This is a genomic window from Ruegeria sp. AM7, assembly GCF_056535965.1.
Genome location: NZ_JBQFJE010000003.1, coordinates 2,825,001 through 3,051,298, shown reverse-complemented (window position 1 = coordinate 3,051,298; position 226,298 = coordinate 2,825,001). Strand labels below are relative to the sequence as shown.

The window sequence follows — 226,298 nt, the reverse complement described above, 5'->3', positions numbered from 1 at the left end:
GGACGTCAATGCCATGTTCGCCGCGATGCGGCATTATGGTCTTCGCATTGCTCAGCCATCGTTGAGTTCAGAAAGCTATTTTTCGCATTTCGTATTCAGCCAGTGTCCGGGCTTTGTTCTGAGATACACAAACTACATCGAGATTATGGCCCCTTGTATGCACCGCGATGTGCTGCAGAAGGCACTGCCCCTGTTTCAGAGCACCATGAGCGGCTACGGGCTGGACTATATCTGGTGTCGTTGGGCCGAGGCCGGTGCATTCAGGACAGCCATTCTGGACGAGATCGCAATGCATCACACCCGCCCCGTCGGGAAAAACCTGAAGGCGGCGATGGCGGCTTCTGGTAATCTCAGCTCAGAAGAAGAAGAGGCCGTACTGAAAGAGATGTTCGATTTGTCACGACGCACGGTTCCGATCGTGTTTGCGGGTATCTTGCGGGGCGGACAACCCATCTCGGGGCGGTTGAAGTTGGGTTGGTGGATGTGCCGTGGCTGGATGTCCGTGTTGAACGCCTTTCGCAGCAAGGCCGAGGCGCGGTCAGGCATATTCAAAATCGCTAGGCGACAGTTGATCAAGCCGCTCGACATGAGCACGATTTCACCGAAGCACGAAGGTAAATAGATGAACAAAGGTCGATTTCTGATGGTAGGGGCCGGGCTTTCTGGCGCGGTGATTGGACGTGAACTTGCCGAACAAGGGCATGAAATCACAATCATCGACAGTCGCGACCACATAGGGGGCAACTGCCACACCGAGCGCGATGCGGATACAGGCGTGATGGTACACGTATACGGCCCGCACATCTTTCACACGGACGACGAAGAAGTGTGGAACTACGTCAACAGCTACGCCAATTTCCTGCCCTACAAGAACCGGGTCAAGACGACCTCGAAGGGTCAGGTGTTTTCGCTGCCGGTGAACCTGCATACGATCAACCAGTTCTTTGGCAAGACGATGCGCCCGGACGAAGCACATAAGTTCATCACCGAGGAGCAGGCGGACACTTCGATCACCGACCCTCAGAGCTTTGAAGAACAGGCGATGCGGTTTGTTGGTCAGGACCTTTATGAGGCGTTCTTCAAGGGCTACACCATCAAGCAGTGGGGCTGTCACCCGTCCGAACTGCCCGCCTCTATCCTGAAACGCTTGCCTGTTCGCTTCAACTACGACGACAATTACTTTTTCCACAAGTTCCAGGGTATGCCGGAAAACGGATACACCGATATGATTGCGGGTATTCTGGATCATCCCTTGATCACTGTGAAGCTGGGCACGGCATTCGACCGCAGTATGGTCGATGACTTTGACCACGTTTTCTATTCGGGGCCGCTGGACGGGTATTTCGACTATGAGCTGGGCCGGCTGGGGTATCGCACGCTGGATTTCGAACGCTTCACATATGATGGTGACTATCAGGGGTGTGCTGTCATGAACTACGGTGAGGAAGAGGTCCCATATACCCGGATTACCGAGCACAAGCATTTCGCGCCGTGGGAAACGCATGACGGTTCCGTGTGTTACCGAGAATTCTCGCGTGCGGCCGAACCGGACGACATTCCCTATTACCCTATCCGTCAGGTCAAGGAAAAGGCGCTGCTGGGTGATTATGTCGAGCTGGCCAACAAGGCGGAAAATGTCACGTTTGTCGGCCGCCTCGGCACCTATCGCTATCTGGATATGGACGTCACAATCCGCGAGTCTCTGGACGCAGCCAAATCCGCGTTGTCCGCGATTGCGGCAGGAGAGAAACTAAAGCCGTTCTTTGTGACGGTTCTCTGAGTTCAGGACGGTGTAGGTTCGGGGAACCGGGAGCGGGTTCTGTTCGCGAAGGCCACAAGCGACAGCATCACCGGAACCTCGACCAAAACGCCAACAACGGTCGCAAGCGCCGCCCCTGAGTTCAGGCCAAACAGGCTGATGGCGACTGCGACAGCCAGTTCGAAGAAATTGGATGTGCCGATCATGGCGCACGGGGCGGCGATACGATGCGGAACCTTCAGCGCGTAAGCTGCGCCATAGGCCAGGGCGAATATGCCATAGCTCTGGATCAGGATCGGTACTGCAATCAGGACAATCACAAGCGGCTTGGCCAGGATTGTCTGTCCTTGCAGGCCGAACAGGATGACGACCGTGGCAATCAACCCCAGGACGGACCACGGCTTTACGCGGGCCGAGAACGCCTCAATCGCTTGTTTAGAGCCTAGTCCACGTCGTGTGATCAACCCTGCGATCAAGGGCAAAACAACATAGAGCACCGTCGCCAGAACCAGTGTTTGCCAAGGAACCGCGATATCAGTGACCCCCAACAGAAACGCCACAATAGGGGCAAACGCCACCACCATGATCAGGTCGTTGACCGAGACCTGCACCAGTGTATAGGTCGCGTCCCCCTTGGTCAGTTGCGACCAGACGAACACCATCGCCGTACAGGGCGCTGCACCCAGCAGGATCAGACCGGCGGTATATTGCGCGGCGTCCTCGGGGCGTATCCACGGGGCGAAAACGTAGTTAAAAAACAATACAGCCAAGAGGGCCATGGTGAAGGGTTTGATCAACCAGTTCACCACGAGCGTCACGATCAGTCCCTTGGGTTGGCGGGCAACGCCGGCTACGGCTCCGAAATCGACTCCGACCATCATTGGGTAGACCATGGCCCAGATCAGCACCGCGACAACCAGATTGACGCTTGCCACCTCGGCCGAGGCGACCAGGCCCACCAGCCCGGGCGCGGCGAGTCCGATCAAGACGCCGCCGATCATCGCCAGCGCAACCCAGATGGTCAGGTATCTTTCAAAGACGCTCATGCATGTGCCTCGTGGGTTTGGTCGGTCAGCTTGCCGGATGTCAACGCTGCAAGCGCGACCATTGCGGCGGCTGTGCCCAGGACTAAAGGTAAGCCTCCGACTTGGTAGGTAAGGCCGGATAGGACGGTGCCCACAAGGCGTCCTGTGGCATTGGCCATATAGTAAAAGCCGACGTCCATGGTGACCCGCTCGGATTTGGTGAAGGCCAGAATCAAGTAGGAATGCAGGGACGAGTTCACTGCAAAGATCGCTCCGAAAACCAAAAGACCCAAAACCAGCGTCACGGTTAGCCATGTTTGCGGTCCGTCCGAGATCAGTACCGCGACCGTCAGCGTCGCAGGAATGCAGAACAGGACAGCAGCCCAGGTGCGGGCGGCTTTTATCAAGTCGCCCTCGGTACGGTCCGCGGCCCGCAGGATTTTCGGCGCGCTGGCTTGGACCGCGCCGTACAGTATGACCCAGACGGCCATGAACGTACCGATCATGAAAAAGGCCGCGCGGTTGCCTTCTTCCGTGCCATCCGACAGGACGGCGTAAAAGTATATCGGTATGCCGACCACAAACCACACATCGCGTGCGCCAAACAGAAAGACCCGCGCCGCCGATAGCCAGTTGACGTTGGGCGATTTCGAGAAGACCTCGGAGAACTTGGCTCCTTTGCGCCCTTTGGGTAGGCCGGGCGGCATAAAACGAATGACGGCGAACAGGATCACGGCCAGAACAGCGGCCATGGCAAAGATCGCTGTCATAAAGCCCAGTGTGACCAGCATGATCGCGCCAAGCAAAAAGCCCACCCCTTTGACCGCGTTTTTGGATCCGGTGAGGATGGCAACCCAGCGAAACAACCCTCCGCCCGACGTGGGAGCGAGCAATTTGACGGCGGATTTCGACGACATTTTGGCCAGATCCTTGGCCACGCCGCTGGCACCTTGCACGGCCATCACGAAGGCGACTGAGGTGACAACGCTCCAGTGCGGGTCCAAAAACGTCATCGTCAGCAGTGCTGCGATCTGAATCCCCAAACCCGCATAGAGCGTTGAGGTCAGGCCGAAGCGCGCCGCAATCCAACCCGCTGACAGATTGGTCACCATTCCGGCGACTTCGTACAGAACAAATAGATAAGCCAACTGAACCGGCGAGAACCCTATGGTATGAAAGTGCAACAGCACCAACATCCGCAGGGCTCCGTCGGTCAGCATAAAGGCCCAATAGGCCGCCGTGACCGCGATATAGGCCGACAGTCCCTCGGGCCGGTTGCTCACAGCGCGTTCCCCACCATCAGCGCCACATCCACCAGACGGTGCGCATAGCCCACTTCGTTGTCATACCACGCATAGATCTTTATCTGCGTCCCGTTCACCACCATGGTCGAGGGCGCATCGACAATCGAAGATCGTTCGTCATTGGTGTAGTCCGTCGACACCAATGGTCGGGTCTCATAACCCAGAATGCCTTTAAGCTCACCCTCGGCGGCGGCTTTGAAGAGGGCGTTGACCTCTTCGACGGTGGTTTCACGTTCCACCTCGAACACGCAATCGGTCAGCGAGGCGTTCAGCAGGGGCACCCGCACCGCATGTCCGTTCAAACGGCCTTTGAGTTCAGGGTAGATCAGCGTGATCGCCGTGGCCGAGCCAGTCGTGGTCGGGATCAGCGAGTTCAATGCCGACCGCGCACGCCGCAGGTCTTTGGCGGGGCGGTCCACGATGGTTTGCGTGTTGGTCACATCGTGGATCGTGGTCATCGAGCCATGTCGGATACCCAGATTGTCATGGATAACTTTGACAACCGGGGCCAGACAGTTGGTGGTGCAGGAGGCTGCGGTCACAATGTGATGGGTGGCGGGGTCATAAGTGCTTTCATTCACGCCCATCACGATATTGGCCGTGGGGCCGTCCTTGACCGGGGCCGAGACGACAACCTTCTTCACCCCTGCGTCAAAATAGGGGGCCAGCTTGGCTTCGGTCTTGAACACGCCGGTGCAGTCGATCACTACATCCACACCGTCCAGAGGCAGGTCGGACAGGTCTTTGGTGCCAACGAACGGCAGGCGCGTTCCATTGATCGTCACGCTGTCGGCATTATGGGTAAACTCCGCATCCCAGCGGCCATGGACCGTGTCGAATTCCAGCAGGTGCGCGTGCATCTCGGGGTCGCCGACGCCATCATTGATCCAAGCGATCTTGGCGCCCTTCTCGATCAGAGGTTTCAGGGCCAGTTTGCCCATCCGGCCAAGGCCGTTTACCGCGTAAGTGGTCATTTTATATCCTCAACGGGGGTTCTGCCGATATCATCGACGGCGGTCTGCAAAGCGATCCGGTCCAGGCTTTCGACCGGCAATGACGTAAACGCCTCGATCCGTCGTTTCAGCGCGCCATAGGCGTTCTGGAAGGCCAGGCTTTTTTCCGCGTCCGTGCCTGTGGCTTTGACCGGGTCGACCATGCCCCAATGACCGCTGATTGGCTGGCCTTCCCAGGCGGGGCACTCCTCATTGGCGGCCTGATTGCAGACGGTGAAGACAAAATCCATCTCGGGCGCGCCATCGGCTGCAAATTCAGACATATGCTTAGACCGCAGAACTGAGGTGTCGTGCCCTTTGTCGCTCAGTACCTGAACGGCAAATGGGTTGAGCTGCGATGTGGGCTGCGTTCCGGCCGAGTAGACGTTGAAGCGATCCCCTCCCAACGTGCGCAGAATGGATTCGGCAAAGATCGAGCGGGCGGAATTGCCCACGCATAAAAACAAAACGTTATATTTGCGATCCGGCATAGTCTCGGGTCCTTGTGAAAACGGCATACAGATATCGGGCCGGCCCCTGCAGCAATCGTTCAGCAAGAAGTCCAGCATGTGCTGCACATTCGTCATCTCGATCGAATAGAGCAGCGACGTCCCTGACCGTTCCTGCCGCACCAGCCCCGCGCGTTGCAGCGCGTTCAGGTAATTCGACAGGGTGCTGGGTTTGATATCCAGCTCGGATGCGAGCTCACCCGCTGGAACAGTGTCAGGATATCGTCGCATGAGCATGCGAAACACCATCAAGCGTTGCGGGTGACCCAGGGTGGCCAGTTTGTCAGTCGTCTCATTTATCATATTTCATGAAATATCGAAATAATAGAAAAACAGCAACCAGCGATCAGCAGTGTCGTAAAAATTTCACAAAACAGGCCGGGGTTTTGGGCGCTGTAAGCACGGCTAAAGGCCCTGCCGAACAAGTCTTGCACGTCAGGACGAGACGGTTTAAACGGTCCCCCGCTGCCTCAATAGCTCAGCTGGTAGAGCAGGTCCTTCGTAAGTAGCGGGTCCATCCGCAATTGACGTTCGAGGCCAGTAGGTTAGAGAAGGCGCGCAGTAACTAGTAGGGCCATAGTAGGGCCGCGGAAAAAGAAGGATGCCGCTGTAGCTCAGCTGGTAGAGCACGTCATTCGTAATGATGGGGTCGTAGGTTCGAGTCCTATCAGCGGCACCACTCTTCTCCGACAGCACTCCGATTTTTGCACTGGAATCAACGCATTCGGCAAGTCTGAAGGGTGACGTTTGCGCTTTCGATTTTCAGACATACGGGCTAGGCTGCGTTCAGGATTGGCAGATAGAGCCAGTCTCGGGGCGTAGTAACCCCGCCGACAGCGGTCGGTATCGACCGCAACGATACCTCCTCGAACCACTATGGTCGGGGAGGCGCTGGCGTATGTCCAGGGCTTCGGCCTAAAGGCCAACGCGGTCGTCTGTCGGCGGCTTACTAACTCCCCGGCTGCCAGAGGAAACTCTGGTGGCCGATTTCGTTAGTAGAGGAACCGCTATGAGCAGAAAAATTGCACTTTCATATTTGTTTGCGGGCGTGATGTGTGCGGGTTCCGCGCATGCATTTGATGCCGAATCTTGGATCGCCAAGTCGGATGATTTGGAGCGGCATCACGAAGCATTCCTGATCGCTGCCACCGAGTTGGTAAAGAACGGCACATGCACGCCGAATGAGTTTGTGGGACATGGAGGATGGGTGAGGACGGGTTCATTTGAGCCGAGGCCCGTGTACTTCATGTATTGCGGGGGACCTACTGTCGCCAATCGTTTGTATCTCGACGCCTCTACTGGCGAAGTGTTTCGTTAATTTTCAATTCGTTAAAGAGACTGAACCACATGAAGAATTCAACACGACTCTGTCCGTTCTGTGCGGAAGAAATCAAAGCCGCCGCCATTATATGCAAACACTGTGGTAGCAACCTTGACGATCTTTCGGCACCTAACACGAGCAACCAAAACACTGAAACGGTTATCACCAAGCCAGCAGATCATCATGGAGCCGTAAAACTTGGCAAGTCTGCGGTGGGCGGGTTCATCCGATTCCAGATACTGATCTTGGAACTTGTTGCATTCGGATATGCTCTCCATCTACTGCAAAAACAGGACGCTGATATCCAAACCGGTGTCGCGATGCTGCTTTTCGTACTGTTTCTATTTACCTTGATAACAGGCATTGGTATCCCTCACTTCCGGCATCGCGGAAAAGCACTGTTGTTTCTGGCGGTCGCGACATTCTTTTCGCTCCAAGGTGCGGTAATAGTAAGTGAGCAGCGAGAGGTCCGTCTCGCCGAACTCCGTGAAACCGACCCCACTGCATATCTCGCCGAGCTTCGCAGCATTGACGAAAATCGCTGGTTTACGGAACTCCGAACCTTGGATCCTGATGCCCATGCAGCGGAAGCCGAGCGTCGCGCAAGAAAGGCCAAAGCAGAACGCCTTTCCAAATGTACAGACAAGAATAAAAGCCATGCATATGTGATGATCCAAACCGACGTGCGAAACTCTCTGCGCTCACCGTCTACGGCAGAATTTCCCGGCCGATACGGTTCGGGGACTGGTCACATTGGCGATTGCGTTTATCAGGTTGTCGGAAACTTCGATGCACAGAACGGATTTGGCGCGATGATCCGAGGCAGTTTTACTGGAACAATTCAGTATTATCCCGAGAGTGGTAGTTGGCGAACACTGACACTGGACGTGCAGGGCTAGTTGCCCAACTGACAATGAACCTAATTGGCAGGCAACCACTGCGCAGAACTGCCCAGCGCGTCCTCTGGCGTCCGCTGAGTCGGTTGGCAGCCCAATGGCAGGGGTTGCCCCCAGCAACCGTTTAAAGCACCCAGAGCGGCGCTGATGTGCTGCTGATAATTAGCTAAAGATGTTACCTGTAACTGTAACTTTAGGTTGAACAGCAGCAAACAAAAAAGGGGGGGCTGCACCCCCCTATTTGGAACAGCTAACAGTACGTGGTCAAGTTACGGGTAACCGGTAACGCTACCCGCAACACTAACCTCAAAACGGCGTATCCGGCGGTGTCACTTGACCTTCAACTACGACCACTACACCATGCTTTTGGGTTGCGAATAGCTCGGTGGCACGTTCGTTAATACTACCCCGAGCGAACCCCTTTTTGGGGCGTCTATCCCCACCAGACAGATCGTGCAGGCGATGAGTACCATATTCCCAGCCTAGACGATCCATAGCCGCCTTGATGCGGTGGGCATTATCTTTAGTCATCCGGGATGTGTCGAGGTTCAACAAAAGCTTAATGCTGTCCATCGAAACTCTGCCGGTACGGTTAGCAAAATTGTCAGTAAGAACCTCGGCAAATTCGTCCTCTACCATCCGCAAATCTTGAACACGGCTAGCTTCGCCCCAGAGATGTTTGGACAGGACGATAGATCCGCCTTCTCTTTCCCGCACCACAGCTTCGGCCCAGAGTTGGTTCACGGTGGCACTGAGTCCCTCCAAATCAATCTCGCCAACCCTGACAGGCCAGATCCGGCGGTTGCCAGTACGATCACGCAGATATGTGTCTTCGTTGGTGGTGCCTATGATGACGCAGTGACGCTTGAAGGATAGCACCGTTCTTCCATACGCAGGGCGAAACAGATCAACACTCGTGCTGAGGAATTTCTTCAGGCCTTGGCTGGTGGTCTTATTCATCCCATCCAATTCCTGGCATTCGACGATCCATGCACGGGAAAGAAGTTCAGCTTTGGTTTTGTCATCACTACGAAGGTCAAGGCTGCCACAATACCATTCGCTGCGAACCGCCAACATAGCCGCCAGTTGGGATTTCCCCGCACCTTGAGAACCCTCCAACACCAGCATGGTATCAAACTTGACGCCCGGTTGTTTGATTCTGCGCACTGCTGCGACAAGGAACTTACTGCCGAATTCACGATTCAGTTCTGTGTCTTCTGCCCCGCAATAAGTCTCCAACCAAGTATCAATGCGAGGAACGCCATCCCATTTCAAACCGTCGAGATAGTCGTTGACGGGGTGGTAGGTATTCTCGTGAGCGACGGCCACGATTTCTCGCCGGATAACTTCCGGGCTAGCGCTAAAGTGAAACTCGCGACTAAACACGCTCCAAAGGATGTCGCCGACCTCATTCAAGTCGCGATTTTCAAGTTTGTATCCTGTTACTTCATTTGTTTCGGTGAATTCATTGCGCTGAACATCAATCCCCAACAGGGTAAGTGCATAGCGGATGTTCTCAGGCACCCGGGGGACCGGCTTTCCGTCATCATCAACCACGGGCCAGCCACTTTGTTTCGTTTCCAGCAGCTCATATGCCCGCTTGATCTGACGGCGGCCATACTTCTGCGGGTTCGGGTTGTCGAGCACATGAGCGCTGATGCCGAAATCAGAGTCAGTGATGATTGACAGCACGTGGCCGGGTTCCATACCTTTCCCAAGCATCCAAAGTGTGGCCGCAAAGACCAACTCAGACCGGGAACTGTATGCTTTGTCAGGTGGACTCTGACCGGTCATAAGCACTTCTAGCCATTTCTGATCCATTGGGATGATAGAATTCAGGTCGTCCGGCAACGGCAGAGCCTCGAAGTCCAGCGGCACATTGGCTGTGCTACCAGCCGCTTGCGGAAGCTTCGGTTCAGGGTCTGCGCGGCGCATCTGGAAGTCGTCCACGGCGAATGACACCGGAGGAGACTTGAAGTTAATTGGATGCATGGGGTGCGCCAGCTTCGGCACCCGACCGCTATCGCGCTTCTTGTCGTTCAACCAATTCGTAGTCCAAGGCAGACGCAACAGGCGGTTGGCGTCATGCGTTCCTGGACCACCTTGCAGCGCGACCAGCAAAGATTTGTTCAACGCTTCTGCATCATCTACGCTGATTGGTTCTTTGAGTGTCCAAACCGCCTGAAAACCGCCACCTGTAAACCAGATAGCGGACGGGTGCGGTATTCCTTTGGGCCGAATACCTTCTTCCATCAGCAAATTGATAATGCGTTCTTCTTGTTGGTTTTCGTCACCGGGATAATCCTTGTTGTCCAGATCGACGTGCAGGTAGCCAACCGCCTTGAGGTTGGCTTTGCTGCGTTTACCCTCAAGATATTCAGCATTCGGCAGGAAATAGAGGTTGCGCCGGTAGGTGTCGTTGTTGTTGCCGGAAACAAAGCTAACGGCCGATGCGGTTTCACCAGCGCCGTAAGACTTATGTTTGGGGTTGGCTTTTCCCCGGCTGCTCATCTGTTCCAGATAGAGTGGTGCGTTTTGTGTGAGCCAGTTGACAAACTGGACAGCTTTGTTGGGATCAGAATCAAGATTAGAGGACATTTGCGCCACCTTGCGGTTCGCAGGTCATTGCGGACATCCAGTTTTCTACATCGGCCCGGCGATAGAGAATCTTGCCAGTCCGACCACCGGATTTGGAGCGAATGAAGCGCGGGCCATATCCCTGAATGCGGCCCTTTTCGAAGTAGCTGGTGCTGAAACCGGTGATTTCCGGCAGCTGTTTGGTTGTGAGAAGTTGGGTTGTTTTATGTGTCATCCTGACCACCTATTGGTTTTGAGATGGTCATTTATTTGCAGATGTTTACGGGATTAATCCAAGGATCTAAACTAGCCCCTTCAAATCCCTAATGAAATCAGACGTTAGGCTCATCGGTACAGATGTCGGTCCTAGCAATATTTGGAGTTGACGCGTCTTGTCGGCGATGAGCTTAACTCCACTGTCATCCTCGGCGAATCGAATGAGTTCGTCGAATTCGCTTACGAATTTTCTAGATAGTCGTTTTACAGAGCTTTCGCGGGTCCCAATTTCCTTTCGCCCCGCATTTGCGAGGCCTTTCTCCAGCGCACCCAAAGCAAGTTCTTTAAGCGTGCGGCAGTCAGTCCTTTCTGGCTCGCAAACGTACGTTCCTTGGTCATCTGTTGGGATTTCTCCACTTCGGTCGGCAACATAGTTTTGAGCCATATCGCTGAGCGCGGCGTAGTCGGCGTAGTACTTGTTGCGAGTTCCCGCCGGAATGCCGAATAATGCAAGGCGAGCATCACGAAGGCGGTCTGCTTCGCTAACGCTTTCTCCTTTTTCCATTGAAGGATGTGCGCGGATAAATGCTAGCAGCATTGCGTCAACAAACGCGTTGCTAAGAACGCTCCCTCGCCAGTCGTACTCATTGACGTGGTTGCTCAGAACCCACCAGTCGTCGTCTTTTGGAGAATCTGTCATGATGTGACCTGCATTTCGTTCTAGCTTAGATGCGCGCGTGCGCGCGAATGGGCAACCAGATGATCACCCGTTAAATAGATGAATTTCGTCATTTGTATGATCAAGGGCGCTCTCGGATTCCGTCGAAGCGGGATCGGCCAGCGCACCCATTGCCCTGAGAGCCGTCGATGGGGTGGGGTCACCGCACGATCAGTCGTGCGGCACTTTCAGTTCCAGGATGCGCTGTGCCACCAGTTCGACCGGTTCCCGCAGACGCTCAGCATTCACCACAATATAACCGCCGGTCACATCGCCATTGGTCCGGTGATTAAGCAGGCGCTTGAGCGCATAGTAGGGCACGTCGAGGCTCTCAGCGATGGTGATGAAGGTGCGTCGCAGGTCGTGCAGAGTGAAACTGACGCCAGACCCTGCGGTGACACGCTGGAGGAACTTCTTGGTTTCGACAAGATGTCCGGTCTTACCCGGTCCGGGGAACACCCACGGGGAGCCTTTGTTCGATTCACGCCGTTGGGCCAACAGGTCCACCAGAAACTCCGACAAAGGCAGGGTCAACGGATCGCCGTTCTTGGTCGTTGGCAGGTGAAGCGTCTTGGCTGAAAGGTCAACGTTCTCCCAGCGCAGTTTCAACACTTCGCTACGGCGCATTCCTGTGAACAGGGTCGTCAGCAGGAAGTCCCGCGAGTAGTCCGGTTCCGCCATCACCGCTTTCCACCATGCGGGTAGATCAGGCGAATTTACAACAGTCTGACGGCGATGATCCTTAAACCATGCCCGCGCTTGGGTCAGGATTTGCACCGGATTAGGTGGATATTCGTCCTGCGTTGCAGACGTGAAATTGTAGAGCGAGCGAAAGTGCCGCATCACGTTGTTGGCGGTGGTTTTCCCATGTTTCTTGCCGATATCCTGATGCTTCTTAAGCACCATCTGACGGGTGATTTCCTTCATCTCCAGTTTGCGCCACGTTTTAAGATACAGTTGAACTGTCCGCCGGTAGTGTTCGACTGTGCTGGGTGACAAGGTGTTGCGCGTCTCGAAGAACCGCTCCATTGCCAATTCCAAGGTGACCCGCTCCTGTTTTTCCTTACGTTTCTCGGCATTAGGATCACGCCCTTCGGCCATTTCACCGAGAATGACCAACGCCTTCTTGCGGGCGATCTCGGGTGCGAACACATCCGCGCGGCCTATCGTGACGCGGCGTGTGCGTCGGTTCACCTGACCTTCGGCAAAGAATACCTTGGAGTTGGCACCGACCCGCAGGCCGAAACCTGAGAGCAGTGTGTCCCGGTAGAAAACCTGACCGCTTTGCGGAAATGGGATGTCGTCAACGGCACGACGTGTAAGACGTAGATTTGGCATTGTGACCCTCCTTATGGCCACAAGTCATTATAAGCACATCCAGAGAAAAAGCTCGACTTTTCATCGTATTATGATGGCGAATGGGATGTAATCTAATCCAATGAAATGCTGTCCAGCATTGAAGTTAGTAAAGCTGCACAGCTTACCCAATGTGATTAGGTTCGCCGAGTTTGCAGGAAATAAGCCTCCCGCTGAATTCCGCTGGAAAGACACACGTTATCATCGTAAACGCTAGACGAGTGCTTATCCCTAGTTGTCGTATCGCTTTGTGGAAACCGCAAAGCAGATGTTCGTGGATGGGCTGCAGCAAATGTATCTCCAGGGGGTTCCTTTATGGGATTGGATGTTTTCTTGTCGTCGAGCAGCCGTGACGGATATTCTCACGACATTGTGGATCTCTTTGCGAAGCCGGTCGGTGCGAAACAGCAATTTCGATATGCATCAAAATGGATTTCGTCCGTTGTTGATGACAGAAAATCGAAGGAGGTATACGGAAAATCCAAGCCCGCTATATTGTGCTACATTGATCAAGAAAAAGAGAACGTTACACCGCAGATTCTACCTATTCGCTTTGCCGATATAGTCGAAGTGCGTAGACATGGATCAACGGTCAGTATTGTTTTTGAGCTAGGTGCGTTTTGTAAGTTTGATGATCTATGCTCCCTTAACGCCAAGTTGCGAGCGTCCCAGCTGGAACTTCCTGATTTCGAGGATGGAAAACTCTCCGGCAAATACTGGGTGTTCGATGATCAAAGTTGTTTTGGTGGTGTAGTAGGTTCAAATGATCTCGCGGATTGGGAGAACCTTGTTGAACAGTATTTTCAAACACCCAGTCATATTGAAGATACCCCATTTTACCGCCTCCAGAGTGTTATGGACTTGCAAGCGAACAAAACGGTTGAGCCATTCGAAGACGAGGGTTCACTAACCTTTGAATTGGAAGGTGGTAAAAATTACGAGGTCCAAGTTTACCACTATCACCCCAAACGGCACTTCAGCGAGTATACGCTTGAAGTAAGCTCCGGGGATGATGTGATAAAGTCTCTAAATGGTGAGACACGCGCAATGAACACACGATACGATCGCAAAGATTTTCGCTTCAAAACGAGAATGAGTCCTTTGGGTGAAGACACGCGATTGGCATTTAGGCGTAAAGAAAGCACCACCGAAAAGCTAATTTGGGAAGACTTTCAGATCAGAATAATAACCAAACCCTCACTTGGATTGGCAGCCCTTAGTGTGATTGTCACCGCCATAGGTTTCGCGCTTCCGTTTGTCGTTCGAACACTGACTGACCCTTCTAAGGATTGGCCGGTGATTATTGGCGCTGTTGTTGGCGGTGTTATCGTTGGAACGACTGCAATTGCGAAAGACGATTACTCAAAAGCAGTACAAATTTTGGGGCGTTGGAAGCGAAAGCTATTTGGGTAAGCCCCTAAAGAACGAACTGCGGCTCCCCATCCTTCACTTGCCATTTGAGATGTATCCAATTCAAGGGTACGTAGTGCGAAACCCCAGCGGCATCTAGGAGTCGGTGACCATTGTCACTTACATAGAGCTTTAGGGGTTTTTCAATACGAACGGTTTGCCCGTCCGCAAAAATGTACTCGCGCCAATGTTCAGAGGAAATATCCTTGAACTCCAAACCTGATTCATTTCGGAAGTCTACGATCTGAGACATGTGCTCGCCTCCATTACTTGTTCTCGTTTGGTTCTTATATCGGGCTTTTTTAGCCTCAAGTCAATGTTTCGTGCATGGACTCTCCAGCACAACCACAGAGTCTAAGATAACCGTATTCAGTGCAGCAGCCCAGAGACCTTCATTTTCGCTGTAAAAACAATGCTCTGGCTGCTTAATGCGGTTGTCTCGAGCTTAGTGAGACCAAATCATCTGAGTGCAATTCAAGAAAAGTTCTCCTAGCCACCTCGAATCCTGCGATTCTGGTGATATATTGAGAATACGTCGGAGGTTCTTCGGATCGACGCGGTCGAAAATGGCTGCATGTATGAAAAAGAACTGAGTACACTGATTTTGTGAACCTCCAAAATGCTGTCTATTAAGCAAGGAGGTTCCCGTTATGGATCCCCATTTCTACCCTATGTGTAACGCAGGCCTTGATAGCCTGTACGGCCTCACGCACGTTGGCTCGACCAATGAGACCGTCCAATTCGAAGACGGTTCTCTGGTCGAGGTAGGCGATACTATCGCCGACCCTAAGCCCACGGTCGAAGAGCAAATGATCCTCGAAGACATGCGCGGAGAGGTTCGCACGTTCGTCGAGAGTCTGACCCCGTATCTGCAATGTATTGTCATCCGCCGTTTTTGGATGAATCATTCCCCCCAGCAAATCGCTAATGATCTCGGTCGTCGCCGCCCTGCGGTCTACGACGCGCTGGCTCGTGTGGTGCGTTTGGGAAAGCGTGACTTGGCGCCTGTGCTCGCCCAGTAAAGCAACGTGGTGGCCCACTAGGGCCACCCCCTCAGTCTACGCGGTCGAAAATGGCTGCATTAAGAAGGAAAATATCATGGCTACTCAACTTGAACTCCAAATCGAATATGCGAACGCCCTCGACGATAACAACGTCGACTACACGTTTGCAATTGGCGAAGCATTTGTCGAAAGCATGCGGTCCACGCACTACAAGCACACTGGCACCGCCATTGATGAGTTGATCGACAACTCCATTGAGGCCGGAGCCAATACGGTGAGTGTTGCGTTCGGCTTCAAGAAGAAAGGCGACAAAAAACCCAGCGCGATTGCGATCATCGACAATGGGCATGGCATGCCACCCAACATGGTGCGTCGGGCCGCTTCTTGGGGCGGCACACACCGACACCAAAATGAAACTCGCGACGGTATGGGGCGTTTTGGTTTCGGGCTTCCCAGTGCGTCTGTAAATCAGGGCAAGTGCTTTACGATCTACTCCAAGCTTAGCGACAAAGACTGGTACTCGGTGACTGTCGATTTGCAAGATTTGGCGGACATGAAATACTCGGAGGTTCCTGGAAAGGTGGAAGTTCCCGGCTTCAAAAAGGTAGCTCCGCCCGAGTGGGTGTTGAACAATATAAGAGACAACTTCCCGGAAGATGAACTGAACCACGGAACGGTGGTTGTATGGGAAAAACTAGATCGACTGACCTGGTCTACGGTCAATGGGCTGCGAAACAATTTGCTTTCCCACTTCGGTACCATCTACCGAAACTACTTGTCGCAGACTCAGATTGTCTTCGACAACACGATCGTTGGAGCCGTTGATCCGCTATTCATCACCCCCGGCGCCCGCTTCTTCGATGAAGATTCCCAAAGGGCAACCGCGTTGGAACCGGGCGAAATCACCGTCCGTTCGGAGCGCACGGGGAAGCCTTGTAAAATCAAGGTTCGCTACGCTTCGATGCCGGTTGGTTTTTTCTCAATCGACAAGTCGAAGTCCGCTGGTGGCAGAAATGGCAATGCACGTTTCCGAGTGAAGAACGAAAACCTCGGCATTGTGGTCTGTCGTATGGGGCGACAAATTCACGTCGTAGACAAGATTACTGCACACGACGGTCCTAACGGTTGGGCTGGTGAAGGCAGGTTGTCGAATAACGATGACCGTTATTGGGGGCTAGAAATCGACTTCCCAGCTGACTTGGATGAGGAGTTCACAATCTCCAATTCCAAACAGGATGTCGTGATGTCTGACCGTATCTGGCAGCTTCTCAAGGAAGGCGGTGTGCTCACGGGCTTAAAATCGCTTAAGAAAATGTATAAAGACGCAAAAGCGGCCAAAGCTTCTGAACCTACGGAAGACGGGGATAAGCCCCGTCCCTCCGAGATCGCTGCAAAAGAGGGATCAGAACAAGCCCGCCCGGGGCGGGTCCACCCAATGTCCGAGGAACGGCAAGAGCAAGCCAAGAAGAACTTCGAGGAATTTTTCAAACAAGACGCCAAGAACCGGAAAATTCCCGAAGATACGGCAAAGGAGCAACTTGAGAAAGAGACAGAGGAGCGTCCCTATAAGGTTGAGTTCGAAACCTTACCTGACGCTCCGTTCTACAGGATGGAGCAACGGGGCTCTATGAAGGTCCTGAAGATCAATATGGCGCATAGGTTCTACAAGGACATTTACGCCAGCAGCTCTGCCGGTGCGTTCGTCCGCCACGCCTTGGAGGTTCTCTTGATATCTATCGGCGAAGGCGAGCTGGACGCGATCGGAAACGTTAGCAAGGAAAGTTTCTACCATGTCGAAAAGCTCGAATGGTCCAAGAAGCTGAACGTCATGCTTGGTGTGTTGAGCGAATTCGAAGAAGTCGTAGACGACGAAGCAGCCTAAGACGACAAGGGAATGGCAAAGGAGCCCACTGCGGTGGGCTCTTTCTGCTATTATGAACTATGAAAAACAACAATCATAAGAAAGCGTTTGCCCCCAATAGGCTGCCTACAAGGCTACTCGTTACGCTCACCACAACGATTAAATCTCAAGCCCTGGAAGACACGTACGATGCAGCGGTCTGTTACCGGAAGCAAGCACGCAAACACGCCCTTAGCGGGACTGATGGAAATGCCGACTCTGATCAGATTCGCCTTGCCGTTTGCTATTCGATGCTGGCCGACTTCACCGAACAAGGGTGGGGAATCGCAGTTCAGGACGATGAAATCTTCGTCGAGCAACCTTCCATTGATTGGACGGAAGACGAAACGGAAGCACAAGTAAAAAAACGAATTCGTAAGGGATTTGAAGCCGTCAGCAACCGCCAACTGGCCGACCCTACCAACCGCGAGTTTATTCGCCGGATGGAAGCTCCAAGAGAATTTGAAGGCAAGATGGTATCGGTGCTCGATGTTGTCGATGACGGAGCGGAACTTGCCAATGAACTAAGGCAGTTCGCTACCGACCCTTCGGAAAAGGGATTGGAAAAAGTCTCAGCAGTAGTATGTCCAGAGTTGGTTGAGTGTCGTGGGGATGAGAAATGCCCATACACCGGTTACCGACTACAGGACATTTGGAGGTACTTCCGACATACATGGTCCCTCGAATACAAGCTGTTGCCGGGCAGAACGATGCGGCTGCTGGTTCGAAATGCTGCTCGCCCAAATAAGCCGGTCATCGGTATTGTGTTGCTAGCCAGCCCTACGGCGAACCTCCTAAGCCGAGACAAATGGATTGGGTGGACATTTGAGGAAATCGTCTCCGGGCTTCTGGCACAGAGGTGGAGCGCCGACAACGTCGGGCGCAAGCTTTTTGATGCGATTAAAACAGCGATCAAACAGATACGAACAGACGATTTGGTTCCTCGAAGCGTCCTAAACCATCCAAAACCAGAGCATTTCTTTGCGCTTGACCAGACAGTTCACAAGGCGCTGCAAGACCGAGCCAGAGACTTGGAGGCGGAGTCCACCGACTACCTCGTTGACATCCGTGGGCTCGACAAATCGAAAATCACAAACAAGCAGTGGAAGGAGCTTTCCGAGACTGCATTGTTCAAAAAGAAGCGAGCTGAACAACTTATTCCGCTCTTGAGGGCGCTCGGGACCATGAAAGGGTATGGGTTCGATAAGCATCCCGGCGCCGCCCTCTACGAAGCCCTTGTTGAAAAGGATGGGAAACAAGCGGTTCAAACGGCGCTTGGTGAAATAAAGAAAGTGCATTTGGCCTCGGAAGTCGCCGATCTTTCCGTTTGCGGGGCCGTCGCGCCTTACAACAATATTATCGGTGGGAAGCTGGTTACTGCCTTGATGGCATCAGAAGAAATACGTGAAATCTACAAGCAAAGGTATGGAAAGCAGGTTAGTGAAATCTCTTCCCAGATCAAAGGCCAAAGGGTACAGCGGTCTTCCGATTTGAAGCTGCTGACAACAACTGCCCTGTATGGAGTTGGCAGTAACCAATACAGTAGCCTTACATTGCGGGCATCTAAGCACTCTGAGTTAGCAAGCGATGTCGTTTGGAAAAAAATTGACAGCAGCACCGGCTTTACTGTCACCCACATTAGTGACGAAACGGTTCAACTTATGCGCTCATTGGGAATCAGCGAATACGGTCGCCGAAGGATCAATAGCGTTTTCGGAGAAGGAAGTAGCCCCAGAACTCGCCAAATCCGAGAAGGTCTAAATCTGTTGGGCATCAACAACAGCGAACTCCTAGAGCAGCCCAACAAAAAGAAAGTCTATGGTTGCGAGTTGTTTCCGGGTGCGAAAGACCAACTACTCGGATTTAAGGGAGACGAACTCGACGCCAATGAAAAATCGAACTCTGTCTCAGCGATTTCGAAAAGCTGGGCGAGGCGTTGGTTATTGCCCCGGTTGAAAAGTGAGAGGGTGCTCAATGAGCTAGCAGACTTCAAACCTTCCCACGTTTCCGATGAGTTAAAATACCGGTCAGACAAATATGGCGAGATACGGCCAGAGTGAATAATTACCCTTCCTCGTAAGGTTGCCCAATTTCGTCCAGTATTGCACTCGCGATTTGAGCAAGCCTCTGAATACGATCAGGGCAGATACTATTGGAGCGTCCTTCATCTACTAACGATTGGAGGATGCTTTTCATTTCTGGGCTTCTGCGGATAAGAGACACTTCGGCTTCAAATCTTTCGAGGTATTTTCTACTACCAGAGATGATCGTGCCAACGTGGTGTTGGTTACCTTCCGCAAAGCAAAAAATGTCTTTTCGGTCAGTTCTTACGGTGTCTGCGACAAGCCAAGCGCGTCTTCTCATAGGTGTCCTCGTGTAACTTTTACCCCATGAAATAGCATAACCATCTGAAATGTATCTGAAAATCGTCAGGCATTCGGCAGCTAAGGTTTTTAGCGAGGCCAGGATGCCCATGTCCCCGCGTGCCTTTTGCTTAGTAACCAGCAGCAGAGGTAGAACATTCACATGAGGAGTTCGATAGCCCCTCTTAACTGAAAACTGAAAAGGAACGTAAAATGGCAAAAGGTCAAGGTAACGCTGGTGGCTGGCCGTCAACAACTGGGAAACCTTCTGGTGGCGGTCGCTCAGACAACGGTTCTGGCGGCAGCAAAGGCAAGTGAGCCAACTGTGACTAAGGCGTAACGATTTGTTGGTTTTCCTGAGGGGTGGAACAAGTTGGTATCACCCCTCTTTCAAAGTCGCGGAAGTCATTGACTAAGTCTTCATACTTGAAATCAGCCTGATCTGCGACGTTCTCCCAATATTTCCAATCCTTCCTCATCCTGATCGATAAGCAGCAAAAAACTGCAATCAAAAACAGACTGGATCGAATATACCTGTTTGCAACAGTCATGTGATCCTCATTGAGTGATGCAAACCTTGGGTTTTCGCTGTGATCAACCAAGCTAATGTACTGGGTAAAGGTATCTATAAAGGGTGTTGTGTCTCGCTCGGTGAACGTCTTAATGCGATCTATAGGCGTTGCCGCCCACATCGCTGATTTATCGGGCCACTGACTATTGGGTAGAAGATAGTATTCGACAAAGACGGTTTTGACCTGTGACGGTTTCTCCTGAATAGCCACATTGCTGCACATTCTATTGTTCTGGGTTACCCGTTGCAGGATGTACCCAAGCGTTAGGAACTCTAGGGGATGAAGTGTCGGAAATGGGTTGAGTTTCCATGTTTCAAAAGCCGCAGGAGAACTAAAAGCCTGGAATGTTCGAGAGTTCAATATACTAAGAGGCCCCCCAATACTAAGATCCCAATTCGTTTCTTGGTCATAGTAGAGTTTTTTTCGCAGAACCCATGAGTTGTATTCCAGTTTCCTGAATTCTGTCAGCGTCTTGAGATTTCGCCTGGTCTTTGGGAGTCCTCCCGCAATTTCTCCGGCGCTTAGCTGTTTTGAAATGATCGCGAAATCCCGCCAATCGAATGATGATTTGATGCGCTCCTGAAACTCCACCAATGGCGCTGATCGATCTCCAAATCGCTTTATAAATTTCCCTATCTGCTTCTCTGAATCGGTGGCTGTAAGTTGGCCTTCCTGAAACTTCCTCCGAAGATTTTTTTGGGATCGGACAATGAAGCGTTTGTCGGCCTCATTGCCGCCCTCTCCTTCGATACGCTTAAGAGGCGAGAACCACTTCGTGGTGTCCATTTTCAGTATTTCTGCAAAGGCGTCTAGAGTGGGGACGAACATTTAGGTGCACTGTGTTTCCTGAAATCGGTGAAGAACAGCATTGTCAGAGGCAGCTTACGATGTCACCCCATCTAAGTTCCAAAAGTATGAAACGGATAGCTATTGCTAGTGTCCAATCAGGGTAGGGCCAAACGCGAGCCTCTGCCCCTGTTCAAATACGTCCATTTGTCGATAGTTTTGGGAATCATGAACGATTTTGCGCTGAACCTTATAGCCAACCGCCCCCCCGATAACGGGCTTTCATTTACGCCGCAGCAAATTGCAGCTTTGTCCCGCTGAATAGACCTTCGGACTACCCCTCAAGAACGGCTGTTCAATTCAATTGTTTGAACCTGTAGGGATCCCGATTGATGGTCGAACTACTGTTGTATTTCTCCAACTCTGGCGGAACGGGGTTGCCTGAGAGCAAGCTTTTCCGGAAGCCGTCGATGGGGTGGGGTCAATTAGTAGGGTCCTACTAATAGAGTTAGTAGGGCATTAGTAGGGCGTGTTCGTCAAAAGTTCTGAAACGATGTGCGATCACATCCAAAAGCGAAGCCGGAATTAATCAAGCAGTTGTATGGTCTTATGAGGTTGCCTACGGCGCTGTCCGGCTCCGTGCAACAACTCGACGTCAAAATTCGTAAGGACAAGGTCGGGGGTTCGAGTCCCTCTTGAGGCACCATTTTCCGCAAAAACAAAGATTAGGCGCGTTTTTCGCCGATTGTTGCTACGCCCAGAACCGAGAGCACTTTGGCCTCGATCTGCTCGGCATTCATCCCGGCCACCGCGTACATATCAGCAGGACTGGCCTGATCGATGAAGATATCGGGCAGTACCATTGAACGGTATTTCAGGCCGTCATCAAACACGCCCTCGTCAGCCAGCAGCTGCGCCACATGGCTTCCGAACCCGCCGATTGCGCCTTCCTCGATGGTGATCAGCGCTTCGTGATTGGCGGCCAGGTCCAGAATCAGGTCCCGGTCCAGCGGTTTGGCAAAACGCGCATCGGCGATGGTTGGCGTGATGCCCTTGGCGGCAAGCGCCTCGGCCGCCTTTTGCACTTCGGCCAGACGGGTGCCGAAGGATAGCAGCGCGACGCGCGCGCCGGTTTGGATGATGCGGCCTTTGCCGATTTCCAGAACCTCGCCGCGTTCCGGCAGGTCTACGCCCACGCCCTCACCACGCGGGTAGCGGAAGGCGATGGGGCCTTCGTCATGTGCGGCGGCGGTGGCGACCATGTGCATCAGCTCGGCTTCATCGGCGGCGGCCATCACCACCATGCCCGGCAGGTTGGCCAGATAAGCGATGTCGAACGATCCCGCATGTGTCGCGCCATCGGCACCCACAAGCCCCGCGCGGTCGATGGCGAACCGGACCGGCAGGCGTTGAATGGCAACGTCATGTACAACCTGATCATAACCGCGCTGCAGGAAAGTCGAATACATGGCGCAGAACGGCTTCATCCCGCCTGCGGCCAGTGCGGCGGCAAAGGTCACGCCGTGCTGTTCAGCAATCGCTACGTCAAAACAGCGTGAAGGGTAGCGTTCTGCAAACAGGTTGAGTCCGGTGCCATCGGGCATCGCAGCGGTCACAGCTACGATCTTGTCGTCGCGCCCGGCTTCCTCCACCAGCGTCTTGCCAAAGACCGAGGTATAGGAGGGCGCGTTCGACGGTGCCTTGTGCTGTTTGCCCGTCACTACGTCGAATTTCGCGGTGGCATGCCCCTTGTCGCGGGCCTGCTCGGCGGGGGCATAGCCCTTGCCTTTTTTGGTCAGCACGTGGATCAGAATGGGCCCGGTCGCCCGCGCCTTGACGGTGCGCAGAACCGGCAGCAACTGCTCCATGTCATGCCCGTCGATGGGGCCGATATAGGAAAAGCCCAGTTCTTCGAAAAACGTGCCGCCCATGGCCATGCCCTTAAGCATCTCTTTGGCGCGTTTCGCCCCTTCGCGGAAGGGTTCCGGCAGCAGGGAAACCGCGCCCTTGGCGGCGGCTTTCAGATCGTGGAACGGGGCCTCGGTATAAATCCGCGACAGATAGCTGGACAGCGCACCAACCGGGGGCGCAATGCTCATCTCGTTGTCATTCAGGATCACAACAAGGCGTTTTTTCAGGTGGCCCGCGTTGTTCATCGCCTCGAACGCCATGCCTGCGGACATCGACCCATCGCCGATCACGGCAATCGCATCACCCAAGCCTTCAGGCGTGACACCGCCCAAATCGCGCGCGACGGAAAACCCAAGCGCGGCACTGATCGAGGTACTGGAATGGGCAGCCCCGAACGGGTCATAGGGGCTTTCGCTTCGCTTTGTGAACCCGCTCAGCCCGTCTTTCATGCGCAGGGTACGAATGCGGTCACGCCGTTCGGTCAGGATTTTGTGCGGGTAACACTGATGCCCCACATCCCAGATGATCTTGTCGCGCGGCGTGTCAAAGACGGCATGCAGCGCCGTGGTCAGTTCGACCACACCCAGCCCCGCGCCCAGATGTCCCCCGGTGACAGACACGGCCGAGATGGTCTCGGCCCGCAGCTCATCCGCGACCTGTCGCAATTGCGAGTCCGAGAACTGCTTGAGGTCCGCAGGGCGGTTCACAAGGTCCAGCAGAGGCGTATTCGGGCGGTCAGACATATGGCGCATTCCTGGCTTAGCTGTCCCGGGCAATAACGAAGCGGGCGGCGTCCTTCAAGGTTTCAGCGGCAGGCCCATAGCCATCCAGCGCAGCACAGGCCTGATCCACCAGCTCCGCCGCGCGGGTCTTTGCGGCCTCCAACCCAAGCAGCGAGACAAAGGTGGCCTTGCCCGCCTGTGCATCCTTCTGCAGGCGCTTCCCGGCCTTTTCGGCATCGCCCTCAACATCCAAAATGTCATCCGCGATCTGAAAGGCAAGCCCCAGGGCGCGGGCATATTGGCGCAGCGGGTCCGGGTTGGCCTGAGCCAGCCGTGCCCCCGCGCAGGCGGACCATTCGATCAAAGCTCCGGTCTTGCCCGCCTGCAGCCGCGTGATCTGATCCAGCGTAAGCGGACTGGCCGCCGTTTCCGCCGCGATATCCAGCGCCTGACCCAGAACCATCCCCTGCGCACCGCTGGCTTTGGCCAATGTTAGGGTCAAATCCGCGCGAATTGCGGCTTCACCCACCTCGGTACGCGCGCACAGCTCAAAGGCCAACGTCTGCAGAGCATCCCCGGCCAGAACAGCGGTGCCCTCATCCCATTTCACATGAACCGTGGGCCGCCCTCTGCGCAGATCATCATCATCCATGCAAGGCAGATCATCATGGACCAGCGAATACGCGTGCAGCGCCTCGATCGCCGTGGCGGGCCAAATCGCGCGATCGGCGTCGACCCCATGCAACCGCGCGCTTTCCAATGCCAGAAATCCGCGCAGCCTTTTCCCACCCTCGGTGGCATAAGCCATCGCCCGGGTCACATCCAGATCGTCCAGCGCCCCCAGAACCGTATCGAAATGGCCCTGAATAAGCGCCGCATCCTGCGCCAATCTGTCTCGAAACATTTACAGACCTTCGACAGGCGTAGTCCCGGTCGGCTGACCATTGGCGTCCAGCGTGATCGCGGCCACTTTTTCCTCGGCTCGCTTCAACTCATCCTCGCAGCGCTTCTTCAGCGCCGCTCCGCGTTCGTACAGCGCGATGGACTGGTCCAATGCAACATCGCCACGTTCCAGCTGGCCGACCACGGTCTCCAGCTCTTTCATGGCCTGTTCGAATGTCATCTGGTCGACGGGTGTCTCGGTCATTGGGCTGCCTTCATCAATTCTTCCACATGAGCACGGGTGGCTTCGGACAGGGCTCTCAGATCATACCCGCCCTCCAGAGTCGAGACGATACGACCGCCGCATACTTCGCCCGCAATTTTGCAAAGTTCGGAGGTGATCCATGCGAAATCATCTGTGGACCAGTTCAACTCTGCCAGCGGATCGTCCTGATGCGCGTCAAACCCGGCCGAGATGATTATCAGCTCGGGCCGAAACTCTCTGAGACGCGGAAAGGCCAGCGCGCGATAAGCTGCCTGCATCACCACCCCGCTTGAGCCCGGAGGCAGGGGGATGTTCAAAACAGTATCAAATGTTCCTGTCTCGTCGGGCCGGCCTGAACCCGGCCACAGGGGCATTTGTTGGCTAGTGATGACCAGAGCACGTTTTTCGTCCCACAACAGGTCCTGCGTGCCGTTACCGTGATGGACGTCGAAATCGAAAACGGCGACCCGTTTCAATCCGTGATGGTCCAGCGCATGTTTAGCCGCCAGCGCTGCATTACCGAAAACACAAAACCCCATTGCGGTGTCCGTTTCCGCGTGGTGGCCGGGCGGCCTAACCGCACAAAACGCGTTTGGGGCCTCACCACCAAGCACCAAATCCACCGCACGAACAGCCGCGCCCGCCGCGCGGTAGGCGGCACTGACCGAGCCTGGGCACAGAAACGTATCGCCATCAACCTGACGGAACCCCTCGGTCGGAGCGGCACGGCGAATATCCTGAATATAGCTTTCGGGATGAATACGCAGCAAATCATCATCCGCTGCCAAGGGTGCAGTCTTGCGATCCAAATCCAATGGTTCCAAAGCGTGCAGAATATGCTCTAACCGCGCGACCCGTTCAGGATGGCCCTCGGGTGTTATATGTCCAAGGCAATCCGCATGAGTCAAAAGCGCAGTCTTCATCGGGATCCCATCTTCATCTGGCTACAAATATCCTCGCCGAAGGCATGAAATCGCCGCGCAGCGGCTCAATCAGTCCGGAGCCAACATGTAACCCGCGCCGCGTACAGTTTGCAAATACCGCGGCTGTTTGGGGTCTTGTTCGATTTTGCGCCGCAGCCGGGTGATCTGGACATCCACCGCGCGTTCCTGTGCCTGACCCTTGTCGCGGCCCAGATCTTCAACCAGTTTCGACCGGCTGATCGGCTCGCCAGGCTGGGCCGAGAAAATCTTCATCAATTGGCTTTCCGTTGCGGTCAGGCGAACAGGTTCTTCACCTTGCCACATCTCACCTTTTTCGACGTCGTACCGGATCGGACCCAGGGTTAGGATTTTGCTGACAGTCTCTTGTGCTGGCGTTTCGGGCATGCGCCGCAGAATGGCATTGATGCGCAGCAGCAGTTCCTTGGGCTCAAACGGCTTGGCCAGATAATCGTCTGCCCCCGCCTCAAGCCCTGCAATTCGATGCTCGGTCTCGCCGCGGGCCGTCAAAAGCAGGATAGGCGTCGCATGGGTTTCGCGCAGCGCTTTAGTCAGGCTGACACCATCTTCCCCTGGCATCATCACATCCAGCACGATCATGTCGAAATCCAATCCCGACAAAACCCGACGTGCATGGGCCGCATCCCGCGCCGCCGTAACCAAAAACCCGTTCCGCATTAAAAATTTCTTGAGCAGATCCCGAATACGTTCGTCATCGTCAACGATCAGCAGATGGGCGTCCATATCGCTCATGAGGTGGTATCCCGTAATTTCTTGTATGCATGACGCATATCAGCATCCATCATGGCTTCAAGTACTTTACGAAACCCTGACACGGCCTCGGGGCCTGCATCTTTGTAAGCGGCACGCATTCGCACGCGCTGGGCTTCTGATAGTTTCGCTTCCAGAGCTTCGCCTTCATGGGTTAGAAATAGGTGCCGTTCGCGTTTGTCCACTGTTCCAACGCGACTTTCGACCAAACCGTCCTCGATCAGCGTGCGCAAAACCCGGTTCAGAGACTGTTTTGTCACCCCCAATATGGCCAGCAGGTTGTTAACCGTTGTCCCTGGCGCGCGGTTGATGAAGTGGATCGCGCGATGATGCGCGCGGCCATAGGCAAGGTCCGACAGAATGCGATCAGGATCCGCCGTGAACCCGCGATAGGCAAAAAACATCGCTTCGATCCCTTGCCGCAGTTGTTCATCTGTCAGAAACAACAGGCTTTCTCCACCGAAAACCTGGGCGGGACGGGTGTCAGACATATCATGCCTCATGCGTTACTTCTGCCCGAGTTTATGTCAGCGTTATTGACATTCCAAGAGGGGACAGGTATCGAATCGCAGTTTTTGCGCAACTTTATGTCCGGTTCGGACTTAATTGGCGCAATAATCGAAAATTTCGACCCGGTTCAGGAGGTTTCGCATGGCGGGGTATGATGATCGTGATGGTGTCATCTGGTTGGATGGCAAACTGGTTCCCTGGCGCGAGGCCAATGTCCATATCCTAACGCACGCAATGCATTATGCGTCTTCGGTTTTTGAGGGCGAACGCGCGTACAATGGCAAGATTTTCAAAAGCCGCGAACATTCCGAGCGCCTGATCGCCTCGGCCGAGGCGCTGGATATGCCGATGCCTTACACGTTGGACGAAATCGAAACCGCCAAGGAAGAGACTCTGAAAGCCAGCGGGCTGCAGGACGCTTATGTACGTGTTCTTGTCTGGCGCGGCTCGGGTGAGGATATGGGTGTCGCGTCGGCAAAAAACCCTGTGCGGATGGCCGTGGCAGTCTGGCCCTGGGGCGCCTATTACGGCGACGCCAAGATGCAGGGTGCCAAGCTGGATATCGCGGAATGGAAACGCCCCAGCCCCGAAACCATCCCCGTCCACGCCAAGGCGGCGGGTCTTTACATGATATGCACCATCTCAAAGCACAAGGCCGAGGCCAAGGGCTGCTCGGATGCGCTTTTCATGGATTGGCGCGGTTACGTGGCTGAGGCGACCGGCGCGAATGTGTTTTTCGTCAAGGATGGTGAGGTTCACACCCCGCTGGCCGACTGTTTCCTGAACGGCATCACTCGCCAGACCGTGATTGGGATGTTGAAAGACAAGGGCATCACCGTCCACGAACGCCGCATCAAACCCGAGGAAATGGCCGATTTCGAACAATGCTGGCTGACCGGCACCGCAGCCGAGGTCACTCCGGTCGGGCAAATCGGCGACTACAGGTTCGAAGTGGGCGACATCACCCGCGAGATCGCTGCCGATTACGAGGCGCTGGTCCGCGCCTGATCGCGCCCGGTTCACAAGAAATCACACCCCCGCTTTGGCGGGGGTTTTTCTTTGCCCAGCGTTCAAGAGATTGTGCAGATCGTCCGGGCTGCTGGATGTTTTGGCAGACGGTTGTACGTTAGGTCTATGTTGGACCTTCTCAGCGATATCCTCACCCGCCTGTCTTTGCGCGGTACGTTTTATTTCCGAACTTCGTTCACGCCCCCTTTTGGCATTCAGGTACCGGCCTTCGAAAATGTGGCACGGTTTCACTTTGTTCAGCGCGGTGAACTGAAGGTTTATGTCTCTAACACAGGCGAAATGTTGCGCCTGAAGCAAGGTGACCTGATCCTGATCCCGCACGGCTCGCCCCATGCATTGCTGTGCAACGAGGTCAAACCGCTGGACGCTCTGCCGCTAGAGCAGGTGCTTGAGGATGCCGGGTACAAGGGCGATGGAGTTTTGATCTATGGGGGTGAGGATAAAAGCCGCGATACACAACTGATCTGCGGGCATTTTTCGTTCTCAGGACCGCCGGGCCGTCAGGGCACCGGACATATGCTGATTGACCGGCTGCCCCCTTATATCCTGATCGAGAATTACGGCGAGGAAGCCGGGGCCTGGATCGAATCCACCCTACGGATGATTGGGTCCGAGATTGGTGGAACGCGTATTGGCGGCGATTTAATCGCGCTGAAACTGTCCGAAGTTCTGTTTGCGCAGGCCATCCGTGCCCACCTGGAACATCAAAGCCCCAGCGAATCCGCGCTGGCCGGGTTTGCTGACCCGCGTGTGTCCCGCGCGCTGACGGCGTTTCATCAGGCGCCCGCGCAGGACTGGAGTGTTGAGAGCTTGGCGCGTGAGGCCGGAATGTCCCGCACCGCATTTGCGCAACTGTTTTCCGAGAAGATGGGGACAACTCCGATGCAATATCTGACCGATTGGCGGATGCAGATCGCTTGCCACGGTCTGACTGAAAACCGGTGGAATGTGGCAGATGCGGCGGCCGAAGTAGGATATGCATCCGAGGCAGCCTTTTCCCGCGTCTTCAAGAAACAGATTGGTCTGTCGCCGGCAGCATATCGGTCAATGCATTGATGTCCTGATTTCTGGACGATCTGCAATTTTTTGCGGACGATCCGGACTGAAACGTACAGGCTTTCCGACCTACCTTGGAGCCATACCAAGCAAGGAAAGGAAATCTCATGTCTGTTCGTTTCGTTACGCGCAATATCCATGCCTATCTGGACTATCCCGTTGCTATCGCCCTGATGACGCTGCCTTTTCTTTTGGGGTTGGGTCAATCCAATCCGTTGGCGCTGTGGCTATCGGTCGTCACTGGCGTTGCCGCTTTTGTGCTGACCGTTCTGACCGACCATCACCTGGGGATCTGGCGCGTCTTACCCTATAAATTTCATCTGGCCGTGGATCTTCTGGTCGGAGTGACCTTTCTGGCTGCGCCCAGTCTGTTTGGGTTTTCGGGCCTGGATGCGGTATTCTACTGGTTAAACGGCGCTGCGGTGGTCGCCGTCATCTCGCTCAGCACGCCGGAAGAGGGCGTGACAGCGTGAATGCGTTATCCACAAGTGTCACAATATCATCGTGATACTTTCAAAAATCTGAGCCGCTTGTTTTACAAACAGGCGGCTCACTGCCGCTCACCAATCGCGTGGTCCTGAAGGGCCACCAGACAGGAGAGCCCAAATGACCCGAATCTTACGCCCCAACCGCCGAGCCTTTCTGGCTGGCAGCACCGCCTTCGCCGCATCACTGTCCATGCCAGCCATCAGCCGCGCATCCTCGCGCCCGGTTTTCACCCACGGCGTTCAGTCGGGTGATGTTGACACCACCTCGGGCATGATCTGGACCCGCACGGATCGTCCCGCCCGCGTGATGATGGAAGTTTCCACTACCGAGAGCTTTGCTGATGCGCGCAAATTGACTCCGATGGATGCAATCCCCAACAGTGATCTGGCCGTCAAGCGACTGGTCGATGGGCTGCCGTCGGATCAGGATATCTTTTACCGTTTTGTGGCCGCCGATTTGCACGACATCAACGCCGTATCAGAGCCTATTGTTGGCCAATTCCGCACTGCACCGACCTCACGCCGGAATATCCGTTTTGCCTGGTCGGGCGACACCGCTGGGCAGGGTTGGGGCATCGACGACGAAGGGATGCGCACCTACGCCACCATGGCGCAGCACAAGCCAGATTTCTTCATCCACTCGGGCGACACGATTTATGCCGATGGTCCGATGCAAGATGAGGTCGTCAAGGATGATCAACTGATCTGGAAAAACACCACCCTGATTGACGAGAAACGTAAAGTGGCTGAAACGCTGGACGAATTCCGTGGTCAGTGGAAATACAACATGATGGACGAGCATGTGCGCGCCATGAACGCCGTCTGCCCGACCTTCTTTCAGTGGGATGACCATGAGGTCGTGAACAACTGGTCGGATGCGAAAGATCTCATCTCGGACGACCGCTATACCGAGAAGTCGGTGCACGTGCTGCAATCCCGCGCCGCCCGCGCCTTCCACGAGATGACACCGCTGCGCATCACCCCGGCCGAGCCGGGGCGGGTGTATCGCAAGATTTCGTATGGGCCGATGCTGGACGTGTTCTTTTTGGACCTGCGCAGCTATCGCGGGCCGAATGGTGCCTCGATGGAGGATGAGATCACCGATCAGTCCCGCATTCTGGGGGCCGAGCAACTGACTTGGCTGAAACGGGAACTGGCCGCATCTGAGGCGACGTGGAAGGTTATTGCGTCCGACATGCCGATTGGGTTGATTGTCTGGGACAACTGGCGCGAAAAGTCCGGGGCCGAGGCAGTTTCGAACGGTGATAGTGGCCCAGCCAAAGGGCGCGAGTTGGAGATTGCCGAACTGCTGCGATTTATCAAAACCGCTGGGATCACAAATACGGTTTGGTTCACGGCTGACGTTCACTATACTGCTGCACACTACTATGACCCTAACAAAGCGCAATTTCAGGACTTTGAGCCGTTCTGGGAATTCGTCTCGGGCCCGCTGCACGCTGGAACCTTTGGTCCGAACGCGCTGGATGGGACCTTTGGTCCCGAAGTCAAATTCGTCAAAGCCCCGACTGAAGATCAGGGTGCCAACCTGCCGCCCAGCGCTGGCCTTCAGTTCTTTGGATTGGTGGATATCGACGGTGCAACCGAACAGATGACGGTACGCCTGATGGACCGCGCCGATACCGAGCTTTGGTCGATCACGCTGGACCCGAAGTCTCGCGCAATTTGATAGGATCAGAGCGCCCCTGACTTATGATCGGGGGCGCTCTGTCATCCCAAAGTTTAATAGTCCACGCCGCGCTGGGCTTTGATGCCAGCTTGAAACGGGTGTTTTTCTTCGGTCATTTCCGTGACCAGATCGGCATAGTCTCGCAGGGCTTGCGGCGCGTCGCGGCCCGTCAGGAACACGCCAGTCTTGACTGCCCGTTCGTTCAGACCGTCAATCACCTGATCCACCGTCAGATATTCATAGCGCAGGGCGATGTTGATCTCGTCCAGCACCACAAGGTCGTATTCGCCACTGGCCATCAACGCCCGCGCTTTGTCAAAGGCCGCGTTGGCAGCGGCGATGTCACGCTCGCGGTCTTGAGTGTCCCAGGTAAAGCCCTCGCCCATCGTGTGCCAGGTGACCAGATCGCGCTCTTCGAAGAAGCGGCGCTCGCCCGTTTTCCACTTGCCCTTGATGAACTGCACCACGGCCACTTTCTGACCCCAGCCAAGCGCCCGGATCACTACACCAAACGCAGCCGAGGATTTACCCTTGCCCTTGCCTGTGTTGATCAAGACTAGCCCGCGATCCGGGTCTACCGCCTCGGATACTTTCTTGCGGTGCTGGGCCTGCACCTTTTGCATCTTTTCCTTGTGATCCTGCGCGTCACTCATGAGAGGAACCTTTCATTCTGCTGCGCCCAACCTAGGTGAAGTTCGCGAAAGGTAAAGATCAGGTCTTGGGATCGGTTGCAGATTGGGCTTTATTGCGTTCCAAGCCCAGCTGACGCTCGCGTAGGATCACCACAACGTTGCCCGCAATTACCAAAGTGGCACCGATCAACATGACGAGTGTGGGCAGTTCGTCGAACCAAACGTAACCGATAACCACGGCAAACAGCATCGTTGTATAGTCGTAAGGCGCCAGCATGGACGCCTGCGCGAACTTGTAAGACGTGGTCACCAAAATCTGAGCAACACCGCCTGTTATTCCTATAACCGCCAGTATCAGAGTCTGTTCAAGGGTTGGTGCCGTCCAGCCCCACAAGGCCGTAATGGACGATAAAAGGGTTGCTGTCAGCGAAAAGTAAAAGGCCACGGCGGCGGGGTGATCGACCTGCACCAATTGTCGGATGTGGATTTGTACAAATCCACGCGCCATCGTCGCAACCAAAACGCAAAGCGCTCCGATCGCCGCTGTGCTTTCCATGTTGTTGCCGCCCAGCCGGGGCCAGATCATGATCAATACGCCGAGCAGCCCAAGACTAACTGCACCGATGCGGATCATACGAATACGCTCGCCCAGAATGGCCGCCGCCAGAATCAGGGTGAAGATCGGTGTGGCATACCCAATCGCCGTAACCTCAGGCAGGGGCAGTAAAGCCAGACCGGTGAAGGTTAGTCCCATGGCTGACGTTCCCAGAACTCCTCGCCAGAAATGCCCCATGGGTTTTCTGGTGATTAGCCCTTGTGCCAGTTCTCCGCGCCAAAGCAGCCAGCCAACGACGACCGGTATCGCAAAAAGTGATCGGAAGAACACGATTTCGCCGGGTGGAAAGTCATCTGACACCGCCTTGACCACTGCAGCCATCGCCGTGAACAGGAACAAAGCGCCCAGCTTCAGACCCACCGCCAGGACGGGTCGATGCGATGTTAAGGATTTTGCCATGGGCCGAACCCTGCGCCTTTAGTCGGCAAAGATCAACGGGTGGCCTCGCCGTTTATCCATGTATTGGGTAAGTCACTGCCGATTTCTTCGGCGAAGTCTTCCAGAAACCGGATCATCCGCGCGGTACGGCGTTTTGCAATCTGCCGTCCGGATTCGGTGAGCATATCGTCGGACAAGTTCAGCAATTTCACTTTCCAATGGTCCAGTGAAAAGTGCAGATCATCTAGCGTGCGATCAGCGGCAAAGGGATCAGCTGCATCGTACAGAGTGCGCCCCAAAGCGCCCGAGACCGAGAAGTTCCGCGCAATCCCGATGGCGCCCAATGCGTCCAGCCTGTCGGCGTCGCGCAGAATGCGGGCCTCGGGCGTTTCGGGCGGAATATTTGCCGAAAAGCTATGCGCCTCAATGGCATGTTTGGTGGCGTCGATCTGGGCGCGGCTATAACCTAAACCCCCCAGAATAGGCTCTGATTCCAGCGCTGATTTACGTGAGGCCAAATGGCGATCCGGATCATCTTTTGGCAGGTTTATCAGATCGTGTAGATAGCTGGCCGCCAGCAGAACAGTCATATCTGTCCGGTCATCAGAAATGGCCTGTGCGTTCACCCAGACGCGGTCCAGATGGGCCAGATCATGGGCCGGGTCTGTTTCCATGCGCTGCGCGACGACGCCGCGCAAGCGACCGCGTAAGTCAGCCGATATGTCCACGGTTTTCTCCGATCTGGCCGCGATGTAGCAGCAGATGATCAAGGATCACACAGGCCATCATCGCCTCACCCACCGGGACGGCGCGGATGCCGACGCAGGGATCGTGGCGACCTTTGGTGATGATCTCGGTTTCCTCACCCGATTTAGTGATCGTCTTGCGCGTCGTCAGAATGGAGGAGGTCGGCTTGACCGCAAACCGCACAACGATGTCCTGTCCGGTCGAGATGCCGCCCAGAATACCGCCCGCGTGGTTGGAGCTGTATTGTGGGCCGTTCTGACCCATGAAAATCTCATCGGCGTTGGCCTCACCTGTCAGTTCTGCGGCGGCCATGCCTTCGCCGATTTCGACGCCTTTGACGGCGTTGATCGACATCATCGCTGCGGCCAGATCAGTGTCTAACTTGGCGTAAATCGGCGCACCGAGGCCTGCGGGGACACCGCGGGCCACAACTTCGACCACCGCACCGACCGAGTTGCCGGATTTGCGCAGATCGTCCAGATATGCGGCCCAATCGTCAGCGGCCTGCGCATCGGGGGTCCAGAACGGGTTCTGTTCGATCTGAGACCAGTCGAAGTTGGCGCGGTCGATCTTGTGCGGCCCGATCTGGGTCATGTAGCCGGTGATTTGTACATTTGGCGCGATCTGCCTGATGGCCTCGCGCGCCAATCCTCCAGCGGCAACACGAGATGCGGTTTCGCGCGCCGAGCTACGCCCCCCGCCGCGATAGTCGCGGATGCCGTATTTCTGCCAATAGGTGATATCAGCGTGGCCCGGACGGAACTTGTCCATGATATCGCCGTAGTCTTTCGAGCGTTGATCGGTGTTCTCGATCATCAGCTGAACGGGCGTGCCGGTTGTCTGCCCCTCGAACACGCCGGACAGGATTTTGACCTGATCGGGTTCGCGACGCTGGGTCGTGAACTTGTTCTGACCCGGTTTGCGCTTGTCCAGCCAGTGCTGGATCATACCCTCGTCGATCGCAACGCCCGGAGGGCAACCATCCACCGTCGCTCCCAAGGCGGGGCCGTGGCTTTCACCCCAAGTGGTGACGCGGAAGAGGTGTCCGAAACTGTTCATCGACATGGGGCGTGCTCCTTTGAGGGTTGTGATTAGCGGGGAGAGCCTCTGGCCTCAAGCGGATTTGCGGTTGGGGCGGGGTGCGCTGCCCTGGGGGCAGCGCGTTTGAGTATTTGCGAAAAGATGAAGATCAGGCCGCCTGCGCAACTTTTTCGCGGGTTTTGGTGATTTTGAGTGCAGCCTGCGCGGCCTCGCGCCCTTTTTCCACGAAATGCGCGCGGTAGATCGCGTTGTGGTGGTCGGTTTCCTGATATTGATGCGGGGTCAGCGAGACCGACAGGACCGGAACGCCCGTGTCCATCCCGGCGCGCATCAACCCATCGACCACGGCTTGCGCCACGAAATCATGCCGGTAGATGCCACCATCCACCACAAAAGCGGCACAGGCGATAGCCGCATAGCGCCCGGTTTGCGCCAGGTCGCGGGCCAGCAGGGGCATTTCAAACGCGCCGGGGACGTCAAACACGTCGATCTGGTCGGCGGGGATAAGTTGCTGGAACCCTTCCAGCGCCTGATCGACGATATCGGAATGCCAGTTGGCTTTGACGAAAGCATAGCGGGTGTGTGTCATCATGATCTCCTTAGCAAAACAGACACGTCACCCAAGGCGATCACGAGCAGCCGCGCCGAGGGGCACGCTGCGCGTTCTCTTTCATCCGGACTGTAACCGTCGGCTCTGGCTTCTCACCAGATCTGCTTGTCACCTCGTGTACCGAGGCCGCTCGCGGGCTTACGGATCCGAGTCCGCATACCGCCGGTGGGGAATTTCACCCCGCCCTGAGAACGACGCGGACCTTGCCAAGATCGCTGCGAATCTGCAAGGCGTTCCGTTAGGAGATTTGATATGCACCCAAACCCGGCTTTCCGCTCTGAAGATCAGGCCCTAAGCGTCGAATTTGCCCGTGCGCGGGCCTTTGGCCTATTGGCGCTGTCCAGCGAAGACGCTCCTTTGATCAGTCATGTGCCTTTTCTGCTGAGCAAAGATGGCAGAGTCGCAGAATTGCATCTTGTGCGGTCGAACCCGATTGTCCGCGCGCTGACAGTCCCGCGCACCGCGAAAATCGCCGTCGCCGGTCCGGACGGCTATGTCTCACCCGATTGGTACGGGGTCGAAGATCAGGTGCCTACGTGGAACTATGTCGCCGTTCACTTGACGGGAAAGCTGGAACTGCGCGCGCATGATGAATTACGGGATCTTCTGGACCGCCAGTCGGCTTTTTATGAGCAGCGGTTGTTGCCTAAACCAGCTTGGACAACCGGCAAGATGACCCCTGATGCGCTGGACCGGATGATGCGCATGATCGTGCCGTGCCGGATGCAGGTCAACGATATTCAGGGCACATGGAAGCTGAACCAGAACAAACCCGAAGCCGTGCGCTTGGCTGCAGCGGATCAGGTGGCAGAGGGGATCGGTTCAGAGCTTTCGAGGCTGACCGCGCTGATGCGGGGTCAGCGCTAGGGTCAGTCGCTGAACGTTGCCAGGTAGGCCGCGATGTCCTCGGCCCCTTTTTTCAGCTTTACGCTCATGTTGGGACGGGCCGTTTCGTCGTCAAGATAGTCTTTGATAAAGCGAATCGGATCTTTCGAATAAGCGGCGATGTTGTCCTCGGTCCAGACCAACCCTTGCTGACCGGCGAGGATCATGTCGTCGGTGAACATTCCGATCGGCAGCCGTTCACTGCCATTCAGGTAGTCGGTTTCGGTGCCAGCTATGCGCCCGACAACACCAAAGAGATTCGGTCCGGTGATTCCTCCTTTGACCAAAACCTCACCATCCTTGATGATCGCGTGGCAAGAGGAACACCTGTTGTAAAGCGCCTCGCCCTTGGCTGGATCTCCGGCCGCGAGGGCCTGTGTCGATAGTGACAAAGCGATAAGCAGCGTGATCCGAGAAGTCTGTGGCATGGGAAAAGTCCTGCTAAAAGTTGTCCTGACCCGCGCCTTCTTGCATTCGAGTGCCAAGTGCAATCAAATTCCGAGCGTATGGGGGCATTCTGAAATATCTATTTTTAATTCAATAATTTATACGCTCTGATTCTTGCTGAAGTTGAAGAAAATAAGGCAAGAATTGGGAGTATTTTTGAAAGTTTGGCCTCTTCGGTTTCTGCTTTGAAAAGCCTGACGGTTCGCGCGCGGACCTGCCCGTTATTAGCGCGAATCACCTGAGCAGAGACATGGCCCCGGTGCCCGAATCCTTTGGCTTAAATCAGCTCCAACCTTGAAAAAAATCCCTGACGTAGTGACATGAATACCCAGATGCGGCGTAGTGCGCGCCTATGACCGCTGGACGAACCGATTTCTCCCGGCTAGATAGCCGCGATGAGACGCCGCTTTGATGCGGTGCTGATGCATGTTTGCCCGGTATCCTCCGGGCGCCGGAATCGGAGAAAACCTCGTGTCCCACGCAGAAGACAACGAAGGCACCCGCAGAGATTTCCTCTACTACGTCGCTGGCGGCGCAGGTGTCGTTGCGACGGGTGCAGCCGTATGGCCCCTGATCAACCAAATGAATCCCTCGGCAGACGTTCAGGCGCTGTCCTCGATCCGTGTGGACGTGAGCGGCGTTGAGCCGGGGACGCAGCTGACTGTGAAATGGCTGGGTAAACCCGTCTTTATCCGTCACCGCACCGGTGCCGAGATCCAAGAGGCCAAAGAGCAGGACGCCGAAGGTCTGGATGCGCTGCCCGATCCGCTGGCGCGCAACTTCAACCAACCGGCTGATGCGCCCGCGACCGACGAAAACCGCGTCATGCCCTCGCCTGAGGGCGAAGCCCCCGGTGCCTGGCTGGTTCAGATGGGCGTATGTACGCACCTGGGCTGTGTGCCGCTGGGTGATGCCGGTGACTTTGGCGGTTGGTTCTGCCCCTGCCACGGTTCGCACTATGACCTTGCCGGTCGCATCCGTAAGGGCCCCGCGCCTGAAAACCTGCCCGTTCCGCCTGCAGAGTGGACCGACGCCAGCACCATCAAACTCGGCTAAGGGAGACCCAAACTTATGTCCGGAATTCCCCACGATCATTACGAGCCGAAGACAAACGGCGAGAAGTGGCTGAACAGCCGCTTGCCCATCGTCGGCCTGATTTACGACACCATCATGATCCCCACCCCCAAGAACCTGAACTGGTGGTGGATCTGGGGCATCGTCCTGGCGTTCTGCCTGGCGTTGCAAATCGTCACCGGTATCGTTCTGGTGATGCACTATACCCCGCATGTCGATCTGGCCTTCGCCAGCATCGAGCACATCATGCGCAACGTGAATGGCGGCTATATGCTGCGCTACATTCACATGAATGGCGCGTCGCTGTTCTTTGTTGCGGTCTACATCCACATCTTCCGTGGCCTGTTCTACGGCTCATACAAGGCCCCGCGTGAGATCACGTGGATCATCGGTATGCTTATTTATCTGATGATGATGGGTACTGCCTTCATGGGCTATGTTCTGCCTTGGGGTCAGATGTCCTTCTGGGGTGCGACCGTGATCACCGGCCTGTTTGGCGCGATCCCGTTTGTGGGTGACGCGATCCAGACTTGGTTGCTGGGCGGACCAGCGGTGGACAATGCCACACTGAACCGCTTCTTCTCGCTGCACTATCTGCTGCCGTTTGTTATCGCGGCTCTGGTCATCGTGCATATCTGGGCATTCCACACCACCGGCAACAACAACCCCACAGGTGTTGAAGTTCGCCGTACGTCGAAAGCCGATGCCGAGAAAGACACCCTGCCATTCTGGCCGTACTTCGTGATCAAGGACCTGTTCGCGCTGGCCGTGATCCTTGTCGTGTTCTGGGCGGTTGTAGGCTTCATGCCGAACTATCTGGGCCACCCCGATAACTATATCGAGGCCAACCCGCTGGTCACACCTGCACATATCGTGCCTGAATGGTACTTCCTGCCCTTCTACGCGATCCTGCGGGCCTTCACCGGCGAGGTCTGGGTTGTGCAATTCGCCAGCTTCATCACCGGCGGCATCATCGACGCCAAGTTCTTTGGTGTGATTGCGATGTTCGGTGCGATCCTGGCGATGGCTCTGGCACCGTGGCTGGACACGTCCAGCGTGCGTTCGGGCAAATACCGTCCGATGTTCAAATGGTGGTTCTACCTGCTGATCGTCGACTTCTTTGCTTTGATGTGGCTGGGTGCGATGCCCGCCGAGGAGCCCTATGCGACATTCTCGCTGATCGCCTCGGCTTACTGGTTCGCCTATTTCTTCGTGATCCTGCCGATCCTTGGTGTGATCGAGAAACCTCTGGCCCAGCCCGAGACCATCGAAGAAGACTTCAACGCGCATTATGGCAAGGCTGACGCCGAAGCCACGCCGGCCGAGTAAGAAGAGGGACCGGAAACATGTTCAAGAAACTTGCAATCGGTGCCGCGTTTGCTCTGGCCCTCACCCCTGCTGCGTCCTTCGCGGCAGGCGGCGGCGAGCAGCATATCGAGGACTTCAGCTTTTCATTCGAGGGGCCGTTTGGCACCTGGGACAAGAACCAGCTTCAACGCGGTCTTCAGGTCTATACCGAAGTCTGTGCGGCTTGCCACGGTCTGCAATATGTACCTCTGCGTGATCTGGAAGCGTTGGGATATTCGGAAGAAGAAGTCATCGCCTATTCGGCAGAGAATTTCGAAGTATTCGATCCGGAACTGGATGATTTCCGTCCTGCGATCCCAACCGATCACTTCCCGGCTAACACTGGCGTTGGCGCACCTGACCTGAGCCTTATGGCAAAGGCCCGCGCCGGTTTCCACGGCCCTTACGGCTTGGGGATCAACCAGTTCTTCAAAGGCATGGGTGGAGCTGAATACATCGCGTCCCTGCTGGATGGCTATACCGGTGAGGAAAAGGAAGAAGCAGGCACCGTTCTCTATGAGAACAAAGCCTTCCCTGGCGGCTGGATCTCGATGGCACCGCCGCTGTCCGAGGATCAGGTGGAATTCGCTGACGGCCACTCGGCGTCAGTTGAGGCCATGTCCGAGGATATCGCTGCCTTCCTGATGTGGACGGCTGAACCGAAGATGATGGAGCGCAAGTATTCCGGCTTTGTCGGCGTGATCTTCCTGTCGGTTCTGTCGGTGCTGCTGTATCTGGTGAACAAACGCCTGTGGGCCGGTGTCAAAGGCAAGCGTCAGCACTAAGGCTTTTGCATCTCTGAAATTGAAAACCCCCGCGCTATCCGGTTGCGGGGGTTTCTTGTTTCTGGCGGGATAAAGGGGCCAGCCCCTTCTTGGCCTACGGCCAATTCAACCCCGAGATATTTTTAGCCAGATGAAGGACGGATCAGGCTTTGAGTTGGCTGTCCGTGTGATCGGTGATCGAGGCGGTTACGATCTGACCTTCGGGTTGGGGCGTATCGAAGGTGACTTCGGTAAACTGTTCCGTGCGGCCCATATGTGGGTTTTCCATCAGGATGTGATGGGTTTTGCCCAATTGTGCGGTCAAGTGTTTTGCGACCTGTGCGTCTCCGACCGCGCGCAGGCGCGCGGCGCGGGCTTTGATGATGGTGCCGTTGATCTGCTGCGGGATGCGGGCTGCGGGCGTGCCTTCGCGTTTGGAATAGGGGAAGACGTGCAGCCAGGTCAGGTCGCAATCCGTGACCAGTTTCAGCGAGTTTTCGAAATGGGTGTCTGTTTCGGTGGGGAAGCCTGCGATGATATCTGCGCCAAAGGTCATGTCTGGGCGCATTTTGCGGGCCTCTTCGGTGAAGCGGATGGCGTCGTCGCGCAGGTGGCGGCGTTTCATCCGTTTCAGGATCAGGTCATCGCCATGCTGCAGCGACAGGTGCAAATGCGGCATCAGACGCGGTTCGGTCGCAATGGCCTGCATCAGGTTTTCATCCACCTCGATCGAGTCGATCGAGCTGATCCGCAGGCGCGGCAAGTCCGGCACCAGTTTCAGGATGCGCATCACCAGATCGCCCAGCTTGGGCTGTGCGGGCAGATCGGCGCCCCACGAGGTCAGGTCGACGCCGGTCAGCACGACCTCGTTATAGCCCCGGTCCACCAGCCGCTTGATTTGGTCCACCACCACGCCCGCAGGGACGCTGCGCGAGTTGCCGCGTCCGTACGGAATGATGCAGAAGGTGCAGCGGTGGTCACAGCCATTCTGAACCTGCACATAGGCGCGCGAACGAGTGCCGAAGCCATCGATCAGGTGGCCCGCGGTCTCGGTCACGGACATGATGTCATCGACCTGCACCGCCTCGGTCTGGCCGATGAAATCGGCGGCCATACCCTTCCAGGTGTCGGGCTGCATCTTTTCGGTATTGCCGATGATCGCGTCGACCTCGTCCATTTTGGCAAAGGTCTCGGGCTCGGTCTGGGCGGCGCAGCCGGTCACGATCAGACGCGCATCGGGGTTCTCGCGACGCAGCTTGCGGATTTCCTGCCGCGCTTTACGCACGGCCTCGGCCGTCACGGCGCAGGTGTTCACCACCACGGCGTTCGACAGACCCGCCTGTTGCGACAGTTCTTTCATCGCCTCGGTCTCATAGGCGTTCAGGCGGCAGCCCAGAGTGGTGAACTTGGGCGCGCTCATCCCAGAGTCTCCAGAAACTCAGGGGTCAGCGTGCCCGAGAAGACATGAGCCGTCGGGCCGGTCATCCAAACGCCATCGTCGCGCCAGTCGATCCAGATCGTGCCGCCGTCCAGCTCAATCTGAACTTTGCGCCCGGTCAGGCCGCGCCGCGCAGCTGCCACAGCCGTAGCGCATGAGGACGAACCAGAGGCCAGAGTGATGCCCACGCCACGCTCCCACACGCGCATACGGATGTGATCAGGGCCGATGATCTGCGCCACCTGAACGTTTGTGCGTTCGGGATAAAGCGGATGGTATTCGTAGCGCGATCCGAATTCCTCCAACGGGATGGCCTCGGCGTCGTCGACAAAGAAGGTGCAATGCGGGTTGCCCATGCCAGTCGCCGAGGGCGCGCCCTCGATCGGCAGTTCCAGCGTATCAACCTCTTCCGCCAGCGGAATCTCATGCCAGTTGAGCTGCGGCGGGCCCATATTCACCGACGTCAGCCCATCACCCGCATCGCGCGCGTAAAGCGTGCCACGTTCGGTCGTCAGAACCAGCTCGGATTTTCCGGTCTCTTCCATCAGGAACCGGGCGATGCAGCGCGTGGCATTCCCGCACGCAGCCGAGGTCGATCCGTCGGCGTTATAGAACACCAGATGCGCATCCGATTCGCCGTTTTCGATCACGGCCAATTGGTCAAACCCGACCCCGAATTGGCGGTGCCCGATTCCCTTTGCCAAGGCGGGTGTCAGTTCAATGTTTTGCGCGCGCGCATCTACAATGACAAAGTCATTGCCCAGCCCGTGCATCTTCATGAAGGGCAAACCCGAGGTCAGTATTCGTTGCATGGCGGGCATATAACCCTGCCTTTGAAATGAATCCACCCTATCGCGCAGATTCCTGAAAAAAGGGCTTGACCCCCCTGCGTCCCCTGCCTAATTAGGCCGCCTATCGGGTCGCCGGATCGTAAGAAATTACAGGCGAAACGAGGTGCGAAATAAAGGCTTGCACCCAATCGGGAAAATGCCTTAGAGAGCGCCACGGATCGAAAGATCCTTACAAAAGAGTGGGCCGTTAGCTCAGTTGGTAGAGCAACTGACTTTTAATCAGTGGGTCGCAGGTTCGAATCCTGCACGGCTCACCACTTTTTTCAAAGGGTTAGCATGAATAGGCGAGAATTTCCCGCGCCTACAGCAACCACCTAGCAACCACGCGGCATAGATGGACGTAGAAACGTGTAGAAAACCGTTTCGTTGCACGCGTGGACTTCCATTTTTTGCAAGTCCATAAGGCATTGTTGTTTTGATGCTTTTTGACAATTTTAAGAGTTTTTGGTACACTGACTATGTACAGAGCGGCAATTGACTGTCGCGTGCAACTTCCAAAAGAGCACACATAGTTTGAACTGCTATGGGTAGTCCATATCGCTTTCACTGGGCAGCGGGAGCTTGGAAACTATCGGGACTATGGGTAGGCGCCTAGATGGAATAACTCGATTTTCGTACCCGTCCTGCGGCAAACGACGGCCGAGTTGCGAGAGAACTGCAAATGTGCCAAGTTTTCCGAGTAAGGTTTTACCGACAAGGAAGCTACGTTCTTTAGCGGGAACGACAGACCAGCTAATGGTCAAAAAGCTTTAGGTGTCTGTTAGCGAAGCAAGACGGCAGTTTTGAAACTTCGGTTTGTTACTCTGTTTTAGACTGGAATTCCATTGTGTTAAAAGAATTCGCCAAGCAAGTACTGCAGATTTCTCCGAAGATACCGCTTTTTATCCTCGATCGGCTAATTAAAGAATCGCAGCCAACCGACAAACGCGCAAAAGTCGTATTTTCGGCCCTGACAAATGCTGGGCCACTCGCCAACGGAAAGGTTTCGGCATTCGAGTTCCTTCCGACGTTCTGTGACACTTTGCGAAGGAATGGGTTCGCAACCGAATGGGCGTCAAATGTTGCTGAATTGGAAGCGTCTCTGAGCGATGAAGTACCGGTTTTTCTGGTCCACCTATTTGGTGAAGACCATAGCGATATTTTCAGTGCGGAGGTGCTGGATCTCGAGAAGAAAGCCGTCGCGACATTCAATACCGCCGAGGCTGGTCAGTTGTTGGCGGACAAGCTGGCGTCGCACAAGGCATTTGTGGATGCTGGTGTCTCGGTTCCGACGCTCAGGGAAACCGGGGGCTTCGTCAGAAGTCGTTTCGGGACGGCCTTACCGACCGAGATTCAAGAGGGAACCGATGCATTACCTGCTGAGGATGAACGGCGGATATTCACTGACTTCATTGACACGCGGATCGAGTACGACGGCCGACTGTTCTACACGACCGTCAGAATTGTTTGCATCGACGACACGATCCTTCATTCATATCCAAGGGCCCGCGACGCGAAGGAAGAGAACCCTAGTGTGCATGCCAAAGATACTCCCCTTGAACCCGCTTTGGTCGAATACCTGAACGACGTTCTGGTCGTCCCAAATGCTGAAGCATTCGAAGGCATAGCGCGGAACCTACACCATGTTCTTGGCCACGGTTTCTTCGCGCATGACTTGGTAATCGATAACGTTTCAGGTGAAATCTTTGTTTGCGAAGGTGGATTTAAGTTCGACGACCCTTCCTACTGGCGGCATATGAAACGCATTTCCTCTGATTTACCCAGTCAAGCTGTCCTGTTTCCAATTCAAAACTTTGCAAAACATTCGTCGGAAACATTTTGTCGACGCTGCCTGTCTATTCTTGAAGAAACCCAGGTCAAAGCGGCGTCGGCAGCAGGCCTAGGGTCCAATTGACAGGGCAGACAGACGCGGAGCGCACCGAGCCATTGATCACGAGGCGAGTGACGCATGGTTCGGATGGTTTTGAGCAAGCACACCACAAATCCGGCGGTACTTTTGACTATTCTTTGGACAATCCTATGGAATGCGCCGTGTTCAATCAGCCACTGAATGCTCAGATAAATCGAATCGTTTATGTGAATCACGATTCCAGTTTATCCTTTGATCAAGTGCTTGTGAGCAAAGCGCGTTGGTTTGCGCAAGGCCCAGTCTGACTAAAGTCTGCCACTTGCTATCCACTGGCGCAAAGATCGAACTGTTAGTTGTTTTATTGGTTGTATGTAAATGATCATTGTCGATACCCTTCTCAAGAACCGTGCTGCCGAGAATAATCCAGTCCGGATCGGTGTATTTGGCGCCGGATTCATGGGGCGCGGTCTTGTCAATCAGGTTGTGCGATATACCCCCGGAATGCATGTCAGCGTCTTGTGTAACCGCACTGTTTCCGCCGCGCGGCAGGCATTGCTGGATGCCGGCGTTCCCCCCAGTGATATCGTCGAAGCTGAAACTGCCGCTGCCGCTGACATAGCCGTCAAACAGGGCAAGTCCGCGATCACCGCAGACCCTTTGGTGGCCTGTGCGATGTCACAGGTCGATTTGTTGATCGAAGCAACTGGCCATGTGGAATACGGCGCTCGGGTCACGACAGCTGCGATTGAGAACAGTAAACACATGGTTCTGATGAATGCCGAGTTGGACAGCACGGTCGGACCTCTGCTTAAGCAAATGGCAGATCAGGCGGGCGTTATTCTGACCGGATGTGATGGCGATCAGCCGGGCGTGCAGATCAACCTGCTGCGATTTGTGGAAAGCATCGGTCTGATCCCTCGGGTTTGCGGCAACATCAAGGGCTTGCAGGATCGTTACCGCAATCCGACCACGCAGGAGGGTTTCGCCAAGCAATGGGGGCAAACCCCGCACATGGTCACCTCGTTCGCGGATGGCACCAAGATCAGCTTCGAGCAGGCAATTGTGGCCAATGCGACCGGGTTCAAAGTGGCCCAACGCGGTATGATCGGGATTGAGCACAAAGGTCATGTGGACGAGTTGACCGGGGCCTATGATCTTGACCAGATCCGCGCATTAGGCGGGATCGTTGAGTATGTGGTGGGTAGTCAGCCCAGCCCCGGCGTATACGTCTTTGCCGAGGCGCAGGACGATATGCAGCGCCACTATCTGAACTATGGCAAACTGGGGCAGAACGACCTTTACAGCTTTTACGTACCCTATCACCTGACGATTTTTGAGGTACCGCTGTCCGCCGCGCGTGTGGCTTTGGCCCAGGATACCGTGATTGCGCCTATCGCCGGTCCGGTCGTGGATGTAATCACCTGTGCCAAGATCGACCTGAAAGCCGGGGCCAAACTGGATGGTCTGGGCGGATACATGACCTATGGCATGTGCGAAAACTATGACGTGGTGCGGTCGCAGAACCTGCTACCGATTGGTCTGGCCGAGAACGCAACGCTAAAGCGCGATATCTCGAAAGATGCCGTCCTGACATATGACGATGTCGATCTGCCAACCGATAGCCTCACGGTTAAACTGCGCCAGCAACAAGACGAAATGTTCCCTGTTACCAGTCCTTAACTTTAAAGAGAAAACTCTCGTGAAAACTGCTCAAGATGTTGTTTCTGCTGATTTAGACTATATCGCTCGCAAGATCGGACCCGAGTTTCAGGCCATGTCGGGTCAAAATCTTCTGATCCTCGGAGGCGCAGGGTTTCTGGGATTTTACCTTGTCCAATCCGTCCTGCATTGGAATAAGCTGTCCGGCCGTAGGCCGATCTCGTTGACCGTTTTCGACAATTATGTCCGGGGCGTTCCCGATTGGCTGAAAGCGATCGAAGGTGATGCCAACCTGACCTTGGCCACGCATGACATCACGAACCCCCTGCCGGATGATATGGGCGATTATGACTATATCATCCACGCGGCCTCGATCGCGTCACCGATCTACTATCGCCAACACCCGCTCGAGACGATGGACGCGAATGTTGGCGGCCTGAGGTATATGTTGGAATATGCTTTGAGCCAGGCTCAAAAGGGCAAACCGATCAAAGGGTTCCTGTTCTACTCGACCTCCGAGATTTACGGTGATCCGACCCCCGAAAACATTCCCACACCCGAGACGTATCGGGGCAATGTGTCCTGCACCGGCCCGCGCGCCTGTTACGACGAATCCAAGCGGTATGGAGAAACGCTGTGCGTCGTGTTCGCGCAACAGCACGACCTGCCGATCACGATCGCGCGGCCTTTCAACAATTGTGGGCCGGGGCTTAAGATCTCGGACCGGCGGGTTTTGCCGGATTTCGCCCGCGATATCTTTGCGGGGCGCGATATCGTAATGCTCAGCGATGGCGCGCCAACCCGGACGTTTTGCTACGTCGCCGATGCGGTCTGTGGCTATTACAAGATCATGCTGAACGGAAAACCGGGTGAAGCCTATAATATCGGGATCGAAGAACCCGAGATTTCGATGGCCAATCTGGCCGAGCGTGTCACCGCGATTGCCAAGGATGAATTCGGGTATTCCGGCAAGGTCGTGTTTCAGGTTTCGGACGACAAGGACTATCTGGTCGACAACCCAAACCGCCGGTGTCCGGTGATCGCCAAGGCCCGCACCGAAATCGGATATGACCCCGAGATCGGCGTGGATGAGGGCCTGCGGCGTGCGCTGCTCTGGTACAGCGGCAATCAAGAGGCAGAGGATAAGTGATGCGCGTCTCGGTTATCGGAACAGGGTATGTTGGGCTGGTTTCAGGCGCTTGTCTTGCGGGTAAAGGGCACGATGTGGTTTGCGTGGACACGGTTCAGCAAAAAATCGACCAGATCAACGCCTGTACCCCGCCCATACACGAAGACGGACTGGCCGAGCTGTTGCGCGAAACTGTTGGCAAGACCCTGCGCGGAACAACAGACCTGCGCGAAGCGGTGCTCAACTCAGACATTTCACTGATCGCGGTTGGAACGCCGTTCGACGGCAGTGAAATTGACCTCAAATACATCCGCGACGTGTCCCGTCAGATTGGCGAGGTGTTAAAAGACAAAGACGCCTACCATGTCGTGGTGGTCAAAAGCACGGTGGTGCCCGGCACGACGGATACGGTGGTCACGCCCATTCTTGAGGAAGCCTCTGGCAAAAAAGCAGGGCAGGATTTTGGCACCGGTATGAACCCCGAGTTTCTGAAAGAGGGTGAAGCGATTGCCGATTTCATGCATCCCGACCGGATCGTGATCGGCGGCAATGACAGTCGCGCAATCGCCGTGATGGATGAGCTTTATTCTGTTTTCCCCAGCGTCGACATCGTGCGGACAAACCCGGCGACAGCGGAAATGATCAAATATACAGCCAACTCTTTGTTGGCGACGTTGATTTCCTTCTCGAATGAGATCGGAAATCTCTGTGCCAAGGTCGGTGTCGACGTTGTCGAAGCGATGGAGGGGATGCATCTGGACAAGCGGTTCACGCCGATTCTGCCGGAAAACGCGGAAAGGGTCTGGCCGGGGTTCATAACCTATCTGGCGGCGGGTTGCGGCTTTGGCGGAAGTTGCTTTCCAAAGGATGTAAAAGCGTTGATTGCCTATGGCGAAAACGCAGGTGCACCCATGCCTCTGCTGAACGCGGTGATCCAGACGAACACCAAACAGCCGCATCAAATGATGGACCGGCTCAGATCGCATATCCCGGCTTTGGCCGGGCGGCGCGTCACTGTTCTGGGCGTGGCGTTCAAGCCGGGTACGGATGATATCCGCGAAAGCCCTGCTTTGACCATTATCAGCGAGTTGTTGGCGGATGAGGCTGTTGTGACCGCTTATGATCCAATTGCCCGGCATGAGGCCGAAGCACTGTTCGGGGACAAGATTACCTATGAGGACGATCTGAAACAGGCTCTAAATGGGGCAGATGCAGTCATGATCGTCACGCGTTGGCCCGAGTTTTCCGAGCTTCCCATGCTGTTGAACGGTCAAACGGCACAGCCTTTGGTGATCGACGGGCGCCGGATGATACCCAAGGACAGCGTTTCTCGGTACGAAGGTATCGGTCTGCAGCCTGCGGTGTCCTAACCAACGGCAGTGGAAGGAAAAGGGGGACAACGATGATCTTTCAGGAAACGCCTCTGTCCGGTGCCTACCTGATCGAGTTGGAGCGGCGCGGCGATGATCGCGGCTTCTTTGCCCGGACGTTCTGCGCGCAAGAGTTCGCAGCGCAGGATCTTGTTACCAATTTCGTGCAGGGGAACATGAGCCTCAGCCGTGACGCAGGGACTTTGCGTGGTCTGCATTTCCAACACGCCCCGGCGCAAGAGACCAAGCTGATCCGATGTGTTGCGGGCGCGTTGTTCGATGTAATTGTTGATATTCGCCCCGGTTCCAAGACCTATCTGCAGAGTTTCAGCGCTGAATTGAGCGCGCAGAACGGACTTGCCATGTATGTGCCCAAGGGCTTTGCACACGGCTTTCAAACGCTGCAGCCAGACTCAGTCGCCAGTTACATGGTTGACGAGTATTACTCACCGCAAGATGAGGGCGGGTTTCGGTACGACGACCCAGCGCTTAGTATAATGTGGCCGCATGAAGTGACTGAGATTTCAGCCAAGGACACAAGCTGGCCGCTGATCGAAAACGACTGATACGCGGAGCGTGTTCTCAGGCGAACGCGATTCCTGAAAGCGATCAATCGAATCGGTTTTCAAGCGATAGTTTCCAAAAAGCTAACAATCAGTTTCCATTCGAGGAGTGGACACAATTTTGCCACAATGTCATTCTTCTCGTGTGGGCGGCAAGTTTGATTTTAGCACGTTCTGGTTTTTTGACTGGTTTTGAGGGGGTACTGAGTGCGACCTGCCGCCCCACGACTTCACCACAGAAATGGGATGGATCAAGTGGCCGCCAAGGCATTCGGCCCAAGTGTCTGTTCCTGTTGCGTTGCACCTAGTTTCCCCGCGATATCTGAAAGGTGCTGACGACGTTTTAGCATACCGTCGGGTTCGGGCAGGTTAAGGTGGTCCAACACTTGCGCCCAACGATGCATCCAGTCGTGTTTCTGCAGGCCGTGCGCAAAATTGATCCTGCGAATCCGATCCTGTTCGGCGGGATTATCCCAAAGGGCCACGATCCTTTCCAAGGCTTCATCGGGGTTTTCGGGCAATCTGATGACCGAGTCGGGCCAGTCGAAGAACCGATGATAGTCCTCCATATCCGGGGCGTATCCGACCTGAATGGCGCCGCCTGCAAAGCCCTCAATGTGTCGCGGGCCCCAGGCGATATTGCCTGCTTTTTGGTCTGCATGGCCCAGCTTGGCGATATCCACCATGAACAGCTTTGAGTGCTGAATCAGATTCGCCAGCAAATCGCGATGCACCGTATGATCGCCCGTGATCGGGGGTTTGGTGATGGAATCGTAGATGTAAAAGCTCTGTCTCTGCTTGATTGCGGCAAGCAGGTTCTGGTGCAATTCAGCGCGGCGTCTGCCCATGGAATACATGTCGACCGGCCGATCGACGTTCAGCGAGTCGGGCGCGAACCGGACCATATCCGCGGCGGCGGGCATCTGGATGACGGGGGTGTCGGTCAGATCCTGAATCATACCGCAAGTTTCGGCAAAGGCGCAGGCGATCAGGTCGAATTGCGAGAGGGACTTGATCAAAGGAGTGTATAGATCGATATCGCCGCTCCAAACCTCTTCCAGTACACAGACTGCCGTGTCGCATTGGTCGCGCCAGTTCGGTACCGCATCCAGTACCAATAGCTCATCAGGTCTTTGCACATTGCAAAGAAAAAGATCGTAATCCTTGGTCAAGCGAGATTGCGGCACACCAGAGGGCCAGTGCTGGAAAAGGTCCGTCCGCTTGGACAACCATCGCTTGGGATTCAACGGAATGCGAGGTTGTCTGGTACGGGTCGGTGTCAGAACCTGCGCGTCCTCGATCTCGGCAACGACATCCTCAAACTCATAGCCCGAGCACCGAGAGATATTTGCGTTGAGTTTGCGTTGCGAGAATATCAATACCTCGCGTCGCACCGGTGCGGAAACTGCGGAACTGGTCACACTTTTACTCCTTACACACAACGCACGCCTGGACCTGATCCAAGCTTGACGCCTTGTCACAACGCCTTTCTGACAGACGGTCTATGCCCGGCCCGAATGGCGGTTTGTGTCACAGGGACTTGTATCGCACCCAGTCGCCGGGATTGCCGCCTCGGCCGATTCCGGGGCGGTGTTTTCCGTTGCCATCTTCTGTGGCCTGGGGTGCGTTACCGTTCGCGTTTTCCCAGGTCGCCCAGGGCCGGTTGCCGCTTTTCCACATATCTTCAAGGCGACGTTTGTCGGCAAGGTGATCCATGCAATACCAAAAGCCGGAATGGCGATAGGCCATCAGTTGGCCCAATTCCATCAGCTTGGGCAGAGGGCCTTCTTCCCACATGATTTCGTCGCCATTGACGTCTGCCACTGCGTCGAACACCTCGGGTTCCAGTACGAAAAACCCGCCATTGATCCAGTCAGCAGCGGTTTCGGGTTTTTCCATAAAGCCTTCGACCAAACCATCTTCGCGGACCTGCAAATGGCCGAACGTCGTCAGGGGTCGTACCATGGTGATCGTGGCCAGCTTGCCGTGTGACCTGTGAAAGGACAACAACGCATCAAGGTCGACGTTGGACACGCCGTCGCCATAGGTCAGCATGAAAGTTTCGTTGCCCAGATAAGGCTGCAGTCGGGCAAGGCGCCCGCCGGTCATGGTATTGGTCCCAGTATCAATAAGATCAACCGTCCACGGCGGCATCTGCGCGTCCAGCACACTGTTGTGATACTCGGGCTCGCCGAACAATTCGCGTTTGGCAAAATCCACTCGAAGGTTTCCGTCGTGCTGGCACAGATCGGATATATACTGCTTGATCAGATCGCCCATATACCCTAGCGCCAAGACAAAATCGTGATGCCCATAGGTCGAGTAGTGCTGCATGATATGCCAAAGGATCGGCCGGTTGGCGATTTCAACCAGAGGCTTGGGGCGGATGCGGGTTTCTTCGATCAGGCGGGATCCTTTGCCACCTGCAAATATTGCTGTCTTCAATTGGGCCTCCCCAAAAGTTCCTAAGATTAGAAAAAGACTCGAATTTTCAATATTCAAAGTCGACAACACTTGGCGGGTTGATGTCAATCTTCCCGCAAGATCAAAGCGCGTTTGCGAAAGCAGTTTTTGGAAACATTGTGCAAAATATGCAGTATTATTTCCTTAACGGAAACACCTGAGCGAATTTATTGCTGGGTTGAAGCTTGACCAGTGCGCACTGTTTTAACGATCAAGTTCATCTTGGTCGCATAGGCCACGAAAAACATCCAAGTGGCGGAAAGCCTCTCCAGAATAAAACTTTCAGTTATGTTGCCAAAGACGAACATCATCCCAAGAACTAGGGTGAAGGCGATCGAGTCGCGGTTCTGGATGAACCACAGGCTGTAGAAAATCGCATAGAAGAACCGCATGAGCGCAAGAAAAAACAAAGCAACGCCGACAAATCCGACATTCAGGAAAGTTTCAATCAGGCCATTGTGGGAATAGAAAGGCTGAAACACCAGCTTTATGAAGTAAATGCGTAAGTGCGGTGCGTCTTCGTACCAATGCGCGACATAGCCGTATCCCAGCCAAAACCTGTCCATCGCGTAAGGCCACACGACTTCCCAAAGCGGAATACGGTCCGAAAGCGTTGGCTTGCGCCCGATCAGCGCGAACAAAGGATCTGCGACAGGCGATGTCAGAACAAATGCAGTCACGCCCACCAAAAACAGCGAGATAAGAATGAAGCAGATGGCCCACATGATTTCGCGATTTGGGAAGAGGCCGCGTAAAAAAAGTGCAAACATCGTCACCACAGCCAGAATCTGAGAGGTTCTGGATTCTGATGCAATAAGCAGAAACAGGGACAGCAATGTTAGCAAAACAAACAGGGTTTTCAGTTTTCCCGTAAGTGTTTTCACTGCATAGGTGCAAGACAACAAGGCAGCTGTGGCCGCTGCCCCAAGCCCATTTTTGTGCATATAGATCCCATTCCAAGTGTCCCCCCACGGTGGGATACCCCTTGCTTGCGGGAACGCAATGATTGCCCCCATTGCCAGCACCATGGATAAGCCGAAAAAAGTCGCAATGAATAAAAGCAACCCTCGCAGCGACATCATACTGCCCAGGGCCAGGCCGAATGCGGTTGTTACGATCAGCGGAATGCTGCGTTCCAAAGACTCGGCGGGATAGGTGCTCCACGTTACTGATGCTGCAGCAAGGATCACAATCAACACGATCTCGGGTGATGCGACGGCCCCGCGGAGCAGATGCCGATAATAGAGGCACGTGATTGCAAGCATCGGCGCCAGAGATAGGATTTCGATTTTATTCGCCAGCGAGTTTTGCCACAGCACGATGGACAAAAGTCCGGTTCCCGTCAGAACGAACAGAACCTGGCACACCATTAACACAACCTGATGGAATGTGCTCCCATCCAGGGTCTGGCTCGAAAATGTGCGGTATGTTGCTTTCATAGGGTCAAGGCACGATTCAGGGTTCGGACTAAAAGTGGCCTATAAGCTCCAATAGACGGCTCAGGCCCGGAAAGCGTACTAACCACCCTACGCCTTGTCTATCTTCGTGAACTCAATCGAAACGGGTTGGTCCCTAGAACGCTCGTGCAAGTCTGGGTCAGTCCCACTTTGCCTGCCCGAGCCAGGGGGAAAGTTGACAGGTCAAAAGGAGGGCTCCATCCTTGCTGCAATTCCAGTGCAGTTGTTTATGAGTCGTGTAAGTGCCTGATCACGGCAGTTAGGTTCTAATGAGTTTCAAAGAGGCGACCACAGGGTGCCGGTCTCGATGACCTGGTTCTTTGTTCCCAGAATCCTGTCCGCAGTTTTTGTGGTGGCGATCCTAGTCGTAATTACCCGTGTTTTGGGGCCGGCAGATTTTGCCAGGTACAATCTGACAATGTTACTGGGGACTATCCTGTTCTCGTTTACGTTTCTCTGGCTGGTTATTGCGATCAGCCGATTTCACCATGCTAAGGAATTCAAAGGTACCACGATTGCAATGACCTTGGGCGCGGGCGCGATCTTGTCGGTCGCGGTATTGGTCGTTTCCGTAATTGCTTCCTTGATTTTGCCCGGAGCATGGGTGGACGGGCTGTTTTACGCTGCGATCTTCAGTGTCAGTCTGGCAATGCACGAAGTGGGAACAACGTGCCTTCGGCTGTATCACGAAGGCCCGAAATTCGCTGCGGTCACACTGCTGCGTCATGCGCTTGGCGTGGCCTTCGCGATCGGGTTTGTGCTGAGTGGCGGGGGGTACAAAAGCGCGGTGATCGGGATGTCACTGGGGGCTGCGCTGACGGGTGCCTATGCGCTGGGTATCGCGTTAAAGAAGTCTGGTATCGCCTGGCCACAGCTCAGCGCAATAAAGACCTACCTGTGGTTCGGTTTTCCGCTGGCCGTGGTTGCGTCAAGCTCAACGTTTTTCGCGATGTCGTCGCAATCTCTTTTGGCTGCGTTGGCCGGGTTAGAGGTTGCCGGATATTTCGCCGCTGCGCAGGCGCTGGCTACACGAACCTTGGGGCTACTGATGAGCACCATAATGCGCGTTGTCGCGCCCTCTGTCTTTGAAATTCAGGAAAAGCATGGCACCGCAAGCTCGAACGCTTATCTGGAGCGTTACTTTTCGTTCCTGATGCTGGTGTCGATTCCCCTTGCCGCGGCGCTGATCTGCGCTCCTGAGGTATTGGCCAGTCTTCTTTTCGAGGCTGATTTTGTCGATAATTCTTCAGAATACCTGCGGATATTGACGCTTGGTTCATTTATTTTCGGGCTTCAGGGTGCCTATATCAGCTTTTCCTTCACGCGGGCGAAACGGACGGGGTTGCAACTGACAATAACCTGCTGTGCCCTGATTGCGCATGTGATCCTGTCTTACTTAATTATCGAACTCTTGGGCGCGCGCGGCGCCGCTCTTGCCTTTGCACTGAGCGCCCTCCTGAGTTTTATGGCCTATCAGTATTTCGGTCGCAAAATTGATCCGGTCACTGTGCCAGCGCCTGAAATCTACAAGGCCGTTGCCGGGATCGTTGCCTTTGTTCCGTTGGGGCTATTGGCCAACTCGTCATCGGGCTTGCCGGTTCAACTTGGCCTGTTGACCCTTGCCGCGGTGGCGATGTTTGTCACTCTTGTGGCCGTAAAACAAACCGCCGCTCTTGTTGTCGTCGCAAAAATCAGGCGCGGGCTGAACTTCGGCGAATTTCCCTCTTTGAAATAGCGTATTATTAACAGCTTCTTAACGAATACCTGCAAAGCTCAATAGTATTGGGTGGCACAATTTTGCCTAACGACGCTGCGTATTTTGGTTTTTTGTGCCGGATGAGTCGTTGTTCCAGAGATATGATGGTAATATGACACCAGCTTCAAAATTATGTGTCAAAGCATAACGAATGGATTCACTGACCTATATTGGTGAGTGGATGCCCCAAAAAACGCACATTTGAGGCGCATGATAGGCAGAGTAAAAATACGCGAAACACCAAGAGCAAGAGCTTAGAGAACAATGCTAGCAGTCTACTTACTGGCAGGTCCGTTGATCGCCGCAATGTGTTTTGTAGCATTTCTTATTTCCGGAACGACCATTGGATCAGCTGCGTTGACCAGCTTGTTCATCGGATGCTGTGCTCCGGTTCTAATCGCGGGTCTTAATTTTGCATTCAACGTAAAGTTGCGTGAAAAATTCACACGTAAAGTGCCGATGAAAACCGAAAACTCTTCTGGTCGCAATGCCTGACGGCGTGTTGCAAGATGAGCTAACCTGACTCTTCGCGCAAAAAAATCTACATCGTCCTGCGAACAGTCGGCGCCTGGATTTTGCGGAAAATTCAGGCAGCTGAGCCTATCCGCTTTGTCAATTAATAACAAAAAAGTTGTTTCGCCTCGTCAGAAGTGCGATCATCTCGTGGGGCTACAATTCTGACCACGTTTTTTTAGTGAGTCGGGAGAATATAATGGGTGGGTAAACGCGCAACTGTGCGCGCAACCTCGGATCTATTGAGCGAAAATTAGGTTTGCTGGGACGTCGTGAGCCATTTGGGTTCTAGGCGTTTCTCGGGTGCATTTTGTTTGAAGAATGCTCCGTCGATGTGGCCATTGTCCGAAAGTGCTAGTTTTGGGGGTTACCATGAACCAACTTCGAGGTTCTTTCCAATTAGAAGACGCTGAAATTTATCAAAATAATCAAGCTTCTGTACAGCTTGAGAGTGACAAAGACAGTTTGAAGAGTTTTTATGCCGTAAAAGGGAAGCGCATTCTGGATGTTTTTCTGGTTGTGGTTGGTGCCCCATTTGTCCTGCCGCTGATGGGTTTAATTGCCCTTATGATCAAGCTTGAGGGGGGGGCTGTCATCTATCGGCAAAAGCGCATTGGATTGGGTGGTAGGGAATTCGAATTTTTGAAGTTTCGCTCGATGGTGCCTAACGCCGATCGGCTTCTTAAGAAACATTTAGACGATAATCCCACCTTTGCGTCCGAATGGGAAACAAAGCAAAAGTTGGACGACGACCCAAGGGTGACGAAACTCGGGCGATTTATCCGCATGACCTCCTTGGATGAACTGCCTCAGCTATGGAATGTATTGATTGGTGACATGAGCCTTGTTGGACCACGTCCCATGCTGCCTGAACAGCAGAAGATGTATCCCGGAAAAGAGTACAATCTGATGAAGCCGGGCATTACCGGACTCTGGCAGGTTTCCGAACGCAACGACGTTGGATTCTCGCATCGCGCGATTTTTGACAGCGACTATTCGCGGAAAATCAGCCTTTGGTTTGACCTTAAGATACTGGTTCGAACCGTTGGGGCGGTTTGCAACGGTACCGGCTGCTGACTGCGGCGTGTCACGGTGTTTTTCGGTAAGAGATATTTTGAAATGAAACGCGACGAAAGAAACGGTGACTGCGGCGTGCAACGGGCGAAAACCATTCGCTTGGTCTCCGGAGTGATATTGGGCTTGTCCCTTAGTCAGTTGGTGGCGACCACAGCAGCCGCAGATTTTGATCTTGAGCCGGGGGACGAAGTGACTGTCGCCTTCACCGGACTTGAGGATCTGTCCTTTGACGCGACCATAGATGCGCATGGGGATGTCAATTTAAAATGGTTGGGACAGTTTCAAGCTCAGGGCCGGTCCACGGATGAACTTGAACAACTCGTCCGACTGGATGCGGCCGGAAAAATCGTCAAGCAATACGACCAGAACGGCGAGATCTACATTATCCAGCTGGACGGCGATGAGATTGAAATCGTGCGCAACGGCTACCGGCCGATTATTGTCGGGGGCGATGTTGCGCAAACCGGTCAGATCGATTTTCGGGTGGCAATAACTGCGCGCGAGGCCGTGGCTTTGGCCGGTGGCGTCCGAAGCCGCCTGCTGACTGACGATATCACCATTGATCCTATTCAATTGCTGCGATGGCAAACCGCTTACGGTCAAGCAGCACTAAAACATGCAGAAGGTATTGTTACGGCGTGGCGTGCCTCGTCCGAGATTGCTCAGGACATGGATTTGCTGCCGCCGGTGGAAACTTCGGTTTCGGTATCACCTAAAGTTCTGAGTGAATTGGTGGCCGAGCAAATCAGAATCCGGAAAATCAACCAGGAAAATGAGGCCGGTGAGCGGGAATTTTTCACGAATGCAAAAAAACAGGCTTCTGAAAGAATTCGGATTCTCGAAGAGCAAAAGACCGAATTGGCCAAGGCGCTAAAGGCCGACGAAGAGGAAGAAGCTCGAGTCGTCAGCCTGGTCGAAAAAGGTCTGGCTCCTGGGTCCCGTTTGGCTGATACGCGGCGTACGACCGTTCTTTCAGCGACCCGCCTATTGGATGTCGAGGAAGACCTCGCGGGCACAAGTCTGATCATGACCCGGCTGATACGGGACCAAGAGCAATACGAACAAGAGCGATCGTTGCGGCTGCTTCAGGAACGAAGGGCAGCCACTTTGGACGTTCGCGACGCGCGGCATCAGATGGACACTATTTCGAAGTATCTTGCGGGCGCCTCGGATGAAATCGGTACTGAAAGCCTGATTATGGATATCGACTACACCGTTACCGTTTTTCGGATGGTAGATGGCCAGTTGCAATCCCGAGAGGTCGACAAGCTGACTCAGTTGCTGCCTGGGGATAGCCTTGAGATCTCGGTCCAGGAAATCGCGCCGGAACCTCCGCTGACGGAGTGATCGCGTTCTCTTCCGGCCTTGTGCTGAACCGAAACTGGCTAAACTGTGTTTATCGGCAGGTCGCATTCAAACGCACGACGGCAGACATTCTGCACGCTTAAACCCACCGGCTAACCCGGCTTACGCCAATAGCGGATCGCCATATTTTTTAATTTGCTTCATATCCACGCGAGTTGCGACCAAGGCAGCCGGACGTACCCCTGCATTTTCCAGCTCACGCATTGCCTGCATAACATAGTTTCTGTCAGTCTTGTTCCAGCGCGTGAACAGAATGACACGCTGCGACACCTGAGAAAGATAGGCAGACTCGACGGCCTGCAAAAGTGGTGGCGTGTCCAACAGAATGACCTCGTATGAATCCGCCAATCCATGCAGCAGGTTCAGGAAAGTTTGAGAACACAGAAAATCCTCAACGGACTTGATCAGTTTGGTGTCCTTTTGCGTTCCGACAAGAGGAAGAACATCCAACCCGTCCTGTGGTGTACCAACTATGAAATCCTGCAGAGATAACGGGTGGTTGGCAGCGTATTTCAGAGACTCTTCGGTGATTTGAGACAGGTCTCGATAAGTCGATGTTACTGTGTCGCAATCCACGATCAATGTTCGATACCCAGCCTGGGCACCGACAGCACCAAGCAGTAGAAGCGTGGAGGTTTTGCCTTCATCCGCCAGCGCGGTTGCGCCTGAAAAGATCATGCACCCGTTTTCCGGAGCACGATGGTTGCTTTTGATGTCCAGACTCTTCGAAAAAAACTCAGCTGCTTGAGACGTCGACAATTCCCCATCCTGGCGAAGTGTTCGTAAGCCAAAATCGGCGTTCGCCAAAAGTTTGCGCCCGTAGTGAAGAAGCTGGGAATCGATCTTACCGTTCTTTGTAAAAAATGTTTCGAACGGACGGTTCCGTTTCATTTCTGGCACAATCGCCGACAACTTGATGCCAGTGGCGTTTTCAAGCTCGTAAGTCGTTCTCAGGCGCTTTTGGAATATTTCGCGAAGAACAACATATGATAACCCAAGGAAAACAAACGCGAACATGACCATAAGCGCAGTAACCGAGCGCCGTGGTTCGGAAGGTTCAACGGGAACCCGCGCGGTTTCGATAATATGCGCGCCAGCGTCCAGGTACTCTCCTTGCTCTGCACGGCGGCCAAGCTGAGAAACAAAATCCCGATAGATTGCTTCAGCGACCAAAATTTCGTTTTCAATTCTCTTGGTGACTGAATCGTGCTGAACTTGACGGACCTGTTGTTTCTTGAAGTTTTCGATATTGAGATTCAGCGCCGCAAGTTGCCCTGTCAGAACGTCAGATCTGCGTTCTGCAGCATTTTGGGCATCTTCGAGCACCGCAACGCTTTCCTTAGAGTCGAGCGCCTTGCCCGGAACTTGGGACATCAGCCCGGTCTCTGTCGCGAACTCGACCGCCTCAATCAGTTGATCATTGCTTTTCAGGAAACGCAGGGTCTTTAACTTCCCGTCGATATCGAACAGTTCATCACCAACCAGAGCTGCTCGTTTTTCGGCCTTAATTCTCTGCGCCTTGATTGTCGCGTATTCGTCCGGAGTGAAGGGGGTATCAATCGAGTGCGCCTCAAGATCTGAGCTGAGCGTGTTCAGGTCCTCGCGTATTTGACCGATCCGGGTGGCAAGCCATTGCTGCGATTGCACAAGGTCGTCGCGCTTCATTCTGGTCAAAAGCGTCATATACTCATTGGCCAGACTGTTTGCGATTAACGCCGCTTTTTGCGGAGATTCCGAGGTTACCCGAATTTCGTAAACCGCCGAAAGATCGCCAATCTGTTCGATACTTCTTGAGTCTTGCAGGTTTTTTATGGTGGTTTCTCGCGTCAGGTCCAGTTCTGGCTGACCTTCACCGCCGGTCGTCAGATCGTTGTCTTCTTCAACAAGGTAGGCGACCAGCTGGTCTTTCAGCCCTCGAGCCAGATCAATCGGAGACAACGAAATAGCTTCGTCTTGCCCGGAAAACTCGGGGTCGTTCTGCAACTCCAACCGGTCAACGACAGTTTCTATCAAGTCAGTCGAGCGCAATAAGACCAGTTCGCTTTCAAGCGAAGTTAGCGACAACGGCAAACCGGATACTTGCGGTGTGAATTCAGTTTCCGTCTGGACGCGGGTTTCGATCATTACCTTGGCGTTCGACGTATATTTTGAAACCGACAGATACGTCAGGGCATAGGCCACAACTGCCGCCACGAAGCCTAAGCATAGTACCCAAAACAAAGAACGCCGGATTGCCCAGGCAATGTTTGACAGAACCCTAAGTTCCGGGTCGCCTGCCGAGGTCAGTCCCAGTCCTGATAGTTCCGCATCCAAACTTCTTCGGTACTGATCGGTCATAACTCACAAACAAACTAAATATCTATATCTTGAAACATAAGCCGAGAGGGGGGCATTCAACAGAAAAATCTGCAATTGCGCGAGCAATAGGCTAAAATTTTAACTATTGATGCTAAAAGTCGGGATAACGTGATAAGAATAGTCTTAACTTAGGTTAATTCGCCCGCAATCCGGGATTCACAGCCAAATTTAATAGTAAGAATCACTACGCCTGCTAACCTTACGCCGTACCTAGTATCTACCTTTGTTTTTAGGGGCGACTGATTATGAGTAAACATGCCGAAATGCGTTTGCCGCATATTTTGGTGGGTGGAATGCCTGTCGCAGTTGCAAGTGACGAAGAACTCACGTCAGCCATGGTTGAAGACGTGAAGCAACGCAGGTCAGGGCAGCTGGGCCGCGCGTTGACGGTATTTTCGTCCAATGCGCATGCAATTTCCGCGTATTCCACGGATGAACGGTTCACAAAGGTCATGAATTCTGCCGATATCGTTCATGCGGACGGCCAGATTATTGTCTGGGCCTCCAAGTTCATTAAGGGCCAACCCAGAATCCCCGAACGAACTGCGACCACTGACTTTATTCATTCGGCGGCAAAAGTCGCCGTGAAGAATGATCTTAGTTTTTATTTGTTGGGTGGCGTCGAAGAAATAAACCGCGACTGTACTGAAAAACTCAAGGATTTGTATCCCGGATTGAAAATTGCAGGACGGCGCAATGGGTACTTCGATGAAAGCGAGGAAGATGCCATTATCGAAGATATCAATGTGAGCGGCGCGGATATTCTTTGGGTTGGGTTGGGTAAGCCGAAAGAGCAATATTTCGCTGCGCGCATTGCTCCAAAGTTGGAAAACTGCGCTTGGATTGTGACCTGTGGCGGGTGTTATCATTACATAGTTGGTGATTACGCTCGGGCGCCTTTGTGGATGCAAAAGTCGGGGCTGGAATGGCTGCACCGAATTGCAACTGGTCCGCGATACCTGATCAAAAGGTATGTGCACACCATTCCGCACGCGCTGAGTATTGTGCTCAGAAAAGACATATCCCGGCGATTGCGACGGCAATAACACACACCGCCGGCGTGTTTCGTATTTCAAGTCGTCGGGCGGGTTCTGTTGATGAGTTGGAAGGTGTTTTAAAGTGGCGAAAGTCGGATTTATTGGCATTGGCGCGCAAAAAGCCGCGACAACATGGCTGCATCATGTCCTCGCGGAACACCCGGACGTGGTAACCAGCGAAACGAAAGAGCTGAACTTTTTCACCGCAAATTATGACCGAGGGTACACGTGGTACGAATCCTGTTTCGACGACAATTCTGAGGGCCGTATCAGGGGTGAGTGTTCGCCCACCTATTTTTTCAGTCGCGACGCAGCTCAGAGGGCACGGGCCTACAACAAAGATCTCAAACTGATCTGCATTTTGCGTGATCCGATCGATCGGGCGTTTTCGAACCATATGCACGAAATACGCAAGGGCCACATTGATCCGGCAACATCGTTCGAGACCGCATGGGCGCAAAACCCTGCCTATGCGCTTCAAAGTCACTACAAGGCCAATCTGGAAAGTTGGCTTGCCCATTTTGATCGAGATGCGCTGCTGTTGCTGTTCTCCGAGGATATTTCCGCCGATCCCCGTGGAACCTATAACAAAGTTTGCGACCACCTTGGCGTCGCGGCCGAGGCCAACCCCGCGTCCCTGGGTGCCCGCCACCATGAAAGCATCACGTATAGGATGCCCGGGGTGCAAAAAACACTCCGATATGGTGGCGATACAATCCGTTCGTTGGGCATGCCGGGTCTGGTAAGTTCCCTAAAGGAATTGCCGGGATTGAAACAGGCGCTGTCGATGAACAGGCAGCACCTGAAAACCAAAGTGGCACCGCCAATGCCGGAAACGCGGCAACGCCTGGCAAGTCAGTTCACGCCGGACATGGAATATGTGGCCCAACAAGCTGGTCGGGATGTCTTGCCGTGGCCGACATGGCGGGACGTGTTTGCTGATCGTTCGGAATCCCAAGGGTGAGTCATGGGGTTCTTCCAACCAGTTGGGGCGTTTGAAAATGTGCGCTGAGGTTCAGCAAGACCCCGTTCTGCATGTCGCGATTTGCATTGCGACTTATCGGCGACCGCACGGGCTGAAAATGCTGATCGAAAGCCTGAATGCGCAGGATCTGGAGGGTTGGAATGTCCGGATCACGCTGGTTATCGCGGACAACGCGCCGGATGAAACGGCACAATCCCAGTTGGGCGACATACAGGGGCTTAGCCTTTGGCCGGTGATCTACGTGATCGAGCACGAGCGTGGCATTGTTTCGGCGCGCAATCGGACTCTGGCTGAGGCCCCATATGATGCAAGGTATTTCGCCTTTCTGGACGATGACGAAACGGCCTCTCCTACTTGGTTGGCGCGTATGCTTGATGTGATTGAAACACCCGAGACGGTTGCTGTGCAGGGCGCAGTCCAGCCCAAATACCGGAAACAACCGCCAGATTGGGTGGACGCACTAGGGCTGTTTCAAATGGGGCCTTATGAACATCGGGCTCAGTTACCTTCTGCTGCAACGAACAACTCGATCGCGGATGCTGCGGTCATTCGGGCGCATGGCCTGCGGTTCGACATGCGCTTCAACACGACCGGAGGCGAGGATGAAGAGTTCTTTTCGCGGTTGAAGCAAACGGGCGGCATGATCCGGTCTGCAGCCGATGCGCTGGTTTGGGATGTTGTCCCGGAAAACAGGACCACCATGCGTTGGCTAAGCCGACGTTGGTTCCGCAAAGGCAATACATTGGGGCGCATCGCGTTGATCCGGCGTCAGGGGGTGGTTCTACGGATGGTCAAAGGCGTCGGGGCCATCGGGTGGGGGGCAACCTTGTGCCTGTGTTTGGGTTTCGGCTCCAGAGCAAGGATGTATCGGGGTGTTCTTGAAGTCTGTCGTGGTGCGGGAATGCTGGCGGCGATGGCGCGATTAACCTTTTCCGAATATAGCGCGGCGGCCGTTCAGGTCGATCGCATAGGGGGGCGTTGACATGCAGCAGGCAAACCCGGTGTTTTCGGTGGTTATTCCCGCACGCAACATGGAACGTTTCATCGAAGAAACGTTTCAAAGCCTTGTTGGCCAGACCTTCGCAGATTTCGAGGTTCTCTGTATTGACGACGGCTCGTCCGACGGAACACGGGGCATTATCGAAGAGTTTGCCGGTCGCGACCCGCGTTTCATTCCCGTTGTCGGGCCGGCCAAGGGTGTTAGCGCCGCACGAAACTTGGGTCTAAGTCTGGCGCGTGGTGTCTACGTGTTATTCCTGGATGCGGATGATCTGCTGCATGCTGATGGGCTGCTGTTTTACAAGGACGCTCTCGAAGGTTCTGACGCAATCGGTGCGCTGGCGGGCGTCCAGCGTATTAATGTCGATGGTGAACATCTGCGCGGTGCCGATAACAGGTCGCTGGTACCGGACGGGGAACAACTGCCTGCCTTGTTGAAAAAGAACTTCGTCGTAAACGGAGGCGCGCTTGCCCTGCGCACCCAAGTTGCACGGCTGTCCGGAGGATATGACGAAGACCTGACCGCCGGGGAAGATTGGGAATTCTGGTGCCGTGTCTTGCTGCATGGCCAATTCAGCGTGATCCGAGGCCCGGCTTTGTTGTATTACCGTCAGGTCGCAAACGGGGCGAATTTCAAAACACGCAGTTCGCTGTTTGTGCAGCAGGTGCCTTGCGTCAAGAAGATTGCGGTTAATCCTGAGATGCAAAAAGAATTCGGCGCGCGTTTGCGTTTTCTTTTACGTGCGCGGCACATAGATGCGTTTTGGTCGGGTGTCCGAAATCAGTACCTGTATGGGCGCAAACCCGTCGCCTTGTTCGAAGGCTTGTGTGGCGTGATCATGTACCCGGACAGCTTGTTTCGCCCGAAATTGATCTGGCGCTTCGTTCGCAGTTTGGATCGAAGGGTGTAAGATAGGCGAATGATCAGAAGGGGGCGCATGATCAATGGCTTTGTCTCGGCGTATTTTTTTGTTGCAAAGCACCTGTTTGGCAGGGCTTTTGTCGATTGGGGCCGCGCCGGTTCATGCTCAGGCGCGACAGCATGTGACAGAAGATAGTGTTGGATTTATTGGCGCGAATATCATCCAGCTCACTCTTGTTGATACCAAATTGGCAGCACCTGAATCTGTTGAAGTGACCGCTAGTGACCGAGTCGTATGGTCGCCGGACCCAACAAAGGATTTCGGTTCGGTTGGGAAGTTGAATGGTCGTTCAGGGAACTTCTCGGGGAATGAGAGTGCAACTATGCCTCAACTTTTCACAAGTTGGGCCAAAGTCGAGAAGGGCAGCCGCTTGGGCGGGTTTCGTCTGGGCAAAGAAGACCATCAAAAGCACGCTTTGGCTGATGAGGCTGATCAGTGGCAAGTGACCGTCGATGGTACAGCCGTGCAGGTGACAGCACTGTACCGCAAATCGACACCTGTTCAGACGATGGCAGTCGCAAACGGACGTTTCGAAAGCACGAAAAGGCATGTTGTAACCTTCGAACTGGATCAAGACATTCCCGACGGTGCGGTCGTTGCCATCAAGGGGCCGTCTGTAAAAAGGATCGAACACCGCCGAGAAAAAAACCCGTTCAGCGAAGCGATCCACGTTTGTCACGCCGGATATCCTCTGACCGGGCCAAAGAAGGCATATGTCGGTGCGTGGTGGGGGCAGGACCAGAACGGCCGGGCCGGCAACACGGATGGCGCAGTATCGGAGGACACGGTTTGGCGCCTTACGTCCACCCCAGACGGGGCCGAAGCGATGTCAGGTCGTTTGCGACTTGTGAAACCTGGGGCCGAGCCGCATCGGGAAGACCTTAATTTCAATGGCTGCGATATATATGAGGCTGACTTTTCCGACCTGAACCTCGAGGGAGATTTTCATCTTCATGTCGACGGGTTGGGTCGGTCCTTTCCCTTCCCTGTATCACTCGCACCTTACGACAAAGCCCTGCGACTGGCTGCCCGCTGGTACTATTACCAGAGATCCGGTTGTGAAATTGCGGAACCATTCGGCGAGGGGATATCGCGGCCGCGCGACGGTCACCCCGACGATGGGCTCAGAATATGGCAAACGGACGTTAAATTGGGCGTTACAAGCGAGGGCTACGGAAAAGCGCGCGTTTTTGAATTGCTGTCCGAGTATGTGCAGGGGGCAGGAGGTGCCGACGCCGCGCCCGAACTGTCGACGATGTCGACCAATCCAAATGCATGGGGTGGATGGCATGATGCGGGTGACTGGGATCGCCGCGTGCAGCACATGGATGTGGTTTTTCACATGGCCGAACTTGTCGAGGCTCATGATCACTGTCGAACTCTGGACCTGAATCTGCCTGAAAGCGGCAAACCTTTCGCGCATCCGGCCGTGAAGGCCAAAAAGAACGCGCAGGATATCGGAGATGGTCAAACCGTCCTGCCTGATCTGATCCACGAGGCACTTTGGGGCGCGTCTTTGTGGCGCCGCACACAGCACGAGGATGGTGCGATCATAGGGGGCGTCGAGTATTCCAGAAGCGGGATATTTGGATCGGTTTCATGGAACCCGGTGCAGAAAATCTATGCCTATGGACCCGAGGTCTGGGCCGCTTATCGGTTCGTCTTCGGCGCAGCCAAGCTGGGGCATGTGATTAAGAACACCTGCGCAGACCAGGTGCTGGGCGACGCGATCATTGCCGAAGCCCTGTCGGCGTGGAATTGGGCGGAACAGCAACCTGTGCCGGACATGGACGAAGCTGATGAGACGGCCGTTTTGTCGAAAAGCAGGGTCGCCGAGGCCCGTGTCGCTGCCGCGGCGGCTTTGTATCGGGCGACCGGTAACAAACAGGCGCGCGCTGCGTTTGAAGCTCATAACCCGTTTGCCCCGCAGGCTGATACGCCTGCGGACGGCGTTCGATTGGGTGTCTATCCCTACAGCAATACCGAATATATGAAAGCCGCCAAAGAAGGCAGGCCCGTAAACAGAAAGGTGTATTCCGCGATCGGTCGCTGGTTAAAATCGCGCGCTTTAAAAGGCGAAAGAATGGGGCGGGATTTCGGGTTGCACACGACGGCCACGTACCCTTGGGGCCGGGGTTGGATGCGATTTGGTCCCGGCTCGAACTGGAGAGCCGGGCAGTTTGCCATGTACGGTGCGTTGGTAGAGGACGTGCCGCAGGATTTGCTGGACAAGGCTGCGGAAGGCATGTGGTTCGGGCTTGGCTGCAACCCCGCCAATGTCAGTTTTGTGCAAGGTATGGGGCATCGCGATTTTTCGGACCCTTTGATGACCGACCGGCGTGGAACGGCCACGATTCCCGGCCAGATCAGCTTTGGAGTAGCCGGAGGCAAGATGCACAAATGGGAGCAGAGAAAGACACAAGGGTCGATTTACCCTTCTCTTCAAGATGACTGGCCGGTCTACAATCAGATCTTCGAAAGTCGCAGTATCGCCGTGACAGCGGAACATGACATGAAGGCGAACGCGATGGAATGGTTGGTCGCCTGTGCATTCGCAACGCGTCGACCCTCTGATGAGGCGTCGGGAAATGGTGACACTACAACCGAATAGGCGCAGGTCTGCCACGAAATTCACAAAGCCGTCTGCTGCTCTTTTACCGGCTTGCGGTGTTCGCTATGTGTAGCTGATCGCCAGTCAAGTGTCGTCGGTTTTCGATGTCCACTTTGAAAAATCGGGAGCACGTAAATGCCGTTTCTCCGCCCGGCCCTTGTGGCTTTGATCTTCTGTAGCTTGCCGTTCGCGTCTGCCGCGCAGTCTCAGGACAGTGGACCGGGGAATTTGCAGATTGAACTGAATGCTTTGCAGGATGTCGAACAGGGCTGTCGTATGAACTTCCTGGTCGAAAACAAAACCGGTATCGACATAGAAGACGCCAGTTTCGAAACGGTTATCTTCGACACATCCGGCAGTCTGATCACCCTGACGCTGTACCCGTTTCGCGAACTGCCCGTGGACCGCCCCCGGTTACGGCGATTTGACCTGCGCGACGTAAGCTGCGCGTCCATCGGCCAAGTGCTGATCAACGGTGCAAAGAAATGCTCGGTCGACGGCGCAGACAGTCCGATCTGCATTGAGGCACTGAAGCTGAGTACCCGCACAGATGTGGAGCTTCTGGGATGAGCCCGATTGACGCGCTGCGCGAAATCCTGAACCTTGGCGGGCCGGTTGTTGCAATCCTGATTGCCATGTCTGTCGTGACCCTTGCGGTGACGCTCTATAAGGTCTGGCAGTTCACTGTGTCAGGTGTTGGACGGCACCGGGTGTTGTCGCAGGCACTGGCCGCCTGGGATGATGGCGACAAGCAGACGGCGCGCGCGCGGCTGGCTAAAAGCCGCAGCTATCTGGCCCCGTTGGTCGAAGTGGCCATGGATGCGCCGGATGCACCGGGTCTGGACCAACGTCTGGATGCCGAAGCCGGGCTGGCGCTGGCCGGGCTTGAACGCGGCTTTCGCCTGTTGGACACGGTGGCGCAGTTGGCCCCGCTGCTGGGTTTGTTCGGGACTGTTCTGGGTATGATCGAGGCGTTTCAAAGCCTGCAATCCGCTGGCTCGTCTGTTGATCCGTCACTTTTGGCGGGCGGAATCTGGGTGGCCCTGATCACGACTGCTGTAGGGTTGGCCGTGGCTATGCCGACCTCAATGGTCCTGTCTTGGTTCGAAAGCCGGACGGCACGTGAAAGAGTATTCGCCGACAAGGCGCTGCGCACGATCCTTGTGCCGGGGCAAGCGATCCCGCTCGCCGATACTGACCAACCCATGGAAACCGCACCGGGACATGCGTAACAGGGCGCCCTTTGTCAGACGGCCGCTGTCGATGACGCCGCTCATCGACGTGATCTTTCTGCTGCTGCTGTTCTTCATGCTCACGTCAACTTTTTCGAAATACGCCGAAATCGAGCTGAGTAACGCGACCGGCGGCGGCACCCCCTCTGATACCCCGACCGAACGGTTTTTTGTTCAACTCGGGCCCGAGACGCTGACTTTGAACGGTGCTGACATCACGTTTGATGATCTGACGGCGCAGGTCGAAACCGGCCAGATTCTGATCAGTTTGGGCGAGGCGACCACCTCGCAGCGGTTGGTGGACCTTTTGGTCCGGCTAAGGGGGCGCGAAGGTCTCAGCGTTTTGGTGCTGGAATGATCCGCTCAATCCGTCCCCGCCGCAAACGCGACTCCACGATCGCTCTGATCAATGTCGTCTTTCTGATGTTGATCTTCTTTCTGATCGCCGGAACGGTTGCGGTGCCGCTGGATCCGGATCTTCAGCTTGTGGATACGTCCGAATTGGATGGGCGCGAACCGCCCGATGCTTTGGTCATGCACAGTGACGGCAGCCTGAGTTTTCGCGGAACAGAGATTGAGCCCGAAGCCTATATGCAAGGTCGAGAGCCCGGCCCTGTGCGGATCGTCCCCGATCGCGAGGCGCTGGGCGCGCGTCTGGTCGAAGTTACGGGGACATTGCGTCGTCTTGGGGCAACGTCTGTATTCGTGGTGACCCAAAAGGCGTTGGAATGATCCGGGGGTCCATTTTCATCGCGGTTGTCGCCGTGCTGGTGTCATTGCTTCTGCATTTCATGGGGCTTGCTTTTACGACGCCAAATCTGGTTCAGGATGCTGGCACTTCGGACGCGCAAGATACGGTTGAACTGGGCAACAGTTTCGAAGACCTTGCCGAACCCGCATCAGAACCGGAAGAGCCCGCGCCTGTCCCTGAGCCCGAGCCGCCAGCCGAAGAAGAAGTTGTCGAAGAACTGCCAGAGGAACCTGAAGTGCCGGTCAGCGAGGCGTTAGTCGCCTCGGAAAACCCTCAGCAGACCTTCTCACCGGATGTTGGTGAGGCCGAAGTTGTGCAGCCCGTGGAAACCGAGCCAGTCGAACCGGATGTGGCTGAGACCGAAGATACATCTGAGGGCGAAGAAGCTGCGAGCGATGACATTGAAGAAACTCCGTCCGTGGAAACAGCAGAGGTAGTCGAGATACCCGAAGGCGATCCGGACGTTTTGCCCGAGGAACTTGAGGCCCCCACCGAAACGCCGCCCGTGACACCGGAGGTCGAAGAACTGGCAGCGCTTCCTGAACCCGAAGCTGAACCTGTGCCCGAAATTTCCGTCTTGCCGGTTGTCCCGCTTGAAGATGAAGCGGTCGATCCCGTTCTGCCCGAAGCAACCGCCGAGCCGGAAGAGACCGAGGCGGATTCGGAACTGGCTGTTCGGTCTTCGATCCGGCCACAACGGCCCGAGCGCGAGCCGACACCCCAACGGCAGGGCGCAAGTAATGGCACGCGGGATTTCAGTGATCTGAGATTCCCTTCGCAAGAGATCGAGTCGCCCTTATCCACCTATCGGCGCAGCGGGGTCGATAACTTCACCCGAGGCAACAGTGGCACCCGGTCTGGTGGGCGAGGGCCCGGGAATTCGGACACCACCAACTATGCGGGTGAGGTTCTGGTCCATCTGAACCGTGCCCCAGTCGTCTTTGTCTCGGCGCGCGGCTTTGCGCAGGTTTTCTTCCGGATCAACCCTGACGGATCTCTGGCCTTTGTCGATGTGGTGGACAGTTCCGGCTCGCCCGAAGTCGACCGCGCTGCCCGCGCGCAAGTTCGCGCCGCCGAGCCGTTCCCTCTGCCGCCCGGAGGAACCAGCCGCAGTTTGTCGTTCTTTTACACCAGCAATTGACCACCATCGGACATGCAGATCGTTTTATCTGCACTCAAAAATTTGGGTTTTGAATTTACCTTTATTTTCAATGCGACAGTCCGGTGCTTGGCCGTTTCAAGGCCCACCGCCACTTTTGTTGATCACACCTTTGTAATGTTTCTGGTGAATCCACGAATGGTTCTTAAATAAACGCTAACTCCGCTGCGGCGGGATCAACGATCAGTGCAAAGATGCAACAGACTCCATTGCGCTGACAAAAAAACGCAAGATACATATTGCGTAATTTCTGTAAATCTAAGAATGGAAGCTCAAGTCGCAATTGCGCGGCTGTCCTCCTCTCGAAATTTATGGAATCACACCATGAAAAAACTCCTCATCGCATCGACCGCGCTGATCGCAACCGCAAGCGTTGCTGCCGCGGAAGTTAAATTTAGCGGCTATGGTCGTTTTGGTATTGGCTACGAAGAAGATCGTTCTGCACAAACCACAACCACGACCGCCGGCGGCGCCGTCAACGTGAACAATCCTTCGACCGACAATACCGTTCTGGTGTCGCGTTTCCGCCTGAACATCGACGCCAATGTCGAAACCGACAGCGGTGTCGAATTCCAGGGCCGCGTTCGTTTGCAGGCCGACGACGACTCGTCCACCGGTGAACAGAACGAAGCTGGTCTGAACGGCGCCCGTTTCTCGGTCATCTACGGCGGCTTGCGTGTTGACGCGGGTAACGTCTCGGGTTCGTTCGACAACCTGGATGACTATTTCGGCAACGAACCCGGCCTGGAAGAATTCCTTGGCCAATACGTTGGCGTTAACTACTCGTTCCTCGAGTACAGCTCGACCGGTTCCGGTGCAAACGCGGTATTCTTCCGTTACACCGTCGGCGATTTCGCGTTCTCGGCCTCGTATGATCAGGACACTCAATTCCTGGGCGCGGGTCAGACTGACGATCGCGATCGCTGGGACGTAAGCGGCTCGTACACATTCAACAACATCACCGCGTCGCTGGCCTATGGTGAAACCGACGAAGGCGCTGGCGTTGAAAAAGAAAGCCTGGCCGTTCTGACCATCGGCGCAGAACTGGGCGATTTCTACGGCACCCTGTTCCTGGCAGACGACGACGTTGCTGACGATGCCGAAAACGGCACTGCCTATGGTCTGTCGGCATCCTACAACGTTGGCGCAGCAACCACCCTGCAGTTCGTTTACGGTGACGGCAATGCGGATGACGACACGCGCAACATCGGTGTTGGTGCCATCTACGACCTGGGCAACGGTGCAACCCTGCGTGGCGCTGTTGGCGAGATCAAAGACGGTGACGAAGACGGCCGCATCCGCGCTGACTTTGGTGCTCAGTTCAACTTCTAAGTTGATCTGAACCATACAGACTATTGGGCGGGTCCTTGGATCCGCCCTTTGTCATTTCTTTTCAAAGAACAGAATGACCTCGCCCAAGCGCACGCCGTAACGCGAAACATAAGCGCGGTTCAGCAACCGGTCATCCGACAACAGCCACATCCAGTCGTCGAAGTTCACGCGCATTGTGCCTTCTTTGATGGGCAGGTCTATTTTGTATTTCCAGTTGAACGTATCCCCACGCTCGACACCCGAGGCGGTGCCAAGCACGCCCGGAGCGGTTCCTGTCCACGTATCCTCACCTGTTTTGGTCAGAGTCCAGATCCGCTGTTCCGTGGCGCCATCGTCATAAACAAAATCTTCGACAAGCGTCAGCGTTTTGCCGTCCCATGTGCCGTCTATATCCACGGTAAACCGGCGCGGGACATTGCCCAGAACGTCTTGGAACTGCCCATAGGCTACAGTTTCGCCCTCAAAGAATTCTTCCAGATTCAATTGCCGGTCTGACAGGAACGTCTTTGGAACGCGCGGCTTGGCCGAGCAGGATGCCAAAGCCACAATCCCCGCGATCGCCAGAGCTGAGACAGTAAGCCGCCGGATCGTCATTGCAGCGGCCTCACTTCGCTGTCTGCATCATAGCCGTTCGCCCCGTTCAGATGCGCGGTCTTGACCTCGGGCGCAGGGCGCATCGTGGCAACCAGTTCGGCAACCTTTATTCCGAACTTGCGCATCTCGGACCGGTTCATGATCACACCGTTTTCGGTCAGATACATCCAATCGGTCACGTCCAGAGTATGCCCGCCTGAATCTTGCGGCAAAATGATCCGGTACTTCAACTTGACTGTAGACCCCGAGATCGTGCCTTGACCCTCGCCCACGATGTCATCTGCAGTGGCGGTAAATGTGTTGCCAGTGCCAAGTGTCAGATACCATTTGCGGGTCATCTGCTTGCCGTTGGAATAGGTGAAATACTCGGCCAGTGTACCGGTGTTTCCGTCCCATTCGCCAACCATACGGGCAACAAAGCTGTTGGTCATCTTGCCGTTGGGTCCATAGATCAACCCCTCGGACAGGATTTCCCCGTTCAGGTTCTGTTTCATGTTAAAGGCAGGGCCTGTGCTTGCGTAGTCCGCAGGCACCTGTGAGCGAAAGCTCAGGAACCTCCGCTTTGCGATGATCACCAAAAGGATGGCGGCAAAAAGGATGGCAACAAGTGTCATTTGGAAGTGACCTCCGTTGGCAACGTCAGAACCATTCCGAACGCGCCGAGTTTCAGGATGCAGGGCAGCACTGCGTAGGCGAGGTTGAGCGTATTCAGAGCCTCGGCCGAGTTTGCTTGTCCCGGAGCGAATCCGCTGCGTTCGAGCAGCGGCAAAGTGAAAAAGGCGGCCAATGCAAGGCCCAGTTTGCCCGCAAATGACCAGATGCCAAACGCCGCGGATGCGTTCAGGCCAGCGCGCGTCAGTACGACCGAGAACATCGCTGGCAACACGACCATATCCGCGCCCAATGCGGCACCAGATGCAATACAGATCACCGCGAACCCAGTCAGGTTCCCCGCCGACAGAGTGGCGGCACCGATGAAGCCTGCGATCGAAAGGGGCATGGCGATTATCAGAGTCTGTTTCGGGCCAATTCGGTTGCTTAGGCGTGCCCAAAGCGGAACGCTTGCCCCGGCGCTGAGGAAAAACAGGATCAATAACGGCCCGGCTTTTCCAGCCAATTGCAGACGATCTTCAACGAAGAACAAAAACAAGGTTGACGTGATGGCCACAGGCAAACTGTTCACCAGCGCCAAAGCCAACAGACGCAGCGCACCTGCCTGACCCAGCCCTGCAAAAGATAACCCGTCGCCGGTTATCGGCGTACGCAGCCAAATGGGGTACGTCACCGCGCATGTCAGCATCGCTAACAGGCCCAGGAATATGCCGAAAGCTGGATATCCCTGAGCGGCCGCTCCGAACGCCAGAAACAGAGCAGGGGCACTGGCTGCGACGACCACTCCTAACAATTGGCCGCCTTCGCGCCATGCGGCCAATGTCATCAGTTCTTTCGGATCTGTCTGTTTTGCAAGGGTGGCGCTGCGGCCATACAAAAGGATCGTGCCGAGGCTGTAGGCCGAAAACAGTAACACCAGAACAAAGACTAATGCTGCGATACTTGCGCCTTCGGGCAAGTTAAAGAGGATCGGAAAGCCAACGGCCAATCCCAGTGCAGCCATTGCTGCGAACACCAGCTGGGCCTTGGGCCAACGGTCGATGGCCCAGCCGATCAAAGGATCCTGCACCAAATCGACCAACCGTATCACCAGCAGGACAGTACCGATTACGCTCAGTCCGATACCAAGATTGACGGCGGCGAAACGCGGCAGATGAATATAAAGCGGGATACCCGCTGCGGCGAGCATCAGCGCATAGAGGCTGACCCGCGGATACAGCATTATTGTCCCCGCAACTTCTGCGAGAAGGAGGCCGAGCGCGTGTTTTCACCCAAGAAAACAGACATGAAACTGCGCTTGATGCCCGGATAGGACATCGTGCAGGTCTTGGCGCCATTCAGCCAGAAAGACACGCGATCTGGTCCATCTGATACGGCCAGATATCGGTCGCCTTTTTTCACAGCCTTGAAGCAGGTTTCAAGCTGATCGCGCACTGGGGCCGGGCTGCCGATGCGCTCCATCTCATCCAGTGTCGAATTGATCAGCGCCTTTTTCGTCACGTTGCGGCGGTATTGAAGTTCAAGGGCAAAGTCCTGCCCCCAATCAAACGACGCACCGCGCTGTGTGAACAGCTGTGCATTATACAGAGGCAGTCCCAAGTACCGGTAGGTTGCCGTGCCATGCAGTTGAGGGTTGTCCAGCGTGTTAAGGCCCGGTGAGGCTGCAAGCCCGCCAGGGGCCAGCAGCAACACCGAAATCAACGCCGCGCGGAAGCCACCCTTAGGCAGGGATGGCCGGGCCTTTTGCAAGAGTGTCATTTTCAGCTCCGAGGGTTTGCGGGGTGCCGTTCAGCTGCGCAACAACATGCATCGCGCTGGCAATCCCGTCTTCGTGAAAGCCGTGCCTGTTATAGGCGCCGGCAAACCAGGTTCGGTTCTGTCCCTGCATCTCGCGGATTTGCCCTTGTGCTTTCAGGGCTGCTTTGTCGAATACCGGGTGGGCAAATTCGACCTGATCATAGATTTTATCCGCAGGAATTTCTGATGAAGCATTCAGCGACACGAACAGGGGGTCACTGTCCGGAATATTCTGAAGCCGGTTCATCCAGTAGGTTACGCCAACATTTCCAGCCTGCGACCGATAGGTCCAACTGGACCAGCAGGCGCGTCGCCGTGGCATCTGGCGTTCGTCGCAATGCAGAATCGCTGTATTGGGCTGATACCGGATTGCGCCAAGTGCCGCGCGCTCGGCTTCGGTCGCGGCATCGCACAGAATGGCCAGCGATTGATCGGAATGCGTGGCGAGGATAATCTCGTCAAACTGATCCGCGTGACCTTGGCTGTGGACCGTGACACCCACATCGTCGCGTTTCACGTGATCAACCGGAGAGGCCAATCGGATATCACATCCGCGCGCGCGCAGCGCGGCGTCGATGCGGCGCACATATTCGATACTACCGCCTTTGACGGTATACCATTGATGCTGCTTCGCGCGTCCACTGGCCAGCAGAGCGTGGTTTCGGAAGAATTGCACCAACGAGCGGGCCGGGAACTGATCCACGAACTCAACTGGGGTCGACCAGATCGCGCCACACATGGGCATCAGATAGTTGTGGCGGAACCAATGACCCAGACGCAGCTGATCCACCAACTCTCCGATCGTGGTGTCATCGTCTTGGGCGGCCTCTGGGGCCTCTTTTCCGAACCGCAGGATGTCGGCGATCATTTTGTAATAGGCGGGGCGGGCCAAGTTGCGTTTCTGCGCCGTCAGTGTACGCAGGTTGTTCAGCCCGTATTCGATGCGGCCATTGTCAATTGTGGCGCCAAAGCTCATTTCCGACTTGATGACCGGAACGTTCAATTCGTCAAATAGCGCGGTCAGGTAGGGATAAGTCACATAGTTAAAGACGATGAACCCGGTATCCACCGGTTGGTCGCCGTTCTTTCCGGCCATAACCGTGCGCGCGTGACCGCCCAGTCGGGGTTCGGCCTCAAAGACGGTTACGTCGTTGTTTTCTGACAGGTAGTAAGCTGCGGAGAGACCCGAGATGCCTGCGCCAATGACTGCGATTTTTTTCCGGCCGCCCCGGGATTCGTCGAACATTCAAGCCTCGTTATGTAACGTATTACAACAAGATACGCAGAATAGGCGGGGGTGGATCAATCGGCTTAGGTGTTTTTCTTGAATGCACTATGTTGTGACCTCGGGTTACAAAAGACTTGGCGGATCTGCTTTTGATCCAGCGCCCCGTCGCGGTCGTAAAAGAAACACAACATATGAAACGGTCGCGGAATGAGCAGCTTTGACGGAAAAACCTATTGGATCATTGGTGCCAGCGAAGGTCTGGGGCGGGCTTTGGCCCAAGCTCTCAGCCGTCAGGGCGCGCATCTGATCTTATCCGCGCGCAATGCCGACCGTCTGGCCGAGATGTGTGAGACTTTGCCCAACGCTCGCGCAATCCCTATGGATGTGACCGATCTGGATTCGGTTCGCGCCGCAGTGGCCGGGGCGGGCGCGGTGGATGGTCTGGTTTATAACGCCGGGGCCTATGATCCCATGCGCAGTGGCGATTGGGATACGGAAACCGCGCTGAGTATGGTCGATGTGAATTATCTGGGGGCCATGCGCGTGTTGGGGGAAACCGTTCCCGGTTTCGTCAAGGCCGGACAGGGTGAGATCACGCTTATCGGGTCTCTGGCCGGATACCATGGATTGCCTGCTGCAATTGGCTATGGGGCCAGCAAAGCCGCGCTGGTGTCTCTGGCAGAGACGATGCGGCATGATCTGGCCGGGTCTGGCGTGACGGTGCGGATTGTCAATCCGGGCTTCATCAAAACCCGCCTGACCGAGAAGAACAGTTTCAAGATGCCCATGCTGATGACGCCCGAGGACGCGGCGGATCGGGTGGCCAAAGCCATGGCGCGCCGTCGGTTCCGCACTGATTTTCCTGCGCCGTTTTCCTGGGTGATCCGGCTGATTGATTACCTGCCGGATTGGCTGGTGTATCGCGGAAAATAGACCCTAATATTGGGCTTATCCAAATTGGCCGTGGCAAAACCAGCCTGCTGACATCGTGCCGCCGTGGCCGTAAAACAGCCAGAGCCGTTCGCCCTGTTCGGTCACAACCACCCAGTAATCGCGCACACCGCTGCGCCAGTTGGGGTCATCCAACCACCATTCGGGTGCGATCCGTTCCGGCCCGGTGGCCTGCGCCAACTGCCAGTTGCGCCCGCGCCAGCGAAAGGTCGTTGGAACATCTGGGGTTTCCGGGGCCATCACCGGCTCGGGCTGCCACATCTGCAAGGGGCGCGGGCGCGGCGGCGCGGGCCAGTCGTACGCAGGCTCCGACCACGCAGCGGCCAGCACCTGTGCGGTTTTCTCGGGGATGTGCGAGGCCGCCGGGTGCCGCCTTGTGATCGCCTCCAACCCGACCCGCGCCCCCAGCTTGGCCGTAAGGTCTTCGACGGCGGTGTTGCCGTCCAACCGGTTGCGGGCGACGCGGCGCGCCTCGGCATGGCCGGCCATGGTACGGGCGTGTAGGGGTTCCGTTTGCACCGCCTCAAGCCGCAGCATGTCGATTCCATAGCCCGCGTCGATCTGGTCAATTTTCATCTCTAACAAAGGCCGAATACGGTGTTTGTCATGGGTTGGGCGGGCCAGCCCGACCTCGATAACCTCGGCGGCCTGATCGGCGCGGTGGGCTTCCAACCGCAGAGTCCGCACCCCGCGCGCTTTCTCTTCCAGCTTGGTGCAGAGCGTCGGCAGAACGCGGTCGATGGCGGCCATGACGTCTTCGGTCAGACCGATCGGGTTGGGCAGGGTCATCCGCACCGCAAAGTGATGCGGCGGGCGGGCGGGGGAGACCGGCTCGGGCGCGCTGCCCATCGCCTGATCCAGCCGCAGCACCAGCCCGCGTCCAAAGCGCCGCGCCAAACCGGCGCGCGGTTGCCCCAGCAGATCGCCGATCCGGCGCAGACCCAGACGGTTCAGCTGTGCGACCACCTGATCCTCAAGCCGCAGCGCCGCGATGGGCAGAGGGCTGAGCGCGCCATAGGATTGCCCCGGCGCCGCGATCCGCGCGCCACTGCCCACAGCCACCACTTGCGGTGCGGCCCCGCCCTTGGTCCAGTGCCGCCGCTTGGTGGCGCGGGCGCGGGTGGCGCGGGCCTCTTGGCTGATGGCGTCGCCATTGCGGTCGGACGTGGCCTCTTGCCCCGCGTAGCGCGCCAGCGCCCAAGCCGCGCCCAGCGTGTCGGCGATGCCCATCTGTACGCTCAGCCCCATATCTGCGCAGTCGGTTTCGATCACGCTCAACAACGCTTCTTCCCCGCCGAACAGATGCGCGCAGCCTGACAGATCCACGATCAGGCCATCGGGGGCTTCTTCAGCCACCCACGGGCTGAACTTGCCTACCCACCGGCGCAGGGCGGTCAGAAACGCAGCCTCGGCCGGGGCGTTGCGGGGGCGTGTCACCAGATTGGCGCACATGGCATGGGCATCGCGCACTGGTTGACCCACGCGCAACCCGGCGGTCTGCGCCGTGGCGTTCAGCGATGTGATCACCTGCATGTTCGACTGCTCGGTCACCACAGCCAAAGGCCCATCCTGCAGCCCCCGCGCAGCGCGGATCAGCCGTTCAGCCCCCAGACGAGGAAACCAGAGCGAGAGTATTCGGCGTTTTGGCATCGGCAGACATCAAAATGTTCCCATTTTGTTTTTATCGTAGAATCGTCTGCCGAGTCCACGCCTAGCCGCAGGTCAGGCGCCGAATGATCCCGGCCTCATCCACAAACACATTCAGCCGGTCGATCCGGTAATCCTGTGTGGCAATGCCGTCGAGCCCCAGAACGCGGGACCGTTCAGGCAATTGGGCCTGAATGGTCGAGACAGGTTGACCAATGGAATTGGTAAAGGGCTCACCCAGACAAAACGCCAGATCAACCGGCGCAGGTTCGGGCGACAGGGGCGCGTCCTCGGGCGCGGGTGTCTGGGTGCAGGCGGCCAGTAGGGCCAGCGTGGGCATAAAACGGTACATTGGCGTTCCTCTTTCCGGCAATGTCGTTTCTGTAATATCAAATCCTTAGCCGGTCTGTCACCAAAGCGCAGTTGAAAGTACCCTGCAATTGACGCAGGGTCGGATCAAAGTCGACAGGGAGAGAACACTATGCGTACCCGTGCCGCCGTCGCCGTTCAGGCGGGCAAACCTTTGGAAGTGATGGATGTGAACCTCGAAGGCCCCAAAGCGGGTGAGGTTCTGGTGGAAATCAAGGCCACCGGCATTTGCCACACCGATGAATTCACTCTGTCGGGCGCGGACCCCGAGGGGCTGTTCCCCGCGATTCTGGGCCATGAAGGCGCAGGCGTCGTGGTCGAGGTCGGCCCAGGCGTGACCAGCCTGAAGCCGGGCGACCACGTGATCCCGCTTTACACCCCCGAATGCCGCGAGTGTGAATACTGTCTGCATCCCAAGACCAACCTGTGTCAGGCGATCCGTGAAACGCAGGGGCAGGGGCTGATGCCCGACGGCACCTCGCGCTTTTCGACCCTGGATGGGGATCCGATCCTTCACTATATGGGCTGCTCGACCTTCGCCAACCACACGGTTCTGCCCGAGATCGCGCTGGCCAAGGTGCGCCCGGACGCGCCATTCGACAAGATCTGCTATATCGGCTGCGGCGTGACCACCGGGATCGGTGCGGTCATCAACACGGCCAAGGTGGAAATCGGCAGCCGCGCGATTGTGTTCGGTCTGGGCGGTATCGGCCTGAACGTGATTCAGGGCCTGCGTCTGGCCGGGGCCGATCAGATTGTTGGCGTTGACCTGAACCCCGCCAAGGTCGAGATGGCGACCAAGTTCGGCATGACCGATTTCGTGAACCCCGCCGAGGTCGAGGGCGATCTGGTGCCCTATCTGGTCAACCTGACCAAGGGCGGCGGCGACTATACCTTTGACGCCACCGGCAATGTGGGCGTGATGCGCGCCGCGCTGGAATCGGCGCATAAGGGCTGGGGTGAGTCGATCATCATCGGCGTGGCGCCTGCGGGGGCCGAAATCTCAACCCGTCCGTTCCAGCTGGTTACCGGGCGCTCGTGGCGCGGGACGGCCTTTGGTGGCGCGCGGGGCCGGACCGATGTGCCGAAAATTGTCGACTGGTACATGGAAGGCAAGATCGAGATCGACCCGATGATCACCCACACCATGGGTCTAGACGACATCAACCACGGTTTCGACCTGATGCATAAGGGCGAAAGCATCCGCTCGGTTGTTGTGTACTGATTGCACTCGAAAAAAGTGTTGCGGGCGGGCTTTTGCCCGCCCATTTCATTATTAAATTCCCTCTAGTGAATAAGATCAGATATTGAGGGATTGATTTGAGCACTAAGACTATGGATCGGTTAGCGATCCTGATTGACGCTGACAATGTACCAGCAAAACATGTGGCCGAGATATTTGAAGAGGTTGCAACGCTGGGTGAAGCAAGCCTGCGACGCATCTATGGGGATTTTTCGGGGGGCGCACCACAAGGTTGGGGTGCGGCCTCGTTGGCTGAGTATGCCATTGTTCCACATCAGCAATTTGCAAACACCAGCCGCAAGAATTCCAGCGATATTGCATTGGTTATTGACGCTATGGATATTCTCCATTCCGGAAGGTTCAGCGGATTTGTTCTCGTCTCTTCGGACAGCGATTTCACTCGCCTCGCCAGCCGGATTCGAGAACAGGGCCTGGACGTGTTCGGCATAGGAGAGCGCAAAGCGCCCAAGGCGTTCGTGGCGGCTTGTAACAGGTTCATTTATATTGAGAACATTGAAAAGCCGGAGGTAGGGGTTTCTCAACCCAAGAAAACTGAGAACACAAAGCCGAAGCATGAGTTGAACCACGCCTATCAGTTGATCCGAAACGTAGTGCTTAACACGAATGAGCCCGATGGCTGGGCCAGCCTCGCTTTTGTCGGGAGCCAGTTAGGCAAGATTTATCCAGACTTCGACTCTCGTACCTACGGTCATAAAAGGCTGAGCGATCTTGTGCGGTCCATTGATCGTTTTGAAAAGAACGGCACAAATGGCGATCTCAAGATCAGGTGCAAAGAGCCTTGAAGGTAGAGTTTACTTCCCCGGCCGCGACGCTCCGGTGTCGGACCGGGGCGAGCGGACTCGTAGGACCGGCGTGTTGACCGACGATGTATTCGACCGGCTTTCGCGCCAGACCACATAAACACCCGAGGCAATGATAATACTGGCACCGACTGCGACCCAACCGTCTGGGCGTTCCCCAAAGAAGACCATGCCGAACAGGGTGGCCCAAATGATTTGGCTGTATTGGCTTGGGGCCACGACGCCTGCGGGTGCGGCGCGATAGGCTAGGATGATCAGGTGCTGTGCGATGACCGAAAACACCCCCACCAGCGCCATCATCGCCAGGTGCAACAACGAGGGCGGCAAATAAACGGCGGGTTGTGCCAGGCTCATGACGCCAATCGCCAGCAACATTGGGTACAGGATCAATACGGCGGAACGTTCCTCACTGCCGATCTTGCGTACCAGCACGGATGCAAAGGCGCTGCAGAAGGCTGCCGTTAGCGCCGCCAGATGACCGAGTGTGATCTCGGTCGCGCCGGGGCGCAGCACGATCAGCACGCCGATTAGGCCAACTCCGACAGCGGCCCACCGCTGCGCGCGCACGACCTCACCCAATATCGGGATGGACAGGACTGTGACGATCAGCGGAAAGGAAAACAGCAGCGAGTAGACCTCGGCTAATGGCAGGACCGAGAAGGCGTAAAAGGCGCAGGACATGCCCGTGACCATCAGGGCGGATCGCAGCAGTACCAACCATGGATGGTGGGGCAGAAAGTTTCCGGTCGCCCGGTCGGTCAGGATAGTGACGGCCATCGGAACAAAGGAAAACAGCGTTGCGAAAAAGATGATCTGCAGCACCGAATAGGTGCCGCCCAGCACTTTGATCAGGGCATCGTGGCTGGCAAAGACCGCAAAGCCTGCAAACGCATAGCCAAGGCCCTTGAGGGTTGTGTTTTGCGTGGTCATCACGAAGGTCTCGGCAGTATGTCAGGTGGGTTGCCTGTTGCTTATCCCCATTTGGCCGAGTCTGGTAGCCTCTATTTTACCGCTAACATCGGTTTTTTGTTTGGGTACTATCGCAGGATTGGCGGCGCATTCTTGGGTTGGCGTGCAGATTGCACACCGGCCTTCATCCCCACGCCGATCCGGCGGGCCAGTGCGACCCACGGGATCGCGGTCTCTGGTGGCAGGGTCTGGATGGCGACCTCTTCGAAAAGGTCCAGCCAATGGGCGAACATGTCGGGCTGCACGTCGGGACGTTCAATATGGACCCGCTGCGGATTGCCGTCATAGCTGCGCTCATACAGGATGGCGTTGCGCCAGAAGGCGGCGATCTTGTCCTCATGCGCGGGCCAGTCGTGGACATGTGAGTTGAAGACCGGCCCCAGCACGGCATCCTGCCGGACGCGGGCGTAAAAAGCGGCGACCTGAGCGTTGATCTGATCCGGTGTCGCCGGAAAGCGTGGGGGCAGGGTTGGTCTGGTCATTTTGATCCTGAAACAGTCTCTATTTCAGGCAATAACTGATCCCGCTGCTACGCAACAGGCGTGGTTTTGTCGCGCGGATCGGGCGTCAGCAGGTGCCGGATCAACGCCACCGGATGCGCCTTGAGGCTGAGACGGGTGGCCACGTAATCCTCGACCACCTGCTCGCCCAGCGTCATCTGCGGCAGGTGGGCTTCGGGCTCGTCCAGGGCCTCGCCCTCCAGATCCTGCGAGAACAGCGGCAGGGGCTTGGCGGTGGCAATCGCCTTGGCTTGCCACAGGGCCTCGCGCCTTGTCAGGTCGCAGGCGGCAAAGGCATCGGCCTCGGCCAGCCGTTCGATCACCGACGGCCCCAGCCCCGCGCGCCGCCACACGTCATCCACCTGCGTATAGCCATTGCCGCGCGCCGCCGTTAACCAGCTGGCGTCTTCCTCGCTCAGACCCTTGATCTGACGAAACCCCAGCCGCAGCGCCAGCCCGCCGCGCCCGTCGGGCTCCATCACATTGTCCCAGAAACTGGCATTGATGCAGACCGGACGCACCTGCACCCCATGTTCGCGCGCATCGCGGACGATTTGCGCCGGGGCATAGAACCCCATCGGCTGTGAATTCAGCAGCGCGCAGGCGAAGATGCCCGGATGGTGGCATTTGATCCAGGCCGAAGCATAGACCAGCAGCGCAAAACTGGCGGCGTGGCTCTCGGGGAAGCCATAGGATCCGAACCCTTCGATCTGTGAAAAACAACGCTCGGCAAAATCCTGTTCATAGCCGTTCCGCTCCATCCCGCGCAGGAACAGGGACCGGAATTCGCTGACATTGCCATGTTTTTTGAACGTCGCCAGCGACCGCCGCAGCCGGTCGGCCTGTTCCGGAGTAAACCCCGCGCCGACGATGGCGATCTGCATCGCCTGTTCCTGAAACAGCGGCACGCCCAGCGTTTTGCCCAGCACCTCACCCAAGGCGTCCGAGGGGAAGCTGACCTCCTCCTCGCCATTGCGGCGGCGGATATAGGGGTGGACCATATCGCCCTGAATGGGGCCGGGGCGGATGATGGCGACCTCAATCACCAGATCATAGAAATTGCGCGGCCGCATCCGGGGCAGAAAGTTCATCTGGGCCCGGCTTTCCACCTGAAACACCCCAATAGAGTCTGCTTTGCACAGCATATCATAGACCTTTGGATCTTCGGGCGGTAGGGTGGCGAGGCTATAGCCGGTGTGGTGGTGGTGCTGAATCAGGTCGAACGCCTTGCGGATACAGGTCAGCATCCCGAGGCTGAGCACATCGACCTTCAGAATGCCAAGGCTGTCGATATCGTCCTTGTCCCAGCAGATGACCGTGCGCCCCTCCATCGTGGCGTTTTCGATAGGGACAAGCGCGTCCAGCCGGCCTTCGGTGATGATGAACCCGCCCACATGCTGCGACAGGTGACGCGGGAAGCCGTCGATCTCATAGACCAGCATTAGAGTCTGTTTCAGGCGGCGATCTTCGGGATCAAGGCCGATTTCGCGCATCCGTTCGGCCTCCAGCCCTTTGGCCGAGAAGAACCCCCAGAGCTGCGAGGACAGCGCCGAGATCGTGTCCTCGGTCAGGCCCATCGCCCGCCCGACCTCACGAATGGCGCGCTTGCCGCGATAATGCACGACGGTGGCGCAGAGCCCGGCGCGATGGCGGCCATAGCGGTCATAGATATGCTGGATCACCTCCTCGCGCCGTTCATGTTCGAAATCGACGTCAATGTCGGGCGGTTCGTCCCGCGCCTCGGAGACGAAGCGTTCGAACACCATCGTGCCCAGCTCGGGGCTGACCTCGGTGATGCCGAGGCAATAGCAGACCACCGAATTGGCCGCCGAACCGCGCCCCTGACACAGGATATCGCGGGATCGGGCGAAGGTGACGATATCGCGGACGGTCAGGAAATAGGGCTCGTATTTCAGCTTGCCGATCAGGGTCAGTTCATGGGCAAGCATCTGTTTGGCCTTGTCGGACGCGCCCGCCGGATAGCGCCAGTTCAGCCCCTCATGCGCCAGACGGTGCAGGCGCTGGGTCGGGGTTTCCTGCTCGCTGCCCTCGCTGGGGTATTCATAGCGCAGCTCATCCAGCGAGAATGTCAGCTGTTCGCTGAGCATATGGGCGCGGGTGACGGCCCCTTCATGGCCTTTGAAAATGCGCAGCATCTCGGCCTTGGACCGCAGGCGCTGTTCCCCATTGGCCAGCGCATCCCGGCCCAGATCATCGACCTTGCGGCGCAGGCGGATGGCGGTCAGCACATCGCCCAGCTTGCGCCGCGCGCCGTGATGCATCAGCGGCGCAGCACTGGCGAGGGTGGGCAGGCCGAGGTACTGTGATTCAGTCTCTAATAAGGCAAAATATGTGCTATCTGCACCATCATATCTGGGATGCATCACCAGATGCATCCGCCCGGCAAAGCGGCGCGTCAGCTGTTGCGCCTGTGTCCGCCATGCGTCCGCGCCGCCCTGCGACGGGATCGCCTGTGGCCAGAGCAGCAGGTGGAGACCGTCGGAGAACGCCATCAGGTCGGACAGGTGCAGGATACAATCGCCTTTCTCGGCGCGCAGGCGACCTGCGGACAGGATGCGACACAGATTGCCCCAGCCCTGCCGGTTCAGAGGCAGGGCGGTGACGGTGGGCGCGTCGGTAAAGATCAGCTTTGCGGCCGGGATCAGGCGCGGCACCGCGTGGATCGGGTGGGAGGGCGGTTTGGGGATGTGACCGGGGCAGGGCGGGCCGATGGGTGTGTTGTGCCCCTCCCATTCCACACGTTCGCGCACCTTTCGGGTGATCTCGCGCGCCTGGGTATGGGCGCGCACGATCCCGGCGACCGAGTTGTCATCGGCAATCGCGATGGCGGGCAGGCCAAGGGTGACGGCACGCTGCATATACTCCTCGGGGTGCGAGGCCCCGGTGAGAAAGGTGAAATTCGACGTGATCGACAATTCGGCATACATGGCGATTCCACATTATATTCACCTTTTGTTCTTTTTCGAGTCCTTTGCGCAGGAAACGGGTCGCTTGCAGTGTTCCCTCTGGGCAGGGTGGCCGAAAAAGGAGACCCGAGATGTTCAAGATCACAGCATTGCCCACCCGCCAAGTCCGCGCGCTTCAGGCCGGAGGGCCGGACGCATATGGCGCCTCGCCCGAGCGCGCCGTTTCCGAAGGTGCGGGTAATCCATGCCGCCATTGCCTGCAGAACATTCCGGAAGGAAAAGAGATGCTAATATTAGCGCATCGCCCTTTTTAAGAGACACAACCCTACGCGGAAACGGGTCCGATCTTTCTGTGTGCCGCCCCGTGTGAACAGTATGAAGGGGATGAGATGCCCGAGATTCTGACCACCTCTCCCGACTATCTGATCAAAGGGTATGGGTTGGATGATCGGATCGTCTACGGCACCGGAGAGATTACGCCCACAGATCGGATCGGCGCAAAGGTCAGTGATATCTTTGCTCGTCCCGATGTGGCCTATATCCACATCCGGTCCGCGCGGAACAACTGTTATCAGGCGCGGGTAGATCGAGTCTAACGGTCAAATTCTTATCCGCGTGCAGATGTCAGGGCGAGGAATACATCCTCGAGGTCTGCCTCTTCGGTGCGGACGTCGCGAATACGGATGCCTGCGGTGCGGACCGATTCCAGAACTTGTTCGGCGCTGGTCGCAGCGCTGCGATATTGCAGCACCAAGCTGCCATCGTCACGCAGAGTGGCCTCGACCCCTTGCGCTGTTGGCAGTTCGGTCACCGGGCTGTCCGGAGCAATGACCATTGTCCGGCTGTCCATGCGACTCAGTAAGTTGGCGGTGCTGTCCTGCGCGATCTTTTCGCCGTGGTTGATGATCGCGATCTCGTCACACATTTCCTGCGCTTCTTCCAGGTAATGCGTGGTCAGGATGATCGTCATGCCCTGTTCGTTCAGCTTGCGCACATTGGTCCAGAGCATCTGGCGCAGCTCGATGTCCACGCCCGCCGTGGGTTCATCCAGAACCAGAATGCGGGGATGATGCACAAGAGCCTTCGCCAACAGCAGCCGCCTCCGCATACCCCCAGACAGAGTGCGCGCATAGGCTTCGGCCTTGTCGCCAAGGCCGACCAGTTCCAGAATCTCGTCGCTGCGGCGCTGGGCCTTGGGGACGCCATAAAGACCGGCCTGGACCTCTAAAGCGCCACGCGGGGTGAAGAACGGATCGAGGTTCAGCTCTTGCGGCATTACGCCAATTGCTGCGCGGGACTGGCGCGGATTTTTATCCTGATCAAACCCGCCGATAGAGACCGTTCCGGCCGATTTAACCACCAGCCCGGCAAGAATGTTGATCAATGTCGATTTCCCGGCCCCGTTTGGCCCCAGCAATCCAAACACCGACCCGCGCGGGACCGTCAGGTTGACGCCTTTCAGCGCGTGTTTCTCGGGTTGTGCCTTGCTGCCGCGATAGGTCTTGTGCAGACCTTCGATCCTGATTGCCGCATCGCTCATGTGGCTCTTGCCCCCGGTTTGCTCATCGCTCATAAACGCACCTAATACATGCCCGCGAGGCCGACAACCGAAGAAGGATCGCCAGCCGTGACCATCGAAGCGCCGGAAACCAAGATCGTGGAAACCACCCGTGTCGCCTGTGACGGTGGCGAAGGGGCACTGGGCCATCCACGTGTCTGGCTGCAAATCCCTGAAGACACTGGTTGGGTCGAATGCCCCTATTGCGATTGCAAATACATTCTCAAAGGGTCTGCGGCCGAAGGGTCGCAATCAATCTGACATAAAACTGTTACAAGGGCTGACGCCGGGCAGGATATGCTGTAGCGTGCTGCGTCAGAATTCTTGTGTCATCTCCACGCGGATCCGGAATGATTTTCCCTATGCGACTGGTTCACCTGTCCGACAAAGATCTTGTCGCCACAGGCGGCCACAGAAACGTCTACGCCTACCCTGACCAATCCGATCTTCTGATCAAGGTGACGCGCCCGCGCACGCGGCCCAACCGATCCTTTGCCAAGCGCGTTGTGCGGCATCTGCTGCCGGATTCGGTCTATCGCAATGCATTGAAAGAGCTGGAATGCGAGATGAAAGCGGCGTTAAAAAGCGGCCCGGATATCGCGAAAATGCCATTGGCGCGGTCTTTTGGCGTTGTGCAAACGGATGCCGGGCCGGGCATTGTGGTCGAGCGTATGGAATCTGAGGACGGCTCGCTGGCGCAGGATCTGATGTCGTTGTGCCAGCAGCGCCGGCTGCCCCCCGAGGTTCTGAACAAGCTGAATGATTTTGTTCACACGCTGTTCGACTTTCAGATTGTAGGTCGCGATATCCATGCGCAAAATATCGTTTACGGCACGCGCGATTCAGTGCCGATGTTCGTGCTGATCGACGGGTACGGGGAACGCAATCTGGTCCCATTGCGCAGCCTGAGCCGTCGGCTGAATGACAGGTCGTTGAACAAGCAGATGCGCGGAATCGCTGAAAAAACCGGATTGCGATGGGATGCGGCGACCAGAGCGTTCAGCGCCCCATAGCTTTGGTGCGCGGCTTGCCTGATGGCGAATTGCTGAATCGAAGAGATATGGTCATTCAGGCACAGTTGCGGTGCGTTTTCCGCAAGTCATAGTGCCCGCCCAAATATTGCCGTGGTTTTTATGCTATGGCCGATTTGCAGATATTTGGATGAGTTTGATGACTAGTGTTGCATCTACTGACACAGCCAGTCCGGTTTTTGGCTGGATAGGGTTTGGCATTGGTGCCCTTGCGCTGTTTGCCGCGTTGTTCGTGTTCTGGGCCGGGCCGTTTGCGCCGCAGCAATCGACGGGCGTTTCACTGGGCGAATTGGCCGCCGAGATCGGCAAGTCCACCCTGCGCTCGGCCGCGGGGTTGGAACAGCCCGAGCCCGTCGCGCGCAGCCGTGATGTGGATGACTTTCTGCAGATCGGCGTGGCCATGCTGGGGGGCTTGGCAATCGTTATATCTGTGATTGGGCTTCTGCGTCACGAAAGACGGCGCCCTGCAATTGCCGGTACCGTGATTGGCGTAGGTGCGATTTTGTTTCAGTTCTTTGCCATGGCCTTCTTCGCCTTTTTGGGCGTGCTGATCATCATGGCGCTGCTCAACAGTTTTTCTGACGTGTTCAGCGGTTTGTTCGGTGGCTGACGCGCGTTCTTGACTGGCCACCTGAGCGGCCCTGTGGCACAACGTCCCCTGACCGACAGGGAGAGCGCGCATGAGCAATTTCGGAAAAGGATGTCACCTGCATCTGATCGACGGATCGGCCTTTATTTTCAGGGCCTATCATGCGCTACCCCCACTGACGCGCAAATCCGATGGACTACCGATCGGGGCTGTGTCGGGGTTCTGCAACATGCTGCAGAAATATGTCGAAGGGAACGCTGGCCCCGATGCGCCGACCCATGTTGCGGTGATCTTCGACAAGGGGTCACACACGTTCCGCAACGACCTCTATGACCTCTACAAGGCCAACCGCGAGGCCATGCCCGAGGATCTGCGTCCGCAGATGCCACTGACCCGCGAGGCGACCCGCGCCTTCAACATCGCCTGCAAAGAGTTGGAGGGCTATGAGGCCGATGACATCATCGCCACGCTGGCCGTTCAGGCGCGCGAGGCTGGGGGGCGGGTGACTATTGTCAGCTCGGACAAAGACCTGATGCAGCTTGTGGGCGGCGGCGTTGAGATGCTGGACGCGATGAAGAACAAACGCATCGACAAGGATGGCGTGTTCGAGAAGTTCGGTGTCGGGCCTGAACGCGTGGTTGATGTGCAGGCGCTGGCAGGCGACAGCGTGGATAACGTGCCCGGTGCGCCGGGGATCGGGGTCAAGACCGCCGCCTTGCTGATTAACGAATATGGCGATCTGGAAACCCTGCTGGACCGCGCCGAAGAGATCAAGCAGCCCAAACGCCGCCAGACCCTGATCGAAAAGCGCGACCAGATCGAGCTGTCGAAGAAGCTGGTGCAGTTGGATGAAAACACGCCGCTGGATTTCACGCTGGATGATCTTGAGGTGCAGGACCCCGATCCCGAAACCTTGCTGGGGTTCCTTGCGGATATGGAGTTCCGCACCCTCACCAAACGCATTGCCGACAAGCTGGGGGCTGAGGCCCCGGTGATCGCTGATGCGCCTGCGCCCGAGGTGGTGACCGAGGCTGAGGATATCCCGTTTGACGCCTCGAAATACGAATGTGTGCGCGACGCTGCGGCGCTGCAGGCGTGGATCGACAGGGCTTATGAAACGGGCTGGGTGGCCGTCGATACCGAGACGACCGGACTGAACGAAATGATCGCCGATCTGGTGGGCATTTCGCTGTGTGTTACAGCGGGCGAGGCTTGTTACATTCCGCTTACCCACCGCGATGGGGCAGCCGATGATCTGTTCGGGTCTGATGCAATGGCCGAGGGGCAAATGCCGCTGGATGAGGCTCTAACACTGCTCAAACCGATGCTTCAGGACGCCTCGATCCTGAAGATCGGGCAGAACATGAAATACGACGCCAAGATTTTCGCCCGCTATGGCGTTGACGTGGCGCCGATCGACGACACGATGCTGATGTCCTATGCGATGCATGGCGGCGAGCACGGGCATGGCATGGATACGCTGTCCGAACGTTACCTGAACCACACACCGATTCCGATCAAACCGCTGCTGGGCTCCGGCAAATCGGCCATCACTTTCGATAAGGTGCCGATTGATGAGGCGACGGCTTACGCCGCCGAGGATGCGGATATCACCCTGCGCCTGTGGAAGCTGTTCAAGCCGCAACTGCATCAGGTGCAAGTGACAACGGTGTACGAAACGCTGGAACGCCCTCTGGTGCCGGTCCTCAAAGAGATGGAAATGCACGGCATCAAGGTGGACCGTGATGTGCTCAGCCGTATGTCCAACGCCTTCGCGCAGAAAATGGCCGGGTTAGAGGCTGATATTCACCAATTGGCGGGTGAGAGCTTCAATGTCGGCTCGCCCGCGCAGTTGGGTGAGATACTGTTCGACAAGATGGGGCTTGAGGGCGGTAAGAAAGGCAAGACCGGGAAATACTCGACCGGGGCGGACATTCTCGAAGACCTCGCCACCGAGCATGAACTGCCCCGCCGCGTGCTGGACTGGCGGCAGCTTTCCAAGCTGAAATCGACCTATACGGACGCGCTGCAGACCCATATCAACCCCGATACGGGCCGGGTGCATACGTCTTATTCGATCACGGGGGCCAACACCGGGCGTCTGGCCTCGACCGATCCGAACCTGCAGAACATTCCCGTGCGCACCGAAGAAGGCCGCCGCATCCGTGAGGCGTTTATTGCGGAGCCGGGTAATGTGATGGTCAGCCTCGATTACAGTCAGATCGAACTGCGCATTCTGGCCCATATCGCGGATATTCCGGCGCTGAAACAGGCCTTTGCCGACGGCTTGGACATTCACGCCATGACCGCATCCGAGATGTTCGATGTGCCGCTGGATGAGATGACGCCCGATATTCGCCGTCAGGCCAAGGCGATCAACTTTGGTGTGATTTACGGGATTTCAGGCTTCGGTCTGGCGCGCAACCTGCGCATCCCGCGCGCCGAGGCGCAGGGTTTCATCGACCGGTATTTTGAGCGGTTCCCGGGTATCAGAGCCTATATGGACGACACCGTCGCCTTTGCCAAAGAGCATGGCTATGTGCAGACGCTGTTTGGCCGCAAGATCCACACGCCCGAGATCAATGCCAAGGGGCCGCATGCCGGGTTCTCGCGTCGGGCGGCAATCAACGCGCCCATTCAGGGGACAGCGGCAGATGTGATCCGGCGGGCGATGGTGCGGATGCCGGGGGCGATCAACGGGCTGCCTGCCAGGATGCTGTTGCAGGTACATGACGAATTGCTGTTCGAAGTGGCCGAGGATGCGGTGGATCAGGTGATCGGCGTGGCGCGCGACGTGATGGAGGGTGCATCAGATCCCGCCGTTAAACTGGACGTCAAGCTGAGCGTCGATGCCGGGCAGGGCGCGAACTGGGCCGAGGCGCATTAGGGGCGCGCTGCTCATCAGGCCCGATGGGCCCTCTTTGCAGCGGGTCAGTCCTGCGGCCTGACCATGCGGTTGACCAGCCTTTGCACGGTGGGGCCGAACAACAGGATGACGGTAAAGGCGATGGGCCAGCAAAAGGCCCAGGACGCCATCCAATCGCCCAGCGTGGTCGGGCCCAGCCCGATGGCCTTGACCGTGGCGATACCGGTGACGATGCAGGACATCAGCCCCGACATGATCAGGCTAAAGACGGCGCGGGCATAGCGGGCGGGAATCATCGGTGGCATCCTTTGTCTGCGAGCGCTTTCCCGGGCGTGGTTTTGTGCCCAAAAGCCATATTCAGTGCCGCATCCAGCCCAGGCTGTCCGGCGTGCGCGGTGTTGAGGGTGTATATTCCGCGCTGACCCAGCCTGCATATCCTTTTTCATCAAAGCTGTCGAAAAGTGCCGCGAAATCTGTCGGCCCTTGCCCGGGTTCGGCACGGTTTGGTGCGGCCCCGATCTGTGCATGCACCACGCGGAGATGGCAGCGATCCCACACGGCCTGCGCATCGCCGTGGATCATATGGGCGTGAAAGCTGTCAAATTGCAGGCCGACATTCGGCCTGTTGACGCGATCCAGAACCTCAGCCGCCAGATCATAGTCATTCAGGAAATAGCCCGGTTGCGAGACGGGGTTCAGCGGCTCGATCGTGAAGTGTTGATGGGGTGCAAATTCGGCGGCCCATTGCAGGTTGCGCACAAATGTCTCAAGCGCATCATCGCCCGCCGCATAGCCGGACATGATATGGATCAGCCCCGGTTTCAGCACCTCGGCATAGCGCATCACCCGGCGGATATCCGACTGAAACCGTGCCTCACCGCCGGGGATGGCGGCATAGCCCGGCTCTCCTCCGGTGTAATTGGGGGGCGGGGCGTTGATCAGCACCAACTCCAGCCCGTTGGATAGCAGGGCGCGGCGGGTTTCCTTGGCGGCCAGTTCATACGGGAATAGGATCTCGACCGCTTTGAACCCGGCCTCGGCTGCGGCCGGAAATCGGTCAAGATAGGGCAACTCGGCAAAGAGCAGAGAGATATTGGCGGCGAATTTCGGCATGAGCGGGTCCGGTGTGGTGTTGGCCGGACCTTAGCGGGCGGGGTTTGGCGGTGAAAGGGCCTGAAAACGACAGATTGTCGAAAATCGGCCAGATCGCCTCGCACCGATCAGAGACATTCGGGACAATGCGGCGAATCAATTTCGGTCGCCGATCCAACAGAAGGTCTGACACCATGGCGATGAGCCCTGACCCCGTGCGCGGGAACGCCCTCTCTGTGTCTGCCGGGCGCAGTTCTGCCTTATCGGGCAATGGCTTGGCGGTCGCCAGTATGTTGACGTGGGCGGCTGGGTTTCCGGCGGCTGAGGTGCTGCTGCAAAGCTGGCCTCCGGTCGCGTTGCTGGTGGCGCGGCTGGCGTTGGCGGTGCTGGTTATGGTGCCGATCTGGGTGCTGTTTGACGGCCCGACCCGTGTGCTGCGAGCACGTTGGGGTCATGCGATGCGGGTCGGCGGCACGCTGGGCGTGGCAATGTTCCTGATCATCCTCGCGCAGAAGCTGACCGATCCCGTGACCGTGGCGATCATTGCATCCTGCGCGCCCTTGTTCGCAACGGTATTAGAAGTGGCGACGGGCGCACGGCGGCTGCGGTGGAATTTTGCGTTGGGCGTGATCGTGTCGATTGTCGGTGGTTTAATTGCCACCAGCGCGGTGGCCCCGGCGCAGCTGGGCTTGGGTGCGGTTTGCGCCATTGCGTCCACGGGCCTGTTCTGCTGGGCCAGCATGGCGATTGCGCGGGATTTCCCCGATCTCAGCCAGACAGGGCGCAGCACCATCACCTTTGTCGGGGGGCTGGGAACCGCTGCCGTGTTGTTCGCCGGTGCCGCGCAGATGGGGATGGAGGTGATGCCTACCACCGCAATCGACATGCAGCAGGCGGGGATGCTGGTGATTTATGCGCTGATCTCCATGGGGTTGAGTCAGGTGTTTTTCATCGCATCCGTGGGCAAGATCGGCGTGGCGCTGGCCTCATTCCACATCAACATCGCGCCATTTTACGTGATGCTGATCATGCTGGTGCTGGGCGAGGAGTGGAATTGGACCCGCGCGCTGGGCGCGGGGATCGTGGCAGTGGCCGTGATACTGGCGCAAGAGCGTCGAGCGCAGGTGGTTTAATCCGGTAGATCATCCGAGCGGATCAGAGGAAAAAACTGCCCGCCGGACCAGACGCCGAACCACTCACCACTATGCTCGGCGATGTCGACCAGCCGGTAAAAGCTTTTGCGGTCGATCCGCGCCTCTAGGTTTGCGCGTACCAATATATAGGGGGCAGGCTCCTCTGTTTCGGTATCAATGACAATCCGGAGCGGATGGTCCGCACCTGCGACTGCCGTGTCGCCCACATGCGTGGTGAAAGTCAGCTTTTGCGTCTCGCCGCTGCCCTCGACCTCGAAATCGACGGCTACGAAAGGCACGTCCTCGACAGTGATTCCCACCTTCTCGACCGGAGTGACGAGGTAATATTTCCCGTCTTCTTTCTTAAGAATTGACGAAAACAGCTTCACAAGCTCGAACCTGTTGATCGGCGACCCTAGATAAGACCAAGAGCCATCTTTGGCGACATGAATGTCCAGATCGCCACAAAACGGAGGATTCCAAAGGTGAACCGGCGGCAAACCCCGCGTTTTGGCAGCTTTGACTGATGCTTCAATGCCATCTGGCGACGGGGTCACAGGTTTTTGTCCGCTCATTGCTTTTGCCATTTCCTCTCAGCGCGATACACTCTGCTTATAATAGTCCACGGAAGGGAAAGTCATGACCGAACCTGCCGACCTCGTGTCCGAGATCGAAGCGCTGGAATCGAAACTGCAAGAGGCCAAGTCCTCGATCACCCGTCGCTTTATCGGACAGGAAAGGGTCGTGGACCTGACCCTGACCGCGCTGCTGTGCGGCGGGCATGCGTTGCTGATCGGTTTGCCCGGTCTGGGTAAGACACGTCTGGTCGAAACTTTGTCGACCGTGATGGGCCTGCACGGCAACCGCATCCAGTTCACACCGGACCTGATGCCTGCCGATATTCTGGGGTCCGAGGTTCTGGATACCGCCGAAGATGGCAGCCGCCATTTCCGGTTCATTTCTGGTCCGATCTTTTGCCAGTTGCTGATGGCGGATGAGATCAACCGCGCCAGCCCCCGAACGCAATCGGCGCTGCTGCAAGCGATGCAGGAGCGTACGGTGACAGTGGCGGGCGAGGATCGCTCGCTGGGTACGCCCTTTCACGTGTTGGCGACGCAGAACCCGATTGAGCAGGAAGGCACCTATCCGCTGCCCGAGGCGCAGTTGGACCGCTTCCTTGTGCAGATCGACGTGGAATACCCTGATCGTCAGACCGAGCGTGATATTCTGCTGGCCACCACGGGTATCGAAGAAGATGACGCGCATGAGATTTTCACCAAAGAAGAGCTACTGGCCGCTCAGGTTCTGTTGCGGCGCATGCCCGTCGGAGATTCGGTGGTTGAGCTGATCCTCGATCTGGTGCGCGCCTTCCGCCCAGATGAGGCTGGCGTGTCCGAACGTGTGGCGGAAACGGTCGCTTGGGGACCGGGTCCACGTGCGGCACAGGCGTTGATGATGACGGTGCGCGCGCGCGCAATGCTGCAAGGGCGGTTGGCCCCGAATGCCGAAGACGTCTTGGATATGGCCCGCCCTGTCCTTAGCCACCGGATGGCGCTGAACTTTGCAGCGCGGGCGCGTGGCGACAATCTGGCTGACCTGATCGAAAGCACCGCTGCCGGCTTGATCCGCACCGAGGCTGCGGCGTGAATGCCGCGCTGACCCTTCGTGAAAGATCCGAAGCCGAGGCGTCCCGGCTGCCGCCCCTGTTGGCGCGGGCCGAACATCTGGCCGGAACCGTTCTGCTGGGCGATCACGGGCGCAGGCGGTCGGGTCTGGGTGATGACTTCTGGCAATATCGCCCGGCCCAGATCGGGGACAGTCGTCGGATGATCGACCATCGCCGTTCGGCGCGGGGGGATCAGCAATTTGTGCGCGAACGCGAATGGCAGATTGCGCAATCGGTGATGCTGTGGGTCGATCAGGGTGCCTCGATGCGATTTGCGTCTGACAAGAACCACCCGACCAAGGCGGACCGGGCGCGCTTGCTAGGCCTAGCTACGGCTATCCTGCTGGTGAGGGGTGGCGAACGTGTTGGCCTGACCGGCACCACCCTACCGCCCCGGCGCGGCAACGCACAGATCGTGCGGCTGGCGCAAGCCTGGTCCGAAGATGCCGAGGCCGACTATGCCCCGCCCGAACACCGCGCCATGATCCCACATGCGCGGGCCGTGTTCATTTCCGATTTCCTCGGACCTATGGATGAGGTTGAGCTGGCCCTGACCAAGGCCGCCGACCGCGGTGTGCGCGGCGTGTTGTTGCAGGTTCTGGACCCAAACGAGGAAAGTTTTCCCTATCGCGGTCGGACCATATTCGAAAGCGTCGGCGGCACGACCCGCCACGAGACATTGAAAGCCGGAGAGCTGCGCGACCGCTATCTGGATCGGCTTGCCAAACGCAAGGACGCGCTGACGCAGTTGTGTCGCGCGACCGGTTGGCAGCTTGGGCTGCATCACACGGGTGACAGCGCGCAGGCGGCTCTATTGTGGCTCTATCGTGCGTTGGATCGGGGGTCTGTATGACGGTTTTGGCGGGTATTGGCTTTACTGCGCCTTGGGTGCTGCTGGGTTTGCTGACCTTGCCGATCCTGTGGCTGATCCTGCGTGCCGTTCCACCTGCGCCGATCCGTCGGTTGTTCCCGGCGGTGACGTTGTTGCTGGGGTTGAAAGATGAAGAAAGCGTCTCGGATCGGACACCCTGGTGGCTATTGCTGTTGCGAATGCTGGCAGCTGCGGCGATCATCATCGGGCTTGCAGGTCCGGTTTTGAACCCCTCGCGTGATCAAGCCGGGTCAGGACCGTTGATGTTGGTGCTGGATGCCAGTTGGGCCGGGGCCACACAGTGGTCGTCGACTCTGGACCAGATTGATGCGCAACTGGCTGAGGCTGGGCGCGCTGGGCGGACCGTTGCAATCCTGAACCTGACCCAACCTGAGATGCCGGTGTTCCAGTCTGCCGAAGACTGGCGCGGCAGGTTGCCGGGTCTGGCGCCCGCCCCGTGGCAGCCAACCGAGACCCAGATAGAACAAACCGCTGCTGCGTTGAACCAGCTAGATGGCGGGTTTGATACGCATTGGTTCAGCGACCGATTGGACTATGACGGGTATGACGCGATCCTTGCAGAGTTGCAGCGACGGGGCGAAGTGACGGTGTATCAGTCTGCCTCGCCTGTATTTGCGATCCTGCCGGCGTCTTATCAGGACGGACTTATACAACTGACCGCGCAACGGTCTGAGGCCGGACCGGCTGAGGAAATCTCTGTTCTGGCGCAGGGCCGCGATCCAGCCGGTGCGATGCGTGTTCTGCAGTCGGTGGAAATGAAGTTCGACAGCGGTGAAACACAGGCCCAGGTCGATCTTTCCTTACCGTCCGAGTTGCGCGCCCGCATCACGCGGTTCGAAATCCAGGGCCAACGTTCGGCCGGCGCTTTGACACTGACCGATGACAGCCTGCGGCGACGCGAAGTTGCCCTGATCGCCGGCACCTTGAACCGCGAAGGGCTCGAGCTGCTGTCACCGCTGCACTACCTGACGCAGGTGCTGATCCCAACGGCAGATTTCGTCGAGGGTGGTTTGCTGGACGTTTTGCCCGCCAACCCGGACGTGATCGTGCTTGCCGATGTGGCGAAACTGTCTGCGGGTGAGCAAGAGGCCGTGGTAGAATGGGTTGAACAGGGCGGGTTGCTGTTGCGCTTTGCAGGGCCACGTATGGCCGCCAGTGATCTGGGTCGCGACGCCGAGGATGCTTTGCTGCCGGTGCGCCTGCGCAGCGGGGGCCGCTCGGTCGGAGGTGCGATGAGCTGGGGCGAGGCCAAGGGGCTGGCTCCGTTCCCGGAAGATTCGCCCTTTTACGGGCTCGAGGTGCCGTCAGACGTTTCGGTGACCACGCAAGTAATGGCCCAACCCGACCCTAATCTGGCGGATCGGGTGATTGCTTCGCTTTCGGATGGCACACCGCTGGTGACACGCAAGGCTTTGGGTTTGGGGCAGGTAGTGCTGTTTCATGTGACTGCAGATGCGGAATGGTCCAGTCTGCCGCTGTCGGGTCTATTCGTCGAAATGCTGGACCGTCTGGCGGTCGCGTCGGCGGCCAAGTCACGGCAAGAGGCACAGTTGCAGGGCACCACGTGGGAGCCGATTCAGGTAATGGACGGCTTTGGTACCCTAACGGATGCAGGCAACCTGTCCGGTGTGGACGGTGTCGATCTTGTCTCGGGCCAGATCGGCCCGGACCTGCGTCCGGGGCTGTATGAAAGTGGTAAACAAAAGCTGGCGCTGAACGTTCTGACCGAGGATGCGGCTCTGACCCCTATTTCCTGGCCAGCCGATGTGCCGATCAAGGGGCAAGAGATCAGTACCGAGACCCCGATCGGCGGTATCCTCCTGAGCCTCGCGCTTTTGCTTCTGACGTTGGATGTTATAGCGTCACTTGCGCTGTCAGGACGTCTGGGATTGGCCCGCGCTGCGGCTGTGGCGCTGGGCGCTGTACTGATTGCGCCGGACGCGCAGGCGCAGACGCCCGAAGATACCGAGTTTGCCTTGAATGCCACGACCGAGTTGGTGCTGGCGCATGTGTTGACGGGCAACGAAGAGGTTGATGATATCGCAGGCGCGGGCATGCGCGGGCTGGCGCAGACGTTGTTCTACCGCACATCGGTCGAACCGGCCGATCCGATCGGAGTGGATCTGGAACGCGATGAGCTAGCCTTTTTCCCGTTGCTCTACTGGCCGATCACTCCGGATCAACCGCAACCCTCGGCCGAGGCATATTCCAAGCTGAACGCCTATTTGCGGTCGGGCGGGATGATCCTGTTTGACACGCGCGATTCAGATGTGGCGCGGTTCGGCGCCGCCAGTCCCAATGGCCGCAAGTTGCAGCAACTGGCAGGACCGCTGAATATCCCATCGCTCGAACCTATTCCCCGTGACCATGTGCTGACGCGGACCTTCTATCTGCTGCAGGATTTTCCCGGTCGGTATGCAAGCACGGATGTTTGGGTCGAGTCTGCACCGCTGGATGCTGAGCAGATCGACGGGATGCCGTTCAGGAACCTCAACGACAATGTGACGCCTGTGGTGATCGGCGGCAATGACTGGGCCGGGGCCTGGGCCGTGGATCGAAATGGTCAGGCGCTTTTGCCCGTTGGGCGCGGCTATGCCGGGGAACGTCAGCGTGAGCTGGCCAACCGCTTCGGGGTCAATCTGGTGATGCATGTGCTGACCGGAAACTACAAATCGGATCAGGTACATGTACCTGCGCTGCTGGACAGGTTGGGACAATGACCGGAACCGTACTTTTTGACCCGTTGATCCCGTGGACGGTTTTGGCTGTTGTGGCTGCCATTGCCGTGGCGGGTGTGGCGTTGGCCCTGTGGCGTGGGCTGTCGGGCTGGGCGTTGCGTGGTCTGGCGGCGCTGGTGGTGGTCGCGGCATTGACTGGGCCCGTTTATCAGGTCGAAGATCGCGCTCCGCTGACCGACATCGTATTGATGATCGAAGACGAAAGCGCCAGCCAGACTTTGTCGGACCGGGCTGAACAAACGGTCCAAACTGCCGATAATCTGGCCGCCGAGATCGAGTCTCGCGACAATACCGAACTGCGTCGGATCAAAGTTGGCGACGGCGAGGGCGACGAGGGTACTCAGGTCATGGCTGCGCTGAACGAAGCGCTGGCCGAAGAGCCCCGCGCCAGAATTGCGGGCATTCTGGTCGTCTCGGACGGTATCATCCACGACGCAGAGCAGGCGCCGGACCTTCCTGCGCCAATGCACCTTTTGCAGACGGGACGCGCCGATGATTGGGATCGTCGTCTGATCGTTCGTAACGCTCCGGCCTTTGCCATTATCGGCGAGCCCGTCACCCTGACATTGCGGGTCGAGGACAGCGGTGCCGCTCCGGCGGGTGCGGCAACCGCCCCGCTTGAAATCTCGGTCGATGGCGCCGAAGCAGAGCAATTTACCATTCCCATCGGGGTCGATGTCGAGTTGCCCATCACGCTGCCCCATGGCGGGCGCAACGTTTTGCAATTCACGGTACCACAGGCCGAAGGCGAGCTGACCGACCGCAACAATACAGCGCTGATCCAAATGAACGGTGTGCGCGACCGGCTGCGGGTGCTGCTGGTCTCGGGCGAGCCGCACCCCGGCGGGCGGACTTGGCGGAACCTTCTGAAATCCGACAGCTCGGTCGATCTGGTGCATTTCACCATTCTGCGTCCACCCGAGAAACAAGACGGTGTACCGGTTGACGAACTGTCGCTGATCGCTTTTCCAACGCGCGAGCTGTTTCTCGAGAAGATCAACGATTTCGACCTGATCATTTTTGACCGCTACAAGCGTCGCGGAATCCTGCCCGCCATCTATCTGGACAATGTCAGCAACTATATCAACGAAGGTGGCGCTGTGCTGATCGCCGCGGGGCCGGATTTTGCCAGCGCCGACAGTATTTTCCGGTCGCCTTTGGCCTCAATCCTTCCGGCGCAGCCAACTGCGCGGGTGATCGAAGAACGCTTTGTCCCCATGGTGACGGATCTGGGTCAGCGCCATCCGGTCACGACCGATCTGGGTGATCCGGAAAACTGGGGCGCATGGCTGCGGCAGATTGACGTGAACCAGCGCCGGGGTGAGATGCTGATGACCGGCGTGGACGATCGCCCCCTGCTGGTGCTGGACCGTGTGGGTGAGGGACGCGTCGCGATGTTGGCCTCGGATCACGCGTGGCTGTGGAGCCGCGGGTTCGAAGGCGGCGGGCCGCAGTTGGAATTGCTGCGCCGTCTTGCCCATTGGATGATGAAAGAGCCCGAGCTTGAAGAAGAGGCGCTGTGGGCCGAAGCCAACGGTCAGATCATGCGCATTATTCGCCAAACCCTTGAGGATGAGGTCGGCCCAGTGACCGTCACGCTCCCCAATGGCGAAACGCTTGAGGTGACATTGGACGAGGTCTCGCCCGGTCGGTTCGAAGCGCAATATTACGGGCCCGAGATTGGCCTCTACCGTCTGCAGGAGGGTGAGCACTCGGCGGTGATCGGCCTTGGCCCCGCCGCGCCAAAAGAGTTCGAGCGCACGATTGCGACCTCGGAAGTGCTGAACCCTATTCTGGCGGGACTGCGCGGTGGCACCATCCGGATCGAGGATGGAATGCCGTCAATCCGCAATGTGCGGGCCGGTCGACCGGCCTCGGGTCGCGGTTGGATCGGCCTAACGCCGCGCAACGCTTATGAAACGCGGGATGTGACGCAGGCCGGATTGTTGCCGCCATGGTTGGTTTTGCTGCTGGCAGGCGGTTTCCTGATTGGTGGATGGATGCGCGAAGGGCGGCGTTGATCCTTAAGTCTCTGACGAGAAGGCCCCGTTTAGTCAGAGCACTGAGCGTCGTTCCGCCCGCTGGCAACAGGGTGATCAGAGTATTTGGCATGCAATCTTGGGCAAACCGATCTGGCCGTCTGTTACGCATTCTGACAGCGTCGAGTGACAGGGCCGATGGCTGACAATTTTCTGTGCGCGGCATGAACTTCTTAAGGTTTTCATCCAATCCGTGATCCACCATCAGTTGCTCAGGTGACGGCTTAAACACTTCTTCACGCTCTGCCGCGATGCTGGTTTGGAAATGCTTTGGGATCGTCACGGATGAGTCTTGCAACAAAACTTGCACAGGAAAGACGCGCGCGGCTGGCTGCCGAACGGTTGCTTGAGATGAAACAGGCCGAGCTGTCGGCGGCCAATCGCAAACTTGGCTTGCACGCGATGGCCCTGACCAAACGTATCGGCGAAACGCAGGCCGAGGTTGAGACCGTTCGCGATGAGAACGAAAAGGTAAAATCTGATCTGACGCTGGCCAATGCCAAGATCGAAGTGGCCGAGCGTCGGCTGTGGCATTCGATACAAACATTCCATGACGGGTTTGCGTTTTTCGATGGCGACAATCGCCTGATCGGAGCGAACACGGCCTACCTGAGTGTGTTCGAAGGTATTGACGAGGTTGCGCCCGGTATCGCCTATCCCCGTATTCTGGAAATTCTAACGACCGAGGGTTTGATTGATCTTGGCGATGAAGCTGCGTGCGATTGGATCGAGCGAATGCAGGCCAGATGGGCGAAAACGAACCCCGAGCCTGAAATTATTCGCCTTTGGAACGGCCACTACTTCAAACTGATTGACCAGCGCGGCAACGGGGGGGACGTGGTCAGCCTGGCGCTGAACATTTCTGCGTCGGTCCGACACGAGGCCGAGCTGAAAGCCGCACGCGAAAGGGCTGAAGCCGCAAACCGCGCAAAGTCTGCGTTTTTGGCAAATATGAGCCACGAAATCAGAACCCCGATGAATGGTATCGTGGGCATGACCGAACTGATGTCGGAAACGCCACTGGATGAAGAACAAAGGCTCTATCTCAATACTATCCGCAATTCGGGCGAGGCATTGTTGGTCATCATCAATGATGTTTTGGACTATTCGAAGATCGAAGCTGACAAGCTGATCCTGCATCCCGAACAATTCGATTTTGAGCGGTGCATTCTTGAAGTATCTATGCTGCTGCAGCCCAGTGTTCGGGACAAGGGGCTGACATTGCTGGTCGACTACGACCTGTTCCTGCCAACTCTTTTCATGGGGGATCCGGGGCGCGTGCGTCAGGTTTTGACCAATCTGGTTGGCAACGCAGTCAAGTTCACGTCACACGGTCATGTCCTCATCCGGGTAACAGGAGTACCCAATACGGATCTGCGCACCTGCGATATCCATGTGGCGATCGAGGACACAGGGATAGGCATCGATGCCGAGAAAATTGACCATATTTTTGGTGAATTCAACCAGGTCGAGGATGAACGCAACCGGCAGTTTGAGGGAACGGGCTTGGGTCTGGCCATCACTAAGCGGTTGATCACTTTGATGGGTGGCACGATCTGGGTGGAAAGTGAACCACACAAGGGTTCGTGTTTCGGTTTCCGAATTTCTCTGCCGACAATTGAAGGCCCCCAGCCCGAACCGCCTGATCTGGCGGAGGGGCTGAGGCACGTCATTGTGGTCGAAGATATGGTTGTAAACCGTGCCATCCTGGCCAAACAGTTCAGTCGTCTGGGGGCACGGGTAACGGTTTGTAGCTCTGGCAGCGAAGCGTTGTCGAAGATTGACGACAGCGTGGGACTAATTCTGTGCGATCACGATCTGCCTGACATGGATGGATTAGAGCTTGCCACCACACTCAAGGACCGGGGATGGGACGACCTGCCCATTGTCCTGATGTCGGCCAACCCAGCTATGATCCACGCCAATCCGGCCCGCCATCTTATTGAAGGTGTTCTGCAGAAACCCATACCCAGAGCCGAACTCTATTCGCGACTGACCGCTTTGGGCCGCGCAGCGCAAACGGATGACGTGCCGCCTGTTACAACCAGAGCGGCTTCCTTGTCCAACGGATCGCAAAAACGGCTCATGCGGGTTCTGGCTGCCGAAGACAACAGGACCAACCAGTTGATCCTGCAAAAAATGGTTAAGGATCTGAACATCGATCTGCGCTTTGCAGTAAACGGAACTGAGGCTGTTGAGGCTTATCAGGACTTCGACCCCGATCTTGTTTTCATGGACATATCTATGCCGGGCATGGACGGCAAACAGGCGACGGCAGAAATCCGTCGACAAGAGATTGAGACAGGCCGCCACGTTCCCATCATCGCCCTGACAGCGCATGCAATGGCAGGAGATGATCAGGGTATCCTGTCGGCGGGGTTGGACCGTTATCTGACCAAGCCGCTGCAAAAGCGGAAAATTCATCAGATGATACAAAACCATCAACCTGATGGGACACACCCGTTGATTGCCGAGGCGCATGTGTCGGGCTAGGCTTTCACAATGACTGAACTCCGCGGCTTTCACCCTTGCGCCTTGGGCGAGATCGCCATCCGCTGCGCCGATATGGCGGCGATGGTGGCGTTTTACGAAGACGTTATTGGCCTGCAGCGCCTGAGCGGCGACCACAACAGCGCCATCACCTTTTTCCGCATTGCCGAAGGCTTTGCAGGTCATACGCAGGTGCTGGCCCTGTTCCATCATGCTGCAGCCCCACGACCGGGGCTGCACCCCAGCGGTGCCGACCGACCTGCCACAGGGGCCGGATCATCGCTGCACCACATCGCGCTGTCGCTACCGTTCGAAGAGCAAGAGGCCGTGATGCGCTGGTATGACAAAATGGGCCAACCCTACCGGGTTGAGCAGTTCGGCTGGATCGGGTGGAGAGGGATTTTCACCGAAGACCCCGAGGGCAACACTGTGGAGTTGGTGGCCTATGATCCTTCAATGCTGAATCAGGACGAATAGGGGCGCACAAAGACCGGTTTATCGTCAGACGAAAGGTCGGGACGATAGGCATATCCGCCAGAGTCGAAATCCAGCAAACCCTTGGGGTCTGTCAGGCGGCGTTGAATGATGTAACGCGCCATGGCACCCCGCGCTTTTTTGGCAAAAAAGCTGACGATCTTGGGGGTGCCGGCCTTGTCCTCCATGAAAACGGGGGTGATCACCCGCAGTTTAAGCGCTTTGGGATCAACCGCGCCGAAATACTCCTGGCTAGCGCAGTTCACCAGCACGTCCGACCCGATCTGTGCGCCCTGCGTGTTCAGCGCTTTGCTCAGCTGATCGCGCCAGTATTCATACAAGTTTTTGCCGCGCCGGGTTTTCAGCTTGCTGCCCATCTCAAGCCGATAGGCCTGAATGGCGTCCAGCGGACGCAGCACGCCGTAAAGCCCCGACAGAATGCGCAGGTGATCCTGTGCCCATACCATTTCATCTGCATCCAAAGATGCGGCTTCAAGCCCCTGATAGGTGTCACCGGCAAAGGCCAGCGCTGCGGGGCGGGTCAGATCGGCCTCGGGCGCATCAGAAAAGGCGCGATAGCGGTCGCGGTTCAGGCGTGCCAGATCATCGCTCAGGTCCATCAGCTTTTTCAGATCGCCCAGCGTCAGGTTGCGGGCGGTTTTCGACAGCCGGATCGCGTCATCCTGAAAGTCGGGTTGAGTGACCGTCACATCGCGCTCGGCCCAGTCCAGCCGCTTGGCCGGGGAAATCACTACCAGCATATCCGCCCTTACTCCTTGCCTGATAGGGCGTACTTAGCCCGCCTGTTCCAGCACGTCCAGAAAGGCCGCGCCAAACCTTTCGTGACGACGGTCGCCCAGCACCTGTTCCAGCCCGCGCCGATCGCCGGGGCGCAGTTGGGCCACCTTGGCCAGTTGCGAGGCCGAACATGTCAGCGGTTTGTCGATCCCGTCCGGTCCGCGGGTCAGGTCATTCTGTGCGGCCAGAAGCTGGTCGTAGATCTCGCCCTGATCGCGCCCGGCCAGTTTGCGGCGGGCCGGGTGCAGCGCGGCGGCCTCACCCGCGATCACCTCAAGGAACGTATCGCCATAGCGTTCCAGCTTTTTCGCGCCAATACCCCCGATCCGGGCCATATCGTCCAGCGTCATCGGGCGGGTCTCGGCCATTTCGATCAGGGTGCGGTCGGGAAAGATGACATAGGCCGGAACCCGTTGGGATTCTGCCAGCGCGCGGCGTTTGGCCTTCAGCGCCGACAGCAGCGGCGCGTCTTCTTCGGCCACCATCGCTTTAACCGCAGGGCGTCGGGTGGCTTTGCGGATCGTGTCCTTGCGCAGGTTGATCTGCGCCTCGCCCTTCAGGATCGGCTTGGCGGCCTTGGTCATGCGCAGCGCGCCGTGGCGGTCGGGATCGGGACGGACCAGATCATGCCCCATCATCTGCCGGAAAATCGCCTGCCATTGCGGGCGGGACCAGTCCTTGCCGATGCCCCATGTGGACAGGGCGTCATGCCGCCGCGCGCGGACCTTGTCGGTTTCATTGGCCAGCAGGATGTCGATCAGATGGCCCGATCCAAACCATTCCTCGGTGCGCAATATGGCAGACAAGGCCATGCGGACGGGGGTGGTGCCGTCGAACACCTCGGGCGGGGTGTCGCAGAGATCGCATTTGCCGCAGGGCTCGGCCTTTTCGCCGAAATAGCCCAGTAGGGTTTGACGGCGACAGACCAGCGCCTCGGCCAACCCAAGCAGAGCATTCAGACGGGCATGGTCGGCCATACGCCGTTCAGCCGGGGCCAGCCCTTCGTCAATTTGCGAGCGGCGCAGGCGGATGTCATCGGGTCCAAACAGGGTCAGGGTCTCGGCCGGGCCGCCGTCGCGGCCCGCGCGGCCGATCTCCTGATAGTATGCCTCGATGGATTTAGGCAGGTCCGCATGGGCGACCCAGCGGATGTCGGGTTTGTCGATGCCCATACCAAAGGCGACGGTCGCGACCACGATCAGGCCATCTTCGCGCGCAAAGCGGGTTTCGACAATGCGGCGATCTTCGGGGTCCATACCGCCGTGATAGTGACAGGCTGAATGCCCCTCGGCGCGCAGGGCCTGGGCCAGCACTTCGGTCTTGTTGCGCGTGCCGCAATAGACGATGCCGGATTGGGTTTTGCGCGCAGCGGCAAAATCCAGCACCTGTTTTCGCGGCCCGTCCTTGGCGGCAAAGGCCAGGTGGATGTTGGGGCGGTCAAACCCGCGCAGGAATTTGCGGGGCGCGGTGCCGTCGAACAGTTTCTCGACAATTTCGTCCTGCGTTTCGGCATCCGCTGTGGCGGTGAAGGCTGCCAAGGGGACGTTCAGCGCGCGCCGCAGCTCTCCGATCCGCAGGTAATCGGGGCGGAAGTCATGGCCCCATTGGCTGACGCAATGCGCCTCGTCCACCGCAATAAGGCTGACATTGATCCGGCGCAGCATTCCCAAAGCCGACCCGGCGGCCAGACGTTCGGGGGCCATGTATAGGAGTTTCAGCCGCCCGGCCTCCAACGCCTCCCAGACCGCATCGGTTTCTTCGGGAGTGTTGCCCGAGGTCAGCGCGCCGGCCTCAACCCCGGCCTCTTGCAACCCGCGCACTTGGTCGCGCATCAGGGCGATCAGGGGGGAAATCACCACCGTCACGCCGTCGCGCAGCAGGGCAGGTAGTTGGAAACACAGGGATTTACCGCCACCCGTGGGCATGATCGCCAGCACGTTCTCGCCTGCCGTCACGGCGTCGACGATCTCTTCCTGACCGGGTCGGAAATCGTCGAATCCAAAGACATCTCGCAGCAAAGGCGCGGAGTCGAACATGTGGGGGTTGCCCTGTTTTAAGGTTTATCTGCTCTTATGACAGGACAATCACACACTAAGATTCGGTGAACAAGAGGTCAGACGAAATAGACCATATTGTTGATCAGAATGATCCGCGCCGCATAGACGCCGATCAGCACGACCAAAGGCGTCAGGTCCAGCCCCCCCATATTGGGCAGGATACGGCGGATCGGGCCGTAGATCGGCTCGAGTATGCGGTTCAGGCCGTACCAGATTTGCGCGACCAGCTGTTGATGCAGGTTGAGCACCTGAAAATTGATCAGCCAGCTCATGATCACATGGGCCAGAATGATGAACCAGACAATGTCCAGGATCAGCAGAAGGATTTGGATCAGCGACAGCATGGGGCCTCCGGGGTATTGCTTTGTCGAGACGTAAGCGCCCCGGCGTCAAAGAGCAAGCCCGCGCCAACACAACCCTTGCGAATTGGGGTAAAGCCTCGTCTTATAAAGACAACGATAACAGGGGCAGTCATGGCAGAGATTTCCAAGCGCAAGCGCATCTGGGGCTGGTGGTTTTTTGACTGGGCCAGTCAGCCCTATCACACGTTGTTGGTCACCTTTGTCTTTGGCCCCTATTTTGCGGGTGTTGCGGCGGGGTACTTCAGCGGCACCGGGCTGGATGCACAGGCCGCCGCCGCGCGGGCGCAAACGGTTTGGGCCAATTGCCTGACGATCACCGGGTTGATCATCGCTTTTGGTGCCCCCTTGCTGGGCGCTATGGCGGATGTATCGGGGCGGCGCATCCCGTGGATATTTGCGTTCTCGGTGATGTATGCGGTGGGCTCGGCTGCGCTGTGGTACACGCTGCCTGATGGGTCGAACATGTGGCTGATGCTGTCAGCCTTTGGTCTGGGCTTTGTGGGGGCGGAATACGCGCTGATCTTCATCAACTCGCAATTGCCTGATCTGGGCGATGACAGCGAAGTGGGTGAGATTTCGGGATCGGGCTTTGCCTTCGGTTATTTCGGCGGGCTGATCTCGCTGGCGATTATGTTGCTGCTGTTTGTGGAACAGCCCAATGGCAAAACACTGATCGGCCTGGACCCGGCCTTTGGATTAGACGCCGCCGCGCAGGAGGGGACGCGCTTTGTCGGCCCCTTCACCGCGTTTTGGTTCGTGCTGTTTATGGTGCCTTATTTCTTGTGGGTTCGCGACGATCCGCAGACCGAGAAAACGGGTAGCCTGGCTGAGGCGCTGCGGTTGCTGGGCAAATCCATCTCGGATCTGCGGCACCGGGTCAGTCTGGCGACCTATCTGGGGTCATCCATGTTCTACCGCGATGCGCTGAACGGGCTTTACAGCTTTGGTGGCGTTTACGCGCGGTTGGTGCTGGAATGGGATCTGATCAAGATCGGTGTTTTTGGGATTGTCAGCGTTCTGGCCTCGGCCATTTTTGCGTGGATCGGGGGCAAAGCGGACAAGAAATACGGCCCTAAACCAGTGATTTTGATCGCGATCTGGGTGCTGATCTTTGTCTGTATCACCGTGGTGTCGATGGACCGGACACAGATTTACGGCATTGCTTTGCCCGAGGGGTCGGGCCTGCCGGATATGGTGTTCTTTGGTTGTGGCGTCCTGATCGGCGGTATGGGGGGCATCCTGCAATCGGCCAGCCGGTCGTTGATGGTGCGCCACACGGACCCAAAAGCCCCGGTCGAGAGCTTTGGCCTGTATGGCCTGTCGGGCCGGGCCACCGCATTTGCCGCGCCCTTGTTGGTGGGGATTGTCACGGCGGCCACAGGAAGTGCGCGTCTGGGGGTGTCACCGATCATTGCTTTGTTTATTCTGGGCTTGTTCCTAATGCGCTGGGTTAAACCGGAAGGGGATCAGAGCAGATGATTTTATTACGTTTTTTGACCGTATTGGCGGCCATTGCATGGTCAGGCGCAGTAGGCGCACAGCCGCTGGCCAAACAGCTTTTCGGGGTGCAAAAACAAAGTTCGCAGCAAAAACCAGCCGCGTTCGGCAGTTATTCGCGCGGATGTGCCGCCGGTTCGGTGCAGCTGCCCGAAACCGGACCTACGTGGCAGGCCATGCGCCTGTCGCGCAACCGCAACTGGGGGCACCCGGTGGCGATCGACTATGTGCAGGATCTCAGCCGGTTTGCTGCGAAACAGCCAGGCTGGAATGGGCTTTATATCGGGGATATCAGCCAGCCGAGGGGCGGGCCGATGACATCCGGTCACCGCTCGCACCAGTTGGGCCTTGATATCGACATCTGGATGCTGCCCGGCGACGATATGCGACTGGGGCGCAAAGCGCGCGAGAATATCTCGTCGATTTCCCTGCGCCGGTCCGCAGGGGCCTTTGTGAATGACAACTGGACCCGACAACACCACGAGATCCTGAAAGCCGCCGCCAAGGACAAGCGCGTGGCGCGGATTTTTGTCTTTCCTGGCGCCAAGGTGCAAATGTGCAAGGATGAAAAAGGCAACCGCGCCTATTTGCGAAAAATCCGGCCGTGGTGGGGCCATCACTATCATTTCCATGTCCGGCTGGCCTGTCCGCGTGGCTCGAAAGGATGCGTCAATCAGGACCCGCCGCCCAAGGGCGATGGCTGTGATCAAGCGCAGCAATGGGTGAACAACATTCTCAACCCACCTCCGCCCGATCCCAATGCGCCTGCACCAAAGCCCCGGCGTGAATATCGTTTGGCCGATCTGCCTCAGCAATGCGCCGCCGTTCTGCAATCCAACTGATTTGCGCGCTGCCCTTTGCGGGGGCGGCATCAGCGGTCGAGGTCAAGTCCGCGACCCATCTGCAAAGCCATGCGTGGCGTCACACCGCTGATTGGTTCGGCGGGTTTTCGGCCCTGCAGATGTCAGAGGGTGGCCGCAAGATGGTCGCGCTTAGCGATCGGGCGACGTTGGTAAGCGCGACCATTGCGCGGGATAAGAACGGTATCCGAGATATCCAAATCACAGGCCACTGGCCGGTTCTGTCCAGCAAGGGGCGACCTTTGACAGGAAGGGTTGGCGATTCCGAGGGTATCGCCTTTGCGTCCGATGGCAGCTTTTACATCTCATTCGAGGCCCTGCACCGCGTGGCGCATTATCGCGCCCCAAGTGCCAAAGCCAGTGTGCTACCCCGGCCGCAAGCATTCCAAACCCTTGACCTGAACGGGTCTTTCGAAGCTTTGGCAATTGACGCTGCAGGTCACCTTTACACCATGCCCGAGAAAAGCCGGACTCCGCATGGCGACATCCCCGTTTATCGCTGGGATGGGCAAGCGTGGTCGACACCGTTTGTGCTGCCGCAGAGCGGAAAATTCCTGCCTGTATCGGCCGATTTCGACCCCGACGGCCGGCTTTACGTGTTGGAGCGTGCCTTGGGGTGGACGGGGTTTAAATCCCGGTTGCGGCGCTGGCAGATTGACACAGACGGGCCTCAGACCGAAGAAACCCTATTCCAGACCGGCACCGGCGCGCATGACAACCTGGAAGGTCTGTCCATCTGGCGCGACGATCAGGGGCGGCTGCGGGCAACGATGATCTCGGATGACAACTTCCTGGCCTTACAACGCACCGAGCTGGTGGAATACCTGCTGCCCGATTGACTTAGGTCCCCCAAGCGTCTAAATGCACGGCTTGCCTCGGGATACCCCCTGGCCAAGTCGCCGCTACCTTGACAAAACGGGCATCAAAATATGCAACGCGCTTACATTCCCGGCATTCTTGCCATGGCCGCCATTGTCGTGGCCTCGAACATTCTGGTCCAGTTCCTGATCTTTGACGGGCTGTTGACCTGGGGTGCTTTCACCTATCCGCTGGCCTTTCTGGTCACAGACATCATGAACCGCGTCTACGGCGTGGCCACGGCCCGCAAGGTTGTGTTCGCAGGTTTCGTCACCGGTATCATCTGCTCGCTGATTGGCAGTCAGATCATGCTGCAGGGCGACGGGTTCACCTATGCCGCCGTGCCGCTTCGCATCGCCGTGGCCTCGGGCACCGCGTTCCTGATCGCGCAGCTGACCGACGTCACCGTGTTCAATGCAATGCGCGGAGGCCGCTGGTGGCGCGCGCCGCTGGTCTCGACCCTGGTCGGATCGGCGCTGGATACGGCGCTGTTCTTTACTATCGCCTTCTCGGCCTCGGTCACTGTGTTTGGCGCCAATGCCGATGCTGCGATCAACTGGGCGTGGGAGCCGGTACCCTTCATGCTGACCGGCCCGATGGCCCCTCTGTGGGTGACGTTGGCTTTCGCGGATTGGCTGGTGAAACTGTCGCTGGCCATGATCGCGCTGATCCCGTTCAAAATGATCGTCTCGCGCCTGACCGCACAGCCTGCGTAAAAAAACGTTTGGAGATTGGCGCATCTTGTGTCACCATCCTTATCAACCGCAACAGATAGATAAGGAGGTGATCCAGTGTCGAGAAAGAGATTGGAGAGAGGTGTCGGAACAACCGGGGGGATCGCCTGTTAGGGCAGCCCTTGGCGGAGCGCTCGCTCCGGCTGGTCGATTGATCTAACCGACCCAACCTCCTGAACTTTCGAAGGGCTGTCCCGCCGGGGCGGCCCTTTTTGTTTTGTGCTCGGGCAGTTAAGGTCGCGCCTATGTTGCGCATCACCGACGATATCATTCTGCAAGACTGGGAAATGACCGAAAGCTTTGTGCGGTCCTCCGGACCCGGCGGGCAGAACGTGAACAAGGTCTCGACCGCGGTCGAGTTGCGGTTCGAGGCGGCGCGCTCGCCCTCCTTGCCAGATCCGGTCAAAACCCGGCTGAAACGGCTGGCCGGGCGACGCTGGACCAAAGAGGGCGCGATCATCATCCAGTGCGAGGAAACCCGCAGCCAGGCCCGCAACCGCGAGTTGGCCCGCGCCCGTCTGGCCGAGCTGATCGCCCGCGCGCTGGTCAAGCCCAAACGACGGGTTGCGACCAAGCCCACCTATGGCTCGGTCAAACGGCGGCTGGCGGCAAAAAAAGCGCGCGGAGACGTCAAGGCATTGCGCGGGCGGGTCAGCGAAGATTGAACTGGCAGTTTCCCAGCGCCTTGCTAGTCTGACCTCCAAACGGGAGGGCAAGGCTATGAGGCTTAAGGGCAAAACCGCAATCGTAACCGGCGGCGCGTCGGGTTTTGGTGCCGGAATCGTCGAGCGGTTCCTGGCAGAAGGCGCACGGGTCATGATCGCCGATATCAATGGCGATGCGGCACAAGCATTGGCGCAACAGCACGAAAACGCCACCGCCCAAACGGTCGATGTGGCCAACGCGGCCTCAGTTCAGACCATGGCAGATGCGGCCAGCGATGCGTTCGGCCCCCTCGATATTCTTGTCAATAACGCGGGCGTCACCCATCTGCCAATCCCGCTCGAGGACGTGTCCGAAGATGATTTCGACCGTGTCTTCAACGTGAATATGAAATCCGTCTACCTGACAGCGCGGGCTTTTGTTCCGCAGATGAAGGCGCGCGGCGCGGGTGCAATCCTGAACGTGGCCTCGACGGCGGGCCTGTCGCCGCGCCCGAACCTGAACTGGTACAACGCCTCCAAAGGTTGGATGATCACCGCAACCAAAACCATGGCCGTCGAACTTGCCCCATCAGGCGTTCGCGTCAACGCCATCTGTCCCGTGGCGGGCGAAACTCCGCTGCTGAAATCCTTCATGGGCGAAGACACCCCCGAAATCCGCGCCAAGTTCCTGTCCACTATCCCGCTGGGCCGCTTCTCAACCCCGCAGGACATGGCTAACGCCGCCCTGTTCCTATGCTCGGACGAGGCGGGCATGATCACCGGCGCTGCTTTGGAGGTCGACGGTGGCCGCTGTATCTGATCCGCCCTTCATCTGGCCAAAAATATCCCCGCCGGAGGCAGCGCGCTTGCGCGCTTCCCCTCCCCACAGGACCACCCAAAAATGACCCCCGGACCGAAAAACCTGATCACCGATATCCCCGGCCTGCGCGTCGGCAACGCGCAAGACGACGCGTTGAAATCCGGCACAACAGTGCTGACGGCGGACGCGCCCTTTACCGCCTCGGTACATGTGATGGGCGGAGCGCCCGGAACACGGGAAACCGACCTGCTGGCCCCGGACAAATCGGTGCAGCGGGTGGATGCGATCACCCTCTCTGGCGGTTCGGCTTTTGGGTTGGACGCCTGTTCGGGCGTCTCAGACGCCTTGCGCGCGGATGGCAGGGGCTTTGCCGTCGGTCCCGCCATCGTCCCCATCGTTCCCGGAGCCATCTTGTTCGATCTGCTGAACGGGGGTGATAAGACATGGACCGAGAACCCTTATCGCGCATTGGGCCGCACCGCGTTCGAAAGCGCAGCCTCTGATTTTGCGCTGGGCACAGCGGGCGCAGGCACAGGAGCTTTGGCCGCCCGACATAAAGGCGGGCTGGGTTCTGCCTCGGTAGTGCTTGAAAACGATGTCACTGTCGGCGCATTGGTTGCCGCCAACCCGCTGGGCAGTGTCACCACGGCCGGCGACCGTCATTTCTGGGCCGCCCCGTTCGAACAGGGCGGCGAATTCGGCGGTTTAGGGCCTGATCCGACCTCGGGGCTTGGACAGCCCGCGCCCAGCCTCAAGGCGCAGGTCATGCACCCGGCAGCACCTGACAAGGGCAACACAACCATTGCCATTGTCGCCACGGATGCAACGCTATCGAAACCGCAATGTCAGCGGTTGGCGGTTGCGGCTCATGACGGCATCGCCCGTGCGATCCTGCCCGCCCACACGCCCGGAGATGGCGATCTGGTCTTTGGCGTCAGCACCGGTGCGCGACCCCTGAAGTCGGATGCGGATCTGGCGCTGATCGGCCACACGGCCTCGATCTGCCTTGCACGGGCCATTGCCCGCGCCGTCTATCTGGCCACACCCGAGTTGGGCGACCTGCTGCCATGTTGGTCACAGACGCATGACTTTGGTTAAGGACGACTAAAGTCGGGTTGTGACACTGTGTCGTTGCGCGGCAATCTGCGCGTTGACTCTTTTCTGTGCCGGCGTTCCATTCGGTGCAGCCAATATGTATCGGAGCAAAAGCTATGAATCGCATTCTCGCGACTGCAATTGTCGGCCTTCTGGCCCTTCCTGCCTATGCTGAAGGTGACGCAGAAGCTGGTAAGAAAGCCTTCAACAAGTGCAAATCCTGCCACATGATCGCTGATCCGGAAGGCGAAGTGATCGTCAAAGGTGGCAAGACCGGCCCGAACCTTTACGGTATCGCAGGCCGCACTGCTGGCACGGTTGAAGACTTCAAATACGGTGACAGCATCGTGGCCGCAGGTGAAAACGGTCTGGTCTGGGATGAGACAACCTTTGTCGAGTACGCTCAGGACCCCAAAGCCTTTTTGAAATCCTATCTGGACGACACGGCGGCTAAATCCAAGATGACGTTCAAGCTGAAAAAAGGCGGCGAGGACGTCTACGCCTATATCGTAAGCGTATCGGGCCAGTAACGCCGCCCTACGCAGTCAGAAAGACCAAGCCAAAGGCCGCAGCCCCCTGCGGCCTTTCGTGCGATTGATATACGGAATGAACAGGGCCAACTTGGGTGGATGCAGCCGAGGTGACTCAGCCAGCACGGCGAACCGGCAGCAGGAGTTGAAAGATGGGAATCATGATCCCGGCCTGGGTCGATGGCGAATTGACCCCCGTGGACAAACTCGAAGCGCATGAAAAGGGTTTGCGGCACAAAGCTGTGTCGGTCTTTGTCGTGCGCGGCACCGAGATTTTGCTGCAGCGCAGGGCGATGGGCAAATACCACACGCCGGGCTTGTGGGCGAATACCTGCTGCACTCATCCCGACTGGGGCGAGACGCCCTCGGAATGCGCGGTGCGCCGCCTGCGCGAAGAGTTGGGGATTACCGGTCTCTATCCCGAATATCGCCACCGGCTGGAATACCACGCCGATGTGGGCAATGCGATGATCGAGCATGAGGTGGTGGACGTGTTCCTCGCCCATGTGCGTGGGCCATTGCAGATCGAACCGAACCCTGATGAGGTGATGGATATCCGCTGGATCGACTATCACGATCTGCTGGCCGAGGTGCAGCGCCACCCCGCGCGGTTCACGCCCTGGCTCAAGATTTATCTGCACAACCACGCTGATACGATTTTCGGCCCCGACCTGATCATCTCGGCCAAGACCTGAGGGCTTGCAAGGCCGCCCCAAGCCGCCTAAATCAACGCGTCATGGCCAAGCAAAAGCAGAAGACCGACCCGAATTACAAAGTCATCGCCGAAAACCGGCGGGCCCGCTTCGATTACGCGATCGAAGAGGATATCGAGTGCGGCATCATGCTGGAAGGGTCCGAGGTCAAATCCCTGCGCGCGGGTGGCTCGAACATTGCCGAAAGCTATGCCTCGGTCGATGACGGAGAGCTGTGGCTGATCAACAGCTATATCGCGCCCTATGAGCAGGCGAAGGTCTTCAAACACGAAGAACGTCGCCGCCGCAAGTTGTTGGTGTCGCGCAAGGAATTGTCGAACCTGTGGAACGCGACTCAGCGAAAGGGCATGACGCTGGTGCCGCTGGTTTTGTATTTCAACCACAAGGGCCGGGCCAAGCTGAAGATCGGCATCGCCAAGGGTAAGAAACTGCACGACAAGCGTGAGACCCAGGCTAAACGCGACTGGTCACGTCAGAAGCAGCGGTTGATGAAGGATCATAGCTGATCCTTCACCGGGTTCAGAACGCCATCGCGGCCGACACAGCCCGTTTCCAACGGTCATAGGCGGCGTCGCGATCTTCCTGCGACATTTCAGGTTTAAACCGGCGATCCAGCGCCCATGTTTCCGAAAACCCTTGCTGATCGGGATAGACCCCCGCGCGCATTCCGGCCAGCCATGCCGCACCCAGAGCAGTTGTTTCCTGCATCACCGGACGGTCAACTTCAGCACCCAGATAATCCGACAGCCCCTGCATCGCCCAGTCCGAGGCGCTGGCGCCACCATCGACGCGCAGCGTCACATCGGTATCCGCGCCCCAGTCGCCCTGCATGGCGTGCCACAGGTCTCGGGTTTGATAGGCGATGCTTTCCAACGTGGCCTTGGCAAATTCGGCTCGGCCCGAATTGCGGGTCAGACCGAACACTGCGCCCCGGCAATCGGGTTTCCAGTAAGGCGCGCCCAGCCCGGTAAAAGCGGGCACCAGCACAACATGCTGATTAGGGTCTGCTTGTTGCGCGAGATCACCACTTTCGGGGGCCGATTCGATGATCTGCAACGCATCACGCAGCCATTGCACAGCAGCCCCGGCCACAAAGATCGAGCCCTCCAAAGCATAGGTGCGCTTGCCGTCCAGCTGATAGGCGATGGTAGTCAGCAAGCGGTTTTTCGACTCAACCGGTTTGTCGCCCGTGTTCAGAAGCGCGAAACAGCCCGTGCCATAGGTGGATTTCAACATGCCGGGCTGAAAACACGCCTGCCCGATGGTAGCGGCTTGTTGGTCGCCCGCGACGCCCAGAATCGGGATATTTCCCCCAAACAGAGAAGTTTCTCCGAAATCCGAAGCGCAATCGTGAACCTGCGGCAGCATCGACAAAGGCACGTCCAACAGGTCGCAAATCTCGGCGCTCCAGTCGCCTTTGTGGATGTCGAACAGCAGGGTGCGGGCGGCGTTTGTCGCGTCGGTGGCGTGGCTGCGACCTTCGGTCAGACGCCAGATCAGGAAACAGTCGATGGTGCCGAACAGCAGCTCTCCGGCCTCGGCCTTTTCGCGCGCGCCGGGGACGGTATCCAGCAGCCATTTCACCTTGGTGCCCGAGAAATACGGGTCCAGCAGCAGGCCGGTCTGGGCGGTCACGTCATCCTCGCAGCCTGCCTGTTTGTAGCGGGCGCAAATCTCGGCGGTGCGGCGGTCCTGCCAGACGATGGCGTTGTGGATCGGTTTCCCGGTGGCACGATCCCAGACCACGGTGGTTTCACGCTGGTTGGTGATGCCGATACCGGCGATTTGGTCGGGGGTGACGCCATTGGTTTCCATCACCTCGCGGCAGACCCGCAAAACGCTGTCCCAGATTTCCTCAGGGTCGTGTTCGACCCAGCCTTCCTGTGGGAAATGCTGGGTGAATTCGTGCTGTGCGGTGCCCGCGCGCTGCATTTCAGCGTCAAACAGAATGGCCCGCGATGATGTGGTGCCCTGATCAATAGCGAGAATATAGGTCATGCCCGCGCCCCCCCTCCGGTATTGGTTTTGCAGGACTTTAGCGCAAACAATAGCGCGGGTGCCAGAGCGTTCAGACCGGAATATTGTCGATCAGTCGCACGCCATCTGCCCAAGCGGCCACAAACAGCCGGGCGGGGCGGTCGGCATGCGTCAGCGGTTCCAGCGTCTCGGCGCAGCGCAGTTGGATATATTCGACTTGCGTAAAGCCCGCTGCCAGCAGATCGGTCTGTGCGCGCACGGCCAAGGCGTCGAATGCCGCGCCATCTTTCAGCGAGGTGGCCAGTTCGATCATGATCCGGTGCTTGTGGACAGCAACCTCCAACCCCTCGGGCGACAGCCGCAGGTTGCGCGAGGACATCGCCAACCCCGAGGATTCGCGGACCGTGGGGCAGCCAATCACCTCAATCGGGATGTCCAGATCGCGGGCCATACGGCGCACGACCATCAATTGCTGATAGTCTTTTTCGCCGAAATAGGCTCTGTCTGCTTGCGTTTGCAGGAACAGCTTCGCGACGACAGTGGCGACGCCGTCGAAATGTCCGGGGCGGAATTCGCCTTCCATCACGTTGGTCAGGCCAGTGACGGACACGGTGGTGGCGAAGCCCTGCGGGTAGATCTCATCGGGGTCGGGCACATAGATTGCGTCAACGCCAAAGGGGGCCAGTTTCTGCGCATCCTCATGTTCGGTGCGCGGGTAGTTGGCCAAGTCTTCGGGGTTGTTGAACTGCTTGGGGTTCACAAAGATCGTGACAATGACGCGGTCGGCCCCCATCTTGGCGGCCTCAACCAGCGACAGATGCCCCTGGTGCAGCGCGCCCATGGTAGGGACCACGCCGATGACCTCACCCTTGCGGTGCCATTCAGTTGTCAGCGCGCGCAGATCTGAAAGGCGGCGCAGGATGGGGGCTGTCATGTCTTTGGTCCTTTGGACGGAGCCTGATCGGCAAAGACATGTTCATCCGCCGGAAAGCTGCGGGCGCGCACTTCGGCGGCGTATTCGGCAATGGCGGCCTCGGCCAGCGGGCCAAGTTCCGCATAGCGTTTGACGAATTTCGGTTTGAAGGCGGTGAAAAAGCCCACCATGTCGTCGACCACAAGGATTTGCCCGTCACAGCCAGCCGAGGCGCCGATGCCGATGGTCGGGATCGCAACCTCGGCCGTGATGCGGTCGGCCAGACCCTGTGGAACCTTCTCTAACACGACCGAAAACGCGCCTGCGCCTGCGACGGCGTGGGCGTCGGCCAGTACCGCCTCGGCTTGTTCATCCCGGCCCTGTACCTTGTAGCCACCCAGCGTGTTGATCGATTGCGGGGTCAGGCCGATATGAGCCATCACCGGGATGCCGCGCTTGACCAGAAAGCGGATGGTTTCGGCCATTTCGACCCCACCCTCCAGTTTGACGGCCCCCGCGCCGGTTTCAGCCATCAGCCGCGCTGCGTTTCGAAAGGCGTCGGCAGGCGAGTGTTCATAGCTGCCAAAGGGCATGTCGATGACCATCATCGCATTGTTCAGCCCGCGGGCGACGGCTTGACCGTGCATCACCATCATCTCCATCGTCACGCCCAACGTCGAGTCCAGTCCGTGCAGGACCATACCGACGCTGTCGCCGACAAGAACGAAGTCGCAATGGTCGTCCATCAGCCGGGCCATCGGCGTCGTGTAGGCGGTCAGCGAGACCAGAGGCTCGCCCCCTTTGCGCGCCCGAATATCTTCGGCGTTGGGGGCTTTTTTGCGGGCGGTGGCGCTCATGATCGCTCCTCCGGGGTTTATGTTGCAGCGCGGCATAGCAGATTGCGGCACCGCATAGAAACCCCGGTTGCGCGAACATTTCCTTGATTGACTGTAGGTTTATGGGAAGATTGGTCTGACAATAGCCCGAAAAAACACGCGGCTGCATATTTCAGTGGGGAGTGATTTTCATGACAAAGCAGAGATTTCGGTCCTTTGCGTCCGCTTTGGCCGTCGGTGCCAGCTTGTTCGCAGGCGCGGCTTTGGCCAAATCAGATATTACCATCGCGATGCAGCTTGAACCGCCGCATCTGGACCCGACAAGCGCGGCCGCGCAGGCCATCGATTCGGTGGTCTATACCAATATCTTCGAAGGGCTGACCCGTTTCATGGGGGACGGCTCGGTCGTGCCCGGTCTTGCGGAAAGTTGGGAGATCTCGGATGACGGGACGATCTATACGTTCAAGCTGCGCGAAGGTGTCACGTTCCACGATGGATCGACCATGGACGCCGAGGACGTCAAGTTCAGCCTTGATCGTGCCCGCGCCGAAGACAGCGCGAATGCGCAGAAAGCTCTGTTCGCTGGGATCGACAGCGTCGAGGTGGTCGATCCGCTGACCGTCAAGGTCACTTTGTCCGGGCCGAATGGGAATTTCCTGTTCAATATGGCTTGGGGCGACGCAGTGATTGTCGCTCCCGAGAGTATCGACAACATCAAGACCAACCCGGTCGGAACCGGGGCCTATACCTTTGGCGACTGGGTGCAGGGCGATAGTATCACGGTGAATCGCAACCCGAACTATTGGGGCGATCAGCCCAGCCTTGAGACAGCAACGTTCAAGTTCATCTCGGACCCCACCGCAGCCTTTGCCGCAATGATGGCCGAGGATGTGGACGTGTTCGACAACTTCCCGGCGCCCGAGAACCTGCCGCAATTCGAGGCCGACCCCCGTTTTCAAGTGCTGGTCGGTTCGACCGAGGGCGAAACGATCCTGTCCACCAACAATAAGAAAGCACCATTCGACGACATAAGGGTGCGGCAGGCTATGGCCCATGCGATCGACCGTCAGGCAATTATCGACGGCGCGATGTTTGGCTATGGAACCCCCATCGGCACCCATTTCGCGCCGCACAATCCGGCCTATGTCGATCTGACCGGCAATTCGGCCTATGACCCCAAGAAAGCTGCGCAGCTTCTGGCTGATGCTGGTTATGCCGACGGGTTCGAGACCACGCTGCATCTACCGCCCCCCTCATACGCCCGTCGCGGCGGTGAGATCATCGCCGCGCAGTTGGCCGAGGTTGGAATTAAGGCCGAGATCATCAATGTTGAATGGGCGCAATGGTTGGAATCGGTGTTCAAGGGCAAGGATTTCGGCCTGACTATCGTTAGCCACACCGAGCCGATGGATATCGGCATCTATGCGCGGCCCGACTATTACTTCCAATATGACAGCAGCGATTTTCAAGCGGTGATGGAACTTCTGAACGAAACCACCGACCCTGATGAGCGCAAGAAATTGCTGGGCGATGCGCAACGCCTGATCGCCACCGATTTCGTGAATGGCTATCTGTTCCAACTGGCCAAGCTGGGTGTTGCCAAAGCCGGTGTGCAGGGCCTGTGGGAGAACGCGCCCACGGCTGCCATCGATCTGACGCAGATCAGTTGGTCTGAATGACCGGAACTGGGGCCGCATTGCGCGGCCGCAGTTTTTCAAGGGTCGGGGTGAACGGTATCATGACGTCTTTTCGTGTTCTTTTGCTATGCGTGTTAACGCTGTGCGGACTGGCCTCGATGGCTGGTGCGCAAAATGCGCTGAGCACCCGGTTGGACGCTCTGGCCGGCACCCCTGAAAACCCGCTGAATGTGGGCGTCGGGATCAGGATCGACCAGATCACCGGCGTTGATCAAAAAGCGGAAAACTATGGGGCGGTGGCGGTTTTGCGGTTCGAATGGACGGACCCTCTGCTGGCATTTGACGCAGAGCAGACGGGGCGGGACATTCGGGTCTTCAACCCGTCTGACCTGGCGGACCACGCGGCCGAGATTGGCGCCGTCATGCCCGCCTTCGTGATCCACAATCAGCAATCCAACAAATGGATACACGAGGCCGCCGCCTCGGTGCGCAGTGACGGGCGAGTGGTTTATGTCGAAAAATCCTCGCTGACCTTGCAGGCCCCTCATTTTGATTTCCGTAAGTACCCGTTCGACACGCAGGATTTCTATTTCGAGGTCGTTTCGGTCTTTCCCGCGGATTACGTGACGTATTACCCGCTGGAAGACTACTCGGGTCTGGGCGATCTGCTGGGCGAGGAAGAATGGGTTCTGGGCAATGCGCGAATGGTGAAAACCCAGGTTCAGGGTCTGTCGGGGAAAGATAGCGATCAGTTGGCGCTGGCCTTTCAGGGCAGCAGGCATCAAACCTACTACATGATCCGGGTGTTCATGCCCATGCTGGTACTCGTTGCTGTTGGCTGGGCGCTGTTCTTTCTGGACGAATACCGCAAACGGATCGAGATTGCGGGCGGCAACCTGCTGGTCTTCGTCGCTTTCAACTGGGCGATTTCTGCTGATCTGCCCAAGCTGGGCTATCTGACCTTTCTGGATTTCGTTCTGCAATGGATGTTCCTGATGACCGGGGCGCTGATCGTGTTCAATGTCGCCTTGCGCAGACTCAAGGTCGCCGGGCGCGAAGACACGGCGCGAAAGCTGGACAATTACGCGGTTAAGTGGATCTATCCTCTGGGCTATGCCGCGATCGTCGGCTACGCGGTTTCTGCTTATTTGCTGATACCTTAGACGCTGGACCAACGGCTCCTGTGACCCTAACGTGCGATCTATGCTGCGCTACGCTCTCAAACGCCTGATATCGCTGATGATCAGTTTGGCCGTTGCCTCGGTCGTGATCTTCGCGGTGATCGAGGTCGCGCCGGGCGATCCTGCGTCCTTCATGCTGGGCGTAAACGCGCAAGCGGACACACTGGCCGCACTACGGGCCGAGCTGGGCTTGGATGGCTCAAAGCTCGAGCGCTACTTCAACTGGGTCGGCGGAATGCTGGTGGGTGATTTCGGTACTTCTTATACCTATCGCACGCCGGTCTCCCAAATGATCGCCGACCGTATGTGGGTGTCCCTGCCGCTGGCGCTGTATGCGCTGACCCTGTCGACACTGATCGCGTTTCCCGCCGGGATTTATGCTGCTGCGCGTCGGGGCAAGCCCGGCGATCTGACGGTGATGGGGGCGACGCAGCTGGGCATCGCGGTACCTAATTTCTGGTTTGCCATGATGCTGGTGCTGATCTTTGCCATCAACCTGCGCTGGTTCAACGCCGGAGGGTTCGCAGGTTGGGATCAGGGGCTTTGGACCGGGCTGCACTCGCTGACGCTGCCCGCCATCGCGCTGGCCTTGCCACAAGCCGCGATTCTGGCGCGGGTCATGCGCTCATCCCTACTGGATATTCTGGGCGAGGATTTCATGCGCACCGCCCGCGCCAAGGGTCTGTCGCGCCGTCAGGCCCTGTGGCGGCACGGGGTCCGCAATGCGCTGATCCCGGTGCTGACCATCATCGGCTTGCAGTTTTCATTCCTGCTGGCCGGGTCGATCATTATCGAACAGGTCTTTTACCTGCCCGGCCTTGGGCGTTTGGTGTTTCAGGCGATCTCAGCCCGTGACCTGATCGTGGTGGAATCGGTGGTCATGTTGCTGGTTTTCGCCGTCATCACCGTGAATTTCCTGGTCGATCTGGCTTATGCTGCCGTCGATCCCCGCCTCAGGAGCCGGACATGAGCCGCAACCTGATCCTTGGCGCCCTGCTGTCCTCGCTGGTTCTGCTGGCGGCTTTGGTGTCCTTTGTCTGGACACCTTACGACCACGCCGCGTTGGACATTCCCGGCAAGCTAAAGACGCCAAGCGCACAGAACTGGTTTGGCACGGATCATTTCGGCCGCGACATGTTTTCGATGATCATGGTGGGCGCTCGTACGTCGATTGCGGTTGCTCTGGTTGCCGTGGGGATCGGTATGGCGCTGGGCGTGCCCCTTGGCCTGACAGCGGCGGCGCACAAGGGGTCGTGGCTGGATGAGGTGATCATGCGCGGCAATGATCTGGTCTTTGCCTTCCCATCGCTGGTCATAGCGATCCTGATCACAGCCGTATTCGGTGCCGGGGCCATAAACGCCATCATCGCCATCGGCATCTTCAACATCCCTGTCTTCGCCCGCATCACCCGTGGCGCGGCGCTTTCCCTGTGGGAGCGTGAGTTCATCCTCGCCGCCCGTGTCGCGGGCAAGGGTGCTGCGCGGATATCAGCGGAACATATCCTGCCCAATGTCGCCAATCTGCTGATCGTACAGGGTACCATTCAGTTCAGTCTTGGGATTCTAGCCGAGGCGGGCCTGTCTTACGTAGGACTTGGTGCGCAACCGCCCATGCCCAGCTGGGGCCGAATGCTGGCCGATGCGCAGACTATGGTCAGTTTTGCCCCACATTTGGCTCTGATTCCAGGGCTGGCGATCATTGTCACGGTGCTGGGCTTGAACCTGCTGGGCGATGGGCTGCGCGATTGGCTGGACCCCCGGATCAGGGTGGCGCGCGCATGAGTTTGCTTGAGGTCGAAAACCTGTCGCTGTCCATCCACGGGGCGCCGATCCTGAAGCAGGTCAGCCTGTCCATTGATCCCGGCCAGATCGTTGCCGTGACAGGGGAAAGCGGCTCGGGCAAGTCGATGACCGCTTTGGCCGTGATGCAGCTGCTGCCCAACGGGGCGCAGACGCAGGGCGAGATCCGGCTGGAAGGGCGGGACGTGCTGACCACTCCCGAAGCCGAGATGTGTGCCCTGCGCGGGGCCGCAATCGGGATGGTGTTTCAGGAGCCGATGACAGCCCTGAACCCGGTGAAGACCATCGGCGATCAAGTCATGGAAACGATCCTGATCCATAAGGCCATGCCTGCCACGCAGGCTCTGGACCGGGCGAAGGAAGTGTTGCGCCGCGTGGGCCTTCCCCCAGACCGCTTTCCCCTGTCTCGCTATCCGCATGAGCTGTCAGGCGGACAACGCCAGCGCGTTGTCATTGCCATGGCTATCGCGCTGCGGCCGAAACTGCTGATCGCGGATGAGCCGACAACCGCGCTGGACGTGACCACCCAGGCGCAAATCCTTGATCTGCTGAAGGGGTTGGTTCGCGAATATGGCATGGGTCTGCTGATGATCACCCATGATCTGGCCGTGGTCGCTGACATGGCAGACCAGATCGTCGTGATGCGGCACGGTGAGGTCGTGGAAGCCGGCCCCACCGACGATCTGCTGCACAACATGCAGCACCCTTACACCCGTATGCTGTTTGAGGCCTCGGATCATCAGGTGGCCTTGCCTGACACAGCGGGGGATCGCCCGTTGCTAGAGGTCACTCAGATTGTTCGCGAATACCGCTTGCCGCGCAAGGGTTTGTTCGACAAGCCGGGCCACCACCGCGCGGTGAACCAGGTCAGCTTTACGCTCAATCGTGGTGAACGGCTGGGTTTAGTAGGTGAGTCTGGATGTGGGAAATCGACCCTAACGCGGGCTATTCTGGGCTTGGAAGAGGTGCAAGCGGGGGAAATCCGTTTGGATGGTGCACTCGTTTTCACCGGCCATAAACCAAACCCTGCGGTGCGCCGTAGAATGCAGGTGGTGTTTCAGGACCCCTATGGCAGCTTCAACCCCCGCCACAAAGTCGCGCGTTTGATCACCGAACCGTTTCATTTGCTGGACACGCCGCCCACAGGGACCGAGCGGCAGGACCGGATCGCAGAAATGCTGACCGCCGTGGGCCTCAGTCCCGATGATGCGGGGAAATACATCCACGAATTTTCGGGCGGGCAGCGTCAGCGTATCGCCATTGCCCGTGCCTTGATCATCCGCCCCGAATTGATCCTGTTTGATGAGGCGGTCTCGGCCCTTGATGTCTCGGTCCGGGCGCAAATCCTTGACCTGCTGGCCGAACTGTGCGCCGCTTACGACCTGACCTATCTGTTCATCAGCCACGACCTGAGCGTGGTGCGCACGATCACTGATCGGGTGATGGTCATGCAGGCGGGCAAGATCGTGGAACAAGGCGAGACCGAGCAGGTCTTTGCCAATCCGCAGCACGCCTATACCCGTACCCTGATCGACGCTGCGCCGGTGCTGCCTGATATCGGGGCGCTCGTTGGCTGAAATGTATGATTAGAGCCTGAATGGAGAGAAACATGCCCAATCCTCTTTGGTTCAACCCCGCACTGTGTTTGATCGGTGGAGAGTGGATCGCGCCCTCTGCTGGAGTCGACCTGCCTTTGATCAACCCCTCGGACGGCACGGAAATCTGTCACATCGCTCGGGGGGATGCGTCTGATGTCGACGCGGCGGTCGCAGCCGCGCAAGCGGCACTGGATGGGGATTGGGGCCGAAAAACCGCACTGGAACGCGGGCGCATCCTGACTCGTTTAGGTCAGTTGGTACTCGAATGCGTGGACGATCTGGCCGCGTTGGAGGCGATGGATGTGGGCAAACCGCTGACCCAAGCGCGCGCAGATGCGGTGGCCTTGGCGCGGTATTGCGAATTCTACGGCGGCGCGGCGGATAAGGTTATGGGCGAGACGATTCCCTATCTGGACGGCTACACCGTTTATACGCTGCGCGAACCCCATGGGGTAACGGGCCATATTGTGCCGTGGAACTACCCGATGCAGATCATCGGGCGTTCGGTCGGGGCGGCACTGGCGATGGGCAATGCCTGCGTCCTGAAACCGGCGGAAGAGGCTTGCCTGACCGCGCTGGCCTTAGCTCATCTGGCCCAACAAGCGGGTTTGCCAGCTGGTGCGTTAAACGTGGTGCCGGGTTTAGGGGCCGAAGCCGGAGCGGCACTGTCGGCGCATCCGGGCGTCCACCATATCTCGTTTACAGGATCGGTCGCGACAGGGGCCTTGGTGCAGCAGGCGGCGGGGCGCAATGTTGTACCAGTAACGTTGGAATTGGGCGGAAAATCCCCGCAACTGGTGTTTGATGATGCCGATCTGGACGCGGCCCTTCCGTTTCTGGTGAATGCGGGTATTCAGAACGCGGGGCAAACCTGTTCGGCCTCGTCCCGCATTCTGGTGCAGCGTGGGGTTTATAGCCAAGTCAAGGCGCGCATGGTTGCGGCCTATGCTGATCTGACCGTTGGACCTGCGGTGCAGGATTTGCGGGTGGGGCCGTTGATCTCGGCCCGCCAAAAAGAGATTGTTGAGGGGTTTCTGGCCAAGGGCACGGACCTGAATATCGCCGGACAAGGGCAGATCGTGCAGGATGCTCCGGCTCAAGGTGCTTATGTGCGGCCAACCCTGTTCGCCGATGTGCCGCCTGATCATACGTTGGCGCAGGATGAGATTTTCGGCCCGGTGCAGGTGCTGATCCCTTTCGACACCGAGGACGAAGCCGCCCAGATCGCCAACAGCACCGACTATGGGCTTGTCGCCAGCATCTGGACCCGCGACGGCGCGCGGCAGATGCGACTGGCGAAACGGCTGAATGCGGGGCAAGTCTTCGTCAATAACTACGGGGCAGGCGGCGGGGTAGAGCTGCCCTTTGGCGGCGTCGGCAAATCCGGTCATGGCCGAGAAAAGGGTTTCGAGGCGCTATACGGCTTTTCACAACTTAAAACCGTGGCGAATTACCATGGTTAGGGTCTAAACGATGACCTCGATCGCTTTTTGCGCGCCAACGCCGAAGACGCGTTTGTAGCGTTCGATCTCGTCCGGCGGTCCCATCGCCTTTTCAGGGTTGTCCGACAATTTCACCGTCGGACGGCCATTGGCCGAGACTGCTTTGCACACCAGCGAAAACGGTGCCAGCGCGTCATGCGGGACCAGCCCGCGGAAATCGTTGGTCAGCAATGTACCCCAGCCAAAGGACACTTTTGTCCGTCCGGCGAATTGGCCATGCAGCTCTCGGATCTTGTCCACATCCAGCCCATCCGAGAAGATCACGCGTTTTTCACGCGGGTCCTCGCCGCGTGATTTCCACCAGTTGATCGCGGTTTCCGCCCCCGTTGCCGGGTCCCCACTATCGACACGGATGCCAGTCCAGCCTGCAAGCCAGTCGGGCGCACTGTCCAGAAAGCCCTGTGTTCCATAGGTGTCCGGCAAGATGATGCGCAAGTTGCCGTCATGTTCTTCATGCCAGTCGCTGAGAACATCATAGGGTGCTTGCGCCAGTTCCGCGTCCGTATCGGCCAGCGCGGAGTAGACCATGGGCAGTTCGTGCGCGTTGGTGCCGATGGCTTCAACCTCGCGCCGCATGGCGATCAGGCAGTTCGAGGTGCCGGAAAATGCAGACCCTAATCCTTCGATCATGGCTTGTACGCACCAGTCCTGCCACAGGAACGAATGACGCCGCCGGGTGCCGAAATCTGCAATGCCCAGTCCATCAATGTCGCGCAATTGTTCAATCTTTTCCCAAACGCGGGTCATTGCGCGGGCATAGAGCACCTGCAGCTCGAACCGGCGCATGTCGTTCAGCACGGCGCGCGAGCGTAGCTCCATCAGTACGGCAAGCGCGGGAATTTCCCACAACATGACCTCGTGCCATTTGCCCTCGAACGTCAGTTCGTACTGATCGCCCTTACGTTCCAGATGATAGGGGGGCAGGCGCAGATTCTCGAACCACTCCATGAAATCGGACCGGAACATCTGTCGTTTGCCGTAGAACATATTGCCCCGCAGCCACGTGCTTTCGCCGCGGCTGAGGCTGAGTGAGCGGATATGATCCAGCTGTTCGCGCAGTTCTCCCTCGTCGATGAGCTTGGCCAAAGGTATGTGATTCGACCGATTAATCAGCGAAAACACAACATCCGTTTGGGGCCGATTTCGAAACACTGACTGGCACATCAGCAGTTTGTAGAAATCTGTGTCGATTAAAGACCGTACAATCGGGTCAATCTGCCATTTATGATTGTACACACGTGCCGCAATATCGACCATGAGGAACTCCTGCGATTTCCGTTGTTAGATCAATCGGTGTGTGGAATGGCAAGAGTCGCTGGTTTGGTGACAATGACAATGTCAGGTCACAAAGCGAGCATATTGTGTGTTCTTTTCACCGGTTAGTGAGAAGAGAGGTCGAAGGACGAGGTTAAGTTGGTGAATGGTTCTCGAGTACGATTTTGACATTGTTGTCGTCGATCCGGGGGAAGGGGATCCAGATTCGGGCCCGGATGGTTTTTCGAAGAAACCAGTGCTGCGTGCGATGTTTCGCGACGTAAAGACAGCTGACGCCTTGCGGGCGACCTCGCCGAAGATTCGCAAGATTTTTCAGGATGCGGGTTTTGGACTGGATGCGACCGGCAGCGACCTGATGCACGGGCTGTATCGGCCCCGGGACGAGGCCGAACGGGATCGCGTTCTGCGCGCCTTGTTTGCCAATATTCGCAATTTGGGCGTGCAAGGCGAATATTGTGGCGAGTTCGACTTCCGCAAATTCCTTCGGGACATTAAAAACGCCCGTCCTCGCAATGGTCAGCGCCGTACAGTTGCGGACTGGACGCCAAATCCTCGGTACAAATCCCCTGCATCGCCCGAACGCCGTACCTTGCCGGGACGGATCGGCGTGGCACTGGGGCTGGCTGTAATTCTGTTTGTTATTGTCAAATACCTGGCCGAGCGTGGCGCGACCCCTTAGGACAGCGTTACACCGGCGTCACGCATTGCGGCTTCAGCCGTCGACAGTGAACCATCCAGATCAATAGCGCGGCAAACGTCCAACCGAACTGTGACCTCGAATCCCAGCCGGGCTGCGTCCACGGCCGAGAAGTGTACACAGAAGTCTGTTGCCAACCCTACCATCGTCAGTTTTCGTATGCCGCGCGTGTTCAGGTATCCTTCCAACCCCGTTGGGGTGGTCTTGTCGTTTTCGAAAAAGGCAGAATAGCTATCGATGGTTGGGCGGAACCCCTTTCGGATGATCAGGTCCGCATCTGTGCGCAGATTGGGGTGAAACATGGCACCGTGCGTATCTTGCACGCAATGATCGGGCCATAGAACCTGCGGGCCATAGGGCATTTCGGTCATGTCATAGGGGTTTTTCCCCGCGTGAGAGCTGGCGAAAGACGAATGCCCGGCCGGGTGCCAGTCCTGCGTCAGGATCACGGCGTCGAAGTCGTCCATCATCGCGTTGATAGGCGCCACGATCTGGTCGCCTTCGGGCACGGCCAGCGCGCCGCCGGGGCAGAAATCGTTCTGGACGTCGAGTACGATCAGGGCATGGGTCATCGCGATCTCCTTTTTTGATATCGGTAAGGGTGCAGGCAGGGGGCGTCAATCCGGTCCCTTGCGACTCTGCGCGCGTGAGGCTAGACCGCGCGCATGTACACCATCGCTGCCCTCTATCACTTCACCCGTTTCGCTGATCACGCCGCCTTGCGCGAACCCTTGCTGGACATGTGCCGTGCACAATCGGTCAAAGGTACGCTGCTGCTTGCGCAAGAGGGGATCAACGGCACCATCGCTGGCCCCCGCGCCGGGATTGACGCCGTACTGGCCCATATCAAGGCACTGCCGGGTTGTGCCGATCTGGAGTGGAAAGAGGCCACCGCCGATCATCCGCCCTTTGGCAAGATGAAGGTGCGGCTGAAGAAAGAGATCGTGACCATGGGCCAGCCGGATGTCGATCCGCGTGCCCGCGTCGGCAATTACGTCGAGCCTGAGGAGTGGAACGACCTGATCCGCTCGGACGATGTGGTGGTGATCGACACGCGCAACGACTACGAAGTGGCGATTGGTACGTTTGAGGGCGCAATAGACCCTGAAACAGCCAGTTTCCGCGAATTCCCTGCGTGGTGGGAGGAAAACAAGGACCGCTTCCACAACAAGCGCGTGGCCATGTTCTGCACCGGCGGTATCCGGTGCGAGAAATCCACCAACTTCCTGCTGGGGCAGGGGGTCGAGGATGTCTATCACCTCAAGGGTGGTATCCTCCGCTATCTCGAAGAAATGCCCGCCGAGGACAGCACCTGGCAAGGTGAGTGCTTTGTGTTCGACAACCGCGTTTCTGTGGGGCATGGGCTGGTCGAGGGGCCTCATAACCTGTGCCACGGCTGCCGCCGCCCGATCCGGCCCGAGGATATGAAACGGCCCGAATATGAGCACGGCGTTGCGTGCCACCAATGCGTAGATGAGACCTCGGAAGCGGACAAAATGCGCTTCCGCGAGCGGCAAAAGCAGATAGGTCTAGCACGTTCGCGCGGGCAGGAACATCTGGGAGCAGATTAAGCCAATTCCGGTTGCAGGCCCCGGTGCAAACCGGGATGATCACACGCAGACCCTGTGACCGGAGGCCCAATGTCGCGCGCACCCACCACTCTGGAGGAATGGAAATCGACCCTGCTGGCGGCGGGTGGCATGGTTGTGGCCAGTTTCGTGGCGTGGTTCGGCCTATCACGCCTGAGCGAGGCCACCGCAGGCGATACGATCGGTACCCTCGCCTCGGTCGGTTTGCTGTTGTGGATCGTGTCGCAGTCCTGGTTCTACATGACCCAAGTGAAATCGCCGCGTCGTGTGCTGTTCTTGATGGGCGTTTCCTTTATTCAGGTCGTCCCCTTCCTGTTCGCCGCCGTCTATGGTGCGTTCGGCTATAAAGACAACTGCGTGGTCGGTGCCAGCGGACCGGGGGACATCCTGTATTTCTCATACGTCACCTTCACCACCGTTGGATATGGTGACATGGCCCCGACCGGCCTGTGCCGCGCGTTGGCCGTGTCCGAAGCGGTGACAGGCTACATCCTGCTGGGCCTCTTCGTCGCCGCTGCCGTGGCACTTTATGCCCGAAACCATTCGGATTAGAGCCTATTTGTTGGTGTCAATCCACCGAGACATCATGTGCTTGTCGCGGAAACACTCAGACGGTATCGGCCTGCGTTTGGAACGCGAGATCCGTTCAGCAAAAGCGACCTGTTTGCCAGTGGGGTAATTGGCAAATGGCGACGGGTCATCCTGTTTATGCGCCGAAATCCACTGTGACATGGCCCTGCGGTCGCGTTGTGCCTCGACCGGGATTTCAAGCGCCGATTGCTGGGCAATCGCGCGCGCATAGCGCATCTGCCGGTCTGTGACGGGCAGCATGTGATAATCGTTGCTGGGTGCGTCGTACCAGCTTTGACGGGCAGCGTTGGCCATAGCTCGAATACCTCCGTTCCACCTCAGGCATAATGATGGAACAAATATAGAACATTTTAGGAACTTTTTCAAGATTTCCGCTGATCCACACGGTTTTCACCGCGTTTCAAACCAGCCTGTCCCGTCGCGTTTCGACCAATTCGGCACGTATTTTCGTGCTTCCTAATTTAATCAAAGAATCAGTGCGTCTCATTTCAAGACACAGATGCTCACGACATCGCGCGTTTGGTGCCACCGGGCGATGATCCGCCGACGCGGCGTTTGCTTCCGGCGTTTTGATCGTCATTACCGACATTTTGCGTCGGGAACAGAGCATCAGTAGCCCCTGACCTGTGGCTGACTTTCGTGCAAGCTCTGTAGGAGGTGCGCCAATGAAAACCCATGCTCAGGCCGTTGTCATCGGAGGGGGGCTGGTCGGCTGCTCGATCCTGTATCACCTCGCCAAGCTGGGCTGGACCGATGTGATCTTGCTGGAACGCGATGAGCTGACCAGCGGATCGACCTGGCACGCGGCGGCCAATATCCACGGGCTGCACGACAACAACAACATCACCCGTATCCAGCACTATACGATGAACCTGTATAAACAGCTGGAGGCTGAAACCGGGCAGGGCTGTGGCGTGTTTCAATCCGGCTCGCTTTATTTGGCGCAGACCGAGGATCGTGAACACCAACTGCGCCTGCAAGAAGCCAAGGCGCGTTTCTACGGTCTTAACTTCCACGAGATCAGCCGCGAACAGGCCATGGAACTGCACCCTCTGGCGCAATTCGATGATATCCGCTGTATCATGTTCGAACCCGATGGCGGCAATGTTGACCCCTCGGGCGTGACCCATGCCTATGCGGCCGGAGCACGTGCAATGGGTGCCAGTATTGAGCGATTTTGCCCTGTGTTAGGCACTGAACAGCAACCAGACGGATCGTGGATCGTTCGTACCGCAAAGGGCGATATCCATACGCAGTGGGTGGTGAATGCCGGCGGGCTGTGGGGGCGTGAGGTGGCCGCATTGGCGGGTATTGAACTGCCCCTGCAACCAACCGAACATCAGTATTTCGTCACCGAAGCGATTGATGAAGTCGCCGCGTTGGGCCGCCGCTTGCCGTCCATCGCCGACCGGGATGGCGAGTACTATTTCCGGCAAGAAGGCAACGGTTTGCTGATCGGTGCCTATGAAAAAGACATGCGGTTTTGGGCCGAAAACGGCACGCCGCTTGATTTCGCCCACGATCTGTTCCCCGACGATTTGGATCGCATCATGGAGAACGTCATCCGCGCAACCGACCGTGTACCAGTGGCCGCGACCGCCGGTGTGAAGCGGGTGATCAACGGCCCGATGATCTGGTCGCCGGACAGCAATGCGATCTGGGGACCGGTGCCCGAGCTGCAGAACTATTTCTGTTGCACCGGCATCATCCCCGGATTTTCGCAATCGGGCGGACTTGGCCTTTTGTCGGCGCAATGGATGATCGAGGGCGAGCCGCAATACGACATGTTTGCCTGGGATCTGGCGCGGTTCGGCGACTGGGCCGACAAGGCCTTCACAAAGGCGCGGGTGCAGGACGTTTATACGCACCGCTTCGCCATTCACTTCCCGAACGAAGAACGCAGCGCCGGACGTCCCGCGCGCCTGCGCCCGGCTTATCAGATGCAAAAGGAGATGGGTTGCGTCTTTGGTCTGAACTGTGGGTGGGAACACCCCCTCTGGTTCGCCGATCAGCCTGGTGTGGTCGAGACTACCGGCTTCACCCGCCAGAATTGGTGGGAACCGGTTGGCCGTGAAGTCCAGATGCTGCGGGACAATGTGGGTGTGATCGACATCTCGAACTTCGCCAACTACGTGATCAAGGGGTTGGGGGCGCACGATTGGCTGGATCGTCTTGTCGCTAACCGGGTACCGACCGAGGTTGGACGCTCTTGCCTGACGCCTCTGATCTCGGTGCGTGGTGGCGTGGCGGGCGACTTTACCATTACCAAGGTGGCCGACGATGAATACATGATGATCGGTTCAGGCATGGCCGAGCGGTACCATCAGCGGTTCTTCAACATGGTTGATCTGCCAGAAGGCACCAGTTTCGAGGTTGCCACAAACCGCATCGCTGGCTTCAACGTTGCCGGCCCCAGATCGCGCGATCTGTTGCAACGGCTGACGAATGCAGACCTGTCTAACGAGGGGTCCCGTTTCTTGCGGTCTCGTCAAATCGAGGTGGCGGGCGTTCAGTGTTTAGCCATTCGTGTCAGCTTTACCGGGGATTTCGGATGGGAGTTGCACTGTGCCGAAGAGGATCAAGTTAGGCTCTATACTGCGCTTTTAGACGCTGCAAACGATCTTGGCGGAGGCCCTGTTGGTGGTCGCGCGCTGGGGTCTTTGCGCATCGAAAAGGGGTATGGGTCGTGGGGTCGCGAATATTCACAGGAATATTGGCCGCACGAGGTCGGCCTTTCAGGATTGATCAAATTGGATAAGGACTTCCTGAACAAAAACGCCTATCTGGAGATCAAGGACACTCCGCCCCGAGAAGTACTGTCGATCTTTGAGATTGATGCCAAGACAGCCGATGCGTCCGGGGGAGAGCCCATTTTCACGCCGGACGGGCGCCCGGTCGGGCGCGTCACATCGGGTGCTTATGGGTATTCCGTCGGCAAGTCGCTCGCCATTGGATATGTGAACCCCGACGCTGCGCAACCCGGCGACAAGGTCGAGGTATTCATTCTGGGCACTCCACACAGCGCAACTGTCTTGGCAGAGCCTCCGTTCGATCCGTCCGGGCTTCGCTTGCGCGGCCTCCATCAACCCGCAGCAGAGCCCGCCGAATGACCAATGCTTTCACCCGTGTTGCTGAGTTTACCTTGGACCGGCCAGCGGCAGATATGCCAGAGTCAGCCAAGGAAGCGGCTGCGCTGATGATGCTGGATACGATGGGTATCCTAATCGCGTCCGCCCAGATGGAGGCTGGTGTGATCGCGCGGGATACCGCAGCACTGCTCTATGCCAGTTCCGATCCTGGTTTCAGCGCGCGCATGATGTTTGACGGGCGGACCGTAAGCCTGGCCGGCGCGGCCTATGCTGCGGCAACGCAGATTGACAATCTGGACGGCCATGACGGCTATAACCCTACCAAAGGGCATATCGGCGTGGTGGTTTTACCGGCTCTTGTCGCTCTGGCTGAACATTGCCCGGACCTGACCGGCCCCGAAGCACTGGCAGCCGTCGTCACCGGGTACGAGGTTGCCGGGCGTGCCGGTATGTCACTGCACGCATCTGTCAGTGATTATCACACATCGGGCGCTTGGAATGCGTTGGGCGTCGTGGCCATGGCATCTAGGTTGCGCCGTCATTCTCGCGAACAGATGCGACATGCCATGGGTGTTGCCGAATATCACGGCCCGCGCAGTCAAATGATGCGCGAAATTGCGAACCCTACCATGTTGCATGATGGCTCGGGCTGGGGCGCATTGGTCGGGCTCTCTGCCGCCGTTCTGGCCGAACGCGGTTTTACTGGCGCTCCAGCGATCACGGTCGAGGCCGAGCCGGCCGCGCAGTACTGGGCTGACCTGGGCCAGTTTTGGCAAGTCGAGCATCAATACGTGAAGCCTTACCCTATCTGCAGATGGGCCCACGCTGCCATTGACGGAGTGCGAATGCTGATGCTGAACAATGCACTATCGGCGGATCAGATCAAAACGGTGCAAATCAACAGCTTTCATGAAGCCGCCCGTTTATTCTCAGGAATGCCCGACACGACGTCTCAAGCACAATACTCGCTGCCTTTTGCGGTTGCCGTTCAGGCGATTTACGGGCGAATCGGCGTCGAACATATTTCGGGCGCGGGTCTGTGCGATCCAAAAGTTGCCGCCTTCATCACCCGTATTCAGGTATCCGAGGATCAACGTCATTCCCTACGGTTTCCAGAAGGACGTTGGGCGGATGTGCGTATTACCACAACTGACGGCCGTGTCTTTGCGTCGGGCGACGTTCACGCGCGAGGCGGGCCCGAAGATCCGTTCAGCCGCGCAGATGTGATCGCAAAGTTCAAGGACTTTGCCATGCCTGCGATCGGTGTCGAGCGCACAGACGCCATCGCCGCGGCTATTTTGGGCTGGACAGGTGAGTCTTCACGATTTTCCGATCTAAGCCCGCAGCTTTTTGCACCTGCTTATAGAAAAGCACAGTAAATTTCAGAGATTCAAAGGGTTAGTCTTTCAACGTTTCAAGAAGCGTCGAGATATTTTCCCTTGTATCCGCACTGTCCTGCAAAAGGCCCTCTGCATCTGCCAAGGGTTTTCCGGGGTGTCGTTCAGGCGAACTGGTGAGAGTCTGCGTCAAGTCGTTGACCGTTCCATATTTGGCTTCAAGCTCTTTGGTGATTGCGTCGGATTGACCAGCGAGCCAGAATAACCTGTTGGCTTCATCATGGTCGTTAGCATCGCCCAAAAGTTGTCCCGCTTGTACAAAATCCCCGATGTCCTGCAAGGCCCGCGTCTTAAGAGCCAACGCGTCTTGGGATATGTCTCCCTCCAACTCCAGCAAAGCTTGATGTGGACGTCCCTGCAGTAACGATGAATGCGCCCTAAGCCTTGCTCGTTTGGACCTAAAAGACGTGTCCTGAGGCCGGTTCGCTAGCGCAAATGCCCGGCTGGCGAACCCAAGTTCCACCAACCGCTCTGCGACAGAGACAGCGGTTTCCGTGGTCAAAACCTTCGAGATATTGCTGGATAAGCCGATTGTATGGCGCAGAAATGTTATGTCCTCGGACCGCTCAACCAGAATTTGCACAACGCGGTTAACGGCTCCCTCGTGGTCTTGCCCATCGGGTATTTGCAGTGCGGTATCCATCGCCTGATCGAAATCATTGCTTAGGCTTAGTGCAACCGCATGCGCACGCTGTAACATTGGATGCATCTCGGACTCGCGATACTCTATCTCAAAGGCCGCAGCCAAACCCAGTTCCTTGGGCGAAACCGCACCGCGTTCAGACCAACGTTTTTCAATAAGGCGCGCCAACGAAAGGGGCGCTTCGGAACCCGAATCTCCCGCTTCGATTGCTTCTTTCAGACGGAGCTCTGTTTCTTGGCCGTCGCCTTCCGCCTTAGCTATGGTTGCTTTGGCTTTGGACGTATCGGCGCTGCTGGTGTTCTCAACCCGATCAACGGATCGAAGCACCCGTCTTGCGGCTTCCAATTGGCCGCCTTCCACCATAATTTCCGACAGTCTGGGACCAAGTTGCTTGCGCAAATGATCAGGTAGACGAGCAAATGCATGTTCGATTGACCTCAGTTGCGCATTTTTTGCTAGTACGCCTTCCGACAATACAGACCAAAAGGCTGCGTCACTGTCGCATCGCTGTTGCTCCTGAAACGGGTTCGGCTCATCCACCAAGCGTTCGTCAAGAATCTGGGCGATTGTTGCAATCATTTGCCGCTCGCTTTCGTCAGGCGTCGCAAGGTCCAACATGGCGAGCGCCTCAACGCCAAACCCGTGATAGGCATAGAGCCTTGCAAGCCCTAACGCGCGTGCGCGATCGACGCGGTCAAATTCATGAAACAGAGCGGCGCGGGCGCTTGCCACTTGTTTCGAGAACGGTCGCAGGTCAGACCAGGTGTCAAACCCAATCTCGGCATTGGTAATGCAGGACGGCTGACGTTCAAGTTCAATGAGATCTGGGCCAAGCAGATCGTTCAATTCGTCAAGAATTGAGGTGACGTTGATATTCGCCTCCAGATCTGAAGGCAGAAGAGGCGCGTTTTGGAATCCGGTTGATCTTGGGCCAGCAGGAGTAAGGTTCAGATCGACGATAGAACGATCTGCACCTTGCAGCAGTTTTGTGGATAGCTGGTTTTCAAATTGCCGCGCGTTCAAATTAAGCAAAGGAGGCGCCACCACCTCGGTTTTCCGGACTGTCTCAAGCGGGTTTTCCTGCACAGCCGCTTTGGGGAGCAAAGGCGGTGGGATATCTTCGCTGAGCGGTGGAATGTAGGCAGCGGGCGCAATATCCACCACGACCATCGTGTCTTTGTAAAGAAATGAGGACGCCACACAGTCGCAACCAAATTGCAACTCTAGCGCATCCCCCGGTTTCTTTTGTGATAATGCCGAAAGGCGGTTTTGCGTTAAACGGCGGAACACAGACCCAGTTTCGAAAGTCACGTCATCGAGTGCCACGTTAAGGCGGGCACCATTTTTCGTTTGAGCCAGATTCCAGCCGGTATCAGGCGGGATCTGTACAACTAATCGGGTATAACCGTTATGTTCACCCGTCCGGACGGTCAATTCCTCGGCGGAAACGGCGTGAGCCGCCCCAAGCAAGATGGCCGCTATGCCCCAGGACTTTTTCATGCGGCTGCCTGCTTAAGCTCTTTCAGCGCCTTTTCAAGGTCCGAGAAGCCGGGGCGGTTATGCGTCGGTGTATTCTGTCGGCCAACCTCGATACACATCGCGGCATTATGGTTGTGTAAATTGGCGACCAGTACTTCTTTGATCAACTGGTAGAAATGGTTGTCCTCTTCAACCACGGCCTTCAGCTTGCCAGCGAAGGGTCCGACCAGACCATAAGCCAGAAAAACCCCTAGAAACGTACCGACCAGAGCACCACCGATCAACTTACCCAATACCTCGGGTGGTTGGTCAATCGAGCCCATTGTCTTGATAACCCCCAGAACGGCAGCAACGATACCCAACGCGGGCAAGCCATCAGCCACCGTTTGCAAAGCATGGCTGGAATGCATGGCGTGATGGAAATTCGCCTCCATCCGCTTTTCCAGAACTTCCTCGACCTGATGCGGATCGTCGTAATTCATCGACGCGGATCGCATTGTGTCACAAATCAGGTCAACGGCTTCCTTATCCGATTGGATCTTGGGATAGGCGGAAAAAAGAGACGAGTTTTGAGGGTCTTCAATGTGCTGTTCGACCTCGACCGGGTTCGCCTTGGCAATACGGATCATCGAAAACAGAAGACAAAGCAGATCGCGATAGTCTTCGGGTTTCCACTTGGGACCTTTGAAAACCTTGCCCATATCCTTGATGGTGTGTTTCACGGCGCTCATGTCATTGCTGATCAAAAAGGCGCCCACGGCCGCGCCTCCGATCATCATCATCTCGAATGGCAATGACTTAAGGATGATCGTCATTTTGCCGCCCGCAGCCAAATAGCCGCCGAACACCATGGCGAAAATGACGACGATTCCGATTATTCCGATCATGTGTGCTCTCCGACGAAGTCAAATGCGGGATTAAAGGACATAAAGTTTATTCCTGAGGGGCGGCAGCATTTCGCCCCGCCATGATGACGCTGATTGTATAGGCCGCCTCGGGGCTGAGCCCGGCGAGGACGCCGGCAGCTGCGTCCGGCGGCATGCGGGACAAAAAACCAGCTGCGAAACCCGGATCCATTGTCTCAAACAAGGCTGCGGCGTCTTTCGGTTTCATGCTTTGGTACACATCGGTCAACCGCGTCAGATCGGTCTCTGCTGCTTTTTGGGCATAGGATAACGTTTCCCGAAGGCTCTTTTCGGCGTCCTGTAACGTAACAAGGCGCGCCTCGATCGCCTGATCAGCGATATCGAGGGCTCTTTCCTTTTCCAAAATCGCCGCCTCACGCTCTTTCAATGCTTGTTCGCGGCGCAACAAAGCAGTCAGCAATTCTCGGGTTTTGGGATGGTCGTCCATTATCGGTTTCGCGGCAGTGACCGACGGCTCCGCGGCCTTGGCCAAGGCAGGTCCGGCTTCAAGCCCAACGCGGATTGCTGCAGACCCGACCATCAACAACGAGATCACTGTAAGAACGCCGCCTTTGGGCCGGTTGGAAGCCTTGCGAGTCATGCCGTTCCCTCACCGATTTTGCGCGTATGTCGCATAAACATGAGACCCATCGCGCGTTTGGGCTCGGGCTTTTCTGTCAGCTCGGTCGTGGATTTGGGTTCTGTTGGAACCTCGTCCTTCGGTAAAAAGGCCGTTTCGGTCGCCCCTGCTGTGTCTGTTTCTTCTACCTCGTCTTTTTCTGGAATGACGTCGTGCATCGACGCCATCATCAACTCTAGCTGCTGGGCCACAGATTCCGCTCTGAGAGTTAGCGACTTGAGTTCATCACCAGCCTGATCTGACGTCGCACGGGCCGAATCCAGTGATTTCTTAAGTTCTTCTGCCTGCGAAGACAAAACGGCCACTGCTCCGCCAACGCCTTTTTCAAGATCCGTGAAACGCCTGAGGCGGCGCGATAGAACAAAACAATACAGGCCTGCACCAAGAGCGCCGGCAACCAGAAAAATATCTGCGATCAATTCCAATTTCGCCTCCTAGTTCAGTACGAATTCCATCACGAGAACATCGCGCACGCGGTCTTCTCCGACGACGATCCCGATTCGACGCAGCAGATGGCCGCGTATGCGCATCAGCGCCAGGGAATCTTCCAGATCCCCAACTTGAACGGCACGCAAATATCCATTCAGGACGTCCATGATTCGCGGCTTCATTTTTTCAACGTCGCTCAGGTGTTCTGGATTCACCTCAAGCTGCGCATGAAACTTCAGGTGCCGCGAATCGCCCGACTTGATCGAAACGATGACCGGCGGCAGATCGACAAAAACCACGTCGGGCAGGGCCTTGAGAGGTTTTTCCGTACCTTCTTTCATAGGTGCTTCAGCGGTTGGTTTCGGGCCAAAGGGTAACATTCCCGACGTGGTCAGGTAGTATCCGCCAGCTGCCCCGGCCACGGCTAGAATCGCACTGATAATCAAACCACTTTTCCCTGATTTTTCAGTCTCTTCTGCCTGTTCTGCAGTCGCGTCGGTCATGACGTCCTCATTCATCCGTTCCGCAACTGTCATAACCCGTCAGGGACTAACCGATTGTTAAGGGCAATCGTTCAAACAAGGGATGTGCCGGGCAGAATGCCGGCGAGTCGGAGGTGAGCGTGCAGCAGATCGGAACTGTCTGGGCAAGTTTGGACAGGCGTAAACAAATCATCGTTGCCGGTGCAGTCGTGCTGGTGTTTCTTGGGGTACTAACGATGTCGCGACTGGTAGGCGCGCCGTCGATGACCTTGCTTTATGCCGGGCTGGAAAGTGGCGCAGCTGGCGATATCGTACGGTCGCTGGACCAGCGTGGCGTGCCGTATGAGATTCGCGGCGGCTCGATCTATGTACCGGGTTCGCAGCGTGACGAGCTGCGTATGACCCTAGCCAGTGAAGGGCTGCCTGCGAACGGAAACAGGGGATATGAGCTGCTGGATTCGCTGAGCGGCTTTGGCACGACGTCCCAGATGTTCGACGCTGCGTATTGGCGCGCGAAAGAGGGGGAGCTGGCACGTACCATTGTCGGTGGCCCGCACATCAGCCAGGCACGGGTTCATATCGCGAACGGATCCTCGAATCCGTTCCAGCGCAGCGTTGCTCCGACGGCATCGGTCTATCTGGTATCCTCAGGGGCCGACATTACTTCGGATCAGGCAAAGGCAATCCGCTTTCTTGTGTCGTCCGCTGTCAGTGGCTTGGCGCCGGAAAACGTCGCGGTGATCGACTCGAATGGTGCGGTCATTGGTGCGCAAGACAATCCTGTGGCGGGCGATACGGTCGACGACAAAGCCCAACAGCTGCGCGAGCGTGTTCTGCGCCTTGTTGAAGCCCGCGTCGGGACCGGAAACGCCGTGGTCGAAGTCAGCGTGGACACCGTTACCAAAACCGAATCGATCCGTGAGCGTCGATTTGACCCTAATGGGCGTGTCGCAATCAGTACCGATGTCGAAGAACGATCGGATAGTGCCCGTAACCAATCTGCTGATGTGACCGTTGCATCGAACTTGCCGGACGGGGACGGGGCCGGTGGCGATGAATCGAATTCGAACGCAACCCAAACGCGCGAGCGGGTGAATTATGAGGTTTCGGAAACCGAGCTGGAGGTCCACAACGCGCCAGGAGCCATCAAACGTTTGACGGTTGCCGTTCTGGTAAACGGTACGACATCGTCAGACGCAAATGGCGTCGAGAGCTTTGTGCCCATGCCGGAAGTCGAGATGGACGCACTGAAAGAGCTTGTCGCTTCGGCTGTTGGCTTCGATGCCGAGCGTGGTGATGTCATTACACTGAAGTCCATGAATTTGCCCGTGGTTGAACCGCAGGGAACCGTGGCTTCGTCCTCGCTTTGGGGGAGTATCCATCTTGATGCGATGTCGTTGATCCAGATGGCCATTCTGGCAGCGGTTTCGCTGATCCTTGCCCTGTTTGTCATTCGACCCATTCTGATGAAACCGGCCGCCGCGCCTGCCTTGTTGCCGGCAGGTGCCGCGACAGAACCCGAAGCATATCTGACCGGTGAGATCGCGACCGATGAAGCTGGCCAATACCAGTCGCTGCCTGGACAAGCTCCGGCAGGTGATGTCCCGACCCTCGCCAGCGCGCCCGGCGCCGATCCTGTGGACCGGTTGCGAACGATGATCGGCGACAAGCAGGAAGAGACCGTGGAAATCCTGCGCAGCTGGCTTGAAGAAGGTGAGGAGCGTGCTTGATGTCGATAGCCCATCTTCTTGAAGATTTCACTCTGCAAGCCGGTGGAGGACAGCTCCACCTGTTGGATGAAGACGCGCTTGAAGAACAGCGGTTGGCCTCATTCGAACAAGGCTACAGCGCAGGTTGGGAAGACGCTCTGCAAGCGCAAGAGCAAGGCCGTAAGCAAGTCTCAGCCGAGCTGGCCAAGTCGTTGGAGGATATGTCCTTCACCTACCATGAAGCCGTGACGCGTATGACTTTGTCGTTGGAGCCCATGTTCAACAGCCTTGTGAATGCGGTTCTGCCCGACACGCTAGATCGCGGGTTCGCCGCGCGGTTGGTCGAACAGCTCAGCGAGATGGCACAGGAACAGATCGGACAACCGATGCAAGTGTTTGTTCCTAAGGGGCGCGCGGTTGGGGTTCAGAAGATGATCCCATCCAGCCTGTCAACGGCGGTGAAGGTGATCGAAGATCCCTCGCTCGAAGCCGGACAGGCAAGGCTGCAGGTCGGCGTGGCCCAGCGTGAAGTTGATACTGATGGGCTGCTGGCATCGGTCGCCGGGGCGTTCGACGCGTATGTATTTGAGGCAAAAGAGGCAATGAGCAATGAGTGATCCCCAAACCCCAAAACCAGAGAAAGCCAATCCGTTCGAGTCGGTTCCGATCGAAGTCACCGTATCCGTGGGGCGCGCCCGACCTTTGATCCGCGACCTGTTGAACATGGGTGAGAATGCGGTGCTGACGCTGGATAAACGTATCGAGGACCCGGTCGACCTCTATGTCGGCGACCAGCTTGTTGCACGGGGTCTTCTGGAAGAGTCGGAAGGGGATCAGCCGGGCCAACTGGCCGTACGCCTGACCGAGATTGCTGACCTGCAGAACGGGATCGGCTGATGCGCGTATTGCCGTGGCTTATCGTTGCGCTGATAGGGATGACTCCGTCCTTTGCCATGGCGCAGGAGCTATCTTTGTCGCTGGAGGATGGGGGCTCGATCTCGGCCCGGACAGTCCAGTTGATCCTGTTGATCACCGTTCTCAGCCTGGCACCCGGATTGGCGATCATGATCACCTGTTTCCCGTTTCTGATCACGGTACTGGCAATTCTGCGGCAAGGGATCGGGTTGCAACAATCGCCCCCCAACATGCTGATCGTCAGCCTGGCTTTGTTTCTGACCTATTTCATAATGGAGCCCGTCTTTACCGAAGCCTGGACCACTGGCATCCGCCCCATGGTCAATGAAACGATGGAGGTTGAGCCCGCTTTGGAACGGGCGTTGCAGCCATTTCGCGCCTTCATGGCCGCAAGGCTGGACCCCGATACATTTCACGCAATGGCTGCGCTTCGACCAGAAGGCAATACAGTCGATGTGTCACCGGATGCTCCGTTGTCGATCCTGATGCCATCTTTCATGTTGTCCGAGATCGCGCGCGCTTTTCAGATCGGCTTCCTCATCTTTCTGCCGTTCCTGATCATCGACCTTGTCGTTGCGGCGGTGTTGATGTCGATGGGTATGATGATGGTACCGCCGGCCACGGTCTCACTTCCGTTCAAGCTGGCGTTTTTTGTAATTGCGGACGGATGGTCTTTGATCGCAAGCGCCTTGGTCCGAAGTTACATGGCCTGACAGATCAGTGCCGTGTAATCGTCAATCGGGCGCGCAACCCCTGATCTCCGGCCTCGAACCGCAGCGCGCCGCCGTGCTGTTCCGCGACCGTCGCGGCAATGGTCAGACCCAGGCCGAAGCCGTCTGACGACCCTGTATTGGTTCCACGCTGGAAAGGGGCCATCAGAGCTTCGATATCCTGAACCGACAGATCGGTGCCCTTGTCCTCGACCGTGATCGTGGCAGAATGCGCGTCGGTTTCAAGCTGGACCTCGGCATGGCGGCCGTATTTCAGCGCGTTGTCTATCAGGTTTGTCAAGGCGCGTTTCAGCGAAATCGGTCTGGCGGTGACCAGCATGCGCCGCGCTTCCTGCAAGGTGCCGTGCCCGCGCCGGGACATGAAAACGGATGGCGCACCTTCAACCGCAACAGGATCAATGTTCTGCAAGGTCACGGGGCGATCCATATCCTGATAGTCGTCGACAACCGACTCGACCAGGGATGTCAGTGAAATCTGACGAGGCTCTTCGACACTCAGTTCCGAGCGCGTGTATGTCAGGACACTTTCGATCATGCCTGTCATCTGATCCACATCTGCTTCGAGCTTTTCACGCAATTCATCATCCGCAATAAGCGCAGCGCGCAATCGGACTCGGGTTGCGGGGGTTCCCAGATCATGGCTGACGCCCGAAAGGACAGTGGCACGTTGTTCCAACTGAGCGCGCTCGGCATTGAGATGGGCGTTCACGGCAGACACGATGTCCCGCAGCTCGGTCGGGCCATCCGCGTCGTAACTGTCGGGTCCCCCGCGCCGCCGTCGGTCGCGCAGGGCGTGGGCAAATCGCGTGAACGTATCAGACACATTACCGACCGAGGTCAGGATCACCGCCAGCGCTACGATTCCCAGCAATATCGCAGGCAGGCGTAGATCGGTCGGGGCCGCGCCGCACCCCCAGATACCGGTTCCGTCCACGCGGTACCATGGCCCACGTCCAAACTGCGCGATCAGGATCGGCTCGCTGCAATAGGTGGCCAGCAATCGTGTCAGGTTACCCATTTTCTCGGGCCCTGTCTGATCGCTACGCGAGACGATGTCCGAGACCGGATAGACCAGACGATCGGACAGGATTGCCAGCGTCAATTCACGCCCGTTGAGCGGCGCGGAACTGTCTGTCAGGATCGAAAGGTTGGTTAGGAACCGACGGCCCGAAGACCCAGGAAATTGCTGGAACTCTCCCTTATCGGCCAGGACGGCATCCGCCGGTGACAAGGGCGTAATGGACAGCGGGGCGGCCGGGGCCATTCCGGTGCGCAGGTCTTCGTAAACGGTGAACCCTGCGACGAAGGATTGCGTCAGGAACTGATTCCAGGCGCGGGCCGAAGCAAACCACAGGCTGGCCGATACCAGCCCTGTTGCGAAGGCTGAGATCACCCAAAACCAGCCTAGATTGCGTAGGCGCAGTGTCATTCTTCTTGCACCGACACGTCGGCGGCAAAAACATAGCCGACGCCGCGTTCGGTGCGCAGCATCTGCGGGTCCTTCGGGTTGACTTCGATCTTTGACCGCAGCCGCCCCACCAGCATGTCGATGGCGCGGCCCTGCGCCTCGGGCTTGTCGGTGCCGCCGGTGACATCCAGCGCGGCGACGATCTCATCCCTTGTCAGGGGGATATGCGGATTGGCCAGTAAAACCTTGAGCAACGCCGTCTCACGTTGTGACAGCGCCACCAAATAGCCCTCGGGTGAATGCACCTCATCGCGTTTGCCATCATAGAGCCAGCCGTCAAAGCGGAAGCTGTGGATGCGGCGGCGGTAGGCCAGTGACGATGACCGCCGCGCCCGTTGCATCACCGCCCGCACGCGAGCGAGCAGAAGCTGCGGGTTGAAAGGCTTGGCGATATAGTCATCGGCCCCGACCTCATACCCCGCCATGCGCTGATGGTCGGCTGAGAGGGCCGAGACCAGAATGATCGGCACATCCTGTTCGGCGCGCAGGCGGGCGCAGATCTCGACGCCGTTTTCATCGCCCAGCATCACGTCCAGCAGGATCAGGTCGATGCGGCCGGTGTTCAGGTGGCTGCGGATTTCATTTTCAGAACTGGCGGGCAGGGCGATGAACCCGTTCTGCTGCAGGAACTGGGTCATCATCGCCCGCATCTCGGGGTCGTCATCCACCACCAAAAGTCGCGGGATACTCACGCGGTTTGTCCTCCCAGTCACTGTTCCTCCGATATCGTCAATTGTAACGAACGGAAACAGATTCAATGTCAACGTAACACGCTGTAACAGAAGCGGTGAAAAATTGGTCTGACGCACGGGTTTGGCGCGGATTCCAAGTTGCCAGACGGCCCGTGCGCCCCAGTATGGCCGACATCGCTGCTGCGGCAGTCACTTCGTTCTCTAGGGAGGAGACAAGAAATGAAACGTTTTGCATTTGCCACCGTATCGACGCTGGCAGTTGTGGCCGGATCGTCGGTGCTGGCGGGCCCTCAGGCCGAAGTTCTGCATTGGTGGACATCGGGTGGTGAGGCCAAGTCGGTTGCCGTCCTGCAAGAGGAATTCGCGGCCAATGGTGGCAGCTGGACCGATATGCCCGTGGCCGGTGGTGGCGGTGATGCCGCGATGACCGCGCTGCGCGCCCGCGTTCTGTCGGGCAACGCGCCGACGGCCGTTCAGCTGAAAGGCCCCGCCATTCAGGAATGGTATGAAGAAGGCGTACTGGCCGATATCTCATCCGTGGCCGAGGCCGAAGGCTGGGCCGATGTTCTGCCCGCCTCGATCGCAGGTCACATGAAATGCGAGGGCACGTGGTGCGCCGCGCCTGTGAACGTACACCGCGTTGACTGGATCTGGGCCAACGCCGACGTTCTGGCCGCAAATGGCATCGAGATGCCGACCACGTGGGACGAATTCAACGCTGCCGCGGATAAGCTGCAAGCCGCAGGTGTGATCCCGCTGGCCCATGGTGGTCAGGCATGGCAGGACGCGACCGTTTTTGAAACCGTGGTACTGGGCATTGGCGGTCCCGAGTTCTTCCAGAAAGCGCTGGTTGATCTGGACCCTGAGGCGCTGACCTCGGACACGATGGTGCAGGTGTTCGACCAGATGCGCACAATGCGCGGCTACGTGGACGAGAACTTCTCGGGCCGCGACTGGAACCTGGCCACCGCGATGGTCATGAACGGTGAGGCGGCGTTCCAGATCATGGGTGATTGGGCCAAGGGCGAGTTCCTGGCGGCGGGCAAAAAACCCGGCGAGGATTTCCTGTGCGCCTCGACCCCCGGTGACGGCTATCTGTACAATGTCGACAGCTTTGCAATGTTCGATGTGGACGGAGATGACAAGAAAGCCGGTCAGGACCTGCTGGCCAAGCTGATCGTCGCACCGAACTTCCAGAAAGTGTTCAACCTGAACAAAGGCTCGATCCCGGCACGGACCGACGTGGCACTGGATGACTTTGACATCTGCGCCAACTTGTCGGCCGAAGATATGGGGTCGACCTCGGACGCAGGCTCGCTGCTGCCGTCTTATGCCCACGGCATGGCGCTGCGCGGGTCGCAGTCTGGTGCGATCACCGATGTTGTGACCGCGCATTTCAACTCGGATATGTCGTCGGCTGACGCGGTTCAGCAATTGGCGGCGGCAGTGGCCAACAGCTACTGATCCAAATCGCTCTGCCCCCTATACTGACGGGGCAGAGCATCTTTCCCCGGAGGAAATCATGTCCGAATGGCTGGAAAACCACCTGCCCAAGGTGGTGCTGGCACCGTCGTTCATTGCCGTATTGATCTTTGTCTACGGCTTTATCGGATGGACGGCCTGGGTGTCACTGACCCGATCGAAACTGTTGCCGAAATACGAGATCAAGGGATTCATCCAGTATGAACGCCTATTTGACTCGCCCCGCTGGGACACGGCAATCAACAACCTGTATATCTTTGGCGCGCTGTTCATCGTGATCGCGATGGTGCTGGGCCTTTTGCTGGCCATTTTGCTGGATCAGAAAATCCGCGTCGAAGGGGCCATCCGAACGATCTATCTGTACCCGATGGCGCTGTCGATGATCGTGACCGGCACCGCGTGGAAGTGGATCTTGAACCCCGGTCTGGGGATCGAATCCATGGTGCAGGGTTGGGGTTTCACGAATTTCGAGTTCGACTGGCTGGTGAACCCGGACTACGCCATCTACACCATCGTGATGGCCGCGATCTGGCAGAGCTCGGGCTTCGTGATGGCGCTGTTCCTTGCTGGCTTGCGTTCAGTGGATGGTGAGATCATCAAGGCAGCCCAAGTCGATGGTATCCCAACATGGCGCATCTACACGGCGATCATCATCCCGTCGATGGCTCCGATCTTCCTGTCGGCCTTCATCGTGCTGGCCCACCTCGCGATCAAGAGCTTTGACCTTGTCATCGCCCTGACAGGCGGCGGTCCCGGTTACGCAACCGATCTGCCAGCGACCTACATGTACGCCATGGCGTTTTCGCGCGGCGATATTGGTCAGGCGGCCTCGTCCGCGATGATCATGATGCTGGTCGTCTTTGCCATCGTCGTTCCCTATCTTTACTCAGAGCTGAGGGCTAAAAATGACTGATCTGTCGATGCCCCAATCCCAAACCCAAACCCGTAGCCAAAGTGCCGTCGGCAAGATTGCCCTGCGTTGGTTGCTGTACGTCCTGCTGGGCCTCTTTGCGCTGTATTACCTGATGCCGTTGTTCGTGATGTTGACGACATCGCTGAAAAGCCTTGAGGAAATCCGCACCGGGTCCCTGATATCCTTACCGCGCGAGGTCAGCTTTGATGCCTGGAAAACCGCATGGTCCGGTGCCTGTACCGGTATTCAGTGCGAAGGCCTGCGGCCATATTTCTGGAACTCGGTTCTGATCGCGGTGCCTGCGGTGGCGATCTCGACCCTGCTAGGTGCGCTGAACGGCTATGTCGTTGCACAGTGGCGGTTCAAAGGAGCGAACATCATCTTCTCATTGATGCTGTTCGGCTGCTTCATCCCGTTTCAGGTTGTGCTGCTGCCGATGGCGCGCCTGCTGGGCATGATGGGGATCGCCGGAACTATTCCGGGCCTGATCTTTGTCCACGTCATCTACGGGCTGGGCTTCACCACGCTGTTTTTCCGCAACTACTATGTCACCATCCCGTCCGAGCTGACCAAGGCCGCGCGCGTTGACGGGGCAGGGTTCCTACGGATTTTCTGGTCGATCTTTCTGCCGCTGTCGCTGCCCATCATCGTTGTGACCGTGATCTGGCAGTTCACGCAGATCTGGAATGATTTCCTGTTCGGCGTGTCGTTCAGCCAGGCGGGCACGCAACCCGTGACCGTGGCGCTCAACAACATCGTAAACTCCACCACCGGCGTCAAAGAATACAACGTCGACATGGCCGCCGCGATCATCGCGGGGCTGCCGACGCTGCTCGTCTATGTCGTTGCCGGTAAGTATTTCATCCGCGGCCTGACCGCCGGTTCTGTGAAGGGATAAGACCCATGGCACCCATCCTTGATATCAACAAACTCTACAAGAATTACGGTGCGACCGAGATTCTGAAGGACATCAACATTTCGATCGAGCCGGGCGATTTCCTGGTGCTGGTCGGCCCCTCGGGCTGCGGCAAGTCCACCCTGCTGAACTGCATTGCGGGGTTGGAAGAGATCACTGGCGGCACCCTGTCCATTGGTGGCAATGACATGACCCATGTCAGCCCCAAGGACCGCGACATCGCGATGGTGTTCCAGTCCTACGCTTTGTATCCGACCATGACCGTGGCCAAGAACATCACCTTTGGCATGAAAGTGCGCGGGGTAGATCAGGCGACGCAGGATGCCAAGCTGAAAGAGGTGGCTTCGCTGTTGCAGATCGAACCACTGCTGAACCGCCGCCCAAGCCAGTTGTCAGGTGGACAGCGTCAGCGGGTGGCCATGGGTCGGGCGCTGGTACGCGATCCCAAGCTGTTCTTGTTCGACGAACCGCTATCCAACCTCGACGCCAAGCTGCGGGTCGAGATGCGGACCGAGATCAAGAAACTGCACCAGACGCTGGATGCCTCGATCGTCTATGTCACCCATGACCAGATTGAGGCGATGACGCTGGCGACCAAGATCGTCGTGTTGAAAGGTGGGGTGGTGCAGCAGATCGGCACCCCGGCCGAGATCTACAACAACCCGGCCAATCTGTTTGTGGCGGATTTCATGGGCTCACCCGCGATGAACCTGATCCCGGCACAGGCGCGCAAGAATGGCTCGGGCACCCAGATCGCCATCGCGCGTGAGGGAGGCGACCTGCTGTTGACAGAATCGCGTGATCTGGCCCTTCCGCAGGATGTGATCCTGGGTCTGCGTCCCGAGGACATTGCTGAGGCCGGGTTCCGCGCAGGCGACGGCGTGCAAGAGGCCGAATGTCTGGTCGATATGGTCGAACCTGCAGGGGCCGACACCTATGTGGTCTCGGAGCTGGGCGGCAAGCAGGTCACGGCGCGTCTGCACGCGGAAACCAGCGCGCAGGCGGGGAAACCTCTGAACCTCGCCTTCGACATGAGCAAAGTGTCGTATTTCGCCAAGGAAACCGGCGAGCGCTTGAATTAAGGGCGTTCAAGCCCCAACAAAAAAGCGCCGCGCGATGGGGTCGCGCGGCGCTTTTGTCATGTGAACCCGATCAGCTCAGCTTGTTCTGCTTCATGTCCTTGATCAGACGGTTCAGATCGCCTCCGCGCGCGTCCAGCAGTGCGCCAACTTCGGTGCGCTCGGTCAGCAGCATGTTCACCCCTTCGATGAACATGTTGAAAAACCGGTCACGGCCCGATTTGTCCGACACCAGGAACGTCACCTCGAACGGGGACGAGCCCTGAAGTTTAACCGAGGTGCGCACCTCATACCCAGCTTTGATCTTGCGTGCGTTGCGCACGGTGACCTGACCGCCGATGAATTCACGGAAGCGGCGGCCATATTTGTTCGAGATATAGCCCTGAAAGGCGTCGGTGAATTGTCGCAGCTGCGCCGGGCTGGCAGATCGGCCATCTGCCCCCAACACGTAACGCGCCATAATCGGCACATCAGCATATTGCGCAAAAATCTTCTCGAAATCGCGGAGCATCGCGTTTTCGGACTTGCCCGAGGCGATTACACGGTTGATATCGTCCACCACACTGACCACCAGCGCCTTGGCGCTGGCTTCGGTTTGGGCGTAAGCGGGCAGGGCGGCCATCAAAGCACCGGCCAGGCCAGTGGCGACAAATCCGCGTCGATTTAGATGGTTATTCAGCATAGGGGTCCTCGTAGGGGTCTAGGTAGGGGTCCCTGACAGGGTCGGTTCCGATGTCTGCGTAGGGGTCGTCATATAGGCCCAGATAGGCGTCTTCATCGTCTCGCGCCAGTTCAAACCGGCGATTTTGCAGGTAGATGGTCTGTGACTGCGCATAACTGTCGGCGCTTTCATACAGGATCGAGTCGACCGTATCCGAGAACCGGCCCCGATCCCCGGCGCGCCGCACAACCTCGGCATAGACGCCGATATTGTCGATCGGGCGTACAGGCGAAAAGTTGATCGGGTTCGAGAAAAGATTGACCACAACACCAATCGCGTCACGCTGGGTCGATGGACCGTATAGCGGCAGTTCCACATAAGCGCCTTCTCCGACACCCCATACATGCAATGTCTCGCCAAAGTCGGTGTCAACCGGCGGCAGGTTCAACTCGTCCGCCGGTTTGGACAAGCCTGCTCCGCCAACGGTCGTATTGATTGCAAAGCGCAGCAGGGCATTGCCCGACTGTTTCAGATTACCCTGCAACAGATAGTCCAGCGCCTGCCCCGGCATGGTCAGGTTTTCCGCGAAATTGCTGAAACTGGTCACAACCGGATCGGGGAAGATCTTCACATAGCCTTTCGAGGCGGGGCGGAACAGAAACCGGTCAACGCCCAGATTGAAGTTGTGAATACCCCGATTGTTTCTTTCGTAAGGGTCAAACACCTCACCCGGAGGGGTGCCTTCCGGTGGGCGTGTAGCGCAGGCGCCGAGAGTTGCCACAAGGGACAGGAGGATAAGGGGCTTCAAGCGGATTTTGCTTAGCACGGTCTTTGCCACTCCAACACGTCAGGAACGAATGCGCCTGAACGTTCAATCAATACTGCCTTTGGCCGTTTCTAACGGCGCAATTCAATGTCACATAGGTGTTTCACAAATCTATTGAAACAGCCAGCGTGTAACCCGGTTAAGAGGTCAAGGTAAAGTGACACGAGTTCAACACTAAAGAATAAGAGAAGTTATGCTTACAGCACCACTGACGCTTAATTCGGCGGTTTGGTGCTTTTCGAACCGGTCTTTCCCGGTTAGCGTCCGACCGACTCGAATTTAGGTGAGGACCATCACATGAGCATTGCAGCAAAACTGGACAGCATGGGCGTTACACTGCCCGACGCGCCGGCACCGGCGGCCAACTATGTGCCTTTCGTGCGCGTTGGTAACATCGTCTATGTTTCGGGGCAGATTTCGAACGATGGTTCGATGATCATCGGCAAGCTGGGCGATGACATGGAGGTCGAAGCTGGTGCAGCCGCCGCCAAAGTGTGTGCGATCAACCTGCTGGCGCAAGTCAAAGCGGCCTGTGGCGGTGATATCGACAAGCTGGTGCGGGTGATCAAACTGACAGGGTTCGTGAACTCGACCCCTGATTTCACAGCACAGCCACAGGTCATCAACGGCGCGTCGGACTTTCTGGTCGAAGCGCTGGGTGAGGCTGGTCGCCATTCGCGCTCGGCTGTCAGCGCTGCGGCGTTGCCTCTGGGCGTCGCTGTTGAGATCGAAGGTATTTTCGAGGTCGCATGACACCCGCCTTGCCTGACGTGTTCCTGCAGGCTCCGATCGCGCATCGGGCATTGCACGACCTCTCGGACAACCGCCCGGAAAACAGCCGGGCGGCCATTCGCGCGGCTGTCGAGGCCGGATATGGTATCGAGATTGACCTGCAACGCACCAGCGACAACCGGGCGATGGTGTTTCACGACTATGACATGACCCGTTTGACGGGCAGGTCTGGCCCGATCCAGCAAATCTCGGCGGCCGAGGCGCAAGCGACTCAGCTTTTGCATGCCGCAGACGGGATCCCGACGCTGGACGAGGTGCTTGAGATCGTGGCCGGGCAAGTGCCTCTGCTGATCGAATTGAAAGATCAGGATGGCGCGATGGGCACTGATGTTGGCCCTCTGGAGCAAGATACCGTGCGTGCTTTGCAGGGCTATGACGGGGCCGTGGCGCTGATGTCATTCAACCCTAATTCCGTCGCCGAACTGGCACGAATTGCCCCCCATCTGCCGCGCGGCATCACAACTTGTTCGTATCAGCCCAAGGTCGAACATTTGCCACAAGCAGTCTGCGACCATTTGCGTGGCATTCCCGATTTCGAACGGGTCAGCGCCAGTTTCATAAGTCATGAGGCTGCAGACCTGGCGCGTCCCCGTGTGGCCGAGTTGAAGGCGCAGGGTGTGCCGATCCTGTGTTGGACCATCCGCTCGCCCGAACAAGAGGCAGAGGCCCGCAAGGTTGCCGATAATGTGACCTTCGAGGGGTATTTGGCCGCCCACCCGGGTTGAACCCCACCCCATCCGTCACAGATAAAGACAAGACGCGGAGGGCACATGGATCAGGCGCAAATCGAGGTTCGGGTACTGGGGTCGCTTTCGCAAATCCCTGCTGCAGAGTGGGACAGTTGCGCCTGCCCCGAGGCTGAGGATGGCGGTCGCCCATTAGATCCGTTTACCACGCATCGGTTTTTGTTGGCGCTGGAGAACAGCGGCTCGGTCGGGCGCGGCTCAGGCTGGCAACCGCAATATCTGACCGCGTATCTGGATGGAATGCTGATCGGCGCGGCCCCGATGTATGCCAAGTCGCATTCACAGGGTGAGTACATTTTTGACCACAACTGGGCGCACGCTTATGAGAATGCGGGCGGGCGCTATTACCCCAAGCTTCAAATTGCGGTGCCCTTCACACCCGCCACGGGGCGACGGTTTCTGGTGCGGCCGGGGTATGAGGGCGTTGGTCTTTCGGCTTTGGTGCAGGGCGCAGTGCAACTGGCCGCTGATAATCAGGTCTCATCTATCCATGCTACCTTTTGCACCGAGGCCGAGGCCGAAGCGGGTGAAGAAATGGGCCTGATGGTGCGTCATTCGCAACAGTTTCACTGGCTCAATCATGACTACGCGGATTTCGACGGGTTTCTGGGGGCCCTTTCGTCGCGCAAACGTAAGAATATCCGTAAGGAACGCGCGCAGGCCTGTGGATTTGGCGGTCAGATTCGCACCTACACGGGCGATGACCTACGGCCCGAGCACTGGGATGCGTTCTGGCGGTTCTATCAGGACACAGGCGCGCGCAAATGGGGTGCGCCCTATCTGACCCGTCAGTTCTTTGACATTGCCCATGAAACCATGGCCGGTGACATGGCGTTGGTGCTGGCTGAACGGAATGGATATCCGATTGCAGGTGCGCTGAACTTCATAGGGCGCGAGACGCTTTATGGCCGCTATTGGGGTTGCATCGAACATCACGCCTGCCTGCATTTCGAACTGTGTTACTATCGGGCAATCGATATTGCCATTGCGCAAGGCTTGTCACGGGTCGAGGCGGGCGCGCAGGGGGAACACAAGCTGGCGCGGGGTTATCTGCCAACGCGCACGCACAGCCTGCATTGGGTGAACGATCCTGGTTTTTCCGATGCAATCAAAAAGTATCTGGACGCCGAGGCCCACGCAGTGGGAGAAGAGATCGAGATTCTGACGGATTACGGCCCGTTCAGAAAAGCGAACCCGGAGGAACAGCAATGACCGAACTTTTGTCAACGGAAACGCGCGGCCCCCTTCTGGACCCTCTGTTTCAAAATGGCTGGACCATGGTGGAAGGCCGGGACGCAATCACGAAGACTTTCATCTTCCAGGATTTTGTTCACGCCTTTGGCTGGATGACCCAAGTGGCCATCTTTGCCGAGAAATGGAACCATCACCCCGAATGGTTCAATGTCTACCGTACGGTCGAGGTGACCTTGTCCACCCATGATGTGGGTGGATTGTCGGCGCTGGACGCAAAGCTGGCCCGAAAGATGGACAGTCTGGTTTAACCCCGGTCGCTTGCCGAGCCGACGCCACCCGCCAGCGAGGCGGCCACACCCATTTGCCGGAATTCATCAGGCGTTACAGTGCCACTGCTCACGTCGATATTTTTCGGGATGCGAGTTTCTCGAAGGCCATTCGATCGCACCGACCGCGCCGCCGGGTTAATGTCTAGACACCGCGTGTCATAACAGGTCAGCCCGCTGGTGTTTATTTGTATCCGCTGCTGACCATCCGGTCCGGTTACAATCGGCGCTTGCGGCACGTCACACGCTGCAAGCAAAGCCAGAACACCCAGCGAAATCCATTTGTTCATAGCGCGCTCCTGTCGAGTTGGGGCGGTCCTAGTCCAACTGACCGTTCCTGTTTTTGTCGGCAGATGAGAAATCCTCAGTCATCTGCGCATCATATTCTGATCGAGAGATAACGTTATCCCGATTGCGGTCAACGCTTTGGAATTGCTTTATGTCCAGAAAGGGTTTGGCTTCCTCCAGACCCAGCGTGCCACTCTTGTCCTCATCCATCGCCTGAAACGCATAGTCGGAGAACGCATTGAACTCATCTTTGGACAAGAACCCATCATTGTTCGTGTCTATGGCTTTCAACTCGTTTTCGTGCAGTTCTGCAACGGTTTCAGCCGCAACTGAGCTGGCCGAAAGGACTGCACACAGCGTCACTGTTTTCAGTTTCATCACTTCTCCCATCAGCATGCGAATTTCTGACCTTCGATCCCACCAACAGCAGCGCCGGCTGCTGTCAGGATCGTTTTACCAGATCCGCCACCAAATTGGTTGCCGATGACGCCGCCCAAAAGTGCGCCTCCGACTGTGCCACTGAGGCATGCGATCTCATGCTGTCGCGCGGCTTGTTGCTGTGGGGTAGGGGCCGGGCTGCACGCAGCCAAAGCGGCTGCCGAGCCCAGACATAGGGTGATAGTTATGACTTTCATGAATGGATTCCCTGAACAACTGGGTCAAGTATTTGCGGTTCAGAGCGGTCTATCAAGTGAAATTAGGCGAAAAGGCCCCGACCTTGCCGGGGCCAGACAGGGTCAGATGACGTCCAGCAGACCTTCACCAGCGGAAATTTCACACGCGCCGGGGCTTTCTTCCAGATTCAGCGCGGTGACCTTGCCGTCTTCGACCAGCATTGCATAGCGTTTCGACCGCGCGATCAGGCCGGCGGGCGGGGCGTCGAAATCCATGCCGATCGCTTTTGTGAACTCGGACGCGGCATCCGCCAGCATGGTCAGGCCCGCATCGGACGCGCCGGTGGCCTCGCCCCAGGCTTTCATCACGAAGGGGTCGTTGACCGAGACGCAGATGATTTCGTCCACGCCCTTGGCGTCGAACTGATCCTTGGTGCGCATGAAGCTGGGCACATGGGCCGAATGGCAGGTCGGCGTGAACGCGCCGGGGACGGCAAAGATCACCACTTTGCGCCCGTTTGTCTTGTCGGAAATCCGAACCTCTTCAGGGCCTTCGGCACCCATCTGGGTCAGCGTGGCGTCGGGCAGCGTATCACCTGTTGAAATCATTTTTGTGCTCCTGTCGTTTGGATTTGCAGAGTCGGGCTCAGCCGCAATATAGGTGGTCGCGTGGAGGAGACCACGGGAATTCGACAGGGTGAGGGGAAGATGAGCCATATTGTCGTGATCGGTGCCGGGCAGGCGGGTGCATCGCTGGTGGCGCGGCTGCGCAAAGACGGGTTTGAGGGCGATATCACCCTGATCGGGGCCGAGCCGCATCTGCCTTATCAGCGCCCGCCCTTGTCCAAGGCTTATCTGCTGGGCGAGATGGAGTTGGAGCGCCTTTTCCTGCGCCCCGAAAGCTTTTATACCGAGAACAACATTACCCTGCGTCTGGGCCAGCGTGTGACTGCGATTGATCCGCAAACCAAGACCGTGTCGCTGGGTGATGAGGTCATTTCCTATGACGAACTGGCCCTGACCACTGGGTCCGACCCGCGCCGCCTGCCTGCCGCGATTGGTGGCGATCTGGCAGGCGTACATGTGGTGCGCGATCTTGCCCATATCGACGAGATGGAGCCGCGCGTGACCGACGGCGCCCGCGCGCTAATCGTAGGCGGAGGTTATATCGGGCTCGAGGCGGCTGCGGTTTGCGCCAAGCGCGGGGTCAAGGTGACCTTGGTCGAGATGGCCGACCGCATCCTGCAACGGGTCGCCGCACCTGAGACCAGCGATTATTTCCGCGCGCTGCATTCCGGATACGGGGCCGATATCCGTGAAGGCGTCGGGCTGGACCGTCTGCTGGGCGAAGATGGCAAAGTGACAGGCGCAGTTTTGACCGATGGCACCGAGATTGCCGTTGATTTCGTCGTGGTTGGTGTGGGCATCGCGCCCGCGACTCAGCTGGCTGAAATGGCGGGGCTGGAGCTGGAGAACGGCATCAAGACCGACGCCCATGGCCGCACCTCGGATCCGTCGATATGGGCGGCGGGCGATTGCGCGTCTTTCCCGCATGGCGAAGGGCGTATCCGTCTGGAAAGCGTACCCAACGCCATTGATCAGGCCGAGATTGTGGCCCAGAACATGCTGGGCGCGGCCAAGGATTACACCGCGACGCCCTGGTTCTGGTCGGATCAGTATGATGTCAAACTGCAAATCGCCGGTTTGAACACCGGCTATGATCGCGTCGTGACCCGGCAGGGAGAGGGCGCAACCGTCTCCTTCTGGTATTACAAAGGCGATCAACTGATTGCGGTGGACGCGATGAACGATCCGCGCGCCTACATGGTCGGCAAACGCCTGATCGACGCCGGCAAAACCGTCGATCCCGCCGTGGTGGCCGACCCGAATGCGGACCTGAAACCGCTGCTCAAAGCGTGAGGATTATCGCGGGCGAGTTCCGGGGCCGGGCTTTGGCCTCGGTCGGCAAGGGGGATGCGGGGGCGCATTTGCGGCCTACGACGGACCGGGTGCGCGAAAGTCTGTTCAACGTCCTAAGTCACCAGATTGATTTTGACGGGCTGCGCGTGCTGGACCTGTTTGCAGGCACCGGCGCGCTGGGGCTTGAGGCACTGTCGCGCGGTGCGGCTCACGTGACCTTCGTGGATGACGGGCGCGTGGCACAGGGGCTGATCCGCAAGAATATCGACCTGACCCGCAGTGCTGACCGAACCCAGTTGATCCGCCGCGACGCGACCCGGCTGGGCGACAATCCCGGCACGCCTTATGACCTGATCTTTCTTGATCCGCCTTACGGCAAGTCGATGGGCCAAAAGGCTATTGCTGCGCTACCCGGCTGGATCGACGATGACGCCCTGATCGTGTGGGAGGAAAACGCCCCCATGCAGCCGCCCGAAGGGTTCACCCTGCAAGACAGCCGCAAATACGGCGATACGCATATCACGCTGATGTGGAAGGGCGGTACAGATGCATGATCTGGTGATCTTTGACTGCGACGGCGTGCTGGTGGACAGTGAGCCGCTGTCCAATCAGGTGCTTGTCGAAAACCTTTCACGTTATGGGCTGGACCTGACGCTTGAAGACAGTGTGGGGTTCTTTCTTGGCGGGACGATGACCGGGGTGCGTGACAAGGCTCGCGCGCTGGGCGCGGACCTGCCCGAGGATTGGGTCGATGAAGTCTATGCAGAGACCTACGCGCGTCTGCGCGGCGGAGTGGACCTGATGCCGGGTGTTGCCGATCTGCTGGCCACGCTGGACGCGCAAGATATCCCGTTCTGCGTCGCCTCAAACGGCAGTCCGGACAAGATGCAGATCACGCTGGGCCAAAACGGACTGTGGGACAGGTTTCGGGATGTGGCCTTCTCGGCCCATGTTCTAAAGGTGGCGAAGCCCGACCCAACCCTGTTTCTGACGGCGGCTGAACAGTTTGGGGCGAAAGCTCCCGTCGTGATTGAGGACAGCCTTAGCGGCGTCACCGCCGCGATGCGCGCCGATATGCGCTGTCTGGCTTATGCGCCACAGGGCGGAGGGCAAAAACTGGTCGATCTGGGGGCCGAGTTGTTTACGGACATGGCTCAAGTTCCGGTGATTTTGGGACTCTGACCGGGATGTGGTAAGCTGCGGTATGGATCGCGCACTCACCCCTCCGTTCTGGGCACCTTCGCAGGATGCCGACACCTCAACCAGCCCCGAGCGCAAGCCCTTGCGCGCCCCTGTGTTCATCCATGACGCCGTCATCCCGTGGCGGGATGAAACTTTGTTGCTGAAACTGCTCCGCGATCAGGCGCTTGATCAGGACGAATAGGTCGGGTGGAACATATCGCCCGGTGACATGGTGAAAATCTCGACCCCATTGGCCGTCACACCCACCGAGTGTTCAAACTGCGCTGACAACGACTTATCGCGAGTCACGGCGGTCCAGTCATCGGCCAGCGTCTTGGTCTCGGGGCGGCCCAGATTGACCATGGGTTCGATGGTAAAGAACATGCCCTCTTCCAGGACGGCACCGGTGCCGGGACGGCCGTAATGCAACACGTTGGGCGGTGCGTGGAATACACGCCCCAGACCGTGACCGCAGAAATCGCGCACGACGCTCATGCGGTGGGCCTCGACATAGGCCTGAATGGCGTGGCCGATATCACCGAAGGTGTTGCCGGGCTTGACCATCTCGATGCCCTTGAACAGGGCGTCATGGGTCACTTGAATCAAACGCTCGGCTTTGCGGGGCAGCTTACCGGCCACATACATGCGTGAGGTGTCGCCAAACCAGCCATCCACGATGACCGTGACGTCGATATTCAGGATGTCGCCATCCTTCAGCTTTTTGTCGCCGGGAATGCCGTGGCAGACAACATGGTTTACGCTGATGCAGCTGGCGTGCTGATAGCCCTTGTACCCAATGGTTGCCGAGGTCGCGCCAGCGTCCTCGACCATCTGGGTGATCAACCCGTCAATCGCGCCGGTGGTCTGGCCCGGGAACACATGCGGGGCGATATCGTCCAGAATCCGTGCAGCCAAGGCCCCTGCCGCATGCATGCCGGCAAAGTCACCCTGTTCATAGATGCGGATACCGTCCTTGGTCAGGCGGCCACGATGCTCTTTCATCGACGCTAGGCTCCAAATGTTTCGCGCAGCACTTTGTTTACGCTGCTTGTGCAGAAAGTTCCAGAGGGCGATGGGTCGCGGGTTTGCAGATCAGTAAAAATGGTTTGATACTGCAGAAATTCAAGCATGCCTGCAGTTTAGATGCAATTGGGTTGTCAGTTGGCGGGTAATTTCGCGCGATCTTGTGATCTGCGCACCCGCAGAATGACGATAGGGTCACGCTGCGCAACAAAGGACACGACGTTTGAGAAGAAACCTGATCCTTGCCCTTTGCGTCCTTGCCGGGTGCCGAGAGGAGGTGCAGATGCTGACCGCGGATGACCTGTCCGCTTTGTTGACATCGGACCGCAAAATCGCGTTTCAGCGGTTTCATATCACTGGATCCGCCCGGATACATAGCGACGGCGGATTTCAAATCCGTGTGCCGCAGCTGGGGCAGGACACTGGCGATTGGTGGTTGGAAGGGAGTGAAATTTGCAGCCGTTGGGCCACTTTCCGACAGGGCCGCAAGCTGTGCGCGGTCGTGGGACTGGCAGAAGATGGCAGTTATCGTGGGTTCAATCCGCAAACCGGTGCATATCTGGGCGAATTCCGGTTCTCTGGTTAAGTTATGTGATTTGCCAGTCTTTGCCTGCGTCGACCCAAACACCTTGGGGCGAAATCGTCGTGCCGCAGATCAGCCGCTCCACTCCTTTAGCGGCTTCAAAAGCTGCCACATAGGCGGGATCGATGTCTGCAGCCAGAGCAAACCTGCCGCAATCGGTGCGCTGCACCAGATACAGCATGATTGCCCGATGTCCTTGTGTTGCCATCTCAGCCAACTCGCCCAAATGCTTGGTGCCGCGCGCCGTGACGCTATCGGGAAACTCGGCCAGACCGGGTTGGCGCGACAGGGTAACGCTTTTGACCTCGACATAGGCGTCGGGCAGGCCGGGTTGGGTCAGTAGAAAATCAATGCGGCTGTTTTGTCCATATTTGACCTCGGGCCGGACGGTTTCATAAGCAGCCAAAGCCGGGATGTCACGAGCCTGCAGTGCGGCGCGCAAGGCTTTGTTGGGAACGGATGTATCCACCCCGGTGAAATGTCCGTTTTCATGGTCGACCAGCCGCCAGCCGTATTTCAGCTTTTTCTTCGGGTCGTCATTGGGTTCCAGCCAGATTTTCTGGCCAGGTTCCGCCAGACCCATCATCGAGCCCGGATTGGCACAATGGGCTGTTACCTCGCGCCCGTCTTCCAGCTGGCAATCGGCCAGAAAGCGTTTGTAGCGGCGGATCAGGCGGGCGGGGACAAGAGGGGTTTCAAATCGCATGTCCCACGGCCTATACCTGCCCATAGGGTCGATCAAGAGAGGGTATGCGCCATGGCCAATCCAACCGCTGCAATGCTGGTGATCGGGGATGAAATCCTGTCGGGCCGCACACGCGATGCCAATATGCACTATCTCGCCGGTGAGCTGACCAAACAAGGCATCGACCTGAAAGAGGTGCGCATAGTCAGCGACGACGCTCCGGCGATCGAAGCGGCCATCAAAGCGTTGGCGGACGCACATGACCATGTTTTTACCAGCGGTGGAATCGGCCCGACACATGACGATATCACTGCCGATTGCATCGCGCGTGCCTTTGGTGCGGCCATTGATGTGCGCGCTGACGCCCGGGCTCTGCTTGAAGCACATTATAACAATTCCGGGTTAGAGCTGAACGCGGCTCGCTTGCGCATGGCACGCATCCCGGATGGCGCGACCCTGATCGACAACCCGGTATCGACAGCACCCGGGTTCACGATCGGGAACGTACATGTCATGGCCGGGGTGCCTTCGGTGTTTCAGGCCATGGTGGCCAGCGTTTTGCCGGGCCTGACCGGTGGAAGCCCGCTGCTGTCTCAGACGCTGCGCGTCAATCGCGGCGAAGGCGACATCGCGGGGCCTCTGGCCGTCTTGGCTGCTGATTTTCCAGATTTGGCGATTGGCAGTTATCCATTTCAGGTCAACGGTGTCTTCGGTGCCAATATTGTGGTCCGAGGCACCGATGGACCGCAAGTCGATGCCGCAATCACCCGGTTGGCGAAAGAGCTTCAGCTTTGACGCACTGGGCCAGTATCGTTGATGGCACATGGCCTGCCGCACGGTACGAACGGCTTGGGCCGTTTCAACTGCGCGAAGGGCAGGGCGGCGGTTCTCGTGTGTCGGCGGCCAGTGCTCTTGGACCGGCGACCGAGGCACAGATCGACTCGGCCGAGACGGCGATGCTGACGATGGGTCAGAAGCGCATCTTTTGTTTGTGGCCCGGCGATGAGGTGCTTGATCGGCAACTCGAGAACCGAGGCTATGAGGTTCTGGACCCCGTCAATATCTATTCCTGCCCGGTTGGTCACTTGACGGATATCCCGATTCCACGTGTGACAGCCTTTGCCATCTGGGATCCGCTGGCCATCATGAATGAGATCTGGGCCAAAGGCGGGATCGGACCTGCGCGATTGGCCGTGATGGCTCGTGCCACGGGGCCGAAAACGGGTCTGCTAATGCGGCGTTCGGATCAACCCGCAGGTACGGGTTTTGTCGCTATGCATGACGCTATTGCCATGGTCCATGCGTTGGAGATCCTGCCCGATCATCGTCGCCACGGGCTGGGAAAATGGGCGATGCGTGCAGCTGCGTTCTGGGCGCAGGAACAAGGTGCGCAAACCCTGAGCGTAATCTGCACTAAGGCAAATGCTGGGGCCAATGGTCTCTATCAGACACTTGGAATGGAGATCGTCGGAGAATACCATTACCGTCAGTGTATCTAAGGAGAAAAGCCTGACGTGACCGACCATCCTCTGCCGACTGCGCTGAATTTACCGATGGCTGATCCTCTGCCACCCGAAACGCAGAGGTATTTCGATATCTGCGTCGAAAAGCTGGGATTTGTGCCTAACGTGTTACGGGCCTATGCCTTTGATGTCGACAAGCTGAACACCTTTACCGCCATGTATAACGATCTGATGCTGGCCGATAGCGGGTTGTCCAAGCTTGAACGAGAGATGATTGCAGTGGTCGTTTCGGCCATCAACAAGTGCTTTTACTGCCTTGTGGCGCATGGGGCTGCGGTGCGGCAGATGTCGGGCAACCCCCAACTGGACGAGATGCTGGTGATGAACTACCGGGTCGTGCCTCTGGACGCGCGGCAACGGGCGATGCTGGACTTTGCAAGCAAAATGACAACCGCCAGCGCCGAGATTGAGGAGCCCGACCGTCAGGTTTTGCGCGACGTGGGGTTCAGCGATCGCGATATCTGGGACATCGCCAATGTCACAGGCTTTTTCAACATGTCAAACCGGGTCGCCAGCGCAACAGCGATGGCTCCGAATGACGCGTATCACGCGCAGGCCCGATGATCCGCCGCGCGGTCCTGATATCCGTGTTGCTGGCGGGGTCGGCTGCGGCGCAGGAAGTTGCTTTGCCGTCAGGGTCGCGTCTAGTGAGCGATCGCACCAGTGCACTGGACAGTTATGACATGCCCATCGGTCGCTTTGAATCGGGCAAAGTCCCAGATCGCGTGATTGAAGGCCGGGTTGAGCGGTTGACGTGGCGATTGCAGTCCGGGTCCAGTACGACGCTGCAGATACTTGCGCCACTGCGTCAGCAAGTCTTGGATCAGGGTTTTGACATAGCATTCGAATGCGAGGCGATTACCTGCGGTGGCTTCGATTTCCGTTTTGGCACCGAGGTCGTACCCACGCCCGACATGTATGTGGCCATTCAGGACTACCGCTTTCTGTCCGCCACACGCGGCGAAGAGGCCCTGAGTCTGCTGGTCAGCCGTACCCCCCCCGATGGCTATGTGCAGATGATCCGCGTGACGCCCGTGGATGCACTCGAACCGCCTGCGCTGGTTGTCGAAGAAACGGTAAATCAGGCCGGTGGTCTGCTGTCCGAGTTGGAGCAGAACGGTCATGTTATTTTGGACGACCTGCATTTCAGAACCGGAGAGATCACGCTGGGCGAAGGCCCGTTTCCGTCGCTGGCGTTGATTGCGGCCTACATGTCCGAAAATCCTGATGTTCGGCTGGCGCTTGTCGGGAACACCGACGATACCGGCACGCTCGAAGCGAATATCTCGGTCAGCACGGGGCGCGCGCAGGCTGTCCGGGTTCGATTGATTGAAGGTCATGGCGTTGCGGGAAATCGTCTTGAGGCCCGCGGGATTGGGTATCTTGCACCGATGACAACGAACGCGACGCCCGAAGGCCGTGATCAGAATCGAAGAGTCGAGGCAGTCCTGCTGGTGAACTGAAAAAAAAGGCCCGCACTTTCGTACGGGCCGTTCAGTCTTCACCGGGGAGAAATTACCAATCCATTGGTCCTCTGTCCTTGAAGGACTCGACCAGGAAATCAATGAATGCACGTACTTTGGGTTGCGTAAAGCGACCAGGCGGATAGACCGCAAAGACACCCTGAACCTCGTCTGGCAAAGATGGCATCGCGTCCAGAACCTTGCCGGATTTCAAAGCACTGGCGTAAAGATAGCTGGGCAAATGCGCGATCCCAAGGCCCGAGATCGCCGCGTTCAGCAGGGACTGCCCGTCATTCACGCTCAACCAGCCGGCGGTCCGAACCTGACGCTTTTCGCCCGAGGGCGCGGTCAGCTTCCAGACATTGCCCGAAGACTGGCTGGAATAGTGCAGCAGCTTATGTTCGTTCAGGTCATCAATCTTCTGCGGCAAGCCGTATTTTTCCATATAGCTTGGCGCAGCAACCAAGCGTTTCACGGTTTCTGTTAGCTTGCGAGCGCGCAAGGTGCTGTCTTCCAGCTCTCCGATACGCACTGCGACGTCGAAACCTTCCGAGATCAGTTCAACGTAGCGGTTGTTGAGGACCATGTTGACGGTGATATCGGGATAGGCTGACAAAAACTCGGACAGAACCGGTGACAGGTGATTGACGCCGAAATCGGTCGCCACACTGATCCTGAGCAGGCCGGACGGAGCAGACTGCATTGACGTAACCAACGCATCGGCTTCGCCTGCGTCATTGAGCACCCGACGGGCACGGTCGTAATACGCAAGGCCAATCTCGGTCGGTGAAACACGGCGCGTTGTGCGGTTTAAAAGGCGTGCGCCCAAGCGCGCCTCCAAGCTCGAGACGTGCTTTGACACGGCCGATTTGGAGATGCCCATTTTTTTCGCCGCATCAGTGAAGCCACCCTGGTCCACCACGTTGGCAAAGGCTTCCATTTCGGTCAGTCTGTCCATTCTCGTTCCCCAGGTCTTTCCGTTTCGGCCAATTTGGTCTGCAATCTGGGCGGAAACAGGGCATATTCGGGATAATAAAAGGGATTTAAAACGGATCGTTCAAGTATGGGAAACGTGGAAACGGTAGTTTCTTAATTCGCCACAAACCCAATAAACGCTGGGTTTTATGGGGATCAAGGCAAATATGCTAAGATGAGAATGGCAAATTTGTGACCAAGGAGGAGATTATGAAAGCCTTTTTTTCCATCGCTGCTCTGATGTTTTCTGCCAGCTTCGTTCTGGCTGCAGGAGAGACCCCATCGAACCCAGATGCCGAGGTTTATTTCGTTAATCTGTCCGACGGTGATTCCGTGCAATCCCCAGTAACAATCGTCTTTGGCCTGAACGGCATGGGTGTGGCGCCTGCCGGGACAGAGGCCGAAAATACCGGCCATCATCACCTTCTGATTGACCGTCCGCCTCTGGGGCAGGGCGAGGATGGCGCGGATGAGCTGGCCTATGGTCTGCCCGCAGATGACAACCACATCCATTTTGGCGGCGGCCAAACCGAGGTGACGCTTGAGATGGCCCCTGGTGAACACACGCTGCAGCTGGTGCTGGGCGATGCGGGACATGTACCCCATAATCCGGCCGTCGTCTCCGAGGTGATCACAATCACCGTCGAATAAAAGCAAGTCGGGCCCCGCAACGAGGCCCGGCTTGCCGTTTTAGAAACCGGCCGCCAGTCGTGTACCCTGATTGATTGCGCGTTTGGCGTCCAGCTCTGCCGCAACATCCGCGCCGCCGATCACATGCGGGGTGATGCCGCGTTCGATCAGCGTATCCGCAAGGCTGCGGTCCGAGACCTGACCGGAGCACAAAACAATCGTATCCGCCGCGATCACGGTCGGGTCGGCACGCTCTTCGCCAAAGCTGACATGCAGGCCGTCGTCGTCGATGCGTTCATAGTTCACGCCGCCGACGAAATTGACGTCCTTCATCTTCAGCGTGGCGCGGTGGATCCAGCCGGTTGTTTTACCCAGACCCTTGCCATGCGCCTGCTTCTTGCGCTGCAGCAGAGTCACCTGACGCGCAGGCGCGGCGGGTTGCGGGCCTTCGGGGGCCAGACCGGCGCGATGCTCGGCGGGGTCGGTGACGCCCCATTCCTTCATCCAGGCAGGCAGGTCAGTGGTAATGCTGTGGCCGTCCTCCAGCAGGAATTCGGACACGTCGAACCCGATACCACCCGCGCCGATCACGGCGACGGATTTGCCGACCTTGGCCTTGTGGCGCAGCACGTCGATATAGTCGATCACATTGTCCCGATCCTGCCCCGGAATCTGCGGATCGCGCGGGGTGACGCCGGTGGCAATGACCACCTCGTCAAAGCCGGTCAGGTCGTCAGCCGTGACTTCGCGGTTCAGTTCGACCTTTACCCCAAGATCAGCGATCATGGTGCGGAACCAATCGACCAAACCCCAGAACTCTTCCTTGCCGGGCACCTGTTTGGCCATGTTCAGCTGGCCACCGATCTCGGACGCGCGGTCAAACAGGGTCACGTCGTGGCCGCGCTGGGCGGCGGTCATGGCGGTGGACAGGCCTGCGGGGCCTGCGCCGACGATGGCCACGGTTTTGCGGGTCTCGGCGGGTTCGATCACCAGCTCGGTCTCGTGACAAGCGCGCGGGTTGACCAGACAGGATGTCAACCTGCCGCTGAACGTGTGGTCCAGACAGGCTTGGTTACAGGCAATACAGGGCGCGATCTTGGCCGCGTTGCCGTTCATCGCTTTGGCGACGAAATCCGCATCCGCCAACATCGGACGGGCCAAGGAAACCATGTCAGCACATCCGGTCGACAGAACTTCTTCTGCGACTTCGGGCGTGTTGATCCGGTTCGATGTGATGACCGGAATGCTCACCTTGCCCATCAGCTTTTTCGTCACCCAGGCAAAGGCCGCGCGGGGAACGGATGTGGCAATGGTCGGAATCCGCGCCTCATGCCAGCCGATGCCGGTGTTCAGGATCGTGGCACCGGCCTTTTCGATCTCTTGCGCCAGTTGCACAACCTCATCATGGGTGGAGCCATTGGGCACAAGGTCGATCATCGACAGACGGTAGATGATGATGAAATCGGTGCCCACGGCCTCACGCGTGCGGCGCACAATCTCAATCGGCAAGCGCATCCGGTTTTCATATGATCCGCCCCAACGGTCGGTGCGTTTGTTGGTATGGGTCACGAGGAACTGGTTGATGAAATACCCCTCGGACCCCATGATCTCGACGCCGTCATAGCCTGCCTTTTGGGCCAGCGTGGCGGCGTTGACGATATCGGCGATCTGCTTTTCGATCCCGTCCTCATCCAGCTCATTGGGCGGGAAGGGCGAGATGGGCGACTTGACCGGGCTGGGGGCCACGCATTTAGGACCATACGCATAGCGGCCCGCGTGCAGGATCTGCATGGCGATCTTGCCGCCCGCCTCGTGTACGCGCTGGGTCACGATGGAATGCTTGGCGACCTCATCTTCATTGGTCATCATAGACGCGCCGGGCAGGACCGAGCCTTCGAGGTTCGGGCCAATCCCGCCCGTCACCATCAGCCCAACTTCGCCGCGTGCACGGTCGGCATAAAACTCGGCCACGCGATTCCAATCGCCCGTTTCCTCGAGCCCCGTATGCATCGAGCCCATCAGGACCCGGTTTTTCAGAGTGGTAAAGCCCAGATCCAGCGGGGCCAGCATGTTTGGGTACGCAGTCACGGCGAACTCTCCCTCTCGGTTGTGTGAGCGTTAGATTGACGTTCACGTCAACGTTGTCACGTGAAACCTAACGTCAAAGTCTTTGCTGTTAGTCTGGCAGTTGATAAAGAACCTGCATAGGAAAATTACGAGGCCCAGCATGACCCCCGACCAGATCGCTAAACTGCCCTATCGGCCTTGTGTCGGGCTGATGATCATGAATGCAGAGGGCAAGATTTTCGTCGGAATGCGAAATGATGGTCCCAAGGACGCATGGCAGATGCCGCAGGGTGGTGTGGACAAAGGTGAAGACCCGCGCGATGCCGCCCTGCGCGAGTTGTGGGAAGAAACCGGCGTGACCGCAGATCTGGTCGAGGTGGTGGCCGAAACCCCCGGCTGGCTGCCATATGATCTGCCTCATGACATCGTGCCGAAGATCTGGAAGGGGCGCTATCGCGGGCAGGAACAGAAATGGTTCCTGCTGCGTTTCACAGGGCGCGATGATCAGATCAATATTGAAACCGAACATCCGGAATTCACCCAATGGAAATGGCAGGAGCCCGCGCGTCTGGTGGACGAGATCGTGCCTTTCAAACGCGCGGTCTATGAGCAGGTGGTGGACGCGTTCGCGGATTATCTAGGCTGAAGATCACTCGCCCAAAGTTTCTATTGCATCGACCAGTCGCAACAAGTCGGCGGCGTAGAATCCGGCGGCGTTGATGCAATTCGTCTCCAGCATCTTCAAGCCAACTGCCGTGCGGCAGATGTCGATCACGAAGGCTGGGGAGTAATCGGGATTGAGGTCCACCAGCCGCTGCGCAAAAGCCCGTGCATCCTCATCAATCTCGGGCCGATAAACGACACGAGTGCCTTCTTTGTATAGGGAATAGGTGACGACTTTCCCGCCCACGACCCAAAGTCGCCACTCTTTGAGGATACGGATTGGCTGGCTGAGCATCAGCAATGTGTCATGGCGCAATGACCCTTTGGGGACCTCATCTTCACCCAGTCCTAGAACGTTTTGGGCAAGGGTAATGATCTCTTGGGTCGTCTTGACGGTTCCGGGCACCTCTTTGCTGTCATCGACGGGGCGCAGAAACCAGCTGCGCCCGTCATTGGGCAGGTTGGTGGGGATGTCTTTCAGGTGCAGGAACAAAGAGTCAGGACCATTCAGCAAATAAGGATGCCATTCGGTCTCATTTACGAAAGGGCGTAGTTTGAAGACACCGGGTTTCAGGCCACGGTTCGCCGCATAACGCCAAAGCGTATAGGAGCCGAACAAAATGACGTTGTCCGGGTTGGTGACAACCGGTTCCGGGGTCAGATCGCCAATGAACGGGACAACCTTGTGCCACGAGTAGGGAATGTCGAGCCGGTCCAACGCATCAGCCAGATTTTGTGTGTCTTCGAATTCCTGAAGTAGCCACTGCATCCGTTTCACCCGCTTTATAACGTGCTGGCAGAGTGACGTTTGACCAAAAAATTTCAATACTGCCCCCTTCACTCACCCTGCGACAACTTGCCGTGAGGGGGCGTAGTTCGCACGTCGGCCCGTCTCTAGCTTGGTGCGCATGAGAGACACCGTTCACAGCCCCCCCGCCATCGTCCCCGCCGGGCGCAAATTCTCCGGTTCCAACCGCCGCGCGCCCCTGCGCGAGGGATTGCAAAGCTGTGGGGAATATCACGCCGGGCAGACGGCGGGGCGGTTCTATCCTATCGCCTGCGTCGCGCTTGAGGTCACGCAGCGATGTAATCTGGATTGCACGCTGTGCTATCTCTCGGACCGGGCCGAGATGACCTATGATCCGCCTCTTTCGGTTCTGTTCGCGCGGTTGAAGACGATCCACAGCCACTATGGTACCGGGGTGTCGGTTCAGTTGACCGGGGGCGACCCGACCCTGCGCAAGGTCGAAGACCTTGAGGCGCTGTGCCGCGAAATCAAGCGCTTGGGGATGCGGTCGTGCCTAATGACCAATGGTATCCGCGCCAGCCGGGCGTTCCTGACGCGGCTGGCCGCAGCCGGTCTGGATGATGTGGCCTTTCACGTGGACATGACGCAAGAGCGCAAGGGGTTCACCTCCGAGGTCGAGCTGAACACCGTCCGCCGCGCTTATATCCGACGCGCGCGCGGGTTGGGCCTGCGCATCCTGTTCAACACCACCGTGTTCGAGGGGAATTTCGATGACCTTCCCGCATTGGCGCGGTTTCTGCGTGACCGACCCGAGGTCGCCTTTGTCTCGTTCCAGATGCAGGCCGATACCGGGCGCGGCGTGTTGCGCGAACGGCCCGAGATGATCACGCAGGACAGCGTCGCGCGTTCGATTGAAGCTGGATACGAGGCCCCGCTGCATTTCGGCACGGCAGCTGTAGGGCATTCCAAGTGCAACAGTTATGCCAGTGTTGTCACAGCAGGGGGGCGGGTTGTTTCGTTGTTGTCAAACCAACCGCTGGTGCATCGGGTGATGGCGGCTCTGGAAGGGGTGGACGACAATCAGGATGCCCATATCCGTATTCGCCCCAAGGTTGGGCGCATGATCCGACGACATCCGCTGCTGGCGCTGCGCGCATTGGGTCAACTTGGGCTCAGCATCGCTCGTCTGGGCACTGGTCTGCTGCGTGGCCCGGTGCGGCGGCAGGCGGTGTTTATTCACAATTTCATGGCGGCGGATCAGTTGGACGAGGATCGCTGCGCCTCGTGCGTGTTCATGGTGGCCACGGCGAATGGGCCGCTTTCGATGTGTGTCCATAACGCGCAGCGCGACATGCACTTGGCCAGTCCTGATCGTCTTGACGGGCCCACCGGCCCGAGCTGGTGGAACGCCGCTGTTCCGCGCCTGTCGAATGGGCCGGACCTGCCCGAGCTTAGCGACCCAGCTCTTGCCCCGATGAAACGGCTGAAAGGGCAGATGCGCGCCCTGCGCCAAATCCGAAAGGATGCCTCATGAGACGTTTGCTGATCCTTCTGTTGCTGCCTTTGCTGACCGCCTGTGCCAGTGTCGAACGTTTGGCCCTTCCTGCGCCCGAGCCTTTGACGAACAGTGCCTTGACCCGCGCTGCCCAACCACCCGGAGAGCGTGTGGATCACCGCGACTGGACCGCCTTTCTGAACCGCTATGTCGCGCCTGATGCGCAGGGGGTAAATCGCGTGGCTTACGGGCAGGTCTCGGCCGACGACAAAGCGCGTCTGGACGGGTATATTGAGGATTTGCAAGCAGTGGACCCTGCGGCGCTGACCCGCGATCAACAGCTGGCCTATTGGATCAACATGTATAACGCGGTGACGGTGGATGTGATCCTTGAAAATTATCCAGTTGCCTCGATCCGCGACATCAAGGACGGCCCGCTGTCAATCGGGCCGTGGAACCGGCCTCTGGTCACGGTTTCGGGGCAGGCTTTGACCCTGAACGAGATCGAGCACCGCATCATCCGCCCTGAATTCAACGAGCCGCGCATTCACTATGCCCTGAACTGCGCCGCTGTGGGCTGCCCAAACCTGATGGACCGCGCCTGGCAGGCCGACACGCTGGAGCGCGACTTTGCCGCCGCCGAGCGCGCCTATATCAACGACCCGCGCGGGGTGCGGTTTAATGACAATGGCGGGTTGATCCTGTCCAAAATCTTCATCTGGTTCCGAGAGGATTTCGGACCGAACGAACAGGCGGTTCTAACCTATGTCCGAACGGTCGCCGACTCCGATCTGGAGGCGCGGCTGCAAGATGTGTCCCGTGTCAGTGCCTATAAGTATGACTGGGCACTGAACGACGCGGCAGCGGGGTCGTAAAAAAGTTACGCCAAGGTCATCTGGACGCCCTCGGCGCAACTCAGCGACTTACAGCAGCCCTTCGGCGCGCAGCAATTCCTGCATGTTTGCCTCGGGGCGGGGGCCGATATGGCTGATCACTTCGCGGGCGCAGACGTTGCCGATCTTGGCGCAGGTCTCGTAATCGCGGCCCGTGGCCATACCAAACAGGAAGCCCGCAGCGAATTGATCGCCCGCGCCGGTGGCGTCGACGGGCACCACTTTTTCCACCGGAATGTCGATGCGCTGACCATCATGCAGAACCGTCACGCCATCGCCCGAACGGGTACATACGACCAGCGGACAGATCGCGGCGGTCTTGCTCAGGGCCTCATCCAGATCATTGGTTTCGAACAGCGATTTGATCTCGGCCTCGTTGCCGATGACGAAATCCAATTCGTTCTCGATCAGCAGCAGGAAATCGACCCGGTGACGTTCCACGCAGAACGGGTCGGAAATGGCGATCCCCGCCTTGCCGCCGCCCTTGTGACAGGTGCGCGCGGCCTCAAGAAACGCGGCCTTGCCCTTTTCCTTGTCGAACAGATAGCCCTCAAGGAACATGATCTGACTGTTGCCCGACACGTCCTCGGACACGTCGGCAGACGACAGTTCCGAGGAAATCCCCAGATAAGTGTTCATCGACCGTTCGCCATCGGGCGAGACAAAGATCATCGAGCGTGAGGTCGGCAGTTCTCCACCCGCGACCGGCGGGTTGACGAAATCGACACCATCCTCATTCATCGCATCGGCATAGAACCGCCCCAGCGCGTCGTCATGCACCCGGCCAATGAATGCCGCATCCAGTCCCAGTGCCCCAGCACCTGCAATGGTATTCGCGACCGAGCCGCCTGGTGTCTGCACGCGCCCCTCCATCGAGGCATAGAGCACTTCACCGCGTTCCTGCTCGATCAGTTGCATGATGCCTTTTTCGATGCCCATCAGCTCCAGAAAGCTATCATCGGCCTGAGAGATTACATCCACAACGGCGTTGCCGATACCGGTGAGTTGATACGTTTTCATAGGGTCTTGTCCTCGAATTGGCAGAGATCGCGGATGATACAGGTTCCGCATAAAGGTTTGCGCGCCTTGCAGTGATAGCGACCATGCAGGATCAGCCAGTGATGCGCGTGCAGTTGGAAATCGGCGGGAATATTGTCTTCGACGGCGCGCTCGACCGCGTCCACGGTCTTGCCGGGACAAATGCCGGTGCGATTGCCGACGCGGAAGATATGGGTGTCGACCGCCTGCGCCGGTTGCCGCCACCACATGTTCAGCACCACATTGGCCGTCTTGCGCCCGACACCGGGCAGCGATTGCAGGGCGGCGCGGGAATTGGGCACCTCGCCACCATACTCATCGACCAGAATACGGCTGAGCTTGATGACGTTCTTGGCCTTTTGGCGGAACAGGCCGATGGTCTTGATATGCTCGGTCAGGCCCGCCTCGCCCAGATCCAGCATCTTTTGCGGCGTGTCGGCGATTTTGAACAGCTTTTTGGTGGCTTTGTTGACGCCCGCATCGGTGGCCTGCGCCGACAGCGCCACGGCGACCACAAGGGTATAGACGTTCACATGATCCAGCTCGCCCTTGGGTTCGGGGTCGGCGTCTTGGAAGCGCGTAAAGATCTCACGGATCGTGTGGTAGTCGAGTTGCTTTGCCATCCGGGCCTTAATGCCGCCCAAGGGCCTGTGACACAAGCCCAAAGCCAATGCGCAGGTTTCGGGTCGCAGGGATGAGCGTTGCGGGATATGGTCCGGGACAGAAGATGAGGTGAGATATGAACGTCCAGACCCCCGAAAGCGGATACCATTACAACGTCATGCGCCGCGCGATCGAGTTGATTGATCAGGGCGGTGAATCCCTGTCGCTGGACGAGCTGGCCCGCCAGATGGACATGAGCCCGGCGCATTTTCAGCGCCTGTTCTCGCGCTGGACCGGGGTGTCGCCGAAACGCTATCAGCAATACCTGACGCTGGGCCACGCCAAGGCGCTGCTGCGCGAGCGGTTCACCACGTTGGAGACCGCGCATAACGTGGGGCTGTCCGGGTCCGGTCGCCTGCACGATCTGTTCCTGAAATGGGAATCCATGAGCCCCGGCGAATACGCCCGCAAAGGCGATGGCCTGACGATATACTGGGGCTGGTTCGACTGCCCCTTTGGCCAAACTTTGGTGATGGGCACCGACAAGGGCATCTGTGGCATGGCCTTTGGCGCGGAAACCGGCGAAGCGGCGGCGATGGAGGACATGACCTCGCGCTGGCCCAAAGCCCGCTATGTCGAGAATACCGAAAAGCTGCGCCCCTGGGTCGAAGCGTCATTTGGTGCCGATCGCGCGGTGACCCCGCTGCACCTGATCGGTTCGCCCCTGCAGATCAAAGTGTGGGAGGCGCTGATGCACATCCCGTCGGGGCAGGTCACGACCTATTCCGAAATCGCGCAGCGGGTGGGGTCCCCGCAAGCGGTGCGGGCCGTGGGCACGGCGGTTGGGCGCAACCCGGTCAGCTGGCTGATCCCGTGTCACCGGGCGTTGCGGAAATCGGGTGGTCTGGGCGGTTATCACTGGGGCCTGCCCGTCAAACGCGCGATGCTGGCCTATGAAGCCGCTCAGGCGGATGCCTGAAACAGAGCGAGGCACCGCAAGGTGCCTCACTATTGGATCACTAGGGATGTTTACTCGGCGGCCCAGCCGCCGACGGCTTTGACCTCAAGAAAATCCTCCAGCCCCCAAACGCCGCCTTCGCGCCCGTTGCCGGATTGCTTCATCCCCCCAAACGGGGACCCTGCCGAACGTGATTTACCGTTCATCTCCACCATGCCGGATCGCAGCACGCGCGCCATACGGTTGGCGCGGTCGCCGTCCTGTGTCTGGACATAGTTGGTCAGGCCATAAGGCGTGTCATTGGCAATCTCGATGGCCTCTTCCTCGGTGTCGAAGGGGATCATAGTCAGGACCGGGCCAAAGATTTCCTCGCGCGCGATGGTCATCTGATTGGTGGCGTCAACAAAGACGGTGGGGCGCACGTAATAGCCCTTGTTCAGACCTTCGGGCCGTCCGGTGCCACCAGCGACCAAACGAGCGCCTTCGTCGATGCCCTTCTGGATCAGGTCTTGTATCTTAGTCCACTGCAGTTCGTTCACCACGGGGCCGATATGGCGACCTTCTTCCAGCGCGGGACCGACGGCGACTTTGGCGGCCACCTCGGCTGCGGTTTCAACCGCCTGATCATAGATCGGGCGCTGAACCAACATACGGCTTGGCGCATTACAACTTTGGCCGGTGTTGTTCATCATGTGCAAAACGCCACGTTTGACCGCTTTTTCATCGGCGTCCGCAAAGACAACGTTTGCGCCTTTGCCGCCCAGTTCCAGATGCACTTTCTTCAGTGAATCTGCTGCATTCTTGGAAATCGCAGTTCCCGCGCGGGTCGAACCTGTAAAACTGATCATATCCACGTCTGGGTGCGCCGACAGCTGAGACCCCACACCCACACCATCACCGTTCACCAAATTGAACACGCCTGCAGGAAAGCCTGCCGCGTCCATCATCTCGGCGAAGATCATCGCGTTCAGGGGGCTTTGCTCGGACGGTTTCAGCACCATCGTACAGCCTGCAATCGCCGCCGCGCCAACTTTCAGGGTAATCTGGTTCATCGGCCAGTTCCATGGCGTGATCAATGCGGCAACACCCACCGCCTCATAGATGATCCGGTCATTGGGCGCATGTTCGCCCAGCGGGCGTTCAAATTGGAATGCCTTTGCAGCGCGGATAAAGTTCTTAAGATGGTAAACCCCTGCGCCTGATTGCTGCGTCCGGGCCATGTTGATTGGCGCGCCCATTTCCATAGACATCGCCTGCGCAAGGTCTTCTGAACGTGATGCGTAGATCTCGATCAGTTTCTCGACCAGAGCGATGCGGTCTTCTACCGGGGTTGCCATCCAGCCCGGCAGGGCCGCCTTTGCCGCCGCTACAGCAGCGTCCGTATCCGGTTGTGATCCAAGGGAAATGACCGCACAGGGCTCTTCGGTCGAGGGGTTGATGACTTCGAAATCATTGGTCGCTGCAGGACTTATCCATTCGCCATTGATGTAGAAGTTACGCTTTTCGATCATGCTGCAACACTTTCGTAGTTGACCCGACCGGTTGGTCGGTTTTTCGCCGCAACCTTGTCACCATGGTAGACGCCGGGCAAGGGACAATTCCGTGTGGGCTTCAAATCGAAATGCGTGAATTTGAACTCGATCCGGAAACAGCAGTTTAACTTATGGGCAAATTGATTAAGTTCTCATCAGGCTTACCAGTATCAGAAGGAGAGGCCCCATGGGTTTGCGTATCAACGACACCGTCCCGAATTTCACCGCAGAAACGGATCAGGGCACCATTCAGTTTCATGACTGGATTGGCGATAGCTGGGCGATTCTGTTCTCGCACCCCAAGGATTTTACCCCTGTCTGCACCACCGAGTTTTCCGCTGTTGCGCAGTTGAATGACGAATGGGCGGCGCGAAACACCAAGGTTCTCGGCGTCTCGGTCGATGGCGTAGAAGACCACAAGAAGTGGAAGAAGGACATCGAGGCTTACGGTAACGCAAATCCCGGTTTCCCGATCATCGCCGATGACGGGCTTGCGGTTTCAAAAGCCTTCGACATGCTGCCCGCCGAGGCGTATCTGCCCGACGGTCGTACCCCTGCAGACAGCGCCACGGTGCGTTCTGTCTTTATCATTGGCCCCGACAAGCAGTTGAAGCTGTCGATGACCTATCCGATGACAGTGGGCCGCAACTTTGCGGAAATCCTGCGTGCGCTGGACGGTCTGCAAATGAGCAGCAAGGGCGTTGCAACCCCGGCCAACTGGGTACCGGGCGAGGACGTGATTATCCCGCCTGCAGTTTCCAACGAAGAGGCCAAAGAGAAATTCGGCGAGTTCGAAACGATCTTTCCCTATCTGCGCAAAACCAAAGCGCCAAGCTAGTACACAGAGCGGGGCGTAAAGCCCCGCTTTTTTAAACTGCGCGTGTCAGGCGCTAACCCGCTGAGGGTGCTGCATCAGTTTTGCCCTGTAAGCCGCGCGTTTGAACTCGCGTGTCAGCTTATCGCTGACCGGGGGTCGGAACTGAATAGTCGAGCCGCCGATCTCACCCGCGACTTCCTGATTGCCGCTGCCTTGCAAAGAGTGGATCGGTTGTCCGGTAAGCCAATGCATCTGCAGGAACGTATCTATCGGACGGTCGATTTGATTTGTCACCGCAAGCAAACGTTCCGCAGCCCGACGTCCGACCAGTTGGCAGACGCATTGCAAGCCAATGACTTTGGGCAAAATGAGCCTTAGATCGTTTCGCCTTGCCAGCACCTGCGTCGCGGTTTCCCGCTGTTTGACGGGGATTCGTATATAATGGTCCGGAGTGACAATCGGCTTGATCAGCTCAAGGGCCTGCTTCATGCGTTCTGGGTCGATGCGCAGGTCGTCTTCGGTGGTGATGGCCAAATCAATCTTTTCGTCGACCATTTTTTGCCAAATTCGCCGATGGCTTTGAAACACCCCGATCTCGGCCGGACGTAATTCAAACGGGTATTCGGGGCGGTGCAGATTACCCGGAAATATTTGGACATCGTTTATTTGTTGCGGATCGCGACCATCCACAGCCTCGATCAACTCGCCATTTGGCAGATCCTGGCACAGCTTTACCGCGTTCTTCCGCCGGGCGGTGCTGGAGGACATATGAATGACAAATGAACGCATGCCCCCGTGCATAGAGCACAGGAACATGCGGGGGAAGAGAAACCGGAGAGAAACTCTTCCCCTATGCTATCAGAACTGCTGGCGGACACCGAAATTTACGCTGAACGCGTCGATATCGTCTTCGACAGTTCCGGTCAGCGCTCCGTTCGGGGCCAGGCGATCAGACGAAACGTCAAAGGCGCGCGAATAGCGGGTATCTAGCGTCAGAGAGGTGTTGGCGCTGACGTCATAAGATACACCTGCGATGATCTGGGCTGCAAAGGTCGTGTCGCTGTCGTCCAGTTCGACACCCGGACCATAGGCGAAATCCAGGTCGGTATAGGTCGCACCCAAGCCCAGGCCTACGTAAGGGGTGAAGGCCCCGGCCTGCTTGAAGTCGACCAGAACGTTCGCAAACAATGAAGTCTGAGTCACATCGCCCGAAACATTGCCTTCGGCGGCCGGGCCGTTGCCGGAGAAGTTTACACCGTCCACATCGTTGTCACGATAAGACAGTTCCAGTTCGATCCGGGTGCCGATGGTGTCGTTGCTCCATTGCGGGATCTCTTTGCCAACGGCCACACCCAGGCCGAAACCACCGTCGAAATCGGTGTCGACATTTTCTGGGCCGCCATTGACGGTGCCGCTGAAGTCGCTGTCCTGCAGCTGGCTGTAACCAGCGAAGCCCTGAATATACAGGCCGTCTGCCAGACTCTGTGCCGACAATGCCGATGCGCTGATCGTCAGTGCCGCCGAGGCGAGAAGAATACGCTTAACCATGTCCATGTCCTTTGTTCCAAATGGTTATGAGCGCACATGTGGGCGAACGCTTCGGCAATAGGAAGGCATGAAGGCTTCACTTCGATTCACAGGTATTTGGGGCTGTGTGAGCGAATAATCGCAACCCGTGATGTCATACGTTTTGCGGGGCTGACAATTCCACCGGTTGCATTACTGCATCCTGAATTGCGCGTACAGGTTGAACGGGCCGCAGTCGGTCATAAACGATGTGAAATACGTAGGTATAGACAGAGTATGTGATCGTCAGGCCGAGGTTGAAGGCCAGCGCGGTTTTTAACGAATGCCCTCCGACATACATCATCAACGGGCACGTGATGATCACCGCTGTGACCTCGTGCAGAACGGCGTGAATAATTCGCATCCGGTGCGGCCGGGCGCAGGCCAAACGGCAGGTTTGGTTCCTTTCCAGCAGGTCGAACAAGGTGTTGAAGACCGGAGACCATATCAGAATGACGATGGACAGCAGCGTGATCAACGCAAATCCATGCGCCATAGAAGATCCGGCGATATAAGCGTAAACCGGTGAGACAAAGGCAATGCCTATAAGCTCAAAACTGCCGGTTTGAATGACGCGCTCTTTGAACGTCCTCAGTGTCATGACCCATCCCTTCACACACGTGATGACCTTGCTAATTCGGTCTTTTGTCCGGACCTGTCTTATAGGTCGGCAGGAAATTGTTTCCCTTGGGTAAACTGTCAGGCCGAGATCTCTTTGACTGTGAACTTGGACACAGACCCTTAAGGCGTGCCAGATGATTGGCACCTTGGTTCGGAGTTCTGGGGCAAATGTGCTAGGATACCGTCGTCGGGGCAGATGAAGACAGGTATCGGGCTTTCATTTCAGGAGGGTCACGATGGCATTTACAGATTGGTACGTTGAGGGCGCGGCATTCGGAAACTGCAATTGCGGTTACGCCTGTCCCTGCCAGTTCGAAGAACTACCCACCCATGGGAATTGCCGAGGGTTCGAAGTGCTCGAGGTGTCCAAAGGGCATTTCGGCGAGATCGACCTGACGGGCACCAAGGCGGCACTGATCTATGCCTGGCCCGGCCCGATTTTCGAGGGCGGAGGGGAAATGCAGGTGATCATTGATCCGGGTGCGACAGACGCGCAGCGGAATGCGCTGGAGAAAGTGTTCCACGGGGAAGAAACCGACGAAATGGCCACCCATTGGTTCGTGTTCCGTGCCATGTGCAAAACCGTGCATGATACCCTGTATCTGCCGATAGACTTTGATATCGACATCGAAGGGCGCAAAGCCAATGTCACAGTAGGCGACGTGTTGCGATCAACCGGACGCCCGATTCAGGCCCCGCATGGTGGCGGAGAGCACCGGGTGCGCATTGATATTCCCGGTGGGATCGAATTCACCATCGCCGAGATCGGCAGCGCCTCGACCACGGCGAATGCTGCGATCACGCTGGACCTGAAGGATAGCTTTGGTCAGTGGCATGTGCTGAAACACGGGCCGTCCGGGGTCGCCCACTAGGACATTCCGACCGTTTCCGCCCCCTGTTTCACTGAGCCGTTAACGCGCTGCTTCAATGCGGTAAAAGCGTTTTGCCGTGTTGTGAAAGACATCGGTATGACTGGCGACCGGGACGATGGCCTCATGCCGGGATACGGTCTCGTGATATGTCGCGCTTAGGCTGTCGACCGGGAAATTCGACCCGAACATGCAGCGGTCAGATCCGAATTGGGACAGGCAGGTCTTTATGATGGGCGAAACGCTGTTGGCGCTCCAGCTGTGATCAAACATCCCCAAACCGGACAGCTTGCAATAAACCTGCGGCAAACAGGACAACGATATCAAGGCATCGGACCACTGGCGCAAGCCTTCATCCGTTCGATCATGCGGTGATCCGGCATGGCACAATGCCACCTGCGTCTCGGGGGATTGGGCAAGAACTGCAGCGGTCTGTTGCATCAATTCGGGCAGAAGTTGCAGGTCAAAGGACAGGCCACGCGCCCCCAATTGTTGAAGGCCGGATAGGAAATTGGGGTCCTCAAGCAGCGCATTGGTGCCGGTGACTGCGTCCTCGCCGGGCGCGCGGCCTATGATCTGTCGAACACCGCGCAGGGACGGCAAGGTTTGAAGACGATCGAGTTGTTCACTCAGATCATCAGCCGTCAGATCGCAGAAGGCCACCTGTAACAGAGGCCAGTCCGGAAACTGGTCGGCCACGGATTGAACCCAACGCGCTTCGGCCCACGGGTCTGCTGCTCCTACCTGGATATGTACCGACGCGCCAAAGCCCCGTGCTTCGGCATCCGCGCGGAATTCTGGCAGCAGATAATCCCGTTGGATGGACGCGGGGTCACCGAAAAATCGAACAACACCTTTTTCGGCCAGCCACGGATATGTCACAGCAGACAGGTCCCAAAGGTGGTGATGTGCATCTATCTTCATAGCGTTTCTATCCCTGTGCTGCGTTCCAGAATGTCGACGCCTTGCCCTTTCCAGAAATGCAGCAGGTCAATGAAAATCCAGTTCTCAGCCAACTTGTCACCATCACGGCGATAAATGTCGATCACCCGAAATTCGCCGGTCTGGCCGGTGGCCGGCATCCCCATGAAACCGCCGGTTGGAATGGCCGTAAAGTTGGGCCAGCCAAAAAAGCCGCCGTAATGTCCCTCGGCCAGTCGGCAAATATGATTGGTCTTGGAGCGGTTCGTGAAAGCGGCGCGGAACGGGCCGGAGTGCTGCTTGGCATAGCGTTCGATCGTATAGGTCGCGCCGATACCTTCGGGCCCCCACCACAGCATGTCGTCGTGCCAGCTTTGGGCCAGTTCATCCTCAAGCGATAGCCCGCTGTTCCATTGGCCCAGATCTGCAATCATTGCATTGATCACGGCCAGAGTTTTCTGCCCCTCTTCGATGGGCTGTTCAGTTATCAGCAGCCCGTCATGCGTTCTTGGACCTGGCTGCACCACATGCATGGCGGTCTGCGGTGGGAAGGGGTTCTGCCCGGCCTGCACCATCAGATGCGGAATGTCGAAATACATAGCTGTTTCGACAATCTGACCCTCGGCGATCCGATAAAAGGCACAATATCGTAGGAAAGTCAGCTTGCCTGTCGGGCGGATGCCCAACCACGGTTGGTCAAACAACCCCATAAGATGCCCCATTGAGACGACCCAGATATCGGCCTCGTCCCGCAATGAGTTCTGTCCGGCAAACAGAATGTCCTCGCGTATTTGAAGATGGGCTAAACTGTGTTTGAGCGGCTGCCAGAATCGGTCCCCGACTTGCGCGGGACCGCTAAGCTGATTGAATGGATGAAAGCCACGCCACAGCATATCTGGTGCGCAAAATTGGCCCAGAACCTGCGAAATTTGATCCTCACCTACGCCTTCCAACTCCTTGTGAAAGGCAATGATTAATTTTTTTGCTGTCTGAAAGTGTTCGGAATTTACCATGTTTCTCAGCGTTTTATCAGGTTCATCCGCCAGGGATGAGTCGGGTTTCAGCTTCATTTTTGCATACGTATGCAAAAAAGTCTTGCCCGATTTGATACATGCGAATTACAGTTTTGCAAACGTATGCAAAGCGAATCCTTGTTGGGGGGCTCCATGGCGGAAATCAAATTGCGCAACGTCGGCAAACGCTGGGGTACCTTCGTGGGGGTCCACAATTTTGACCTGACGATCGCAGATCGCGAGTTTCTGGTGCTGTTAGGCCCGTCGGGCTGCGGCAAGACCACCACGATGCGCATGATCGCCGGGCTTGAGGATGTGACCGAGGGCGAGATTCTGATCGACGGTAAGGTCGTCAACGATCTGGAGCCCAAGGACCGTGATGTTGCGATGGTGTTCCAAAGCTATGCGCTTTATCCCAACATGAACGTCTATGAAAACATCCGCTTTCCGCTGAAGGTGCGCGGCATCGATCCCGATACGCATGATGACAAGGTACGCCGCGCCAGCGCGATGGTCGAACTGGACGACTTCCTGCATCGCAAACCGGCCGAACTGTCGGGCGGTCAGCGGCAGCGTGTGGCGCTGGCCCGCGCCATTGTGCGCGAGCCCAACGTGTTTCTGATGGACGAGCCTCTGTCGAATCTGGATGCCAAGCTGCGGGTCTCGACCCGAGCGCAGATCAAGAACCTCAGCCATGAACTGGCGGTGACGACGATCTATGTGACCCACGACCAGATTGAGGCGATGACACTGGCCGACCGCGTTGTGGTGATGAAACAGGGCGTGGTGCAGCAGGTCGGCAGCCCGACCGAGATTTACGACCGTCCGGCCAATACCTTTGTGGCCAGCTTTATCGGCTCACCGGCCATGAACCTGATGGACGGCGAGGTCGCGGGCGGGGTGTTCCGCGCGGAACATGTTGAGATACCGGTGGACGCGCCGGACGGCCCCATGACGCTGGGCTTCCGGGCCGAGGATGCCAGCCTTTCCGAAGGCTCGGGTCAGATTACCGCGCCGATCTACACGCTCGAATTGCTGGGCGACGCGACCATGATTTCGGTCCGGGTTGGCGGGGCTTTGGTGTCGGTCAAGGCCGATAAATCTTTCCGCGCCGAGATTGGGGACAACGTCTCGTTCTCGGTGCCAACGGAAATCTGTCACCTCTTCGAAGCTGGAAGCGGTGCGCGGATCGGGGACTAACCCCAAAAACAGCCCATACGGGCATAACAGCGGTCCGGGCGTCGACGACGGACCCATCCTGACAGGGAGAAACGCATGAAACTCAAGACGATCCTAATGGCAGGGGCCATGGCCATCGCCGCAAGCGGTGCATCGGCGGCCTGTTCTTACGAAAACGAAGTACCGTTGAAATCGCTGACGGCAGGTTTTGAGGCTTGGAAAGCGGTGACGGACGCGATGGCCGAATGCGGCAATTTCAGCGCCTCGCTGGATCAGGAATTCCGCGAGAAGCAGCCCGAGGCCTTTGCGGCCGATCCTTCCCTGTATCAGATTGGCGGCGTTGCGAATGAAACCATGATCCCGCTGCTAAACGCGGGTTCCATCCGTCCGCTGGATGATCTGGTTGCAAAATATGGCCAAGACCTGCTGCCCAACCAGTTGATCAAGGTAGATGGCAAGGTGATGGCGATTGCCATGATGGTGAACGCGCAGCACCTTATGTACCGTTCGGACGTTCTGGCCGATCTGGGCATCGAAGAGCCCGCCACCTATGACGACGTTCTCGCCGCCGCTGCCAAGATCAAAGAGGCCGGCGTGATGGAATACCCCATCGGCGGCACGTTCAAGACCGGTTGGAACCTGGCCCAGGAATTCGTCAACATGTATATGGGCGAGGGCGGCACGTTCATCGGCGAAGGCAACATGCCCACGATCAACAATGAAAAGGGTGTCAAAGCGCTTGAGACGATGAAGGCCATGACCGAGTTCATGGATCCGGAATACCTCGTGTCCGACTCCACCTATGTTCAGCAGCAGTTCCAGCAGGGCAAGATCGCCATGGCGAACCTGTGGGCCAGCCGCGCGGCTGCCATGAATGACGAAGCTGAAAGCCAGGTTGTCGGCAAGGTCACCATGGCCTCGGCCCCGATGGGGTCCGAGCGTCCCTCGACCACGATCTGGTGGGACGGCATCGTTTTGGCCTCGAACATCAGCGATGAGGAGGCCGACGCTGCCTTCCGTCTGGTCATGGAAGGTATCGACGGTGACATGGTCAGCGCCAACAATGACACCGCCGTCTGGCTGAACGCCGCTTATAAGCCCGGCGATCTGGCTGCTGGCGCTGCGGCTTCGGCGCAGAACGGTGCCGGGGCCTATCCGGCCAGCGCCGCAATGGGTGTTCTGCACAGCGCATTGGGAAATGGTCTGGCCGATTACCTGACCGGTGCCAAGGATGCGCAAACCGCGCTGGCCGATATCGAGGCGGATTACATCACCGCCGCGAAAGAGGCTGGCCTGATCAGCAACTGATCCTCTCTGGGGAGGGCCCCGTGCCCTCCCTCTTTTCCCACTTGAGAACCATGAGAAAGGCAGAGCCATGAATTTCCGGACATTTGCCGCCTTTGTTGGCCCCTCTGTCTTTATGATGCTTCTCTTTATCGCGTTCCCGTTGGTCAGCGTGTTCAAGCAGAGCTTTTACATCACCCAGCCGGTCTATGAGACGGTTGAGGTCGAAACCTGCACCCCCGGCTTCCTGACCCAGACCTGCGTGACCGAGCAGAAATCGCAGCCCAAGTTGGATGAGCATGGCGAGGTCATCACCCAGACCGAATATGTCGGTCTGCAAAGCTATCGCAACGTGCTGGAGCCGGAACGCGCGTGGCGCGCGATCTCCGAGGGTAACTGGTCGGTCCTGTCCACCATCAACTTCTGGAAAGCGCTGCGGTTCACGCTGACCTTCACGCTGATCACGCTGCCGCTGGTCATCGGGTTCGGGCTGGGCATCGCGGTTCTGATCAACGGGGCGGCGCGGTCGATCCGCGGGCCGGTGATCTTTATCTCGCTGCTGCCCTTCATCATCACGCCGGTGATCGGTGCGCTGTCGATCAACTGGCTGTTCCGTGGAGACGGCATCCTGACCGCGCTGCTGGAATGGTGGCTGAACCGCGATATCGCGCTGTTTGCGCAGGCGTGGACGATTGAAGTGCTGATGATGTTCTACCGCGTCTGGCATGTGGCCCCGTTTGCGGCCGTGGTGTTCTATGCCGGGCTTCAGACCGTTAATCAGGACAGTCTGGAAAGCGCTGTGATCGACGGGGCGACCCGCTGGCAGCGCATGAAGTACATCGTCATTCCGCATCTGATGCCGCTGATTATCTTCGTGTCGATGATCCACCTGATGGACGCCTACCGCGTGTTCGAAGAGATCGTCGGTTTCTCCAGCCAGGCTTACGTCATCTCACTGCAATGGCTGACCTTCGACTTCCTCGTGCCGGATCAGGCAGGCAACCGGTCGATCAGCCGGGCCTCGGCCAGCGCGATGCTGACCATGATTGGGATCGTCCTTCTGCTGATCCTGCCGCTGCGCCGCACCTGGCGCGACCATAAAGGAGGCCACTGATATGTCCTCGCGCGCGCTTCGCCAACCTCTCAGCCTGCGGCTGACCTCGAACATCTTCCTGGCCTTCTGGTGCCTTGTCGCCGCCTTCCCGATCGTCTGGATCGCGATCATGAGCGTCAAATCCCCCGTTGACGCCTATGACAGCAATGCGCTGAACGTGATCTTTGGCCCCGCGACACTGGCCACCGGAAACGGGGTGTCGGTTCTGGATATTATCCTTGGCATCGCGGTGATCTGGGGCGCTGCCATGGTCGTTACCAAAATGCTGCCCGCGAAGATCAAGGAATACACCGCGCCGGGTCAGGCATGGTTCGGCTGGGTGGTCGGAGTGCTTGTCGCCCTGATCGCCTTCCTGCTGGTGTTCTTTGTCGTCTTGCCTGCGGTTCTGAATGTGCTGAACCCGGTGTTTGGCCCCTTGGGTCGCGACGTGCTGGGCGTGACGACCGAGCATTACAAGACCGTTTGGGTCGATCGGGGCTTTTCCAACAACTTCAAAAACTCGCTGATCGTGACCGCCGGGGTGGTGACCGTATCGCTGACCGTGGGCACGCTGGCGGGTTACGGTCTGGCGCGGTCGGGATCAACGCTGGCCTTCTGGATCCTGCTGATCGCGCTGATCTTCCGCGCGCTGCCGCATTCGGTTCTGGTGGCGGGCTATCTGCCGGTTTTCATCAACTCGGCCGAATGGCTGGCGCCTATTCTGGGTGAGAACGCGCCAACGCTTTATGGCAAACCTTTCGCCGTGATCGCGGTGCTGGTGGCGATCAACCAGCCGTTCACGATCTGGATGCTGCGCTCGTTCTTCCAGAACATTCCGGCCGAACTGGACGAGGCTGCGCGGGTCGATGGCTGCAACCACTTTCAGGCTTTCCGCCGCGTGATCATGCCGGTGATGTGGCCGGGGGTGATCACGACCGGGCTGTTCAGCTTCCTGCTGGCATATAACGACTTTCTTGTGACCTCGCTGCTGCTTGATGCGCAGAACCAGACGATGGTCCCCGCCATTGCGGGCATGTTCAACCGCGAGACAACGACGACCGATCAGGTGGTCGCCGTGGCTGCTGCTGTGTCGATCATCGCCCCGCTGTTCTTCCTTGTGATGATCTTCCAACGCCAAATCGTTAGTGGCCTGACCGCTGGCGCAGTAAAAGGATAAAGAAATGAAGGGTTCCCGCCCGGAACAAGCCGTTCTGACCCGTGACACGGATCTGAGCAAAACCGAAGACACACGCCGCGTGATCGAAACCATGGTGGACGGCCTGAACGACCACCGCATTGATGATATCGGCGAGTTCTTTTCGCAGGGGTTCCGCTGGATGGGCAATCAGGGCTGCGGCACCAAGACCGGCCTGCAGGAATTTCAGGACAACTGGCAGCGCCCCTTCCAGGCCGCGTTTTCGGACAAAACCTGCATTGATGAGGCGCGCCTCTATATGGGCGAATGGGCAGCCGCATTTGGCCGGCAAGAAGCCACCCATTCTGGTGAGTTTCTGGGCATCGCCCCCACCGGCAAGCGGGTTGAAATCCGGTACATGGATTTCTGGAAAGTGGTCGATGGCAAGATCGTCGACAACTGGGTGAACGTGGATTTCGCCCATGTGGCCGCGCAGCTGGGGGTCGATCTGTTCAATGGCGAGGGCTGGGAAGCCTATGACCGGGGTGAGAAAACCGCCCCGCGCCCCGACAAGTAAGGATCAGGACTATGGCAATCGAGTATCTCAAACGCGGCAAATCCGACGCTGACCGGGCCGAGGATGACGCCAAGACCCGCGCCGTGGTCGAGGCCACGCTGAAAGACATCGAAACCCGTGGTGACACCGCCGTGCGTGACCTGAGCGAGAAGTTCGACAACTATTCGCCCGCCTCGTTTCGCCTGTCGCCAGATCAGATCGACGAGCTGATCGGCCAACTGACCGAGCGTGAGTTGGACGATATCAAATTCGCGCAAGAACAGGTGCGCAACTTTGCGCAGGCGCAGCGCGACTCGATGCTGGATATCGAAGTTGAAACCCTGCCCGGCGTCATTCTGGGCCACAAGAACATCCCGGTGCAGTCCGTGGGCTGTTATGTGCCCGGCGGCAAGTTCCCGATGGTGGCCTCGGCCCATATGTCGGTGGCGACGGCCAGCGTGGCGGGCGTGCCGCGCATCATCGCCTGTACGCCTCCGTTTCAGGGCAAACCGAACCCGGCGGTGATCGCCGCCATGCATCTGGGCGGCGCGCATGAGATTTACGTAATGGGCGGTATTCAGGCCATCGGCGCGATGGCGCTGGGGACCGAAACCATCGACCCGGTTCACATGCTGGTCGGCCCCGGAAACGCCTTTGTGGCCGAAGCCAAGCGCCAGTTGTTTGGCCGCGTGGGGATTGACCTGTTTGCTGGTCCGACCGAAACCATGGTGATCGCAGATGAGACCGCAGCGGACGCAGAGCTTTGCGCCACCGACCTGCTGGGTCAGGCCGAGCATGGCTATAACAGCCCCTGCGTGTTGCTGACCAATTCGCGCAAACTTGCCGAGGATACTTTGGCCGAAGTCGACCGCCTGCTGGGTATCCTGCCCACCGCCGACACCGCGAAAGTGTCGTGGGAAGAATATGGCGAGGTGATCGTTTGTGACACCTATGATGAGATGCTGCAGGTCGCCGATGACATCGCCTCTGAGCATGTGCAGGTGATGACCGACCGCGATGACTGGTTCCTTGAGAACATGACCTGCTATGGGGCGCTGTTCCTTGGGCCGCGCACCAATGTGTCGAACGGGGACAAGGTAATTGGCACCAACCACACTCTGCCCACCAAAAAGGCGGGCCGCTATACCGGCGGGCTTTGGGTGGGCAAATACCTGAAAACGCACAGCTATCAGAAGGTTCTGACTGATGAGGCGGCGACGCTGATCGGTGAATACGGCTCGCGCCTGTGTATGCTGGAAGGCTTCGTGGGCCATGCCGAGCAATGCAACGTCCGCGTCCGCCGCTATGGTGGGATCAACGTACCCTATGGTGAGGCGGCCCCCTATCGGGACGCCGCCGAATGAGCGACCCCCATACACAGCACAAGGCCCTGATCGCGCCGGTCAGGGCGGCTATGTATGACTTTAGCGAAACGGGTGTGCGGCAGGCGCTGGCCAGGGTCAGCGCCCCGGACGCCCTGTTTCGGTTGTGCCATCCGTTTGGCGACAACACCGGCAGCGATGCCTTCTACGACACCGCGTTTAAGGGTCTGCTGGACGCATGGCCTGATTTGGAGCGGCGCGACTACATCGTCATGGCCGGGCCGGATGAACACGGCGCGGATTGGGTCGGTTGCGGCGGCTATTATACCGGTACCTTCACCGGGCCGTGGCTGGATATCCCGACGACCGGCCATCAGGTGACAATGCGGTTCCATGAATTCTATCGCTTCCGCGACGGCAAGATCGTCGAGATGCAGGCGCTGTGGGACATCCCCGAAGTGATGATACAGGCCAACGCCTGGCCCATGGCCCCCAGTCTTGGGCATGAATGGCATGTGCCGGGCCCCGCGACGCAGGATGGTCTGGTGCCGGGGCCGTATGATGCCGCCAAAGGTCAGCAGACATGCCAGCACATCATCGATATGCTGGATCACCTCAAGAAACACCCATCAGAAGGTGGGCCAGAGGTGATGGAGATGGAGAAGTTCTGGCATCCCCGCATGAACTGGTACGGCCCGGCAGGTATTGGCACCGGGCGTGGCTATGGTGGGTTTCGCAACTGGCACCAGATTCCGTTTTTGAACGGGATGCCGGATCGTGGGCAATATGTGGATGACATCACCTATCACTTCTTCGGCGATGGCGAATATGCCGCCGTCACCGGCTGGCCGAACATGATCCAGACGGTGACCCATGACGGCTGGATGGGGATTGCGCCCTCGGGCCAGCGGATCACCATGCGCAGCCTGGATTTCTGGCGGCTCGAGAATGGCCTGATCCGAGAAAACTGGGTTTTGGTCGATCTTCTGGACGCCTATCGCCAACTGGGAGTTGACGTGTTCGCTCGTCTGCGGGAATTCAACAAGGCCCGCAATATGGGCCGTATTGAAATACCGGATGGAATGAGCTGATGACTGACCTGCCCCGCACCCCTTCGTTTTTACTGACCGGCAAGACCGCGCTGGTTACCGGCGCATCGTCGGGTATCGGTCAGGGCTGCGCCGTGGCACTGGCCGAGGCCGGGGCGCATGTGGTCTGTGCCGCGCGTGGGGCGGATCGGCTGGCAGAGACCGTCGCCGCGCTGCAGGCGCAGGGCTGGTCGGCTGAGGCGGCGGTGGTGGATCAGGGCGACTTGCAGGCGCTGAAACAGCTGTTCGAAGACCGCGCTTTTGACGTGGTGGTCAATTCCGCCGGAACCGCCCGCCACAGCCCGGCTGTCGAGACCACGCCCGAAGATTTCGACGCGGTCACCGACGTCAATCTACGCTCGGCCTATTTCCTGTCGTCCTATGCGGCCAAGGCGCTGCTGGCGGCGGACAGGCCGGGGTCGATCATCCATATCTCAAGCCAGATGGGACATGTGGGCGGCGTGGACCGGGCGCTCTATTGCGCCACCAAACACGGGCTTGAGGGCATGGTCAAAGCAATGGCGATCGAATGGGGCAAACAGCGCATCCGCATCAACACGGTCTGCCCAACCTTCATCCGCACACCGCTGACACAATCTACCTTCGACAACCCCGAACGGGCCGCGTGGATCATGGACAAGATCAAACTGGACCGCGTGGGCGAGGTCGAAGACATCATGGGCGCGGTCGCCTATCTGGCCTCGGACGCCTCGGCACTGGTGACGGGCACCTCGATGCTGATTGATGGGGGCTGGACGGCGGACTGATGCGCTATGACGACAAGGATATCAGCATTCAACGCCGTCTACGGGATGCGATCCTTGATGCTATCGTCGAAGAAGGCAAAACGATGATCTATCGGCCCTCTGCCGGGATGGCGAATGAAGAACCGCATCACTTTTGGGGGCGTTTTGGCCCGATCTTGGACGAATACGGATTGAAAAAGATCAACAAAGACTCTGTTCGGGAAGATGCGCAGCAACGGATCGGTAAACTGAACGAACCCGATGCCGATATGGTGCATCAGCTATTTGTTCAGTTTCTGGGCGAGCGTCCCGGAAGCCAACTGCCGGACACCAGGGGTGACTTTCAAGTACCGGATAGTCTGCGCGGGGTCATGGAGGCCTGTTGCGATTTGACCTTTGCGGTTCCTACGATCTCGCGCGGTTTTCGTTGGACCGAGCGGGTTGCCCCCGTCATGCGTGACGCAAAACGTTGGGACCATGAAGGTACGTCCAAGCAGGACGAAAGCCAGGCTATGGTTTCCGAATTTCGTGAGCAACGTGAACAGCGCGGTCGCGCGTTTGCAAAAACAGCTCCGATGCATGCCATAGACGGTCTTCGGGACATAGCAAAAACCGAAGGTTCAATGGCGGCATTGCAATCCCTGAATCAATACCACGATGGCAACGCATGGCTGAGCATTCACGACCCGACCAGACCGCGCGGTATGCCGACGATGGGGCTAGATGCTGGGATGAAATTGCTGGCTGCACTGTTCAGAGAGCAACCGGATGGCTGAAAAAGTCACATCTCTGCAGGTTGCGCAACTGGCCGGTGTCAGCCAGTCAGCGGTCAGCCGGGTTTTCACGCCCGGTGCCTCGGTCAGCAAAAAGACCGAAGACAAAGTGCGCAAGGCGGCTGCTGAACTTGGGTACAGACCAAATGTTCTGGCCCGCGCCATGGTGTCGGGCAAAAGCCGCATCATCGGTTTGGTGGTGGGGTATCTTGAGAATTACTTCTACCCCGAGGCGTTGGAGAAGCTCTCTAATGCGCTGCAGGAACAGGGCTATCACGTGCTGATTTTCATGGCCTCACGCTCGGCCGGGAATATTGACGACGTGATGGAGGAAATTCTGGATTATCAGGTGGACGGGGTCGTTTTGGCCTCGGTTCCCATGTCGTCGGATATCGCCATGCGATGCCAGCAGGCCGGCGTTCCGGTGGTGCTGTTCAACCGCACGCAGGATCTTGACGGGATCACCACGGTGGCTTCGGACAACTATGCGGGCGGGCGCAAAGTGGCCGAGTTTCTGCTGGCCGGAGGGCATAAGCGCATTGCCTATATCGCAGGTTGGCAGGGCGCCTCGACCCAGCGCGACCGAGAGGCGGGGTTCCGCGCGGCATTGGCTGAAGGCGGGCAGGATGTGTTCGCCCATGATGTCGGAGATTTCCATACTGAGAACGCCCGCGCCGCCGCCCGCCGGATGTTTGACGTTGCCCCCGGCAAACGGCCCGACGCGGTGTTTGTGGCCAATGATCACATGGCTTTGGCGGTGATGGACGTGATCCGCTTTGAACTGGGCCTGCGCGTGCCCGAGGATGTCTCGATCATCGGTTATGACGACGTGCCGCCCGCCGGGTGGCCGGCCTATAACCTGACGACCATCCGCCAGCGCGCCAATCTGATGGTGGCTGAAACCGTCACCGCATTGCTTGACCATATCGATACCCCGGCCACGGCCAAACCGCGGAAAGTGGCCATTGATGGGCCGCTGATCGTGCGGACCTCGGCGCGGTTGCCGAAGGGGTGGAAACCACAAAGGACTGAGACATGAAGGGCTTTGATCCGAAATTCCGGGATTTCCCGGACTACATCATCGGCATTACCAAAGAGATTTGGGAGGATCGCGGCATCGCGACCCTGCACGAGTATTACGGCAAAGATATCGTGGTGCGGATGCCGGGCAGTGTCTCGACCGGCAATCAGGGTGTCATCGGCGCGACCATGGCGACACTGGCCGAGTTCCCCGACCGTACCCTTCTGGGCGAGGATGTGATCTGGTCCGGCACGCCCGAGGATGGGATGCTGTCGAGCCACCGCATCATGTCCACCGCCACGCATCTGGGCGATGGCGCGTTCGGCAAGGCGACCGGGTCCAAGCTGCGCTATCGCATTCTGGCCGACTGCCACGCGCGCAACAATGCGATCGACGATGAATGGCTGATCCGCGACAACGGCGCGATCGTCCGGCAAATGGGGTGGGAGCCCAAGGAATTTGCCCGCGACCTGATCGCGCGTGAGGGCGGGGCCGAGGCATGCGTCAAACCCCTGACCCCGGCCAATGATCTGGACGGACCGTACAAAGGGCGGGGCAATGACAACGAATGGGGCCAGCGCCATGCCGATCTTCTGACCAGGATGATGGGCGCGGATATGGGCGCGGTTGAACGCGACTATGATCGTGCCGTGCAAAGTGAATATCCCGGTGGGGCCACCGGCCACGGGCGCGACGCGGTGGACCGGTTCTGGATGTCTCTGCGTGCCGCGCTGCCCAATGCGACGTTTACCATTCATCACCAGATCGGGCGCGAGGATGCCAACATGCCGCCCCGCTCGGCCATCCGTTGGAGCCTTCATGGCAAACATGATGGCTGGGGGGCGTTTGGCGCACCCACCGGGGCGGACCTTTATGTGATGGGCATCAGCCACGCCGAATGGGGCGAACTGATCGGCGGCGATATCCGCCTGCGCCGCGAATGGACCCTGTTCGATGAAACGGCGATCTGGAAGCAGCTTATTCTGGTGACCGGAGACCTATGATGCCAACCTGCCTCAAACCCAGCGAACAGGCGCGGCGGTATCACTGCCACCGCGCCGCGCTGCGGGCGCGCCGGCTGAACAATCACCCTCCTGGGGCGACGGGTTAACCCCCATCGCAACACACCCCCCATTAGGAGATCACCATGAGCACCATCCAACACCGCATCGTCCGCTACGGCGAGTTGCAACCCTGCAAAACCGCTTTTATCGACGCCCATACGCCGGGCAGCGATCAGAAAGAGAACTTTACCATCGTCGGCGGCGGCGTTTCTGAAAGCCCCGATCAGCATGTCCATATCACCGACAAGATCGGTTTTAACATCGGTGCGGCAGGCCAGCCTCCGAAATGCCGAAATTCACTGCACAGCCACACTACGGCCGAGGTGTTCTTTGTTGCCAAAGGCCGCTGGCGGTTCTTCTGGGGGCGTTATGGCACGGCGGGAGAGTTCATCGCCGAAGAGGGCGATATTTTCAACATTCCGACCGGTATCTTTCGCGGGTTCGAAAATGTGGGTCAGGACTACGGGATGATCATGTCGATCCTGGGCGGTGACGATGCCGGAGGTGGTGTCACATGGGCCCCGCAAGTGATCGAGGATGCGCAGGCGCATGGTTTGATGCTGGGCGACAATGGCGTGCTGTATGACAGCAAGAAAGGGCAAGAGCTGCCCCACAACGTGCGCCCTATGCCTTTGCTGACCGAGGAAGAGCTGAAAGCCTATCCCGAGGTGCCGGTTGAGGATGTGGTCGGCAAATACGTTGCGCGGTATTGGGACTTGATGGCGCTGTCGGCCAACAAACCGGCAGTGGTGATAGGCGAGAACGGATGGATCAAGGACAAACCCGGTTTCGAAGTCGATTTTCTGGGCCGAGGATCGTGTGTGCCGGACGCGGTCACAAGCGATAAACCCGTGGTTCTGATGCCGGCCAGTGGGCATTGGCGGATTGCTGTAGACAACCATGAGACCACATTGTCCGTGGGCGACACCGCTCTGGTTCTGCCGGGTGAATCCTATAGTGTTGTCCCATCCATGACCGGGCAGGCTGGCCTGTACCGGATTACCGCAACCAATGATCCGGCCGGAGCAACCTGGACAGGATGACCGCAGACCCGCAGGATACCCATGCTGTCTACGAGCGGCAGGCGACAGAGTATGACAAACGTCGCTCCAAAGCTCTGTTCGAAGCGCGCTGGTTGGCGCGCTTCACGGCCAGTCTTAAACCGGGTGATCACGTGTTGGATCTGGGGTGCGGAACAGGTGACCCAATCGCCCGTTGGTTCATGGCCGAAGGGTTTGACGTCACGGGCGTCGACTTTTCCAAGGCCATGCTGGCCATCGCTCGCGACCGGTGGCCTGACAACGACTGGCTGCATTCCGATATGCGGGATTTCGATCTGGGTCGTCAGTTCGATGGTATTATCGCATGGAACAGCTTTTTTCACCTGACGGCCGCAGAGCAAAAAGCCTGTATCGCCCGCATGGCGCGCCACTTGCGATCTGGTGGGATGCTGATGTTGACGGTCGGTCCGCGCGCGGGCGAGGCAAGCGGTACAGTTGGCGCAGAAATGGTCTACCACGCGTCTCTTTCGCCCGCCGGATATGCCGGGTGCCTTGAGGACAACGGGCTTCAGATGACCGGATTTCTGGCCGAGGACCCTGAAACGCAAAGCCACACCGTGTTGATGGCGCGAAAACTTTAAGGAGGCCAAAGATGCCTGTAAAAACCACGCATGTCGGGTCTTTACCACGCAAGCAAGAGGTCGTGGACTTTATCTTTGCCCGTGAAAATGGCGAACCCTATGACGCAGCAGCCTTTGATGCCTGCATGGCGGGCGCCGTAGACGAGACCGTCCGCCTACAAGCCGAGGCTGGTATAGACGTTGTCAGCGACGGAGAGACGTCGAAGATTTCCTATGCGACTTATGTCAAAGATCGCTATACCGGGTTTTCCGGAGACAGCCCGCGCAATGCGCCGGCGGATCTCAAGATGTTCCCAAGCTTTCTGCAGCGGCTGGCCGATGATGGCGGCACCCCGAAATATGCGCGACCCATGTGTACGGGCGAGGTCCGCTCGAAGGGGCAAGGTGAATTGCAGAAAGACATCGCCAACCTCAAGGCGGCCATGGCGCGGCACGATGTTGGTCAGGGTTTCATGAATGCCGCGTCACCGGGTGTAATCTCGTTGTTTCTGCAAAATGATTTCTACCCAACGCGCGAGGCTTATCTGGCCGCATTGGCAGATGCGATGAAAGAGGAATACGAAACCATTGTCGCGGCGGGTTTGGACATTCAGCTGGATTGCCCCGACCTTGCCCTGTCTCGCCACATGTTGTTCACGGACCTGTCGGATGACGAATTTCTCAAGATCGCGGATATGCATGTCGAGGCCCTGAACCATGCGCTGCAAAACGTGCCGCAGGACCGGGTGCGAGTGCATATCTGCTGGGGGAATTACGAAGGCCCGCATTGTTGCGATATCGCGATGGACAAGGTGTTCAGCACCCTGATGGCAACAAAATCGCGCTATGTCCTATTCGAGACGTCGAACCCGCGCCACGCGCATGAGTGGACCGTGTTCCGTGATCGTAAAGCCGAGATCCCCGATGACAAGGTTCTGGTCCCCGGAGTGGTCGACACCACCACCAATTTCATTGAACACCCCGAGCTTGTGGCGCAACGGATTGAACGCTTTACCGGTATTGTCGGCGAAGATCGGGTTATCGCAGGCAGCGATTGCGGCTTTGGAACTTTTGCGGGATTCGGCGCGATTGATCCGCAGATCGCCTATGCCAAGCTAGAGGCGCTGGCCCAGGGGGCCGAGCTGGCCCGCGGATGACCCCATTGATTCTGTTACCGGGCATGATGTGCGATGCGCGGCTTTTCGGCCCGCAGATTGACGCGTTGTCCGGCAAGGTACCGATGATGACCTTTCCCCTGTGTCAGCACGACAGCGTGCAGGGACTGGCAGCGGATATCCTGCGCAACGCGCCACCCAGATTTGCACTGGCGGGTCTATCGATGGGCGGGATTGTCGCCATGGAGGTTCTGCGTCAGGCCCCCGAGCGTATTGAACGCCTGGCCTTGCTGGACACGAACCCGATGGCCGAGCTGCCCGATGTCAAAGCCCGTCGTGCTCCGCAGATGGACGCGGTGCGCGAAGGGCGGCTGTGGCATGTGATGCGAGACGAAATGAAACCCAACTATCTTGCAGACGGGCCGCGTCAGGGGGCTGTTCTGGATTTGTGCATGGAGATGGCAACTGGTCTGGGCCCTCAAGTCTTTCTGCGTCAATCGAAAGCCTTGATGGACCGTCCCGATCAACGTGCAACCTTGGCTGCCTATACCGGACCCGCGCTGGTTCTTTGCGGTCAAGAGGACGGGTTGTGCCCGGTCGAGCGCCACCAGTTGATGCACGATCTACTGCCAAACAGCGTACTGCACGTCATTGATGGGGCTGGTCACCTGCCCACATTGGAGAAACCAAACGAAACAACGGCGGCTTTGGCGCGCTGGTTGGAGGACATATGACACCATCTCTTTTGTCACTGTTGCGCAAAGTGGATACGCCCACTGTCTGCAACGCCATAGAAGTCGCTCAGGGTAAGCGAGGATTTGACAGATTTACGCGCGGTACCATGATGTGTTCGGCCCCGAATGAGCCTGCAGTCGTGGGCTATGCGCGCACGGCCAAAATTGCAGCAGTTGCACCCCCGACCGAGGAGCCCGACGTTATCCGCGCCAGACGCATGGACTATTACAAATACATGGCTGAAGGCCCCGCGCCCTCGGTCGCGGTGATAGAAGATGTGGATTACCCCGACTGTATCGGCGCCTATTGGGGCGAGATTAACACCACCATTCACAAAGGGTTTGGCATGTCAGGGGCGTTGACCAATGGCGTAATGCGCGATCTTGGTGATCTGCCAGACGGATTCCCGGTTGTTGCAGGCTCAGTTGGTCCAAGCCATGGTTTCGTCCATGTACGCGATCTGGGCACGCCGGTCTCGGTATTTGGCATGACAATAGATCCAGGTGATTTGATCCATGCGGATCGACACGGCGCATTGGTCATTCCCGAGGATATCGTCGATCAGTTGGAAGGAGCGATCCAAAAGCTGCTGACGACAGAGCGTATCATTCTGGACGCCGCCACCCAGCCGGCTTTTGATTTTGACGCGTTCGAAACCGCATGGACGGCCTTCGAAAAAGCAAGGGTCTGAACCCGGACTGCCGTGTTCTAAAGCTGCGAACCGATCGGTAAAATCGCCAGAACACCCGAGACTATGTGATCCCACGCCGATCCTGTCGGCTCTGCGTCATATCGCAGGACAGTGCCGTCCTGTTGCCGGGTTGTCCAAACCAGTTTGCCAGCCTCTTCAAGCGTCACGTTGTACGTGTACGCGGGCAGCGCCTCGTCCAGCGCGCCCATTGTCCGAACCGCCAAGTCGGGCGAATCGATCAGGATGCCCATCTCGGTGTTGATGTTGACGGATCTGGGATCCCAATTGAACGACCCGACGAACACATAGCGATCATCAATGGTGAACGCCTTGGAATGCAGACCCGAACGGGATTGTGCCCAGTTAACGCCTCGTTGTTGAACCTCATAGGCATCCGGGCGCAGCTCGTACAACTCGACGCCGGCGCGCAACAGGGCGCGGCGCTTTTTGGCGTAATGGGCATAGACCGGCGCCACGTCGTTTGACGCCAGCGAATTGGTGACGACCTTGATGTCGACGCCGCGGTTTTCCAGCTCGGACATCCATGCAACCCCTTTGTTTCGAGGCACAAAATACGCCGAGATGATGTTGACCTCGTTTTGAGCGGTCTCAAAATAGGGCAGCAGTTGCGAAGCAAGCACCTGTTCGGGATCATCCGCGCCGGCTGCTTTGGATGGAGGGTCGGCGTATAGCCGGGCCCGAACCCAATCAACCGCCAATGCGTTGTCGGCAAAGGTCTCTTGCGCTGACCTGCGTAGGGCGTTGCCATAAGGCGTATCGCGCGCCTCGTCGACAAGGTCATTCAGCCGGTCGCGTGCCTCGTCCAGAGATACGTTTTGCGGTTCATCAATCACCACAGCGGCAGGAACGGCGAATTCACTGTTCCAATAGGTATCGAAGCTGTCCGAGACCTGACGGACCACTGGGCCAGTGGCCAGCACATCCAGATCCGCATAGTTCATTTCCTCGCGGGCCAGAAAATACTCGGCGCCGATATTGCGCCCACCTACAATGGTGAACGTATTGTCTGCGGTCATCGACTTGTTATGCATCCGTCGGTTGATGCGTTTAAAGTCGGTCAGACCGGCAATCAGCAGGCTTTGATCTCGCCAGAACGGGTTGAACAGCCTGATCTCGATATTCTCATGCAGATCAAGGGCAGCAGTCATCGCATCGTATCCGGACGTGTCCATATCGTCCAACAACAGGCGCACGCGGACACCCCTGTCCGCAGCACGTAACAGGCTTGCAGCAAACAGATGCCCGGTTGGATCGTCGTGTAGCAGATAGTATTGCGCATCAATCGTTTGCTCTGCCGCCGCCGCCATCAACAGCCGAATGACCAGCGCCTGTTCTCCATCGCTGACAAGTCGTACGCCCGAGCGCCCGTCGCCGGGGTCGCCCAACCTACTGGCCGCGCGGTAAAGCTGGCTTGTCGGTTCGGCGGCGACGGATCGCGTCACCGTCTTTTCATAGGTCCGGGACGTGGGCGCGCATGCAGCAAGGGCCAGCATGCAGCAGACATGAACCGTGACGATCCATGACTTCATGAGTTTTTTCCGATCTTCATACTGACAGTGACACTCTAATCGGGCCGGTTTTCAAGGTTGTTGTTTTGAATCCCTGCTAATTGCCTGCGGCTGCGGTTCGATTGCAGATGCCGTTTGGCCCGTTCCTCAGGGATCTCTGTCGGATTTGTGATTGTTGAATTCATCGGGTTCTGATCATCTGCGATCTGAAAAAACCTATGCTCAGCCGATGGAAAGACGCGGATATGAAATTGGAATTCCACCATATTAACTTTGTCTCGCAAGATGTGGATCGCCTCCACGATTTTTACACGGGCGTTCTTGGGTTGGATGACATCCCGATCCAGAATTTCCCACGATCCGAGGATACGAAGGATCGGGGCTATAGCGGCAAGATCCGCTTTGCGACCGATGGGCAGATGCAGATGCACCTGGCCGAGAAAGACCTCGGTGTCGCCTTTAAGCATGGCGAAACGATAAACCCGGTCGAACGCGGCCACATCGCTTTTAGAACCGATGATATTGCGGCCTTCATGCAGCTGCTGGACGACAACGGCATTCCCTATTCGGACTATGGAACTGCCTTTGCCAAAGAATGGCATCAGGTGTTCTTTCACGACCCCGAAGGCAACGTCATCGAAGTCCATCAGGCGGTCTGAGTTTGGGTCTTAGGATGTGGCCTCCTCGAACCGGTGCCGGGTGGCGTCGAGATGGGATTGCATCGCTGCGCGGGCTTTGCGGCGGTCGCGCTCCAGAACCGCCTGAATGATCTGCAGGTGATCTGAGGTCGCGGTCAGGTGATGGTGCATCTGATCTTCCAGCGGCCAAAGGTAGTGGTGGTTGAAGATCATCGAGATCGCGTCCTGAAACCCCACGATCAGCCTGTTGTCGGCATGCGCGTTCAGAAACCGATGAAACTTGGTGTCCAGGGCGGGGAAATCCAGGTCAGCGAAATCGGAGTGCGCCGAAATCTCGAGATGATCCTGTTTCAACCTGATGAGCCCGCCCCAGAACGGGTCATTCTCGGGGATTTGGCAGAGCTTCTCGACTGCTCTGCTTTCGAACATCACGCGGACTTCATGCAGCTCTAACGCGTATTTTCTGGTGACGCCTTCCAAAACCCATCGGCGGTGGTGGTCCTTGCGGACGAACCCGAACCGGCTGAGCCCGATCAGAAATTCGCGCATGGTCTGGACCGAAACGTTGAGCTGTCGCGCCAGAAGCCTCTCGTTCAGCAGCGCGCCCGGACCGATATCCTCGCTTCGGATCATCTGCATGAACGTGGCCTCCAAGGCATCGCGCATGTCCATGGTTTCACTGGCGTCGAAATAATCCCGCCGCTGAGGGACCCGAAGCAATTGCCGGTCTGGCCCGGCCTGCGTCAATATCCCAGCTTTTTCCAACCTGTTCAGAATTGCGCGCGCGGTTGTTCTGCTGACATCCAATTGTCGCGCGATCGCCGAGATGTTCTGGATGCTGGGATTGGCGACCAAAGCGTCCAGCATGGCATTATAGGCGGCTTTTAAAACGCGATCTGGGCGCGCCATGGCCATGTTCCTGATGTTCAATAAGATGTTTTTAATAGGGTTAAAGACATTTGAGCGCAAGTCGCCGACGGAATATGATCCGGGCAACCTGCGCTGAATATCAGCCACGCATTTGGTGCCGTGGCGAGCGCGGGGCGCAATGACATCACTGATTCAGGACACCCGAAAATGACGTCGAACACTTATGTGCCCAGCGCGACACGCTACGCGGAGATGACCTATAACTATTGCGGCAACAGCGGTCTGAAACTGCCCGCGATCTCGCTGGGGCTGTGGCATAATTTTGGTGCTGACCGGCCTCATCAGTTGAAACAACAACTTTGTCGAACGGCATTTGACCTGGGGATCACGCATTTTGATCTGGCCAACAATTATGGCCCGCCTGCGGGCAGCGCTGAAGAGGCGTTTGGTGAAATCCTGAAAAATGATTTTGCCGGTTACAGGGATGAATTGGTGATCTCGTCCAAAGCCGGATATGACATGTGGCCAGGCCCTTACGGCGAATGGGGTAGCCGTAAATACCTGATCGCGTCCTGTGACCAAAGCCTTCGGCGGATGGGTCTTGATTATGTGGATATCTTCTATTCGCATCGGTTTGATCCGAATACGCCGCTCGAGGAAACCATGGGCGCGCTGGATCAGATCGTGCGCTCTGGCAAGGCGCTTTATGTGGGGATTTCGTCCTATAATTCCCAACGCACGCGCGAGGCTGCGGCGATCCTGAAGGATCTTGGCACGCCCTGCATCATTCATCAGCCCAGCTACAACATGATCAACCGGTGGGTTGAGACGGACGGGCTGAAGGCCACTCTGCAAGAGTTGGGGATCGGGTCGATCGCGTTCACCCCTCTGGCGCAGGGGATGTTGACCGGCAAGTATCTGAGCGGCGTGCCCGAAGGTAGCCGAGCAACCGAAGACAAATCACTGAACCCCGATCTGCTGACCGAAAGCACGATCGAGAACCTGCGCAATCTGGATGCGATTGCCAAGAGGCGCGGTCAGACGCTGGCGCAGATGGCGATTGCCTGGGTGTTGCGCGATGGCGGGATCACCACGGCGTTGATCGGTGCATCCCGCAGTGAACAGATCGTCGACTGCGTCGGGGCGCTGAACAATATTGAATTCACGGTCGATGAACTGGCCGAAATCGACCGCTATTCGCAGAATGGCGAGGTCAACCTTTGGGCTCAATCCTCGGACAGCTAAGTCCAAACGCCGGATCAGAAAAGGACTGAACATGAACAAACCCGTTATCGGATTCATTGGTGTTGGGCTGATGGGTCATGGCATGGCCAAAAACATCGTCGAAAAAGGATACCCTCTTGTGGTGATGGGGCATCGCAACCGACAACCCGTCGAAGATCTTGTGCAACGTGGTGCGACCGAAGTCACCTCGGCGCGTGAAATGGCCGACGCCTGCGACATCATCCATTTGTGCGTCTCGGGCAGCCCGCAGGTCGAACAGCTGATCCGTGGCGAAAACGGTATCCTGGCCTCGGGCAAACAAGGGTTGGTGGTTGTTGATTGTTCGACATCGGATCCCGTGTCGACCTTGCAACTTGTGCAAGAGCTGCGGGCTGCGGGCATGGATCTTGCAGACGCACCTTTGGGCCGAACTCCGAAAGAGGCCGAGGCCGGAACGCTGGATACAATGGTCGGCGCATCGCCCGAAACCTTGGCGCGCATCAAACCAGTACTGGATTGCTGGGCCGGTCTGGTCGTGCACATGGGTGAGGTCGGGATGGGTCACAAGATGAAGCTGGTCAACAACTTCGTCGCCATGGGCTATGCTGTTTTGTATTCCGAGGCGCTGGCCGTAGCCCGTAAGGCCGGGCTGACCGTAGAACAGGTGGATTCTGTTCTGCGCCCAAGCCGCCTGTCCAACGGGTTCTACGATACATTCATGAAATGGACGCTCGAGGGGGATGAAAACGCCCATCGCTTTGCCATCACGAACGCGCATAAAGACATGCGATATGTCGCGAACCTGGCCAATAGTATCGGCGCGGTCACGCCGGTACAGGCAACTCTGCGCAACGCGTTTGCGGCGATGGAGGCTGCGGGTCGGGGTGACGATTATGTACCCATGCTGGCTGATTTCATTGCGGAAACCAATGGTCTGGCCACGGACAAGTCCAACGCCTAAGGCTGCACGCGCGGATGTGGCGCATTCCACCTGTCAGGCAACGCCCCTATCCCGGTTCTCAACGGGATAGGGGACAAACATGGACAGCAGCCCCCAACAGGAAGATGGATCACTGAAGCGGCCTCTGGCCGTTGCATTTGTGATTGGCATCGCTTTGGCGATCATTCTGTCCGTTTTTCTGTATATGTCCCGCGAAACCGGGAACCGGATAGGTGACATGCGAATGGCATGGCAGGACTATTCGGTCGAGACCACACCGCGTGGCTACTGGATATCGGACATTCGCGAAGACTTTGGCTATGGCGGGTTGATCCACAACTTCAAGAACTATGTGCTGCGCAATGACCCCGATTTGGGTCCACGCCTGCGGCGGCAGTCCCAAAGCCTGCTGGATACCATCGCGGCCTATCGCGCCTCGGACCCATCCCCCACTGAATTGGAAGCGTTAGCGCAGATCGAAGCCGTGGCCCTGGAATACACTGGCAATATCCCTTTGATCGAGGAGGGTATCGCCGCAGGCCTGAACGCAGAGCAGATCGATGCGTTGGTGCGTGTGGATGACCGTGTCGCTCTGGCGGCATTGGCGACCCTTGAAACCCTGTGGGTGCAAGAACGCGACCGCAGTCTGTCCAGTATGGTGCGCGCGTTCTCGGACGGAGAACGTCTGGTCCGAAATTTCTCGTTTCTTCTGGTGGGGTTGATCGTTTTGGTGGGCGTGATCGCGATCCTGACCACTTTGCTGATCGCCAATATCTTGCGCACCAACCGTCGACTGAAGGCCGAACTTGCCTTGCGTGAACAAGTGGAACTGGCCGAGCGCAAACTGGCGCGGGCGGTTGAACAAAGCCCGGCCTCGATCATCATCACCGACACCGACCTGAGGATTGAATACGCCAACCGCAAGTTCTTTGACCTCAGTGGCTATGGCCCGGACGAGGTCTATGGTCATTCGCCCAAAATGCTGCAATCGGGGCATTCGGGGCAGGGGGTCTATAGCGACCTGAAGGCCAAGCTGAAAAGCGGCCAAAGCTGGTACGGTGTGTTTCGCAACTTGCGCAAAGACGGGACGCATTACTGGGTTTCGACCGCGATTTTCCCGCTGGTCGATCACAATGGCAGCATCACCCACTATATTGGTATCGGCGAGGACATGACCGAATCCCGCCGCACGCGCGAGCAATTCGCTCAGGTCCAGAAGATGGAGGCTGTGGGTATTCTGGCAGGTTCGGTTGCGCACGACTTCAACAACGTGTTGATGAGCGTGATCGGAAATGCCGAGCTGATCGAGTTGGACGCCGAGGATAACGAGGACATTCAGACCTCGGTCAACCATATTCGCATCGCGGCACGTCGCGCGCAGGCGCTGGTGCGCAAGATGCTGACCTTCGCCCGCCAGCGGCCTCGAAATCCGCAACGCGGTGACATGGTCAAAGCCACGCAAGAGGCGCTGGACCTGATCAAGGTCGCCGCGCCTCCCAGCGTCAAGACCCGCTTTGACATCGACATTGAACAGGCTTTTGCTGAATTTGACGGTACACTGTTTTTTCAGACCCTGCTGAATCTGTGCCACAATGCGTTCGAAGCCATCGGCGATCACCCCGGCGACGTTGTTTTGCGCATCAGTCAGGCCGAAGACACTGCGCTGGACGATCTGCCGGACGATGCGATTGGGGTGATCCGACTGGATGTGACCGATGACGGGCCGGGGATGTCGCCCGAGGTGCAAGAGAAGATATTCGAACCCTTCTTTTCTACCAAACCGGTTGGGAAAGGCACCGGTCTGGGTATGGCGATCGTCCGCAACAGCGTCGAGGAATGCCGCGGGCGGGTCGAACTGTCCTCGACGCCGGGCAAGGGGACCCGGTTCAGCCTGTTCTATCCCATGATGCCAATTCTGAGCGCGCAACAGCAGCAAGAGGCCCGCGCCGTCACCGGGGACGAACACATCCTGCTGGTCGATGACGATGAGAACATTCTATATGTCACGCGCCGGTTGCTGACGCGATATGGCTACCGGGTCGAGGCCTATTCCCAACCAATGCGCGCGTTGGACGCCTTTCGGGCGGCGCCCGACAGCTATGATGTGATTGTGTCGGATTTGATGATGCCAGAGCTTATGGGCACTGACCTTATCGCCTCGGTGCAGGCCGTCCGACCGGATGTTCCTACGATTCTTGTCAGCAGTTATTTCGATGATGCAGACAGTCCGGCTGAAAGCGATCAAACGGTACGGGTGCAAAAACCGTATGATGTTCAAAGTCTTGCGCGCATTATCCGGAGCCTTGTGGCCTAGGATCCCGTTACATTTCTTAACAACTCTTCACAGTCTTTAATCCATATCAAATTCTGGTGACACATCTGCCCTCTAAGGTTCGCTCAGCCGGTCCTCGGCCAAACCGAGTGATCGGAATAGCGATAAAGGGGCTTTTAGATGATGACCAAAGCCAGAACATGGTTCTCGGCGCTGTCGACAGTTTCGCTGCTGACGATGAGCGCTGCGTTCCCGGTTCACCAGGCCCAGGCGGATGAGCCGGGCCCGGTAGAAGCCATAGAGTTCGACCCAGCCAAGGCGGCCCTTGGCAAACGACTTTTCTTTGATCCGCGACTGTCCGGCGACGCTGCGCTGTCCTGTTCCAGTTGCCACCAGCCGGAAAACGGGTTCACCGACGGGCAAGCCCTGTCGGACGCCTATACGGGCAACCTGCATTTCCGCAACGTGCCGACGCTGATCAACAGCGCCAAGCGCGAGGCATGGTTCCATGACGGGCGGATAGGCACCAACCTCAATGACGTGACCCGCGAAAGCATCACCGAGACCTATTCCATGAACATGGACATGCGTCTGATGCAGGAACGCATCAAGCAGGACCCGGTCTATGTCGAGATGTTCGAAGCTGCCGGATTTGGTGAGCCTTCTAATGGTGGCGTTCGCAACGCGATCCCGGAATATCTGAAAACGCTGATCTCGCGCGGCGCGCCATTTGACACCGGAGAGATGTCGGACGAGGCCAAAGCGGGGTATGAGCTGTTCAACGCCAGCGGCTGTAACTCGTGCCACTCGGGCGAACGGTTCACCGACGACCTGCCGCACAATATCGGCGTCGGTGACAACCCTGACATCTGGGCGGATCCGACCAGACACATCACCTTCGTGACGATGATGAAGTTCCTCGGCGTCGAGAACTACATGAACCTGCGCGCCGACCCCGGAGCGTATATCCGCACCCACACTGCCGACACGTTCGGCACCTTCATGACCCCCACACTGCGTGAGCTGACCTATACCGCGCCGTATATGCACAACGGCACGATGGAAACGCTCGAAGATGTGGTGGCCTTCTACAACGCCGGTGGTGGTGACGATGAAAACAAGGATCCGCGCATCAAACCGCTGAACCTTTCCGAGACCGAGCAAGCACAGCTGGTGGCCTTCCTCAAGGCGCTGTCCGGCGAGCCTCTGACCGGCCCCGACTTCGTCGCCGAGGAAATCGATACGGACTATGCGCCGATCGAAAACTGGCGTGAAACGACAAACTGAGGAGTGGACCCATGAAAGACCTTAAGTCTTACCTTTCAGGCACAATCGCCACCGCTGCCTTGTTTGCTGCCATCGGTTCGCAAGCGTTCGCTGCGGACAGTATCGCGATTGAGGCCGGTATCGGCGGCGCAGACCCCGACCCTGATGCGCCACTGGTGGCGCTAGGCGAGCCGCCCATCCCGCTGGATAACCCGCAGACCGAGGCCAAGATCGAACTGGGCAAAATGCTGTTCTTCGATCCGCGTCTGGGCGGGAACGAGACAACGCCCTGTTCGGCCTGTCACCTGCCCGATGTGGGCTGGGACGTCGAAGCGCCGATCTCGTTCGGTTATCCCGGCACGACTCACTGGCGCAACAGCCAGACCATCGTGAACTCGGCTTACTACGGCAAGCTGTTCTGGGCGGGATCAAGTAAAAGCCTCGAAAGTCAGGCCAAATCCGCCGCAGGCGGTGCCGTCGCCGGCAACGGTGAATCCGACATGATGGAGGCCCGTCTGGCCTTTGTGCCCGAATATGTCGAACGCTTTAACGATGTCTTCGGCGATCAATGGCCGCGCATCAGCAACGCATGGCGTGCAATCGCCGCGTTTGAACGCACCATCGTTCAGACCGACACGCCCTTCGACAACTACCTGCGCGGGGATGATGCGGCGCTGACCGACGAACAGAAACGCGGGCTGGAGCTGTTTACCGGCAAGGCGCAATGTTCCGAATGCCACAACGGCGCGCTGCTGTCGGATGAGAAATACTACAACACCGGCGTTCCACCTTATAGCGGCTGGGAAGATGACGGTCTGGCGCAAGTGACCTTCCGGTATGAGCTCTATGCCAAAGGCTCGACCGAGGAGTTCTATCGCCACACCAAGGACGACCCCGGCTTCTATTTCCGGACCAAGGAAAAAGCTGATCTGGGCAAGTTCCGCACGCCAAGCCTGCGCTACACCCTCTATACCGAACCTTACATGCACAATGGCATGTTGGAGACGCTCGAGGACGTAGTTGAATTCTACAACCAGGGCGGCGGCGAGAATGAATTCGCAGCAACCAAATCCGATCTGATCCAGCCGCTTGGGCTGAACGATCAGGAAAAAGCGGATCTGGTGGCCTTCCTGAAATCCCTGTCCGGCGAGGAAATCCTGATGGATGAACCTGATCTGCCGGATTACCAGCCGCTTTCTGCGGTTGCAGCAGAGGAGTAAGCGTCATGAAAGATCATAACGCAACCGGATGCAGCTGTTCGGGTGAGGCCAAGAAGGCCTGTACCGTGAACCGCCGCCAGTTCCTGTTCGCCTCGGGCGCAACAACCTTTGCCGTGATGGTGGCCATGCCCACTCGCCACGGCCAGGCCGAACAGGTTCCGGCCCTTGTGTCCACCTATCCGCGCAAGCTGATCGGCAAACTGTCCGAGCTGGAACAGGATGTCCCGGTCGAGTTCTACTACCCCGATGAGGGCGACTATTCGGACTCGATTCTGGTCAAAACCGGCGTGGAAAGCGGCGGCGGCATCGGTCCGCAAAAGGACGTTGTGGCCTTCAACCTCACCTGCACCCACCAGGGCGGGTCGATGTATGACAGCTACAAGCCTGAACATAAGGTGCTGGGCCCATGCCCGCTGCACCTGTCCACCTATGACGTGACACGGCACGGCATCCTCGTCTCGGGGCAAGCCTATCAGTCGCTGCCGCAGGTCCTTTTGGAACTGGACGGTGACGATATCTACGCCGTTGGCATGTTCGGCCTGATCTACGGCCGCTACGACAACCTGATTGCATAAGGGAAGGGGATACTCACATGGCAACCCCGTATTACGTACCCGAAACCAACGTCCCGCTGCCGCCCAAAGGCGCCGAGGTCATCTCGACCGCCTGCGACTACTGCATCGTGGCCTGTGGTTACAAAGTCTACCGCTGGCCGGTGACGGCCAAACCCGGTGGCCCCACCGCGGACGAAAACGCCTTTGGCGAGGATTTCCCCGTTGCACCGCTGGGTGCATGGGTCGCGCCGAACCAGCACAATATCGTTCTGCACAAAGGTCAGCCGCACCACGTGGTGATCATTCCTGACAAGGACACGCAATACGTCAACACCGACGGCGACAGCTCCTTGCGGGGCGGGTGTATCGCACAGAAATGCTATAACCCGCAGACACCGACACGTGACCGTCTGAAGACACCACTGATGCGGATCTATGGCACGCTGATGCCGGTTCCGTGGGATCTGGCGCTGGATGTGGCGGCTGAGGTGGGCAACCACGTCATCGCCAAGCACGGCACCAATGCCTATGGCGTGAAAACCTTCAGCTATCAGTATATCGAGAACACCTATGCGATCTCGAAATACGCGCTGCGCCATATCAACACCGCCAACTTCACCTTCCACGACACGCCGTCCGACGTGACCTCGACCCCCGGTTTCCGGGATGCGGGTTTCGACAACTTCGGCCCGTCTTACGAAGACTGGCGTGACGCGGAAACTCTGCTGGTTTGCGGCACCGACCCGTATGAGACCAAGACCATCCTCTACACCCAGTGGATGATGAAGGGGATGCAGAACGGTCAGAAAGAGATCTATCTGATCCCGCGCCGGTCTGCCGGTGTGGCCCATGCTGAAAAGATGGGTGGCCTGCATATCGACGTTCTGCCCGGCACTGACCTGCTGGTCGTCAACGCCATCGCCCGCGTCATCGTGGAAAATGGCTGGGAAGACAGCGACTGGATCAAGAAATGGGTCAACAACAAGTGGGAAAGCTCGTCCGGCTTCGGTCAGGGTACCCGGAACACGCCGTGGCAGTGGCGCACGACCTGGGGCAAGTTCCAGACCAAAGGCTTTGAAGACTGGAAAGAGTGGCTGCTGTCGCAGGACGAGTTCGCGCCCGAGACCGCTGCCGCCATGGCCGAAATCGACGTGCAGAAAATCTATACTGCCGCAGAATGGCTTGCCAAACCCAAGGCGGATGGCACACGGCCCAAAACATCGGTCATGATCGAGAAAGGGTTCTACTGGTCCAACAACACCGGCAACACGCAGGCGATCTCGGCTCTGGGCATCATCTGTGGCTGTGGCGGTCGTCCGGGTCAGGTCATTGGCCGGGCCGGTGGTCACCAACGGGGCGGCGTGAAGGGCGGGAAATACCCGCGCAACAAATCGCCCGAGAAACTGCCCGGCCGCCGTCGCCGCGCCATGGATACCGACCGGTATCTGATCGCAGGTCATACCCGTATGGCCCATGTGATCGGCACCACATGGATCCAGTCCATGTGCGGATCGCAGCAACTGGCCGACAAGTTCGAGGAACTGACCGTCCGCAACCCGCACCAGATCGCCGGCTTCGACAAGCAAGAGATGATCGACACGCTGAAGGCCCGCGCCGACAGCGGCGGTATGGTGGTGATCAACCAGGACATCTATCTGCAAGACCCGATCGGCAACCGCTACGCCGACATCGTGTTCCCCGCAGCGACCTGGGGTGAAGAGGACTTTTTGCGCGCCAATGGCGAACGCCGTCTGCGTCTGTACCAGAAGTTCTATGATGCGCCCGGTGCGGCGAAACCCGACTGGTGGATCATCGCGCAACTGGCACAGCGGATGGGCTTTGACGGGTTCGACTGGCAGAACTCGAACGAAGTTGCGGAAGAGGCCGTGCGCTTTACCCGCGGGTCGCGCAAGGACTTCCACGCGGTGCATCGTCTGGCCAAAGCTGAGGGCAAAACCCTTCACCAGAAGGTCCGTGAGTTTGGCACTGATGGGGTTCAATGCCCGGTCATGCTGGATGCCGATGGGGTCACGCTGATTGAGACCAAGCGTCTGCACGACACAACCCGCGAACTGCCCGATACCGGTGCGGCTGGTGCGGATGTGTTCAACAAGAAGCTGACGCATTTCAACAGCCAGACCGGCAAGTGCAACATCCAGAAATCGCCTTGGGGCCTGTTCTCGGACTATTGGGAATGGCTCAGCCCGAACAAGGAAGAAGGCGAGTTGTGGGCGACCTCGGGTCGGATCAACGAACGCTGGCAGTCCGGCTTTGACGACCGCCGCCGCCCGTATATCGTGCAGCGCTGGCCGGAAAACTGGGTTGAAATTCACCCTGACGATGCAGCCGAGCGTGGTATCGAAAGCGGCGACTATGTGATGGTCTATTCGGAACGTGTTCCGGGCAACAAGACCACGCTGCTGGGTGTGGAAGGCGACGACTTCCAGTTCTCGAAACTGATGGAGAACGGGCATATCGAACTGACCAAAGCGGCGATCACCGCCGTGGCCATGGTCACGCCCGCCATCAAGAAAAGCGTGGTTTACATGGACTTCCTGCACATGCAGCAGCCCGCGAACGCGCTTGAGGGCCGGATCGTCGACTGGATCAGTGGCAACTACAACTACAAGATGGGCGTTGCCAAGCTGCGGAAACTGGGGCCGAGCCCCTACAAGACCTCGTTCCGCACGATGTCCTTCGCACCGCGCGACATCGCCTGACGGCTTTCCGGGGGGCGGTCGCCATGCCGCCCCTCGGGTCTGGTCCCACTGCAGAAGGGACCATGGGCCGGGCGTCCCCGGCCCAACTGGAAGGCAGGTATCGGTTGGGAAATCTGCCTTCCACTTTCACCCAACCCCGCCCAACCGCAAAACATGGCAGACCCGATATGAACATGCATTCCGATACCGCCCTGCGTGATGAGGCCACCAGCCTGTTCTCTGACTACGCAAAATCCGAATATGACGTGATCCGCCTGCGCGCCATTCAGGCCCTAAGTGCCATTGGCGCCGCTAATAGCCTGGCTTTGGTCGAAGCGTTGTTGGATGACGACGAAGACGTCCGGCAGGACGCCGCTCAAGCGCTGGGCGCGCTGGGCGTTCAGGACGCAGCACCTCAACTGCTGGAAAACCTGATCCACGATCCGTGTGGCGAGGTAAAACTGGCCTGCGTCACCGCTCTGGCCGAGTTGAAATCCGAAGACGCAGCGCCTTACCTGCGCACCCTCGTCACTGGACGCGGGGATGAGATCACGTGGGACGAGGACGAGCTACACCAGGACGAATGGGACGATTGGCTGGACACGCAGATCGCTTCGATCAAGGCGCTGGGCCGGATGGGCGACGTGGCGGCTATCGAACCCATAGTCATGGCCCTGATGGACGAAGACGGTCAGGAACTGGGCGATGTGGCGTGTGAGGCGCTGGGCCGGATTGGCGAGGCATCAGTGCCGACGCTGGGCGTTTTCACCCAATCCTCGAACCGCCGCCTGCGCCATCGTGCCTTGCAGACCCTCGCCGCAATCGGTGGGGCCGAGGCCGAAGCGATCCTGCTTAAAGCCACCACTGACAAGGACGGGGCCGTGCGCCTGATCGCGTATGAAGCACTGATGCCAAACGATGCCGCGCTGGTCGAACAGGCGCTGACGGACGCGGTCGAGGACATCCGCATCGCGGCGCTGGTGCAGGCTGGGTTCTCGGAACCCGAGCTGCTGGACCGCATGATGCGCGACCCCGGTGCCAAGGTGCAACTGGCGCTGATTGAGCGGTTGGATCGCACCACGCCGATTACCGATCAGGATGATCTGCGCTGGCAAGTGCTGGATTTCCTCGCCACCGGTCAACAGCCCGAAGTGTCCGCGCAGGCGCTAGGCCTGCTGGCGGCGCTGGCTCCGGAATTGGTGGCGGATCGCCTGAATGCGCTTTTCTCGGTCGATGCCGATGACCTCAAGGCCGAGCGCCTGCAATGGGCCATCGTCGATGCACTGGCGAACTCGCCCCTTCGTGAGGCGGCAGAATGGCTGCAACGCGCCTGCCGCGCGCCCTTCCGGTCAGTGCGGTTGAAGGCCGTTGCGTCGCTGGCGATGATCGTCACGGATGCCGACCGTCCGCATGTGAACCAGCAACAAGGGCGCGAGTTGCTGCTGTCTTTTGCACTGGCCCCGATGCCTGTGGCTGCCGACGAAGCCGCAGAAGAAGAGACCCCGCAAACCGATATCGCCGCGCTGGAAGAGGCTGGGTTGGATGTGTCCGAGGGCGGCGAGAATGGCCCGACCTCAAGCCTCGGAGCGATTCTGGGACATGACGCGATTGCCGCCGAGATGACTCAGGAAGCGCAAGAGGATGAGGTGCAACCCCTGACTCCGCGCGAACAGGCGCTGCTGGCCAAGGCGACCCGCCACCCCAAACGCCGCCGCGTGGCACTGGATGATGATGCCGATGCGCTGCAGCGTGAAACCCGCATGTCCGCCATCCGCCTGTTGGGCGAGGTCAAGGGAATGCAGGTCATGCTGGCGCAGATTGCGCAAGACCCGGAAACCGAAATCGCGCAGCAGGCTTTTGCCGCGCTGGGTGTAGCCGTCGCGCGCCATGGGGCCGAACTGGATCAGGGCCAGCTGGTCGATCTGATCACCAAGGGGTTGTCGCACACGGACTCCGCGCTTTCTCTGCAAGCATTGAAGCTGCTGCAACAGGCGGATCTGCCGCCTCAGGATGCGCTGCGGGGTAAGCTGCGTGCGATGGTGAAAACCGGCGATACGCCGTTCCGCATCGACGCCATGCATATCCTGACCCGATGGGACGGCACGCCTGACGTGGCGCGCAGCCTGTTGGATGATGTCTCGGCCCCTGTCCGTCAGGCAGCCATGCGGCTGCTGTCGGAAACCGCGCCGGATCAGGCAGGGGCGGCCATCGTACCCTTCATGCTGGCCAACCCCGAGCAGCGGATAGTGACCTATGTCAAGGACAGCACCCCTGCGATCGTGTCCATTGGCCGCGAACTGCTGGCCGAACTGCGCGACGAAGACCGCCGCGCGCAATGGCCAGTGATGATTAACGCATTGGCTGATCTGTTGGGGGAACCTGCACGGGCAGCCTGACTGCCCGGAGGGACAAATGAGCATTTCGCTGAAACTGGCTGCAGCGATATTGGCGGGCGCAATGACCATTGCTCCCGCGCTGTATGCCGATGACCTTCCCGAGGTTGCCGTCGTTCACCAGATCATCGACCTGAATGCAGACACCCCGGCTCATGCGTTTCGATTCGAACCCAAGTTCCTGCAAGTGCCCGCTGGTTCCACGGTGCGGTTCAAGGGCTCGACTGGGCGGCACACGGTGACATCCATCCGTCCGATGATCCCCGAGGACGCACGCAGTTTCGAAATTCGCGGCAAGCCCGAGCTGGATCTGACCTTCGAGCATGAGGGTGTCTATGGCATTCGCTGCCGCGTTCATGGCCGGCACGGCATGGTTATGCTGCTGGTGGTGGGCGACCCAAACGCAAATCTCGAGGACGCCCGCGCCCACCTGCCCAATCTGGGCGAGGCGGAGCGCGCGGAGTTCGAGGAACTCTTTACATATCTGGAGGCTCAAAATGGCTGATGGCTGCGCCTGCGATCGGCAGGCTCATATGTTTCTGACGGTTTCCCAGGCCCTGACCAAGGGCCTGTCGGTGGCCGACCCGATCACGGAAACGGAAACCCTGCCGCTGATTGACGCTATTGGGCGGGTGCTGGCCGAGGATTGCACCAGCAAGGTGGATATGCCCGCTTTTGATAACTCGGCCATGGATGGCTATGCGGTGCGCACTGCCGATTTGGGCGATGGTCCGCTGTTTGAACTGCCCGTCGCGGGACGGATCGCTGCCGGGGATAGCGGCGCACATGACGCTCCTGTGGGCAGTGCGCTGCGGATCTTTACCGGCGCGCCGGTCCCACCGGATTTCGACGCCATTTTGATGCAGGAAGATTGTGATGTCACCGCCCAAGGCATTCGGTTCTCGCGCCGCCCCAAGCCCGGCCAGCACATCCGCCGTGTCGGCGAAGACCTGAAGGCTGGCGCCCCGATCCTGCGCCGTGGTTGTGAGATCACGGCGCGCGAGGCCGCCGCGCTGGCATCGTCCGGCTATGGCGAGGTCACGGTTTATCGCAAGCTGAAAGTCACGATCTTTTCCACCGGTAGCGAGCTGCAACAACCCGGCGAGGCGTTGGGACCGGGGCAGATCTACAACTCGAACCGCTATATGCTTCGGGCGCTGCTGGACAAGCCGTGGATCGCCCTGACCGACAAAGGCCCGGTCGAGGACAACCCCGCCAAGCTGGAACAGGTGCTGCGAGAGGCTTGCGACAGCTCTGATCTGATCATTACCACGGGCGGCGTATCGGTCGGAGATGAAGACCACATGCCGCGTCTGTTCGAGGCCATCGGCGGCAAGCCGGATGTGATGAAAGTGGCGATGAAACCGGGCAAGCCGATAATGTTCGGGCGGCGCGGGGATGCGCTTTATGTTGGGCTGCCGGGCAATCCGGTTTCGGCCTATGTCACATGGCAGATTGTTGGATCGCACATGATGGCGCGGCGCGCCGGTTTGCATCACGCGTCTCAGACCCCGGAACAAGCGGTTCTGTCCGAGCCACTGAGCCGCCGGGCCGGTCGTCAGGAATACCGACCCGTTGTGATCGAGGGGGCAGAGCCTGACGGAACACCGCGTCTGCGCCTGATGGCGGCGTCCTACAGCGGACGTGTTGCGCTGTTGGCGCAGTCGGATGGGCTGGCGGTGATCCCTGCGGAAACCGAAGCCTTGCCGCAAGGGCATAGCTTGTCTTTCCTGCGGTTCTGATGCCGGGGCAGAGCTCGTTCTTGCAAGTGTCGGGCGGCTGCGGCTACAACAGTTCCGCGCCAGCCCACTATGCCCGCCCGGACTCGAATATGGTTCAAGAACATATCCTTGTGGTCGATGACGACCCGCAGATCACGTCTTTTCTGCAGCGCTACCTTGAAAAGCAGGGCTGCGCAGTCACGTGTGTGGCAGATGGCGATGCCATGGATGCCGTTCTGGCGCGGGCCGAGGTTGATCTGATCCTGCTGGATATCGGATTGCCCGGCCGCAACGGATTCGACATCACGCGCGAGTTGCGGATGAACTCGAACATTCCAATTATCGTGGTCTCCGGCCGGGATGAGATTTTCGACCGGGTCGTCGGGCTGGAATTTGGGGCGGATGACTACATCACCAAACCGTTCGAGGCGCGCGAGGTTCTGGCCCGCATCCGTACCGTTCTGCGTCGGTCAAAACCTGACGACAAACCCACTAACGGGGCCGAATCTCAAACGATCACCTTCGGGGACTGGGTGCTGAACGTGAACGAGCGGACCCTGATCGCGTCGGGCGCGCCCGAGGCCACACCACTGACCACCACCGAATTCGAGGTGCTGTTGGCCTTTGTTACCAATCCTCATGTGGTGTTCTCGCGCGATCAGTTGCTGGACAAGGCGCGCGGGCGAGACATCGTCGTCGGAGACCGGACAATCGACGTCCATATCATGCGTCTGCGAAAGAAAATCGAAGCTGATCCCGCCGCGCCGGCCTTTATCAAGACCGTTCACGGGATCGGCTATTGCTTTGCCGCAAATGTCCGGAAAAACAGCGCCTAGTGCAGGTTTTTGTACATGAACGTTGTGGGTTCCAGCCGGTCATCGAACGGGTTGCGGCAATAGTTCGGAATCTCGCCGGCGATCTGGAAGCCAAGGCTTTGATACAGTCGCAGCGACGGGTCTGAACTGCGCGTGTCCAGAACCAACACATTGCGACCGAGTTGAGCAGAGCGCTCTTCCAAGGCGGCCATCAAAGCGCGGCCCAGTCCTTGGCGGCGAGCATTCGGATGCACCAGCAGTTTAGCGACATCGGCCCGGTGCGGTTGGTTCGGCATTTTGGCCGGGATCAGTTGAACCGTCCCCAAGACATGCTGGGCGTTGCGGACCACAAATAGATCCAGCTCGTTCTCGGCAACACCAGACCATACATGGTTTAGCCAATAGGCGCGCGCTTGATCAGGTGCGAAGGGCAGGATGAACCCTACGCTGGCACCGTCATGCACACAGGCGTGCAGAATACCCGTCAAATCGTCCAATGCGCCGTCCAGATCTAATGAGCTCAAACGTTCGATCATATCAGCACCATCAAGTAACGCGCACCGCGCTTGGATGAGGTTTCAAACCGGGTCGAACCGGAAAGGTGATAGCGCAGGCAATCTCCGGCCGTCAGGTCGTGCGCCACGCCGTCCACTGTTAGCGTCAAAGCGCCGTCCAGCATGATCAGATGGTGTTCCTGTCCCGGCTTCGGGGGTGCGTCATAGGTGATAACTGTCGAAGACGGCAGGTGCCCCTCCATGACCTCACCGCTCAAACCGGTGGCCGGAGGCGAAACCGACCGGCGCGTGAACCCGGTTTCAGGGTCGCGCCATTCAGGTTGACGTTCCAAGGGAACCCGTGGCGCAAAGCTGTCTTCCACCATCATCAACAGGCGCGACATGGGCAAACCGTAGGCGGCACACAACCGGCCGAGCGTTTCTGCGGTCGGACTCACGCCCCCTTTTTCGAGCCGGGATAAAGTGGCGCGGCTGACCGAGCTGCGTTCTGCCAATTGGTCCAAGGACCAACCGCGCATCAGGCGCAGCTCGTTTAATCGGTTGGCGAGGCGATTCGAGAGATCATCCAGCATTTATCAAATATGAGAAACATTTCCTTTTATGAGATTATTGACGATTTTTATTCCAATACAACAAAAAAGAGCGCGGAAAACCGCGCCCTTTCCCGTTGTCTGGTCTAGAGGATTATTGCCAGCCAACTTCGTTGAAGATCTTTTGCGCTTCGGGGATGTTCTTGGCAACTTCGGACAGGTTCACCGTATCCGCTTTGAACTCACCCAGCGAAGCGACGTTGTCGGCCAGTGCGACACCTTCGACAGCGGGGAATTCATCATTGCCGTTCGAGAAGTAGACCTGTGCCTGCTCGCCTGCGAGGTATTCAAGGAACTTCACTGCGTTCTCTTTGTTCGGCGCATGGGCTGCGATACCCGCACCTGACAAGTTCATATGGGCGCCTTCCGCATCTTGTGCGGGAAACTGAATGCCGATCATGTCGATATCCGCGCTCAGGCCCTTCACGTCTTTACGCAGTGCACGGGCGAAGTAGTAAGAGTTGGAAACGGCAATTTCGCATTCACCCGAGACAATCCCGCGCAGCTGATCGGTGTCACCGCCCTGGGGGTCACGTGCCATGTTGGCGACAACGCCTTCGGCCCAGGTTTTTGCGGTTTCGGCGCCATGGTTGGTGATGATCGCAGCAAGCAGGGTTTGGTTATAGGTGTTGCTGGACGACCGGATGCAGACCAGACCTTTGTATTCTGGCTTGGCAAGGTCCAGATAGTTTGCGGGCGCGTTCGCGACGTCGGCTTTGTCAAAGAAGATAATCCGCGCGCGTTGCGAGAAACCATACCACTGGTTGTCTTCGTCCTGCAGGTTGGCAGGGATACGCTCTTCCAGAACCGCGCTGTCGATCGCTTGCAGGATGCCTGCGTTCTTGGCGCGGGCAAGGCGAGAAGTATCGACGGTCAGCAGGATATCGGCAGGTGAGTTCGCACCTTCGGCTTCCATTCGGGCGATCAGCTCATCAGCCTTGCCTTCGATACGGTTGATCGTGATGCCAGTGGCCTCTTCAAAATCCGAATAAAGGCGTTCGTCGGTGTCATAATGACGCGAGGAATAGAGGTTCAGCTCGCCCTCAGCCGCGGCAGAGGTCGCAATAAGGGCCGTCAGAGCGGCAGCAATACAAGTGGAGGATTTCAGCATCATGTGTCCCAACTTTGAATGTCGTGGCGGGTAATTACCCGACTGATTTGGTCAATTAAACGATTCTGGCGGGGATGCAAGAAAAACTGACAAAATTAGTTGGTCAAAATGGTCGCTGCTGGAAAGGTGCAACGCACTGACCTTGACGTGGGGAACCTCCGAAAGGCGTCAAGGGTGCCTACGTTGCAAAACAGCGGCCAGAATAATGGCCCATCCGAGTATGCCCTGCCCATGCGCGCTGAGGTTTTGCTGGTGCGAGAAAAATAGCATTTCAAAAGGGATGAGGGCGTCTTTGGGTGGCCAGATGACCCATTGCAGCGGCAAATCCGGAATGATCATGCGATAATACATGTAGTAAACCTGCGGCGAGGCCCATACGAACACCCAGAAAAGGATCAGCGCCCCCAGAAACCTTGCCCATATCGGCAAACGTCTCAGGCAGCGCCGTGCCAAAAGCACCATCATCAGAAACAGAGTGAGGCTGATGAAGACAAGCCCGACCTGTCCCCAAGCAGACAGATCGAAAAAGGAATCCTGACTGTACATGTTCGCCCTCCGCAATGCCGGGCAAAAAAGAAACCCGCCCGCGCATGCAGGCGGATTTCAAACAGCGCAAGCCGAGATTTAGCTGAGTGGCGCGACAGCCAGAATCACAGTGAATTTCTCACAATAGATATACAGCTCGTTGTATTTGGAGACATCGATGCCCGAAGGGATCTTGAATGAGGCTTCGCCCTTTTTCACGGTCAGCTTGTCGTGAATCTTGGAGCCCTTCGCGTATTTCTCGCCGTTGCCAAAGCCGATTTTGATATCTGGCGGGTTCTTGCTGGGGTCGAAGACATAATCGCTTTTGAGCGTGACGGTGTCGCCGGAAACGGAAACCGTCCCCTTCACCTTATAGCCGCTGCGGCCGGAAAGGCTGCCGGTGCGTTCCTTGCCTGCAGCAAATACAGAAGGTGTTCCCAGTGTCAGAGCGGCTGCCGAAGCAAGCCCCAGCTGTACGAATTGGCGGCGTTTGATTGTCATAGCGAATTCCCTATCTCATTCTGCGACTGCAGGATGCTGCGCAGACAAAGGGGGCGCTGCCAACTCACATCGCGTCGAGGGAATGTGAGTATCTGAAACATGCAAGCGACCAGCTAAGCGGGTAATCAACGCAACATGCGATTTGAAAACAAAAAAACCGCACCCAAACGGCGCGGTTTCCCTGAATTCGATTTGTGCAGTTCTTAGCCCTGGCGAGCTTTGAACTTGCGCTGCGTCTTGTTGATCACGTAGACGCGGCCTTTGCGACGCACAATGCGGCAATCACGGTGCCGGTTCTTGAGCGAGCGGAGCGAGTTCTTGACCTTCATGGGTCTGTCTCCAATCTGCGGCGCCTTCATCAAAGACGTGGCCAGCGCCTGGGTTAATCGGGTGTCCCGGAGCCCCGGAACAGTGAAATCATGGTGGGCGGTACAAGGATCGAACTTGTGACCCCTTCGATGTCAACGAAGTGCTCTACCGCTGAGCTAACCGCCCACTTTACCTTTGCGTGCCCTGCCCCATAACGAAATGGGGCGCGGAACCCCGCGCCGGTAGCGGGGTCTATAAAAGGAGTCGCAAAGGGGTTCAAGGGGTTTGGTATAACTATTTTCCGGTCTATGTTCAGACCGAACCAAGGAGCCACCATGCCGAACGCCGCCTATGTATTGGATATGCCTGCCAAGCGCACGTCTTGTGTGGTCTTTGCTTCTCCGCATAGCGGCCGGAACTACCCTCGGGGGCTGATGGAGCGGACCATTCTTAGCCGCGACGTGATTCGATCGTCGGAGGATGCGTTCGTGGATCAGTTGTTCGCACCCGCTTCGGATTTTGGAGCGCCGCTGATTTCCGCGACAAAGCCAAGGGCTTATCTGGATCTTAACCGCAGTGCCGAGGAGTTGGATCCGGCGCTTGTGGAAGGCGCGCGTCGGCAGGGGCACAATCCGCGCGTGTCCTCGGGGCTTGGCGTAATCCCCCGGGTGGTTGCGAATGGTCGCGCGATTTATCGCGGTAAGCTGACAATGGACGAGGCGCGGCTGCGCATCGACACCTGTTGGCGACCATATCACACGCGACTCAAGGCATTGCTGGCCGAATCGCACAAGGCGTTCGGGCAGGCGATTCTTGTGGATTGCCATTCGATGCCGCACGAAGCTGTGGCCATGGCCGGCACCGCAAATTCACGCCCTCAGATTGTGTTAGGGGACAGGTTTGGCGCCGCAGCCTCTGGCGAAGTCGTGGACCGTATCGAAGCCGCGTTTGTGGCCGCTGGTCTGACAGTGGCGCGAAACGCACCGTTTGCTGGGGCGTATGTGACGCAGACCTATGGTCGACCCGCGCGCGATCAGCACGCGGTGCAGATCGAAATAGACCGTTCGCTTTACATGGATGAAACTCGGATTGAGCCAAACGGGAATTTCACCGCCTTTCGCGAGCTGTTGCGGCAGGTCATTGGCGAAATTGCGTTGATCGGTGAAGAGCCTCTGCGCCTTGCGGCCGAATAAGATCAGCGCAAAGAGCGCCCCTTCAAGATAGCATCATGTCCGAATCTGCGACGGATTTCATCCGTGGCGCGTTCGGCCTGCGACCGCTGCGCTGCGCCGGGGTCCAGCAAGTCGCCCGTGATATCGGCCTGATCCTCTGGGCACAAATCCGACAAACCACATCCAAGCAAGCGATAGGGCCCCTGATCTCCGACCTGATCGAACAAACTGCGGGCCGTGCGGTAAATGCGATCGGCAATCTGCGTCGCGTCACGTAACGAGATACGGCGGGTGATAATCTTGTGATTGGCTTTCTTCAGCTTGAGGGTCACGACCCTGCCAGCCAGACTTTTGGCCTTGGCACGATCCGCCACCTTTTCGGACATGCGCCACAGATGACCATCAAGTATGTCCAGGCTGGCCGTGTCTTCGAAAAAGGTGGTCTCATTGCTGATGGACTTCATCGGTTCATGGGCAGAAACGCGGCGCTTGTCCTGTCCTCGGGCCAGATGCCACAACCGATACCCCATCGCGCCGAATCTGGCTGTCAGGGCCTCCTGATCCCAGCGCAACAGGTCCGAGAATGTACGAATCCCTGCGCGTTCGAGCGATTCTTGTGCAGCTGGTCCGATACCCCAGATCAGCCGGACGGGCTTGTCGTGCAGAAACGAAGCGGTCTCGGCCTCGCCGATTACGGAAAAGCCACGTGGTTTGTCGAGGTCGGATGCGACCTTGGCGAGGAATTTGTTATGTGAAAGCCCGATTGAACCAGTCACGCCCAGCTCATCCTTCATCCGATTCACAAGGCGCGCCAGCATCACTGCGGGTGGTGCGCTGTGCAGTCGCTGGGTGCCGGACAGGTCCATGAACGCCTCGTCCAATGACAGAGGTTCGACGACTGGGGTCAACTCGTCCATCATCGCCCGAATCTGACGCGAGACTTCCGCATAGACCGACATGCGGGGTTTGATGACCACAGCATCGGGGCAAAGTTGCAGGGCTTTGAACATGGGCATCGCTGAACGTACTCCGCGAATACGCGCCACATAGCAGGCCGTCGACACGACGCCGCGTTTCCCACCGCCAATAATGACGGGTTTGTCGGCAAGTTCAGGGTTGTCGCGTTTCTCGACCGAAGCGTAGAACGCATCGCAATCCATATGCGCGATGGTCAGATCAAACAGTTCAGGATGCGTCTTGATACGCGGACTACCGCAGGCAGGGCAGCGGCGGTCGTCCGTCACAGTGGTCAGGCAGTCTCGGCACAGACCGGGCATGCGGTGTTCCCGTCTCTCATTCGATCAATTCGCGGGGTTTGAATATACCACCCAATTGGTCAAGAAAAACCCCGCCGCGTGGTTGTTTGATGGAAAAGAAGACCCCCCGCGCGTTGCGGGGGGAGGTGACGGACCTCAGGAAGAGATGGTCCGCGGGGAGTATCACGGGACCAGATTCGCTGAAAATCAGTGGTTTCGATAGGATCGAGTTCACACAAGGAAAACAGGCAGTTTTCATGTGTGTTTTCGGGCACAGGGACGATTTGGCGCGGTTTTCATTAAAAGTTACGCTAGGTCAACTATTTGGCTGACAAAAACCGGGTTTTTCAGCGGTTTCTGACGTCCGCGATTAGTGCCGTGTCAAGGAATTTAACTCGGCAAGAACCGCCTCGGCGGCGGCTTTCGGGTCGTCAGATTGATAGATTGGGCGGCCGACCACGATGTGATCCGCACCGTCACCGATCGCGGTCGCTGGGGTGGCGACGCGTTTTTGATCGCCAAGCGCAGCACCTGCCGGGCGCACACCTGGGGTCACAATCAGGCGACCTTTGGCCTGTGGCAAGGCCCGGATCAGCGCGGCCTCTTGCGGGCTGGCGATGACACCATCTGCCCCGGCCTCAAGCGCCTTTGCCGCGCGTTCGACGACCAGTTCCTGCACGTCGCCAGCCTTCAACAGGCTGGCATCCAGATCATCGCGGTTCAGCGAGGTCAGAATGGTCACAGCGAGGATTTTCAGGTCCTTGCCCGAGGCACCCTCTTTCGCGGCACGCACTACGTGGGGGTCGCCATGGACGGTCAGGAAATCCAGATCGAACTGCGCCAACCCACGTACCGCGTTTTCGACGGTATTGCCGATGTCGAACAGTTTCATATCCAGAAAGATGCGCTTGCCGTGATCCTGTTTCAGCTCATTGGCCAGTGCCAGCCCGCCGCCTGTAAGCATGCCCAAACCAATCTTGTAGAAAGAGACGCTGTCGCCCAGCCTCTCGGCCATGGCCAGACCCTGCAGGGCGTTGGGGACATCTAGGGCTACGATCAGGCGGTCGTCGGACATGGGGGCGCTCCGTTTTTGGCAAACGTCTGCGTCCTAGCGGGTTTGCAAGGTTCTGTCCATGTGGGACGAGTAGGTGATTCAGGTTACGGCAGGATTTACCGGATGTGGTATAATGTGCGCGGATTGAAGGAATGGAATTCAAAGTGAAACAGTTTGCACCCGCCGTAATCATCGTATTGCTGACAGGATGTCAGGATATGCCATTGGAAACCGAGGCCGCTGACACGGTCGTAAGGACTCCCTCAAACGACAACCTGCGGCTTTTGCGGGGCTATCGTTCGACCGATGATGATTGTCAGATCACAGGTGAGACTGCGTTTACAATTGATTTTCTGGATGATGCCGCTGATCTGGTATCCTGTCCAACAGGTGGTGAACCGGCGCAATCTCTGGTCCAGATGTATGGCGCGCGAGAAGTGGCTGAAACCGGGGGATACACTGTCTATTCAGTTCCGCGCAGGTAGGGCGGAAATAGCGTTTCGACCTCTTGAACCGGGACAGATATTTCCCAGATTGAATGTGAGGCCCAGATCAGAAGCGTGCCGCCAAGCGGGCGCATCAAAACAGGGCGCTTGGAAAAGGAGAAGACTATGGACTTGAACAAGTTCACCGAGCGGGCACGGGGTTTCGTGCAAGCGGCGCAGACTATTGCGATGCGGGAAGAGCATCAGCGTCTGACGCCGGAACATTTGCTGAAAGCATTGATGGATGACGATCAGGGATTGGCCAGCAACCTGATCACGCGGGCCGGTGGTGCGCCCAGCCGTGTCGTGAATGCGCTTGATGCCTCGATGGCGCGTATTCCAAAGGTCAAAGGCGATACAGGACAGGTCTATCTGGACGGCCAGACTGCCAAAGTCTTGGACGAGGCCGAGAAAATCGCGACCAAGGCAGGCGACAGCTTTGTCCCGGTCGAGCGCATTCTTATGGCGCTGTGCATGGTGAAATCGAAAGCCAAGGTGGCGTTGGAAGATGGCGCCGTCACCGCCCAGAAACTGAACGAGGCGATCAACGATATCCGCAAAGGCCGCACTGCCGACACCGCGTCGGCGGAAGAAGGCTATGACGCGCTAAAAAAATATGCGCGCGACCTGACCGAGGCGGCAGCCGAGGGCAAGATCGACCCGATCATCGGACGGGATGAGGAAATCCGCCGCTCGATGCAGGTTCTGTCGCGACGGACCAAGAACAACCCTGTTCTGATCGGTGAGCCCGGCGTGGGTAAAACCGCGATTGCCGAGGGCATGGCCCTGCGCATCGTCAATGGCGACGTGCCGGAATCGCTGAAGGACAAAAAGCTGCTGGCGCTGGACATGGGCGCGCTGATTGCCGGCGCGAAATACCGGGGTGAGTTCGAAGAACGCCTTAAGGCTGTGCTGACCGAAGTGACCGAAGCGGCGGGTGAGATCATCCTGTTCATTGATGAGATGCACACGCTGGTTGGTGCTGGTAAATCCGACGGCGCAATGGATGCGGCCAACCTGATCAAGCCTGCGCTTGCACGGGGTGAGCTGCATTGTATCGGCGCAACCACGCTGGACGAATACCGCAAATACGTCGAAAAAGACGCAGCCCTCGCGCGTCGCTTCCAGCCCGTATTGGTGCAGGAGCCAACAGTCGAGGATACGATCAGCATCCTGCGCGGCATCAAGGAAAAGTATGAGCTGCACCATGGTGTGCGCATTTCCGACTCGGCGCTGGTGTCGGCTGCGACCCTGTCGCACCGCTATATCACCGACCGGTTCCTGCCCGACAAGGCGATCGACCTTGTCGATGAAGCCGCGTCGCGTCTGCGGATGGAGGTGGATTCGAAGCCCGAAGAACTCGACCAGTTGGATCGCCAGATCCTGCAGATGCAGATCGAGGAAGAGGCGCTGAAGCTGGAAGATGACGCGGCCTCGAAAGACCGTCTGGAAACTTTGCAAAAGGACCTGGCCGATCTGCAGGAGCAGTCTGCCGAGATGACCGCCCAGTGGCAGGCCGAGCGTGATAAGCTGGCAGGTGCGCGGGATCTGAAAGAACAGCTCGACAAGGCGCGGGCCGATCTGGAAATCGCCAAGCGTGAGGGCAATCTGGCCAAGGCGGGTGAGCTGTCCTATGGCGTCATCCCCGAGCTTGAGAAAAAGCTGACAGACGCTGAGAACGCCGAAAGCAATGCGATGATGGCCGAAGAAACCGTGCGGCCTGCTCAGATCGCATCCGTTGTCGAACGCTGGACGGGTATCCCGACAGCCAAGATGCTGGAAGGTGAGCGCGAAAAACTGCTGCGGATGGAAGACGATCTGCATTCCCGCGTGATTGGTCAGGATGCCGCCGTCACTGCCGTCGCAAACGCCGTGCGCCGTGCGCGGGCCGGTCTGAATGATGAGAACCGCCCCTTGGGCTCGTTCCTGTTCCTCGGGCCGACCGGTGTGGGTAAGACCGAGCTGACCAAAGCCGTGGCGAACTTCCTGTTCGACGACGACAACGCGATGGTTCGAATCGACATGTCCGAGTTCATGGAGAAACACGCGGTTGCCCGTCTGATCGGTGCCCCTCCGGGCTATGTGGGCTATGATGAAGGCGGTGTACTGACCGAAGCCGTGCGGCGCAGGCCCTATCAGGTCGTGCTGTTTGACGAGGTCGAAAAAGCACACCCGGACGTGTTTAACGTGCTGTTGCAGGTTCTGGACGATGGCGTTTTGACCGATGGTCAGGGCCGCACTGTCGACTTCAAGCAGACGCTGATTATCCTGACGTCGAACCTTGGGTCTCAGGCGCTCAGCCAGTTGCCCGAAGGCGCAGACAGCGCGCAGGCGCGGCGCGATGTGATGGATGCGGTCCGGGCCCATTTCCGGCCCGAATTCCTCAACCGTCTGGATGAGACGATCATCTTTGACCGGCTCAAGCGGGCCGACATGGATGGCATCGTCGATATCCAGATGGCGCGTCTGCAAAAACGTCTGGCCGCCCGCAAGATCGAGCTGGCGCTGGACGATGGTGCCAAGCAATGGCTGGCCGATGAAGGCTATGACCCGGTCTTTGGTGCCCGTCCGCTGAAACGTGTGATCCAACGCGCGCTTCAGAACCCTCTGGCCGAAGCATTGCTGGCTGGTGAGATCAAGGATGGTGAGACCGTCCCGGTTACTTCGGGCTCAGACGGCCTTATTATTGGCGACCGGTTGGGAACGTCTGATCGGCCACGTCCTGATGATGCGGTCGTGCACTGAGCTTTAAGCCCTAAAAGACCTACCCATTCGGTAGGTCTTTTTCGTTTGCGAAAGCATGTGTTTTGTTGCTCAGATAAACGATCGTTTTCTTTCGCGCCTAAGCGCCAAAGCTGCCCACGCAATAAACCTACGGGCCTTTTCGGACAATTAGCCGTTTCGCACCACCTTGCGCCGCATCCACAAGTAAAGAAACCTGACCCAAAGTTTCCAGAAATGCAGAACCTTCGCGGAGTTTGCGGGTTCTCACGTCGAGAATGACGGCACCGTCGTCTTCGACCACGTCGCGAAAAATACCTGCGTAGGTCTGCGCGGGATAGTGGAAGCCGCACGAGATAAAACTCATCGCCAGATCAACTGTGCCGATTGATGAGAGTTCGTCTGAACCGGGATTCAGGCAGGTGATGTCGCCGGTGCGGACGCCGTTTTCCATCAGGAACGAACGCGCGACAGACAAATTGGAATAGGCCGCACCGGATTCCGCGTATCCGAAATGCCGTTCTGTAGTAGTTTCTAAATCAATCAGGTTCAGGTGACACTTGTGGTCCTGCCACAAAAACAGATCGAACATAGCATAACCACAGCCGATATCTGCAATCGATGACGGAGCGAGGCTTTGTATCGTATCCCGAAGTTCCAGATACTCTAAATAGATAATTGCGGCAGCGCGGCGCGCCAGATCGGTTCCGTGATCCCGCACAAGCGATAGGGCGGGTTCGGGATTTCCGGCGGCCCAGGCGCGGTTAATCCTGCCGGAGCGGGGTTGGTCATGAATGATCTCTGACCTTTGCATGATCAGATTGACCAGATCGTTTTGGGAAAACGCGTCGAAGGATAGTCCGGACACTTCAGGCAGGGCAGTTGCCTTCATCATCCGCTCGGTCGTGATCATATCGTGGTTTCCACATGTCTGGGATTGGAGTTGCAGTCCGGACTTTGTGGCAGGTTTATTCGATGTTCAAGACCCGCTTATTGGCGGTGACGAAAAGGATCGGGAACTCGATCCTTTTCGACCGTTATCATTCAAACCATCGCGAAAATGCGCGCGGGTCCGCCTGTGCCGCCTTTGTGCTTTGGCGCTCCGATAACCAGCGTTGCGCCCGAAGCGGGGACGCGGTCCAATCCAGCGATGTTTTCGATCCCGAAACGGCCCGTCGGCAGCCACGCGTAGTGGGTGGCAAAGTCAGCCGACATTCCGTGATCCAGCGATAGTGTGTCTGAAGCCAACGACCGCGCGCCCGTTTCCTCGATCAGCATCTGAGCGGCTTCGACATGAAAGCCGGGATAGTGCTGTGCCTGCCCGTCAAATCCGCGGTAGGCGTCACTGTCGACTTTGGCGGCCCAGCCAGAGAATAGGGCAACGCAGGCGCCGTCTGGAATATCTCCGTGGGTTGCCATCCACGCCTTCAGATCGTCCGGGGTCAGTAGAGTATCGGCATCTTCGGCCGCCCGCGCAGCGATATCGACAACACAAAGCGGTGCCACGAGATCTGTAACCGGGATTTCGTCCACCGCTGCCCCATCCGCCGAGAAATGCAATGGCGCATCAATATGAGTTCCGGTGTGCTCGTTTACAGTCATGCGTTGCAGGTTGAAGCCGTGGTCGCCAAAATTGAACAGTTGTTCGGACGCGTAGCCGGGCTCACCAAAATAGGTGGGAAAGTCAGGGCTGATCGTGTGGGTCATGTCTTCGACCGTGCCGTGTCCGGCAGCCATCGCCATTGGCGCAGTTGCGCTGGTTGCTGCCACTGCAACGCCCGAGGCCGCGGCGGCTTTGAAGAAACTCCGCCTTGAAAGCATCCGGTCCTTGACCGCGTTCATCACACAGATGTCACACATTTGTCTTCTCCCTTTCGGCTGTCCCGGTTGTCGGGTTTCGAAGGATCCCTACCAGACCCCTTCGGATCAGACTGCATTTTGCGAGAAGCAGTTGTAAAGATAGCGGTCGGAGAGGGTGCAGTGTTTCGGGGAACGATGCTTCAACTCACCGTGATCGGTTCTGTGCGTTTTGGTTAGCGTTGCATCTAACGAACAACTTATTGCAATGACCGCAAACGACAAGAGCCCGCCGAATGGCGGGCTCTTGAATACGTGCATGACCCAGAGGGGCCAAAGGATCGGAAATCTTAGGTGCCGCTCGGCAACGCATTCAGGTCTTGTGCGTTGTTCTCATCGAGATTGGTATCCTCACCAATTTCTTCGCAAGTCACAGGGAATGTCTCATTCGAGTCGCATCCAGAGATTGGGTAGGTCTCTTTTTCGGCGCATGCCGCGATGAACAGAGCCAGCGACAGGCCAGCTACCAATTTCATTTTCATGTCTCGTCCTTTCCGATCATATCGTCGTCTTTTTTGTGGCGCTATCTGCGTGATCAGCCTTGGGGTGATCTCAACTCCGTCCCTTCACGCCTTGGGAAAACTTAAGCGGCTGGGCTGCGGGTTGGCTAGCGCCAATATCAAGGGTGACGCTAGGTTCTGTTGGGTTAAATGTACATTTCGTATGAAAAAGCGGCTACGTTTAGCCAAAGTTTATGAATGATTAGACGTTTAGTATTGTATTGAGCCTTGGTTGCGCCGCCCGATGGTTCGTTACAGCCTCGTCTCCCAATCGTGACGCATGTTGCCTTGGTCCTGTGCTAAGAGCGCACTAACTGACAATTAACAAAGAACGATCACGGAGACAGAGATGGCGCGTCGCTGGACCAATACACTGACACATGCGGATGTCACCCCAAGGGCGATGTTCATGAACCGGCGGCAGGTCATGGCCGGGCTCGCGGGTGTCGGCCTGGCGGGGATAGCGCAGAAAGGTACGGCCGAAGAGACGGCCGAGGGTCTGGTGCCCAACACCTGGGAAGAGATCACGTCCTACAACAATTACTACGAGTTCGGCACCCGCAAGGATGATCCTGCGAAATACGCCCACACGCTGGTCACCGAACCCTGGAGCGTTCAGATTGATGGACTGGTGGACCGCCCCGGTGAATACGACTTCAAAGACATAATGTCCGAGATGACAGTCGAGGAGCGTATCTATCGGTTCCGGTGTGTCGAGGCTTGGTCGATGGTTGTTCCCTGGAACGGGTTCGAACT

General features: G+C 57.6%; 223 protein-coding genes, 3 tRNA genes, 1 pseudogene and 1 riboswitch (2 of these 228 cut by a window edge). Of the genes and pseudogenes, 134 read left to right on the top strand and 93 right to left on the bottom strand.

All coding sequences use genetic code 11. The annotated features are described in order from the left end of the window. Together ACR3EG_RS19230 and glf are read left to right on the top strand one after the other, a co-directional pair. Positions 1-622 carry the 3' portion of a hypothetical protein gene (locus tag ACR3EG_RS19230; RefSeq protein ID WP_480496970.1) on the top strand. Its footprint begins 269 nt before the window's first position, so only the last 622 of its 891 coding nucleotides appear in the window; its start codon lies beyond the left edge, outside the window; the stop codon is at positions 620-622. Then, positions 623-1,780: a UDP-galactopyranose mutase gene (gene glf / locus ACR3EG_RS19225; protein ID WP_480496971.1), complete on the top strand. Its 1,158-nt coding sequence runs from the start codon at positions 623-625 to the stop codon at positions 1,778-1,780. Positions 1,781-1,782: 2 nt separating this feature from the next. Here the strand turns inward: glf and arsB are convergent, their stop codons facing one another. From arsB to ACR3EG_RS19205, 4 genes are read right to left on the bottom strand one after another with little or no spacing between them, the layout of a single operon-like run. Beyond that, a complete protein-coding gene (gene arsB / locus ACR3EG_RS19220) occupies positions 1,783-2,805 on the bottom strand; it encodes an ACR3 family arsenite efflux transporter (RefSeq protein ID WP_480496972.1) in 1,023 nt (340 codons plus the stop codon). Then, positions 2,802-4,067, bottom strand: coding sequence for an organoarsenical effux MFS transporter ArsJ (gene arsJ / locus ACR3EG_RS19215; protein ID WP_480496973.1), 1,266 nt, complete (start codon positions 4,065-4,067; stop codon positions 2,802-2,804). The genes arsB and arsJ overlap by 4 nt, the downstream gene beginning before the upstream one ends. Beyond that, on the bottom strand, positions 4,064-5,062 hold the full coding sequence (locus ACR3EG_RS19210) for an ArsJ-associated glyceraldehyde-3-phosphate dehydrogenase (protein WP_480496974.1): 999 nt from the start codon (positions 5,060-5,062) through the stop codon (positions 4,064-4,066). Before ACR3EG_RS19210 ends, arsJ begins: the two co-directional genes overlap by 4 nt. Next, positions 5,059-5,892: an arsenate reductase/protein-tyrosine-phosphatase family protein gene (locus ACR3EG_RS19205; protein WP_480496975.1), complete on the bottom strand. Its 834-nt coding sequence runs from the start codon at positions 5,890-5,892 to the stop codon at positions 5,059-5,061. The genes ACR3EG_RS19210 and ACR3EG_RS19205 overlap by 4 nt, the downstream gene beginning before the upstream one ends. Positions 5,893-6,192: 300 nt before the next feature. Here ACR3EG_RS19205 and ACR3EG_RS19200 point away from each other — a divergent pair. The 3 genes from ACR3EG_RS19200 to ACR3EG_RS19190 all read left to right on the top strand — a co-directional run bounded on the left by ACR3EG_RS19200 (position 6,193) and on the right by ACR3EG_RS19190 (position 7,809). After that, positions 6,193-6,268 (top strand) — tRNA-Thr (locus ACR3EG_RS19200). 330 nt (positions 6,269-6,598) lie between these two features. Continuing rightward, positions 6,599-6,907 carry a hypothetical protein gene (locus ACR3EG_RS19195; protein WP_480496976.1) on the top strand — a complete coding sequence of 103 codons (309 nt, stop codon included), beginning with the start codon at positions 6,599-6,601 and terminating at the stop codon, positions 6,905-6,907. A gap of 29 nt (positions 6,908-6,936) precedes the next feature. Further along, positions 6,937-7,809 carry a hypothetical protein gene (locus ACR3EG_RS19190; RefSeq protein ID WP_480496977.1) on the top strand — a complete coding sequence of 291 codons (873 nt, stop codon included), beginning with the start codon at positions 6,937-6,939 and terminating at the stop codon, positions 7,807-7,809. Between the two features lie 303 nt (positions 7,810-8,112). On the opposite strand, the gene ACR3EG_RS19185 is transcribed toward ACR3EG_RS19190, so the two are convergent. The 4 genes from ACR3EG_RS19185 to ACR3EG_RS19170 form a co-directional block, all read right to left on the bottom strand. After that, a complete protein-coding gene (locus ACR3EG_RS19185; RefSeq protein WP_480496978.1) occupies positions 8,113-10,404 on the bottom strand; it encodes a virulence-associated E family protein in 2,292 nt (763 codons plus the stop codon). Then, positions 10,394-10,618: a helix-turn-helix transcriptional regulator gene (locus tag ACR3EG_RS19180; RefSeq protein WP_480496979.1), complete on the bottom strand. Its 225-nt coding sequence runs from the start codon at positions 10,616-10,618 to the stop codon at positions 10,394-10,396. The genes ACR3EG_RS19185 and ACR3EG_RS19180 overlap by 11 nt, the downstream gene beginning before the upstream one ends. A 66-nt stretch (positions 10,619-10,684) precedes the next feature. Continuing rightward, positions 10,685-11,299, bottom strand: a complete 615-nt coding sequence (locus tag ACR3EG_RS19175; protein WP_480496980.1) for a hypothetical protein — start codon at positions 11,297-11,299, stop codon at positions 10,685-10,687. 189 nt (positions 11,300-11,488) lie between these two features. After that, a complete protein-coding gene (locus ACR3EG_RS19170; protein ID WP_480496981.1) occupies positions 11,489-12,655 on the bottom strand; it encodes a tyrosine-type recombinase/integrase in 1,167 nt (388 codons plus the stop codon). A gap of 333 nt (positions 12,656-12,988) precedes the next feature. On the opposite strand from ACR3EG_RS19170, the gene ACR3EG_RS19165 reads away from it, so the two are divergent. After that, complete coding sequence (locus ACR3EG_RS19165) at positions 12,989-14,086, top strand: hypothetical protein (protein ID WP_480496982.1); 1,098 nt, start codon at positions 12,989-12,991, stop codon at positions 14,084-14,086. A 4-nt stretch (positions 14,087-14,090) separates the two neighbouring features. On the opposite strand, the gene ACR3EG_RS19160 is transcribed toward ACR3EG_RS19165, so the two are convergent. Then, the gene (locus ACR3EG_RS19160; protein WP_480496983.1) at positions 14,091-14,336 is read right to left on the bottom strand and encodes a hypothetical protein; all 246 of its coding nucleotides are present in this window, start codon (positions 14,334-14,336) and stop codon (positions 14,091-14,093) included. Between the two features lie 397 nt (positions 14,337-14,733). Between ACR3EG_RS19160 and ACR3EG_RS19155 the strand changes: the two genes are divergently transcribed. The 3 genes from ACR3EG_RS19155 to ACR3EG_RS19145 all read left to right on the top strand — a co-directional run bounded on the left by ACR3EG_RS19155 (position 14,734) and on the right by ACR3EG_RS19145 (position 19,047). Next, positions 14,734-15,105 (top strand): sigma-70 RNA polymerase sigma factor region 4 domain-containing protein, encoded by a 372-nt coding sequence (locus ACR3EG_RS19155; protein ID WP_480496984.1) that lies wholly within the window; start codon positions 14,734-14,736, stop codon positions 15,103-15,105. 76 nt (positions 15,106-15,181) lie between these two features. Continuing rightward, positions 15,182-16,969, top strand: a complete 1,788-nt coding sequence (locus ACR3EG_RS19150; RefSeq protein WP_480496985.1) for an ATP-binding protein — start codon at positions 15,182-15,184, stop codon at positions 16,967-16,969. A gap of 59 nt (positions 16,970-17,028) precedes the next feature. After that, entirely contained in the window at positions 17,029-19,047 is a 2,019-nt protein-coding gene (locus ACR3EG_RS19145) for a Druantia anti-phage system protein DruA (protein WP_480496986.1), read from the top strand. Between the two features lie 4 nt (positions 19,048-19,051). Here ACR3EG_RS19145 and ACR3EG_RS19140 read toward each other — a convergent pair whose 3' ends face one another. The 8 genes from ACR3EG_RS19140 to ACR3EG_RS19105 form a co-directional block, all read right to left on the bottom strand. Then, complete coding sequence (locus ACR3EG_RS19140) at positions 19,052-19,462, bottom strand: hypothetical protein (RefSeq protein WP_480552280.1); 411 nt, start codon at positions 19,460-19,462, stop codon at positions 19,052-19,054. Between the two features lie 217 nt (positions 19,463-19,679). Next, entirely contained in the window at positions 19,680-20,708 is a 1,029-nt protein-coding gene (locus ACR3EG_RS19135) for a hypothetical protein (protein WP_480552278.1), read from the bottom strand. Between the two features lie 725 nt (positions 20,709-21,433). Beyond that, entirely contained in the window at positions 21,434-23,362 is a 1,929-nt protein-coding gene (dxs, locus tag ACR3EG_RS19130; protein WP_480496989.1) for a 1-deoxy-D-xylulose-5-phosphate synthase, read from the bottom strand. A gap of 16 nt (positions 23,363-23,378) precedes the next feature. Beyond that, complete coding sequence (locus ACR3EG_RS19125; RefSeq protein ID WP_480496990.1) at positions 23,379-24,245, bottom strand: polyprenyl synthetase family protein; 867 nt, start codon at positions 24,243-24,245, stop codon at positions 23,379-23,381. Continuing rightward, a complete protein-coding gene (locus ACR3EG_RS19120) occupies positions 24,246-24,488 on the bottom strand; it encodes an exodeoxyribonuclease VII small subunit (RefSeq protein ID WP_480496991.1) in 243 nt (80 codons plus the stop codon). Further along, positions 24,485-25,411: a histone deacetylase family protein gene (locus ACR3EG_RS19115; protein ID WP_353392641.1), complete on the bottom strand. Its 927-nt coding sequence runs from the start codon at positions 25,409-25,411 to the stop codon at positions 24,485-24,487. Before ACR3EG_RS19115 ends, ACR3EG_RS19120 begins: the two co-directional genes overlap by 4 nt. A 69-nt stretch (positions 25,412-25,480) precedes the next feature. Further along, positions 25,481-26,182, bottom strand: coding sequence for a response regulator (locus tag ACR3EG_RS19110; RefSeq protein ID WP_170355711.1), 702 nt, complete (start codon positions 26,180-26,182; stop codon positions 25,481-25,483). After that, on the bottom strand, positions 26,179-26,691 hold the full coding sequence (locus ACR3EG_RS19105) for a MarR family winged helix-turn-helix transcriptional regulator (RefSeq protein ID WP_170755434.1): 513 nt from the start codon (positions 26,689-26,691) through the stop codon (positions 26,179-26,181). The genes ACR3EG_RS19110 and ACR3EG_RS19105 overlap by 4 nt, the downstream gene beginning before the upstream one ends. A gap of 160 nt (positions 26,692-26,851) precedes the next feature. Between ACR3EG_RS19105 and ACR3EG_RS19100 the strand changes: the two genes are divergently transcribed. The 4 genes from ACR3EG_RS19100 (at position 26,852) to ACR3EG_RS19085 (ending at position 30,970) form a co-directional block, all read left to right on the top strand. Continuing rightward, positions 26,852-27,718, top strand: a complete 867-nt coding sequence (locus ACR3EG_RS19100) for a branched-chain amino acid aminotransferase (protein ID WP_480496992.1) — start codon at positions 26,852-26,854, stop codon at positions 27,716-27,718. A 126-nt stretch (positions 27,719-27,844) separates the two neighbouring features. Further along, positions 27,845-28,795, top strand: coding sequence for an AraC family transcriptional regulator (locus ACR3EG_RS19095; RefSeq protein ID WP_480496993.1), 951 nt, complete (start codon positions 27,845-27,847; stop codon positions 28,793-28,795). 107 nt (positions 28,796-28,902) lie between these two features. Next, positions 28,903-29,268, top strand: coding sequence for an SPW repeat domain-containing protein (locus ACR3EG_RS19090; protein ID WP_170355715.1), 366 nt, complete (start codon positions 28,903-28,905; stop codon positions 29,266-29,268). Positions 29,269-29,401: 133 nt separating this feature from the next. Then, positions 29,402-30,970, top strand: a complete 1,569-nt coding sequence (locus ACR3EG_RS19085; protein WP_480496994.1) for an alkaline phosphatase D family protein — start codon at positions 29,402-29,404, stop codon at positions 30,968-30,970. Between the two features lie 53 nt (positions 30,971-31,023). Here the strand turns inward: ACR3EG_RS19085 and cobO are convergent, their stop codons facing one another. The 5 genes from cobO to ACR3EG_RS19060 form a co-directional block, all read right to left on the bottom strand. Next, positions 31,024-31,623: a cob(I)yrinic acid a,c-diamide adenosyltransferase gene (gene cobO / locus ACR3EG_RS19080; RefSeq protein ID WP_480496995.1), complete on the bottom strand. Its 600-nt coding sequence runs from the start codon at positions 31,621-31,623 to the stop codon at positions 31,024-31,026. A gap of 58 nt (positions 31,624-31,681) precedes the next feature. Beyond that, a complete protein-coding gene (locus tag ACR3EG_RS19075; RefSeq protein ID WP_480496996.1) occupies positions 31,682-32,617 on the bottom strand; it encodes a DMT family transporter in 936 nt (311 codons plus the stop codon). A gap of 32 nt (positions 32,618-32,649) precedes the next feature. Further along, positions 32,650-33,324: an HD domain-containing protein gene (locus ACR3EG_RS19070; protein ID WP_480496997.1), complete on the bottom strand. Its 675-nt coding sequence runs from the start codon at positions 33,322-33,324 to the stop codon at positions 32,650-32,652. Then, positions 33,308-34,408 (bottom strand): chorismate synthase, encoded by a 1,101-nt coding sequence (gene aroC / locus ACR3EG_RS19065; RefSeq protein WP_480496998.1) that lies wholly within the window; start codon positions 34,406-34,408, stop codon positions 33,308-33,310. The genes ACR3EG_RS19070 and aroC overlap by 17 nt, the downstream gene beginning before the upstream one ends. A 124-nt stretch (positions 34,409-34,532) precedes the next feature. Next, positions 34,533-34,973 carry a 6,7-dimethyl-8-ribityllumazine synthase gene (locus ACR3EG_RS19060; protein ID WP_480496999.1) on the bottom strand — a complete coding sequence of 147 codons (441 nt, stop codon included), beginning with the start codon at positions 34,971-34,973 and terminating at the stop codon, positions 34,533-34,535. Between the two features lie 69 nt (positions 34,974-35,042). Next, positions 35,043-35,191, bottom strand: a riboswitch (FMN riboswitch). 55 nt (positions 35,192-35,246) lie between these two features. Between ACR3EG_RS19060 and ACR3EG_RS19055 the strand changes: the two genes are divergently transcribed. Next, positions 35,247-35,861: an FMN-binding negative transcriptional regulator gene (locus tag ACR3EG_RS19055; protein ID WP_480497000.1), complete on the top strand. Its 615-nt coding sequence runs from the start codon at positions 35,247-35,249 to the stop codon at positions 35,859-35,861. Between the two features lie 2 nt (positions 35,862-35,863). Here the strand turns inward: ACR3EG_RS19055 and ACR3EG_RS19050 are convergent, their stop codons facing one another. Continuing rightward, the gene (locus tag ACR3EG_RS19050; protein ID WP_480497001.1) at positions 35,864-36,307 is read right to left on the bottom strand and encodes a c-type cytochrome; all 444 of its coding nucleotides are present in this window, start codon (positions 36,305-36,307) and stop codon (positions 35,864-35,866) included. 490 nt (positions 36,308-36,797) lie between these two features. Here ACR3EG_RS19050 and petA point away from each other — a divergent pair, with 490 nt between their 5' ends. Genes petA through ACR3EG_RS19035 form a run of 3 tightly spaced genes read left to right on the top strand, consistent with a single transcriptional unit; the run spans position 36,798 to position 39,532 of the window. Then, the gene (petA, locus tag ACR3EG_RS19045) at positions 36,798-37,382 is read left to right on the top strand and encodes a ubiquinol-cytochrome c reductase iron-sulfur subunit (protein ID WP_480497002.1); all 585 of its coding nucleotides are present in this window, start codon (positions 36,798-36,800) and stop codon (positions 37,380-37,382) included. A 15-nt stretch (positions 37,383-37,397) separates the two neighbouring features. Then, entirely contained in the window at positions 37,398-38,729 is a 1,332-nt protein-coding gene (petB, locus tag ACR3EG_RS19040) for a cytochrome b (RefSeq protein ID WP_480497003.1), read from the top strand. Positions 38,730-38,746: 17 nt separating this feature from the next. Next, positions 38,747-39,532, top strand: a complete 786-nt coding sequence (locus ACR3EG_RS19035) for a cytochrome c1 (RefSeq protein ID WP_170355726.1) — start codon at positions 38,747-38,749, stop codon at positions 39,530-39,532. 142 nt (positions 39,533-39,674) lie between these two features. On the opposite strand, the gene mtaB is transcribed toward ACR3EG_RS19035, so the two are convergent. After that, the gene (gene mtaB, locus ACR3EG_RS19030; RefSeq protein ID WP_480497004.1) at positions 39,675-40,931 is read right to left on the bottom strand and encodes a tRNA (N(6)-L-threonylcarbamoyladenosine(37)-C(2))-methylthiotransferase MtaB; all 1,257 of its coding nucleotides are present in this window, start codon (positions 40,929-40,931) and stop codon (positions 39,675-39,677) included. Further along, entirely contained in the window at positions 40,928-41,770 is an 843-nt protein-coding gene (gene dapF / locus ACR3EG_RS19025; protein ID WP_480497005.1) for a diaminopimelate epimerase, read from the bottom strand. The genes mtaB and dapF overlap by 4 nt, the downstream gene beginning before the upstream one ends. Before the next feature lie 211 nt (positions 41,771-41,981). On the opposite strand from dapF, the gene ACR3EG_RS19020 reads away from it, so the two are divergent. From ACR3EG_RS19020 to rfbC, 6 genes are all read left to right on the top strand, one after another. Beyond that, positions 41,982-42,057, top strand: a tRNA-Lys gene (locus ACR3EG_RS19020). Positions 42,058-42,626: 569 nt separating this feature from the next. Further along, entirely contained in the window at positions 42,627-43,694 is a 1,068-nt protein-coding gene (locus ACR3EG_RS19015; RefSeq protein ID WP_480497006.1) for a hypothetical protein, read from the top strand. A 330-nt stretch (positions 43,695-44,024) separates the two neighbouring features. Continuing rightward, on the top strand, positions 44,025-45,329 hold the full coding sequence (locus tag ACR3EG_RS19010; RefSeq protein ID WP_480497007.1) for an NAD(P)H-dependent oxidoreductase: 1,305 nt from the start codon (positions 44,025-44,027) through the stop codon (positions 45,327-45,329). Between the two features lie 19 nt (positions 45,330-45,348). Then, the gene (locus tag ACR3EG_RS19005; RefSeq protein WP_480497008.1) at positions 45,349-46,458 is read left to right on the top strand and encodes an NAD-dependent epimerase/dehydratase family protein; all 1,110 of its coding nucleotides are present in this window, start codon (positions 45,349-45,351) and stop codon (positions 46,456-46,458) included. Continuing rightward, entirely contained in the window at positions 46,458-47,807 is a 1,350-nt protein-coding gene (locus ACR3EG_RS19000) for a UDP-glucose dehydrogenase family protein (RefSeq protein WP_480497009.1), read from the top strand. Before ACR3EG_RS19005 ends, ACR3EG_RS19000 begins: the two co-directional genes overlap by 1 nt. 32 nt (positions 47,808-47,839) lie before the next feature. Continuing rightward, positions 47,840-48,373: a dTDP-4-dehydrorhamnose 3,5-epimerase gene (gene rfbC, locus ACR3EG_RS18995; RefSeq protein WP_170755137.1), complete on the top strand. Its 534-nt coding sequence runs from the start codon at positions 47,840-47,842 to the stop codon at positions 48,371-48,373. Positions 48,374-48,621: 248 nt separating this feature from the next. Here the strand turns inward: rfbC and ACR3EG_RS18990 are convergent, their stop codons facing one another. The 3 genes from ACR3EG_RS18990 to ACR3EG_RS18980 form a co-directional block, all read right to left on the bottom strand. Beyond that, on the bottom strand, positions 48,622-49,791 hold the full coding sequence (locus tag ACR3EG_RS18990) for a glycosyltransferase (RefSeq protein WP_480497010.1): 1,170 nt from the start codon (positions 49,789-49,791) through the stop codon (positions 48,622-48,624). 109 nt (positions 49,792-49,900) lie between these two features. Beyond that, positions 49,901-50,815, bottom strand: coding sequence for a glucose-1-phosphate cytidylyltransferase (gene rfbF, locus ACR3EG_RS18985; RefSeq protein WP_480497011.1), 915 nt, complete (start codon positions 50,813-50,815; stop codon positions 49,901-49,903). A gap of 185 nt (positions 50,816-51,000) precedes the next feature. Then, a complete protein-coding gene (locus ACR3EG_RS18980; RefSeq protein WP_480497012.1) occupies positions 51,001-52,272 on the bottom strand; it encodes an O-antigen ligase family protein in 1,272 nt (423 codons plus the stop codon). Positions 52,273-52,597: 325 nt separating this feature from the next. Between ACR3EG_RS18980 and ACR3EG_RS18975 the strand changes: the two genes are divergently transcribed. Next, positions 52,598-54,025: an oligosaccharide flippase family protein gene (locus tag ACR3EG_RS18975; protein ID WP_480497013.1), complete on the top strand. Its 1,428-nt coding sequence runs from the start codon at positions 52,598-52,600 to the stop codon at positions 54,023-54,025. Between the two features lie 296 nt (positions 54,026-54,321). Here ACR3EG_RS18975 and ACR3EG_RS18970 read toward each other — a convergent pair whose 3' ends face one another. Beyond that, positions 54,322-54,672 carry a hypothetical protein gene (locus tag ACR3EG_RS18970; protein ID WP_480497014.1) on the bottom strand — a complete coding sequence of 117 codons (351 nt, stop codon included), beginning with the start codon at positions 54,670-54,672 and terminating at the stop codon, positions 54,322-54,324. Positions 54,673-54,931: 259 nt separating this feature from the next. On the opposite strand from ACR3EG_RS18970, the gene ACR3EG_RS18965 reads away from it, so the two are divergent. After that, positions 54,932-55,636, top strand: coding sequence for a sugar transferase (locus ACR3EG_RS18965; RefSeq protein ID WP_480497015.1), 705 nt, complete (start codon positions 54,932-54,934; stop codon positions 55,634-55,636). Positions 55,637-55,678: 42 nt separating this feature from the next. Next, entirely contained in the window at positions 55,679-56,983 is a 1,305-nt protein-coding gene (locus tag ACR3EG_RS18960) for a polysaccharide biosynthesis/export family protein (RefSeq protein ID WP_480497016.1), read from the top strand. Positions 56,984-57,103: 120 nt separating this feature from the next. Here ACR3EG_RS18960 and ACR3EG_RS18955 read toward each other — a convergent pair whose 3' ends face one another. After that, positions 57,104-59,338, bottom strand: coding sequence for an exopolysaccharide transport family protein (locus ACR3EG_RS18955; RefSeq protein WP_480552276.1), 2,235 nt, complete (start codon positions 59,336-59,338; stop codon positions 57,104-57,106). 266 nt (positions 59,339-59,604) lie between these two features. Between ACR3EG_RS18955 and ACR3EG_RS18950 the strand changes: the two genes are divergently transcribed. The 11 genes from ACR3EG_RS18950 to ACR3EG_RS18900 all read left to right on the top strand — a co-directional run bounded on the left by ACR3EG_RS18950 (position 59,605) and on the right by ACR3EG_RS18900 (position 70,388). Further along, the gene (locus ACR3EG_RS18950) at positions 59,605-60,405 is read left to right on the top strand and encodes a WecB/TagA/CpsF family glycosyltransferase (RefSeq protein WP_480497017.1); all 801 of its coding nucleotides are present in this window, start codon (positions 59,605-59,607) and stop codon (positions 60,403-60,405) included. 73 nt (positions 60,406-60,478) lie between these two features. Next, the gene (locus tag ACR3EG_RS18945; RefSeq protein ID WP_480497018.1) at positions 60,479-61,360 is read left to right on the top strand and encodes a sulfotransferase family protein; all 882 of its coding nucleotides are present in this window, start codon (positions 60,479-60,481) and stop codon (positions 61,358-61,360) included. Between the two features lie 37 nt (positions 61,361-61,397). Next, entirely contained in the window at positions 61,398-62,363 is a 966-nt protein-coding gene (locus ACR3EG_RS18940; protein WP_480497019.1) for a glycosyltransferase family 2 protein, read from the top strand. A gap of 1 nt (position 62,364) precedes the next feature. Further along, positions 62,365-63,291: a glycosyltransferase family 2 protein gene (locus ACR3EG_RS18935; protein ID WP_480497020.1), complete on the top strand. Its 927-nt coding sequence runs from the start codon at positions 62,365-62,367 to the stop codon at positions 63,289-63,291. Positions 63,292-63,625: 334 nt separating this feature from the next. After that, on the top strand, positions 63,626-65,914 hold the full coding sequence (locus tag ACR3EG_RS18930) for a glycoside hydrolase family 9 protein (protein WP_480497021.1): 2,289 nt from the start codon (positions 63,626-63,628) through the stop codon (positions 65,912-65,914). A 135-nt stretch (positions 65,915-66,049) separates the two neighbouring features. Continuing rightward, positions 66,050-66,484 carry a hypothetical protein gene (locus tag ACR3EG_RS18925; protein WP_480497022.1) on the top strand — a complete coding sequence of 145 codons (435 nt, stop codon included), beginning with the start codon at positions 66,050-66,052 and terminating at the stop codon, positions 66,482-66,484. After that, complete coding sequence (locus ACR3EG_RS18920; protein ID WP_170755150.1) at positions 66,481-67,146, top strand: MotA/TolQ/ExbB proton channel family protein; 666 nt, start codon at positions 66,481-66,483, stop codon at positions 67,144-67,146. Before ACR3EG_RS18925 ends, ACR3EG_RS18920 begins: the two co-directional genes overlap by 4 nt. Before the next feature lie 31 nt (positions 67,147-67,177). Further along, positions 67,178-67,504 (top strand): biopolymer transporter ExbD, encoded by a 327-nt coding sequence (locus tag ACR3EG_RS18915; RefSeq protein WP_170356050.1) that lies wholly within the window; start codon positions 67,178-67,180, stop codon positions 67,502-67,504. Next, a complete protein-coding gene (locus tag ACR3EG_RS18910) occupies positions 67,501-67,878 on the top strand; it encodes an ExbD/TolR family protein (protein ID WP_170355803.1) in 378 nt (125 codons plus the stop codon). Before ACR3EG_RS18915 ends, ACR3EG_RS18910 begins: the two co-directional genes overlap by 4 nt. Further along, entirely contained in the window at positions 67,875-69,038 is a 1,164-nt protein-coding gene (locus tag ACR3EG_RS18905; RefSeq protein ID WP_480497023.1) for a TonB family protein, read from the top strand. Before ACR3EG_RS18910 ends, ACR3EG_RS18905 begins: the two co-directional genes overlap by 4 nt. A 342-nt stretch (positions 69,039-69,380) precedes the next feature. Then, positions 69,381-70,388: a porin gene (locus tag ACR3EG_RS18900; RefSeq protein ID WP_480497024.1), complete on the top strand. Its 1,008-nt coding sequence runs from the start codon at positions 69,381-69,383 to the stop codon at positions 70,386-70,388. Between the two features lie 51 nt (positions 70,389-70,439). Here the strand turns inward: ACR3EG_RS18900 and ACR3EG_RS18895 are convergent, their stop codons facing one another. Genes ACR3EG_RS18895 through ACR3EG_RS18875 form a run of 5 tightly spaced genes read right to left on the bottom strand, consistent with a single transcriptional unit; the run spans position 70,440 to position 74,637 of the window. Continuing rightward, positions 70,440-70,982, bottom strand: a complete 543-nt coding sequence (locus ACR3EG_RS18895) for a DUF3833 domain-containing protein (RefSeq protein WP_480497025.1) — start codon at positions 70,980-70,982, stop codon at positions 70,440-70,442. Then, a complete protein-coding gene (locus ACR3EG_RS18890; protein ID WP_480497026.1) occupies positions 70,979-71,596 on the bottom strand; it encodes a DUF3833 domain-containing protein in 618 nt (205 codons plus the stop codon). The genes ACR3EG_RS18895 and ACR3EG_RS18890 overlap by 4 nt, the downstream gene beginning before the upstream one ends. Next, positions 71,593-72,816, bottom strand: a complete 1,224-nt coding sequence (locus ACR3EG_RS18885) for an MFS transporter (protein WP_480497027.1) — start codon at positions 72,814-72,816, stop codon at positions 71,593-71,595. Before ACR3EG_RS18885 ends, ACR3EG_RS18890 begins: the two co-directional genes overlap by 4 nt. Then, positions 72,816-73,352, bottom strand: coding sequence for a chalcone isomerase family protein (locus ACR3EG_RS18880; RefSeq protein ID WP_170755155.1), 537 nt, complete (start codon positions 73,350-73,352; stop codon positions 72,816-72,818). The genes ACR3EG_RS18885 and ACR3EG_RS18880 overlap by 1 nt, the downstream gene beginning before the upstream one ends. Beyond that, positions 73,315-74,637, bottom strand: coding sequence for an NAD(P)/FAD-dependent oxidoreductase (locus ACR3EG_RS18875; protein WP_480497028.1), 1,323 nt, complete (start codon positions 74,635-74,637; stop codon positions 73,315-73,317). The genes ACR3EG_RS18880 and ACR3EG_RS18875 overlap by 38 nt, the downstream gene beginning before the upstream one ends. A gap of 189 nt (positions 74,638-74,826) precedes the next feature. On the opposite strand from ACR3EG_RS18875, the gene ACR3EG_RS18870 reads away from it, so the two are divergent. Beyond that, complete coding sequence (locus ACR3EG_RS18870; protein ID WP_480497029.1) at positions 74,827-75,552, top strand: SDR family NAD(P)-dependent oxidoreductase; 726 nt, start codon at positions 74,827-74,829, stop codon at positions 75,550-75,552. A gap of 15 nt (positions 75,553-75,567) precedes the next feature. Here the strand turns inward: ACR3EG_RS18870 and ACR3EG_RS18865 are convergent, their stop codons facing one another. Both ACR3EG_RS18865 and ACR3EG_RS18860 read right to left on the bottom strand, forming a co-directional pair. Beyond that, positions 75,568-77,220 carry a DUF6504 family protein gene (locus ACR3EG_RS18865; protein ID WP_480497030.1) on the bottom strand — a complete coding sequence of 551 codons (1,653 nt, stop codon included), beginning with the start codon at positions 77,218-77,220 and terminating at the stop codon, positions 75,568-75,570. A 61-nt stretch (positions 77,221-77,281) separates the two neighbouring features. Then, the gene (locus ACR3EG_RS18860) at positions 77,282-77,569 is read right to left on the bottom strand and encodes an I78 family peptidase inhibitor (protein WP_480497031.1); all 288 of its coding nucleotides are present in this window, start codon (positions 77,567-77,569) and stop codon (positions 77,282-77,284) included. A gap of 129 nt (positions 77,570-77,698) precedes the next feature. Between ACR3EG_RS18860 and ACR3EG_RS18855 the strand changes: the two genes are divergently transcribed. Continuing rightward, the gene (locus tag ACR3EG_RS18855) at positions 77,699-78,811 is read left to right on the top strand and encodes an S-(hydroxymethyl)glutathione dehydrogenase/class III alcohol dehydrogenase (RefSeq protein ID WP_480497032.1); all 1,113 of its coding nucleotides are present in this window, start codon (positions 77,699-77,701) and stop codon (positions 78,809-78,811) included. Positions 78,812-78,921: 110 nt separating this feature from the next. After that, complete coding sequence (locus tag ACR3EG_RS18850; RefSeq protein WP_480497033.1) at positions 78,922-79,632, top strand: NYN domain-containing protein; 711 nt, start codon at positions 78,922-78,924, stop codon at positions 79,630-79,632. Between the two features lie 9 nt (positions 79,633-79,641). Here the strand turns inward: ACR3EG_RS18850 and ACR3EG_RS18845 are convergent, their stop codons facing one another. The 3 genes from ACR3EG_RS18845 to ACR3EG_RS18835 all read right to left on the bottom strand — a co-directional run bounded on the left by ACR3EG_RS18845 (position 79,642) and on the right by ACR3EG_RS18835 (position 84,067). Beyond that, positions 79,642-80,580, bottom strand: a complete 939-nt coding sequence (locus ACR3EG_RS18845) for a DMT family transporter (protein WP_480497034.1) — start codon at positions 80,578-80,580, stop codon at positions 79,642-79,644. Between the two features lie 107 nt (positions 80,581-80,687). Continuing rightward, positions 80,688-81,101, bottom strand: coding sequence for a group III truncated hemoglobin (locus tag ACR3EG_RS18840; RefSeq protein WP_480497035.1), 414 nt, complete (start codon positions 81,099-81,101; stop codon positions 80,688-80,690). A 47-nt stretch (positions 81,102-81,148) separates the two neighbouring features. Then, the gene (locus tag ACR3EG_RS18835; RefSeq protein ID WP_480497036.1) at positions 81,149-84,067 is read right to left on the bottom strand and encodes an error-prone DNA polymerase; all 2,919 of its coding nucleotides are present in this window, start codon (positions 84,065-84,067) and stop codon (positions 81,149-81,151) included. 110 nt (positions 84,068-84,177) lie between these two features. On the opposite strand from ACR3EG_RS18835, the gene ACR3EG_RS18830 reads away from it, so the two are divergent. Both ACR3EG_RS18830 and ACR3EG_RS18825 read left to right on the top strand, forming a co-directional pair. Beyond that, the gene (locus tag ACR3EG_RS18830) at positions 84,178-84,360 is read left to right on the top strand and encodes a hypothetical protein (RefSeq protein ID WP_480497037.1); all 183 of its coding nucleotides are present in this window, start codon (positions 84,178-84,180) and stop codon (positions 84,358-84,360) included. A 15-nt stretch (positions 84,361-84,375) separates the two neighbouring features. Beyond that, positions 84,376-84,642: pseudogene (locus ACR3EG_RS18825) on the top strand (DUF1203 domain-containing protein); the annotation flags it as partial. 11 nt (positions 84,643-84,653) lie between these two features. Here ACR3EG_RS18825 and ACR3EG_RS18820 read toward each other — a convergent pair. Continuing rightward, positions 84,654-85,586: an ABC transporter ATP-binding protein gene (locus tag ACR3EG_RS18820; RefSeq protein ID WP_480497159.1), complete on the bottom strand. Its 933-nt coding sequence runs from the start codon at positions 85,584-85,586 to the stop codon at positions 84,654-84,656. An 87-nt stretch (positions 85,587-85,673) separates the two neighbouring features. On the opposite strand from ACR3EG_RS18820, the gene ACR3EG_RS18815 reads away from it, so the two are divergent. From ACR3EG_RS18815 to polA, 4 genes are all read left to right on the top strand, one after another. Then, complete coding sequence (locus ACR3EG_RS18815; protein ID WP_209195785.1) at positions 85,674-85,865, top strand: zinc-finger domain-containing protein; 192 nt, start codon at positions 85,674-85,676, stop codon at positions 85,863-85,865. Between the two features lie 101 nt (positions 85,866-85,966). Continuing rightward, positions 85,967-86,617 carry a YrbL family protein gene (locus tag ACR3EG_RS18810; protein ID WP_480497038.1) on the top strand — a complete coding sequence of 217 codons (651 nt, stop codon included), beginning with the start codon at positions 85,967-85,969 and terminating at the stop codon, positions 86,615-86,617. A 157-nt stretch (positions 86,618-86,774) separates the two neighbouring features. Beyond that, positions 86,775-87,245 carry a hypothetical protein gene (locus tag ACR3EG_RS18805; RefSeq protein WP_480497039.1) on the top strand — a complete coding sequence of 157 codons (471 nt, stop codon included), beginning with the start codon at positions 86,775-86,777 and terminating at the stop codon, positions 87,243-87,245. 70 nt (positions 87,246-87,315) lie between these two features. Continuing rightward, complete coding sequence (polA, locus tag ACR3EG_RS18800) at positions 87,316-90,111, top strand: DNA polymerase I (RefSeq protein ID WP_480497040.1); 2,796 nt, start codon at positions 87,316-87,318, stop codon at positions 90,109-90,111. 44 nt (positions 90,112-90,155) lie between these two features. On the opposite strand, the gene ACR3EG_RS18795 is transcribed toward polA, so the two are convergent. Both ACR3EG_RS18795 and ACR3EG_RS18790 read right to left on the bottom strand, forming a co-directional pair. Further along, positions 90,156-90,386 (bottom strand): DUF2798 domain-containing protein, encoded by a 231-nt coding sequence (locus tag ACR3EG_RS18795; protein ID WP_480497041.1) that lies wholly within the window; start codon positions 90,384-90,386, stop codon positions 90,156-90,158. A gap of 61 nt (positions 90,387-90,447) precedes the next feature. Further along, positions 90,448-91,203, bottom strand: a complete 756-nt coding sequence (locus ACR3EG_RS18790) for a hydroxypyruvate isomerase family protein (protein ID WP_480497042.1) — start codon at positions 91,201-91,203, stop codon at positions 90,448-90,450. Positions 91,204-91,382: 179 nt separating this feature from the next. Between ACR3EG_RS18790 and ACR3EG_RS18785 the strand changes: the two genes are divergently transcribed. Further along, a complete protein-coding gene (locus ACR3EG_RS18785) occupies positions 91,383-92,315 on the top strand; it encodes a DMT family transporter (RefSeq protein WP_480497043.1) in 933 nt (310 codons plus the stop codon). Here ACR3EG_RS18785 and ACR3EG_RS18780 read toward each other — a convergent pair. After that, positions 92,312-92,890: a DUF1285 domain-containing protein gene (locus ACR3EG_RS18780; RefSeq protein WP_480497044.1), complete on the bottom strand. Its 579-nt coding sequence runs from the start codon at positions 92,888-92,890 to the stop codon at positions 92,312-92,314. The two genes, ACR3EG_RS18785 and ACR3EG_RS18780, sit on opposite strands and share 4 nt — an antisense overlap. A gap of 64 nt (positions 92,891-92,954) precedes the next feature. Here ACR3EG_RS18780 and ACR3EG_RS18775 point away from each other — a divergent pair, with 64 nt between their 5' ends. The 6 genes from ACR3EG_RS18775 (at position 92,955) to ACR3EG_RS18750 (ending at position 102,617) form a co-directional block, all read left to right on the top strand. Next, a complete protein-coding gene (locus tag ACR3EG_RS18775; RefSeq protein ID WP_209195778.1) occupies positions 92,955-93,962 on the top strand; it encodes an AAA family ATPase in 1,008 nt (335 codons plus the stop codon). Next, on the top strand, positions 93,959-94,834 hold the full coding sequence (locus tag ACR3EG_RS18770) for a DUF58 domain-containing protein (RefSeq protein ID WP_170755171.1): 876 nt from the start codon (positions 93,959-93,961) through the stop codon (positions 94,832-94,834). Before ACR3EG_RS18775 ends, ACR3EG_RS18770 begins: the two co-directional genes overlap by 4 nt. Beyond that, positions 94,831-97,593 carry a DUF4159 domain-containing protein gene (locus ACR3EG_RS18765; protein WP_480497045.1) on the top strand — a complete coding sequence of 921 codons (2,763 nt, stop codon included), beginning with the start codon at positions 94,831-94,833 and terminating at the stop codon, positions 97,591-97,593. Before ACR3EG_RS18770 ends, ACR3EG_RS18765 begins: the two co-directional genes overlap by 4 nt. Further along, on the top strand, positions 97,590-99,632 hold the full coding sequence (locus tag ACR3EG_RS18760; protein WP_480497046.1) for a hypothetical protein: 2,043 nt from the start codon (positions 97,590-97,592) through the stop codon (positions 99,630-99,632). The genes ACR3EG_RS18765 and ACR3EG_RS18760 overlap by 4 nt, the downstream gene beginning before the upstream one ends. A 303-nt stretch (positions 99,633-99,935) precedes the next feature. After that, entirely contained in the window at positions 99,936-102,143 is a 2,208-nt protein-coding gene (locus ACR3EG_RS18755; protein WP_480497047.1) for a response regulator, read from the top strand. 9 nt (positions 102,144-102,152) lie between these two features. Further along, positions 102,153-102,617, top strand: coding sequence for a VOC family protein (locus ACR3EG_RS18750; protein ID WP_480497048.1), 465 nt, complete (start codon positions 102,153-102,155; stop codon positions 102,615-102,617). On the opposite strand, the gene yaaA is transcribed toward ACR3EG_RS18750, so the two are convergent. From yaaA to ACR3EG_RS18735, 3 genes are all read right to left on the bottom strand, one after another. Further along, a complete protein-coding gene (gene yaaA / locus ACR3EG_RS18745; RefSeq protein WP_480497049.1) occupies positions 102,605-103,375 on the bottom strand; it encodes a peroxide stress protein YaaA in 771 nt (256 codons plus the stop codon). The two genes, ACR3EG_RS18750 and yaaA, sit on opposite strands and share 13 nt — an antisense overlap. 33 nt (positions 103,376-103,408) lie before the next feature. Continuing rightward, the gene (gene recQ, locus ACR3EG_RS18740) at positions 103,409-105,448 is read right to left on the bottom strand and encodes a DNA helicase RecQ (RefSeq protein WP_480497050.1); all 2,040 of its coding nucleotides are present in this window, start codon (positions 105,446-105,448) and stop codon (positions 103,409-103,411) included. A 77-nt stretch (positions 105,449-105,525) separates the two neighbouring features. Then, positions 105,526-105,813, bottom strand: a complete 288-nt coding sequence (locus tag ACR3EG_RS18735) for a YggT family protein (RefSeq protein WP_353392723.1) — start codon at positions 105,811-105,813, stop codon at positions 105,526-105,528. Between the two features lie 129 nt (positions 105,814-105,942). On the opposite strand from ACR3EG_RS18735, the gene ACR3EG_RS18730 reads away from it, so the two are divergent. The 10 genes from ACR3EG_RS18730 (at position 105,943) to smpB (ending at position 114,088) form a co-directional block, all read left to right on the top strand. Then, positions 105,943-107,310 (top strand): MFS transporter, encoded by a 1,368-nt coding sequence (locus tag ACR3EG_RS18730; RefSeq protein WP_480497051.1) that lies wholly within the window; start codon positions 105,943-105,945, stop codon positions 107,308-107,310. After that, entirely contained in the window at positions 107,307-108,170 is an 864-nt protein-coding gene (gene mepA, locus ACR3EG_RS18725) for a penicillin-insensitive murein endopeptidase (protein ID WP_480497052.1), read from the top strand. The genes ACR3EG_RS18730 and mepA overlap by 4 nt, the downstream gene beginning before the upstream one ends. After that, entirely contained in the window at positions 108,143-109,027 is an 885-nt protein-coding gene (locus tag ACR3EG_RS18720; protein WP_480497053.1) for an esterase-like activity of phytase family protein, read from the top strand. Before mepA ends, ACR3EG_RS18720 begins: the two co-directional genes overlap by 28 nt. A 90-nt stretch (positions 109,028-109,117) precedes the next feature. After that, on the top strand, positions 109,118-109,762 hold the full coding sequence (locus ACR3EG_RS18715) for a queuosine precursor transporter (protein ID WP_480497054.1): 645 nt from the start codon (positions 109,118-109,120) through the stop codon (positions 109,760-109,762). A 263-nt stretch (positions 109,763-110,025) separates the two neighbouring features. Beyond that, positions 110,026-110,445 carry an alternative ribosome rescue aminoacyl-tRNA hydrolase ArfB gene (gene arfB, locus ACR3EG_RS18710; protein ID WP_209195769.1) on the top strand — a complete coding sequence of 140 codons (420 nt, stop codon included), beginning with the start codon at positions 110,026-110,028 and terminating at the stop codon, positions 110,443-110,445. Between the two features lie 55 nt (positions 110,446-110,500). After that, on the top strand, positions 110,501-111,244 hold the full coding sequence (locus ACR3EG_RS18705) for an SDR family oxidoreductase (RefSeq protein ID WP_480497055.1): 744 nt from the start codon (positions 110,501-110,503) through the stop codon (positions 111,242-111,244). An 81-nt stretch (positions 111,245-111,325) separates the two neighbouring features. Then, positions 111,326-112,342: a P1 family peptidase gene (locus ACR3EG_RS18700; protein ID WP_480497056.1), complete on the top strand. Its 1,017-nt coding sequence runs from the start codon at positions 111,326-111,328 to the stop codon at positions 112,340-112,342. A 113-nt stretch (positions 112,343-112,455) separates the two neighbouring features. Beyond that, the gene (locus tag ACR3EG_RS18695) at positions 112,456-112,869 is read left to right on the top strand and encodes a c-type cytochrome (protein ID WP_209195766.1); all 414 of its coding nucleotides are present in this window, start codon (positions 112,456-112,458) and stop codon (positions 112,867-112,869) included. 152 nt (positions 112,870-113,021) lie between these two features. After that, positions 113,022-113,564: an isopentenyl-diphosphate Delta-isomerase gene (gene idi / locus ACR3EG_RS18690; protein WP_480497057.1), complete on the top strand. Its 543-nt coding sequence runs from the start codon at positions 113,022-113,024 to the stop codon at positions 113,562-113,564. 41 nt (positions 113,565-113,605) lie between these two features. Then, positions 113,606-114,088 (top strand): SsrA-binding protein SmpB, encoded by a 483-nt coding sequence (gene smpB / locus ACR3EG_RS18685; RefSeq protein ID WP_209195765.1) that lies wholly within the window; start codon positions 113,606-113,608, stop codon positions 114,086-114,088. A 13-nt stretch (positions 114,089-114,101) separates the two neighbouring features. Here smpB and glpK read toward each other — a convergent pair whose 3' ends face one another. The 3 genes from glpK to panB all read right to left on the bottom strand — a co-directional run bounded on the left by glpK (position 114,102) and on the right by panB (position 117,329). Beyond that, positions 114,102-115,580 (bottom strand): glycerol kinase GlpK, encoded by a 1,479-nt coding sequence (gene glpK / locus ACR3EG_RS18680; RefSeq protein WP_480497058.1) that lies wholly within the window; start codon positions 115,578-115,580, stop codon positions 114,102-114,104. Between the two features lie 70 nt (positions 115,581-115,650). Then, positions 115,651-116,493 (bottom strand): pantoate--beta-alanine ligase, encoded by an 843-nt coding sequence (gene panC / locus ACR3EG_RS18675; protein ID WP_480497059.1) that lies wholly within the window; start codon positions 116,491-116,493, stop codon positions 115,651-115,653. Next, on the bottom strand, positions 116,490-117,329 hold the full coding sequence (gene panB, locus ACR3EG_RS18670; protein WP_480497060.1) for a 3-methyl-2-oxobutanoate hydroxymethyltransferase: 840 nt from the start codon (positions 117,327-117,329) through the stop codon (positions 116,490-116,492). The genes panC and panB overlap by 4 nt, the downstream gene beginning before the upstream one ends. Before the next feature lie 170 nt (positions 117,330-117,499). On the opposite strand from panB, the gene ACR3EG_RS18665 reads away from it, so the two are divergent. From ACR3EG_RS18665 to ACR3EG_RS18640, 6 genes are read left to right on the top strand one after another with little or no spacing between them, the layout of a single operon-like run. Continuing rightward, positions 117,500-118,987 carry an ABC transporter substrate-binding protein gene (locus ACR3EG_RS18665; RefSeq protein ID WP_480497061.1) on the top strand — a complete coding sequence of 496 codons (1,488 nt, stop codon included), beginning with the start codon at positions 117,500-117,502 and terminating at the stop codon, positions 118,985-118,987. Continuing rightward, positions 118,984-120,108 (top strand): ligand-gated ion channel, encoded by a 1,125-nt coding sequence (locus tag ACR3EG_RS18660; RefSeq protein WP_480947475.1) that lies wholly within the window; start codon positions 118,984-118,986, stop codon positions 120,106-120,108. Before ACR3EG_RS18665 ends, ACR3EG_RS18660 begins: the two co-directional genes overlap by 4 nt. Positions 120,109-120,148: 40 nt before the next feature. Then, positions 120,149-121,096: an ABC transporter permease gene (locus tag ACR3EG_RS18655; protein ID WP_480497062.1), complete on the top strand. Its 948-nt coding sequence runs from the start codon at positions 120,149-120,151 to the stop codon at positions 121,094-121,096. Continuing rightward, a complete protein-coding gene (locus ACR3EG_RS18650) occupies positions 121,093-121,908 on the top strand; it encodes an ABC transporter permease (RefSeq protein WP_480497063.1) in 816 nt (271 codons plus the stop codon). The genes ACR3EG_RS18655 and ACR3EG_RS18650 overlap by 4 nt, the downstream gene beginning before the upstream one ends. Further along, positions 121,905-123,503, top strand: coding sequence for an ABC transporter ATP-binding protein (locus ACR3EG_RS18645; RefSeq protein WP_480497064.1), 1,599 nt, complete (start codon positions 121,905-121,907; stop codon positions 123,501-123,503). The genes ACR3EG_RS18650 and ACR3EG_RS18645 overlap by 4 nt, the downstream gene beginning before the upstream one ends. 32 nt (positions 123,504-123,535) lie before the next feature. Beyond that, complete coding sequence (locus ACR3EG_RS18640; RefSeq protein WP_480497065.1) at positions 123,536-124,987, top strand: aldehyde dehydrogenase family protein; 1,452 nt, start codon at positions 123,536-123,538, stop codon at positions 124,985-124,987. A gap of 3 nt (positions 124,988-124,990) precedes the next feature. Here the strand turns inward: ACR3EG_RS18640 and pncB are convergent, their stop codons facing one another. Continuing rightward, complete coding sequence (pncB, locus tag ACR3EG_RS18635; protein ID WP_480497066.1) at positions 124,991-126,283, bottom strand: nicotinate phosphoribosyltransferase; 1,293 nt, start codon at positions 126,281-126,283, stop codon at positions 124,991-124,993. Positions 126,284-126,446: 163 nt separating this feature from the next. Between pncB and ACR3EG_RS18630 the strand changes: the two genes are divergently transcribed. After that, complete coding sequence (locus tag ACR3EG_RS18630; RefSeq protein ID WP_480497067.1) at positions 126,447-126,980, top strand: hypothetical protein; 534 nt, start codon at positions 126,447-126,449, stop codon at positions 126,978-126,980. Here ACR3EG_RS18630 and pncA read toward each other — a convergent pair. Then, on the bottom strand, positions 126,977-127,570 hold the full coding sequence (gene pncA, locus ACR3EG_RS18625; RefSeq protein WP_480497068.1) for a bifunctional nicotinamidase/pyrazinamidase: 594 nt from the start codon (positions 127,568-127,570) through the stop codon (positions 126,977-126,979). The two genes, ACR3EG_RS18630 and pncA, sit on opposite strands and share 4 nt — an antisense overlap. A 93-nt stretch (positions 127,571-127,663) precedes the next feature. Here pncA and trhO point away from each other — a divergent pair, with 93 nt between their 5' ends. After that, a complete protein-coding gene (trhO, locus tag ACR3EG_RS18620) occupies positions 127,664-128,569 on the top strand; it encodes an oxygen-dependent tRNA uridine(34) hydroxylase TrhO (RefSeq protein ID WP_480497069.1) in 906 nt (301 codons plus the stop codon). A gap of 69 nt (positions 128,570-128,638) precedes the next feature. Further along, entirely contained in the window at positions 128,639-129,139 is a 501-nt protein-coding gene (locus tag ACR3EG_RS18615; RefSeq protein WP_480497070.1) for a potassium channel family protein, read from the top strand. A 3-nt stretch (positions 129,140-129,142) separates the two neighbouring features. On the opposite strand, the gene ACR3EG_RS18610 is transcribed toward ACR3EG_RS18615, so the two are convergent. Further along, entirely contained in the window at positions 129,143-129,472 is a 330-nt protein-coding gene (locus tag ACR3EG_RS18610) for a hypothetical protein (protein ID WP_170755199.1), read from the bottom strand. Positions 129,473-129,843: 371 nt separating this feature from the next. On the opposite strand from ACR3EG_RS18610, the gene ACR3EG_RS18605 reads away from it, so the two are divergent. Both ACR3EG_RS18605 and ACR3EG_RS18600 read left to right on the top strand, forming a co-directional pair. Continuing rightward, complete coding sequence (locus tag ACR3EG_RS18605) at positions 129,844-132,288, top strand: GcvT family protein (RefSeq protein ID WP_480497071.1); 2,445 nt, start codon at positions 129,844-129,846, stop codon at positions 132,286-132,288. Continuing rightward, positions 132,285-133,646 carry an MmgE/PrpD family protein gene (locus tag ACR3EG_RS18600; RefSeq protein ID WP_480497072.1) on the top strand — a complete coding sequence of 454 codons (1,362 nt, stop codon included), beginning with the start codon at positions 132,285-132,287 and terminating at the stop codon, positions 133,644-133,646. The genes ACR3EG_RS18605 and ACR3EG_RS18600 overlap by 4 nt, the downstream gene beginning before the upstream one ends. Before the next feature lie 19 nt (positions 133,647-133,665). On the opposite strand, the gene ACR3EG_RS18595 is transcribed toward ACR3EG_RS18600, so the two are convergent. The 5 genes from ACR3EG_RS18595 to ACR3EG_RS18575 are packed head-to-tail and all read right to left on the bottom strand — an operon-like array spanning position 133,666 to position 138,263. Beyond that, on the bottom strand, positions 133,666-135,807 hold the full coding sequence (locus ACR3EG_RS18595; RefSeq protein ID WP_480497073.1) for a hypothetical protein: 2,142 nt from the start codon (positions 135,805-135,807) through the stop codon (positions 133,666-133,668). Next, a complete protein-coding gene (motA, locus tag ACR3EG_RS18590; RefSeq protein WP_480497074.1) occupies positions 135,804-136,673 on the bottom strand; it encodes a flagellar motor stator protein MotA in 870 nt (289 codons plus the stop codon). The genes ACR3EG_RS18595 and motA overlap by 4 nt, the downstream gene beginning before the upstream one ends. A 46-nt stretch (positions 136,674-136,719) precedes the next feature. Continuing rightward, positions 136,720-137,292 (bottom strand): MotE family protein, encoded by a 573-nt coding sequence (locus tag ACR3EG_RS18585; protein WP_480497075.1) that lies wholly within the window; start codon positions 137,290-137,292, stop codon positions 136,720-136,722. Further along, positions 137,289-137,756, bottom strand: a complete 468-nt coding sequence (locus ACR3EG_RS18580) for a hypothetical protein (protein WP_480497076.1) — start codon at positions 137,754-137,756, stop codon at positions 137,289-137,291. Before ACR3EG_RS18580 ends, ACR3EG_RS18585 begins: the two co-directional genes overlap by 4 nt. 9 nt (positions 137,757-137,765) lie before the next feature. Beyond that, a complete protein-coding gene (locus ACR3EG_RS18575) occupies positions 137,766-138,263 on the bottom strand; it encodes a flagellar basal body-associated FliL family protein (RefSeq protein ID WP_480497077.1) in 498 nt (165 codons plus the stop codon). Between the two features lie 119 nt (positions 138,264-138,382). Here ACR3EG_RS18575 and fliF point away from each other — a divergent pair, with 119 nt between their 5' ends. The 4 genes from fliF to fliP are packed head-to-tail and all read left to right on the top strand — an operon-like array spanning position 138,383 to position 141,579. Next, positions 138,383-139,972 carry a flagellar basal-body MS-ring/collar protein FliF gene (gene fliF, locus ACR3EG_RS18570; protein WP_480497078.1) on the top strand — a complete coding sequence of 530 codons (1,590 nt, stop codon included), beginning with the start codon at positions 138,383-138,385 and terminating at the stop codon, positions 139,970-139,972. Continuing rightward, positions 139,972-140,568: a FliH/SctL family protein gene (locus ACR3EG_RS18565; RefSeq protein ID WP_480497079.1), complete on the top strand. Its 597-nt coding sequence runs from the start codon at positions 139,972-139,974 to the stop codon at positions 140,566-140,568. The genes fliF and ACR3EG_RS18565 overlap by 1 nt, the downstream gene beginning before the upstream one ends. Next, a complete protein-coding gene (locus ACR3EG_RS18560; RefSeq protein ID WP_480497080.1) occupies positions 140,561-140,848 on the top strand; it encodes a FliM/FliN family flagellar motor switch protein in 288 nt (95 codons plus the stop codon). The genes ACR3EG_RS18565 and ACR3EG_RS18560 overlap by 8 nt, the downstream gene beginning before the upstream one ends. Then, positions 140,848-141,579, top strand: a complete 732-nt coding sequence (gene fliP / locus ACR3EG_RS18555) for a flagellar type III secretion system pore protein FliP (RefSeq protein ID WP_480497081.1) — start codon at positions 140,848-140,850, stop codon at positions 141,577-141,579. Before ACR3EG_RS18560 ends, fliP begins: the two co-directional genes overlap by 1 nt. A gap of 4 nt (positions 141,580-141,583) precedes the next feature. Here fliP and ACR3EG_RS18550 read toward each other — a convergent pair whose 3' ends face one another. Further along, positions 141,584-143,026: a sensor histidine kinase gene (locus ACR3EG_RS18550; protein ID WP_480497082.1), complete on the bottom strand. Its 1,443-nt coding sequence runs from the start codon at positions 143,024-143,026 to the stop codon at positions 141,584-141,586. After that, complete coding sequence (locus ACR3EG_RS18545) at positions 143,023-143,757, bottom strand: response regulator transcription factor (protein WP_170755211.1); 735 nt, start codon at positions 143,755-143,757, stop codon at positions 143,023-143,025. The genes ACR3EG_RS18550 and ACR3EG_RS18545 overlap by 4 nt, the downstream gene beginning before the upstream one ends. 219 nt (positions 143,758-143,976) lie before the next feature. Here ACR3EG_RS18545 and ACR3EG_RS18540 point away from each other — a divergent pair, with 219 nt between their 5' ends. The 4 genes from ACR3EG_RS18540 to ACR3EG_RS18525 are packed head-to-tail and all read left to right on the top strand — an operon-like array spanning position 143,977 to position 148,150. Further along, complete coding sequence (locus ACR3EG_RS18540) at positions 143,977-145,221, top strand: ABC transporter substrate-binding protein (protein WP_170355923.1); 1,245 nt, start codon at positions 143,977-143,979, stop codon at positions 145,219-145,221. A 58-nt stretch (positions 145,222-145,279) separates the two neighbouring features. After that, entirely contained in the window at positions 145,280-146,152 is an 873-nt protein-coding gene (locus ACR3EG_RS18535) for a carbohydrate ABC transporter permease (RefSeq protein WP_170387762.1), read from the top strand. Continuing rightward, the gene (locus ACR3EG_RS18530) at positions 146,145-147,050 is read left to right on the top strand and encodes a carbohydrate ABC transporter permease (RefSeq protein WP_170755212.1); all 906 of its coding nucleotides are present in this window, start codon (positions 146,145-146,147) and stop codon (positions 147,048-147,050) included. Before ACR3EG_RS18535 ends, ACR3EG_RS18530 begins: the two co-directional genes overlap by 8 nt. A gap of 5 nt (positions 147,051-147,055) precedes the next feature. Next, on the top strand, positions 147,056-148,150 hold the full coding sequence (locus ACR3EG_RS18525) for an ABC transporter ATP-binding protein (RefSeq protein ID WP_209195735.1): 1,095 nt from the start codon (positions 147,056-147,058) through the stop codon (positions 148,148-148,150). Positions 148,151-148,220: 70 nt separating this feature from the next. Here ACR3EG_RS18525 and ACR3EG_RS18520 read toward each other — a convergent pair whose 3' ends face one another. Together ACR3EG_RS18520 and ACR3EG_RS18515 are read right to left on the bottom strand one after the other, a co-directional pair. Next, positions 148,221-148,829, bottom strand: coding sequence for an MlaC/ttg2D family ABC transporter substrate-binding protein (locus tag ACR3EG_RS18520; RefSeq protein ID WP_480497083.1), 609 nt, complete (start codon positions 148,827-148,829; stop codon positions 148,221-148,223). Further along, entirely contained in the window at positions 148,819-149,589 is a 771-nt protein-coding gene (locus ACR3EG_RS18515) for an MlaA family lipoprotein (RefSeq protein ID WP_480501820.1), read from the bottom strand. The genes ACR3EG_RS18520 and ACR3EG_RS18515 overlap by 11 nt, the downstream gene beginning before the upstream one ends. A gap of 342 nt (positions 149,590-149,931) precedes the next feature. Here ACR3EG_RS18515 and ACR3EG_RS18510 point away from each other — a divergent pair, with 342 nt between their 5' ends. The 4 genes from ACR3EG_RS18510 to ACR3EG_RS18495 are packed head-to-tail and all read left to right on the top strand — an operon-like array spanning position 149,932 to position 152,674. Continuing rightward, complete coding sequence (locus tag ACR3EG_RS18510; protein ID WP_170355934.1) at positions 149,932-150,387, top strand: RidA family protein; 456 nt, start codon at positions 149,932-149,934, stop codon at positions 150,385-150,387. Next, positions 150,384-151,151 (top strand): glycerophosphodiester phosphodiesterase family protein, encoded by a 768-nt coding sequence (locus ACR3EG_RS18505; RefSeq protein WP_480497084.1) that lies wholly within the window; start codon positions 150,384-150,386, stop codon positions 151,149-151,151. Before ACR3EG_RS18510 ends, ACR3EG_RS18505 begins: the two co-directional genes overlap by 4 nt. Positions 151,152-151,196: 45 nt before the next feature. Next, positions 151,197-152,384, top strand: coding sequence for a GNAT family N-acetyltransferase (locus ACR3EG_RS18500; protein WP_480497085.1), 1,188 nt, complete (start codon positions 151,197-151,199; stop codon positions 152,382-152,384). Further along, complete coding sequence (locus ACR3EG_RS18495) at positions 152,381-152,674, top strand: 4a-hydroxytetrahydrobiopterin dehydratase (protein ID WP_170355939.1); 294 nt, start codon at positions 152,381-152,383, stop codon at positions 152,672-152,674. Before ACR3EG_RS18500 ends, ACR3EG_RS18495 begins: the two co-directional genes overlap by 4 nt. On the opposite strand, the gene ACR3EG_RS18490 is transcribed toward ACR3EG_RS18495, so the two are convergent. The 4 genes from ACR3EG_RS18490 to ACR3EG_RS18475 form a co-directional block, all read right to left on the bottom strand. Beyond that, a complete protein-coding gene (locus ACR3EG_RS18490; protein ID WP_170355941.1) occupies positions 152,671-152,982 on the bottom strand; it encodes a hypothetical protein in 312 nt (103 codons plus the stop codon). The genes ACR3EG_RS18495 and ACR3EG_RS18490 overlap by 4 nt on opposite strands. Positions 152,983-153,010: 28 nt before the next feature. Next, a complete protein-coding gene (locus tag ACR3EG_RS18485; protein WP_480497086.1) occupies positions 153,011-153,358 on the bottom strand; it encodes an EF-hand domain-containing protein in 348 nt (115 codons plus the stop codon). 11 nt (positions 153,359-153,369) lie between these two features. Beyond that, complete coding sequence (locus tag ACR3EG_RS18480; RefSeq protein ID WP_480497087.1) at positions 153,370-153,615, bottom strand: glycine zipper 2TM domain-containing protein; 246 nt, start codon at positions 153,613-153,615, stop codon at positions 153,370-153,372. Between the two features lie 102 nt (positions 153,616-153,717). Continuing rightward, positions 153,718-154,203, bottom strand: coding sequence for a peroxiredoxin (locus tag ACR3EG_RS18475; protein WP_209195728.1), 486 nt, complete (start codon positions 154,201-154,203; stop codon positions 153,718-153,720). Positions 154,204-154,302: 99 nt separating this feature from the next. Here ACR3EG_RS18475 and ACR3EG_RS18470 point away from each other — a divergent pair, with 99 nt between their 5' ends. From ACR3EG_RS18470 to ACR3EG_RS18455, 4 genes are read left to right on the top strand one after another with little or no spacing between them, the layout of a single operon-like run. Beyond that, a complete protein-coding gene (locus ACR3EG_RS18470; protein ID WP_480497088.1) occupies positions 154,303-155,514 on the top strand; it encodes an NAD(P)/FAD-dependent oxidoreductase in 1,212 nt (403 codons plus the stop codon). Continuing rightward, on the top strand, positions 155,511-156,068 hold the full coding sequence (gene rsmD / locus ACR3EG_RS18465) for a 16S rRNA (guanine(966)-N(2))-methyltransferase RsmD (protein WP_480497089.1): 558 nt from the start codon (positions 155,511-155,513) through the stop codon (positions 156,066-156,068). The genes ACR3EG_RS18470 and rsmD overlap by 4 nt, the downstream gene beginning before the upstream one ends. Further along, positions 156,061-156,696, top strand: coding sequence for an HAD family hydrolase (locus ACR3EG_RS18460; protein WP_480497090.1), 636 nt, complete (start codon positions 156,061-156,063; stop codon positions 156,694-156,696). The genes rsmD and ACR3EG_RS18460 overlap by 8 nt, the downstream gene beginning before the upstream one ends. 22 nt (positions 156,697-156,718) lie before the next feature. Continuing rightward, a complete protein-coding gene (locus tag ACR3EG_RS18455; protein ID WP_170755222.1) occupies positions 156,719-156,898 on the top strand; it encodes a hypothetical protein in 180 nt (59 codons plus the stop codon). Here ACR3EG_RS18455 and map read toward each other — a convergent pair. Next, positions 156,886-157,698: a type I methionyl aminopeptidase gene (gene map / locus ACR3EG_RS18450; protein WP_480497091.1), complete on the bottom strand. Its 813-nt coding sequence runs from the start codon at positions 157,696-157,698 to the stop codon at positions 156,886-156,888. The two genes, ACR3EG_RS18455 and map, sit on opposite strands and share 13 nt — an antisense overlap. Positions 157,699-158,002: 304 nt before the next feature. On the opposite strand from map, the gene ACR3EG_RS18445 reads away from it, so the two are divergent. Then, positions 158,003-158,305, top strand: a complete 303-nt coding sequence (locus ACR3EG_RS18445; protein ID WP_480497092.1) for a hypothetical protein — start codon at positions 158,003-158,005, stop codon at positions 158,303-158,305. 1 nt (position 158,306) lies between these two features. On the opposite strand, the gene sfsA is transcribed toward ACR3EG_RS18445, so the two are convergent. Continuing rightward, the gene (sfsA, locus tag ACR3EG_RS18440) at positions 158,307-159,008 is read right to left on the bottom strand and encodes a DNA/RNA nuclease SfsA (RefSeq protein WP_480497093.1); all 702 of its coding nucleotides are present in this window, start codon (positions 159,006-159,008) and stop codon (positions 158,307-158,309) included. A 51-nt stretch (positions 159,009-159,059) separates the two neighbouring features. Here sfsA and ACR3EG_RS18435 point away from each other — a divergent pair, with 51 nt between their 5' ends. From ACR3EG_RS18435 to ACR3EG_RS18420, 4 genes are read left to right on the top strand one after another with little or no spacing between them, the layout of a single operon-like run. Continuing rightward, entirely contained in the window at positions 159,060-159,782 is a 723-nt protein-coding gene (locus ACR3EG_RS18435) for a competence/damage-inducible protein A (RefSeq protein WP_480497094.1), read from the top strand. After that, positions 159,779-160,486, top strand: a complete 708-nt coding sequence (locus ACR3EG_RS18430) for a GNAT family N-acetyltransferase (protein ID WP_480497095.1) — start codon at positions 159,779-159,781, stop codon at positions 160,484-160,486. Before ACR3EG_RS18435 ends, ACR3EG_RS18430 begins: the two co-directional genes overlap by 4 nt. A gap of 15 nt (positions 160,487-160,501) precedes the next feature. After that, positions 160,502-161,074, top strand: coding sequence for a peroxidase-related enzyme (locus tag ACR3EG_RS18425; protein ID WP_480497096.1), 573 nt, complete (start codon positions 160,502-160,504; stop codon positions 161,072-161,074). Continuing rightward, positions 161,071-161,973, top strand: a complete 903-nt coding sequence (locus ACR3EG_RS18420; RefSeq protein WP_480497097.1) for an OmpA family protein — start codon at positions 161,071-161,073, stop codon at positions 161,971-161,973. Before ACR3EG_RS18425 ends, ACR3EG_RS18420 begins: the two co-directional genes overlap by 4 nt. 52 nt (positions 161,974-162,025) lie before the next feature. Here the strand turns inward: ACR3EG_RS18420 and ACR3EG_RS18415 are convergent, their stop codons facing one another. Continuing rightward, positions 162,026-162,931 carry a LysR family transcriptional regulator gene (locus ACR3EG_RS18415; protein WP_480497098.1) on the bottom strand — a complete coding sequence of 302 codons (906 nt, stop codon included), beginning with the start codon at positions 162,929-162,931 and terminating at the stop codon, positions 162,026-162,028. Positions 162,932-163,158: 227 nt separating this feature from the next. On the opposite strand from ACR3EG_RS18415, the gene ACR3EG_RS18410 reads away from it, so the two are divergent. Then, positions 163,159-163,599, top strand: coding sequence for a DUF4399 domain-containing protein (locus ACR3EG_RS18410; protein WP_480497099.1), 441 nt, complete (start codon positions 163,159-163,161; stop codon positions 163,597-163,599). A gap of 39 nt (positions 163,600-163,638) precedes the next feature. Here the strand turns inward: ACR3EG_RS18410 and ACR3EG_RS18405 are convergent, their stop codons facing one another. Next, the gene (locus ACR3EG_RS18405; RefSeq protein WP_480497100.1) at positions 163,639-165,666 is read right to left on the bottom strand and encodes an FAD-dependent oxidoreductase; all 2,028 of its coding nucleotides are present in this window, start codon (positions 165,664-165,666) and stop codon (positions 163,639-163,641) included. Positions 165,667-165,805: 139 nt separating this feature from the next. Between ACR3EG_RS18405 and ACR3EG_RS18400 the strand changes: the two genes are divergently transcribed. Beyond that, the gene (locus ACR3EG_RS18400) at positions 165,806-166,291 is read left to right on the top strand and encodes an RNA pyrophosphohydrolase (RefSeq protein ID WP_480497101.1); all 486 of its coding nucleotides are present in this window, start codon (positions 165,806-165,808) and stop codon (positions 166,289-166,291) included. Between the two features lie 3 nt (positions 166,292-166,294). Here ACR3EG_RS18400 and ACR3EG_RS18395 read toward each other — a convergent pair whose 3' ends face one another. Then, the gene (locus tag ACR3EG_RS18395; RefSeq protein WP_480497102.1) at positions 166,295-167,077 is read right to left on the bottom strand and encodes an ATP-grasp domain-containing protein; all 783 of its coding nucleotides are present in this window, start codon (positions 167,075-167,077) and stop codon (positions 166,295-166,297) included. A gap of 139 nt (positions 167,078-167,216) precedes the next feature. Between ACR3EG_RS18395 and ACR3EG_RS18390 the strand changes: the two genes are divergently transcribed. Both ACR3EG_RS18390 and ACR3EG_RS18385 read left to right on the top strand, forming a co-directional pair. Further along, complete coding sequence (locus tag ACR3EG_RS18390) at positions 167,217-168,590, top strand: radical SAM protein (RefSeq protein WP_480497103.1); 1,374 nt, start codon at positions 167,217-167,219, stop codon at positions 168,588-168,590. Further along, positions 168,587-169,426 (top strand): DUF547 domain-containing protein, encoded by an 840-nt coding sequence (locus ACR3EG_RS18385; RefSeq protein ID WP_480497104.1) that lies wholly within the window; start codon positions 168,587-168,589, stop codon positions 169,424-169,426. Before ACR3EG_RS18390 ends, ACR3EG_RS18385 begins: the two co-directional genes overlap by 4 nt. Positions 169,427-169,474: 48 nt before the next feature. Here ACR3EG_RS18385 and ACR3EG_RS18380 read toward each other — a convergent pair whose 3' ends face one another. Together ACR3EG_RS18380 and nth are read right to left on the bottom strand one after the other, a co-directional pair. Further along, positions 169,475-170,464, bottom strand: a complete 990-nt coding sequence (locus ACR3EG_RS18380) for an adenosine kinase (RefSeq protein ID WP_480497105.1) — start codon at positions 170,462-170,464, stop codon at positions 169,475-169,477. Next, entirely contained in the window at positions 170,461-171,105 is a 645-nt protein-coding gene (gene nth / locus ACR3EG_RS18375; protein ID WP_480497106.1) for an endonuclease III, read from the bottom strand. The genes ACR3EG_RS18380 and nth overlap by 4 nt, the downstream gene beginning before the upstream one ends. A gap of 116 nt (positions 171,106-171,221) precedes the next feature. Here nth and ACR3EG_RS18370 point away from each other — a divergent pair, with 116 nt between their 5' ends. Beyond that, entirely contained in the window at positions 171,222-172,064 is an 843-nt protein-coding gene (locus ACR3EG_RS18370) for a bifunctional helix-turn-helix domain-containing protein/methylated-DNA--[protein]-cysteine S-methyltransferase (RefSeq protein WP_480497107.1), read from the top strand. A gap of 50 nt (positions 172,065-172,114) precedes the next feature. Here ACR3EG_RS18370 and ACR3EG_RS18365 read toward each other — a convergent pair whose 3' ends face one another. Beyond that, the gene (locus ACR3EG_RS18365) at positions 172,115-173,554 is read right to left on the bottom strand and encodes an aldehyde dehydrogenase family protein (protein ID WP_480497108.1); all 1,440 of its coding nucleotides are present in this window, start codon (positions 173,552-173,554) and stop codon (positions 172,115-172,117) included. Positions 173,555-173,762: 208 nt separating this feature from the next. Here ACR3EG_RS18365 and ACR3EG_RS18360 point away from each other — a divergent pair, with 208 nt between their 5' ends. Continuing rightward, a complete protein-coding gene (locus ACR3EG_RS18360) occupies positions 173,763-174,413 on the top strand; it encodes a peroxiredoxin (protein WP_170355987.1) in 651 nt (216 codons plus the stop codon). A gap of 45 nt (positions 174,414-174,458) precedes the next feature. Here ACR3EG_RS18360 and ACR3EG_RS18355 read toward each other — a convergent pair whose 3' ends face one another. The 3 genes from ACR3EG_RS18355 to ACR3EG_RS18345 form a co-directional block, all read right to left on the bottom strand. Next, positions 174,459-175,181, bottom strand: a complete 723-nt coding sequence (locus ACR3EG_RS18355; RefSeq protein WP_480497109.1) for a glycosyltransferase family 25 protein — start codon at positions 175,179-175,181, stop codon at positions 174,459-174,461. Positions 175,182-175,250: 69 nt separating this feature from the next. Beyond that, the gene (locus ACR3EG_RS18350; RefSeq protein ID WP_170755237.1) at positions 175,251-175,940 is read right to left on the bottom strand and encodes an outer membrane protein; all 690 of its coding nucleotides are present in this window, start codon (positions 175,938-175,940) and stop codon (positions 175,251-175,253) included. A gap of 133 nt (positions 175,941-176,073) precedes the next feature. Continuing rightward, positions 176,074-176,559 (bottom strand): PACE efflux transporter, encoded by a 486-nt coding sequence (locus ACR3EG_RS18345; protein ID WP_170755238.1) that lies wholly within the window; start codon positions 176,557-176,559, stop codon positions 176,074-176,076. Between the two features lie 256 nt (positions 176,560-176,815). Between ACR3EG_RS18345 and ACR3EG_RS18340 the strand changes: the two genes are divergently transcribed. Then, positions 176,816-177,451, top strand: a complete 636-nt coding sequence (locus ACR3EG_RS18340; protein WP_170355995.1) for a DUF1326 domain-containing protein — start codon at positions 176,816-176,818, stop codon at positions 177,449-177,451. A 39-nt stretch (positions 177,452-177,490) separates the two neighbouring features. On the opposite strand, the gene ACR3EG_RS18335 is transcribed toward ACR3EG_RS18340, so the two are convergent. Together ACR3EG_RS18335 and ACR3EG_RS18330 are read right to left on the bottom strand one after the other, a co-directional pair. Then, complete coding sequence (locus ACR3EG_RS18335; RefSeq protein ID WP_480497110.1) at positions 177,491-178,372, bottom strand: amidohydrolase family protein; 882 nt, start codon at positions 178,370-178,372, stop codon at positions 177,491-177,493. Beyond that, positions 178,369-179,382 carry an ester cyclase gene (locus tag ACR3EG_RS18330; protein WP_480497111.1) on the bottom strand — a complete coding sequence of 338 codons (1,014 nt, stop codon included), beginning with the start codon at positions 179,380-179,382 and terminating at the stop codon, positions 178,369-178,371. The genes ACR3EG_RS18335 and ACR3EG_RS18330 overlap by 4 nt, the downstream gene beginning before the upstream one ends. A 153-nt stretch (positions 179,383-179,535) precedes the next feature. On the opposite strand from ACR3EG_RS18330, the gene ACR3EG_RS18325 reads away from it, so the two are divergent. From ACR3EG_RS18325 to ACR3EG_RS18250, 16 genes are all read left to right on the top strand, one after another. After that, positions 179,536-180,582: an ABC transporter ATP-binding protein gene (locus ACR3EG_RS18325; protein WP_480497112.1), complete on the top strand. Its 1,047-nt coding sequence runs from the start codon at positions 179,536-179,538 to the stop codon at positions 180,580-180,582. A 75-nt stretch (positions 180,583-180,657) separates the two neighbouring features. After that, complete coding sequence (locus ACR3EG_RS18320; RefSeq protein WP_480497113.1) at positions 180,658-181,869, top strand: ABC transporter substrate-binding protein; 1,212 nt, start codon at positions 180,658-180,660, stop codon at positions 181,867-181,869. 67 nt (positions 181,870-181,936) lie between these two features. Then, positions 181,937-182,959, top strand: coding sequence for a carbohydrate ABC transporter permease (locus ACR3EG_RS18315; protein ID WP_480497114.1), 1,023 nt, complete (start codon positions 181,937-181,939; stop codon positions 182,957-182,959). A 1-nt stretch (position 182,960) separates the two neighbouring features. Next, positions 182,961-184,115 (top strand): carbohydrate ABC transporter permease, encoded by a 1,155-nt coding sequence (locus tag ACR3EG_RS18310; protein ID WP_480497115.1) that lies wholly within the window; start codon positions 182,961-182,963, stop codon positions 184,113-184,115. A gap of 4 nt (positions 184,116-184,119) precedes the next feature. Continuing rightward, positions 184,120-184,650 (top strand): ester cyclase, encoded by a 531-nt coding sequence (locus ACR3EG_RS18305; RefSeq protein WP_480497116.1) that lies wholly within the window; start codon positions 184,120-184,122, stop codon positions 184,648-184,650. 11 nt (positions 184,651-184,661) lie between these two features. Then, positions 184,662-185,993, top strand: coding sequence for a histidinol dehydrogenase (hisD, locus tag ACR3EG_RS18300; protein WP_480497117.1), 1,332 nt, complete (start codon positions 184,662-184,664; stop codon positions 185,991-185,993). Then, a complete protein-coding gene (locus ACR3EG_RS18295) occupies positions 185,990-187,042 on the top strand; it encodes an ester cyclase (RefSeq protein WP_480497118.1) in 1,053 nt (350 codons plus the stop codon). Before hisD ends, ACR3EG_RS18295 begins: the two co-directional genes overlap by 4 nt. After that, positions 187,042-187,806 carry an SDR family NAD(P)-dependent oxidoreductase gene (locus ACR3EG_RS18290; RefSeq protein WP_480497119.1) on the top strand — a complete coding sequence of 255 codons (765 nt, stop codon included), beginning with the start codon at positions 187,042-187,044 and terminating at the stop codon, positions 187,804-187,806. The genes ACR3EG_RS18295 and ACR3EG_RS18290 overlap by 1 nt, the downstream gene beginning before the upstream one ends. Further along, positions 187,806-188,561, top strand: a complete 756-nt coding sequence (locus tag ACR3EG_RS18285; protein WP_480497120.1) for a hypothetical protein — start codon at positions 187,806-187,808, stop codon at positions 188,559-188,561. Before ACR3EG_RS18290 ends, ACR3EG_RS18285 begins: the two co-directional genes overlap by 1 nt. Continuing rightward, positions 188,554-189,597: a LacI family DNA-binding transcriptional regulator gene (locus ACR3EG_RS18280; RefSeq protein ID WP_480497121.1), complete on the top strand. Its 1,044-nt coding sequence runs from the start codon at positions 188,554-188,556 to the stop codon at positions 189,595-189,597. Before ACR3EG_RS18285 ends, ACR3EG_RS18280 begins: the two co-directional genes overlap by 8 nt. Further along, positions 189,594-190,583 carry a nuclear transport factor 2 family protein gene (locus ACR3EG_RS18275; RefSeq protein WP_480497122.1) on the top strand — a complete coding sequence of 330 codons (990 nt, stop codon included), beginning with the start codon at positions 189,594-189,596 and terminating at the stop codon, positions 190,581-190,583. The genes ACR3EG_RS18280 and ACR3EG_RS18275 overlap by 4 nt, the downstream gene beginning before the upstream one ends. A gap of 143 nt (positions 190,584-190,726) precedes the next feature. Then, complete coding sequence (locus ACR3EG_RS18270) at positions 190,727-191,686, top strand: cupin domain-containing protein (RefSeq protein ID WP_480497123.1); 960 nt, start codon at positions 190,727-190,729, stop codon at positions 191,684-191,686. Further along, positions 191,683-192,285, top strand: coding sequence for a class I SAM-dependent DNA methyltransferase (locus ACR3EG_RS18265; protein ID WP_480497124.1), 603 nt, complete (start codon positions 191,683-191,685; stop codon positions 192,283-192,285). Before ACR3EG_RS18270 ends, ACR3EG_RS18265 begins: the two co-directional genes overlap by 4 nt. Before the next feature lie 11 nt (positions 192,286-192,296). After that, on the top strand, positions 192,297-193,421 hold the full coding sequence (locus ACR3EG_RS18260) for a cobalamin-independent methionine synthase II family protein (protein ID WP_480497125.1): 1,125 nt from the start codon (positions 192,297-192,299) through the stop codon (positions 193,419-193,421). Continuing rightward, entirely contained in the window at positions 193,418-194,113 is a 696-nt protein-coding gene (locus tag ACR3EG_RS18255) for an alpha/beta fold hydrolase (RefSeq protein ID WP_480497126.1), read from the top strand. The genes ACR3EG_RS18260 and ACR3EG_RS18255 overlap by 4 nt, the downstream gene beginning before the upstream one ends. After that, complete coding sequence (locus tag ACR3EG_RS18250; protein WP_480497127.1) at positions 194,110-194,805, top strand: RraA family protein; 696 nt, start codon at positions 194,110-194,112, stop codon at positions 194,803-194,805. The genes ACR3EG_RS18255 and ACR3EG_RS18250 overlap by 4 nt, the downstream gene beginning before the upstream one ends. Before the next feature lie 17 nt (positions 194,806-194,822). Here the strand turns inward: ACR3EG_RS18250 and ACR3EG_RS18245 are convergent, their stop codons facing one another. Continuing rightward, the gene (locus ACR3EG_RS18245) at positions 194,823-196,355 is read right to left on the bottom strand and encodes a phospholipase D family protein (protein ID WP_480497128.1); all 1,533 of its coding nucleotides are present in this window, start codon (positions 196,353-196,355) and stop codon (positions 194,823-194,825) included. 224 nt (positions 196,356-196,579) lie between these two features. Between ACR3EG_RS18245 and ACR3EG_RS18240 the strand changes: the two genes are divergently transcribed. Continuing rightward, a complete protein-coding gene (locus ACR3EG_RS18240; RefSeq protein WP_209195688.1) occupies positions 196,580-196,993 on the top strand; it encodes a VOC family protein in 414 nt (137 codons plus the stop codon). 9 nt (positions 196,994-197,002) lie between these two features. Here the strand turns inward: ACR3EG_RS18240 and ACR3EG_RS18235 are convergent, their stop codons facing one another. Then, on the bottom strand, positions 197,003-197,881 hold the full coding sequence (locus ACR3EG_RS18235; RefSeq protein WP_480497130.1) for an FCD domain-containing protein: 879 nt from the start codon (positions 197,879-197,881) through the stop codon (positions 197,003-197,005). Between the two features lie 168 nt (positions 197,882-198,049). On the opposite strand from ACR3EG_RS18235, the gene mgrA reads away from it, so the two are divergent. From mgrA to ACR3EG_RS18180, 11 genes are all read left to right on the top strand, one after another. Then, positions 198,050-199,087, top strand: coding sequence for an L-glyceraldehyde 3-phosphate reductase (gene mgrA / locus ACR3EG_RS18230; RefSeq protein WP_480497131.1), 1,038 nt, complete (start codon positions 198,050-198,052; stop codon positions 199,085-199,087). After that, the gene (locus tag ACR3EG_RS18225) at positions 199,014-200,027 is read left to right on the top strand and encodes an NAD(P)-dependent oxidoreductase (protein WP_480552273.1); all 1,014 of its coding nucleotides are present in this window, start codon (positions 199,014-199,016) and stop codon (positions 200,025-200,027) included. Before mgrA ends, ACR3EG_RS18225 begins: the two co-directional genes overlap by 74 nt. 79 nt (positions 200,028-200,106) lie before the next feature. Continuing rightward, positions 200,107-202,320: a hybrid sensor histidine kinase/response regulator gene (locus tag ACR3EG_RS18220; RefSeq protein ID WP_480497133.1), complete on the top strand. Its 2,214-nt coding sequence runs from the start codon at positions 200,107-200,109 to the stop codon at positions 202,318-202,320. 141 nt (positions 202,321-202,461) lie between these two features. After that, on the top strand, positions 202,462-203,565 hold the full coding sequence (locus ACR3EG_RS18215) for a cytochrome-c peroxidase (protein WP_480497134.1): 1,104 nt from the start codon (positions 202,462-202,464) through the stop codon (positions 203,563-203,565). An 11-nt stretch (positions 203,566-203,576) separates the two neighbouring features. Further along, the gene (locus ACR3EG_RS18210) at positions 203,577-204,764 is read left to right on the top strand and encodes a cytochrome-c peroxidase (RefSeq protein ID WP_480497135.1); all 1,188 of its coding nucleotides are present in this window, start codon (positions 203,577-203,579) and stop codon (positions 204,762-204,764) included. A gap of 5 nt (positions 204,765-204,769) precedes the next feature. Next, positions 204,770-205,339, top strand: coding sequence for an arsenate reductase (azurin) small subunit (locus tag ACR3EG_RS18205; protein ID WP_170724694.1), 570 nt, complete (start codon positions 204,770-204,772; stop codon positions 205,337-205,339). A gap of 17 nt (positions 205,340-205,356) precedes the next feature. Beyond that, entirely contained in the window at positions 205,357-208,038 is a 2,682-nt protein-coding gene (locus ACR3EG_RS18200; protein ID WP_480497136.1) for an arsenate reductase (azurin) large subunit, read from the top strand. Positions 208,039-208,205: 167 nt separating this feature from the next. After that, complete coding sequence (locus tag ACR3EG_RS18195) at positions 208,206-210,413, top strand: HEAT repeat domain-containing protein (RefSeq protein ID WP_480497137.1); 2,208 nt, start codon at positions 208,206-208,208, stop codon at positions 210,411-210,413. A gap of 16 nt (positions 210,414-210,429) precedes the next feature. After that, positions 210,430-210,915, top strand: coding sequence for a plastocyanin/azurin family copper-binding protein (locus ACR3EG_RS18190; protein ID WP_480497138.1), 486 nt, complete (start codon positions 210,430-210,432; stop codon positions 210,913-210,915). Beyond that, positions 210,908-212,152 (top strand): molybdopterin molybdotransferase MoeA, encoded by a 1,245-nt coding sequence (locus ACR3EG_RS18185; RefSeq protein WP_480497139.1) that lies wholly within the window; start codon positions 210,908-210,910, stop codon positions 212,150-212,152. The genes ACR3EG_RS18190 and ACR3EG_RS18185 overlap by 8 nt, the downstream gene beginning before the upstream one ends. Beyond that, on the top strand, positions 212,152-212,967 hold the full coding sequence (locus ACR3EG_RS18180; RefSeq protein ID WP_480545886.1) for a response regulator: 816 nt from the start codon (positions 212,152-212,154) through the stop codon (positions 212,965-212,967). Before ACR3EG_RS18185 ends, ACR3EG_RS18180 begins: the two co-directional genes overlap by 1 nt. On the opposite strand, the gene ACR3EG_RS18175 is transcribed toward ACR3EG_RS18180, so the two are convergent. From ACR3EG_RS18175 to ACR3EG_RS18145, 7 genes are all read right to left on the bottom strand, one after another. Then, complete coding sequence (locus ACR3EG_RS18175; RefSeq protein WP_480497141.1) at positions 212,964-213,482, bottom strand: N-acetyltransferase family protein; 519 nt, start codon at positions 213,480-213,482, stop codon at positions 212,964-212,966. The genes ACR3EG_RS18180 and ACR3EG_RS18175 overlap by 4 nt on opposite strands. After that, positions 213,479-214,033, bottom strand: a complete 555-nt coding sequence (locus tag ACR3EG_RS18170) for a helix-turn-helix domain-containing protein (protein ID WP_480497142.1) — start codon at positions 214,031-214,033, stop codon at positions 213,479-213,481. Before ACR3EG_RS18170 ends, ACR3EG_RS18175 begins: the two co-directional genes overlap by 4 nt. 112 nt (positions 214,034-214,145) lie before the next feature. Further along, entirely contained in the window at positions 214,146-215,162 is a 1,017-nt protein-coding gene (locus ACR3EG_RS18165; protein ID WP_480497143.1) for an extracellular solute-binding protein, read from the bottom strand. Between the two features lie 168 nt (positions 215,163-215,330). After that, complete coding sequence (locus tag ACR3EG_RS18160; RefSeq protein ID WP_480497144.1) at positions 215,331-215,708, bottom strand: hypothetical protein; 378 nt, start codon at positions 215,706-215,708, stop codon at positions 215,331-215,333. A 78-nt stretch (positions 215,709-215,786) separates the two neighbouring features. After that, positions 215,787-216,188 carry a DM13 domain-containing protein gene (locus tag ACR3EG_RS18155; RefSeq protein ID WP_170356035.1) on the bottom strand — a complete coding sequence of 134 codons (402 nt, stop codon included), beginning with the start codon at positions 216,186-216,188 and terminating at the stop codon, positions 215,787-215,789. Between the two features lie 203 nt (positions 216,189-216,391). After that, positions 216,392-216,517: a type B 50S ribosomal protein L36 gene (gene ykgO / locus ACR3EG_RS18150; RefSeq protein ID WP_008755722.1), complete on the bottom strand. Its 126-nt coding sequence runs from the start codon at positions 216,515-216,517 to the stop codon at positions 216,392-216,394. Positions 216,518-216,608: 91 nt separating this feature from the next. Then, positions 216,609-216,683, bottom strand: a tRNA-Val gene (locus tag ACR3EG_RS18145). A gap of 149 nt (positions 216,684-216,832) precedes the next feature. Here ACR3EG_RS18145 and ACR3EG_RS18140 point away from each other — a divergent pair. Continuing rightward, positions 216,833-217,690 carry an N-formylglutamate amidohydrolase gene (locus tag ACR3EG_RS18140; protein ID WP_480497145.1) on the top strand — a complete coding sequence of 286 codons (858 nt, stop codon included), beginning with the start codon at positions 216,833-216,835 and terminating at the stop codon, positions 217,688-217,690. A gap of 2 nt (positions 217,691-217,692) precedes the next feature. Here ACR3EG_RS18140 and ACR3EG_RS18135 read toward each other — a convergent pair whose 3' ends face one another. Both ACR3EG_RS18135 and pyrF read right to left on the bottom strand, forming a co-directional pair. Beyond that, a complete protein-coding gene (locus tag ACR3EG_RS18135) occupies positions 217,693-218,946 on the bottom strand; it encodes a DNA polymerase IV (RefSeq protein ID WP_480497146.1) in 1,254 nt (417 codons plus the stop codon). Positions 218,947-219,295: 349 nt separating this feature from the next. Beyond that, the gene (pyrF, locus tag ACR3EG_RS18130; protein ID WP_480497147.1) at positions 219,296-220,000 is read right to left on the bottom strand and encodes an orotidine-5'-phosphate decarboxylase; all 705 of its coding nucleotides are present in this window, start codon (positions 219,998-220,000) and stop codon (positions 219,296-219,298) included. Positions 220,001-220,131: 131 nt separating this feature from the next. Between pyrF and ACR3EG_RS18125 the strand changes: the two genes are divergently transcribed. Next, positions 220,132-220,464, top strand: coding sequence for a hypothetical protein (locus ACR3EG_RS18125; protein ID WP_480501824.1), 333 nt, complete (start codon positions 220,132-220,134; stop codon positions 220,462-220,464). Between the two features lie 126 nt (positions 220,465-220,590). Beyond that, entirely contained in the window at positions 220,591-223,209 is a 2,619-nt protein-coding gene (gene clpB / locus ACR3EG_RS18120) for an ATP-dependent chaperone ClpB (protein WP_480497149.1), read from the top strand. Positions 223,210-223,336: 127 nt separating this feature from the next. On the opposite strand, the gene ACR3EG_RS18115 is transcribed toward clpB, so the two are convergent. From ACR3EG_RS18115 to ACR3EG_RS18105, 3 genes are all read right to left on the bottom strand, one after another. Further along, positions 223,337-224,098 carry a class I SAM-dependent methyltransferase gene (locus tag ACR3EG_RS18115; protein WP_480497150.1) on the bottom strand — a complete coding sequence of 254 codons (762 nt, stop codon included), beginning with the start codon at positions 224,096-224,098 and terminating at the stop codon, positions 223,337-223,339. A 131-nt stretch (positions 224,099-224,229) separates the two neighbouring features. Further along, positions 224,230-225,045, bottom strand: a complete 816-nt coding sequence (locus tag ACR3EG_RS18110) for a cyclase family protein (protein WP_480497151.1) — start codon at positions 225,043-225,045, stop codon at positions 224,230-224,232. Positions 225,046-225,332: 287 nt separating this feature from the next. Next, positions 225,333-225,524 carry a hypothetical protein gene (locus tag ACR3EG_RS18105; RefSeq protein ID WP_209195667.1) on the bottom strand — a complete coding sequence of 64 codons (192 nt, stop codon included), beginning with the start codon at positions 225,522-225,524 and terminating at the stop codon, positions 225,333-225,335. A 367-nt stretch (positions 225,525-225,891) separates the two neighbouring features. Here ACR3EG_RS18105 and msrP point away from each other — a divergent pair, with 367 nt between their 5' ends. After that, on the top strand, positions 225,892-226,298 hold the beginning of the coding sequence (gene msrP / locus ACR3EG_RS18100; RefSeq protein ID WP_480497152.1) for a protein-methionine-sulfoxide reductase catalytic subunit MsrP. 505 nt of this gene lie beyond the right edge of the window; the window shows 407 of its 912 coding nt (coding positions 1-407); its start codon is at positions 225,892-225,894; the stop codon falls past the right edge of the window.

Bases quoted from the DNA above. Each gene is read 5' to 3' on its own strand.
- ACR3EG_RS18765 (WP_480497045.1), top strand. From the start codon at position 94,831: ATGACGGTTTTGGCGGGTATTGGCTTTACTGCGCCTTGGGTGCTGCTG.
- ACR3EG_RS18470 (WP_480497088.1), top strand. From the start codon at position 154,303: ATGAGCCATATTGTCGTGATCGGTGCCGGGCAGGCGGGTGCATCGCTG.
- ACR3EG_RS18900 (WP_480497024.1), top strand. From the start codon at position 69,381: ATGAAAAAACTCCTCATCGCATCGACCGCGCTGATCGCAACCGCAAGC.
- ACR3EG_RS18340 (WP_170355995.1), top strand. From the start codon at position 176,816: ATGGCATTTACAGATTGGTACGTTGAGGGCGCGGCATTCGGAAACTGC.
- ACR3EG_RS18790 (WP_480497042.1), bottom strand. From the start codon at position 91,203: ATGCCGAAATTCGCCGCCAATATCTCTCTGCTCTTTGCCGAGTTGCCC.
- ACR3EG_RS19000 (WP_480497009.1), top strand. From the start codon at position 46,458: ATGCGCGTCTCGGTTATCGGAACAGGGTATGTTGGGCTGGTTTCAGGC.
- ACR3EG_RS18330 (WP_480497111.1), bottom strand. From the start codon at position 179,382: ATGGTAAATTCCGAACACTTTCAGACAGCAAAAAAATTAATCATTGCC.
- sfsA (WP_480497093.1), bottom strand. From the start codon at position 159,008: ATGCGATTTGAAACCCCTCTTGTCCCCGCCCGCCTGATCCGCCGCTAC.
- cobO (WP_480496995.1), bottom strand. From the start codon at position 31,623: ATGAGTGACGCGCAGGATCACAAGGAAAAGATGCAAAAGGTGCAGGCC.
- ACR3EG_RS18930 (WP_480497021.1), top strand. From the start codon at position 63,626: ATGCCTCAACTTTTCACAAGTTGGGCCAAAGTCGAGAAGGGCAGCCGC.
- ACR3EG_RS19010 (WP_480497007.1), top strand. From the start codon at position 44,025: ATGATCATTGTCGATACCCTTCTCAAGAACCGTGCTGCCGAGAATAAT.
- ACR3EG_RS19115 (WP_353392641.1), bottom strand. From the start codon at position 25,411: ATGAAGACTGCGCTTTTGACTCATGCGGATTGCCTTGGACATATAACA.
- polA (WP_480497040.1), top strand. From the start codon at position 87,316: ATGAGCAATTTCGGAAAAGGATGTCACCTGCATCTGATCGACGGATCG.
- pyrF (WP_480497147.1), bottom strand. From the start codon at position 220,000: ATGTCCGACGACCGCCTGATCGTAGCCCTAGATGTCCCCAACGCCCTG.
- recQ (WP_480497050.1), bottom strand. From the start codon at position 105,448: ATGTTCGACTCCGCGCCTTTGCTGCGAGATGTCTTTGGATTCGACGAT.
- ACR3EG_RS18485 (WP_480497086.1), bottom strand. From the start codon at position 153,358: ATGAAACTGAAAACAGTGACGCTGTGTGCAGTCCTTTCGGCCAGCTCA.
- ACR3EG_RS19210 (WP_480496974.1), bottom strand. From the start codon at position 5,062: ATGACCACTTACGCGGTAAACGGCCTTGGCCGGATGGGCAAACTGGCC.
- ACR3EG_RS18810 (WP_480497038.1), top strand. From the start codon at position 85,967: ATGCGACTGGTTCACCTGTCCGACAAAGATCTTGTCGCCACAGGCGGC.
- ACR3EG_RS19120 (WP_480496991.1), bottom strand. From the start codon at position 24,488: ATGACCGAGACACCCGTCGACCAGATGACATTCGAACAGGCCATGAAA.
- ACR3EG_RS19085 (WP_480496994.1), top strand. From the start codon at position 29,402: ATGACCCGAATCTTACGCCCCAACCGCCGAGCCTTTCTGGCTGGCAGC.
- ACR3EG_RS19110 (WP_170355711.1), bottom strand. From the start codon at position 26,182: ATGAGCGATATGGACGCCCATCTGCTGATCGTTGACGATGACGAACGT.
- ACR3EG_RS19095 (WP_480496993.1), top strand. From the start codon at position 27,845: ATGTTGGACCTTCTCAGCGATATCCTCACCCGCCTGTCTTTGCGCGGT.
- ACR3EG_RS18275 (WP_480497122.1), top strand. From the start codon at position 189,594: ATGAAGGGCTTTGATCCGAAATTCCGGGATTTCCCGGACTACATCATC.
- ACR3EG_RS18280 (WP_480497121.1), top strand. From the start codon at position 188,554: ATGGCTGAAAAAGTCACATCTCTGCAGGTTGCGCAACTGGCCGGTGTC.
- panB (WP_480497060.1), bottom strand. From the start codon at position 117,329: ATGAGCGCCACCGCCCGCAAAAAAGCCCCCAACGCCGAAGATATTCGG.
- ACR3EG_RS18415 (WP_480497098.1), bottom strand. From the start codon at position 162,931: ATGGACAGACTGACCGAAATGGAAGCCTTTGCCAACGTGGTGGACCAG.
- ACR3EG_RS18730 (WP_480497051.1), top strand. From the start codon at position 105,943: ATGGCAGAGATTTCCAAGCGCAAGCGCATCTGGGGCTGGTGGTTTTTT.
- ACR3EG_RS18575 (WP_480497077.1), bottom strand. From the start codon at position 138,263: ATGACCGACGCGACTGCAGAACAGGCAGAAGAGACTGAAAAATCAGGG.
- ACR3EG_RS18520 (WP_480497083.1), bottom strand. From the start codon at position 148,829: ATGCTGAATAACCATCTAAATCGACGCGGATTTGTCGCCACTGGCCTG.
- ACR3EG_RS19105 (WP_170755434.1), bottom strand. From the start codon at position 26,691: ATGTCTGACACCCGTCCCGCCCAGGTTTTCGGTGGAGAAAGCCTGTTG.
- ACR3EG_RS18585 (WP_480497075.1), bottom strand. From the start codon at position 137,292: ATGACTCGCAAGGCTTCCAACCGGCCCAAAGGCGGCGTTCTTACAGTG.
- aroC (WP_480496998.1), bottom strand. From the start codon at position 34,408: ATGTCGATGAACAGTTTCGGACACCTCTTCCGCGTCACCACTTGGGGT.
- ACR3EG_RS19160 (WP_480496983.1), bottom strand. From the start codon at position 14,336: ATGTCTCAGATCGTAGACTTCCGAAATGAATCAGGTTTGGAGTTCAAG.
- ACR3EG_RS18665 (WP_480497061.1), top strand. From the start codon at position 117,500: ATGACAAAGCAGAGATTTCGGTCCTTTGCGTCCGCTTTGGCCGTCGGT.
- ACR3EG_RS19180 (WP_480496979.1), bottom strand. From the start codon at position 10,618: ATGACACATAAAACAACCCAACTTCTCACAACCAAACAGCTGCCGGAA.
- motA (WP_480497074.1), bottom strand. From the start codon at position 136,673: ATGATCGGAATAATCGGAATCGTCGTCATTTTCGCCATGGTGTTCGGC.
- ACR3EG_RS18265 (WP_480497124.1), top strand. From the start codon at position 191,683: ATGACCGCAGACCCGCAGGATACCCATGCTGTCTACGAGCGGCAGGCG.
- ACR3EG_RS18700 (WP_480497056.1), top strand. From the start codon at position 111,326: ATGACCCCCGGACCGAAAAACCTGATCACCGATATCCCCGGCCTGCGC.
- ACR3EG_RS18320 (WP_480497113.1), top strand. From the start codon at position 180,658: ATGAAACTCAAGACGATCCTAATGGCAGGGGCCATGGCCATCGCCGCA.
- ACR3EG_RS18140 (WP_480497145.1), top strand. From the start codon at position 216,833: ATGCCGAACGCCGCCTATGTATTGGATATGCCTGCCAAGCGCACGTCT.
- ACR3EG_RS18910 (WP_170355803.1), top strand. From the start codon at position 67,501: ATGATCCGCTCAATCCGTCCCCGCCGCAAACGCGACTCCACGATCGCT.
- ACR3EG_RS18645 (WP_480497064.1), top strand. From the start codon at position 121,905: ATGAGTTTGCTTGAGGTCGAAAACCTGTCGCTGTCCATCCACGGGGCG.
- ACR3EG_RS18155 (WP_170356035.1), bottom strand. From the start codon at position 216,188: ATGACAATCAAACGCCGCCAATTCGTACAGCTGGGGCTTGCTTCGGCA.
- ACR3EG_RS18435 (WP_480497094.1), top strand. From the start codon at position 159,060: ATGGCCAATCCAACCGCTGCAATGCTGGTGATCGGGGATGAAATCCTG.
- arsB (WP_480496972.1), bottom strand. From the start codon at position 2,805: ATGAGCGTCTTTGAAAGATACCTGACCATCTGGGTTGCGCTGGCGATG.
- ACR3EG_RS19055 (WP_480497000.1), top strand. From the start codon at position 35,247: ATGCACCCAAACCCGGCTTTCCGCTCTGAAGATCAGGCCCTAAGCGTC.
- ACR3EG_RS18190 (WP_480497138.1), top strand. From the start codon at position 210,430: ATGAGCATTTCGCTGAAACTGGCTGCAGCGATATTGGCGGGCGCAATG.
- ACR3EG_RS18295 (WP_480497118.1), top strand. From the start codon at position 185,990: ATGAGCGACCCCCATACACAGCACAAGGCCCTGATCGCGCCGGTCAGG.
- nth (WP_480497106.1), bottom strand. From the start codon at position 171,105: ATGGCAAAGCAACTCGACTACCACACGATCCGTGAGATCTTTACGCGC.
- ACR3EG_RS18715 (WP_480497054.1), top strand. From the start codon at position 109,118: ATGCAACGCGCTTACATTCCCGGCATTCTTGCCATGGCCGCCATTGTC.
- ACR3EG_RS18105 (WP_209195667.1), bottom strand. From the start codon at position 225,524: ATGAAAATGAAATTGGTAGCTGGCCTGTCGCTGGCTCTGTTCATCGCG.
- rfbC (WP_170755137.1), top strand. From the start codon at position 47,840: ATGATCTTTCAGGAAACGCCTCTGTCCGGTGCCTACCTGATCGAGTTG.
- ykgO (WP_008755722.1), bottom strand. From the start codon at position 216,517: ATGAAGGTCAAGAACTCGCTCCGCTCGCTCAAGAACCGGCACCGTGAT.
- ACR3EG_RS18775 (WP_209195778.1), top strand. From the start codon at position 92,955: ATGACCGAACCTGCCGACCTCGTGTCCGAGATCGAAGCGCTGGAATCG.
- ACR3EG_RS18335 (WP_480497110.1), bottom strand. From the start codon at position 178,372: ATGAAGATAGATGCACATCACCACCTTTGGGACCTGTCTGCTGTGACA.
- ACR3EG_RS18660 (WP_480947475.1), top strand. From the start codon at position 118,984: ATGACCGGAACTGGGGCCGCATTGCGCGGCCGCAGTTTTTCAAGGGTC.
- ACR3EG_RS18785 (WP_480497043.1), top strand. From the start codon at position 91,383: ATGAGCCCTGACCCCGTGCGCGGGAACGCCCTCTCTGTGTCTGCCGGG.
- ACR3EG_RS18220 (WP_480497133.1), top strand. From the start codon at position 200,107: ATGGACAGCAGCCCCCAACAGGAAGATGGATCACTGAAGCGGCCTCTG.
- ACR3EG_RS18705 (WP_480497055.1), top strand. From the start codon at position 110,501: ATGAGGCTTAAGGGCAAAACCGCAATCGTAACCGGCGGCGCGTCGGGT.
- ACR3EG_RS19170 (WP_480496981.1), bottom strand. From the start codon at position 12,655: ATGCCAAATCTACGTCTTACACGTCGTGCCGTTGACGACATCCCATTT.
- ACR3EG_RS19090 (WP_170355715.1), top strand. From the start codon at position 28,903: ATGTCTGTTCGTTTCGTTACGCGCAATATCCATGCCTATCTGGACTAT.
- ACR3EG_RS18805 (WP_480497039.1), top strand. From the start codon at position 86,775: ATGACTAGTGTTGCATCTACTGACACAGCCAGTCCGGTTTTTGGCTGG.
- ACR3EG_RS18760 (WP_480497046.1), top strand. From the start codon at position 97,590: ATGACCGGAACCGTACTTTTTGACCCGTTGATCCCGTGGACGGTTTTG.
- ACR3EG_RS18925 (WP_480497022.1), top strand. From the start codon at position 66,050: ATGCCGTTTCTCCGCCCGGCCCTTGTGGCTTTGATCTTCTGTAGCTTG.
- ACR3EG_RS19100 (WP_480496992.1), top strand. From the start codon at position 26,852: ATGGCGGGGTATGATGATCGTGATGGTGTCATCTGGTTGGATGGCAAA.
- pncA (WP_480497068.1), bottom strand. From the start codon at position 127,570: ATGACCCATGCCCTGATCGTACTCGACGTCCAGAACGATTTCTGCCCC.
- ACR3EG_RS19165 (WP_480496982.1), top strand. From the start codon at position 12,989: ATGGGATTGGATGTTTTCTTGTCGTCGAGCAGCCGTGACGGATATTCT.
- ACR3EG_RS18965 (WP_480497015.1), top strand. From the start codon at position 54,932: ATGAACCAACTTCGAGGTTCTTTCCAATTAGAAGACGCTGAAATTTAT.
- ACR3EG_RS18480 (WP_480497087.1), bottom strand. From the start codon at position 153,615: ATGAAAGTCATAACTATCACCCTATGTCTGGGCTCGGCAGCCGCTTTG.
- ACR3EG_RS19155 (WP_480496984.1), top strand. From the start codon at position 14,734: ATGGATCCCCATTTCTACCCTATGTGTAACGCAGGCCTTGATAGCCTG.
- ACR3EG_RS19035 (WP_170355726.1), top strand. From the start codon at position 38,747: ATGTTCAAGAAACTTGCAATCGGTGCCGCGTTTGCTCTGGCCCTCACC.
- ACR3EG_RS18860 (WP_480497031.1), bottom strand. From the start codon at position 77,569: ATGTACCGTTTTATGCCCACGCTGGCCCTACTGGCCGCCTGCACCCAG.
- ACR3EG_RS18820 (WP_480497159.1), bottom strand. From the start codon at position 85,586: ATGAGCGATGCGGCAATCAGGATCGAAGGTCTGCACAAGACCTATCGC.
- ACR3EG_RS18610 (WP_170755199.1), bottom strand. From the start codon at position 129,472: ATGGCCAACGCTGCCCGTCAAAGCTGGTACGACGCACCCAGCAACGAT.
- ACR3EG_RS18185 (WP_480497139.1), top strand. From the start codon at position 210,908: ATGGCTGATGGCTGCGCCTGCGATCGGCAGGCTCATATGTTTCTGACG.
- ACR3EG_RS18390 (WP_480497103.1), top strand. From the start codon at position 167,217: ATGAGAGACACCGTTCACAGCCCCCCCGCCATCGTCCCCGCCGGGCGC.
- ACR3EG_RS19145 (WP_480496986.1), top strand. From the start codon at position 17,029: ATGAAAAACAACAATCATAAGAAAGCGTTTGCCCCCAATAGGCTGCCT.
- ACR3EG_RS18235 (WP_480497130.1), bottom strand. From the start codon at position 197,881: ATGGCGCGCCCAGATCGCGTTTTAAAAGCCGCCTATAATGCCATGCTG.
- yaaA (WP_480497049.1), bottom strand. From the start codon at position 103,375: ATGCTGGTAGTGATTTCCCCGGCCAAGCGGCTGGACTGGGCCGAGCGC.
- idi (WP_480497057.1), top strand. From the start codon at position 113,022: ATGGGAATCATGATCCCGGCCTGGGTCGATGGCGAATTGACCCCCGTG.
- ACR3EG_RS18735 (WP_353392723.1), bottom strand. From the start codon at position 105,813: ATGCTGTCGCTGATCCAAATCCTTCTGCTGATCCTGGACATTGTCTGG.
- mtaB (WP_480497004.1), bottom strand. From the start codon at position 40,931: ATGAGCGCGCCCAAGTTCACCACTCTGGGCTGCCGCCTGAACGCCTAT.
- ACR3EG_RS18285 (WP_480497120.1), top strand. From the start codon at position 187,806: ATGCGCTATGACGACAAGGATATCAGCATTCAACGCCGTCTACGGGAT.
- ACR3EG_RS18305 (WP_480497116.1), top strand. From the start codon at position 184,120: ATGAAGGGTTCCCGCCCGGAACAAGCCGTTCTGACCCGTGACACGGAT.
- ACR3EG_RS19140 (WP_480552280.1), bottom strand. From the start codon at position 19,462: ATGGGCATCCTGGCCTCGCTAAAAACCTTAGCTGCCGAATGCCTGACG.
- ACR3EG_RS18905 (WP_480497023.1), top strand. From the start codon at position 67,875: ATGATCCGGGGGTCCATTTTCATCGCGGTTGTCGCCGTGCTGGTGTCA.
- ACR3EG_RS18605 (WP_480497071.1), top strand. From the start codon at position 129,844: ATGAAAACCCATGCTCAGGCCGTTGTCATCGGAGGGGGGCTGGTCGGC.
- ACR3EG_RS18565 (WP_480497079.1), top strand. From the start codon at position 139,972: ATGTCGATAGCCCATCTTCTTGAAGATTTCACTCTGCAAGCCGGTGGA.
- ACR3EG_RS18960 (WP_480497016.1), top strand. From the start codon at position 55,679: ATGAAACGCGACGAAAGAAACGGTGACTGCGGCGTGCAACGGGCGAAA.
- ACR3EG_RS18855 (WP_480497032.1), top strand. From the start codon at position 77,699: ATGCGTACCCGTGCCGCCGTCGCCGTTCAGGCGGGCAAACCTTTGGAA.
- ACR3EG_RS18505 (WP_480497084.1), top strand. From the start codon at position 150,384: ATGACACCCGCCTTGCCTGACGTGTTCCTGCAGGCTCCGATCGCGCAT.
- ACR3EG_RS18475 (WP_209195728.1), bottom strand. From the start codon at position 154,203: ATGATTTCAACAGGTGATACGCTGCCCGACGCCACGCTGACCCAGATG.
- ACR3EG_RS18975 (WP_480497013.1), top strand. From the start codon at position 52,598: ATGACCTGGTTCTTTGTTCCCAGAATCCTGTCCGCAGTTTTTGTGGTG.
- ACR3EG_RS18460 (WP_480497090.1), top strand. From the start codon at position 156,061: ATGCATGATCTGGTGATCTTTGACTGCGACGGCGTGCTGGTGGACAGT.
- ACR3EG_RS18445 (WP_480497092.1), top strand. From the start codon at position 158,003: ATGCTGACCGCGGATGACCTGTCCGCTTTGTTGACATCGGACCGCAAA.
- ACR3EG_RS18530 (WP_170755212.1), top strand. From the start codon at position 146,145: ATGACTGATCTGTCGATGCCCCAATCCCAAACCCAAACCCGTAGCCAA.
- ACR3EG_RS18895 (WP_480497025.1), bottom strand. From the start codon at position 70,982: ATGACGATCCGGCGGCTTACTGTCTCAGCTCTGGCGATCGCGGGGATT.
- ACR3EG_RS19075 (WP_480496996.1), bottom strand. From the start codon at position 32,617: ATGGCAAAATCCTTAACATCGCATCGACCCGTCCTGGCGGTGGGTCTG.
- ACR3EG_RS18365 (WP_480497108.1), bottom strand. From the start codon at position 173,554: ATGATCGAAAAGCGTAACTTCTACATCAATGGCGAATGGATAAGTCCT.
- ACR3EG_RS18360 (WP_170355987.1), top strand. From the start codon at position 173,763: ATGGGTTTGCGTATCAACGACACCGTCCCGAATTTCACCGCAGAAACG.
- ACR3EG_RS18640 (WP_480497065.1), top strand. From the start codon at position 123,536: ATGCCCAATCCTCTTTGGTTCAACCCCGCACTGTGTTTGATCGGTGGA.
- ACR3EG_RS18845 (WP_480497034.1), bottom strand. From the start codon at position 80,580: ATGACCACGCAAAACACAACCCTCAAGGGCCTTGGCTATGCGTTTGCA.
- ACR3EG_RS18270 (WP_480497123.1), top strand. From the start codon at position 190,727: ATGAGCACCATCCAACACCGCATCGTCCGCTACGGCGAGTTGCAACCC.
- ACR3EG_RS18410 (WP_480497099.1), top strand. From the start codon at position 163,159: ATGAAAGCCTTTTTTTCCATCGCTGCTCTGATGTTTTCTGCCAGCTTC.
- ACR3EG_RS18630 (WP_480497067.1), top strand. From the start codon at position 126,447: ATGGTTCTCGAGTACGATTTTGACATTGTTGTCGTCGATCCGGGGGAA.
- smpB (WP_209195765.1), top strand. From the start codon at position 113,606: ATGGCCAAGCAAAAGCAGAAGACCGACCCGAATTACAAAGTCATCGCC.
- ACR3EG_RS18830 (WP_480497037.1), top strand. From the start codon at position 84,178: ATGTTCAAGATCACAGCATTGCCCACCCGCCAAGTCCGCGCGCTTCAG.
- dxs (WP_480496989.1), bottom strand. From the start codon at position 23,362: ATGTCTGACCGCCCGAATACGCCTCTGCTGGACCTTGTGAACCGCCCT.
- ACR3EG_RS18780 (WP_480497044.1), bottom strand. From the start codon at position 92,890: ATGAGCGGACAAAAACCTGTGACCCCGTCGCCAGATGGCATTGAAGCA.
- ACR3EG_RS19195 (WP_480496976.1), top strand. From the start codon at position 6,599: ATGAGCAGAAAAATTGCACTTTCATATTTGTTTGCGGGCGTGATGTGT.
- ACR3EG_RS18195 (WP_480497137.1), top strand. From the start codon at position 208,206: ATGAACATGCATTCCGATACCGCCCTGCGTGATGAGGCCACCAGCCTG.
- ACR3EG_RS19205 (WP_480496975.1), bottom strand. From the start codon at position 5,892: ATGATAAATGAGACGACTGACAAACTGGCCACCCTGGGTCACCCGCAA.
- ACR3EG_RS18135 (WP_480497146.1), bottom strand. From the start codon at position 218,946: ATGCCCGGTCTGTGCCGAGACTGCCTGACCACTGTGACGGACGACCGC.
- ACR3EG_RS18940 (WP_480497019.1), top strand. From the start codon at position 61,398: ATGTGCGCTGAGGTTCAGCAAGACCCCGTTCTGCATGTCGCGATTTGC.
- petB (WP_480497003.1), top strand. From the start codon at position 37,398: ATGTCCGGAATTCCCCACGATCATTACGAGCCGAAGACAAACGGCGAG.
- dapF (WP_480497005.1), bottom strand. From the start codon at position 41,770: ATGCCCGCCATGCAACGAATACTGACCTCGGGTTTGCCCTTCATGAAG.
- ACR3EG_RS18935 (WP_480497020.1), top strand. From the start codon at position 62,365: ATGCAGCAGGCAAACCCGGTGTTTTCGGTGGTTATTCCCGCACGCAAC.
- ACR3EG_RS18950 (WP_480497017.1), top strand. From the start codon at position 59,605: ATGAGTAAACATGCCGAAATGCGTTTGCCGCATATTTTGGTGGGTGGA.
- ACR3EG_RS18750 (WP_480497048.1), top strand. From the start codon at position 102,153: ATGACTGAACTCCGCGGCTTTCACCCTTGCGCCTTGGGCGAGATCGCC.
- ACR3EG_RS18345 (WP_170755238.1), bottom strand. From the start codon at position 176,559: ATGACACTGAGGACGTTCAAAGAGCGCGTCATTCAAACCGGCAGTTTT.
- ACR3EG_RS18210 (WP_480497135.1), top strand. From the start codon at position 203,577: ATGAAAGACCTTAAGTCTTACCTTTCAGGCACAATCGCCACCGCTGCC.
- ACR3EG_RS18380 (WP_480497105.1), bottom strand. From the start codon at position 170,464: ATGAAAACGTATCAACTCACCGGTATCGGCAACGCCGTTGTGGATGTA.
- pncB (WP_480497066.1), bottom strand. From the start codon at position 126,283: ATGGTCGATATTGCGGCACGTGTGTACAATCATAAATGGCAGATTGAC.
- ACR3EG_RS18255 (WP_480497126.1), top strand. From the start codon at position 193,418: ATGACCCCATTGATTCTGTTACCGGGCATGATGTGCGATGCGCGGCTT.
- ACR3EG_RS19050 (WP_480497001.1), bottom strand. From the start codon at position 36,307: ATGCCACAGACTTCTCGGATCACGCTGCTTATCGCTTTGTCACTATCG.
- ACR3EG_RS19125 (WP_480496990.1), bottom strand. From the start codon at position 24,245: ATGTTTCGAGACAGATTGGCGCAGGATGCGGCGCTTATTCAGGGCCAT.
- ACR3EG_RS18260 (WP_480497125.1), top strand. From the start codon at position 192,297: ATGCCTGTAAAAACCACGCATGTCGGGTCTTTACCACGCAAGCAAGAG.
- map (WP_480497091.1), bottom strand. From the start codon at position 157,698: ATGAAAGAGCATCGTGGCCGCCTGACCAAGGACGGTATCCGCATCTAT.
- ACR3EG_RS18920 (WP_170755150.1), top strand. From the start codon at position 66,481: ATGAGCCCGATTGACGCGCTGCGCGAAATCCTGAACCTTGGCGGGCCG.
- arfB (WP_209195769.1), top strand. From the start codon at position 110,026: ATGTTGCGCATCACCGACGATATCATTCTGCAAGACTGGGAAATGACC.
- ACR3EG_RS18350 (WP_170755237.1), bottom strand. From the start codon at position 175,940: ATGGTTAAGCGTATTCTTCTCGCCTCGGCGGCACTGACGATCAGCGCA.
- ACR3EG_RS18205 (WP_170724694.1), top strand. From the start codon at position 204,770: ATGAAAGATCATAACGCAACCGGATGCAGCTGTTCGGGTGAGGCCAAG.
- ACR3EG_RS18310 (WP_480497115.1), top strand. From the start codon at position 182,961: ATGTCCTCGCGCGCGCTTCGCCAACCTCTCAGCCTGCGGCTGACCTCG.
- ACR3EG_RS18170 (WP_480497142.1), bottom strand. From the start codon at position 214,033: ATGCTGGATGATCTCTCGAATCGCCTCGCCAACCGATTAAACGAGCTG.
- ACR3EG_RS18315 (WP_480497114.1), top strand. From the start codon at position 181,937: ATGAATTTCCGGACATTTGCCGCCTTTGTTGGCCCCTCTGTCTTTATG.
- trhO (WP_480497069.1), top strand. From the start codon at position 127,664: ATGTACACCATCGCTGCCCTCTATCACTTCACCCGTTTCGCTGATCAC.
- clpB (WP_480497149.1), top strand. From the start codon at position 220,591: ATGGACTTGAACAAGTTCACCGAGCGGGCACGGGGTTTCGTGCAAGCG.
- ACR3EG_RS18695 (WP_209195766.1), top strand. From the start codon at position 112,456: ATGAATCGCATTCTCGCGACTGCAATTGTCGGCCTTCTGGCCCTTCCT.
- ACR3EG_RS18655 (WP_480497062.1), top strand. From the start codon at position 120,149: ATGCTGCGCTACGCTCTCAAACGCCTGATATCGCTGATGATCAGTTTG.
- ACR3EG_RS18355 (WP_480497109.1), bottom strand. From the start codon at position 175,181: ATGCGTTCATTTGTCATTCATATGTCCTCCAGCACCGCCCGGCGGAAG.
- ACR3EG_RS19185 (WP_480496978.1), bottom strand. From the start codon at position 10,404: ATGTCCTCTAATCTTGATTCTGATCCCAACAAAGCTGTCCAGTTTGTC.
- ACR3EG_RS18400 (WP_480497101.1), top strand. From the start codon at position 165,806: ATGACCCCCGACCAGATCGCTAAACTGCCCTATCGGCCTTGTGTCGGG.
- ACR3EG_RS19135 (WP_480552278.1), bottom strand. From the start codon at position 20,708: ATGGACACCACGAAGTGGTTCTCGCCTCTTAAGCGTATCGAAGGAGAG.
- ACR3EG_RS18595 (WP_480497073.1), bottom strand. From the start codon at position 135,807: ATGAAAAAGTCCTGGGGCATAGCGGCCATCTTGCTTGGGGCGGCTCAC.
- fliP (WP_480497081.1), top strand. From the start codon at position 140,848: ATGCGCGTATTGCCGTGGCTTATCGTTGCGCTGATAGGGATGACTCCG.
- ACR3EG_RS18540 (WP_170355923.1), top strand. From the start codon at position 143,977: ATGAAACGTTTTGCATTTGCCACCGTATCGACGCTGGCAGTTGTGGCC.
- ACR3EG_RS18870 (WP_480497029.1), top strand. From the start codon at position 74,827: ATGAGCAGCTTTGACGGAAAAACCTATTGGATCATTGGTGCCAGCGAA.
- ACR3EG_RS18915 (WP_170356050.1), top strand. From the start codon at position 67,178: ATGACGCCGCTCATCGACGTGATCTTTCTGCTGCTGCTGTTCTTCATG.
- ACR3EG_RS19190 (WP_480496977.1), top strand. From the start codon at position 6,937: ATGAAGAATTCAACACGACTCTGTCCGTTCTGTGCGGAAGAAATCAAA.
- ACR3EG_RS18225 (WP_480552273.1), top strand. From the start codon at position 199,014: ATGAACTGGCCGAAATCGACCGCTATTCGCAGAATGGCGAGGTCAACC.
- ACR3EG_RS18850 (WP_480497033.1), top strand. From the start codon at position 78,922: ATGGATCGGTTAGCGATCCTGATTGACGCTGACAATGTACCAGCAAAA.
- ACR3EG_RS18890 (WP_480497026.1), bottom strand. From the start codon at position 71,596: ATGACACTTGTTGCCATCCTTTTTGCCGCCATCCTTTTGGTGATCATC.
- ACR3EG_RS18160 (WP_480497144.1), bottom strand. From the start codon at position 215,708: ATGTACAGTCAGGATTCCTTTTTCGATCTGTCTGCTTGGGGACAGGTC.
- ACR3EG_RS18500 (WP_480497085.1), top strand. From the start codon at position 151,197: ATGGATCAGGCGCAAATCGAGGTTCGGGTACTGGGGTCGCTTTCGCAA.
- mgrA (WP_480497131.1), top strand. From the start codon at position 198,050: ATGACGTCGAACACTTATGTGCCCAGCGCGACACGCTACGCGGAGATG.
- ACR3EG_RS18245 (WP_480497128.1), bottom strand. From the start codon at position 196,355: ATGAAGTCATGGATCGTCACGGTTCATGTCTGCTGCATGCTGGCCCTT.
- glf (WP_480496971.1), top strand. From the start codon at position 623: ATGAACAAAGGTCGATTTCTGATGGTAGGGGCCGGGCTTTCTGGCGCG.
- ACR3EG_RS18720 (WP_480497053.1), top strand. From the start codon at position 108,143: ATGCGCCGCCGTTCTGCAATCCAACTGATTTGCGCGCTGCCCTTTGCG.
- ACR3EG_RS18250 (WP_480497127.1), top strand. From the start codon at position 194,110: ATGACACCATCTCTTTTGTCACTGTTGCGCAAAGTGGATACGCCCACT.
- ACR3EG_RS19175 (WP_480496980.1), bottom strand. From the start codon at position 11,299: ATGACAGATTCTCCAAAAGACGACGACTGGTGGGTTCTGAGCAACCAC.
- ACR3EG_RS18615 (WP_480497070.1), top strand. From the start codon at position 128,639: ATGTCGCGCGCACCCACCACTCTGGAGGAATGGAAATCGACCCTGCTG.
- ACR3EG_RS19060 (WP_480496999.1), bottom strand. From the start codon at position 34,973: ATGACACACACCCGCTATGCTTTCGTCAAAGCCAACTGGCATTCCGAT.
- ACR3EG_RS18795 (WP_480497041.1), bottom strand. From the start codon at position 90,386: ATGATTCCCGCCCGCTATGCCCGCGCCGTCTTTAGCCTGATCATGTCG.
- ACR3EG_RS18865 (WP_480497030.1), bottom strand. From the start codon at position 77,220: ATGCCAAAACGCCGAATACTCTCGCTCTGGTTTCCTCGTCTGGGGGCT.
- ACR3EG_RS18240 (WP_209195688.1), top strand. From the start codon at position 196,580: ATGAAATTGGAATTCCACCATATTAACTTTGTCTCGCAAGATGTGGAT.
- ACR3EG_RS18650 (WP_480497063.1), top strand. From the start codon at position 121,093: ATGAGCCGCAACCTGATCCTTGGCGCCCTGCTGTCCTCGCTGGTTCTG.
- ACR3EG_RS18525 (WP_209195735.1), top strand. From the start codon at position 147,056: ATGGCACCCATCCTTGATATCAACAAACTCTACAAGAATTACGGTGCG.
- ACR3EG_RS18600 (WP_480497072.1), top strand. From the start codon at position 132,285: ATGACCAATGCTTTCACCCGTGTTGCTGAGTTTACCTTGGACCGGCCA.
- ACR3EG_RS18200 (WP_480497136.1), top strand. From the start codon at position 205,357: ATGGCAACCCCGTATTACGTACCCGAAACCAACGTCCCGCTGCCGCCC.
- ACR3EG_RS18175 (WP_480497141.1), bottom strand. From the start codon at position 213,482: ATGATCGAACGTTTGAGCTCATTAGATCTGGACGGCGCATTGGACGAT.
- panC (WP_480497059.1), bottom strand. From the start codon at position 116,493: ATGACAGCCCCCATCCTGCGCCGCCTTTCAGATCTGCGCGCGCTGACA.
- ACR3EG_RS18165 (WP_480497143.1), bottom strand. From the start codon at position 215,162: ATGCTGAAATCCTCCACTTGTATTGCTGCCGCTCTGACGGCCCTTATT.
- hisD (WP_480497117.1), top strand. From the start codon at position 184,662: ATGGCAATCGAGTATCTCAAACGCGGCAAATCCGACGCTGACCGGGCC.
- ACR3EG_RS18885 (WP_480497027.1), bottom strand. From the start codon at position 72,816: ATGCTGTATCCGCGGGTCAGCCTCTATGCGCTGATGCTCGCCGCAGCG.
- ACR3EG_RS18535 (WP_170387762.1), top strand. From the start codon at position 145,280: ATGTCCGAATGGCTGGAAAACCACCTGCCCAAGGTGGTGCTGGCACCG.
- ACR3EG_RS18110 (WP_480497151.1), bottom strand. From the start codon at position 225,045: ATGTGTGACATCTGTGTGATGAACGCGGTCAAGGACCGGATGCTTTCA.
- glpK (WP_480497058.1), bottom strand. From the start codon at position 115,580: ATGACCTATATTCTCGCTATTGATCAGGGCACCACATCATCGCGGGCC.
- ACR3EG_RS18510 (WP_170355934.1), top strand. From the start codon at position 149,932: ATGAGCATTGCAGCAAAACTGGACAGCATGGGCGTTACACTGCCCGAC.
- ACR3EG_RS18370 (WP_480497107.1), top strand. From the start codon at position 171,222: ATGAACGTCCAGACCCCCGAAAGCGGATACCATTACAACGTCATGCGC.
- ACR3EG_RS18560 (WP_480497080.1), top strand. From the start codon at position 140,561: ATGAGTGATCCCCAAACCCCAAAACCAGAGAAAGCCAATCCGTTCGAG.
- ACR3EG_RS18180 (WP_480545886.1), top strand. From the start codon at position 212,152: ATGCCGGGGCAGAGCTCGTTCTTGCAAGTGTCGGGCGGCTGCGGCTAC.
- ACR3EG_RS18955 (WP_480552276.1), bottom strand. From the start codon at position 59,338: ATGACCGATCAGTACCGAAGAAGTTTGGATGCGGAACTATCAGGACTG.
- ACR3EG_RS18455 (WP_170755222.1), top strand. From the start codon at position 156,719: ATGGATCGCGCACTCACCCCTCCGTTCTGGGCACCTTCGCAGGATGCC.
- ACR3EG_RS18115 (WP_480497150.1), bottom strand. From the start codon at position 224,098: ATGATCACGACCGAGCGGATGATGAAGGCAACTGCCCTGCCTGAAGTG.
- ACR3EG_RS18385 (WP_480497104.1), top strand. From the start codon at position 168,587: ATGAGACGTTTGCTGATCCTTCTGTTGCTGCCTTTGCTGACCGCCTGT.
- ACR3EG_RS18875 (WP_480497028.1), bottom strand. From the start codon at position 74,637: ATGTTCGACGAATCCCGGGGCGGCCGGAAAAAAATCGCAGTCATTGGC.
- mepA (WP_480497052.1), top strand. From the start codon at position 107,307: ATGATTTTATTACGTTTTTTGACCGTATTGGCGGCCATTGCATGGTCA.
- ACR3EG_RS18550 (WP_480497082.1), bottom strand. From the start codon at position 143,026: ATGACACTGCGCCTACGCAATCTAGGCTGGTTTTGGGTGATCTCAGCC.
- ACR3EG_RS18395 (WP_480497102.1), bottom strand. From the start codon at position 167,077: ATGCAGTGGCTACTTCAGGAATTCGAAGACACACAAAATCTGGCTGAT.
- ACR3EG_RS18490 (WP_170355941.1), bottom strand. From the start codon at position 152,982: ATGAACAAATGGATTTCGCTGGGTGTTCTGGCTTTGCTTGCAGCGTGT.
- ACR3EG_RS18420 (WP_480497097.1), top strand. From the start codon at position 161,071: ATGATCCGCCGCGCGGTCCTGATATCCGTGTTGCTGGCGGGGTCGGCT.
- ACR3EG_RS18840 (WP_480497035.1), bottom strand. From the start codon at position 81,101: ATGACCAGACCAACCCTGCCCCCACGCTTTCCGGCGACACCGGATCAG.
- ACR3EG_RS18980 (WP_480497012.1), bottom strand. From the start codon at position 52,272: ATGAAAGCAACATACCGCACATTTTCGAGCCAGACCCTGGATGGGAGC.
- ACR3EG_RS18325 (WP_480497112.1), top strand. From the start codon at position 179,536: ATGGCGGAAATCAAATTGCGCAACGTCGGCAAACGCTGGGGTACCTTC.
- ACR3EG_RS19150 (WP_480496985.1), top strand. From the start codon at position 15,182: ATGGCTACTCAACTTGAACTCCAAATCGAATATGCGAACGCCCTCGAC.
- ACR3EG_RS18880 (WP_170755155.1), bottom strand. From the start codon at position 73,352: ATGACACTCTTGCAAAAGGCCCGGCCATCCCTGCCTAAGGGTGGCTTC.
- ACR3EG_RS18290 (WP_480497119.1), top strand. From the start codon at position 187,042: ATGACTGACCTGCCCCGCACCCCTTCGTTTTTACTGACCGGCAAGACC.
- ACR3EG_RS18125 (WP_480501824.1), top strand. From the start codon at position 220,132: ATGGAATTCAAAGTGAAACAGTTTGCACCCGCCGTAATCATCGTATTG.
- ACR3EG_RS18215 (WP_480497134.1), top strand. From the start codon at position 202,462: ATGACCAAAGCCAGAACATGGTTCTCGGCGCTGTCGACAGTTTCGCTG.
- ACR3EG_RS18835 (WP_480497036.1), bottom strand. From the start codon at position 84,067: ATGTATGCCGAATTGTCGATCACGTCGAATTTCACCTTTCTCACCGGG.
- ACR3EG_RS18495 (WP_170355939.1), top strand. From the start codon at position 152,381: ATGACCGAACTTTTGTCAACGGAAACGCGCGGCCCCCTTCTGGACCCT.
- ACR3EG_RS18755 (WP_480497047.1), top strand. From the start codon at position 99,936: ATGAGTCTTGCAACAAAACTTGCACAGGAAAGACGCGCGCGGCTGGCT.